213 protein-coding genes and 2 riboswitches are annotated in these 198,176 nt (G+C 42.2%); of the genes, 57 read left to right on the forward strand and 156 right to left on the reverse strand.

The features are described 5' to 3' along the window. From AS29_RS01100 to AS29_RS01135, 8 genes are all read right to left on the reverse strand, one after another. Nucleotides 1-284 (reverse strand): IS1182 family transposase (locus AS29_RS01100; protein WP_035404226.1); only part of this gene is annotated, 284 nt, incomplete at its 3' end. Between the two features lie 158 nt (nucleotides 285-442). Then, entirely contained in the window at nucleotides 443-1,333 is an 891-nt protein-coding gene (gene xerD, locus AS29_RS01105; RefSeq protein WP_035404224.1) for a site-specific tyrosine recombinase XerD, read from the reverse strand. 6 nt (nucleotides 1,334-1,339) lie between these two features. After that, nucleotides 1,340-1,567 (reverse strand): YqzK family protein, encoded by a 228-nt coding sequence (locus AS29_RS01110; protein ID WP_035404222.1) that lies wholly within the window; start codon nucleotides 1,565-1,567, stop codon nucleotides 1,340-1,342. Between the two features lie 124 nt (nucleotides 1,568-1,691). After that, complete coding sequence (gene fur, locus AS29_RS01115; RefSeq protein WP_035404220.1) at nucleotides 1,692-2,156, reverse strand: ferric iron uptake transcriptional regulator; 465 nt, start codon at nucleotides 2,154-2,156, stop codon at nucleotides 1,692-1,694. Between the two features lie 113 nt (nucleotides 2,157-2,269). Further along, entirely contained in the window at nucleotides 2,270-2,920 is a 651-nt protein-coding gene (spoIIM, locus tag AS29_RS01120; protein WP_035404218.1) for a stage II sporulation protein M, read from the reverse strand. 250 nt (nucleotides 2,921-3,170) lie between these two features. Further along, nucleotides 3,171-5,591 carry a PhoX family protein gene (locus AS29_RS01125; protein ID WP_066098921.1) on the reverse strand — a complete coding sequence of 807 codons (2,421 nt, stop codon included), beginning with the start codon at nucleotides 5,589-5,591 and terminating at the stop codon, nucleotides 3,171-3,173. 310 nt (nucleotides 5,592-5,901) lie between these two features. Beyond that, nucleotides 5,902-7,068 (reverse strand): endonuclease Q family protein, encoded by a 1,167-nt coding sequence (locus tag AS29_RS01130; protein WP_035404216.1) that lies wholly within the window; start codon nucleotides 7,066-7,068, stop codon nucleotides 5,902-5,904. Next, entirely contained in the window at nucleotides 7,065-7,619 is a 555-nt protein-coding gene (locus AS29_RS01135) for an NUDIX hydrolase (protein ID WP_035404312.1), read from the reverse strand. Before AS29_RS01135 ends, AS29_RS01130 begins: the two co-directional genes overlap by 4 nt. An 81-nt stretch (nucleotides 7,620-7,700) precedes the next feature. Between AS29_RS01135 and mciZ the strand changes: the two genes are divergently transcribed. The 3 genes from mciZ to AS29_RS01150 all read left to right on the forward strand — a co-directional run bounded on the left by mciZ (nucleotide 7,701) and on the right by AS29_RS01150 (nucleotide 9,726). Continuing rightward, nucleotides 7,701-7,823: a Z-ring formation inhibitor MciZ gene (gene mciZ, locus AS29_RS01140; protein ID WP_066098927.1), complete on the forward strand. Its 123-nt coding sequence runs from the start codon at nucleotides 7,701-7,703 to the stop codon at nucleotides 7,821-7,823. Between the two features lie 73 nt (nucleotides 7,824-7,896). Beyond that, nucleotides 7,897-8,817, forward strand: a complete 921-nt coding sequence (locus AS29_RS01145) for an aldo/keto reductase (RefSeq protein ID WP_035404214.1) — start codon at nucleotides 7,897-7,899, stop codon at nucleotides 8,815-8,817. 120 nt (nucleotides 8,818-8,937) lie between these two features. Further along, the gene (locus tag AS29_RS01150) at nucleotides 8,938-9,726 is read left to right on the forward strand and encodes an SDR family oxidoreductase (RefSeq protein WP_035404212.1); all 789 of its coding nucleotides are present in this window, start codon (nucleotides 8,938-8,940) and stop codon (nucleotides 9,724-9,726) included. Nucleotides 9,727-9,786: 60 nt separating this feature from the next. On the opposite strand, the gene AS29_RS01155 is transcribed toward AS29_RS01150, so the two are convergent. The 4 genes from AS29_RS01155 to AS29_RS01170 form a co-directional block, all read right to left on the reverse strand. Then, nucleotides 9,787-10,170 carry a hypothetical protein gene (locus AS29_RS01155; protein WP_035404210.1) on the reverse strand — a complete coding sequence of 128 codons (384 nt, stop codon included), beginning with the start codon at nucleotides 10,168-10,170 and terminating at the stop codon, nucleotides 9,787-9,789. A 160-nt stretch (nucleotides 10,171-10,330) separates the two neighbouring features. Continuing rightward, nucleotides 10,331-10,999, reverse strand: coding sequence for a 3-oxoacid CoA-transferase subunit B (locus AS29_RS01160; RefSeq protein ID WP_035404208.1), 669 nt, complete (start codon nucleotides 10,997-10,999; stop codon nucleotides 10,331-10,333). 12 nt (nucleotides 11,000-11,011) lie between these two features. Then, nucleotides 11,012-11,707: a CoA transferase subunit A gene (locus tag AS29_RS01165; protein ID WP_035404205.1), complete on the reverse strand. Its 696-nt coding sequence runs from the start codon at nucleotides 11,705-11,707 to the stop codon at nucleotides 11,012-11,014. Nucleotides 11,708-11,721: 14 nt separating this feature from the next. Then, nucleotides 11,722-12,912, reverse strand: coding sequence for an acetyl-CoA C-acetyltransferase (locus AS29_RS01170; RefSeq protein ID WP_035404204.1), 1,191 nt, complete (start codon nucleotides 12,910-12,912; stop codon nucleotides 11,722-11,724). A gap of 117 nt (nucleotides 12,913-13,029) precedes the next feature. Here AS29_RS01170 and AS29_RS01175 point away from each other — a divergent pair, with 117 nt between their 5' ends. After that, nucleotides 13,030-13,941 carry a hydroxymethylglutaryl-CoA lyase gene (locus AS29_RS01175; RefSeq protein WP_035404203.1) on the forward strand — a complete coding sequence of 304 codons (912 nt, stop codon included), beginning with the start codon at nucleotides 13,030-13,032 and terminating at the stop codon, nucleotides 13,939-13,941. A gap of 119 nt (nucleotides 13,942-14,060) precedes the next feature. Next, nucleotides 14,061-14,996, forward strand: a complete 936-nt coding sequence (locus tag AS29_RS01180) for an alpha/beta hydrolase (RefSeq protein WP_051860487.1) — start codon at nucleotides 14,061-14,063, stop codon at nucleotides 14,994-14,996. A 26-nt stretch (nucleotides 14,997-15,022) separates the two neighbouring features. On the opposite strand, the gene AS29_RS01185 is transcribed toward AS29_RS01180, so the two are convergent. Beyond that, nucleotides 15,023-15,205 carry a hypothetical protein gene (locus tag AS29_RS01185; RefSeq protein WP_035404202.1) on the reverse strand — a complete coding sequence of 61 codons (183 nt, stop codon included), beginning with the start codon at nucleotides 15,203-15,205 and terminating at the stop codon, nucleotides 15,023-15,025. Nucleotides 15,206-15,316: 111 nt separating this feature from the next. Between AS29_RS01185 and AS29_RS01190 the strand changes: the two genes are divergently transcribed. The 4 genes from AS29_RS01190 to AS29_RS01205 all read left to right on the forward strand — a co-directional run bounded on the left by AS29_RS01190 (nucleotide 15,317) and on the right by AS29_RS01205 (nucleotide 18,770). Next, nucleotides 15,317-15,793, forward strand: coding sequence for a GNAT family N-acetyltransferase (locus AS29_RS01190; protein WP_035404200.1), 477 nt, complete (start codon nucleotides 15,317-15,319; stop codon nucleotides 15,791-15,793). Further along, nucleotides 15,784-16,461: a Type 1 glutamine amidotransferase-like domain-containing protein gene (locus tag AS29_RS01195; protein ID WP_035404198.1), complete on the forward strand. Its 678-nt coding sequence runs from the start codon at nucleotides 15,784-15,786 to the stop codon at nucleotides 16,459-16,461. Before AS29_RS01190 ends, AS29_RS01195 begins: the two co-directional genes overlap by 10 nt. Before the next feature lie 209 nt (nucleotides 16,462-16,670). Next, nucleotides 16,671-17,585 carry an alpha/beta hydrolase gene (locus AS29_RS01200; RefSeq protein WP_035404196.1) on the forward strand — a complete coding sequence of 305 codons (915 nt, stop codon included), beginning with the start codon at nucleotides 16,671-16,673 and terminating at the stop codon, nucleotides 17,583-17,585. A 300-nt stretch (nucleotides 17,586-17,885) separates the two neighbouring features. Continuing rightward, nucleotides 17,886-18,770 carry an oxidoreductase gene (locus AS29_RS01205; RefSeq protein WP_035404194.1) on the forward strand — a complete coding sequence of 295 codons (885 nt, stop codon included), beginning with the start codon at nucleotides 17,886-17,888 and terminating at the stop codon, nucleotides 18,768-18,770. Between the two features lie 26 nt (nucleotides 18,771-18,796). Here the strand turns inward: AS29_RS01205 and AS29_RS01210 are convergent, their stop codons facing one another. The 3 genes from AS29_RS01210 to AS29_RS01220 are packed head-to-tail and all read right to left on the reverse strand — an operon-like array spanning nucleotide 18,797 to nucleotide 21,554. Further along, a complete protein-coding gene (locus AS29_RS01210) occupies nucleotides 18,797-19,216 on the reverse strand; it encodes a DUF4395 domain-containing protein (protein ID WP_035404193.1) in 420 nt (139 codons plus the stop codon). Between the two features lie 35 nt (nucleotides 19,217-19,251). Continuing rightward, the gene (locus AS29_RS01215) at nucleotides 19,252-20,502 is read right to left on the reverse strand and encodes an MFS transporter (RefSeq protein WP_051860486.1); all 1,251 of its coding nucleotides are present in this window, start codon (nucleotides 20,500-20,502) and stop codon (nucleotides 19,252-19,254) included. A gap of 5 nt (nucleotides 20,503-20,507) precedes the next feature. Continuing rightward, nucleotides 20,508-21,554, reverse strand: coding sequence for an ArsR/SmtB family transcription factor (locus AS29_RS01220; RefSeq protein ID WP_035404191.1), 1,047 nt, complete (start codon nucleotides 21,552-21,554; stop codon nucleotides 20,508-20,510). A 143-nt stretch (nucleotides 21,555-21,697) separates the two neighbouring features. Between AS29_RS01220 and AS29_RS01225 the strand changes: the two genes are divergently transcribed. From AS29_RS01225 to AS29_RS01240, 4 genes are all read left to right on the forward strand, one after another. After that, on the forward strand, nucleotides 21,698-22,471 hold the full coding sequence (locus AS29_RS01225) for an alpha/beta hydrolase (protein WP_035404189.1): 774 nt from the start codon (nucleotides 21,698-21,700) through the stop codon (nucleotides 22,469-22,471). Between the two features lie 161 nt (nucleotides 22,472-22,632). Continuing rightward, the gene (locus AS29_RS01230) at nucleotides 22,633-23,004 is read left to right on the forward strand and encodes a GntR family transcriptional regulator (RefSeq protein ID WP_035404187.1); all 372 of its coding nucleotides are present in this window, start codon (nucleotides 22,633-22,635) and stop codon (nucleotides 23,002-23,004) included. After that, the gene (locus AS29_RS01235; protein ID WP_035404185.1) at nucleotides 23,001-23,897 is read left to right on the forward strand and encodes an ABC transporter ATP-binding protein; all 897 of its coding nucleotides are present in this window, start codon (nucleotides 23,001-23,003) and stop codon (nucleotides 23,895-23,897) included. The genes AS29_RS01230 and AS29_RS01235 overlap by 4 nt, the downstream gene beginning before the upstream one ends. Continuing rightward, on the forward strand, nucleotides 23,894-24,580 hold the full coding sequence (locus AS29_RS01240) for a hypothetical protein (protein WP_035404183.1): 687 nt from the start codon (nucleotides 23,894-23,896) through the stop codon (nucleotides 24,578-24,580). Before AS29_RS01235 ends, AS29_RS01240 begins: the two co-directional genes overlap by 4 nt. 328 nt (nucleotides 24,581-24,908) lie before the next feature. Here AS29_RS01240 and AS29_RS01245 read toward each other — a convergent pair whose 3' ends face one another. After that, nucleotides 24,909-25,151 carry a DUF2552 family protein gene (locus AS29_RS01245; protein ID WP_035404181.1) on the reverse strand — a complete coding sequence of 81 codons (243 nt, stop codon included), beginning with the start codon at nucleotides 25,149-25,151 and terminating at the stop codon, nucleotides 24,909-24,911. A 10-nt stretch (nucleotides 25,152-25,161) separates the two neighbouring features. Further along, entirely contained in the window at nucleotides 25,162-25,485 is a 324-nt protein-coding gene (locus tag AS29_RS01250; RefSeq protein WP_035404179.1) for an iron-sulfur cluster biosynthesis family protein, read from the reverse strand. Between the two features lie 141 nt (nucleotides 25,486-25,626). Between AS29_RS01250 and AS29_RS01255 the strand changes: the two genes are divergently transcribed. Both AS29_RS01255 and AS29_RS01260 read left to right on the forward strand, forming a co-directional pair. Beyond that, a complete protein-coding gene (locus AS29_RS01255) occupies nucleotides 25,627-25,839 on the forward strand; it encodes a CDGSH iron-sulfur domain-containing protein (protein ID WP_035404178.1) in 213 nt (70 codons plus the stop codon). Between the two features lie 16 nt (nucleotides 25,840-25,855). Then, a complete protein-coding gene (locus AS29_RS01260; RefSeq protein ID WP_035404176.1) occupies nucleotides 25,856-26,092 on the forward strand; it encodes an HPr family phosphocarrier protein in 237 nt (78 codons plus the stop codon). Between the two features lie 49 nt (nucleotides 26,093-26,141). Here AS29_RS01260 and AS29_RS01265 read toward each other — a convergent pair whose 3' ends face one another. Then, nucleotides 26,142-26,477 (reverse strand): YolD-like family protein, encoded by a 336-nt coding sequence (locus AS29_RS01265; protein WP_035404174.1) that lies wholly within the window; start codon nucleotides 26,475-26,477, stop codon nucleotides 26,142-26,144. Between the two features lie 18 nt (nucleotides 26,478-26,495). Continuing rightward, nucleotides 26,496-27,752 carry a Y-family DNA polymerase gene (locus tag AS29_RS01270; RefSeq protein ID WP_035404172.1) on the reverse strand — a complete coding sequence of 419 codons (1,257 nt, stop codon included), beginning with the start codon at nucleotides 27,750-27,752 and terminating at the stop codon, nucleotides 26,496-26,498. 213 nt (nucleotides 27,753-27,965) lie between these two features. Here AS29_RS01270 and AS29_RS01275 point away from each other — a divergent pair, with 213 nt between their 5' ends. Genes AS29_RS01275 through AS29_RS01285 form a run of 3 tightly spaced genes read left to right on the forward strand, consistent with a single transcriptional unit; the run spans nucleotide 27,966 to nucleotide 29,024 of the window. Beyond that, entirely contained in the window at nucleotides 27,966-28,172 is a 207-nt protein-coding gene (locus AS29_RS01275) for a YqzH family protein (protein ID WP_035404170.1), read from the forward strand. Between the two features lie 20 nt (nucleotides 28,173-28,192). Further along, nucleotides 28,193-28,732, forward strand: coding sequence for a DUF1572 family protein (locus AS29_RS01280; protein ID WP_035404305.1), 540 nt, complete (start codon nucleotides 28,193-28,195; stop codon nucleotides 28,730-28,732). Nucleotides 28,733-28,739: 7 nt separating this feature from the next. Continuing rightward, complete coding sequence (locus tag AS29_RS01285) at nucleotides 28,740-29,024, forward strand: hypothetical protein (protein WP_035404168.1); 285 nt, start codon at nucleotides 28,740-28,742, stop codon at nucleotides 29,022-29,024. Between the two features lie 75 nt (nucleotides 29,025-29,099). Here the strand turns inward: AS29_RS01285 and AS29_RS01290 are convergent, their stop codons facing one another. Continuing rightward, entirely contained in the window at nucleotides 29,100-29,651 is a 552-nt protein-coding gene (locus tag AS29_RS01290) for a GNAT family N-acetyltransferase (protein ID WP_082883688.1), read from the reverse strand. A 152-nt stretch (nucleotides 29,652-29,803) separates the two neighbouring features. Between AS29_RS01290 and AS29_RS01295 the strand changes: the two genes are divergently transcribed. After that, entirely contained in the window at nucleotides 29,804-30,241 is a 438-nt protein-coding gene (locus AS29_RS01295; RefSeq protein WP_035404166.1) for a hypothetical protein, read from the forward strand. A gap of 14 nt (nucleotides 30,242-30,255) precedes the next feature. Here AS29_RS01295 and AS29_RS01300 read toward each other — a convergent pair whose 3' ends face one another. The 5 genes from AS29_RS01300 to AS29_RS01320 all read right to left on the reverse strand — a co-directional run bounded on the left by AS29_RS01300 (nucleotide 30,256) and on the right by AS29_RS01320 (nucleotide 39,523). Beyond that, complete coding sequence (locus AS29_RS01300) at nucleotides 30,256-33,423, reverse strand: bifunctional cytochrome P450/NADPH--P450 reductase (protein ID WP_035404164.1); 3,168 nt, start codon at nucleotides 33,421-33,423, stop codon at nucleotides 30,256-30,258. Nucleotides 33,424-33,710: 287 nt separating this feature from the next. After that, nucleotides 33,711-36,881 (reverse strand): bifunctional cytochrome P450/NADPH--P450 reductase, encoded by a 3,171-nt coding sequence (locus AS29_RS01305; protein ID WP_035404162.1) that lies wholly within the window; start codon nucleotides 36,879-36,881, stop codon nucleotides 33,711-33,713. Between the two features lie 27 nt (nucleotides 36,882-36,908). Further along, nucleotides 36,909-37,490 carry a TetR/AcrR family transcriptional regulator gene (locus tag AS29_RS01310; protein WP_051860485.1) on the reverse strand — a complete coding sequence of 194 codons (582 nt, stop codon included), beginning with the start codon at nucleotides 37,488-37,490 and terminating at the stop codon, nucleotides 36,909-36,911. Nucleotides 37,491-37,763: 273 nt separating this feature from the next. Further along, entirely contained in the window at nucleotides 37,764-38,552 is a 789-nt protein-coding gene (locus AS29_RS01315; protein WP_035404160.1) for an SDR family NAD(P)-dependent oxidoreductase, read from the reverse strand. 11 nt (nucleotides 38,553-38,563) lie between these two features. Next, entirely contained in the window at nucleotides 38,564-39,523 is a 960-nt protein-coding gene (locus AS29_RS01320; protein WP_051860484.1) for an MBL fold metallo-hydrolase, read from the reverse strand. Nucleotides 39,524-40,073: 550 nt separating this feature from the next. On the opposite strand from AS29_RS01320, the gene proC reads away from it, so the two are divergent. Next, nucleotides 40,074-40,910 carry a pyrroline-5-carboxylate reductase gene (proC, locus tag AS29_RS01325; protein ID WP_035404159.1) on the forward strand — a complete coding sequence of 279 codons (837 nt, stop codon included), beginning with the start codon at nucleotides 40,074-40,076 and terminating at the stop codon, nucleotides 40,908-40,910. Between the two features lie 44 nt (nucleotides 40,911-40,954). Here the strand turns inward: proC and AS29_RS01330 are convergent, their stop codons facing one another. Then, nucleotides 40,955-41,929, reverse strand: coding sequence for a quinone oxidoreductase family protein (locus AS29_RS01330; protein ID WP_035404158.1), 975 nt, complete (start codon nucleotides 41,927-41,929; stop codon nucleotides 40,955-40,957). A 112-nt stretch (nucleotides 41,930-42,041) separates the two neighbouring features. Next, nucleotides 42,042-43,679 carry a M20/M25/M40 family metallo-hydrolase gene (locus tag AS29_RS01335; RefSeq protein ID WP_035404157.1) on the reverse strand — a complete coding sequence of 546 codons (1,638 nt, stop codon included), beginning with the start codon at nucleotides 43,677-43,679 and terminating at the stop codon, nucleotides 42,042-42,044. A 166-nt stretch (nucleotides 43,680-43,845) separates the two neighbouring features. Here AS29_RS01335 and namA point away from each other — a divergent pair, with 166 nt between their 5' ends. Continuing rightward, nucleotides 43,846-44,865 carry an NADPH dehydrogenase NamA gene (namA, locus tag AS29_RS01340; protein WP_156505828.1) on the forward strand — a complete coding sequence of 340 codons (1,020 nt, stop codon included), beginning with the start codon at nucleotides 43,846-43,848 and terminating at the stop codon, nucleotides 44,863-44,865. 460 nt (nucleotides 44,866-45,325) lie between these two features. Here the strand turns inward: namA and AS29_RS01345 are convergent, their stop codons facing one another. The 3 genes from AS29_RS01345 to rnz form a co-directional block, all read right to left on the reverse strand. Next, entirely contained in the window at nucleotides 45,326-46,021 is a 696-nt protein-coding gene (locus tag AS29_RS01345; protein ID WP_051860483.1) for a glucosaminidase domain-containing protein, read from the reverse strand. Nucleotides 46,022-46,154: 133 nt separating this feature from the next. Beyond that, a complete protein-coding gene (rpmG, locus tag AS29_RS01350; RefSeq protein ID WP_035404153.1) occupies nucleotides 46,155-46,304 on the reverse strand; it encodes a 50S ribosomal protein L33 in 150 nt (49 codons plus the stop codon). A 118-nt stretch (nucleotides 46,305-46,422) separates the two neighbouring features. Then, nucleotides 46,423-47,340, reverse strand: coding sequence for a ribonuclease Z (rnz, locus tag AS29_RS01355; RefSeq protein WP_035404151.1), 918 nt, complete (start codon nucleotides 47,338-47,340; stop codon nucleotides 46,423-46,425). A 532-nt stretch (nucleotides 47,341-47,872) separates the two neighbouring features. Here rnz and zwf point away from each other — a divergent pair. Both zwf and AS29_RS01365 read left to right on the forward strand, forming a co-directional pair. Further along, nucleotides 47,873-49,360 (forward strand): glucose-6-phosphate dehydrogenase, encoded by a 1,488-nt coding sequence (zwf, locus tag AS29_RS01360; protein WP_035404150.1) that lies wholly within the window; start codon nucleotides 47,873-47,875, stop codon nucleotides 49,358-49,360. A 61-nt stretch (nucleotides 49,361-49,421) separates the two neighbouring features. Next, complete coding sequence (locus tag AS29_RS01365) at nucleotides 49,422-50,045, forward strand: cyclase family protein (RefSeq protein WP_035404148.1); 624 nt, start codon at nucleotides 49,422-49,424, stop codon at nucleotides 50,043-50,045. An 87-nt stretch (nucleotides 50,046-50,132) separates the two neighbouring features. Here AS29_RS01365 and AS29_RS01370 read toward each other — a convergent pair whose 3' ends face one another. From AS29_RS01370 to AS29_RS01385, 4 genes are all read right to left on the reverse strand, one after another. Beyond that, on the reverse strand, nucleotides 50,133-50,918 hold the full coding sequence (locus AS29_RS01370) for a glucose-1-dehydrogenase (protein ID WP_035404146.1): 786 nt from the start codon (nucleotides 50,916-50,918) through the stop codon (nucleotides 50,133-50,135). Nucleotides 50,919-50,936: 18 nt separating this feature from the next. Next, entirely contained in the window at nucleotides 50,937-51,791 is an 855-nt protein-coding gene (locus AS29_RS01375) for a GRP family sugar transporter (protein ID WP_035404294.1), read from the reverse strand. Nucleotides 51,792-51,981: 190 nt separating this feature from the next. Beyond that, a complete protein-coding gene (gene gndA, locus AS29_RS01380; RefSeq protein WP_035404291.1) occupies nucleotides 51,982-53,394 on the reverse strand; it encodes an NADP-dependent phosphogluconate dehydrogenase in 1,413 nt (470 codons plus the stop codon). 93 nt (nucleotides 53,395-53,487) lie between these two features. After that, nucleotides 53,488-54,738: a DNA polymerase IV gene (locus AS29_RS01385; protein WP_035404144.1), complete on the reverse strand. Its 1,251-nt coding sequence runs from the start codon at nucleotides 54,736-54,738 to the stop codon at nucleotides 53,488-53,490. 138 nt (nucleotides 54,739-54,876) lie between these two features. Between AS29_RS01385 and AS29_RS01390 the strand changes: the two genes are divergently transcribed. Next, a complete protein-coding gene (locus AS29_RS01390) occupies nucleotides 54,877-55,314 on the forward strand; it encodes a DUF6376 family protein (protein ID WP_035404142.1) in 438 nt (145 codons plus the stop codon). A gap of 28 nt (nucleotides 55,315-55,342) precedes the next feature. On the opposite strand, the gene AS29_RS01395 is transcribed toward AS29_RS01390, so the two are convergent. Further along, on the reverse strand, nucleotides 55,343-55,825 hold the full coding sequence (locus tag AS29_RS01395) for a chemotaxis protein CheW (RefSeq protein ID WP_035404140.1): 483 nt from the start codon (nucleotides 55,823-55,825) through the stop codon (nucleotides 55,343-55,345). Nucleotides 55,826-55,971: 146 nt separating this feature from the next. Between AS29_RS01395 and AS29_RS01400 the strand changes: the two genes are divergently transcribed. Then, nucleotides 55,972-56,682, forward strand: coding sequence for a nucleotidyltransferase domain-containing protein (locus AS29_RS01400; RefSeq protein WP_035404138.1), 711 nt, complete (start codon nucleotides 55,972-55,974; stop codon nucleotides 56,680-56,682). A gap of 42 nt (nucleotides 56,683-56,724) precedes the next feature. On the opposite strand, the gene AS29_RS01405 is transcribed toward AS29_RS01400, so the two are convergent. The 3 genes from AS29_RS01405 to mce are packed head-to-tail and all read right to left on the reverse strand — an operon-like array spanning nucleotide 56,725 to nucleotide 59,834. Beyond that, nucleotides 56,725-57,843 carry a tripeptidase T gene (locus AS29_RS01405; protein WP_035404135.1) on the reverse strand — a complete coding sequence of 373 codons (1,119 nt, stop codon included), beginning with the start codon at nucleotides 57,841-57,843 and terminating at the stop codon, nucleotides 56,725-56,727. 24 nt (nucleotides 57,844-57,867) lie between these two features. Beyond that, nucleotides 57,868-59,415 (reverse strand): acyl-CoA carboxylase subunit beta, encoded by a 1,548-nt coding sequence (locus tag AS29_RS01410; protein ID WP_035404288.1) that lies wholly within the window; start codon nucleotides 59,413-59,415, stop codon nucleotides 57,868-57,870. 2 nt (nucleotides 59,416-59,417) lie between these two features. Further along, the gene (mce, locus tag AS29_RS01415) at nucleotides 59,418-59,834 is read right to left on the reverse strand and encodes a methylmalonyl-CoA epimerase (protein ID WP_035404134.1); all 417 of its coding nucleotides are present in this window, start codon (nucleotides 59,832-59,834) and stop codon (nucleotides 59,418-59,420) included. Between the two features lie 159 nt (nucleotides 59,835-59,993). Between mce and prli42 the strand changes: the two genes are divergently transcribed. Next, nucleotides 59,994-60,095 (forward strand): stressosome-associated protein Prli42, encoded by a 102-nt coding sequence (prli42, locus tag AS29_RS21180; RefSeq protein ID WP_156505830.1) that lies wholly within the window; start codon nucleotides 59,994-59,996, stop codon nucleotides 60,093-60,095. A gap of 287 nt (nucleotides 60,096-60,382) precedes the next feature. Next, the gene (locus AS29_RS01420) at nucleotides 60,383-60,766 is read left to right on the forward strand and encodes a hypothetical protein (protein ID WP_035404132.1); all 384 of its coding nucleotides are present in this window, start codon (nucleotides 60,383-60,385) and stop codon (nucleotides 60,764-60,766) included. Between the two features lie 54 nt (nucleotides 60,767-60,820). Here AS29_RS01420 and AS29_RS01425 read toward each other — a convergent pair whose 3' ends face one another. The 9 genes from AS29_RS01425 to AS29_RS01465 form a co-directional block, all read right to left on the reverse strand. Further along, nucleotides 60,821-61,324 carry a L,D-transpeptidase gene (locus AS29_RS01425; RefSeq protein ID WP_156505837.1) on the reverse strand — a complete coding sequence of 168 codons (504 nt, stop codon included), beginning with the start codon at nucleotides 61,322-61,324 and terminating at the stop codon, nucleotides 60,821-60,823. 60 nt (nucleotides 61,325-61,384) lie between these two features. Then, nucleotides 61,385-62,341, reverse strand: a complete 957-nt coding sequence (locus AS29_RS01430) for an aromatic acid exporter family protein (RefSeq protein ID WP_035404129.1) — start codon at nucleotides 62,339-62,341, stop codon at nucleotides 61,385-61,387. Between the two features lie 150 nt (nucleotides 62,342-62,491). Next, on the reverse strand, nucleotides 62,492-63,214 hold the full coding sequence (locus AS29_RS01435; protein WP_035404127.1) for an amino acid ABC transporter ATP-binding protein: 723 nt from the start codon (nucleotides 63,212-63,214) through the stop codon (nucleotides 62,492-62,494). Continuing rightward, nucleotides 63,207-63,863 carry an amino acid ABC transporter permease gene (locus AS29_RS01440; RefSeq protein WP_035404126.1) on the reverse strand — a complete coding sequence of 219 codons (657 nt, stop codon included), beginning with the start codon at nucleotides 63,861-63,863 and terminating at the stop codon, nucleotides 63,207-63,209. Before AS29_RS01440 ends, AS29_RS01435 begins: the two co-directional genes overlap by 8 nt. A gap of 64 nt (nucleotides 63,864-63,927) precedes the next feature. Beyond that, nucleotides 63,928-64,722, reverse strand: a complete 795-nt coding sequence (locus AS29_RS01445) for a transporter substrate-binding domain-containing protein (protein WP_035404124.1) — start codon at nucleotides 64,720-64,722, stop codon at nucleotides 63,928-63,930. A gap of 296 nt (nucleotides 64,723-65,018) precedes the next feature. Further along, nucleotides 65,019-65,456 carry a BrxA/BrxB family bacilliredoxin gene (locus AS29_RS01450; protein WP_035404122.1) on the reverse strand — a complete coding sequence of 146 codons (438 nt, stop codon included), beginning with the start codon at nucleotides 65,454-65,456 and terminating at the stop codon, nucleotides 65,019-65,021. A 110-nt stretch (nucleotides 65,457-65,566) separates the two neighbouring features. Next, nucleotides 65,567-66,574: a methylmalonyl Co-A mutase-associated GTPase MeaB gene (meaB, locus tag AS29_RS01455; RefSeq protein ID WP_051860482.1), complete on the reverse strand. Its 1,008-nt coding sequence runs from the start codon at nucleotides 66,572-66,574 to the stop codon at nucleotides 65,567-65,569. Continuing rightward, nucleotides 66,571-68,724, reverse strand: coding sequence for a methylmalonyl-CoA mutase (gene scpA, locus AS29_RS01460; RefSeq protein ID WP_051860481.1), 2,154 nt, complete (start codon nucleotides 68,722-68,724; stop codon nucleotides 66,571-66,573). The genes meaB and scpA overlap by 4 nt, the downstream gene beginning before the upstream one ends. Next, nucleotides 68,724-70,568, reverse strand: coding sequence for a methylmalonyl-CoA mutase family protein (locus tag AS29_RS01465; protein WP_035404120.1), 1,845 nt, complete (start codon nucleotides 70,566-70,568; stop codon nucleotides 68,724-68,726). The genes scpA and AS29_RS01465 overlap by 1 nt, the downstream gene beginning before the upstream one ends. Nucleotides 70,569-70,753: 185 nt before the next feature. Between AS29_RS01465 and AS29_RS01470 the strand changes: the two genes are divergently transcribed. Then, on the forward strand, nucleotides 70,754-71,650 hold the full coding sequence (locus AS29_RS01470) for a YegS/Rv2252/BmrU family lipid kinase (protein WP_035404118.1): 897 nt from the start codon (nucleotides 70,754-70,756) through the stop codon (nucleotides 71,648-71,650). 76 nt (nucleotides 71,651-71,726) lie between these two features. On the opposite strand, the gene AS29_RS01475 is transcribed toward AS29_RS01470, so the two are convergent. The 8 genes from AS29_RS01475 to AS29_RS01510 all read right to left on the reverse strand — a co-directional run bounded on the left by AS29_RS01475 (nucleotide 71,727) and on the right by AS29_RS01510 (nucleotide 82,003). Further along, nucleotides 71,727-73,031 (reverse strand): dihydrolipoamide acetyltransferase family protein, encoded by a 1,305-nt coding sequence (locus AS29_RS01475; protein ID WP_035404116.1) that lies wholly within the window; start codon nucleotides 73,029-73,031, stop codon nucleotides 71,727-71,729. Between the two features lie 25 nt (nucleotides 73,032-73,056). Then, the gene (locus AS29_RS01480) at nucleotides 73,057-74,040 is read right to left on the reverse strand and encodes an alpha-ketoacid dehydrogenase subunit beta (RefSeq protein ID WP_035404114.1); all 984 of its coding nucleotides are present in this window, start codon (nucleotides 74,038-74,040) and stop codon (nucleotides 73,057-73,059) included. Between the two features lie 12 nt (nucleotides 74,041-74,052). Continuing rightward, nucleotides 74,053-75,045: a thiamine pyrophosphate-dependent dehydrogenase E1 component subunit alpha gene (locus AS29_RS01485; protein WP_035404112.1), complete on the reverse strand. Its 993-nt coding sequence runs from the start codon at nucleotides 75,043-75,045 to the stop codon at nucleotides 74,053-74,055. A 138-nt stretch (nucleotides 75,046-75,183) separates the two neighbouring features. Further along, a complete protein-coding gene (gene lpdA, locus AS29_RS01490; RefSeq protein WP_035404110.1) occupies nucleotides 75,184-76,605 on the reverse strand; it encodes a dihydrolipoyl dehydrogenase in 1,422 nt (473 codons plus the stop codon). 18 nt (nucleotides 76,606-76,623) lie between these two features. Further along, on the reverse strand, nucleotides 76,624-77,748 hold the full coding sequence (buk, locus tag AS29_RS01495) for a butyrate kinase (protein WP_442854509.1): 1,125 nt from the start codon (nucleotides 77,746-77,748) through the stop codon (nucleotides 76,624-76,626). Between the two features lie 37 nt (nucleotides 77,749-77,785). Further along, on the reverse strand, nucleotides 77,786-78,880 hold the full coding sequence (gene bcd, locus AS29_RS01500) for a branched-chain amino acid dehydrogenase (RefSeq protein ID WP_035404106.1): 1,095 nt from the start codon (nucleotides 78,878-78,880) through the stop codon (nucleotides 77,786-77,788). A 30-nt stretch (nucleotides 78,881-78,910) separates the two neighbouring features. Beyond that, entirely contained in the window at nucleotides 78,911-79,807 is an 897-nt protein-coding gene (gene yqiS / locus AS29_RS01505; RefSeq protein WP_035404103.1) for a phosphate butyryltransferase, read from the reverse strand. 129 nt (nucleotides 79,808-79,936) lie between these two features. Beyond that, nucleotides 79,937-82,003, reverse strand: a complete 2,067-nt coding sequence (locus AS29_RS01510) for a sigma-54 interaction domain-containing protein (RefSeq protein ID WP_035404101.1) — start codon at nucleotides 82,001-82,003, stop codon at nucleotides 79,937-79,939. 155 nt (nucleotides 82,004-82,158) lie between these two features. On the opposite strand from AS29_RS01510, the gene AS29_RS01515 reads away from it, so the two are divergent. Continuing rightward, nucleotides 82,159-82,395, forward strand: a complete 237-nt coding sequence (locus AS29_RS01515; RefSeq protein ID WP_035404099.1) for a DUF2627 domain-containing protein — start codon at nucleotides 82,159-82,161, stop codon at nucleotides 82,393-82,395. 40 nt (nucleotides 82,396-82,435) lie between these two features. Here the strand turns inward: AS29_RS01515 and AS29_RS01520 are convergent, their stop codons facing one another. The 3 genes from AS29_RS01520 to AS29_RS01530 all read right to left on the reverse strand — a co-directional run bounded on the left by AS29_RS01520 (nucleotide 82,436) and on the right by AS29_RS01530 (nucleotide 88,079). Then, nucleotides 82,436-83,170: a glycerophosphodiester phosphodiesterase gene (locus tag AS29_RS01520; RefSeq protein ID WP_035404097.1), complete on the reverse strand. Its 735-nt coding sequence runs from the start codon at nucleotides 83,168-83,170 to the stop codon at nucleotides 82,436-82,438. Nucleotides 83,171-83,269: 99 nt separating this feature from the next. Further along, the gene (locus AS29_RS01525) at nucleotides 83,270-85,840 is read right to left on the reverse strand and encodes a bifunctional 2',3'-cyclic-nucleotide 2'-phosphodiesterase/3'-nucleotidase (protein ID WP_082883701.1); all 2,571 of its coding nucleotides are present in this window, start codon (nucleotides 85,838-85,840) and stop codon (nucleotides 83,270-83,272) included. A 58-nt stretch (nucleotides 85,841-85,898) separates the two neighbouring features. After that, on the reverse strand, nucleotides 85,899-88,079 hold the full coding sequence (locus AS29_RS01530) for a bifunctional metallophosphatase/5'-nucleotidase (protein ID WP_051860480.1): 2,181 nt from the start codon (nucleotides 88,077-88,079) through the stop codon (nucleotides 85,899-85,901). 138 nt (nucleotides 88,080-88,217) lie between these two features. Between AS29_RS01530 and AS29_RS01535 the strand changes: the two genes are divergently transcribed. Further along, complete coding sequence (locus AS29_RS01535) at nucleotides 88,218-88,475, forward strand: hypothetical protein (RefSeq protein ID WP_035404095.1); 258 nt, start codon at nucleotides 88,218-88,220, stop codon at nucleotides 88,473-88,475. A gap of 47 nt (nucleotides 88,476-88,522) precedes the next feature. Here AS29_RS01535 and AS29_RS01540 read toward each other — a convergent pair whose 3' ends face one another. The 16 genes from AS29_RS01540 to AS29_RS01605 form a co-directional block, all read right to left on the reverse strand. Beyond that, nucleotides 88,523-89,059 (reverse strand): DinB family protein, encoded by a 537-nt coding sequence (locus AS29_RS01540; RefSeq protein ID WP_035404093.1) that lies wholly within the window; start codon nucleotides 89,057-89,059, stop codon nucleotides 88,523-88,525. A gap of 60 nt (nucleotides 89,060-89,119) precedes the next feature. Beyond that, entirely contained in the window at nucleotides 89,120-89,494 is a 375-nt protein-coding gene (locus AS29_RS01545) for a YciI family protein (protein WP_035404090.1), read from the reverse strand. A gap of 535 nt (nucleotides 89,495-90,029) precedes the next feature. Beyond that, nucleotides 90,030-90,590, reverse strand: coding sequence for a hypothetical protein (locus tag AS29_RS01550; RefSeq protein ID WP_035404088.1), 561 nt, complete (start codon nucleotides 90,588-90,590; stop codon nucleotides 90,030-90,032). Nucleotides 90,591-90,653: 63 nt separating this feature from the next. Further along, a complete protein-coding gene (locus tag AS29_RS01555; RefSeq protein WP_035404086.1) occupies nucleotides 90,654-92,723 on the reverse strand; it encodes a GmrSD restriction endonuclease domain-containing protein in 2,070 nt (689 codons plus the stop codon). A gap of 376 nt (nucleotides 92,724-93,099) precedes the next feature. Continuing rightward, nucleotides 93,100-93,225 (reverse strand): hypothetical protein, encoded by a 126-nt coding sequence (locus AS29_RS21865; RefSeq protein ID WP_269449382.1) that lies wholly within the window; start codon nucleotides 93,223-93,225, stop codon nucleotides 93,100-93,102. 138 nt (nucleotides 93,226-93,363) lie between these two features. Further along, the gene (locus AS29_RS01560) at nucleotides 93,364-93,600 is read right to left on the reverse strand and encodes a hypothetical protein (RefSeq protein ID WP_035404084.1); all 237 of its coding nucleotides are present in this window, start codon (nucleotides 93,598-93,600) and stop codon (nucleotides 93,364-93,366) included. 19 nt (nucleotides 93,601-93,619) lie between these two features. Then, on the reverse strand, nucleotides 93,620-94,006 hold the full coding sequence (locus AS29_RS01565) for a DUF3168 domain-containing protein (protein ID WP_051860479.1): 387 nt from the start codon (nucleotides 94,004-94,006) through the stop codon (nucleotides 93,620-93,622). Further along, nucleotides 94,006-94,323 carry a phage head closure protein gene (locus AS29_RS01570; RefSeq protein WP_035404082.1) on the reverse strand — a complete coding sequence of 106 codons (318 nt, stop codon included), beginning with the start codon at nucleotides 94,321-94,323 and terminating at the stop codon, nucleotides 94,006-94,008. The genes AS29_RS01565 and AS29_RS01570 overlap by 1 nt, the downstream gene beginning before the upstream one ends. A gap of 55 nt (nucleotides 94,324-94,378) precedes the next feature. Next, nucleotides 94,379-94,795: a phage major tail protein, TP901-1 family gene (locus AS29_RS01575; protein ID WP_051860478.1), complete on the reverse strand. Its 417-nt coding sequence runs from the start codon at nucleotides 94,793-94,795 to the stop codon at nucleotides 94,379-94,381. An 86-nt stretch (nucleotides 94,796-94,881) separates the two neighbouring features. Continuing rightward, nucleotides 94,882-96,381 carry a phage major capsid protein gene (locus AS29_RS01580; protein ID WP_035404080.1) on the reverse strand — a complete coding sequence of 500 codons (1,500 nt, stop codon included), beginning with the start codon at nucleotides 96,379-96,381 and terminating at the stop codon, nucleotides 94,882-94,884. Then, entirely contained in the window at nucleotides 96,371-97,597 is a 1,227-nt protein-coding gene (locus AS29_RS01585) for a phage portal protein (RefSeq protein WP_197491560.1), read from the reverse strand. The genes AS29_RS01580 and AS29_RS01585 overlap by 11 nt, the downstream gene beginning before the upstream one ends. A 361-nt stretch (nucleotides 97,598-97,958) precedes the next feature. Then, nucleotides 97,959-98,423: a hypothetical protein gene (locus AS29_RS01590; RefSeq protein ID WP_035404079.1), complete on the reverse strand. Its 465-nt coding sequence runs from the start codon at nucleotides 98,421-98,423 to the stop codon at nucleotides 97,959-97,961. Next, nucleotides 98,423-98,572 carry a hypothetical protein gene (locus AS29_RS21185; protein ID WP_156505833.1) on the reverse strand — a complete coding sequence of 50 codons (150 nt, stop codon included), beginning with the start codon at nucleotides 98,570-98,572 and terminating at the stop codon, nucleotides 98,423-98,425. The genes AS29_RS01590 and AS29_RS21185 overlap by 1 nt, the downstream gene beginning before the upstream one ends. Nucleotides 98,573-98,654: 82 nt before the next feature. Further along, entirely contained in the window at nucleotides 98,655-99,383 is a 729-nt protein-coding gene (locus AS29_RS01595; protein ID WP_035404078.1) for a hypothetical protein, read from the reverse strand. A gap of 15 nt (nucleotides 99,384-99,398) precedes the next feature. Then, nucleotides 99,399-99,632 carry a hypothetical protein gene (locus AS29_RS01600; protein WP_035404076.1) on the reverse strand — a complete coding sequence of 78 codons (234 nt, stop codon included), beginning with the start codon at nucleotides 99,630-99,632 and terminating at the stop codon, nucleotides 99,399-99,401. Continuing rightward, complete coding sequence (locus tag AS29_RS01605; RefSeq protein ID WP_035404074.1) at nucleotides 99,632-99,937, reverse strand: hypothetical protein; 306 nt, start codon at nucleotides 99,935-99,937, stop codon at nucleotides 99,632-99,634. The genes AS29_RS01600 and AS29_RS01605 overlap by 1 nt, the downstream gene beginning before the upstream one ends. A gap of 171 nt (nucleotides 99,938-100,108) precedes the next feature. On the opposite strand from AS29_RS01605, the gene AS29_RS01610 reads away from it, so the two are divergent. Both AS29_RS01610 and AS29_RS01615 read left to right on the forward strand, forming a co-directional pair. Continuing rightward, nucleotides 100,109-100,324 (forward strand): hypothetical protein, encoded by a 216-nt coding sequence (locus AS29_RS01610; protein ID WP_035404072.1) that lies wholly within the window; start codon nucleotides 100,109-100,111, stop codon nucleotides 100,322-100,324. After that, the gene (locus AS29_RS01615) at nucleotides 100,311-101,354 is read left to right on the forward strand and encodes an LPO_1073/Vpar_1526 family protein (protein WP_035404070.1); all 1,044 of its coding nucleotides are present in this window, start codon (nucleotides 100,311-100,313) and stop codon (nucleotides 101,352-101,354) included. The genes AS29_RS01610 and AS29_RS01615 overlap by 14 nt, the downstream gene beginning before the upstream one ends. A 49-nt stretch (nucleotides 101,355-101,403) precedes the next feature. Here the strand turns inward: AS29_RS01615 and AS29_RS01620 are convergent, their stop codons facing one another. From AS29_RS01620 to AS29_RS01750, 26 genes are all read right to left on the reverse strand, one after another. Then, nucleotides 101,404-101,727, reverse strand: a complete 324-nt coding sequence (locus AS29_RS01620) for a hypothetical protein (protein WP_035404068.1) — start codon at nucleotides 101,725-101,727, stop codon at nucleotides 101,404-101,406. A 155-nt stretch (nucleotides 101,728-101,882) separates the two neighbouring features. Next, the gene (locus AS29_RS01625; RefSeq protein WP_051860476.1) at nucleotides 101,883-102,692 is read right to left on the reverse strand and encodes a hypothetical protein; all 810 of its coding nucleotides are present in this window, start codon (nucleotides 102,690-102,692) and stop codon (nucleotides 101,883-101,885) included. A 178-nt stretch (nucleotides 102,693-102,870) separates the two neighbouring features. Continuing rightward, on the reverse strand, nucleotides 102,871-103,848 hold the full coding sequence (locus AS29_RS01630; protein ID WP_035404067.1) for a tyrosine-type recombinase/integrase: 978 nt from the start codon (nucleotides 103,846-103,848) through the stop codon (nucleotides 102,871-102,873). A 156-nt stretch (nucleotides 103,849-104,004) separates the two neighbouring features. After that, nucleotides 104,005-104,796 (reverse strand): sporulation transcription factor Spo0A, encoded by a 792-nt coding sequence (spo0A, locus tag AS29_RS01635; RefSeq protein ID WP_035404263.1) that lies wholly within the window; start codon nucleotides 104,794-104,796, stop codon nucleotides 104,005-104,007. A 288-nt stretch (nucleotides 104,797-105,084) separates the two neighbouring features. Further along, the gene (spoIVB, locus tag AS29_RS01645) at nucleotides 105,085-106,410 is read right to left on the reverse strand and encodes a SpoIVB peptidase (protein ID WP_051860475.1); all 1,326 of its coding nucleotides are present in this window, start codon (nucleotides 106,408-106,410) and stop codon (nucleotides 105,085-105,087) included. A 162-nt stretch (nucleotides 106,411-106,572) separates the two neighbouring features. Continuing rightward, the gene (gene recN, locus AS29_RS01650) at nucleotides 106,573-108,294 is read right to left on the reverse strand and encodes a DNA repair protein RecN (RefSeq protein ID WP_035404061.1); all 1,722 of its coding nucleotides are present in this window, start codon (nucleotides 108,292-108,294) and stop codon (nucleotides 106,573-106,575) included. Nucleotides 108,295-108,326: 32 nt separating this feature from the next. Next, entirely contained in the window at nucleotides 108,327-108,776 is a 450-nt protein-coding gene (gene ahrC / locus AS29_RS01655; RefSeq protein ID WP_035404058.1) for a transcriptional regulator AhrC/ArgR, read from the reverse strand. Nucleotides 108,777-108,914: 138 nt separating this feature from the next. After that, nucleotides 108,915-109,760 carry a TlyA family RNA methyltransferase gene (locus AS29_RS01660; protein ID WP_035404056.1) on the reverse strand — a complete coding sequence of 282 codons (846 nt, stop codon included), beginning with the start codon at nucleotides 109,758-109,760 and terminating at the stop codon, nucleotides 108,915-108,917. Continuing rightward, nucleotides 109,760-111,652, reverse strand: a complete 1,893-nt coding sequence (gene dxs, locus AS29_RS01665) for a 1-deoxy-D-xylulose-5-phosphate synthase (protein WP_035404054.1) — start codon at nucleotides 111,650-111,652, stop codon at nucleotides 109,760-109,762. The genes AS29_RS01660 and dxs overlap by 1 nt, the downstream gene beginning before the upstream one ends. Before the next feature lie 302 nt (nucleotides 111,653-111,954). After that, the gene (locus tag AS29_RS01670) at nucleotides 111,955-112,839 is read right to left on the reverse strand and encodes a polyprenyl synthetase family protein (RefSeq protein WP_442854510.1); all 885 of its coding nucleotides are present in this window, start codon (nucleotides 112,837-112,839) and stop codon (nucleotides 111,955-111,957) included. A 1-nt stretch (nucleotide 112,840) separates the two neighbouring features. After that, the gene (locus tag AS29_RS01675; protein ID WP_035404052.1) at nucleotides 112,841-113,083 is read right to left on the reverse strand and encodes an exodeoxyribonuclease VII small subunit; all 243 of its coding nucleotides are present in this window, start codon (nucleotides 113,081-113,083) and stop codon (nucleotides 112,841-112,843) included. Then, nucleotides 113,076-114,425, reverse strand: coding sequence for an exodeoxyribonuclease VII large subunit (xseA, locus tag AS29_RS01680; protein WP_035404050.1), 1,350 nt, complete (start codon nucleotides 114,423-114,425; stop codon nucleotides 113,076-113,078). The genes AS29_RS01675 and xseA overlap by 8 nt, the downstream gene beginning before the upstream one ends. 34 nt (nucleotides 114,426-114,459) lie before the next feature. After that, nucleotides 114,460-115,311, reverse strand: coding sequence for a bifunctional methylenetetrahydrofolate dehydrogenase/methenyltetrahydrofolate cyclohydrolase FolD (gene folD, locus AS29_RS01685; RefSeq protein ID WP_035404048.1), 852 nt, complete (start codon nucleotides 115,309-115,311; stop codon nucleotides 114,460-114,462). A gap of 20 nt (nucleotides 115,312-115,331) precedes the next feature. Continuing rightward, nucleotides 115,332-115,727, reverse strand: coding sequence for a transcription antitermination factor NusB (nusB, locus tag AS29_RS01690; RefSeq protein ID WP_035404047.1), 396 nt, complete (start codon nucleotides 115,725-115,727; stop codon nucleotides 115,332-115,334). 317 nt (nucleotides 115,728-116,044) lie between these two features. Next, complete coding sequence (locus AS29_RS01695) at nucleotides 116,045-116,452, reverse strand: Asp23/Gls24 family envelope stress response protein (protein ID WP_035404045.1); 408 nt, start codon at nucleotides 116,450-116,452, stop codon at nucleotides 116,045-116,047. A gap of 20 nt (nucleotides 116,453-116,472) precedes the next feature. Beyond that, the gene (gene accC / locus AS29_RS01700; protein WP_035404043.1) at nucleotides 116,473-117,825 is read right to left on the reverse strand and encodes an acetyl-CoA carboxylase biotin carboxylase subunit; all 1,353 of its coding nucleotides are present in this window, start codon (nucleotides 117,823-117,825) and stop codon (nucleotides 116,473-116,475) included. A gap of 13 nt (nucleotides 117,826-117,838) precedes the next feature. Further along, nucleotides 117,839-118,339 (reverse strand): acetyl-CoA carboxylase biotin carboxyl carrier protein, encoded by a 501-nt coding sequence (gene accB / locus AS29_RS01705; protein ID WP_035404041.1) that lies wholly within the window; start codon nucleotides 118,337-118,339, stop codon nucleotides 117,839-117,841. A 329-nt stretch (nucleotides 118,340-118,668) separates the two neighbouring features. Then, nucleotides 118,669-119,289 carry a SpoIIIAH-like family protein gene (locus AS29_RS01710; RefSeq protein ID WP_082883702.1) on the reverse strand — a complete coding sequence of 207 codons (621 nt, stop codon included), beginning with the start codon at nucleotides 119,287-119,289 and terminating at the stop codon, nucleotides 118,669-118,671. A gap of 4 nt (nucleotides 119,290-119,293) precedes the next feature. Beyond that, nucleotides 119,294-119,956 carry a stage III sporulation protein AG gene (spoIIIAG, locus tag AS29_RS01715; RefSeq protein WP_035404038.1) on the reverse strand — a complete coding sequence of 221 codons (663 nt, stop codon included), beginning with the start codon at nucleotides 119,954-119,956 and terminating at the stop codon, nucleotides 119,294-119,296. Beyond that, complete coding sequence (gene spoIIIAF / locus AS29_RS01720) at nucleotides 119,949-120,590, reverse strand: stage III sporulation protein AF (protein WP_035404035.1); 642 nt, start codon at nucleotides 120,588-120,590, stop codon at nucleotides 119,949-119,951. Before spoIIIAF ends, spoIIIAG begins: the two co-directional genes overlap by 8 nt. 12 nt (nucleotides 120,591-120,602) lie before the next feature. After that, complete coding sequence (gene spoIIIAE, locus AS29_RS01725) at nucleotides 120,603-121,862, reverse strand: stage III sporulation protein AE (protein WP_035404033.1); 1,260 nt, start codon at nucleotides 121,860-121,862, stop codon at nucleotides 120,603-120,605. A gap of 20 nt (nucleotides 121,863-121,882) precedes the next feature. Next, nucleotides 121,883-122,335, reverse strand: a complete 453-nt coding sequence (spoIIIAD, locus tag AS29_RS01730) for a stage III sporulation protein AD (RefSeq protein ID WP_082883690.1) — start codon at nucleotides 122,333-122,335, stop codon at nucleotides 121,883-121,885. Continuing rightward, entirely contained in the window at nucleotides 122,289-122,495 is a 207-nt protein-coding gene (spoIIIAC, locus tag AS29_RS01735) for a stage III sporulation protein AC (protein WP_035404031.1), read from the reverse strand. The genes spoIIIAD and spoIIIAC overlap by 47 nt, the downstream gene beginning before the upstream one ends. Nucleotides 122,496-122,520: 25 nt before the next feature. Further along, nucleotides 122,521-123,036, reverse strand: coding sequence for a stage III sporulation protein SpoIIIAB (spoIIIAB, locus tag AS29_RS01740; protein WP_035404029.1), 516 nt, complete (start codon nucleotides 123,034-123,036; stop codon nucleotides 122,521-122,523). Further along, complete coding sequence (gene spoIIIAA / locus AS29_RS01745) at nucleotides 123,024-123,944, reverse strand: stage III sporulation protein AA (protein WP_051860474.1); 921 nt, start codon at nucleotides 123,942-123,944, stop codon at nucleotides 123,024-123,026. Before spoIIIAA ends, spoIIIAB begins: the two co-directional genes overlap by 13 nt. A gap of 68 nt (nucleotides 123,945-124,012) precedes the next feature. Beyond that, complete coding sequence (locus AS29_RS01750; RefSeq protein WP_035404027.1) at nucleotides 124,013-124,294, reverse strand: YqhV family protein; 282 nt, start codon at nucleotides 124,292-124,294, stop codon at nucleotides 124,013-124,015. 169 nt (nucleotides 124,295-124,463) lie between these two features. On the opposite strand from AS29_RS01750, the gene AS29_RS01755 reads away from it, so the two are divergent. After that, nucleotides 124,464-124,700 carry a hypothetical protein gene (locus AS29_RS01755; RefSeq protein WP_035404026.1) on the forward strand — a complete coding sequence of 79 codons (237 nt, stop codon included), beginning with the start codon at nucleotides 124,464-124,466 and terminating at the stop codon, nucleotides 124,698-124,700. 123 nt (nucleotides 124,701-124,823) lie between these two features. Here the strand turns inward: AS29_RS01755 and AS29_RS01760 are convergent, their stop codons facing one another. The 5 genes from AS29_RS01760 to AS29_RS01780 form a co-directional block, all read right to left on the reverse strand. Continuing rightward, nucleotides 124,824-126,401: a UDP-N-acetylmuramoyl-L-alanyl-D-glutamate--2,6-diaminopimelate ligase gene (locus AS29_RS01760; RefSeq protein ID WP_066098932.1), complete on the reverse strand. Its 1,578-nt coding sequence runs from the start codon at nucleotides 126,399-126,401 to the stop codon at nucleotides 124,824-124,826. A 348-nt stretch (nucleotides 126,402-126,749) separates the two neighbouring features. Next, entirely contained in the window at nucleotides 126,750-127,307 is a 558-nt protein-coding gene (gene efp / locus AS29_RS01765; RefSeq protein ID WP_035404024.1) for an elongation factor P, read from the reverse strand. Nucleotides 127,308-127,383: 76 nt separating this feature from the next. After that, nucleotides 127,384-128,448, reverse strand: a complete 1,065-nt coding sequence (locus AS29_RS01770) for a M24 family metallopeptidase (protein ID WP_035404022.1) — start codon at nucleotides 128,446-128,448, stop codon at nucleotides 127,384-127,386. Beyond that, on the reverse strand, nucleotides 128,445-128,885 hold the full coding sequence (aroQ, locus tag AS29_RS01775) for a type II 3-dehydroquinate dehydratase (protein ID WP_035404020.1): 441 nt from the start codon (nucleotides 128,883-128,885) through the stop codon (nucleotides 128,445-128,447). The genes AS29_RS01770 and aroQ overlap by 4 nt, the downstream gene beginning before the upstream one ends. A 100-nt stretch (nucleotides 128,886-128,985) precedes the next feature. After that, complete coding sequence (locus AS29_RS01780) at nucleotides 128,986-129,510, reverse strand: YqhR family membrane protein (protein ID WP_035404018.1); 525 nt, start codon at nucleotides 129,508-129,510, stop codon at nucleotides 128,986-128,988. Between the two features lie 239 nt (nucleotides 129,511-129,749). Here AS29_RS01780 and AS29_RS01785 point away from each other — a divergent pair, with 239 nt between their 5' ends. Together AS29_RS01785 and AS29_RS01790 are read left to right on the forward strand one after the other, a co-directional pair. Next, complete coding sequence (locus AS29_RS01785) at nucleotides 129,750-130,691, forward strand: DUF1385 domain-containing protein (protein WP_035404016.1); 942 nt, start codon at nucleotides 129,750-129,752, stop codon at nucleotides 130,689-130,691. A 32-nt stretch (nucleotides 130,692-130,723) separates the two neighbouring features. Further along, the gene (locus AS29_RS01790) at nucleotides 130,724-131,098 is read left to right on the forward strand and encodes an SA1362 family protein (protein ID WP_035404014.1); all 375 of its coding nucleotides are present in this window, start codon (nucleotides 130,724-130,726) and stop codon (nucleotides 131,096-131,098) included. Here AS29_RS01790 and AS29_RS01795 read toward each other — a convergent pair. From AS29_RS01795 to AS29_RS01810, 4 genes are all read right to left on the reverse strand, one after another. Beyond that, nucleotides 131,095-131,976 (reverse strand): patatin-like phospholipase family protein, encoded by an 882-nt coding sequence (locus AS29_RS01795; RefSeq protein WP_035404012.1) that lies wholly within the window; start codon nucleotides 131,974-131,976, stop codon nucleotides 131,095-131,097. The genes AS29_RS01790 and AS29_RS01795 overlap by 4 nt on opposite strands. Nucleotides 131,977-132,178: 202 nt before the next feature. Further along, nucleotides 132,179-132,607: a transcriptional regulator MntR gene (gene mntR, locus AS29_RS01800; protein WP_035404010.1), complete on the reverse strand. Its 429-nt coding sequence runs from the start codon at nucleotides 132,605-132,607 to the stop codon at nucleotides 132,179-132,181. A gap of 375 nt (nucleotides 132,608-132,982) precedes the next feature. Beyond that, nucleotides 132,983-135,541: a vitamin B12-dependent ribonucleotide reductase gene (locus AS29_RS01805; protein WP_035404008.1), complete on the reverse strand. Its 2,559-nt coding sequence runs from the start codon at nucleotides 135,539-135,541 to the stop codon at nucleotides 132,983-132,985. Between the two features lie 393 nt (nucleotides 135,542-135,934). After that, the gene (locus tag AS29_RS01810; RefSeq protein ID WP_035404005.1) at nucleotides 135,935-136,771 is read right to left on the reverse strand and encodes a lipoate--protein ligase family protein; all 837 of its coding nucleotides are present in this window, start codon (nucleotides 136,769-136,771) and stop codon (nucleotides 135,935-135,937) included. Between the two features lie 193 nt (nucleotides 136,772-136,964). Between AS29_RS01810 and AS29_RS01815 the strand changes: the two genes are divergently transcribed. Together AS29_RS01815 and AS29_RS01820 are read left to right on the forward strand one after the other, a co-directional pair. Next, complete coding sequence (locus AS29_RS01815; protein WP_035404249.1) at nucleotides 136,965-137,333, forward strand: rhodanese-like domain-containing protein; 369 nt, start codon at nucleotides 136,965-136,967, stop codon at nucleotides 137,331-137,333. Between the two features lie 103 nt (nucleotides 137,334-137,436). Continuing rightward, nucleotides 137,437-137,883, forward strand: a complete 447-nt coding sequence (locus AS29_RS01820) for a DUF4385 domain-containing protein (RefSeq protein ID WP_035404003.1) — start codon at nucleotides 137,437-137,439, stop codon at nucleotides 137,881-137,883. Nucleotides 137,884-137,903: 20 nt separating this feature from the next. On the opposite strand, the gene gcvPB is transcribed toward AS29_RS01820, so the two are convergent. From gcvPB to gcvT, 3 genes are read right to left on the reverse strand one after another with little or no spacing between them, the layout of a single operon-like run. After that, nucleotides 137,904-139,379: an aminomethyl-transferring glycine dehydrogenase subunit GcvPB gene (gene gcvPB, locus AS29_RS01825; RefSeq protein WP_035404001.1), complete on the reverse strand. Its 1,476-nt coding sequence runs from the start codon at nucleotides 139,377-139,379 to the stop codon at nucleotides 137,904-137,906. Next, nucleotides 139,372-140,718 carry an aminomethyl-transferring glycine dehydrogenase subunit GcvPA gene (gcvPA, locus tag AS29_RS01830; protein WP_035404247.1) on the reverse strand — a complete coding sequence of 449 codons (1,347 nt, stop codon included), beginning with the start codon at nucleotides 140,716-140,718 and terminating at the stop codon, nucleotides 139,372-139,374. The genes gcvPB and gcvPA overlap by 8 nt, the downstream gene beginning before the upstream one ends. A gap of 18 nt (nucleotides 140,719-140,736) precedes the next feature. After that, nucleotides 140,737-141,840 (reverse strand): glycine cleavage system aminomethyltransferase GcvT, encoded by a 1,104-nt coding sequence (gene gcvT / locus AS29_RS01835; protein WP_035403999.1) that lies wholly within the window; start codon nucleotides 141,838-141,840, stop codon nucleotides 140,737-140,739. Between the two features lie 152 nt (nucleotides 141,841-141,992). After that, nucleotides 141,993-142,092: riboswitch (glycine riboswitch) on the reverse strand. A gap of 299 nt (nucleotides 142,093-142,391) precedes the next feature. Here gcvT and AS29_RS01840 point away from each other — a divergent pair. From AS29_RS01840 to AS29_RS01850, 4 genes are all read left to right on the forward strand, one after another. After that, on the forward strand, nucleotides 142,392-144,095 hold the full coding sequence (locus AS29_RS01840) for a DEAD/DEAH box helicase (protein ID WP_442854511.1): 1,704 nt from the start codon (nucleotides 142,392-142,394) through the stop codon (nucleotides 144,093-144,095). Between the two features lie 11 nt (nucleotides 144,096-144,106). Then, nucleotides 144,107-144,901: a YqhG family protein gene (locus tag AS29_RS01845; RefSeq protein WP_035403997.1), complete on the forward strand. Its 795-nt coding sequence runs from the start codon at nucleotides 144,107-144,109 to the stop codon at nucleotides 144,899-144,901. A 154-nt stretch (nucleotides 144,902-145,055) separates the two neighbouring features. After that, nucleotides 145,056-145,149: riboswitch (cyclic di-GMP riboswitch) on the forward strand. 29 nt (nucleotides 145,150-145,178) lie between these two features. Beyond that, the gene (locus tag AS29_RS20885) at nucleotides 145,179-145,313 is read left to right on the forward strand and encodes an anti-repressor SinI family protein (RefSeq protein ID WP_082883691.1); all 135 of its coding nucleotides are present in this window, start codon (nucleotides 145,179-145,181) and stop codon (nucleotides 145,311-145,313) included. Between the two features lie 91 nt (nucleotides 145,314-145,404). Further along, entirely contained in the window at nucleotides 145,405-145,740 is a 336-nt protein-coding gene (locus tag AS29_RS01850) for a helix-turn-helix domain-containing protein (RefSeq protein WP_035403995.1), read from the forward strand. A 4-nt stretch (nucleotides 145,741-145,744) separates the two neighbouring features. Here AS29_RS01850 and sipW read toward each other — a convergent pair whose 3' ends face one another. The 6 genes from sipW to AS29_RS01890 all read right to left on the reverse strand — a co-directional run bounded on the left by sipW (nucleotide 145,745) and on the right by AS29_RS01890 (nucleotide 149,636). Continuing rightward, nucleotides 145,745-146,308: a signal peptidase I SipW gene (gene sipW / locus AS29_RS01855; protein ID WP_035403993.1), complete on the reverse strand. Its 564-nt coding sequence runs from the start codon at nucleotides 146,306-146,308 to the stop codon at nucleotides 145,745-145,747. Next, on the reverse strand, nucleotides 146,305-146,994 hold the full coding sequence (locus AS29_RS21520) for a hypothetical protein (protein WP_035403992.1): 690 nt from the start codon (nucleotides 146,992-146,994) through the stop codon (nucleotides 146,305-146,307). The genes sipW and AS29_RS21520 overlap by 4 nt, the downstream gene beginning before the upstream one ends. A gap of 182 nt (nucleotides 146,995-147,176) precedes the next feature. Continuing rightward, entirely contained in the window at nucleotides 147,177-147,773 is a 597-nt protein-coding gene (locus AS29_RS01865) for a CalY family protein (RefSeq protein ID WP_035403990.1), read from the reverse strand. Nucleotides 147,774-148,191: 418 nt separating this feature from the next. Next, nucleotides 148,192-148,395 carry a hypothetical protein gene (locus tag AS29_RS01875; RefSeq protein WP_035403985.1) on the reverse strand — a complete coding sequence of 68 codons (204 nt, stop codon included), beginning with the start codon at nucleotides 148,393-148,395 and terminating at the stop codon, nucleotides 148,192-148,194. An 11-nt stretch (nucleotides 148,396-148,406) separates the two neighbouring features. Then, the gene (locus AS29_RS01880; RefSeq protein ID WP_035403983.1) at nucleotides 148,407-148,706 is read right to left on the reverse strand and encodes a DUF5658 family protein; all 300 of its coding nucleotides are present in this window, start codon (nucleotides 148,704-148,706) and stop codon (nucleotides 148,407-148,409) included. Between the two features lie 336 nt (nucleotides 148,707-149,042). Next, nucleotides 149,043-149,636, reverse strand: a complete 594-nt coding sequence (locus tag AS29_RS01890; RefSeq protein WP_035403981.1) for a TasA family protein — start codon at nucleotides 149,634-149,636, stop codon at nucleotides 149,043-149,045. A 546-nt stretch (nucleotides 149,637-150,182) separates the two neighbouring features. Here AS29_RS01890 and AS29_RS01895 point away from each other — a divergent pair. From AS29_RS01895 to AS29_RS01940, 10 genes are all read left to right on the forward strand, one after another. Then, a complete protein-coding gene (locus tag AS29_RS01895) occupies nucleotides 150,183-150,521 on the forward strand; it encodes a helix-turn-helix domain-containing protein (protein WP_035403979.1) in 339 nt (112 codons plus the stop codon). Between the two features lie 63 nt (nucleotides 150,522-150,584). Then, nucleotides 150,585-151,958 carry a polysaccharide biosynthesis tyrosine autokinase gene (locus AS29_RS20890; protein ID WP_051860473.1) on the forward strand — a complete coding sequence of 458 codons (1,374 nt, stop codon included), beginning with the start codon at nucleotides 150,585-150,587 and terminating at the stop codon, nucleotides 151,956-151,958. After that, a complete protein-coding gene (locus AS29_RS01905) occupies nucleotides 151,955-152,767 on the forward strand; it encodes a CpsB/CapC family capsule biosynthesis tyrosine phosphatase (protein ID WP_035403977.1) in 813 nt (270 codons plus the stop codon). The genes AS29_RS20890 and AS29_RS01905 overlap by 4 nt, the downstream gene beginning before the upstream one ends. After that, the gene (locus tag AS29_RS01910) at nucleotides 152,767-154,062 is read left to right on the forward strand and encodes an oligosaccharide flippase family protein (RefSeq protein ID WP_035403975.1); all 1,296 of its coding nucleotides are present in this window, start codon (nucleotides 152,767-152,769) and stop codon (nucleotides 154,060-154,062) included. The genes AS29_RS01905 and AS29_RS01910 overlap by 1 nt, the downstream gene beginning before the upstream one ends. Before the next feature lie 75 nt (nucleotides 154,063-154,137). Then, nucleotides 154,138-155,259: an O-antigen ligase family protein gene (locus tag AS29_RS01915; RefSeq protein ID WP_156505835.1), complete on the forward strand. Its 1,122-nt coding sequence runs from the start codon at nucleotides 154,138-154,140 to the stop codon at nucleotides 155,257-155,259. Further along, nucleotides 155,234-156,484, forward strand: coding sequence for a glycosyltransferase family 4 protein (locus AS29_RS01920; protein WP_156505836.1), 1,251 nt, complete (start codon nucleotides 155,234-155,236; stop codon nucleotides 156,482-156,484). The genes AS29_RS01915 and AS29_RS01920 overlap by 26 nt, the downstream gene beginning before the upstream one ends. Further along, nucleotides 156,408-157,574, forward strand: coding sequence for a glycosyltransferase (locus AS29_RS01925; RefSeq protein WP_082883693.1), 1,167 nt, complete (start codon nucleotides 156,408-156,410; stop codon nucleotides 157,572-157,574). Before AS29_RS01920 ends, AS29_RS01925 begins: the two co-directional genes overlap by 77 nt. After that, entirely contained in the window at nucleotides 157,510-159,120 is a 1,611-nt protein-coding gene (locus AS29_RS01930) for a GNAT family N-acetyltransferase (protein WP_197491561.1), read from the forward strand. The genes AS29_RS01925 and AS29_RS01930 overlap by 65 nt, the downstream gene beginning before the upstream one ends. Further along, entirely contained in the window at nucleotides 159,086-159,883 is a 798-nt protein-coding gene (locus AS29_RS01935) for a hypothetical protein (RefSeq protein ID WP_035403966.1), read from the forward strand. The genes AS29_RS01930 and AS29_RS01935 overlap by 35 nt, the downstream gene beginning before the upstream one ends. Beyond that, a complete protein-coding gene (locus AS29_RS01940; protein ID WP_035403964.1) occupies nucleotides 159,846-160,844 on the forward strand; it encodes a polysaccharide deacetylase family protein in 999 nt (332 codons plus the stop codon). The genes AS29_RS01935 and AS29_RS01940 overlap by 38 nt, the downstream gene beginning before the upstream one ends. A 40-nt stretch (nucleotides 160,845-160,884) precedes the next feature. Here AS29_RS01940 and AS29_RS01945 read toward each other — a convergent pair whose 3' ends face one another. Genes AS29_RS01945 through comGA form a run of 9 tightly spaced genes read right to left on the reverse strand, consistent with a single transcriptional unit; the run spans nucleotide 160,885 to nucleotide 165,583 of the window. Next, on the reverse strand, nucleotides 160,885-161,067 hold the full coding sequence (locus AS29_RS01945; RefSeq protein ID WP_035403962.1) for a YqzE family protein: 183 nt from the start codon (nucleotides 161,065-161,067) through the stop codon (nucleotides 160,885-160,887). Nucleotides 161,068-161,113: 46 nt separating this feature from the next. After that, nucleotides 161,114-161,605: a shikimate kinase gene (locus tag AS29_RS01950; protein WP_035403960.1), complete on the reverse strand. Its 492-nt coding sequence runs from the start codon at nucleotides 161,603-161,605 to the stop codon at nucleotides 161,114-161,116. Nucleotides 161,606-161,661: 56 nt separating this feature from the next. After that, nucleotides 161,662-162,042 (reverse strand): competence type IV pilus minor pilin ComGG, encoded by a 381-nt coding sequence (gene comGG / locus AS29_RS01955; RefSeq protein WP_035403958.1) that lies wholly within the window; start codon nucleotides 162,040-162,042, stop codon nucleotides 161,662-161,664. Beyond that, the gene (gene comGF / locus AS29_RS01960) at nucleotides 162,029-162,499 is read right to left on the reverse strand and encodes a competence type IV pilus minor pilin ComGF (RefSeq protein WP_082883696.1); all 471 of its coding nucleotides are present in this window, start codon (nucleotides 162,497-162,499) and stop codon (nucleotides 162,029-162,031) included. Before comGF ends, comGG begins: the two co-directional genes overlap by 14 nt. Then, nucleotides 162,453-162,770, reverse strand: coding sequence for a type II secretion system protein (locus tag AS29_RS01965; RefSeq protein WP_035403956.1), 318 nt, complete (start codon nucleotides 162,768-162,770; stop codon nucleotides 162,453-162,455). Before AS29_RS01965 ends, comGF begins: the two co-directional genes overlap by 47 nt. Beyond that, on the reverse strand, nucleotides 162,754-163,206 hold the full coding sequence (gene comGD, locus AS29_RS01970; RefSeq protein ID WP_035403955.1) for a competence type IV pilus minor pilin ComGD: 453 nt from the start codon (nucleotides 163,204-163,206) through the stop codon (nucleotides 162,754-162,756). Before comGD ends, AS29_RS01965 begins: the two co-directional genes overlap by 17 nt. Continuing rightward, a complete protein-coding gene (gene comGC, locus AS29_RS01975) occupies nucleotides 163,190-163,489 on the reverse strand; it encodes a competence type IV pilus major pilin ComGC (protein ID WP_035403953.1) in 300 nt (99 codons plus the stop codon). The genes comGD and comGC overlap by 17 nt, the downstream gene beginning before the upstream one ends. An 11-nt stretch (nucleotides 163,490-163,500) precedes the next feature. Beyond that, nucleotides 163,501-164,526 (reverse strand): competence type IV pilus assembly protein ComGB, encoded by a 1,026-nt coding sequence (gene comGB / locus AS29_RS01980; RefSeq protein ID WP_035403951.1) that lies wholly within the window; start codon nucleotides 164,524-164,526, stop codon nucleotides 163,501-163,503. Next, on the reverse strand, nucleotides 164,516-165,583 hold the full coding sequence (gene comGA / locus AS29_RS01985; protein ID WP_035403950.1) for a competence type IV pilus ATPase ComGA: 1,068 nt from the start codon (nucleotides 165,581-165,583) through the stop codon (nucleotides 164,516-164,518). Before comGA ends, comGB begins: the two co-directional genes overlap by 11 nt. A gap of 308 nt (nucleotides 165,584-165,891) precedes the next feature. Here comGA and tnpB point away from each other — a divergent pair, with 308 nt between their 5' ends. Beyond that, the gene (gene tnpB / locus AS29_RS01990) at nucleotides 165,892-167,088 is read left to right on the forward strand and encodes an IS200/IS605 family element RNA-guided endonuclease TnpB (RefSeq protein WP_035403949.1); all 1,197 of its coding nucleotides are present in this window, start codon (nucleotides 165,892-165,894) and stop codon (nucleotides 167,086-167,088) included. Between the two features lie 113 nt (nucleotides 167,089-167,201). Here the strand turns inward: tnpB and AS29_RS01995 are convergent, their stop codons facing one another. Continuing rightward, complete coding sequence (locus AS29_RS01995) at nucleotides 167,202-167,444, reverse strand: hypothetical protein (RefSeq protein WP_035403948.1); 243 nt, start codon at nucleotides 167,442-167,444, stop codon at nucleotides 167,202-167,204. Between the two features lie 171 nt (nucleotides 167,445-167,615). Continuing rightward, nucleotides 167,616-167,996, reverse strand: a complete 381-nt coding sequence (locus AS29_RS02000) for a Spx/MgsR family RNA polymerase-binding regulatory protein (protein ID WP_035403947.1) — start codon at nucleotides 167,994-167,996, stop codon at nucleotides 167,616-167,618. Nucleotides 167,997-168,221: 225 nt separating this feature from the next. Here AS29_RS02000 and AS29_RS02005 point away from each other — a divergent pair, with 225 nt between their 5' ends. Then, nucleotides 168,222-168,467, forward strand: a complete 246-nt coding sequence (locus tag AS29_RS02005; RefSeq protein WP_035403945.1) for a DUF2626 domain-containing protein — start codon at nucleotides 168,222-168,224, stop codon at nucleotides 168,465-168,467. A 43-nt stretch (nucleotides 168,468-168,510) separates the two neighbouring features. On the opposite strand, the gene AS29_RS02010 is transcribed toward AS29_RS02005, so the two are convergent. Both AS29_RS02010 and AS29_RS02015 read right to left on the reverse strand, forming a co-directional pair. After that, nucleotides 168,511-169,551: an SAM-dependent methyltransferase gene (locus AS29_RS02010; RefSeq protein ID WP_035403943.1), complete on the reverse strand. Its 1,041-nt coding sequence runs from the start codon at nucleotides 169,549-169,551 to the stop codon at nucleotides 168,511-168,513. A 10-nt stretch (nucleotides 169,552-169,561) separates the two neighbouring features. Further along, complete coding sequence (locus AS29_RS02015) at nucleotides 169,562-170,194, reverse strand: MBL fold metallo-hydrolase (protein ID WP_035403941.1); 633 nt, start codon at nucleotides 170,192-170,194, stop codon at nucleotides 169,562-169,564. Between the two features lie 342 nt (nucleotides 170,195-170,536). Between AS29_RS02015 and AS29_RS02020 the strand changes: the two genes are divergently transcribed. After that, the gene (locus AS29_RS02020) at nucleotides 170,537-170,710 is read left to right on the forward strand and encodes a DUF2759 domain-containing protein (RefSeq protein WP_035403939.1); all 174 of its coding nucleotides are present in this window, start codon (nucleotides 170,537-170,539) and stop codon (nucleotides 170,708-170,710) included. Between the two features lie 221 nt (nucleotides 170,711-170,931). Here AS29_RS02020 and AS29_RS02025 read toward each other — a convergent pair whose 3' ends face one another. The 14 genes from AS29_RS02025 to AS29_RS02085 form a co-directional block, all read right to left on the reverse strand. Beyond that, a complete protein-coding gene (locus AS29_RS02025; protein WP_035403937.1) occupies nucleotides 170,932-171,249 on the reverse strand; it encodes an MTH1187 family thiamine-binding protein in 318 nt (105 codons plus the stop codon). 49 nt (nucleotides 171,250-171,298) lie between these two features. Then, nucleotides 171,299-172,375: a hypothetical protein gene (locus AS29_RS02030; protein WP_035403935.1), complete on the reverse strand. Its 1,077-nt coding sequence runs from the start codon at nucleotides 172,373-172,375 to the stop codon at nucleotides 171,299-171,301. A gap of 27 nt (nucleotides 172,376-172,402) precedes the next feature. Beyond that, complete coding sequence (locus AS29_RS02035) at nucleotides 172,403-173,524, reverse strand: M14 family metallopeptidase (protein WP_051860470.1); 1,122 nt, start codon at nucleotides 173,522-173,524, stop codon at nucleotides 172,403-172,405. Between the two features lie 157 nt (nucleotides 173,525-173,681). Then, on the reverse strand, nucleotides 173,682-175,565 hold the full coding sequence (locus AS29_RS02040; RefSeq protein WP_035403933.1) for an LTA synthase family protein: 1,884 nt from the start codon (nucleotides 175,563-175,565) through the stop codon (nucleotides 173,682-173,684). Between the two features lie 433 nt (nucleotides 175,566-175,998). Further along, nucleotides 175,999-176,967, reverse strand: a complete 969-nt coding sequence (locus AS29_RS02045) for an ROK family glucokinase (protein ID WP_035403931.1) — start codon at nucleotides 176,965-176,967, stop codon at nucleotides 175,999-176,001. A 57-nt stretch (nucleotides 176,968-177,024) separates the two neighbouring features. Continuing rightward, nucleotides 177,025-177,231 (reverse strand): YqgQ family protein, encoded by a 207-nt coding sequence (locus AS29_RS02050; RefSeq protein WP_035403929.1) that lies wholly within the window; start codon nucleotides 177,229-177,231, stop codon nucleotides 177,025-177,027. A 148-nt stretch (nucleotides 177,232-177,379) separates the two neighbouring features. Then, nucleotides 177,380-178,543, reverse strand: a complete 1,164-nt coding sequence (locus AS29_RS02055) for a rhomboid family intramembrane serine protease (protein ID WP_035403927.1) — start codon at nucleotides 178,541-178,543, stop codon at nucleotides 177,380-177,382. A 340-nt stretch (nucleotides 178,544-178,883) separates the two neighbouring features. Further along, complete coding sequence (locus tag AS29_RS21525; protein ID WP_197491563.1) at nucleotides 178,884-179,060, reverse strand: hypothetical protein; 177 nt, start codon at nucleotides 179,058-179,060, stop codon at nucleotides 178,884-178,886. Between the two features lie 79 nt (nucleotides 179,061-179,139). Beyond that, entirely contained in the window at nucleotides 179,140-179,931 is a 792-nt protein-coding gene (locus AS29_RS02060) for a DUF92 domain-containing protein (protein WP_035403925.1), read from the reverse strand. Then, nucleotides 179,924-180,490 (reverse strand): 5-formyltetrahydrofolate cyclo-ligase, encoded by a 567-nt coding sequence (locus AS29_RS02065; RefSeq protein WP_035403923.1) that lies wholly within the window; start codon nucleotides 180,488-180,490, stop codon nucleotides 179,924-179,926. Before AS29_RS02065 ends, AS29_RS02060 begins: the two co-directional genes overlap by 8 nt. A 103-nt stretch (nucleotides 180,491-180,593) precedes the next feature. Further along, the gene (gene rpmG, locus AS29_RS02070) at nucleotides 180,594-180,743 is read right to left on the reverse strand and encodes a 50S ribosomal protein L33 (RefSeq protein ID WP_035403921.1); all 150 of its coding nucleotides are present in this window, start codon (nucleotides 180,741-180,743) and stop codon (nucleotides 180,594-180,596) included. An 85-nt stretch (nucleotides 180,744-180,828) separates the two neighbouring features. Beyond that, nucleotides 180,829-183,036 (reverse strand): nucleotidyltransferase family protein, encoded by a 2,208-nt coding sequence (locus tag AS29_RS02075; protein WP_035403920.1) that lies wholly within the window; start codon nucleotides 183,034-183,036, stop codon nucleotides 180,829-180,831. Nucleotides 183,037-183,052: 16 nt separating this feature from the next. Beyond that, a complete protein-coding gene (locus AS29_RS02080; RefSeq protein ID WP_442854512.1) occupies nucleotides 183,053-184,087 on the reverse strand; it encodes a glycosyltransferase family 4 protein in 1,035 nt (344 codons plus the stop codon). Between the two features lie 124 nt (nucleotides 184,088-184,211). After that, nucleotides 184,212-184,628: a hypothetical protein gene (locus AS29_RS02085; RefSeq protein WP_035403918.1), complete on the reverse strand. Its 417-nt coding sequence runs from the start codon at nucleotides 184,626-184,628 to the stop codon at nucleotides 184,212-184,214. A 185-nt stretch (nucleotides 184,629-184,813) separates the two neighbouring features. On the opposite strand from AS29_RS02085, the gene AS29_RS02090 reads away from it, so the two are divergent. Together AS29_RS02090 and AS29_RS02095 are read left to right on the forward strand one after the other, a co-directional pair. Beyond that, a complete protein-coding gene (locus AS29_RS02090) occupies nucleotides 184,814-185,164 on the forward strand; it encodes a hypothetical protein (RefSeq protein ID WP_035403916.1) in 351 nt (116 codons plus the stop codon). Next, nucleotides 185,161-185,634, forward strand: coding sequence for a hypothetical protein (locus AS29_RS02095; RefSeq protein WP_035403914.1), 474 nt, complete (start codon nucleotides 185,161-185,163; stop codon nucleotides 185,632-185,634). Before AS29_RS02090 ends, AS29_RS02095 begins: the two co-directional genes overlap by 4 nt. 33 nt (nucleotides 185,635-185,667) lie before the next feature. Here AS29_RS02095 and phoU read toward each other — a convergent pair whose 3' ends face one another. The 10 genes from phoU to AS29_RS02145 form a co-directional block, all read right to left on the reverse strand. Further along, nucleotides 185,668-186,327, reverse strand: coding sequence for a phosphate signaling complex protein PhoU (phoU, locus tag AS29_RS02100; RefSeq protein WP_035403912.1), 660 nt, complete (start codon nucleotides 186,325-186,327; stop codon nucleotides 185,668-185,670). 125 nt (nucleotides 186,328-186,452) lie between these two features. Next, nucleotides 186,453-187,277 carry a phosphate ABC transporter ATP-binding protein PstB gene (gene pstB, locus AS29_RS02105; RefSeq protein WP_035403910.1) on the reverse strand — a complete coding sequence of 275 codons (825 nt, stop codon included), beginning with the start codon at nucleotides 187,275-187,277 and terminating at the stop codon, nucleotides 186,453-186,455. A gap of 40 nt (nucleotides 187,278-187,317) precedes the next feature. Continuing rightward, a complete protein-coding gene (gene pstA, locus AS29_RS02110) occupies nucleotides 187,318-188,196 on the reverse strand; it encodes a phosphate ABC transporter permease PstA (protein WP_035403908.1) in 879 nt (292 codons plus the stop codon). Nucleotide 188,197: 1 nt separating this feature from the next. Further along, nucleotides 188,198-189,145, reverse strand: a complete 948-nt coding sequence (gene pstC, locus AS29_RS02115; RefSeq protein WP_035403906.1) for a phosphate ABC transporter permease subunit PstC — start codon at nucleotides 189,143-189,145, stop codon at nucleotides 188,198-188,200. A 77-nt stretch (nucleotides 189,146-189,222) separates the two neighbouring features. Further along, the gene (locus tag AS29_RS02120) at nucleotides 189,223-190,206 is read right to left on the reverse strand and encodes a PstS family phosphate ABC transporter substrate-binding protein (RefSeq protein WP_035403905.1); all 984 of its coding nucleotides are present in this window, start codon (nucleotides 190,204-190,206) and stop codon (nucleotides 189,223-189,225) included. Between the two features lie 211 nt (nucleotides 190,207-190,417). Then, complete coding sequence (locus AS29_RS02125; protein ID WP_035403902.1) at nucleotides 190,418-192,544, reverse strand: peptidoglycan D,D-transpeptidase FtsI family protein; 2,127 nt, start codon at nucleotides 192,542-192,544, stop codon at nucleotides 190,418-190,420. A 137-nt stretch (nucleotides 192,545-192,681) separates the two neighbouring features. Continuing rightward, nucleotides 192,682-193,974, reverse strand: a complete 1,293-nt coding sequence (locus tag AS29_RS02130; RefSeq protein ID WP_035403900.1) for an MFS transporter — start codon at nucleotides 193,972-193,974, stop codon at nucleotides 192,682-192,684. Between the two features lie 108 nt (nucleotides 193,975-194,082). Continuing rightward, on the reverse strand, nucleotides 194,083-194,691 hold the full coding sequence (locus tag AS29_RS02135; RefSeq protein WP_035403898.1) for a superoxide dismutase: 609 nt from the start codon (nucleotides 194,689-194,691) through the stop codon (nucleotides 194,083-194,085). 150 nt (nucleotides 194,692-194,841) lie between these two features. Continuing rightward, on the reverse strand, nucleotides 194,842-195,324 hold the full coding sequence (locus tag AS29_RS02140; protein ID WP_035403896.1) for a DUF456 domain-containing protein: 483 nt from the start codon (nucleotides 195,322-195,324) through the stop codon (nucleotides 194,842-194,844). Nucleotides 195,325-195,410: 86 nt separating this feature from the next. Continuing rightward, on the reverse strand, nucleotides 195,411-197,042 hold the full coding sequence (locus tag AS29_RS02145; protein ID WP_035403894.1) for a Na/Pi cotransporter family protein: 1,632 nt from the start codon (nucleotides 197,040-197,042) through the stop codon (nucleotides 195,411-195,413). Nucleotides 197,043-197,244: 202 nt separating this feature from the next. Between AS29_RS02145 and AS29_RS02150 the strand changes: the two genes are divergently transcribed. Next, the gene (locus AS29_RS02150; protein WP_035403892.1) at nucleotides 197,245-198,027 is read left to right on the forward strand and encodes a DUF1189 domain-containing protein; all 783 of its coding nucleotides are present in this window, start codon (nucleotides 197,245-197,247) and stop codon (nucleotides 198,025-198,027) included. The last annotated feature ends 149 nt before the right edge of the window (nucleotides 198,028-198,176 follow it).

Consider the following 198,176-nt stretch of genomic DNA (forward strand, 5'->3'; position numbering starts at 1 on the left):
GGGACATATCCTTGAGAAAGCCACATCATCCGAACGCTGTCTGTAAGGAGCCCCTCTATTTTTCTGCCAGAAAATACAGATTGAGTATAGGCACACAAGATAATTTTCATCATCATTCTCGGGTGATAAGCTGGACATCCGGTCTCTCGCACGAAACCAGAAAAGGCTTCATTGGGGATCTGTTCAACCATATGATGGACGGTGTAGGCGATATCTTTTTCATCGAGTTTCATTTCTAAATCTAAGGGCAAAACAATTTGGTCCATGTTATACTGTTTATACATAAGGGCACCTCCGATAGTTATTGTGTGGTAACTTTAATTTTATCAGAAGGTGTCCTTATATTCTTCATTAAAAAATGAACACTAAACATAAAAAGAGAGGCCGTCGCAAACTTAATTGCGACGGCCTCTCTTATTTACTGAGATTTGTCCCAGCCTCTTTACGCTCTTGGATGAAACTGCTGATACACATCTTTTAATCTGGTTTTTGTCACATGTGTATAAATTTGTGTAGTTGAAATATCTGCGTGGCCAAGCATTTCCTGTACAGCCCGCAAATCTGCTCCATTCTCGAGCAGGTGCGTTGCAAATGAGTGCCTTAATGTATGAGGTGTCAATTCCTTTTGAATCCCTGCTTCAAGAGAAATTTTCTTAAGATTCTTCCAGAAACCCTGTCTGGTAATGCGTTTGCCGTGGTGATTCAGAAAAAGAGCGTCCGTCGTTTCTTTTCTGCTGGCAAGCTTGACACGGCCTTTTTCTAAATAATCATGTATGGCACCGGCCGCTGTACGTCCAATCGGCACGATGCGCTCTTTGCTTCCTTTCCCAAAGCAGCGGATAAAGCCCATTTCCAGATGCACATCTGCTAAATTAAGCTCCGTCATCTCACTGACACGTATTCCTGTTGCGTACATGAGTTCAAGCATCGCTTTATCTCTGTATCCAAAGGGGGAATTCATGAGCGGCGTGTCCATCAGTTTCTCAACTTCCTCAAGGGATAAAACTTTAGGAAGGGTCCGTTCAACCTGTGGTGTTTCAATATGGACAGAAGGATCCTGATCAACAGCTCGTTCACGAAGCAGAAATTGATGAAAAGCCCTTATGGAAGCAATATGACGTGCAATGGTCTTACTCGATTTGCCGCTCTCTTTTAGCATCTTTAAAAAATGGATAATGTGGACTCTTGACACCTTATTCAGGCTGTCCAATTCCTGCCCAGCCAAAAAAAGAAGATAATTTTTTAAATCTCTTTCATAGGATACAACGGTATTATGCGATAAACCCCGTTCTACGACCATATAATGAATGAAATCTTTCAGCTGATCATTCACATTCCTCTACTCCCCATCTGAATAAAAGAAGAAAAGACGGTTCAGCCATTGATCAGGCTGATTCTCAACCATCTTTGTTACCTTCAGCGCCGATCCTTCAGGAGGATCATACCGATGGTAATCCTGATACTCTAAGTTAATCCAAATAATAGCATAGTAGAAGAGAATCGTAAATCCAGTAAAGACGATGAATACTTTAAACATGTCCAGTCCCGTCTGCAAATATCGTTTCATGACGCCCTCCGAAGTCTTGTCTCATTTTTTTGATACTTCATTATATGCCGGAACGCCTTGCTTTTATACGACACGGAAGGCAAGAAAAAAGACCTTTCCGTGAAGGGAAAGGTCTTATGTATTCTTATTCGCTTTGTTCCTGATCTTCTTTTTTCTGCTGGCATTTTACGCAGATTCCGTGAAAGGTAAGACGGTGGTCCATTATTTTAAACTTCCAATCTCTTTCCACGATTTCTTCTACATCCTCAAGCAAGTCATCTTCAATTTCAGCTACTGCTCCACATTCAATGCACACTAAGTGGTGATGAAAATGAGCTGCTCCCTCTTTTCGCAAATCATAACGGGATACACCATCACCAAAGTTTATTTTATCGATAATTTTCAGTTCAGTCAGTAATTCAAGCGTCCGATAGACCGTTGCTAATCCTATTTCCGGAGATTTTTCCTTAACGAGGAGGTAAACATCTTCGGCACTCAGATGGTCTTCTTCATGTTCGAGCAAAACCCGAACGGTCGCTTCACGCTGTGGCGTTAACTTATAGCTAGAAGAATGGAGCTGCTTTTTTATCCGGTCAATGCGGTTTTCCATGAACGATTTCCTCCCTCGCCGCTTCCTCAACCATTATAGCAGAAGAGCGAAAGGGTTCCAACTAAAATAATTACAATTAGAACTTTATAATAATTATAAAAAGAAAATAATTATTATTTATTAACAAGCTGCACAACAGCCTTCATAAGTTCCGGAGAAGCAAATGCTTCCAGGACAGATGCTCCAGCAATCATAACCATGATTCCTGCAAACACAGCTGCGTACTTCGAAAAGGATTGAAGCGGAGAGTCAAGCAGATTTCTCTTTTTATTTAATAAGTACATGGCAAGTTTAAGAGAAAAAGAGATGGCTGCAGCACTCAGCACGATAAAGGCCGGAATGATCAGAATATTTTGCGGCAGGATGGAAACAAACGAGAGGACGAACCCATTCCAGCCCATTTGATTAACAAGAAAACCGACGGTAAATCCGACTACCATTCCTTTCAGGAACAGCATAATGAGAATAATAGGAAGCCCAATAATGGAAATACCGAGAATCCAAATTAACCCGAGATATTTAATGTTGTGCATAAAGCTTTGCTGAAACATTTCGGTGGAATCTGCAACTTTTCCGTCCGTAACCTGTCCAAAAAATCGGCTGAGGTAAAAAAACAAGTCTTCCTTCTGTGTGAAGGTCATGCTGTTTACAATGATCGCGCCGAATATAACCCCCATCATGAACAGTACACATACAAATAAATAAATGGATGATTGCTGTTTTATGTGATTCGCGATGAATACTTTCATCGGCTGTTTTTTCATACGCATGTCCTCCCAACCTTAATTTAATAGAGTTTATGCGGCTGAAAGGATTGTATGCAAGAAAAGCGTCTTTCACAAATTTTACTGCCATATAGATGGGGAATGTCATTTAAGCATCCGTGCACGTACCTTTCATAACGGCTGGGTGTCCATTTTACTTTCCGGCCAGCAATTCGTAACGGCACGCTTTTAAAAAAATAGAAAAGCCCTTAAGGAATTTAATCCTTAAGAGGCTTCCTAAGTCGGGCATTTAGTTTTTCATATAAGCGATGGAGGCTTTATCTGCATCAATATAATAGCCTCCGCCAACGTGAAGCTTGTTGCCATCTACAGAATAAACACGCGCCATGCTGCCTTTTTTCAGCGTTTTAGCGGTTTTTCCATCCTTCATTATAGAAACGTCTTTCTTCAGCATAACCATTCCTTCATAGTACAAAGCCTTGCGGTCTTGCTTTACGTAGTAGCCATTGCCAACGTTATATTTGCCGTCTTCCATACCGTACACTCGAATGGCTTCTCCAGCTTTAAGAGTTTTAAATACTTTTCCGTCAGTTGAATACATCTCCATTGACGATTTAAGAAGGATTCTTCCGTTATAAACGGCCCCTGCTTCGTCTTTTTTCACATAATAGCTGCCGCCGACATTATAGTAATCTTTCATTTCTCCGTATACCCGGTAGAATCCTTTTTTAAGAGAAGCTGCTTTTGTCATTGTGCCCGAGGCATCCATTTTATACATTTGTACCGGTTTATTCACGTTCATACGGCCAATCGGATAGTTGTGGACAGCGACGCTGCCGGCTTTAACGGATGGGAAACCATCGACATAGCCTACGCCCCCCGTTTTGTTAATCCCGATCTGTTTTTCCATTTCGGCAATCAGCTGATCTTTGTTCACCGCAGTGATCGGGAAGTCTTTTAATCCATCCCCTGGATGCTGGAAATTACTTAGCATATAAAAGTGATTCATCATGTTCTCAATCATGCGAAGACCTGTCGCTTCTGCACCGGCAGGAACCGATAAAAGACGCTCAAGTTTTTTCTTGTCAAGGTCATATGCCCATACAAAATTGTTCGTGTGCATTCCGCTGTCTTCCCCAATTAAAAGGGCGTTCATTTCAGCTGAATACGTCAGGTTATCCGGATTAGCCACTTTATCAGGATTCGCCGTATTTCCGTAGGCGTCCGCTTGAGTCATATCTTCACCAGTCAGAAGACCATTGATCGATTTAGCTGCATAGGCACTGTTAATCGGTGCGCCAGTCTGATCTTTTTGTCCTTCTGCAAGATTTAATTCATAGGTTACACCGGATTTAATTTTCGGCAGCTGGATATGATCTGCAGGCTCTTTTCCTGTTGCATCTTTCTCCATTGTTTTAGACACATCAGACATAGCTACATATACTTTATTTTCCTTAGGATTGAACGCCAAACCTTCCATTTTATTCCATTCGGAAGTAGCACCCATCATGGCTGCATAGCGGCGGGGCTCCAGGAAAGCAGCTGCTTTTTCCATATTTGGTTTCAGCTTCAGGTATTCAGTGTTTGCATTTGCATATGTTTTAACTGCTGTGAAGCCCTCTTTCGGTGTATCGGAAACTTCAAAAATACTGCTGAATTTTGTACCGCTGTCGATGATCTGCTTCACTTCGGAATCCGTTCCATGGCCCAGGCGAATCCATTCCATGTCACCGGAACCCCCATTTTCGGTTCCAGTCTGTTTGAATTTAGACGCATAAAGTGTTCCTGAAGATAGATCTTTTTCCTTATCGGCTACATACATAAACATCATCGTATTCCCGCCGTCATCACCGAAAAACGCCGTGCGGTTGTCAGGCATGACCGTCATTTGCTCATGTGAAAAGCGGCCTGTGCTGTAGTGTTTAACCACTTCAGTCTCTCCGCCTTCTTTCACTGTAATTTCAGGAATCCATCCATAGTAGTATGGGTTGGCTTTCTTTTCATCTCCGAAGTAAAGCTTAGCGAAACTGGCTGTTTGTGCATAAGTTTTGGATTTTGTATCTTCGAAGCTTCTGGCATCCGGCTCATATTCCTCTGATCCTAAATGTGTGCCCCACGGAGATAGAGACCCGTTGCAGGGAATCCAGATTCCGTTCACATCAGAAAAATCGATTTTCTCAACTTTTTCAGGAGTTAATTTTCCCGTTTTTGGATCCTGCTTCATTTTTGAAAGGGACATGGACGCCGGCACCAGGCCATATGCTGATTTACCGGCAGCATCAAATGTTTGATATTCATAGTGCGTAATCATATAAATTTCATTTCCTACATGCAGCATGCTGTTGGAATCAGGGGCATCGGAAACGTAAGGAGTCGGTTTTCCTTCAACGCTGTTATCCATAATGACGTTTCCATTCACATCGATTGGAGCGCCTGCAGCAATCATTTCTCCTTTGTTCACAGCCACTTTGTCCTCAGATTTGAAGAGGCGGTTATAAGAAAGCGGGTAATTTTCTTTTAGGCCGTTGCTGTATGTCACTTCGATGGATGCTTTTGTATAAGTGTCCACCATTTCAGGAATCGTCTTTGGTGCCTGCATGCCTTTGTATTCAATCGATTTTACTGTTACTGGTCCGCTTGCAGCTCCCGCAGAAGTGAAAACCGGTACCATTAAACTAATAGTCAGTGCCGCTGCCATTCTTTTTTTCATGTCCATCCCCCTAAAAGTATGTAAATGCTTTACACCCTTCATTTAATCAAAGGATTGTAAATTTTTTGTTACCTTTTGTATAATTTTATCTAAATTTTCAATCAGCATAACAGCCTATTTTTAATCTCTTAAACTCAAAATCATGAAAAATCGTGGTTAGAGTAAAAAATTCAATGATCACGAAGGGAAAATGATTAGATAGAAGGAGCTATAATGCGGACCTTCCTTAAGGAGTCAGGGACACTCTCTAAATTCGATGCAAAAAGGCAGCCGGATCATTTTGCACGGCTGCCTTTTCCGCTTACCTTATTTACGTTTGATCAATTCTGCCGTACACACCGCCTCCGCCGCCTAATACAGCAAGCTTCCCAGATCTTGCGTCAGCGATAAGTCCTGCTATCTTTTTAGGAATAATACGAGCAAGATCATCCTTCGCAACACGGTGAAGAATATCCATTTCTGTACCGAAATGGTCTTTCAGCTTCATTAGCGTTTTCGGTCCCACTCCTGGTATGAATTGAAGAGGTACCTGGTGGATATATGGCGGACGCATGTCTAGATTTCCAGGTGAATTTGCAAGTTCCTTTAGTCGGTCACTGACGCCCTTCACGACTTTCTTTGAGTGGCATTTTGGGCAGACTGTGACTACATGGGTCATGACTGCACCACAGCCTTCACATACAGTGTGGTGATATTTTCCGAGAAGCGGATTAAGACCGTAATTTGCAAGGATCGTTCTCCCCTTCTCATTTTTAAGAGCCAGCAGTAATTCTTTAAAGGAAGGTTCCATCAATTGCAGCTTCTGATATTCTCTTGCTATTTTCCCTGTTGAATGCGCATCTGAATTTGTTACAAAAGGATACTCAGCAAGCTCTGCAATGGCGGACGCCATTTCTGTATCCGCGCTTAAACCCAATTCCACCGCGTCAATTAAACCCGGATCAAAGACCTCCGTTAATGATGTTTTCACTCCCCTTCCATACAAGCTTTTGTATGGAGTAAAAATATGAGCGGGAATGAACAATCCGCCCAGCTCTTTGACCATTATCTGAAGGACTTTTCCTGAAGCATAGACTCTTTGAGAGCTCAGCGTATTATTCTTCATATAGTGTGAGATCCACTCTGAGAATTCTTTCATTGTTTTTAAGTTCGGAAAATAGACGAGGACATGTATCGGTCCGGAGCAATTTTCGTCATAGATCTCGAGCTCTGACCCCAGGATCAGAGTCGTGTTTTGAAATCGGATTCCACCGCCTTCAAGCTCTATGCATACGCCTGCTTTAAGCAGCTTATCTGCCTCTTCGAGAACCTCCGGAACATGTGCATCGATAATGCCAATCACATCCATCCCCTTCTCTTCACTGGCTGCCGTCAAAACAGAAGAAAGCGTCAAAGCTCTGGAAGCCGTTATCTTGACCGGTTTTCCCGACATGGAAGAGCCGATATGAACGTGCAGATCGGCAAAAAACTCCTTCATTTTCCCTTCATTGCTTGACGCAGCTGTAAGTATTGAACAGCGTAGGCCGTTTTCGCATCATAAATTCGCCCATTTGCCACCATTTCCTCTGCTTTTTCAAGCGTCACTTCCATTAATTCCACAAATTCATCCTCGTCAAGGCTTGCTTTGTTTTCTAAAGGAATTAAGTCTTCCGTTATGTATAAATGAACCAGTTCATCCGCAAAACCTGGTGATGTATAGAACGAAATAAGATGGTCGATACTTCCTGCTGTATAGCCTGTCTCTTCCTCAAGCTCACGAACTGCCGTTGTTTCGGGTTTTTCGCCTTTTTCCAGTTTTCCAGCTGGAATTTCAACCAGGGTCCGTTCAAGCGCCTTGCGGAACTGCTCAACCATCAGTATTTTCCCATTGCTTGTAAGAGCAATCACAGCTACTGCTCCAGGATGCTTAATGATTTCACGCTTTGACGTTTTTCCGTCCGGAAGTTCAACTTCCTGTACATATAAATCAATGATTTTGCCTGAATAAATTTGCTCGGATGAAAGTTCTTTCTCTCTTAAATGCTCCATCTTTTCAGCTCCTGTCGTAATATTCACCGTATCTTCATACATTTTATCATAACCCCTTTTAAACGAAAGGAACGGGACCGCATGAAAATATACAAACTGGAAAAAGGGATCATCCTTGTCGGGAAAGCATGGGAAATCAGAATGAAACTAAAGGAATACAGCAAGCAATTCACAACTGTCAAGGAATGGATTGACAAAACATAAGACAGGCTTCCCGTTTGCAATTTCATCACCGGTATACTACTGTCAGAATAGATAGGACAGGAGGGAAACGCTGATGGAAAAAAGACAAATCGGGCGCTCCGATTTATATGTGAGCAAAATGGGGCTGGGCTGCATGTCACTTGGCAAGGACGAGTCACATGCGAGAGCCATTATTGATGAAGCGATTGAACTTGGAATTAATTATTTTGATACAGCCGACCTCTACGACTTTGGTTTAAATGAGGAATTTGTAGGCCGGGCCATTCAAAACCGCAGACAGGACCTGATCATCGCGACAAAGGCAGGGAACCGCTGGGAGGAAGGTAAAGACGGCTGGACATGGGACCCCTCCAAATCCCACATCCAAAACGCAGTGAAAGACAGCTTGCAAAGACTGGGAACCGATTATATTGACCTTTATCAGCTGCACGGAGGGACAATCGAGGACAATATAAATGAAACGATTGAAGCCTTTGAAGAACTGAAAAAAGAAGGCCTAATACGGGAATACGGCATTTCTTCCATTAGACCAAATGTAATCAAACAGTATCTTGAGAAATCATCAATTGCCTCTATTATGATGCAATACAGTCTAGTTGACCGGAGACCGGAGGAATGGTTCCCCCTTATTGAAGAACATGGAGTCAGCGTGATTGCACGAGGGCCGCTTGCTAAGGGAATTTTGTCAGATAGAGAACTGGAGCAGGCTGGTTCAAGTATAAAAGATAAAGGATACATGAGTTATTCTTTTGCTGAGCTTGCTGAATTGCGTGCACAATTAAAAAAAGCGGTACCGCGACACTCTTATACAGAGGCAGCCCTCCAATATTGCCTGGCTTCACCAGCTGTTGCAGCTGTGATTCCCGGAGCAAGCAAGGTTTCGCAGCTGAAGCAGAATGCAGCGGCTGTGAACGCAGAACCCCTTATTAATGAAGAAGTCGAGCTTCTCCGCAAAATAAGCAAGGCCGATCAATACGAACAGCATAGAGAATAGAAAAAAAGCTCTGGCCGCTAATGGATCAGAGCTTTTTTGTATCTTTTTTTTTATCGATGGATGAATTCTTCTCCAAAAAGGGTATTGAAATCGTAAATAACTCTTTGGAGGTACATAGGAATGACAAACAGTTCGGTAAAAAACACGAAGGTTGCCATCGTTTCAGGCGGAGGATCCGGTATTGGAAAAGCAGCGGCCCTAAAATTTGCACGTGAAGGAATCCGCGTTTGTATATTGGATTTGGATAAGGAAAGCGCGCTTGAGGTAAGAGATGAAATTAATCAATTTGGCGGGGAAGCCATTGCGATTGAAACGGATATGGCGGATGAATCGATGGTTAAGGCTGCAATTGAAGAGGTTAAAAACCATTGGGGTAATTTAGACATTATCTTTAATAATGCAGGAATAAATGGCGTCTTCTCATCAATTGAAGAAATGGAAGCAGACGATTGGGATAAAACGATCCAAACCAATTTGAGAAGTACGTTTCTATTTGTGAAATACAGCATTCCTTTGCTTAGAGAAAACGGGGGCAGCATTATCATTACCAGTTCCATTAACGGGAACCGCATCTATAAGAACTTCGGGATGTCCGCTTACAGCACAACGAAAGCGGCTCAGGTTGCCTTTATGAAAATGGCCGCGCTGGAATTGGCTCAATTTAAAATTAGAGTCAATGCCATCTGCCCGGGTGCTATTGACACAAATATCGATGCTTCAACTGAAAAACAGGAGAACCTGAAAGAGGTAGAAATTCCGGTTGAATACCCGGAAGGCAATCAGCCTCTTGCTCAAGGCTCCGGTCAGCCTGAACAGGTAGCCGATCTGGTTTATTTTCTTGCATCCGAACAGTCCTCTCATATCACCGGTACGGAAATTTATATTGATGGGGCAGAGTCCCTGCTATAACGACTAACGAGGGCGGAGCATTCCGCCCTTTTTCAATGTGTATCCATTGGATAAACCTTCTCATTTCTCTTCCTGCTTTTCTTCTCTTACTCTTAGCCAAGTTCGAATTTCAGCAGCCGTTGCAGTTGGGTTCTCCATCTGAAGAACAACCAGCTTGTATTTTGGATGGCCATCCAGCTCCAGCTGAAGCAGAGGTCCTCTCCCGCTATAGGAAAGAAAATACCATTCATCCCTGTATTTAAAGCTCTCTTCATAAATATGGAGAAAGGATATAGATGTCCCCGGCATCCTCAGCATCCATCTTGGAGCTTCAAATTGATCTACATAGACCTGGCTGATTGTTTCGAAAGGAATGCCGAGATTCATTTTAAAGGCGAAAAATCCGGTGAGGCCAGTTAAACGAACAACTGCTTTGTCTTTTTTCAGTTCTATGATTCTTCCCATTGCTTCCCGCACTCTTCTTTAAAAAATAGCTCTTTTAAACTTGGCTGTTGATTTCCACTGCAGGCGCTCCAATCAACAGGTGTCAAAGATCAACACTATGCTTTAACACAGCCAAAAAATAAGGCAGAACAGGGATTTACCCCCGTTCTGCCTTTGCAGGTTAATAGGCTTCGAGAATTATGTCGTCTCCTGCTATTAGTTCAGGCTCAGTCGAATTTATTATATCTTCGATTGTATACCCTTTTGCGATTTCCACCAATTTTAGTCCAAGTTCGGTAACATCCAGTACAGCCCGGTCCGTAATAATACGGTGTACGACCTTTTTTCCTGTAAGAGGCAGTGAGCACTCTTTTAGAATCTTCGGAGAACCGTTCTTGCTGACATGCTCCATAATGACGATGATCCGCTGTGCGCCATGAACAAGGTCCATCGCACCGCCCATCCCTTTAATCATTTTACCAGGTATCATCCAATTGGCCAGGTCTCCCGTTTCTGATACTTCCATCCCGCCTAAAATAGCCAGGTTCACATGGCCTCCCCGAATCATGCCAAACGATTCGGCGCTATCAAAATAGGAAGCTCCTGAAATGGCGGTGACCGTTTCTTTCCCGGCGTTTATCAAATCAGGATCTACATCGCCGTCTTCAGGATAGGGTCCGATGCCGAGAAGGCCGTTCTCCGATTGCAGCACAACCTGTTTGTTTTCCTGGATATAATTTGCAACAAGGGTCTGCATCCCGATTCCAAGATTCACGTAGAAGCCATCTTGAATTTCTCTTTCCGCACGCTTTGCTATTTTTTCTCTGACCAGCACTTTATCTTCAATCATGACCGTTCCCCCTCATCCCGTTTTCTTTACAGTCCGGCGCTCGATTTTCTTCTGCTGCTCTCCGACTATGAGACGCTGTATGTAAATCCCTGGAGTGTGGATTTGATCCGCTCCAATTAATCCGGTCTCAATAAGCTCCTCCGTCTCTGCGATCGTTATTTTACCGGCTGCTGCCATCATCGGATTAAAATTACGCGCGGTCTTGTTGTAGATAAGGTTCCCCATTTTATCAGCCCGGTACGCTCTTACAAGGCTGAAGTCAGCTGTGAGCGCTTCTTCCAGAACATATTCTTTTCCGTGAAAGGATCTCGTTTCTTTTCCTTCCGCTATCTCAGTCCCGTATCCTGCCGGAGTAAAAAAGGCTGGAATACCCGCTCCGCCTGCACGGATCTTTTCTGCCAGTGTACCCTGCGGAAGAAGCTCGACTTCGAGTTCACCTGCGAGAACCTGCCGCTCAAATTCTTTATTCTCACCGACATAGGAGCTGATCATCTTCTTTATTTGCTTGTTTTTCAGCAGCAATCCAAGACCCCAGTCATCCACACCGCAGTTGTTCGAAATAACCGTCAAATCTTTTACACCCGTTTCAGCTAAAGCCAAAATTAAGTTCTCGGGAATCCCGCAAAGCCCGAATCCTCCGACCATTAAGACCGCACCATCGCGGATATCCTCTACTGCCTTTAAAGAAGAATGATAAACCGGCTTCATTCCGTTCCCTCCCTTTAGTTTACGCTCTCAACAATTGTCGCCACACCCTGTCCGCCGCCAATGCACAAGGTGGCGAGGCCTTTCTTGGATCCTCTCCGCTTCATTTCATGAATCAGGGTAACAAGGATTCTCGCACCGCTCGCACCAATCGGATGTCCAAGAGCAATGGCTCCTCCATTGACGTTTAAAATCTCTTTATTAAAATGAAGCTCTTTATCCACCGCCAGTGTCTGCGCCGCAAATGCCTCATTGGCTTCGATTAATTCAATTTCGGAAAGCTCAACGCTCGCCCGTTCCAGTGCTTTTTTTACCGCTTTGACCGGCCCGATTCCCATAATGCTCGGGTCAACACCGGCGTTTCCGTTGGCTAAAATTTTCACAAGCGGTTTTACGCCCAGCTCTTCGGCTTTCTCGCGGCTCATCACAACAACCGCAGCTGCTCCATCATTAATTCCCGACGCATTCCCTGCGGTAACGCTTCCATCCTTTTTGAACGCAGGACGCAGCTTGCCAAGCCCTTCTGCCGTTGTCCCTTCCCGCGGATATTCATCTGTATCAAAAATGACAGGTTCTCCCTTTCGCTGCGGAATGCTGACGGACACAATCTCATCCTTAAATGTTCCTTCCTTAACGGCGCGTACCGCTTTCGCCTGGCTTTCTGCCGCAAACTGGTCCTGTTCTTCTCTCGTAATGCTATATTGATCAGCCAGATTTTCAGCTGTCATTCCCATATGGTAATCATTGAACACACAAGTCAAACCATCAGAGGTCAGGCTGTCTACAAGCTTTTGATCGCCCATACGGAAACCATCCCGTGCGCCTTTAACCAAATAAGGAGCCTGGCTCATATTTTCCATTCCTCCGGCAACTATTACATCTGCTTCCCCAGCTGCAATTGCCTGGAATGCAAGATGGACAGCTTTTAATCCGGATCCGCATACTTTATTTATGGTCATCGATGGAATATCCTCTGGCAAACCGGCTTTCATTGCAGCCTGTCTGGCAGGGTTTTGTCCGATCCCTGCCTGCAGCACATTTCCCATGATGACTTCGCCTACATGCTCCGCAGAAACGCCGGCTTTTTCCAATGCATCTTTAATGACGATGCCTCCAAGCTCAGGTGCCGAAACCCCCTTAAGTGCACCACCAAAGCTTCCTAAAGCCGTTCTCACTGCGCTTACGATTACGATTTCTTTTGCATTCATTTTTTCCATCCCCTTTGCAAAAATTCCAATACTCTGAAAATACCATTTGCTTTCCCCTTTATTTTCCTACTAAAATAACAATATGTAAACCCTTACAATTTGAAGGAGGCACGTAATTTGAACTTTCCCGAAAGAGCACATCTCATTGAAGTCGGACCAAGAGACGGGCTGCAAAATGAGAAAAACTTAATTCCTACTGAAAGCAAGCTACAATTTATCAAGGCTTTGAAGGAAGCTGGCTTTAACGAAATGGAGATTACCTCCTTCGTTTCCCCAAAATGGGTACCTCAGATGGCGGATGCCGAAGAGATTGTAAGATTTGGCTCTGCTGCTGGCAGAAGCATCGTTCTTACACCCAATGAAAAAGGCCTTCAAAAAGCATTGGACAATGACTGCCGAGCTGTCGCCTTCTTTGTCGGTGCAAGCAATACATTCAACCAAAAAAACATTAACCGCACAACAGAGGAAAGCATGAATTCGCTCCTTCCGCTACTAGCAAAAACGAAGGATCGCGGTCTGTTCATTCGTGCCTGCATATCTACATCCTTCTATTGTCCGTACGAAGGAAAAATCGAAGAAGAACCTGTTCTTGAAATCTGCCGTCAGTTCGCTGATGCAGGAGTGGATGATTTAAGTGTTGCCGATACAATCGGGATGGCCCATCCTCAGGAGGTCTACTCCCTCTTTTCCCGCTTAAAGCAGGAATTTCCCGAAACCTTAATCACCGCTCATTTTCATGATACGAGGGGACTTGGACTCGCAAATGTGCTGGCTGCTTTACAGGCTGGAGTCGACCGGTTCGATACCTCTGCCGGCGGCCTTGGCGGATGTCCATTCGCTCCCGGAGCAAGCGGCAATGTCGCGACAGAGGATGTTCTTTACATGCTTCAGGAGATGAAGATCGAAACCGGGATTTCACTTGAGAAGGTTTTAAAGGCGGTAAACAGCATTGAGCCGTTTCTTAATAAAGCGATTTCCAGCAAGCAATATACGCTATGGAAAGCCCAAACGGCAGAAAAAGCGCAATGATGCATCGACACTCTCAGGGGGTGTCTTTTTTTTTAGCACATTGAGGAGGACGTATTATTTTTAATCTTTTCAGCATACATGTAAAATGTGACAAAAACCTTTTAAAGGGGGAAAAACCAATGAAGAAGCTTGTAATCGGACTTGGTGCAGCCCTCTCTTACATCGTTTCTGTCGGGTTCTTTTTCACTCATATGATGATGTATTCGAAAAAGAAAACGGATGAAGAGATCATCGAAAAGGAAAAACTCGGCGGCCATTTTGTCCAAAAGGATTTCGATGAGCTTGAGAAGAGGAACGTGAGCATTCCTTCCAGGTTTGGGTACAGCATTAAGGGCTATCTGATCGCTCCGTACAAAGAGAAAAAATTTGTCATCGTCAGCCATGGTGTCACGATGAACCGGTATAATTCCATTAAGTATATGAATCTGTTCCTTGACCGGGGCTATAACGTCCTGATCTACGATCACCGGCGGCATGGTGAATCCGGAGGGAAGACAACGAGTTACGGCTATTATGAAAAATTCGACCTGCGCTCTGCCGTCCATTGGCTGAAGCATCAATACGGTGAAAACATTACCCTTGGCATCCATGGGGAATCCATGGGTGCCGTATCCATGCTTCTATACGCCGGCATTCTGGAGGACGGGGCTGATTTTTACATAGCGGATTGCCCATTCGAGGATTTGGAGCAGCTGCTTCTTTACCGCCTTCAAGCTGAAATCCGCATTCCTAAATGGCTTGTCATGCCAATCGCCCGTCTTTTTCTTAAATGGCGTGACGGGTATAACATGGATGAGGTTTCACCCATAAAAATCATAGACCAAATTCAAAAACCTATCCTTTTTATTCACGGAAAAAAAGATGGGACCATTCCCTTCTCTTCCTCTATTCATTTGTATAAGCAAAAACCCGGTTTAAAAAAGATCTATATCGCTGAGAATGCAGAACATGCGATGTCCTTTACGATGAATCAGGCTGAGTATGAACAAAGGATTAAGCTCTTTCTTCAGGAGAGCGGCATCGAAGAAAAAGAACTGACTGAGCTGGACATTTAGTTGTCCACTTCAGTCAGCTCTGCACGTCAATACTTTTCCATTCCTCTGCTTTCTCTTCGCTTAAACTTTTTATGATAGTATACATACAATCCCGCCCCAAGAAGAAACACGCCTGCAAACACCCAAATCGGAATTCCCCAGTAATAAACTCCTCTAAAAGCCATTCCCAAAAACATGATAGCGTCCCACAAAGAATCTAACTTCGACATCTCCCGCTCCTTTTTACCCTAATTTTACCTTAAAGTGGATTTTTTTGTCATACTTTCTGGATTTGCTGTATGATATGGATTAGAAAATCTCGCAAAATAAAGGAGACTAAAATGGAATTACAAAAATACCAGCCCCATCATATTGAAAGGCTTCAAGAGTTCAGCCTCCCGCCAGAGCAACTGCCATTCACTTCCCTGCCGATTAACAGGCTTGAAGGCTCCGCAGGCGAGCACCCAATTGTCATTTTGAATCAGGGAATACCAGTCGGCTTTTTTCTTCTTCACTCCAGTGAGAGAGTGCGCGAATATACAGATCTCCCAAAACGGATGCTATTAACCTCCTTCTCTATTAATTTCTCTGATCAGGGGAAAGGGTATGCTAAAGGAGGACTGCAGCTGTTAAGTGACTTTGTTCAGCAGGAATTTCCAGAGTGCCTGGAAATAATATTAGCTGTCAACCATAGAAATCTCGCTGCACAAAATCTATATAAAAAAGCAGGATTTCTTGACACAGGCAATCGTAAAAACGGCAGGATTGGAGAACAATATATTTTAAAACTGCCGATCGAGAATGCAAAATGCGTTTAGTATTAATCGGAGGGGGATACGCCAGGGAGGATGATCAGTTTCCCATTAATCAACGTTTGGCGGAACTGACAGGAAAAGAGAATCCTGAAGTCTTATTTATACCAACTGCCGCAGCAGATGATGAAGACTACATAAATGAATTCCGCGGAGTTTTTGAAAATCGTCCTCGGTGCAAGGTCTCCGTCTTGCGCACGGGTTCCCGCAGCCCTTCTGACTCTGAAGTAAAGAAAGCCATTCATGCTGCTGACTTGATTTATCTTGGCGGCGGGAACTATTTGAATATGATGGAGAGATGGAAAAAATGGAAAATCGATTACCATTTAATCCAGGCTCTCCAAACCAACACATTAATTGCCGGAATCAGTGCCGGAGCCATTTGCTGGTTCAACAGCGGACTTCGCTCTGATTATGAAGGAGATGGCTACATGGAAAGTGAGGGCTGGCATATAATCGATGCTGTTTTTTGTCCGCATTATAATCAGCCTGAACGTGCGGATGCATTTTACTCCCTTATGGAACAGTCAGACAGAAAAGGCATCGCAATTGAAGATGACTGTGCCTTGTATCTAAACGGAGACTCCTATGAAATCATAGGTTCTCCATCAAAAATTCATACGTTTGGCGAGCTGGCATTCAATCAGCATGCCCGAATTACCCATCCTACTTAACACTTTTAACCCATGGAAAAGCTGAGGCCTTCACTGCATGACATGGAAATGAATGATGAGGAAAGAGATGATACCCGCTAAACCCCTATATCAGAGAACCGGATTCGGTTAGGTTAATAGAACGTACGAAAGAACCCCCTATTTCTTTCTTTTCAATCTTTCAATCGTTAAACTAGATATAGACTATGTCCTGAATGGAGGATGCAAAAATGAAAAAGCTATGGATCGGCCTCGGCATCGCCCTCTCATATATCTTCATCGTCGGCTTCTTTTTCACGAATATGATGATGTTTATTAAGAAGCGGACAGACGAAGAAATTCTGGAGCGCGAAACACTGGACGGGCATTTTATTCAAAAGGATTTCGATGAACTGAAAAAATCAGAAGTGACGATTCATTCTACCTACGGATACGACGTCAAAGGCTATCTCGTCGCCCCTTACGAGGAACGCAAATTTGTCATCATCTGCCATGGTGTTACCGTAAACCGCTATAATTCAGTCAAATACATGAATTTGTTTTTAAAGCGCGGCTACAATGTCCTGATCTATGATCATCGCAGACACGGCGAATCAGGAGGAAAAACAACAAGCTATGGGCACTATGAAAAATATGATTTGCAGTCTGTTGTCCATTGGCTGAAAAATCAATACGGCCAGGACATTACCTTAGGAATTCACGGAGAATCCATGGGATCGGTTACGATGCTTCTTTATGCGGGGATGCTGGAGGACGGCGCTGACTTCTACATTGCCGACTGTCCATTCGACAGCCTGGAAAAACAGCTGCTCTACCGTCTGAAAGTAGAATTCCGTCTGCCCGGCTTTCTCATCATGCCGATTGCCCGTCCTTTCATGAAATGGCGCGATGGATACTCGATTAACGAAGTTTCTCCCATAAGTTTTATTGATCAGATTAAGAACCCCGTCCTTTTTATTCACAGCAAAGACGATGCTTACATTCCATCTGAATCGTCACAGCTGCTGTATGATAAAAAAAATGGCGCCAAGAAAATCTACTTTGCCGAAAAAGGTGACCATGCGATGTCGTTTACGGAAAATCGGGCAGAGTATGAGCGGATTTTGGATGAGTTTTTAGAAGAGACTGTGTCGGCAAGTAACTAGACAGCTTATGCAAATCTGGGAAAGCCGGGTCTTAAGCAAAGCTTAGGACCCTTATCTTTATTTTCTTCCTGCCTGCCACTTCATTCCCCATCCATAAGCGCAGTCCATTTTTTATGACCCTGAAAATATTCAACCAGGCCCCTGACATTAAAGGTCTGATCCTGGACATTTTCAATCATGGCTATCGCACACATCTAAAGACGCCATTATGCATGGAATACGGTCAAAAACCTTCCTGGCAGCAACAAGTATAAGCATGAGGGGCTTCATTTAGATGAAGAAGATTAAAGGAGAATCGGTATGCTGAATGCAAAAGATTCGATAAAAAACCCACCAAACAACAAAATGATTCTCATCACCGGTGCCTCAAGCGGATTTGGAATGCTCACTTCCCTTGAATTAGCCAAAAAAGGCCACAACGTGATTGCAGCTATAAGAAATATGGATAAATCAAAGGAACTTTTAAAACTAGCAGAGCAAGGCGGGTGTTCAGAAAAGATTTCGATCCATCCTCTGGATGTGACCAGTGCTGACTCGATCGAGGCACTCCAGCAGTTTCTGAAAAAGATCCGAAAGATTGATGTCCTGATCAACAACGCGGGATTTGCATTCGGAGGATTCAGTGAGGAAATTACGATGCTTGAGTTTAAAGAACAATTCGAAACGAATTTCTTTGGTGCTATCGCGGTAACTCAGGCTGTTCTTCCTTTCATGCGCGCCCAGAAAAGCGGAAAGATCATCAGCATGAGCAGCATAAGCGGACTGATCGGCTTTCCGGGTCTGTCCCCTTACGTCTCATCCAAGCATGCATTAGAGGGATTCAGTGAAAGCCTTCGTTTGGAAGTGAAACCGTTTGGCATTGATGTCATGCTGATTGAGCCGGGATCCTTTTCAACGAACATTTGGACAACCGGGAAAAAGGTGGCGGAAGTATCCATGGACCCGCATTCTCCCTACTTTTCTTATATGACAGGAATTGAAAATGAGCTCAAACGGGGAAGCGCAAAACATGGGGATCCGATGGATGTGGTGCAATTAATAACTGTTCTATGCGAAAAACGGAGGGTGTATAAGCTCAGATATCCGATTGGAAAGGGAGTCCGCTTAACACTCCTTTTAAAAAGAGTATTGCCTTGGCGTATTTGGGAATCCATTATTCTACGCAGACTTTTGCCGAAAAAATAAAAAAGAACCCGTCCATCATGGGTTCTTTAAACGCGGCTTGACTGTCTGCGTTGACGGTATTGCTGCCATTGGAAGCGGATAAAGCATCCAATGCAGAAGCCCAGTATTGCTATAAAGGCTGAGAGGGCAACCATTGCCGTAAAAACATAAGCCAGAGTCATCCAATTCATGACGTACCCAATATAGCCAAGAGCAAGACAGCTAACGGCTATCGCCTGGTTAAACTGCTGCTGATCAAAATCCTCCGGAATGTATGCGGATGGCGGTTTTCTCAGGAACAGTCCGGCCGTCTTCATGACCGGATTAAATTTAAAAATCAAGCCCATCAATCCTGCTGCTAACGGTATAAGCAGTATCCATCCCCATCCAGTAAGCCATGCTGCTAAAACAGAAAGTACGATGAACCATTGATTGGTCATAACGAGAGGTTTCGGAATGGTTTTCATAAAAAACCCACCTTACTGATTGGAATATACGTATTTTACACCATTCTTTTCTTTTTGGGAAACTTGCTGTTTTCTTTCTCAAGCTTCAAGTAAACGACAGATCCAGCCAGCGAAAAAAAGCTCCCCAATATGATCACAGCATGTGTACCTGCCCTTTCAGCCAAAAAACCCGCCATAAAGGCCGCGAGCGGCATAAGTGCCCATGTCATAAGCCTGCTTGTTGCCTGAACTCTCCCCAGCAAATGATCCGGTGTAAAATCTTGCCTTATTCCGGCGATACAAGGATTCATCACCGCAGCGGCTGCCGTTCCAACTGCATTCAGTATGAGCAGCAAAAAGAATTGTTCGGTCAGACCAAATAGAAAAATGGAACACCCGCCTATAAAAGATGAGAGAAAGAGCAGCTTTCGATTTGATATCCTTTTTTTGAAGAGTCCTGCCGCCATGGCCCCCGCTACCGCGCCAGCTCCGCTGAAGGAGAGCAGCAGTCCGATTTCCCATTCAGAAAGACCAATTGTATCTTTCAAATGAAAAATCAGCATCGTCACAAAAAGAGTTGTTCCAACTACAGACAGAAGCAGCGCCATGTTCGTATAAAAAATAGGCTTCGTCTTTATGACAAATTGAAAGCCCTCCACTGCATCATTCAAAAAGGAGTGCTTTACTTTTTGAGAAATAGGAATGGATTTAATCGGGATCAATAATATGAACAAATACGCGATGAAAAAGCTAACACTGTTGATCAGCAATCCAATACCAGGATTGTACAAGCTTATTACCAGCCCGCCAATGGCCGGTGCCATTAGGACGGATGTGTTAAGGATCGCTGAATTAATGGAATTTACGGCCTGTAGATCGATTTTTCTTACGAGTTTTGGTATATAGGCAAACTGCGCAGTCTGATACACCTGGCTAAAGATTCCGATTACAAAAACACTAAAGAACAAATGCCAAATTTCCAAAGCACCAATAAGATGCAGAGTACCCAAGATGCCTGTTAAAAGACATCTCCCTGCATCACAGATCAGGAGAAGCCTCCTTCGGTCCATCCGGTCTGCCAGGATCCCTGCCGCCGGCTGAAAGAGTATTGGCAGACGTTCGGCGGCAGCGGCAAATCCCATCATTAAAGGCGACCCCGAAAGAGCGAGTACGATCAGCGGTACAGCGATCATATAGATCTGGTCTCCGAAAAATGAAATAAAATTACCGCTCAAAAGCTTCAGGATGTTTCTATTTTTCTTTAGCTCCAATTTTGCTTCCCCAATCACATAAGCACGTTCCCCCATCCATATCACTTCCTGTCCAGAAATTGGTTGAGTTCTTCAGAAAGCGCTTGAAGCGAGACCTGTCTCAGGAAGTACTTAGACTCTTTTACTTCCACGAGCCTTGCTCCTTTAAGCGTTTTTAAATGATGATGAATCGTCGTTTTTCCCATCCCAAGTTCATCTGTTACTTCCTGCAGCGTCCGCCCTTTAACGGAGAGCATTTTAATGATTTTCAATCTGATTTCATCTCCAAGCGCTTTATGTTTTTGAACGAGCGAAGCAGGCGGAATGAATGGATCATTCGGATAGATGCTTTCATTGGATGCCGGATAAAAAAATACTTTCGTGTCTTCAAAATCCGCTTCAATATTCCACGGACGGTAAATGGTGTGGGGAATGAGCAGAACGTGATGAATACTCGGCTCAGGAGGATAAATCCTCCCCTCAGTCGCCCATTCTACAAACGGCTCAGGTTTCATTTTCGCGGCCATCTTGCTTTTCGATTCAACATCTCTTTTCAGGATTCTGTTAATTCTTTCTTCATCAGGCTTCACCGCCGCTTCATACCAGCCGGTAAGCATATGTAATAAATGCTTCTTCAGCTTTCCCGGATCCTCCTTGCACACCAGCTCAATATAAGCCGGGAAGAACGGATTCCAGCTTGCCGCTTTCTGCAGCTCAAGCAATGACGCTTCATCTCCCCCCGCAGCTTCTTTTCTCGTTTTCTGTAAGCGAGAGCCAAGGAATGGGAGACAAATACATTTGAATGCTTCATCTGAAAGGGAATTTATGGAGGCTGCGAACGATGAAAGATCCTCAAAGTCCTCTTCATGCAGCAGCTGAAGAAGCGCCTTCCATGTGTTGTTTTTCTCTGCATAATCAAGATGATCCAGCATCTCTTCCTGAAGAGAATCTTTTATTCTCTTCCACTCTGACTCCGGCTGCTCCAGGGTTTTAATCAGCGGCGTGTTCGTAATGGCGGTAATTCCGAGTGCAGCCTCCCATAGCAGTGAATAACGGACCTCAACCTGGTAGGTTTCACGTTCTCTTCCTGTTTCAAAAACAAATTCCATTTCCATCACCTCTCTTTTTATTCTATATTTTTAGAATTGTATATTCAATAAAAATAGAATATTTTTGAAAAATCTTTGAACAGAAGGGATTTTTACCTTTTACAGCGAAAGAATGCTGAAACGAAAGAAAGAGGTTGGAGAGATTGATAGACTGCTTTCAAATCCCAATGAATGCGTTCAACGAGGAGCGGACCATCCGTATATATCGGCCTCCCTCCTACTCAAGCAGCAGCAAAAGCTATCCTGTCCTCTACTTGCATGACGGACAGAATGTTTTTACAGATGAATTGGCTGTTGGCGGCGTATCTCTTGAATTGGCGAAAGAATTACATAATAAACAATATGAAATCATTATTGTGGCTATTGATTTGAATCCCGCCGGAGAAGAACGAATCAACGAGTTATGCCCATGGGTCAGCGGGCCATACAGCGAAAAACTGCTTGGCAGAAAAAGCCTGGCCGGAGGGAAAGGATCCGCCTATCTTGATTTTATCGTTCATGAGCTGAAGCCCTGTATAGATCATTCATACCGGACCATACAAGACCAAACCTTTATGGCCGGCATTTCATTAGGCGGGTCCCTTTCGGTTTATGCAGCGTGTAAATATCCGCATATTTTCACGAGAGTGGCAGGGCTTTCCTCTGCTTTTTACCGCAATCAGGAAGAAATGGAGAAGCTTTTGAAAGAGGCTGACTTTGCTTCATTAAACCGTCTCTATTTGGATTGCGGGACGAATGAGGGCGGCGAACATTCAGCCATCAGTGAGGAGTTCTTATCCTCCAATCAAAGAATTTTCGAGATTCTGAGAAAGAAAACGAAGGAATCAAGATTTGAAGTCATCAATCAGGGACGTCATCACTATTCGGATTTTAAAGAAAGATTCCCCCTGGTTTTAGAATATTTGCTGAAGCCTTAAAATTTATAACCAACTTCTTTATCCAAAGGATGCAATGGCTGCATCCTTTTTTGTACGCTCTGAAATTTAGGCTGATATTCTTCTCTTTCGCCCATTGACATGATCTTCCACAACTTATATAGTTAGTTACATAAGTAATTAACCAAACAACTAAAGGAGGTATTGTTCACTTGATAGATGACAGCCGTCCAATTTACGTACAGATTGCAGAAAGAATTGAAAATGACATCATTGAAGGCGGCCTGCCTGAAGAATCACAAGTCCCCTCAACCAATCAGTTCGCGGCTTTTTATCAAATTAATCCGGCTACAGCCGGTAAAGGAGTCAATTTATTGGTCGATCAAGGAATTCTCTATAAGAAAAGAGGAGTTGGCATGTTTGTCGCTTCAGGGGCTCTTGAAAAGTTAATGGAAAAAAGAAGAGAACAGTTCTTCGAGCAATACATCAAAACGATGCTTCATGAAGCTGAAAAAATAGGCATTACAGCAGATCAGCTGAATGCGATGATTCAAAAAGGGGCGAGCATGCGATGAACCATATATTAGAGGTAAAAGAACTTACAAAAACGTACGGAAAGACCGAAGCCGTTAAGGATGTAAGCTTTTCATTAGAGCCGGGTAAAATTTATGGACTTCTGGGGAGGAACGGTGCAGGAAAAACGACCATCATGAATATGATTACGGCACGGCTTTTTCCAGCAAGCGGAGACATCCGGATTTTCGGGGAAGATCCATATGAGAACCGCGGCGTACTCAGCCAAATCTGCTTCATTAAAGAAAGCCAGAAGTACCCTGATACGTTTAACATTTCGGATTTATTTGATATTTGTTCTTCTGCTTTTCCAAACTGGGATCAGGAATATGCCGACTCTTTAATCAAAGATTTTAACCTCCCTCTTAAGCGGCGGATGAAAAAGCTTTCCCGCGGCATGCTCTCCTCTGCAGGCATTATTGTCGGGCTTGCCAGCAGAGCACCTCTTACGATATTTGATGAACCATACCTTGGCCTTGATGCCGTCGCCAGAAATATTTTTTACGACCGCTTAATTGAAGACTATAGCAGCCATCCCCGCACCATTATCCTATCGACGCACCTAATCGATGAAGTCAGTAAAATTTTGGAGCACGTCCTTGTCATTGATCACGGGAAGCTGATTATGAATGAAGAGGCAGATGCTATTCGCGGCAGAGCCTATACGGTCGTCGGACCTTCAATGAAAGCGGCTGAGTTTACAAAAGGGAAAAATATATTGAAAAGCGAAGCAATTGGAGGACTTGTTTCCGTTACTGTACTGGGCCGGCTGAGTCCGACAGAAAGACAGAACGCTGATCAGCTTGGACTGGAGCTTGCCCCGGTATCCCTGCAGCAGCTGATTATCTATTTAACGAGTGCTTCAGCAGAATTAAAGGAGGAAAAGGCACAATGAACCCAACTGCTGCCGTAATGAAAATTCATTTAAGATACAAACTTACGCTTTTATATTTACCATGGATTATCAGTCTCTCAAGCCTTGCTATTAACTTTCTCGTTGCTTATCTGATTCAAACCGAAGAGGGATTTTATACAGGAGGAGTCATGACTATTTTTGTGTTTATGTTTGTTTCAGGCATTGTCATTCCCTCTCAAACCTTTCCTTTTTCCCTCGATTTGAGTTTGCGGAGAAAGGATTACTTTAAAGGAACCATCTCTATTTTCTTCCTTACAAGCATGGTGACTGCTGTTCTGCTTTCTCTCTTTTCTATTATTGAAAGCCGTGTCACTGCCGGCTGGGGCTTCAATATTCACTTTTTCAGTCTGCTCGATGTGTTTAGCCAAAATCCATTTTGGCAGCTGTGGATCTTTTTTGTCCTATTAGTCTATAACTTTATGTTCGGGTTTCTTATAGCCGGTCTGTACCAGCGTTTTGGAAAAAACGGACTGTACCTTTTCTTCTCTATTCTCGTACTTCTTCTAACAGGTTTAAGCTTAGTCTTCACCTACTTTCAATGGTGGGCCCCATCTTTTGGGTATATAGCAGACCATCCAACCGCTGTTTCTTTATGGATTCTTCTCATCAGCCTGATCTTTCCTGTTTTCGCTTATTTGCTTCTTCGAAGGTCTTCCATCTAATTTCCAAACAGGGCTGTCCATAACCCCACTTGCTATTTAGATTTGTTTAGGCTGATTTTCACTGCAGGGCTCCCTCATCCAGGGGCGGGCAGTAAGCCTCCTCTGGCTTAAGCGCCTGACCCTGTCCCGCTGTTCCCGCCGGAGTGTCGCCCTTCCGCTTCAATCAGAATGACTCTAATTACAGGGAAACGCTTAGAATGCGTCTCCCTGTTTTTTATCAGACTGGACGCCCTGCATTCCTTCGTAATCAGTACTGCGCGCGAAAGAAATAGATTAATTTCCCATTGTATGAGCCAAAAAAAGAGAAGCGCCTAAAGCGCCTCTCTCCTTAAAGTACATCCGTTACATCTTCCATATTTTCGCGCATCCAGGTGATCGCATCATCAATCGTCGGAAATTCCTGGGCCTGGAACGTCATTTCGTCCTGCAGGAGCCAGACATTCTTTTGCTCGTCATGGATTCCTCCGATTGACCAGTGCATCAGACTGAATGGATGATTGTTGTTTAAAAATGATACCCATGTTTTGTCCTGGGCAATGTTTTTCATGGATTGGAATTTGTCTTTTTTCATGGTGTCTTCCTCACTTAACGACTAAACTCATGCGCGGATTGAGCATTTGTGACGGGCTTTTCAGCGCAAAGGTATTGGCGGATTCAAGAAAATCAACGGTCATGTTTTCATCTAAAAAGACCATTTTTGTCTTTTCCAAATAGACCGGTTCAAAATTGGTTTCGATCTTCAAATCATCCTCTTCTGTTTCCTTCACAAGCCAAAGTGCTGCGACCCCTGATACGACACAGCCGCATCCCTCTGTATCATATTTCAGCTTCAAATGAGCTTCCGGGTTTTCACTTAATCTTGGCGCAATTCGTTCTATTGCCTTTTCTGTAAATGTTACATTCATGTCCTGCACCTTCTTTTAGATGATGTATGGACAGTGTACCACAATCTTTGGTTTAACGCCCTACTTGTGCAAAGGACCGTTGCTTTTTCAGATGGTTGGGATTAACATTAGAGTATCTTTTTTCTGGAAAGGAGGACACTCGTGTCTAAAGTTCAAATCAAAATACTGGATAATGGCCCTTTCCGTGTAACTGGAGATGTGGAGCTTGTGGATGCAGAAGGCAATGTGTATCCGGCCAAGCCCGCTTTTTCCTTGTGCCGCTGCGGTCAATCTCAAAACATGCCGTATTGTGATGCTACTCATAAAGGCAAATTTGACTCATGCGTGCGCGCTGAAAAAGAACTGGATTTATAATTAGGGGGATGGGGAAATGAAGGTTCGCGTTTTAAAGCCTGTTTTTGCCGATTCAGCAAGCAAGCTGGTTCATACAGCTAATCAGTTTGAGGAAAGAATCCTTATTAAAAAGGAGCATTGGGTCATTGACGCAAAGAGTTTGCTTGGCGTTTTGGCTCTATCTCTTCAGCCTGGCGAGACAGTTGAAATTGATGCTGAAGGCAATTCAGCTGCTGGCGAAGCGTTCATCGAACTTGGGCTTTTTGAAAAGTAATCCGTAAAAGCAAGGACCAATTGGCCTCTTCCAATTGGTCTTTTCCCGCTCAATCCCCGCACTCCTCAATCTTCACAACGCTCTTGAGCAAAATGGTCTGCCGCTTTCCTTCTGTATTTATAATACGGATTGCCTGTTCAAGCTGGTCGAAAAAATGAATAGATCCGGTGTACGGAACGAGCTGCTCATGCTCGTGAACGGTGAAACGCAGCGGATGATGATTTTCCATTGCGATGCAGATGATTTCGTTAAACTGCTCGAGCTGCTGCTCATCCATTTCCGGCTTCGCTGTATACCGCTCTTCCTCTTTCCATTGCCGAAGCAGCTTTACGTGCTCAGGCAGCATCATAGATGTCCATTTGATGTTTCCCCGGTCGCGGATCATGTTCCTTCTCCTCCTTCCTTATGCTTTGTGCCCGCCTACAAGTGTAGCCCGGTGTCTTGCCGTTCCCGCTTTCGTGTAGGAAACCGCCCGGAGCAGGGAATCGGAGCCGTATTTGCTTCGTATGGAGTCCATGACATACCCGAGCTCGCGCTGCTTTTCCCGGTTTGGCTGAAACAGATTCAGCTGGCTTTCCGTGTCCTCTTCGATGTTGGAGAGAGCAATGGAAATTTTCCGTACGGTCTTTCCGTCATAAAATTCCTTAAAGAGCTCCAGGCAGGTTCTGTAAAGATCCATCGTAATGTTCGTAGGCTCCTCCATCGTACGGGAGCGGTAAAAGCCTCCGCCTAATTCATCCTTGCTGTAGCCGATGCCAAAACTGATGGTGCGGCCGGCCCGGGAGTGATGGCGCGCTCTTCTCGCCACCTCCTCGCACATCTCAAGAATGACATGCTTCACCTCTTCCGGATCCGTGTAGTCGCGCATGAGAATCTGGCTTTTCCCAAAGCTGATCTGCCCCTGCATAATCGGTTCGCCGATATCGGACAAATCCACACCCCAGGCATGGTAGTAAAGCTGATTACCCATAATGCCGAATTTCTTCTCCAGCCTTTCAAGCGGATAATTGGCCAGCTGGCCTATGCTGAAGATTCCCATCCGGTTCAGATTTTTCTCCATCCTGCCGCCAATGCCCCACATTTTGCTCAAAGGCTTCAGGCTCCACAGCTTTTTTTCTACATCATCATACGTCCATTCGGCCACACCCGTTTTCTTCGCGTCAATATCAAGGCAGACTTTGGACAGGAGCATATTCGGCCCGATACCGATCGCGCACGGCAGCTGAAATTCCCGCTCCATTTCATTTTTAATCTTCCAGGCAATCGTATGGGCGTCGCCCCACAGGTGCTCGACACCGTCGACCTGGATAAAGCTTTCGTCCACACTGTAAATGTGAATCGCTTCTCTCGGCACATAGCGGTGAAACATTTTGGAAAGTTCAGTGGAAATGCGGATAAACATCGCCATTTTCGGGTTCACAACGTGGATCCGGGGATCATCCGGGATTTCAAATTTTCTCGATCCAGTTTTAATATTGAAGTCCTTTTTCAATTGGGGAGATGCGGCCAGTACCACACTGCCCTGCCGTTCGGTGTCCCCGACGACAGCAAGATAGCAGGTATGCGGATCCAGTCCCATCAGGACGGCCGCGCAGCTCGCATAAAAGCTTTTCATATCAACGCAAAGGATTTTCTTTTTGGGAAGCTGGTCATAATCCATCGCACTTACCCCTCCAATAAGAATATGTGTTCGTAGTTCTATTATACCGCTAATCATAATCGAATAAACGTTCGTCTTCAATGGTATTTTTTGCCGAACAGTGAAAAAGTGAGGATTTTCCATAAGCGAACCGTTCCATCTGCTGAAAAATCTTTTTTAACAGAAGGAGTTATCTTATAATGTGAGGAAATAGAAAGCAGGTGACGATTGACGATGCAAAGGGAATGGCTCGAGAAAATGCTGAACCGTGCCTTCAGGCAGTATGGACGCGACTTAGAGGAGCACCCGCTTCCCGAAAAAGAAATGGCTTCATTTATGAAGGATATAGAACATATAAAGGATGAGGAAACGGAATATTACGAAGTTATGGAAGATCTCGTGTATGAATATATGGTGAATAAGGATGACTGCAGGTTCTAATGCGAAGCAGGGGTGATGAAATGAGTCTGGGAACCGTGTATCTCAATGTTGTGATCAACCGCTTTAAAGCTGTAAAAAACTTAGGTGACCGGGCAATGGAGCAGTTGAATGCACAGGATTTGCATTGGAAGCAAAACGAAGAAACAAACAGCGCTGCAATCATTGTCAAGCATATGAGCGGCAACATGGTGTCCAGATGGACCAACTTCTTCACAGCAGACGGTGAAAAACCGGACCGCAGCCGTGAGCAGGAATTCCTGAACGATCTGGGAGATAAAGCGGCTGTCATGCAGGTTTGGGAAACCGGCTGGAATGTATTGTTTCGTACACTGCATCAGCTTACGGAGGAAGATTTGCTAAAAGAAATCTATATCCGGGGCGAATCCCACATCGTGTTGGAAGCAATTGAAAGGCAGATGGCCCACTACGCGTATCATACTGGTCAAATTGTACACATTGGAAAGGAACGGAAGGATGCAGCGTGGAAAAGCTTGAGTATACCGAGGGGAGAGTCGGAAACTTTTTTGAAGGAAATGCTTGAGAAACATCGGAAGAGCTGAAGCTTGATTGGATGCTGCAGACAATCTTCTTTTTCCGGCCGGTATCTGGCCTTTTCCAGCCGGCCGCCTTCTCTTTCCGGCCAAAACCCACACGATTCCAGCCGTTCCGCCTTCCTTTCCAGCCAAACTTCTTTTTCCAGCCGATACCGACCCTTTTCCGGCCGGCCGCCTTATGTTTCCAGCCAAAACCCACATGATTCCAGCTGTTCCGTCTTCCTTTCCAGCCAATCTTATTTTTCCAGCCGGTCCCGTCCCTTTTCCAGCGGCCGGCCACAATCTGTTTCCGGGCTGAAAATTTTCCACACCCTATACTAATCCACATAAAAAAACCCGTACCAATACAGGTACAGGTCCTTCTTCTACCATTTTATTCAGCCTGCAGCGCAACCCACTCTCTCCGCAGAATCCCCATCACAATGCGGTCAAATGCTTTTCCGTCTCTGAGGACGGTTTCCCTCAGCCGTCCTTCTTCTTTAAAGCCTGCTTTGCGGTAAGTACGAATGGCTGGTTCATTGTATGAAATCACATCAAGTCCAACACGGTTCAGATTCAGCTCGTAAAACGCGTATTGGAGAAGCAGCTGAAGCGCTTCAGCACCGTAGCCTTTTCCACGGTGTTCTTCCTCGCCGATTCCGATGGCAAGGAGGGCGCATTGATTATTCCACTCGATGCTGTGAAGTGCGGCAAATCCGAGAAGCTGATCTTCTTCATTTGTTCTGATCCTGAATTCAAGTGCTTTTGAAGGCGATTCCGGAACCTTTGGAAAAGCGTAATCGGTATCGACCATTCTCAGGTAATGACTGTTTCTCCAAGTTTTCATTTCCTCAATATCTGAACTTCTAGGCGCTGCAAGGCTTATAGCTGTTCCAGTAAATAAATCGATCATTTGATGTATGTCCCCCTCATTTTGGGGGCTCAGACGGTGCCGGCCCCGCTTTTTTTAAAATTGGTATTCAGCACGGCAATCATAGGCGCATCTCCTCTTGTTAAGATATGTGAATTATATGACAATTCAGCGTGTAAATCAACGGAAAATGGCATATAATGGATCAAGAATAGGAGGACGGGTGAATGAAGGCTACTGTCAGACAGGGTGCGGTTTATGCTGTGTTTTTATTTTTAGCGGGATGGTTATTGCTAAGCGGTGCACAATTCGGATTGACATTAGAAAAAGAAGCGGCAGAAACGTATGAGATGAGAACGTATCATGCCTTTCTGGCTCTCTTTCCCATAGGTGCAGGGATGCTGTTTGCCGTCCCGGAAGTGATGTTGGATTTTTGGAGAGAAGGACGCTGGAAGATTAATTGGCTTAAACTTTTAATAGTCGGACTCCCTCTCGCGTACTTGACTGGAGGAAGTCTGCAATTCCTGACAGGAGCAAATCTGCTGCCATTTTCTGATTTTTTCACAGGGGGATACGGGACCCTTCAAGGTCTTACGATTAGTACCATTTGTGCCACCGCTTTTGGATACACTCTGCTTTCAAGCGTAAGAAAGCAGCCCGGCTAAGAGCTGCTTTCACATTATTTTCCTGGCCATACATCCTTCGCAAATCGCCCCTGCTGATGAAGATCAGCAAGCCAAGCGGCCGCCTCTTCCTCTGAGGCATTTTTTACTGCCTGGTAACTCTCTTTCAAAGCCCCTTCAACGTTCGGCGCCATTTTACTGCCGTCCCCGCATATATAGAGGTGTCCATTTTTCTCCAAAAGAAGGGCAATCAGCTTGGACGCATGTTCTTTAATCAGTTGCTGCACGTAAATTTTCGCGCTGCCTTCCTCACGGGAAAAGGCGGTGTGCAAAAAGACAAGCCCGTCCTTTTCCGCTTCCTTTAGCTCCTGCTCATAAAGAAAATCGTGTTTGCTGTTTCTGCAGCCGAAATAAAGATGGGCAACACCAAGCTTGCAGCCTTGCTCCTGAAGAACACGGCGTCCCTGGAGAAAGCCTCTGAATGGTGCAACTCCGCTGCCCGCCCCGACCATGATGATCGGCGTCTCCGGATTCGCAGGGCGTTGGAAGCCGTTTAGCGGTTCTCTTACGAAACATGCAACCTCGTCTCCCGGCAGCAAACCGGCAAGATAGCCAGATGAGACCCCCTTGTATTCCCCAGCACCGCTCCATGCTTGCTCCTTCAATACGCTGACGGTCAGGCTGACTCTGCCGGGGAACTTATCCGGGGAGCTGGAGATGGAATAATAACGGGGCTTTAATGCAGGAAGCATGCCAATGTACCGCTCAAACGAGAGCTCGCACGCCATGTATTTTTCCAATAGCTCAAGAATTGAAATTCGTTTAGCCAGGATGTCCTCCTGGTATCTATTTAGCATGGCCTCAAGCTCAACCTTATGAGGAGGACAAACTGTAGCCTCCGTGAGGGCTTTAAGCTGATTTCTTGTCACAGGGTGCTGCAGCTCCACACATGCTGAAAGCAGCTTTCGAACTTCAATGGGCTGGCCCATAGGCAAGTGAGAAGCTCCTTCTCCTTTAAGGACAACCGTTTCCCGGCCGGATAGACGAAAACGGCGGAGCACGCGATTTACGGATTCAGGACTGTTGCATGGCAGGATTCCGATATGGCCCCCTTCCCTGTAGTTCACATCTTTCGGCAGCGAAATTTCAATGTAACGGGTACTTCTGGCGCTTAAAGACGACTGCAGCTCCTTATTTACCGCGATCTTCGCTGCAAACGCCTTGTACACTTCTGCCATGGGGGCCAGGGTGTCGCCGCTTACAAATTCCACGGTCAGTTTATCCGATTCCTCTAAGCTCTCAGCCTGAAGCTCTATGTGAAAATGGGAGGCAAGTGAAGGCCATAGCTCACGTTCCCATTCTTTGTATTCTCCATAAAGATCCGTGTCTGCATCTCCTTGACCAAGTCTTGCAATCCGAAGTGCCCCTTTTTCCTCAAGCTTCTGATCAATATAGACAGGAATTCGCTGATAGGTAGCGGACCAGCTTCGGTCTCCGCAGCCAAAGACTGCAAAGGCCACCCCACTCATTTCCGCTGCATTTGCCTCAGCCACCCAGCTGATAAACTTCCTTGCATGATCCGGCGGGCTCCCGTTATAGGAAGAGGAGATGATGATGACAGCCCCCTGATTCGGCAGCCTGCACACGAAATCATCGAGCGGGCCGATTTTGACTTGAAAACCGAGGCCGGCCGCCCTTTTCGCCAGCTGTTTAGCGAGCCCTTCCGAGGTACCCATATTTGAACCATAGAGAATAAGAAGCGGGGACCCGTGTGAGTTCTCTAATTTGGATTGAATAGACGGAATTACTGATTCTTCGATAGACTTTTCCATATCAGGAGCGGGACCAATCCATTTCTTTCTCGTTTTAACCTTCATGGTAAACCCGTTCGGCTTCCAGCTAAGAGTCTCTTTGATATCAAGCTGATAATCTGTATGATCAATGAAGTCAAAATGCTTCAGCAGCAAGCCGAGGACCAGCGTGGCCTCATGAAGGGCAAACTGCTGTCCGATACAGGCCCGCTGGCCGTTTCCAAAAGGTTTGAACGCATGGGGGGGAATCGTGCTCATATCCTCAAATCTCTCTGGCGTAAAGTCGGCTGCATCGTCGCCCCATACACTTTTATCACGGTGGAGCCGGGGAATCAGAACGGTTACTTCCTGTCCTTTTTCAAGCGCAAATCTCCCGCCGATTACTTCCGGTTCTTTGGCGTAAAGGGAAATAGCGGGAGCTGTAGGCCAGAGGCGAAGCGTTTCATTTAGAATCATTTGAACATATTTCAGTTTTTTAACCTCTTTATATGTTGGGACAGACGATGTTAAAACGCGGTCCGCTTCCTCCTGAGCTCTTTGCAGCACGTGTTTATTCTTAAGAAGCAGGTAAAAAGCAAAAGACAGAAGACCGCTTGTTGTTTCATGGCCGGCGATTAAAAATGTAAGGATCTGAAACCGGATGTTCTCATCGTCAAGCAGCTCCCCCGTCTCGGGATCCGTGTTTCGAAGCATGCGGGACAGCAGATCGTCTGCCCATTCCGCTTCCGGAAGCCGCTTCCTCTCTTCAATCACTTGATCGACCAGATTAAACATTACCTGGATGTGGGCCTGAAATGACGCTTCTTTCTCTGCAAACAGCGCGGCCTCTTTTTTTGAGCGTATGAGCTTGCTCATCGCATCACTAAGAGCTGCTCCCATGCTTTCTATGAAAGGATGGAATTGCTCGCGATAAAAGCTGTTGAACCGGTAGTTAAAACCGCAGAGACCGATTGTATCCAAAGTCAGCCTCGTCATATCTTCTGATACATCAATTGAATCTCCCTCATTCATACGCTCCCATTTTTGCAAAAGCTGGACCGCAATGTCGATCATCATCGAATGATAGCCTTTCATCGCCTTTTGACTGAAGCATGGAAGAAGAATATGATGAGCCTTTTTCCAATTTGGCTCATGCGTCCAGCTTGTAAAAAGACCATCTCCCGATAACGGCCGGAGGTTTTGCAAGGCATGGCTCACGCTTTTATCAAAACGGGATTCATCGAATACTTCTGAGGCAAGCTTATGATTCGAGATGAAAATTGTCGCATTTTTGGGCCTGTCGAATTGAAAAATAGGCCCTGCCCTTTCCGATACTTTCATAAGGGATTGAACCAGTTTTTCAGGGTTCAGCACCGGCCGGGCATGATTGGAACTTTTCAGCTCAAGCTTTGGAACACGGCTTCGCGGTGTCATCTGATGATACCTACTTTCGCTTATAATTCAAGCTTTACTCCATGAATCTCATGTTTTTCTCCCATTTAGAATCTATCACGTTAAAGATTTGCTATAACCATATGCGTTTATACTTTTCAAACCAAAAGAATGATATATAAATATGCAGAATCTCTCATTTTGTGTGGACAATCGCTCTAGCTCGCACAAAAAAAGACCGGATTATTCCGGTTCCGGCCCTTCCTGCCAATATTTTCATAGAGAAACAAGAGAAAGCAGCCCTTGTATTCCGGCTGCTTTCTTCCCTGTTATTTGCCTGCCCATACATCCTTTGCAAAACGGCCTTGCTGCTGAAGGTCAGCGAGCCATTTTTCTGCGTCTTCTTCAGAAGCATTTTTTTCTGTCTTATAGCTCTCTTTCATAACCGTTTCCACATCCGGAGCCATTTTGCTGCCATCTCCGCATATATAGAGGTGTCCCTTAAGATCAAGAAGCGATATTAAATGGGGAGAATCCTCTTTCATCAGATGCTGAACATACGTTTTGGCCATGCCTTCCTCACGAGAGAAAGCGGTATGAAGGGTTACCAAGCCATCCTTCTCCGCGTCAAGGAGCTCCTGCTCATACAAATAATCGTGCTCTCTCGCTCTGCACCCGAAATAGAGATGGGCTTCTCCGAGCTTGTATCCCCGCTCCTTTAAAGCACGCCGTCCCTGTAAAAACCCTCTAAAAGGAGCAATTCCCGTACCAGGGCCTACCATAATGATTGGCGTTTCAGGATCCGCAGGACGTTCAAAACCGCTTTGAGGCTCTTTGACAAAACACGTTACCCGGTCTCCCGGGAGCAAGCGGGCAAGATAGCCAGAAGCGACTCCATTGTATTCACCCGTTCCGCTCCAAGCCGTATCCTTTAATACACTTACCGTCAGGCTCACTTTTTCAGGAGACATTTCAGGTGAGCTGGAAATGGAATAATAGCGCGGCTTCAGTGATGGAAGCAAATTCAAGAACTGTTCAAACGGAAGTTCACATGCCATGTATGTTTCCAAAAGCTCGAGCATCGTTACCCGTTTTGCTAGTATTTCTTCCGGATAATTGGCGAGCATTGCTTCAAGCTCCATGCGATGCGGCGGACAAACATTTACAGCAGCCAGTATTTTAAGCTGTGATCTCGTGACCGGCTCTTGAAGTTCCACATATTTGGAGAACAGCTCCCGAACTCCAATAGGATGACCCTTCGGCAAATGGGAGGTGCTTGCTCCTTCCCCATTCAAAAGAAGCTGTTCCTGTCCATTCAAGCGGAAGCGGCGCAAAACACGGCTGACGATCTCCGGGCTGTTTTTAGGAAAAATTCCAATGTGCCCGCCTTCTTTATAACCTATGCCCTCAGGCAGAAGTAATTCAATATGGCGGGTGCTGCGCCCGCTTACTTCAGATTGAAGCTCTTTTGCCGCACTTACTTCAGCTGTAAAAGCGTTATAGGATTCGGAAAGGGGGACAGCCGTTTCACCTGTAACAAATTCTACTGACAAACCTTCACCTGCCGCAGGTTCTTCCGCAGGCAGCTGAACTCTAAAATAGGAAGCAGCGGATGGCCAAAACTCTTCCTGCCACGCTTCATAATCCCCATCAAAATCAGCGTCTGCATCTCCTTCTCCCTTCAGCGCAAAGCGGATGGCGCCTTTTTCTTCTAAAGTCCGGTCAATAAGATCGGGAATACGCTGATACGTACTTGCCCAGTTGCGGTCCCCGCAGCCGAATACCGTATATTGCACACCCTTCACTTCATCCGAATCTGCTCCCCTCAGCCATTCGGTAAACTTCTGGGCGTTGTCAGGAGGATTGCCGTTGTAGGACGCGGAAAAAATAACAACCGCGCCTTCCCGAGGCAGTCTTCCCGTATATTCATCAAGCGGAGCGGCTTTTGCATTGAAACCATACCTTACCCCTTTTTCTGCAAGCTCCATTGCCAAGCCTTCGGATGTACCCATATTTGAGCCATACAGAACGAGCAATGGTGTTTGATGAGCATTCTCTGGAAGCTTAGAGACAGCCTCCTTCTTGTTTGCTTTCATAGATCCCTCTGGCTGTACAGCAAAGCCCATCCATTTTTTTCGGGAGTTCACCTTCATGGTAAACTGATTTGGCTTTAAGGTGAGCGTTTCTTTCACATCCAGCTCATAGCCGGTATGATCTCTAAAATTAAAATGCTTTAGGAGCAGCCCCATGACGAGGGTGGCTTCATGAAGAGCAAACTGCTGGCCGATACAGGCGCGCTGCCCGTTTCCGAACGGTTTGAAAGCATGCGGAGGAATCGTGCTCATATCCTCGAACCGCTCAGGCTTGAACTCTTCGGCATCTTCCCCCCAAACGGAACGATCGCGGTGAAGCTGCGGAAGGAGAACGGTTACTTCCTCTCCTTTTCCAATGGAATACTCTCCTCCAATGACTTGATCCTCTTTCGCATAGAGGGAAAAAGCAGGAGCGGTTGGCCAAAGTCTAAGTGTTTCATTTAGGATCATCTGAACATATTTCAGCTTCTTGACCTCTTTGTAGCCTGGAACAGAATCCGTCAAAACACGGTCGGCTTCTTCCTGCGCCTTCTTTAATACGTCTGGATTTTTCAGCAAATAATAAAAAGCAAAGGATAGCATACCGCTCGTGGTTTCATGGCCTGCAATGAGGAACGTGATAATCTGGAATCGGATATTTTCATCACTTAGCCCTTCCCCTGTTTCCGGATCCTTGCTTCTCAGCATGTGGGAGAGGAGATCGTCTGCCCATTCCTGCTCGCGCTGTTCTTTCCGTTCCTCAATGAGCTGGTCAACCAGACTGAACATGGATTGAATGTTTTGCTGAAAAACTTCTTCTTTTTCTCTCAAAAAAGCTTCATCCGTTTCCGTACGCTGAAGCTTGCTCATTGCTTCTCCAAGAGCACCTGTCATACTCTCAATAAATGGATGGAAGTTTTCCCTATAGTAGCTGTTGAACCGGTAGTTAAATCCGCAAAGTCCGATTGTATCAAGCGTCAGTCTTGTCATATCTTCGGAAACATCTACAGCGTCACCGGCATTCAGCCGCTCCCATTTTTGAACGAGCTGAATGGCTATGTCGGCCATCATATTATGGTAGCCTTTCATCGCTTTTTGGCTGAAGCTTGGGAGCAGGATATTGTGGGCCTTCTTCCAATTCGGCTCATGCGTCCAGCTTGTAAACAATCCATCTCCTGAAAAAGCACGGACATTTTGAAGTGCCTGACTTACACTTTTATCAAACCTTGTTTCGTCTGAAACCTCCGCAGCAAGATCACGTCCTGACAAATAAACCGTTGATTGCGATGGTTTTTCGAACCGGAAAATGGGCCCCATTTTTTTAGCGATTTCCATAAGTGACTGAACAGGTTTGGCCGGATTTAGAAGCGGAAGATGTCCATAGTCTCCCTGAAACTCCGGCATTGGAATTTTGCTCGTCGTGGTCATCGTGCATTCCTTCTTTCAGAGTGATTTTCAATCATGAATTCTGACAGCATCCCAGCAGCTTTCTTCAATCCCTTTCATTAGCTCGGGAGTTTCTTCAAGATGTCCAGCCCGTATAAGGCGGTGAAGCTCCAGAAACGATCCAAAAAAAATGGCGATTAAGCCGTTTGCCGGCAAATTGCGGATAATTTGTTTCGTCTTGCCTTTTTCAAAAAATTCATAAAGACCTGATAGGGCCTGAACAAATTGATTGGTGCTTTTCTCATTCAAAAAGTGAGCATGTGCATGATTTCTGATAAAACACAAAGCATGCTCATTCTCATTTGTGAAAGATACCATTCCATAAAAAAAGTGCTGAAATTGCTCACGGGAATTTTCCGAATCTGCCGGGTATCCACTTCGAAGAGTTTGTTCAAAACGGCCGAGACATTGCTGAAACAGTACATTTCCGAGCGTCTCTTTATTCTCAAAATACCGGTAAATCGTCCCCGCTCCTACTCCAGCTTTTTCAGCGATTGCTGGAACAGCAGTGGCATCGAATCCTCTTTCAGCAAACAAAATGAGTCCTGCCTGCAATATTTGATTTTCTTTTCCTGCTGCAGCTGTAGCCATCCCAATCCCTCCAAAACAGCGGAATGAACGTTCATTCCGTTCTTTTTAAAGTGTAATCCTTGGAACGCGCCGGCGTGAATAGAGCAGAAGAATGAAAATTTTCTGAGCTTAAAAACCCAGAATGTTCGTACAATCTGACTTTTCATACAAATAAAGGGAAGGAAAAGCGGAGGACGCTTGCTCAGCTGTGAGAGACGGTGAAGCAGCCGCACAGCTAGCTACATGAAAAAAGACCGGATAATGATTCCGGTCTTTTTGAAGCAGCCTAGCCTGTTATTTTTTATTAAACGCATTCCCTGCAAGTTTTTCCACTAATCCCGGCGCGATCTGGTACATAGTGCTTCCTGCATTCATCCATCTTGGCAGGTTGATTTCCCGTTTATACTTACCCATCGAGCCAATCACTTTATCTGCCACATAGTCCGGCGATAGCATCCATCGCTCCACGTTTTTTGTGTACTCGCCGCTTTCATCTGCCGTTTCAAAGAAATTAGTTTTTATCGGTCCAGGGTTAACGGTTGTTACCTTGATTCCGGTCCCGCTGCATTCCATCCGCAGACTGTTTGAGAACCCGAGAACGGCATGCTTTGTTGCCGCATACAGGCTGGATTTAGGCGTAGCTATTTTCCCTGCTTGGGAAGCAATATTGATGATGTGACCGCTGCCTTGTTTTTTCATGGCGGGGAGCACAGCTTTTGTGCAGGCAATCAAGCCAAAGACATTGACTTCAAACATCCCTTCCATTTCCTGAAGAGTGGACTCTTCCACCGTCTTGAAGACCCCAAATCCGGCATTGTTAATGAGTACATCAATGCGGCCCGTCTCAGCCAGGAGCTGCTCGAAGACAGGTGAGATGCCTGCCGTATCCGAAACATCCATTTTCGCATACTTGGCTTCCGTTCCATACGTCTGTTTCAGCTCCATAGCGAGTGCATGCAGACGGTCTTCTCTTCTCGCAAGCAGCACAGGCACTGCACCGGCCGCAGCCGTTTTTCTGGCCATTGCTTCTCCAATTCCTCCGGAGGCTCCGGTAATGTAAACGACTTTATTTTTAAGATCCATTCTCCACCATCCTAAGCAAAATACATTCGGCTTTCTTTTGCACCGTTTGACGTAATTTTACCTAGATTCTCTAAATAATCCAACTGGGCAACTGTTTCAGACATAGTCAGCATCAGCTCTTTATGAAAAACGGTCGGAAAGAGCTCCGTGCATACCTGGAAAGCTGTCATTGGTTTCTGCACGAGCATTTTCCTTACTTCCTCTGCACGGTCACCCTGGCGCTTTTTCCGGTAATGAATGAGTTCGTGTGCATTCTCAATGATCTCCCCATGGCCGGAGAAAACTCTTGAAAGAGGAAGCTGAAGCAGCTTGTCGAACGTTTCGTTAAATTGAAGCTGCGGTTTAGGCCGCTCCGTTCCCTCCATTGGCGGCTCAAGCAAAGGATTAGCAGAGATTTTTTTCAAGAGGACATCCCCCCCGAACAGGAGGCCATCCGCTTCCCTGTATAGGGCGATATGTGATTGCGCATGGCCAGGTGTTTCCATTACACGGAAGCCCGGCATTCCTGGAACTTCATCTCCGCTGGTAATGGTTCCATCAAGAGAAACGGTGCAGGAAAAGGCTAGGGACCGTTCTAAATTCTTAATGTATTTCAAGAAAACAGGATCCACTCCAAACTCAAGCAGCAGGCCCTGGAAGAAGGTTTTTTGATTCTCAAGAAATTCCTGATTCCTTGATAGCCAAGGCTCATTATACGGATGTCCGATAAATCTTGCCCCTTTTAATTCATCCAGGAGTCCTACATGGTCAGGGTGATGATGAGTGACAATGACCTGCTCGATATCTTCAAGCCGGTAACCGGCCTTTTCAAGCTGGATTTTTAAGGAGTCCAGGGCTTCTTCTGTTTTCGGACCTGCGTCAATTAACGTCAGAGCATCTCCCTTGTATACATACACATTGATGTCCCCTACCGGAAATGGCGTTGGGATCGGCATCGTGATTATGGATTCCTGATTCAGTGATGAGTTCATCTTAATCGCTCCTACTTATTATTTTTCTATAATGAGCTCTTGATCGTTGCGGCGTTTAGCCTCTCCCCCTGATGGTCTGCTCAAACCCATTGACTGAGAATCACACAGACGTGTAAACTCTGTGTTTTAACCCGGGCTATTCCTGATACTTATGTATATGACTAGTTTACTCCGCTAACTCTTTTTTGTCATTATATTCAAATAATTCAGCAAAATATTTTTCCAAAGCCTATTGACTTTGGCTTGTCCACCCTTGCATAATGGAGTACAAATATAAACGAGATATCGGAATCGGCGACGACCAGGATCAGTACATTCATCAATGGCGAAAGAGAGCACAGTTCACCGGCTGAAAGACTGTGCAGCCCGCTTGAGAATCGAACCTACCCTGCCAGCTGCTAGGAAAACCTAAGCGCGGCCCGCGATAAAGGCAATGAGCTGGGTGCAGAACGTTTGCGCCAACTAAGGTGGTACCGCGGAACCTTTCCGTCCTTTTACTAGAGGATGGAAAGGTTTTTTGTTTTTCAACTAAAAAGGAGGATGGAATGAAATGAAAATAGGAGTAATTGGCGCAGGTTCAATGGCAGAAGCGATCATTTCCGGATTAATAAATGGGAATGTGGTCCGTCCTGGGAATATACATGTCTGCAATCGCAGCGACAGAAGCAAGCTTTTATATATGCAGGACCATTACGGGGTAAATGTGACTGAAAATAAAGAGGAACTGTTAGAGTGCTCAGAAATTATCATTTTGGCAATGAAACCGAAGGATGCTGAAGAAGCCGTTCTCTCCATCAGGCCTTACGTTAAAAAGCAGCTGTTCCTTTCCGTTTTGGCTGGAGTTACCATTCATACGATTCAGAGGCTGCTCGGTAAAATGGCACCAGTTATACGCGCGATGCCAAATACCTCTGCCGCCATTCAAATGTCTGCAACTGCGATTGCTCCGAGTGAAGAAGTGACCATGCACCAGCTGAAAATGGCCAAACACCTCTTTGAAACGATTGGAATGGTTGCTGTCGTGGAGGAACACAGACTCGATGCTGTAACGGCTCTTTCCGGAAGCGGCCCTGCCTATATCTATTACTTTATTGAAGCAATGGAAAATGCGGCTATGGAAATCGGACTTGACCAGGAGATTGCCAAAAGCTTAATTCTTCAGACACTTGCAGGAGCATCCGAAATGCTGATGCAATCCGATAAGCAGGCTTCCCAATTGCGAAAAGAAGTAACGAGCCCTGGCGGAACGACAGAGGCCGGAATTGAGAAACTAAAGGACTACCAGTTTAATGATGCCATCATTGCATGCGTGAAAAGAGCTGCCGAGCGCTCCGTTGAATTGCAGGCACAGGTTTCAAATGAGGAAAAAAAAATCAGAGAAGCTTAAAAGGCAGTCCGCATTGTGCGGACTGCCTTTTAAACCGTTGCATTTCATCTTACATCGAGCAAAACTTTTCCCGTACTCATCCGGCTTTCAATTAGATCATGGGCTGCTGCTGCCTGTTCAAGAGGAAATCGGTTTCCTATTTCAATAGGTAAAACTCCTTCTTCAAAAAGGCTGAACACCTTTGACGCAGTATTTTGCAATAAATGAGGTCTTTTCTTCCGGGTTGTGCCAAAGCTAAAGCCTAAAACAGAGCGGCAGCTTGCATGAAGGTCGGACGTTTTAAAATGGCCTGCTTCCCCTCCTGCATTTCCAAAGTGAACAAGCCGGCCATAAGGAGCCAGACATGATAGACTTTTCTCTGAAACTTCACCCGAAATCGAATCCAAAATAACATCAGCGCCCAATCCGCCTGTATATTCTGTAACAACCGGAGCAAAGTCCTCACTTTCCATACAAATCACATGATCAGCACCAGCCTGATAAGCAGCTTTGATTTTCTCAGCCCTGCTCACCGTTCCAATTACTTGGGAAGCGCCTAGGCGTTTAGCCAATTTAATGGCTGTCGTTCCGATCCCGCCTGCTGCAGCATGGATTAGCACCGTTTCACCCGCCTGAAGTCTGCCAACATCTGCAAGCAGCTGATAGGAAGTAAAAGAAACGACAGGAAATCCAGCAGCTGTACTCCAGTCCATGCTCTCAGGAATAGCGAAGGTAAGCTGCTCATCCGCAACCGCGAACTCAGCATACGAACCGCTGGAAGGAAAAGCTATAACCCGCTGCCCCGGATGAAATTTTGTTACCCCTTCACCCGTCCCCACGACTGTACCCGCTAAATCAAGACCGGGAATATAAGGAGTTTTGGCTCCTTTTTTACCGTATCTCCCTTTAATATCAGCAAAATTCACACTTGTTTTTTCTACCTGAATTAGTACCTCATGGGATGCAGGTTCCGGTGTTTCCCACTCTATGTATTTCATATGATCCGTACTGCCGAACTCCTCAACAATTATTGCTTTCATCTATGACACCCCTTTGTCTGACGGTCTGCTTTTATTTTATTCTCTTTTCCTTTTTTAGTAAATATATGTACCAAAGCCACAAGCGTAAAAAAAGAAGAGGCAGCCACATGGCTCAGCCCCTTCTCTCTTCCCAGCAGAAAAACTCTTTAATGCTCATTTCCAATATTTCCGGCAGCTGACTGAAGGAATACGGCAGGTATAGCCTTTCTGTCCATTGATGGGCATCGCGCCCAACCGGCCCGATATTGATAACCGGCATGTTTAGTTCCTTAATTTCCTTAACGGGCAAGGAATACCCTCTTTCATACACCGGCAAGCTTTTTGTAAACTTTGAGAGTGATTCATCTGAATCCTGCAGCTGTAGAAAGCTTAGATCGGAAAGACCCGGAAAATAAACTTGACGTTTTAATGAAATTCCATACTCTTTTTTTGCCAATGCTGAAACAAAATCCGCGATGTGCCGAATCATTCGATTTTCATTCGATGAAACTGCAGGATAAAACGGAGGGCCATAGAAAAGAATAATCATCGGTGAAAGCTCTTTACATAAGCCAGCCAGCTCAGCGGCAATGCGGATCGAGGTTTGGCGTCCATCCGACTCACCTCCAGCCTCGGTATCAAGATTGGCAATTCTCCTTTCCACTTCCTGCTTCCCGGCTTTTTTCACTGCATAACTGAAAAGTTCGTCATAGCTTATCACTTTAACCGAAAATGGCTCCGGCTTGTATGGAACTTTTGCAGAATAAGCATTGGCTCTATTTATATAATGCGCTTCGATTTCTTTCGCAGCGGTTTTGGCAGATTGAAGAAGCAGTTCATGAAGCTCTTCAAGCGGCCTCTGCATGGTTAAAACATTAAACAGGGATACCGCGATATGAGGAATCTGCACGGAATACTCCTCTTTCAAATCCTTTTGGAGCAAGCTCGTTGGAGGCGGTGTGACCTCTTCTTCCACCGTTTCACAGTACTCATCATTCAATTCAAGCTGTTCGCTGATTTTGGATGCCATTAAATTAGCATTCAATCCGGAAAAAGGTTCTCCAACATGCGTCTCTTTCCCATAGCAAAGAAATCCTGCAAGGACTTTTCCAATCGACCCTGTGTAAAGATAATAGTCCGGGTCATTCGGATATTTCGTAAACATCGGTTCTGAATTAATACACGCGATATAATCCAGATGATGCTTTTCTTTTAAATCACTCAAAGCTTGTACCGCTGCAAGCATTCCTTCCGAGTTTACTTCTTCATCCGGAACCGTAAGAAGCAGCAGGTTTCCGTCGAACTCTTCTTTCATTGCCTTTTCAATTACACCCATTTGCACGGTCAGGCCCGCCTTCATATCCATCGTTCCCCGGCCAAACAGCCACTCTCCGCTTTCCAGCTCTTTCTGGACTTGTTCAGGCAGCCACTCTTTTTTTTCCTTAAGCGTATCAGTCAGCTCTTTCGGCCGGAATGCAAGATGCCGGAGTTCTCCATAATCAATCACTTCTACCGTATCAAAATGACTTAATAGTATGAGGGTTCTGTCAGTCTTCCCTTTCACAAGAGCCGTTAAAAAACGTCTGCCATCTTTAAGTGGATGAAGAGTTAAATAGTCCGGATTATGGTTGAAATAATTTGTCTGATTCAGCAAATACTGTACATATTCAGGAAACGAGGCTTCTCCAGCTGTTCCGGTTACACTATCGTATTCAACCAGTTTTGCTAATAATTCTGTTAGCTGTTCCTTTGTCTGCCATAATGTTTTCATAAACTCCCCCCATTCTCCATTTGAATCCATTGTATAGAATTTACTAATAATTTCAACAGCTTTGGGGAGAAAATCTACTCTTACCAAGTATCCCGGGCAGATTAAGTGACTTGAAGGAATGACGCTGGTATACTTTTTTTGAAATTATTTCATGGAGGCGAAAATCTTGAATCGAAAATTATTTGAACCATATAAGATAAAGAATGTAGAACTGAAAAATCGGATTGTGATGTCGCCGATGTGCATGTATTCATCCATCAATGAGGACGGAAAGCTTGAAAGCTTCCACCGCACCCATTACGTAAGCCGCGCAGCAGGCCAAACCGGTCTGATCATGCTTGAAGCATCTGCTGTTACGCCGCAAGGCAGAATTTCACCACATGATCTCGGTATTTGGAGTGATGAGCATACAGAAGGTTTTACAAGCCTCGTAAAAGAAATAAAAAGCTATGGAGCTAAAGCGGCTATCCAGCTTGCTCATGCGGGACGAAAAGCTGTATTAAAAGAAGAAATTGCTGCTCCGACTGCTATCCCTTTTAATGAAAATTCAAAAAGGCCAGTAGCCATGACGAAAGAAAAAATCCAGGAAACAATCCTGGCATTCCGTGATGGAGCCCGCCGAGCGAAAGAAGCAGGATTCGATATTATTGAACTTCATGGTGCGCACGGCTATTTGATCAACCAATTCTTATCTCCATTATCCAATCATCGCGATGATGAATATGGGGGTTCGGCTGAAAACCGCTACCGCTTCCTTAGAGAAGTAATTGAAGCCGTGAAAGAAGTATGGCATGGACCGATCTTTGTCAGGGTTTCTGCCACTGATTACCACCCTGAAGGATTAACTCCGGATGATCATGTTGTATTCGCCAAATGGATGCGCGAGCAGGGAATCGACCTAATCGACGTAAGTTCAGGAGCTCTAGTACCGGCGGATATTCCGGTTTACCCAGGATACCAGGTTCCATTTGCAGAAAAAATCCGCCGTGAAGCTGAAATAGCAACAGGTGCAGTAGGTATGATTACTCATGGTCTGCAAGCAGAGGAAATTTTGCGCAGTGAGCGGGCAGACTTAGTTTTCTTAGCCCGTGAGCTTCTGCGTGACCCTTATTGGCCGAGGACTGCTGCTGAACAGCTTGGAACCTCAATTGAATCTCCCATTCAATATGAACGAGGATGGAAGTAAGTACTTTATTCCCCCCAAAAAAAGCATCTCAAATCGCACTGAATTCATGCGATATTTGAGATGCTTTTGCTTATTGATCCAGTTACCCTTAATTCAGGAGATACATCCTTATTGAAACCGATTAGGGACGTTTTATAAGTAATATACTAAAAAACGAAATAGTTTGGATCATGTACGTAACATCTTTAAACAATATGAGTTTAAAAAGGCTCCCAAAATACCCCACACAATAGTACACCTAATTCATTATCTTTCATCTAAACAGCAGGAAGACACAATTATTTTGAGGATCATTCGCGGAGGAGTTACAATTCTTAATGCCGCTAATTATTAATACTGAGTGCTGAAATGACAAACCAAACGAACTAAATTAGAGGAAGACATCAATAGAAGTTAACAGGTTGCTATATGAACAAACACTGCTCACCTTATATAAGGCGCTGGTTCAGCAATTAACGGTTTAATTAGCAAACAGAACACTCCAGGTTTTAGATCCAACAACCCCATCAGCAGATAAACCTTTCATTTGCTGAAACGTTCTGACTGTCCTCTCTGTCTTCGCTCCGAAAATTCCATCTTCAGCCAGCTTAAAATTAAGCTTATTCAACTGTTTTTGCACTTCGACTACATACATCCCTTTCGAACCCTTTTTAATTAATTCTCCAGGGTATGGTTTAGAAACTTTGACAGGCGGCGGAAAAGGCATGCCGGACATCGTATCATACTTTGCCAAGTTGTTTCTCTCAATAATGCCAATTAGCTTTTCAGCATACTTTGGATCACTTGCATATCCCGCCTGCTGCAGAGCGGAACATGCCTTCTTGTAGTCTGTTTCTCCGAAAATAGGCGCGTATCTCGTCCCTCTTTTATAAAACTCTACCAGGTCTTTAATTGATTCATACCAGGTTGGATAGCGTTTGAAAGCAGAGGAAACCACTCTCTCTTCTCCCTCCACATATTCAATGGTTCTAATCACAATGGATTGTCCTTTATAAGAGCCTTTAATTCCGAATAAGTTTAGAGCATTTTTTGCCAGAAAGCTTTCTCCCCAGCCAGTTTCAAGTATGGATTGAGCGATAAGCATAGAGGCAGATATATTCTCTTCCTTTTGTACTTTAAGAACATAAGGAAGCATTAATTCAATAAAGTTTTCCACAAACGTCTCTCCTTTCCAAAAAAGTTTAAAAAGATATTACATCATAAGCACATTTGCGGAAATGGTATGGATACTTGTACGGGAACATGAAAAAGAGGCCATGCCTTTTTTAAAAGGCCGGCCTCTTCTTTCATTATTTCGTTTCTCTGTGCAGCGTAACACGTTTCAATCTGGGACAGTATTTGTTCACTTCAATCCGGTCAGGATTGTTTCGTTTATTTTTAGTCGTAATATAATTCCGGTCTCCAGATTCAGTACATGCTAATGTAATATTTACACGCATAGCCAATTCCTCCTTATGTAATATAAAACGTAATTATTACGATTTGTTTCCATTTTACACATTTATAGAGCGCGGGTCAACCTGATTAAAAGAAGTTCAGCTGAAGTTCACCCGCTGACTATTTGACTTCTAGCCTGAGCAAATCCTCTGCAATAATCGTATCACTGAAGATCTTAACTGCCTCTTCCAAAAGTGTTCCAACCTGTTCTCCCTGATACCTTGCACTAATATGGGTAAGGACGAGTTGCTTCACTCTGCATTGTTTGGCTAGTTCTGCAGCTTGAATGGTAGTGGAGTGATAATATTCATATGCTAGCTTCTCATCCTCTTCTCCAAAAGTTGCTTCATGGATCAGCAAATCTGCATCTTCTGCAAGCTTTGCCAGCTGAGGACAGCTTCTTGTATCCCCGCAGATGGAGATGATTTTACCTTTTTTAGGCGGCCCGAGGAAATCGGAACCAAGAATAAGTTTCCCCTCTTCCGTTTCCAGGGATCCTCCTTCTTTTAATTTCTGATAGGCGGGGCCGGGTTTAATTCCTGCAGCCATAAGCTTATCGGCCATGAGTGTGCCGGGCTTATCTTTTTCGATTACTCTGTAGCCATAGCTCGGAAGCCCATGCTCAAGAAGAATGGCTTCAACGATAAACTGCTCATCCTCAAAAACAATACCTCCTTCACCTTCAATCACTTCAATCGGGTATCGTAAATGGGTCTGGCTATGAGCAAGTGCTGCTTTTACAAATTGAGTAATTCCCTTTGGCCCATATATGGTAAGAGGATCTTCTGCTCCCTGGAATGAGCGGCTGCCCAATAGGCCGGGAAGGCCAAATATATGATCTCCATGCATGTGGGTGATAAAAATTTTCTCAATTTTACGGGGTTTTAATGAGGTGTGCAGGATTTGATGCTGGGTTCCCTCTCCGCAGTCAAACAGCCAGACGGTTCCCCGTTCTTCGAGCAGCTCCAGCGCCAGCGCAGAGACATTCCTTTGTTTGGATGGCACCCCTGCTCCGGTTCCTAAAAATAATACGTTCAACGTGAAGTCCTCCTAAGTACAATTCTTTCATCTAGAATACATGAAAAAGAGAAGCATGCACAGCGGACTGTGCATGCGATGGATAATGATTCCTGTGTTTTCAGCACTTCCTGAAGAGAAATGCGGTTTACTTTTCATTTAGCGCGTAAACAGGAAAATATCCTGATGGATACGTCGCATTTACCCGGTGAAAAGAAGCCCCCATCGTTCTCTCCCATTGAAAAATATGAATTGAATGATCTCCTTTTATTATACTCTTTGAAAAAAATTTTTGAAAATACTCATTAAAATTCATTGCGTTGCTACAAATACTTTTCTAAAGCTTAATTACAGCAATAATAATTGTTTTTCGGTTTCCAGTTCATACTAATGAGAGTAAAATTAGTTCAATTGTTTGCTTTAACCGGAATGAACCTTTAAAATTAAGAACCTGTACGGGACCTTTTTTAAAAGAGCATCATTATGCTTATTCGGAATCGTGACTTAAGCCAAAGAACTGGCACTTGACTATATGAAAAGTGAGGTCTTTATTGTGAATACAGAACAAAATCCAAAAGCCGTAATTGTTATTTTCGGAGCGACGGGCGACTTGGCTAAACGTAAGCTCTATCCGTCCATCTATCAGCTTCTTCAAAATAATCGAATCGGCAAAGACTTTGCGGTCGTCGGAGTTGGCCGCAGACCTTGGACTAATGAAGAATTCCGCAAAAATGTGAATACTTCTATTGAAAATGCAGTCCCAGATCATAAAGAAATGGATGAGTTCCTATCTCATTTCCATTATCATCCTTTCGATGTGACCAATCCTGAATCCTATCAAGAGTTAAAGGGATTGCTTGAAGAACTTGATCATACATATGATAATCCAGGCAACCGGATGTTTTATATGGCAATGGCGCCTGAATTTTTCGGAACCATTGCCATTAACCTGAAAAACGAAGGGCTTACTTCTACGCAAGGATGGAGCCGTCTTGTGATTGAAAAGCCATTTGGCACCGACCTGCCGAGTGCTCAAAAATTAAACGATGAAATTCGTGCAGCCTTCTCTGAAGATCAAATTTACCGGATTGACCATTACCTTGGAAAAGCAATGGTTCAAAACATTGAAGTCATTCGTTTTGCGAATGCCATCTTTGAACCGCTTTGGAACAACCGCTATATCGCCAATATCCAGATCACTTCCAGCGAATCATTGGGAGTGGAAGACAGAGGCCGTTATTACGAATCATCAGGTGCACTAAAAGATATGGTTCAGAACCATATTCTCCAAGTGGTTGCCCTGCTTGCCATGGAGCCGCCTATCAAACTGACCGACGAAGAAATCCGCAGTGAAAAGGTAAAAGTACTGCGTGCCCTTCGTCCCCTGAAGGAAAACGAAGTATCAGACTACTTTGTCCGCGGACAGTATGGAAAAGGCAGCATCCGGAACGAGGATGTTCCCGGCTACCGCGAAGAAAGCAACGTGGATCCGAACTCCAATACGGAAACCTTTGTAGCAGGGAAACTGACGATTGACAATTTCCGGTGGGCAGGAACTCCAATCTATATTCGAACTGGTAAGCGGATGCCCGCTAAATCAACTAAAATTGTGGTTCAGTTTAAAGATATCCCAATGAATCTTTATTATAACAATGGAGATAGTATGCATCCGAACCTTCTTGTCATTAACATCCAGCCGGATGAAGGGATCACCCTTCACTTAAATGCAAAGAAAACCGGCGACGGTTCTTATGCCAGACCTATTAAGCTTGATTACTGCAATAATTGCATCGATGGGATTAATACGCCAGAAGCCTATGAGAAACTGATTGATGATTGTCTTCACGGTGATGCAACAAACTTTACCCATTGGGACGAAGTAGCGTTAACCTGGAGCTACGTCGATACCATTGCCAAGGCCTGGTCCAGTGTAGCAGCAGAATTTCCTAATTATGCTGCTGGCACAATGGGACCGGCTGATTCAGATGATCTTTTGGCAAAAGACGGTTATCATTGGTGGCCTGTAACAGACACAGAATAATGTTTTTTGAGCGCCCTGCCTTGCAGGGCGTTTTATCCAATACATAAGGGGGACTTTATTTATGAAAATGTACGATGTATCCGCACCCATTTTCGAAGGAATGCCTGTCTATAAAAACAAGGAAGAAAAACAGCCCGTTTTAAACACGGCAACGAACGGCTATGTAACGGAAACACGCATCGCTATGGATTTGCACACGGGTACACATGTCGACTCCCCTCTTCACATGATTGTTGAAGGAGACACAATGGAATCAATTTCTTTGGACGATCTTGTCGGAGAAGCAAAGGTTTTTGATTTAACGCAAGTTGAAGACCGGATCCGTAAAGAAGATATCGAAAAATTTGATATTCAAAAAGGGGACTTTGTTCTTTTTAAAACAAAAAACTCTCTTGAGGACGCATTTAACTTTGATTTTATCTTTGTAGCTGAATGCGCAGCGAAGCACTTAAGTGAAATCGGAATCAGAGGAGTGGGGATTGATGCACTTGGTGTTGAGAGAAGCCAGGAAGGCCACCCTACCCACAAGACGCTATTCAAGCATGACGTTATCATTGTTGAGGGCCTTCGTTTGAAGGAAGTCAGGGAAGGAAGCTATTTTATGGTGGCAGCACCTTTAAAAATAGTAGGAAAAGACGCAGCGCCGGCCCGGATTCTTTTGTTTGAAGGATTGAAAGCAGAATAACGGATACAAGGCTGCCGGACAAGTCCGGCAGCCTTTTTTGTATCTTCTTTATTAGAAAAACATGCCCTTATCAGAGCGTAATAGCTATTAGCCTTTACCGGCCTGGAAGCTTGGATAATTCGTCATTCCGCCGTCAATGTAAAGAGTTGTTCCAGTTACATAGCTTGCTTCTTTAGAGGCAAGCCAGACAGCTGCGGCTGCTACTTCCTCCGGCTCACCGATTTTATTAAGAGGGATCATTTTCAGGACTTCTTTCTTCGCAGCCGGATCACTGAACTTTTCTTTGTTAATGGGCGTGTTAATGGCCCCCGGCGCCAAGCAGTTAACACGGATGCCATGCGGTGCAAATTCCAGTGCCAGCGTTTCACTCAGCATTTTGATTCCGCCCTTCGATGCTGCGTAATGGGCAAAATGAGGCCACGGAATGATCTGGTGTACGGAGGACATATTGATGATGCTTCCCTTTATGTCATGTTTAAGCATATAGGCAATAGCTTCTCTGCTGCCAACAAAAATACCAGTCAAATTCGTCGATATGACTTTGTTCCAATCTTCTAAAGACAATTCCTCAGATGGTACTTCGTTTTGAATACCGGCGTTGTTGACCATGACATCGAGCGTTCCATATGTATCAATGGCAAATTGAATGATTTTCTTCACATCTTCTTCTTTTGAGACATCTCCTTGTATCTTAACCGCTTCTCCGCCTGCCTCTTTAATCTCGCCAATCAGTTCATCAGATTTTCCCTCGTTTTTGTAATAGTTGATGACAACCTTTGCTTTCTCCTGGCCAAAGCGTTTCGCAATTGCACGTCCCAGACCAGAGCTTGCACCTGTAACAACAACAACTTTTCCTTCTAGATCTTTAAACATCTTTGCAGCAGCCCCTTTTTATCGTTTTGTATAGCCGAGCAGAACGCCTCCTGCGATAATGAGCAGGCATCCGATGATCACAAATATGATTTGCTTTTTCGCTGATTTCTCCTGCAGCAGGAACAGGCCGCCAAGGGTTGAAATGACAATACCTGTTTGGGACAGGGAAAAGCTTGTTGCTACACCTATTAGCGGCAGTGAAAGCAGCAGTCCCAGGTTACCTGCTGACCACCAAATCCCCGTCAAAATATTTCTTACTGCGTATTTGTTAAATGGCTTGCTTTTGATCGTGAGCACCACTGCTCCTGCAACCATACCGATTCCTTGAGGAAGAATCGCTGCCCATCCGTCAATTTCAAATTGCCGGATAATGACGACATAGCCAATATACCCAAGTGAAGAAACAAGTAAAATGAGCATTCCTTTTTTGAAATGCTTTTTGTCTTCTTCATTTTCTGCTTTTTGACCGATTGAAGTAAGCACCACTCCAATAATAATCGCAGCTACAGCAATGGAACCTAAAATGATCGCTGATTTTGTATCCCATTCTTTAAAGAGCAATACCCCAAATAAGGTTGTACCCATTAACTGCAGACCCGTAGAAATGGGCACCGTTTTGGCAACCCCTATGTATTTGACGCTGGACAGCTGTCCGAATTGGCCAATAGCCCATAAAACACCTGAAACAATTCCAATTCCCCATGCTAAACCATTGATGTCGGGAAAGGTGAAAAAATAGGTCACGATGGCAAACAGCAGGGCGCCAATCGTTATTCCAAGCGTCTGGCTCTTAGCATCCCCGCCAAGTTTTACACTGATTAATACTAAGCTTCCCCACGTAATGGCCGGGATTAATGCTAATAAAATTCCTATCATGATGATCGACTCCTATTATTGCTATATCTATTGATATGGCTGGTGTTCTCTTATACTTCCTCAATTCTTCAAACTTCAAACATTCATAAGGACATGTATGAAAAATTTTTACGGTTCTCAGGATCATTCTTACCATGCAAAAAAAAGGACCTGGCTTTATTAGTCAGCCAGACCCTTCACAAAAAACTTATTTAGTCATCCATTCTGTGTGAAAAATACCTTCTTTATCAATTCGCTGATACGTATGAGCTCCAAAATAGTCACGCTGTGCTTGGATCAAGTTTGCTGGAAGCACCTCTGTACGGTAGCTGTCAAAGTAGGCAAGCGCACTTGAGAAGCCAGGTACGGCTACCCCGCGTTCAATCGCGACAGAAAGAGTTTTACGTAGGGAAACCTGATATTTTTGCACGATTTCTTTGAAATATGGATCAAGAAGCAGGTTGGAAAGATTCGCATCTCTGTCAAACGCTTCCTTGATTTGCTGAAGGAATGCTGCCCGAATGATGCATCCTCCTCTGAAAATCATCGCAATTTCACCATATTTAAGATCCCAGCCGTATTCCTCTGAGGCTGCCTTCATTTGGGCAAAGCCTTGTGCATAGGAGCAAATTTTACTCATAAACAGTGCCTGGCGGACCGCTTCGATTAGTTCTTGCTTGTCGCCCGTGTAAGTGCCTGCTTCAGGACCTGATAATACTTTGCTTGCCTTTACACGTTCGTCTTTCATAGCTGAAATAAAGCGTGAAAAGACGGACTCTGTGATGATAGGCAGCGGTACACCGAGATCCAATGCATTGCTGCTCGTCCATTTTCCTGTACCTTTTTGTCCAGCCGTATCCAAAATAACGTCCACTAGCGGCTTGCCGGTTTCGTCATCTTTTTTTGTAAAGATATCGGCTGTAATTTCGATTAGGTAGCTGTCTAGCTCCCCTTTATTCCATTCCGCAAATACTTCATGGAATTCCTCAGCAGATAGTCCCAGGACATTTTTCAAAAGGAAATAGGCCTCTGAGATGAGCTGCATGTCCCCGTATTCGATTCCGTTGTGGACCATTTTAACGTAATGGCCTGCGCCGTCCGGACCGATATAGGTTGTACAAGCTTCGCCATCTACTTTGGCGGAAATAGCCTCAAGAATCGGCTTTACGAGATCGTGCGCTTCTTTTTGTCCCCCAGGCATGATGGAAGGTCCTTTTAACGCGCCTTCCTCACCGCCAGACACACCTGTTCCGATAAAGTGAATTCCGCTCTCGGCAAGCTCCGAATTCCTGCGCTGTGTATCTTTAAAGAACGTATTTCCTCCATCGATCAGGATGTCGCCTTTATCCAAATACGGAAGGAGCGTTTCAATCGTTGCATCCGTTGCCGGTCCCGCTTTTACCATTAACAAAATTTTTCTTGGAGTTTCAAGCGATTGGACAAACTCCTCTATGCTGTATGTACCTTTTACATTCTTGCCTTCGGATTCTGCTAGGAAATCCTCTGTTTTATCAGAAGAACGGTTGTAAACGGATATGGAATACCCGCGGCTCTCAATATTTAAAGCTAAATTCTTACCCATAACGGCAAGACCAATCACACCAATTTGCTGTTTTGACATGTCAAAACGTCCTTTCCTGTACGTATGGTTCGTTACAATCATGAAAATATCACACTTGCTCCTGTGCTTTCAAGCGAAGCGACCTGGAACGGCCTAATCCTTAGAGTCTCTTAGAAAATCTTTGTTAAAGCTCGTTCCGCTCGTATGGTCCTCATCTGTTCTTCCAGTCAATCCGCGTTTAATCGTATTTTTTCCAAATTTCCCGTTAATCTGGTCAAGTACATTCCAAAGCGGCTCTTCCTTCGCATCCTCCTGGTAGGAAAACAAATCAAGCTGTTTTACGGCTTCTTCTTTTTCAAGCAAGTCCATTCCGGTTATGCCAAGCAGCCGGATTGGTTCTCCTGTCCAGTGCTTATAAAATATCCGCTTTGCTTTCTCTTCAATATCGGATGCCCCCGCAATCGGATTTTCAAGCTTTGCTGTGCGTGTGAAGGTCTGGCGATTACCATAGCGGATCATAACAGACAGTCTTGAGGCCAGAACATTTTTGCGGTTCATCCTTCTGCTTACCGATTCGGCAAGCTTCGAAATCAGTTTATCCAGTTCCCTCGGATTTGATGAATCTTTAGGAAGAGTAGATGAATTTCCAATGCTTTTAAAATCGTATATGGAATCCGGATCAACATGACGGTCATCTATTCCCGATGCCCTTTTTTTCAGACGCTCCCCATTGATGCCAAGCAGTTCTTTTAATTTTCCATCCTCCGCCACTACAAGATCATGAATGGTGTGAATGCCGATTCCTTTCAGCTTCTCTCCCGTTTTCTCCCCGACTCCATGCATTTCTTCAACAGGCAGCGGCCATAGAAGCTGATTGAGTTCGCGCTTGCGGAGCACCGTAATGCCAAGCGGTTTTTTCATATTGGAAGCCATCTTAGCCAGAAACTTATTTGGAGCAATCCCTATGCTCGAAGGGAGCATTAGCTCCTCAAGCAGCCTTGATTGAAGAGATTTGGCGATATCAATAGGGTTTTGGCCATTCGTATATTCGGTAATATCCATATACCCTTCATCGATGCTCACAGGCTCAACCAATGGAGTATACTCTCTCAGCACGTCAAACATCGCTTTTGAGGACTGGCGGTAACGGTCAAAGTTTGGTTTCCTGACCACAAGATCCGGGCATAATCTTCTAGCCTGCCAAAGCTGCATCGTTGTTTTTACTCCGTATTTTCTTGCTTCATAGGAGCAGGTTACAATGATTCCCTTCCGTTCCTCTGCGTTCCCGGCTATCGCCACCGGCTTTCCTTTTAACTCAGGATCGTAAGCCATTTCAACTGAAGCATAAAAGCTATTCATATCGATGTGAAAAATGATGCGTCCTTTTTTCACTTCTCCCTGCATTCCGTTCACTTCCCTATTAAGGTCCTGCTTCTATTTTATCATATTTCATTTTTTTCTCTTCAGCTTGCTTAAAAAAGGATCAGAGTGGAAAGACTAGAATAATTAAGTGAAAGATGTTTATGATGGAGGATATCACTCATGATGCGCGCGATGACGCTAATAATCATTTTCTTACTCTTCCTATCCGGCTGCTCTTTTTTTGGCAAGCCTGCTACATACGGAGAAGAAGCTGCAAACTTTGCCTATGAACTGGCGGATGAGTCTGAACAGCTCTCGACTCTTTTCTATGATGCAGCTGATAGTGAAACGGCCAGGACAGAGCTTGAATCAATTTTACTCAGTATGAAAAACCAAATAAAAACCTTTAATAAAATCCATGCACCTGATCAGATGACAGAGTGGCACCGGGATCTGTTGGAACAGAATGACCATGCCCTTCAAAACATTGAAGAGTATTTAACCGCTATTGAAAATAACACCTATACTGAAAATCTGAAAACCGATCCCGGATTGCCGAGGCAGGTAATGGTTATACAGAATATGGCTAAAAACATAAAAAATGATGAGAAGAAGTAATTCCATCACACATGCAAAAAGCATCCAGTCAAATGGATGCTTTTTCGTTTTCTTCAATATTGAGGGTCAGTAATTCAGACTTTATGTCATCCAGTGCTTCCAAAGTACCGATGAATGAAGCGGGGTTAACCAGTGTAATCAGCCTGCTGTCCTTCATGGCAATGGAAGAGAACCATTTTGATGAGGCCCCTGCTCCAATCGGCAGCGGTTTGAGCTGTTCTTGTTCAAGCTCCAGTATTTCCTTTGCTTCACTCACTAGCAGTCCGGCTGTTAATTCATCCGTCTGAACCGTGATAATCTTTGCCTTTTCCAGCTCATTGTTCTCTATTTTCTTGAAAAGGCATGAAACGTCGATGACTGGGACCAATTCACCTCTGATCGGCATAACACCCTTTACATAGTCCGGAAGATTGGGGATTGGTTTGAGATCAAGCACTTTCTCAATTGAGACAACATGCTCGATCGAAATCCCGAAATCTTCTCCTTGAGTTTGAAAAATTACCGCCTTCATAATAGACCATGCCCCTTCCGATATTCATCGTATCTATCATACTATGGATTGGTTATCTGGAAAAGCCTCCCGGATATTTTTCGCAAAGCGGGACTTTATCCCTCTAAATATGGTAAACTATTCAAAACTTATCAGGAGGGGCTTCTATGTACCGACCAGAAGCAGTGTCAGCAGCCTATGATTTTGTTAATGAGCATTACCCCGAATGCCAGGCAGCACTTTTAGCTGGAAGTACATCCAGAGGAGAAACGCGCCCCTTATCAGATCTCGACATCGTTATCTTTGTAACGGGAATTATCCGGTCGTACAGGGAATCTATCCATTTTAAAGGCTGGCCCGCGGAAATTTTTGTACACAGCCTTCTTTCGATAAACGAAATCTATGAAGCTGACCGGAAACGGGCGATTCCGAGCATGCAAAGAATGGTTTTTGAAGGGAAAATCATTAAGGATAATGGGATTGTATCTCAGTTGAAGAAGGAGGCAGAAATTCAGCTGCTAAAAGGACCTGATTCATGGCCGGATTCCATGATTAGAATGAAAAGGTACTTCATTACCGATGCATTAGAGGATTTAAAGGATAGCAGCTCAAGGGAAGAACAGCTTTTTATCGTTCAGGCGCTTACTGATCTTTTATATGAGTTTTATTTGAGAATGAACAGGCAATGGCTCGGGTCAAGCAAGTGGAAATATAGAACACTCGCTGCGTTTGATCCAGATCTCACGATTGATTTCATGGAGGCGCTGCACCGTTTTTACGAGAAGGGGGAAACCGGAAAGCTTCTCCAGCTGGCCGACCGGATATTGAAGCCTTTTGGCGGAAGGCTGTTTGATGGGTTTTCATTAGGAAAAGACTAAAAAAGCAGGGCCATCTCCAATCGGGACGGCCCTGCTGTTCTATTATGTTGCTGCTTCTTCGATTACCGCAACCACCATTTCAGCGGTTTTAACCAGTTCTTCGACTGGCATCTTTTCGTTAGTGGTGTGAATATCTTCATAGCCTACAGCGAGATTGACGGTCGGAACTCCATTTCCTGCAATGACGTTCGCATCACTTCCACCGCCGCTTGTAAGCAGACGGCTCTCACGGCCGATGGCTGCCGCAGCACGCTTCGCAACTTCGACAACGTGATCGCCTTCCCCGAATTTAAAGCCCGGGTACATAACCTGAATATCTACTTCCGCTTGACCGCCAAGTTCTTTTGCCGCCTCTTCAAACGCCCGTTTCATTTTTTCTACTTGGGCTTCCATTTTTTCAGGCACTAAAGATCTTGCTTCTGCCAGAATTTCTACATGGTCACAAACGATATTCGTTTGAGTGCCCCCTTCAAAGCGTCCGATGTTAGCCGTCGTTTCATCATCCAGACGGCCAAGAGGCATTTTAGAGATCGCCTTGGCAGCAATTGTAATCGCCGAAACACCTTTTTCCGGCGCTACTCCAGCATGAGCAGTTTTGCCTTTAATTACCGCTTTTACCTTCGCCTGTGTAGGAGCGGCAACAATGATGTCCCCTACTTTCCCGTCACTGTCCAGTGCATATCCGAATTTAGCTGTCATCAGTTTAGGATCCAGGGCTTTTGCGCCGACAAGACCGGACTCTTCTCCGGCAGTAATGACAAATTCAATTTTGCCGTGCGGAATTTCTTTTTCTTTTAAAATACGGATTGCTTCAAACATTGCAGCAAGACCCGCTTTGTCATCTGCTCCGAGAATGGTTGTACCATCTGTTACGATATATCCATCTTTAATGGATGGTTTAATGCCCTTGCCTGGTACAACAGTATCCATGTGGGATGTAAAGTAAATCGGATCCACTCCATCTTTGGTTGCTTCCAGCGTGCAGATCAGGTTGCCTGCTCCATGCCCCGTTATGCCTGTCGTATCATCCTCCGTAACGTCCAGTCCAAGGCTTGCGAATTTTTCTTTCAGCACCTTCGCAATTTCTGCTTCAAACTTTGTTTCGGAATCGATTTTTACCAATTCGAGAAATTCTTCTACTAGCCTGTCTTGATTTACCATGGTGTTCCCTCCGTTTTCAATCACTTATAGCGGAATATTTCCGTGTTTTTTATATGGCCGTGTCTCTTTCTTAGAAGAGAGCATGTCCAGTGCCTGAATAAGCTTAATCCTGGTTTCCCGGGGATCGATGACATCATCGACCATTCCCTGGCTTGCTGCTACGTATGGATTAGCGAATTTTTCACGGTATTCCTCAATTTTTTTTGCCCGTTCCGCTTCCGGGTCTTCACTGTTTTGAATGTCTCTTGAAAAAATGATATTTGCCGCACCTTGGGGTCCCATCACGGCAATTTCAGCGTTCGGCCATGCGTATACCAGGTCTGCACCGATTGATTTGCTGTTTAGTGCTACATAGGCACCCCCGTATGCTTTTCTTAAAATAACCGTAATTTTGGGAACCGTTGCTTCTGAGTATGCGTATAAAATTTTTGCTCCGTGACGGATAATTCCGCCATGCTCCTGTTTAACACCAGGGAAAAATCCGGTTACATCTTCAAATGTAATAATCGGAATGTTAAAGGAATCACAAAAACGGATAAATCTCGCAGCTTTGTCTGAAGAATCGATATCCAGTCCTCCAGCCATGTATTTCGGCTGATTGCAGACTAAACCGACCGTTTTTCCCTTTATCCGTGCAAATCCGACCACCATATTTTTGGCAAAGCCCTCATGGACCTCCATGAATGAATCCGGGTCCATAATATTATGAATGACGGTTCTTACATCATAGGGTCTGATCGCATCAAAAGGGATTAAATCAGTTAAATCAGGACGGTAATCGCTCCCTTCAGGTTCTTCTTCATTTGGCGGCTTTTCTTCATTATTCTGAGGCAGATAGCTTAAAAGAAGCCGGACCTTTTCCAAAACTTCCTGCTCTGTCCCGCCGGAAAAATGGGCATTCCCGCTGACTGTATTATGTACATGCGCTCCGCCAAGATCTTCTGAGCTGATTTTCTCACCAGTCACGGTTTCAATAACCTTCGGCCCTGTAATAAACATTTGGCTTGTTTTCTCCACCATGAAAACAAAATCAGTAATAGCCGGAGAATAAACCGCACCGCCTGCACACGGCCCCAGAATAACGGATATTTGAGGAATGACCCCTGAATATATGCTGTTTCTGTAAAAAATGTGTCCGTAACCATCTAATGATACCACACCCTCTTGAATCCTCGCACCTCCAGAGTCATTCAGCCCAATGAATGGAGTGCCGTTCTTCGCTGCAAGGTCCATCACTGCAGCAATTTTTTTTGCATGCATTTCTCCGAGCGCTCCGCCAAATACCGTGAAATCCTGTGAGAATAAATAAATGGGTCTGCCATTTACCTTTGCATACCCGGTTACCACTCCATCTCCCGGTCCTTTTTTGCCTTGGAGGCCAAAATCATTGCACCGGTGTTCAATAAACGCATTCAGTTCAACAAAGGTCCCCTCATCAACCAGTAGGTCAATTCGTTCTCTTGCCGTTAGCTTTCCCTTTTCATGCTGTTTTTCTATTTTATCATCTCCGCCGCCCATCTCAATCTCACGCCGGCGGTCATATAATTCGTTAATTTTATCGTAAATATCCATATTCATTTCACATCATTCCCCTTTTTTTCACAAAGCTCTGTTAAAGTTCCGCCTGTTGATTTCGGGTGCAGAAACGCAATGGCAGCCCCTCCTGCACCTAAGCGCGGAGTATGGTCGATCATGTTAATGCCCTGCGTCTTCAGTTCTTCAATCCGTGCTGCAATGTTTTCTACTTTATAAGCTACGTGATGAATTCCTTCGCCTCTTTTTTCAATAAACTTTGCTACCGGGCTATCGGAGGAAGTCGGCTCAAGCAACTCAATTTTTTGATTGCCCGCGTCTAAAAAAGCGACCTTGACCAGCTGGGAAGGCACTTCTTCCTCTCCAATGAGCTTCATACCTAATGTGGCTTCATAAAACGGCAGCGAATTCTGAATAGATGTTACCGCGATCCCTATATGATCTACTTTTTTTATCATGCTTTATCTCTCCCATGCTGTAAACGGATACATACATACATTCTCCAATATCCGCCTTGATTCCTTCTTATTCGAGTGAATCTCTTATTTCTGATTTGGTCTTGTCCGGAATTGAAATTCACGTTAAAATGAAACTATTGATTTTTGGGAGTGATTGACATGTCCAATAAAAAAGTCCAGAAAATTGTTGTGATGGTTATGCTGGGAGTCATGCTCCTGACAACGCTTCTAGCCGGATTATCAACTTTCATCGGGTTCTAAATAGGTGTTATATAAAAGGATCGCTGCGGCAGATTTGCCTCAGCGGTCCTTTTTATTTTTGCTTTGTTAGACTTGGCTTTGATTTTCGCTGCAGTCGTTCGCTCCAATCAGCCAACTTATTAGCTAACACGATTTTGCATATGATCGAAATCCGGAAACGTTCTGTTCACACCTGTTCTTGATTAATTAACTTTGCCGAAATTAATTGATCGAAGAAGGAGAATTGAATAGTCGTAAAGAACTACATTCATGCAGGATATTAGCTTATATGGAAAGGAGAATGATGAATGGAATTAGAACCCTGTTTTAATCATAATAGTGCAGCTGGAGCCCATACATGTGCTTATTGCATGAAACGGTATTGCAAGGAATGTTTTTTACTGCATACTTCTAGAAAGGTAGTGATCTGCACCGGCTGCTATCAGAATATATCCAATCGAATTAAAAAAGTTTTCCCTTTGAACTTATCGCTGATCATCCTATCTGTATTATTTTTAATAGCCGTTCAAGTATGTTACTTTATAGAGCTTACCGACTTTTCAGCCACATTTATATCAACGCTATTTTTTACTGGTGCTGCCGTTTGGCAAATAAAAAAGCGAAAAACTTACAGGGAATTTTTAATCTCAGAGAAATCTCCAGAAGCATTACATGCATCCCCATCTGAATAATACATAACAGAACAGAAAAAACTCGCAAAAATTTGGCGAGTTTTTTAAATCCTTTTATTCGGTTGAAATGGCCCCTTTTTCCTTAGCCAGTGTTTCAAACGTTTGATTCGTATCGGTAATCCAGACTTTGGTTCCGATTGGAATCTTGGAAAAGAGCTGTTTAACTTCTTCATTGTGCATGCGGACACAGCCCTGTGTGACAAAGCTTCCGATGGATGATTCGCGATTCGTTCCGTGAATACCATATGTCCGTCCATCCGTTCCTTCTGCATCAAATCCGATCCATCGGGGACCGAGAGGATTTTTCGGATCTCCGCCGGGAATGTCTTTTTTCCGGTAGTATGGATCCACCGCTTTAACGACAATTGAGAATTCTCCCTCTGGTGTAAGCTTTGATTCCTTACCGCTGGCAACAGAGTAAATCTTCTGAATCGATCCATCATCAATAAAAGCCATTTCGTTCGTTTGCTTATTTATAATCAGGTATGGATCTCCCTCAACCGGGTTATGTCCCAGCGGCCAAATCGGAGAAGCCATCAGTATGGAAAGAATCATCATCCATTTCAAAAGCAGCACCCTCTTTTTACTTATTATGAGAAAAAAGAGGGTGCTCCATCCTTATTTCAGTCCTTTGAAATAACTTTTCATCACTAAATATTGTTCAAGCTCCCTCACAAGATGAAGAAGGGAAGCACGGGTTTCAAATTCTTCTCTTGTTTTCGGCAGCTCCATTTCCTGAAAGGATGCTTTCATATCGTGCAGCTTTCTTAAAAACATATGGGCGGTGTTTCCTGGATGAATATGCTCGCGCAGATCTTTAATGAAATCGGCGATCATTTCCCCCTGTTCAACGGTAACGGATAAGTTTGAAATCAGCGGCAATAGCCGTTCAATTAATTCGAATTGTTTTTCTCTCATCCGAAAATAATGGTAATACAGGTTTTCGTTCCGGAGGAAATGGTTTTCAACATCCCGGAAGGCAAGTGTTTTGGCTTCATGAATGAGACTCGCCGTTTCTGTTATCTCTTTGCCATCCCATTGATTGTCCCCTTCAAGCAGATACAGCTCCATCTGGCAGAAAATCGAGGCAAAATTGGCTTCTATCTTTTTTTGATATGTTTCCAGCCTTCTGTCGACGCTCGGCATATAAAGGTTCATGATTAGGGCAACACCGATGCCTGTTGCAATCAGGGCAAGCTCGTTCAATATGAGCGGTAAAGTAATATGGTTGGATGCGTATAAATGAAGAATGATGACAGAGCTGGTTACAATGCCTTCCTTCGCTTTTGCCATAACAGCTACCGGTATAAATAACAGCAGCATAAGTCCGATGACTAGCGGAGAATAGCCGAACAGCTCAAAAAATGCGAATGAAAATATGATGGCGATGGAACACGCCAGAAATCTCGCCCATGAGCTTTGCAGGGATTTTTTCTTTGTTACCTGAATGCAGAGAATCGCAATAATTCCTGCTGAGGGGAAATTTTGAAGTCCGAACAATTGGGCTAGGCTGATCGCGGCAGCAGTTCCCAATGCGGTTTTTATCGTTCTGTAGCCTATTCTAAATTGCTTCATGCAAAAACTCCTAATTCTTGTTGTCCCTATATTGTAACCTAAAAAAGAACTGGTTCAAGCGGAAACGCCCCTCTCCTTTGACAAACACCTCGATTGGGTGCAGCAAAAGGAGGCGGGCGCCGCTTGCCAGCTCTATAGTCCGATACTAGTTTACAGCATTTTGCTCAAAAAGTCTTGTGCCCTTTGTGTTTTAGGATGGGCAAAAAATTCCGCAGGAGGAGCATCCTCTACAAGGGCTCCGCCATCCAGGAAAAGGACCCGGTCCGCAGCTTCCCGTGCAAAGCCCATTTCATGTGTTACGATGATCATCGTCATTCCTGTATGTGCCAAGTCTTTCATTACATCAAGGACTTCTTTGACCATTTCAGGATCCAGAGCAGATGTCGGCTCATCAAAAAGCATGACATCCGGGTTCATAGCAAGTGCTCTTGCGATCGCCACCCGCTGCTTTTGGCCCCCGGAAAGACGGCTCGGGTATTCATTTGCTTTATCGCTTAAGCCAACCTTTACAAGAAGCGCCTTCGCTTTTTCCTCTGCTTCTGCTTTTGACAGACCCTTAACAGTAGTCGGAGCGTAAGTCAGATTTTGCAGCACTGTTTTATGAGGAAACAGATGAAAGTGCTGGAACACCATTCCTAAGTTCTGACGGATCACGTTAATTTTCGCTTTAGGAGCCGTGACTTTTTCTCCGCCAATTTCAATTTCACCGCTCGTTGGCACCTCGAGAAGATTTAAGCATCTTAAAAAGGTTGATTTTCCTGAACCTGATGGACCAATAACCGCAACCACTTCTCCTTTATTTATGGATACTGAAATATTGTGCAATACTTCGTTTTTCCCGAAGGATTTATGCAGCTTGTCCACTTTAATCACTTTGTCTCAATCTCCTTTCAATCAGCTTGCCGATCATCGTAAGGATCATGACGAGAATGTAATAGATGAGCCCCGCGAATAAAAGCGGTTCAAAGTATTTATACATATCGGCACCGACTTGATAAGAGCGTCTCATAACGTCTCCAAGACCAATAACCGTTACGATCGCAGACTCCTTCGTCAGCGTAATAAACTCATTAACCAGGGCAGGCAGGATGTTTTTAAATGCCTGCGGGAGAATAATATCCTTCATCGTTTGATTGTACGGAACACCGAGAGCCATAGCCGCCTCGCGCTGCCCTTTATCGACAGCTAAAATTCCTGCACGGATCACTTCAGATATGTAAGCCCCTGAATTAAGGGTGAAAGCGGCAACTGCAGCCCAATACGGTTCAATCGTACCGATAAATTGCGGAAGACCGAAGTAGATAATAAGCAGCTGCAGAACGAGAGGCGTTCCGCGAAAGATGGATGTATAAAAATCGGCCAGCCAATTAAGGGGCTTTATTCGGCTGATTTTAAGCAGAGCAAGGACGATTGCCCATGTAAATCCAAAAAGAGCGGAAAGAGCCACAAGCTTTAATGTGATGCCAAGTCCTCCCAGTATAAAGGGGATTGAACCTGAAATAGCTGAAAAATCGATATTCATCAGATCACTCCTTTCTACTTGTCAAAAGAAACGTTCAACCTTCAGAGTTGAACGTTTCTCCTATTTATTCAGATTTTTGATCTTGGCCGAACCATTTCAGAACAAGCTTTTCCAATTCGCCGTTTTCTTTCATTTTATTAAGAGCTTCATTAAATTCTTTTGTGTATTTGCTGTCTTTTTGGAAAGCGATGGCGGAACCCGCTTCCTCTTCATTCCCGGTTTCCATTGTGAAACCTTCAAGATCTTTATCTTTTTCAAAATATCCTTTAGCTACTGTGTCTTCAATAATGGCAGCCTCAAATCGTCCTGCTTTAATTTCTTGAACGATATCTGGAATACGATTGCGGTTTTCGATTTTAATTTTGGTTTTCTCTGCGATTTTTTCTGCTTCCCCTTCCTGGATAGAACCGAGCTGAACTCCTACTGTTTTGCCTTCCAGGTCCTCAACCGTTTTAATTCCGCTGCCTTTTTTAGACACGATCATGTGCTTCGCTGTGTAATAAACATCCGTGAAATCTACGTTCTTTTTGCGTTCTTCCGTCGGTGTCATTCCTGCCAGAACCATATCAACCTGTTTCGCTTGCAGGGCTGGTACAAGACTATTAAAATCCAGGTCCTGAATTTCTACCTTGTAGCCAAGTTCGTCTGCCAAAGCATTAACCAAATCAATATCAAAACCGATAATGTCATCGCCTTTTGTCGTATCTTTGTATTCAAATGGTGGATAGTCGGCAGATGTAGCCATCTTTATAACTTTCTTCTCTTCTCCTTCATCCCCTGATGTTTCTTCTGAAGATCCGCATGCGGCAAGCATAGAAGCAATTACGAGGCCAATTGCTAGCAATAACCATTTTTTCATTGTTTGTTTCCCCCTATAATTTTGTAAAGTTAAAAATATTCTAAATTTAATAAAATTATGTCCTATATCCTAGAACTTTTCAAGAAGTTTTTAACCTTATATTTATACGATATTTTGTATTTTAACACGATTTTATATTTATGCAATATAGTAATTAAAAATAAATTTAATTTTATATTTTACTATTCTTGAAAAATACCGATGCATCAGGGTTAATCATCACTTTAATTGATAAAAGCAAAAAAAAAAGAGACCTCTATTTAAAGGTCTCTCTTAATAATTATACACAACTGTGATTACACTTCCTTGCAGTGCTGTTCAAATGCTTCCTGAAGTTTTGCTACTACAGCCATCGGCTCGTGCCCTTCAATTTCATGACGTTCTACCATTGCTGCAAGCTTACCGTCCTTCATAAGGGCAAATGATGGAGAGGATGGCGGAAATCCTGTAAAGAATTCACGAGCTCTTGCTGTCGCTTCTTTATCCTGTCCGGCAAATACCGTTACAAGGCGGTCTGGACGCTTATCATAATGAACGGAATGAGCTGCAGCCGGTCTCGCAATTCCTCCAGCACATCCGCAAACAGAGTTCACCATTACAAGCGTTGTTCCCTCTTGTTTGAATGTATCCTCTACCTCATCTGCTGTTGTTAATTCTGTATAGCCTGCAGCTGTTATTTCCTGGCGGGCCTGTCTGACAACATCATTCATAAACAAATTAAAATCTATGTTCATATTAATCTCTCCTTTGCTTTACACATCACAATAGTCTGCTTTGAAACTGGTGAAGATCGCTCCTACTCTTTATCTTACCAAGAGCAGGGATGTTTCCGCAAACCGGATGATTAGCTTTTTGATTTTAAAAATTCCTCAACAAGCTCTTTGACGAGCGCTGAGACAGCTGCTTTCTCTTCTGCTATATTCTGCTCAGCTGCTGAGAGCCGTTCCATCACGGACGGATTTTTGTAAAAAGCATAGAGCAGCTCATCTTTTATACTTTCGTGGAGCCAGTCCTTTTGCTGTCCGCGCCTCCGTTTTTCAAACAATCCAGATTCCCTCGTTGTTTTCTGGAATGCCTCTATCTTTTCCCAAACCTCCTGAATCCCTGTTTCTTTCAGGGCACTTGCCGGCAGGGCCTCCGTGGTCCAGCCCTCGGTGTATGGCTTCAGAAAATGAAGCATTGTGCTGTATTCCTGTACTGCTTTTTTAGCGAGCGGGAGATTGTCTCCATCTGCTTTATTTACCACAACGAGATCTGGAAGCTCCATTATCCCCTTCTTCATGGTCTGCAGCTCGTCACCTGCTCCTGTAAGGACTAGCAGCAAAAAGAAATCAACCATGCCCCGAACAAGGTATTCCCCCTGTCCGACTCCCATCGTTTCTATAAGAATGATGTCAAATCCGGCAGCCTCGCAAAGCAGCATCGTTTCCCTTGTTTTCCGGCCTACCCCGCCAAGGGTTCCGCTTGAAGGAGACGGCCGAATAAAGGCATCCGGGTTTATAGAAAGCCTCTCCATCCTTGTTTTGTCGCCGAGTATGCTGCCCTTTGAAACATGACTGGTCGGATCAACAGCAAGCACTGCCACCTTATGGCCTTTCTTGCATAAATAGGTTCCGAACGTATCAATAAACGTGCTCTTTCCTGCTCCGGGTACTCCCGTTATTCCAATGCGGATCGAGCTGGTCCTTTTTGATAAAACCTTATCCAGCAGGCTCTGAGCTGCATCAAAATGCCGCTCCGCATTGCTCTCAACCAAGGTTATCGACTGAGCCAGAATGCTTCTGTCTCCCCTTATTATTCCTTCTGCAAGGTAATCTGGATCGATCGGGAGATGTTCTCGTTTTCTCTTCATCGTTCTTCCTTAACGTCCTCATATCCAAGAACGTCATAAAGCTTGTCCAGTACCTTCCTTGCAGCGGCAGGAATGACCGTACCGGGTCCAAAAATTTCAGCTGCTCCGTTTTCTTTAAGAAAATCATAGTCTTTATAAGGAATTACACCGCCGATGATGATCAAAATGTCCTCCCTCCCAAGCCTTTTCAGTTCTGCTTTCAGCTGCGGCAGCAAGGTTTTGTGACCGGCTGCAAGAGAACTCATTCCGACTACATGGACATCATTTTCTACGGCCTGTGCAGCGGTTTCAGCAGGTGTCTGGAAAAGAGGTCCGATATCCACGTCAAATCCCAAATCGGCAAAAGCAGTAGCAATCACTTTCGCACCTCGGTCATGTCCATCCTGGCCCATCTTTGCAATCAGAATCCTTGGTCTTCTTCCCTCATACTCCTGAAATTCATCGGCTGCCTTTCGGACTGAGCTGATCTCTTCTTCATTGGAATATTCGGAACTGTATACGCCGCTCACAGATCTGATCACCGCCTGATGTCTTTTTGAAATGCGCTCAATTGCAAATGAAATCTCTCCAAGCGTAGCACGGTTTCTTGCTGCCTCTACTGCCAGCTCAAGCAGGTTGCCTTCCCCTGTTTCAGCAGACTTTGTGATTGCATTCAGCGATTGCTCTGTCTTTGCTTCGTCCCGATCAGCTTTAAGCTTTTGAAGTCTTTCAATTTGTTTGTTTCGCACTTCCGTATTATCAATATTCATCACATCCAGGTCGTCTTCTTTTTCAAGTCTGAATCGATTGACTCCAACTATCGTTTCCATCCCTGAATCAATCCGGGCCTGCCTTCTGGCCGCTGCTTCTTCAATCCGCATCTTTGGAAGGCCGGTTTCAATGGCTTTGGCCATTCCGCCGAGCTCCTCCACTTCCTCTATTAAACTCCAAGCCCGTTCCATTAAATCATTTGTAAGAGATTCAACATAGTAGGATCCTCCCCATGGATCAATTACGCTGCAGATGCCGGTTTCCTCCTGCAGATAAAGCTGGGTATTCCTCGCAATTCTTGCACTGAAGTCAGTCGGCAGAGCGATTGCTTCATCCAATGCATTCGTATGAAGAGATTGAGTATGACCCATTGCAGCCGCATGCGCTTCAATAGCCGTTCTCGTCACATTGTTAAACGGATCTTGCTCTGTAAGGCTCCAGCCGGATGTTTGCGAGTGCGTCCTAAGCGCCAGCGATTTTGGATTTTCAGGATTAAATGGCTGGATGAGTTTAGCCCACATTTGTCTGGCAGCCCGCATTTTCGCTACTTCCATGAAATAATTCATGCCGATTGCCCAAAAGAACGAGAGCCTCGGTGCAAAGGCATCGATATCCATTCCTGCTTTCAGCCCGGTCCGCACATATTCAAGGCCATCCGCAAGCGTGTAGGCAAGCTCTATATCATTCGGCGCTCCAGCCTCCTGCATATGGTAGCCCGAAATGCTGATGCTGTTGAATTTCGGCATGTTCTGGGCCGTATACTTAAAAATATCGCCAATAATTCTCATCGACATATCCGGGGGGTAAATGTACGTATTCCGAACCATGTATTCTTTCAAAATATCATTTTGGATGGTACCTGTAAGCTTATCCAGCGCAACTCCCTGCTCTTCTGCGGAAACGATGTAGAATGCCATGATCGGCAGCACGGCTCCATTCATTGTCATCGAAACACTCATCTCATCCAGAGGAATGCCATCAAAAAGAATATTCATGTCTAAGATGGAGTCGATCGCCACTCCTGCTTTTCCAACATCCCCTTCTACACGCGGATGGTCAGAATCATAGCCCCGATGCGTAGCCAAGTCAAAGGCAACGGATAATCCTTTTTGCCCCATAGCAAGATTGCGCCTGTAAAAGGCATTGCTTTCCTCAGCTGTAGAAAAGCCCGCATACTGCCGGATGGTCCAAGGTCTGTTCACATACATCGCTGCATAAGGCCCCCTTGTAAAAGGAGCGAGCCCGGGGAAAGATTCTTCTGTGCCTGATGCATCCTCCGCACTGTACCACTGCTTGAGCTGAATTTTTTCATTCGTTTCAAATACAGGCTGTGCGGTTTCATTAGCTGCTGTATTTTCAGTTACATGTAAATGGTCTGCTGTAAGCCGTACTCTTTCCATCAGTTATGAACCCCCAATACGTTTTGCAGCTCTTCAAGAAATGCCAGTCGATTCATCCCCATAACAACTTCCCTTTGGATGGACAGTCTTTCTTCCCATTCAGCGGGCTGTTTGCCGACTGTATATATTTCTGACTTTGCGTTTCGGATAAAAGAAAAAATCTCATTCTTATATTCTATATAGCTTTGATCACTACCGCATAAAAACACTGGTTTGTTTAAATCTGCTCCAGAGAATGGCGTTATGCAGGCTTCTATTCCTCCTGAGTCAAGCAGGCCCGCCAGAAAATCAAGACGGGGTTTATATTCTTTAAGACTACCGAGAACAGCTATTTGTACGGATGGTGCCACGCCTTTTTGCTGTGTATATTCCAACGCATTCACTCTCAGGTTTTCAAAGGATTCCGCTAATCGAACGGGCTTGATCTGTGCTGTCTTTTTATTAATGGTTTCATACCTTATCTTTTTGCCTTCATCTAATTTAGATCTGGATTCGCTAAAGGATTCCTTCGGCCAAAGGGAGATAGGTATGTGTTTCTCAGCTGCTTCAATCCGGTCTTCAGGGTTAGCGTAATAATTGACGCCGATCATCCTTTTCTTTTGAATATTCAAGCTCTCAGCCAGCGCGTCATAGCCGGCAGATAATTCAGCTTGAATATCACCCTCTTGAAGCACCTTCAGAAAACCACCGTTTTCTTCGATTTCCAAGATTTTATCCCACGCTGCTTTGGCTAATTCCTGTGTAAGCGACTCGATATACCATGATCCTCCGGAAGGATCATTGACTTTTCCAAGCAGGCTTTCCTCACTAAGCAGATAATGAATATTTCTTGCTGCCCGCTCAGATAAAATAGAGCCGCCATTCACCTCATCAAAGGGAAGAATGGTAATGGCATCCGCATTCCCGAGCACAGCTGAAAAGGCTTCGGTTGACGTGCGGAGGAGATTCACATGAACATCCAGCCGTGACTTATTAAAGGAGGATGTTTTGACGTGTGTATAAAGCTTTTGCGCTTCAAGGTCCCCTCCAAACGCGGAAACAATCGAGCTCCACAGCAGGCGTGCTGCGCGGAGCTTCGCTGTTTCCATGAAAAATTGGGATCCGGATGAGAAACTGAATGCAGATTTTCCTGCAGCGAGCTCAGCTGATTTTCCATTTTCTCTGCACCAATTTAAAAAATCGATGGCTTTCGCAAAGGTATAGGCCAGTTCCTGAACAGCATTTGCGCCGCTATTGTGAAGCAGATCTCCTTTAAAAAGGATGGTTTTCTGATTACCTGATCCTGCAGCCGCTTCCGTATAATCCATCATCCAGCAGAGGGCATGATCAAGGTCCTCAAGGTTGCCCTGCATCACCGCCTCATATGGGTCACATCCTGCCGTTCCCTCTCCAAGACTCTTCATCTCTGCTGCAAAAGAAGCCATAAGCTCCGGAGCCTCTTCAAAGTCGATTATATAATGAAGATTGCTTGATTTTAGATGAGCTATGAGCTTCTGAAAATTACCCTGCTCCAGGATGGTTTGCAGAGAAGATAAATAAAAGGAATTTAATCCTTTTTCGTCCGCAGAATCCAGAGCGGAGACGAGATGATCGATCGATTCATAATGATCAATCGATTGTGACGTTTTCCACATCTCTCTTATTTTCTTAGTACCCCTTATGTAAGGAGCCTCTCCAGGCTCTGAAACTTGTACTGAATCTTTTTTTAAATAAAGCGGTTTCAAAATGATCTTTTCATTTGTAATGGTCTTAAGTGATTCAGCAGACTTTCCTTTTAGCGCTTTGCTGACTGCTTCAAGCCATGCCTGCTCTGTAGCTTCCTGCGTACTCTGCCCCTTGTTCATTTTCTGCTTCCCATTGGAAGCCCACCCCCTAAGAATGCGTTTTCATTTATAAGGAAATGCGTTTCCTATCCCATACCTTATTGTATTATAACTATTTATATCCAGCAATTGCAGGGTGTAGTTTTCATCCTCTCCCGTGGTGGTATACTAGTTGTAACGATTCTGTAGGTAAAGGAAGAGCGTTTATGAAAAAAACCATGTTAATCATTAATGGCAGCGCCGGACAGAAAAATGTAGAAAAAAGCCTTCAAATTATCGTACCGGTGCTGACGAAGGCAAGCCCGCATCTCCTGATTCTGCAGACGCAGCGTGCTTTGGATGCAAAACGGTACTGCGAATTGTATGGAGAAGAGATGGACATCGTTTATATTCTAGGTGGAGACGGAACGGTACACGAATGCATAAATGGACTCGCTCAACTGAAGAACAGGCCGGCAGTTGGCATATTGCCAGGCGGAACATGCAACGATTTTGCGAGGACATTAGGGATACCTCCAAATTTGAAAGAGGCGGTCCAAGTTTTATCAAATGGCAGCAAACGCAAGATTGATGTGCTCCAGGCGAGCGAGCTATATTTCCTGAATTTCTGGGGAATCGGTTTGATTACTGAAACCTCCAACAATATTGTGGGGGCTGAAAAGGCGATGCTCGGAAAGATCAGCTACTTTTTAAGTGCATTTCGCACGGTTCAGAAAATGGATCCATTTCCTGTCCATTTAAAGGCGGATGATCAGGAATTTGATGGAGAGGCTGTGATGGTGATTGTAGCAAACGGTGGTTTTATCGGCACCAATCCTCTCCCTTACCCTGGTATTGAACCGGATGACGGAAAAGCAGATGTGTTTATATTAAAAAATACAAACTTAGCTACCATAAGGGATTTGCTTACCATGAAAGATGCGTCACAGTGGGATAATAACGAATCGGATCTTCTTCATTTCACAGGAGCGAACATGGAGATCACAACAGAAACGCCGATGAAGGCAGATACTGATGGGGAAGTCTACTCCGGTACACCTGAAACGATAAAGGTCTTAAATCAGCATTTAGACTTTTTGGTACTCAATGAGGAAACGAAATAGAGAAACAGGAAAAAGCATCAGGACTTCTGATGCTTTTTTTCAATTCACTATAGAAGTTGGTGTTCAGCCTTAATTCTTAATAAACAGACGTCGTTTCTTTCGAAATATGTTCGAGAATTTCTTTCACTCTAGCAAGGAAACGTCCGCAAACCAGACCGTCTAATACCCGGTGATCAAGAGATAAACACAGATTAACCATATCGCGAACGGCAATCATTCCATTGTTCATCACAACCGGACGCTTTACGATCGACTCGATTTGGAGGATTGCAGCCTGCGGATGGTTGATAATTCCCATTGACTGAACAGAGCCGAATGAACCCGTGTTATTCACAGTGAAGGTACCGTCCTTCATATCATTGGAACCGAGCTTCCCGCTTCTTACCTTTCCGGCAAGCTCCGTAATTTCCCTTGCAATTCCTTTAATCGTTTTTTCATCGGCTTGTTTAATGACAGGGACGAATAATGCGTCATCCGTGGCGACAGCGATGGATAAATTAATGTCTTTTTTCTGTACAATCTTGTCTCCCGCCCACATGGAGTTCATTTGCGGGAATTCTTTTAGCGCTTGCGAGACAGCTTTTACAAAGAACGCAAAGAAGGTTAAGTTGAAGCCTTCTTTCTTCTTGAATTCATCTTTTATGGATCTGCGGTACTCAACAAGGCTTGTAACATCCACTTCAACCATCATCCAGGCATGAGGAGCCTCATGCTTGCTTTTAAGCATATTGGCAGCTATTGCTTTTCGTACACCTGTTACCGGAATTTCAATGTCTCCAGGAGCAATTGAAACCGAAGCTGGGGCTGCCTTAGCTTGAGTAGCTTGAGTGTGTGCCGGTTGCTCTGTTATCGTTTCTTTCTTTTCTGCCGGTGCTTGCTGCTTGGATTCCGCCGCACTGCTTTGAGCGCCGGCTTTTGGTGCCGTTCCGCCGTCAATCAGCTGCTGCAGATCTTTTCGTGTAATTCTCCCGCCAGCTCCGGTGCCGTTCACTTGCTCAAGGTCGATTCCGTTATCCTGGGCAAGGCGCAGGACAGCCGGTGAATACCTTTTTTTATTGGATTGATCAGAAGGCACTTCCGGCGTAACTGACGTTTCCGCAGATGCCTGTTCAGCTGAAGGAGCTTCTTCTTGAGCGCCTCCCTCTACTTCCACCTTGCAGATCACTTGTCCGACCTCAAGTGTGTCCCCTTCTTCAGCTGTGAGTTCTTTAATAATCCCTGAAAAAGAAGAAGGAACCTCAGCATTTACCTTATCAGTCATAACTTCCGCAATCGGATCGTATTTGTTAACCTTGTCTCCTACTGAAACCAGCCATTTGCTGATCGTACCTTCTGTAACACTTTCCCCAAGCTGGGGCATGGTCATTTGTTCCATTCCCATCGATTGGCACTCCCTTTATAAAAGATTAAAATTCAGCAAGCTCTCTCATAGCCGCTTCCACTTTATCCGGATTCACCATAAAGTATTTTTCCATTGTCGGCGCATAAGGCATAGCAGGAACATCAGGTCCCGCAAGACGCTTGATTGGAGCATCAAGATCAAACAGGCAATTTTCAGCTATAATTGCTGAAACCTCGCTCATAATGCTTCCTTCTTTGTTATCCTCTGTCAGCAAAAGAACCTTACCTGTTTTAGAGGCCGCTTCCATAATTGCTTCTTTATCGAGCGGATAAACGGTTCGCAAATCAAGGATGTGCGCAGAAATTCCGTCCTGTGCCAGTCTTTCCGCAGCTTGAAGCGCAAAATGGACACAAAGACCGTATGTAATAACCGTGATGTCCTCTCCCTCTCTTTTCACATCTGCTTTTCCAATTGGCAGCACGTAATCATCTGAAGGAACTTCCCCTTTAATTAAGCGGTATGCACGTTTGTGCTCAAAAAACAGAACAGGATCCTCATCACGGATCGCAGCTTTGAGCAGTCCTTTTACATCATACGGAGTAGAAGGCATGACAATTTTCAAGCCTGGTGTATTGGCAAAAAGTGCTTCAACGGACTGGGAATGATATAGAGCACCGTGAACTCCGCCGCCATAAGGAGCACGGATTACGATTGGACAGCTCCAGTCATTATTCGTACGGTAGCGGATCTTCGCTGCTTCTGAAACAATTTGGTTTACAGCCGGCATAATGAAATCGGCAAATTGCATTTCGGCAATCGGACGCATTCCGTACATGGCTGCTCCGATTCCAACGCCCGCAATAGCCGACTCTGCAAGCGGTGTATCAATGACACGCTCTTCCCCAAATTGGTCATACAATCCAAAAGTGGCTTTAAAAACGCCGCCTTTTTTCCCGACATCTTCTCCTAAAATAAATACTTTGTCATCGCGTTCCATCTCTTCCCGGATTGCCATCGTGACGGCATCAATATAAGATATTACTGCCATTTTTTCTCCTCCTTACTCCGCATATACATGCTTCATTGCTGATTCAGGATCTGCATAAGCCGCATTTTCTGCATAATCAGTTGCTTCATTCACAGCCTGCATGATTTCATCCAGGATGGCTTTTTCTACTTCATCTGTAAGTACACCTGCTTCTCTCAAGTAAGCAGCGAATTTTACATTTGGATCATTCTTTTTCGCTTCGGCTACTTCTTCCTGTTCCCTGTAGCTTCTGTCATCATCATCACTGGAGTGAGGAGTCAGCCTGTAGGAAATGGTTTCAATCAGAGTCGGGCCTTCTCCGCGGCGGCCGCGTTCAGCTGCTTCTTTTACTGCTTTATATACTTCAAGCGGATCATTTCCGTCAATTGTAAATCCAGGCATGCCATATCCAATGGCACGGTCGGATACATTTTTAGCCGCTACCTGCTTCTCATATGGAACCGAAATCGCATATTTGTTATTTTCGCACATGAAAATAACCGGAAGTTTATGTACTCCTGCAAAGTTAGCTCCTTCATGGAAGTCACCCTGGTTGGAGGAACCTTCTCCAAATGTTACGAACGTCACAATATCTTTCTTTTCCATTCTTCCCGCCATTGCGATTCCGACTGCATGAGGTACCTGAGTTGTTACCGGTGAGGAACCTGTTACAATACGGTTTGATTTCTGCCCGAAATGTCCTGGCATCTGGCGTCCGCCTGAGTTCGGATCTTCTGCTTTCGCAAAGCCTGAAAGCATTAAATCTTTAGCCGTCATTCCGAATGTCAGCACAACACCCATATCGCGATAATAAGGAAGAACATAATCTTTTTCACGGTCCAGCGCGTACGCCGCTCCTACCTGTGCTGCCTCCTGCCCTTGACAGGAAATAACAAACGGGATTTTCCCGGAGCGGTTCAATAGCCACATCCGCTCATCAATTTTTCTTGCCATAACCATTGTTTTGTACATTTCAAGCACTTGCTCATCTGAAAGCCCAAGTGCAGCATGACGATTTTCAGCCATGATAATCCCTCCTTAATCATAACTTCCATCAGCGGAATGGTGTTTTTCTCTGACGGTTTGTTCAGGGCCGCAGGTTGCGGCGCTATTAGTCTGTATTTTTCACTCGTGCTTTTACACCGTACATCAGGCAAGCTTGAATCAGCTGTGGATGGCTTTTCCATCAACGGCCAGCGCCGCTTCACCAATTGCTTCCGATAACGTTGGATGAGGATGAATGGTGCGGCCAATCTCCCACGGAGTGGCATCGAGCACACGCGCAAGACCCGCTTCTGAAATCATATCGGTTACATGCGGTCCGATCATATGAACACCTAATAGATCATCGGTATCCTTATCTGCTACGATTTTCACAAATCCATCAGATTCCCCGTACACTAGTGCTTTTCCAATTGCACGGAAAGAAAATTTGCCGATTTTGACATTGTAGCCTTTTTCTTTCGCTTCCTCCTCGGTGTACCCTACACTTGCAGCTTCCGGAGTGGAATAAATACACTTCGAGACAAGTGAATAGTCAATCGGATGAGGATTTTGGTTTGCTATATGCTCTACAGCCAAAATTCCTTCATGCGATGCCACGTGTGCCAGCTGAAGTCCTCCGTTCACATCCCCAATCGCATAGATGTGCGATTCCTTCGTCTGCATGTATGAATTTACTTTAATAAAGCCCTTTTCTACCTGAATATCCGTATTTTCAAGACCGATTCCTTCTACATTAGCCTGTCTTCCTACAGATACGAGCATTTTTGAGGCTTCAAATGACTGATTGGATCCATTTTTCTCAGCTTCAACGAAAACCCCGTTCTCTTTTTTCAACGTTTCCGGCAATACTTTAGCTCCCGTTACAATGTTGACCCCTTTTTTCTTGAGAAGACGCTGCATTTCTTTGGAAATTTCGGCATCCTCCAGCGGAAGAATCCGGTCTGCATATTCGATCACTGTAATCTGGACACCGAAGTCAGACAGCATGGAAGCCCATTCTATTCCAATTACTCCGCCTCCGACGATGATCATGGAATCTGGTAAACTTTCCAGCTTCAGTGCATCATCTGATGTCAGCACTGTATCCCCGTCTATTTCAAGACCTGGGAGGGAGCGGGGACGCGAGCCTGTAGCGACGATCACATTTTTAGGAATCAGCATTTCATTTTCGGTGCCATTATTCATCTCTACGGAGATCGTACCAGGCATAGGCGAGAAAATAGAAGGGCCTAAAATTCGGCCAAGTCCCTCATACACATCGATTTTCCCTTGCTTCATTAGGTGCTGCACACCTTTATGGAGCTGATCAACAATACCTTGTTTCCGTTCCTGCACCCGCGGAAAATTCAGTTCTACTCCAGAAACGGAAACCCCGAATTCTTCTGATTTCTTCGTTTGTGCAAAAACCTCTGCGCTTCTGAGAAGCGCTTTGCTTGGGATACAGCCTGCATGCAGACAGGTTCCGCCGAGCAAGCCTTTTTCAACAATGGCTGTTTTTAATCCAAGCTGAGAAGCGCGGATCGCTGCCACATATCCGCCAGTTCCTCCTCCGACAATAACGAGATCATATTCTGTCGCCATGAAATAAACTCCCTTCTGCTAGCCGAATACCTTAGCCGGTTTCTTCGTTCCGGGATATTCTTTAGCCTGTTCTTCTTTTTTTAATACCCGAAGAGCACCTTCAGCCAGTGCCTGCAATTCATTCTCACCCGGCAGAATAAGGACATCCGCGATCCAATCTACATGACTGGAAATGAGTGAGGCAAAACGTTTGCCATGTGCAAGACCTCCAGTAAGAACAATGGCGTCGACCTTTCCTTTTAATACTGCACTCGCCGCGCCAATTTCTTTTCCTACCTGATAAGCCATAGCATCCATTACAAGCTTTGCCTTTTCGTCTCCATCTTCAACCATTTTCTCCGCTTTAATAGCATCATTTGTACCAAGGTAGCCAACCATTCCGCCCTGTCCTACAAGCTTCTTCATCACTTCTTCACGGTAATAGTCTCCTGAAAAGCACATGGAAATGAGGTCTCCTGCCGGAACAGTTCCTGCACGTTCCGGACTGAATGGCCCGTCGCCGTGAAGACCATTATTTACATCTACAACTCGTCCTTTTTTATGGACACCGACAGTAATCCCGCCGCCCATATGGGTCACGATGATGTTGAGTTCCTCATACTTTTTTCCGTATTGCGCTGCTGCTTTTCTAGCCATCGCTTTCTGATTCAGGGCATGGAAGATGCTTTTGCGTTCAATTGCAGGCATACCGGATATTTTAGCTATGGGTTCCATTTCATCCACTACAACGGGATCTACTATGAAAGCTGGAATATTTAATCCACAAGCAATTTCATGGGCAATGATTCCGCCCAAATTGGAAGCATGCTGGCCGGCATAACCCTTTTCCAGGTCCTCCAGCATCCTGCTGTTCACCTTATAGGTGCCACCCTCTATAGGGCGGAGCAGACCCCCTCTTCCGCATACGGCAGAAAGCTTTGAAATGTTAATCCCTTCCTCGTCCATGGCTTCTAATATCGCGTTTTTCCGAAAATGATATTGGCTGATGACAGATGGAAATTCATTGATTTCCTCTGTGCTGTGCCTGATGGTTTTCTCTAAGATGGGCCGATCGGAATCAAACACGCCGATTTTGGTCGAGGTTGATCCGGGATTGAGCACCAATATCCGATAATCTGTTTCCTGCAAAACAATGTCCTCCATTTCTAAACAAATCCAAATCGTATATAGTCCGCTTCTTTTATCTGCGGTTTAAGATATGCTGGCCGTTCTGCAGAAATTGGCTTCTTGAATTTCTCATGCGCTCAATTCTTTCTTCCGCAAGACGGTCTGCCGCTTTATAAGTCGGAATGCTGTCACGCTTCGCAATTTCAAGCACGCTTTCAATGTTGCTGTATATGCCTTCAACCTTTTTCAGAGCTCGATCGCGATTGTAGCCGTAAAGTTCATCTGCTACGTTAATTACTCCGCCGGCGTTGATCACGTAATCCGGTGCATACACAATTCCCATTTCATGAATGGTATCTCCATGACGTGTTTCTTTTAGTTGATTGTTTGCTGCTCCCGCGATAACACGTGCCTTCAACTGAGGGATCGTGTCGTCGTTTATTGTTGCACCTAGCGCACAAGGAGCGTAAATATCGCAGTCCACACTGTAAATATCATTTGGATCAACAGCCTTCGCACCAAATTCTTCCACCGCACGCTGAACAGCTTCTTTGTTTATATCTGTTACAATCAACTGTGCCCCTTCTTCATGCAGGTAGCGGCAAAGATTGAAAGCTACGTTGCCTATCCCTTGTACCGCGATTACCTTGCCTTCAAGCGAATCGGATCCGAATGCTTCTTTAGCAGCTGCCTTCATTCCTCTGTATACGCCAAATGCAGTGACAGGGGATGGATTTCCAGAAGAGCCGAATGCCGGAGAAATACCCGTAACAAATTTCGTTTCCTCATGGATAATATCCATATCTTCAACTGTTGTACCAACATCTTCTGCAGTTATGTATCTTCCGTTTAACCCTTGAATGTAGCGGCCGAATGCACGGAACATTTCTTCATTTTTATCTTTTCTCGGATCTCCAATAATAACCGTTTTTCCTCCGCCAAGATTCAATCCTGCAGCTGCATTTTTATAGGTCATGCCGCGTGAAAGTCTAAGTGCATCCTCAACAGCTGCTTCTTCGGATTCGTATGTCCACATGCGTGTTCCGCCTAAGGCAGGTCCAAGAGTCGTATCATGAATCGCAATGATTGCTTTTAAACCTGATTGCTTGTCCTGGCAGAATACCACTTGCTCATAATCGTATTGCTCCATATATTTGAAAAGTTCCATCTTTGTTTCCTCCCTGATTTTCATTTGTATTTATTCATTCGTAGTACAGATTGCTAGTGCTAGGGAATACAATTTGCTTTCAGCAGTGTCAGAACGGCTCGTTAAAATGATTGGAGCTTTTGCTCCTGCAATGAGTCCGCCAACCTTTGCCTGGGCAAAATAAGTCAATGATTTGTAAAAAACATTGCCCGCTTCTATATTCGGCATCAGCAGAATATCTGCTTGCCCGGCTACTTCACTTTCAATTCCCTTATGAATGGCCGCTTCATTAGATACTGCGACATCCAGCGCCATTGGTCCGTCGATTAAACAGCCTTCGATTTGCCCTCTGCGATTCATCTGTGTTAATACGGCTGCATCCAAAGTGGCCTGCATAGAAGGATTCACTACTTCAACAGCGGCAATTGGAGCAACTTTTGGGTTAGCAACCCCAAGCCTATTCGCTACCATAACGGCATTTGAAGTAATTTGAAGCTTTTGCTGAAGATCCGGCTGCATATTCATAGCTACATCTGTCAGAAAAAGGAGCCTGTCCATTGAAGGGATATCAAAAACTGCAACATGTGACAATACACTTCCTGTACGAAGGCCGTATTCTTTATTCAGAACTTCCTTCAGTAATACAGCTGTTGGTAAGCCGCCTTTCATTAAAACGTCGGCCTCCTTGCTTCTTACTGCTTTTACGGCCATTTCTGCAGCAGTCTTAGGAGACTGGGCATGTACAATCCGAATAGAATGGCTTGTGCCGATTTTCCCCTCTAACAGGGCATAAATTTTCATTTCATCTCCAAAAAGAATAAACTCTGCTAAGCCTAGTTCGAGTGCCTTCCTGATCATTTCAATGACTTCATGATCTTCTGCAGCAGCGATTGCAACTCTTTTCCCTAGTATTCCGGCTGCATTTTGGAGAACTGTTTGCAATTTCATGCTTGAATCACCCTCTTCAAAAATTCTGCACCCATAGTTTATCTAAGCAAGAACTATGCCAACATACAAACGCTGACAACTCTGTATACACGAGGAGCCAACCCTGCAAATTATTGCACACTATGCACATTACTGCGTGCTATGTTTTGCAATTCCGTACTTCTCCATCTTGTAATAAAGACTTCGAAGAGAGATTCCTAAAGATTTAGCCGTTCGCGTCCGATTATACTCGAATTTTTGCAGGGATGCTTTAATAAAGTCTTCTTCGGTCCTTTCCATTGCCTCTGACAGAGTCATTTCCGGCTGGCTCAAATCAATTCCAGAAGCGGATTGAGCCTGTTTTCGCGAAACGAAATCTGGCAGGTGGACAGCATTTATGCACCTTTCAGAGGGGTGCATAAAAATCATGGCTCTTCCCAAAATATTTTCAAGCTCCCTTACGTTTCCCGGCCAATCATGTGAGTGAAGAATTTGAGCAGCCTCCGGGGAGATCTCCTCAATATTCTTTCCGTAATCCTGGTTAATTTTCCTGATCAAATGGACACATAATGGGACAATGTCACCTTTACGCTGCCGGAGAGGAGGAATGGAAATTGGATACCGATTCAGCCGGTAATAGAGGTCCTCCCGAAAAGCCCCCTCTGTCATAGCCATTTCAATTTTTATATTAGTAGCAGCAATTACCCTGACATTAACAGGAATTGGCTTTGTCCCGCCTACGCGGACAATTTCTTTTTCCTGAAGTACCCGCAAAAGCTTTGCCTGCATTTGCGGGGAAAGCTCTCCAATTTCGTCCAGAAATATGCTTCCATTGTTCGCTTCCTCAAAAAAGCCGGTTTTTCCGCCCCGTTTAGCACCGGAAAATGCACCTTCCTCGTAACCGAAAAGCTCGCTCTCAAGCAGATTTTCCGCAATAGCAGCACAGTTAACCCTAATAAACTTGTTATATTTCCTGTCACTCTCATTATGTATTGCATGAGCAAACAGCTCTTTTCCTGTTCCCGATTCTCCGCGGAGAAGAACGGTAGCAGGCGTTTTGGCGCCAAGCTTCGCCTGTTCAATCGCGAGCTTCATTTCTTCACTTTCTCCGATAATATCTAAAAAGGTGTATTTTGCTTCAAGTGTTCTGATGATTTGACGCGCTCTGCTCAATTCCGTTGTCAGCGTCTTTATTTCAGATACATCGTGAATAACTCCTACGCTTCCTTTCAGCTTACCGTCAACAATAACTGGTGCAACATTGACCAAAACATCCTTGCTGCTGCTCCCCACTTTCATCCGGACACCCCGAACAGCGCGCCTCGTCTGAAGCACCCTTAGATGCATGCTCTCTCCTTCAGAAATATCAGTAGTAGCAGGCAGGCCAATAATGTCCTCTTCCTTTAAACCGGTCATTCGGGTGTATGCAGGATTCACGAGAATCCCTCTCCCTTTTTCATCCACTACCGAAATTGCTTCATCTGATGATTGAATGATAGCTGTCAGCATCGTTTCAATTTCCCGGAGATTTGTAACTTCTTCAGCAAGCTGTACGGCATCTGTAATATCCTTAAAAATGGAGAGCGCTCCCCTTAGGCTCCCGTCTTCATTCATAATAGGAATTCGAGTTGTAATGATTTTTAGCCCATTATCCAGAACCTGCTCCTGGTTATATTCCGGTTCCTGGCTGTAAAGAACCTCTGGCAGCCTGGTTGAAGGAATGACCTCTCTTATTTTCCTGCCCAGCACATGATTTCTCATGTGTCCTGTCACATTTTCTGCCACTCTGTTGAATAAAATGATGTCTTCGTTCGCATCAATTACGATCATTCCGTCATTTGTTGAATCAAAAATCGTCGTATATTTGCCAGTCTGTTCTTTCAGCCTGGTAATCAGCTGCTCTTTTTCTCTAATTAATCTTGATATAATCAGTGCCACGGTTGAGGGAACGATGATGGTTCGGCTGCTTCTGGCCTTCAAAAGGCCGTCCATGATTTGCGGGTCCCCCGTCGCTTCCATGACAACATCAATATCTTCAGTGAAAAGCATTTTCCAATTGGTGTGCACTGGAATTCCCTTCGCTCTTGCATAAACGATTCCCGGAGCTTCACTATCAATGTCGGCAACAGCCGCTACTTTCATCAGCTTAGTTTCGATGAGCATTTTCAACAAGACTGTTCCGCCTTTACCTGCACCCACAAGCAACACTTTTTGCATAAAGATCCCCTTTGAACATGAAAAGTTTTTCATCCTAAACATTTTATTTTGCAAATTATTGCACAAATCAATCATATCACACAGAACTGCCTTGACAAATCTTTTTTAAAAGCGAAAAATATACTTAATAATAGCAATTGGAAAGGGTTACAGAGATGTCCAGAATTATAGCATTACTCATCGTATTAATACCGGGCATTATGGCTGCCTATGGGATCAAACTCTTGCGGGATCTTTTTTTTGGTATTCTTCAGCCGCCTATTCCTTCTTTGCTTGTTCAATTCATTCTTGGAGTCCTATTGTTCATCGGAGGGCTCGGTTTCACTGCAGGATTTATTTTTTATCGGGACCGCAAGCATAATAAGGTTCAGAAGCGTTTTAGCAAAAGATAATAAAAAGGAAGGCACTCCTCCTGGGATGCCTTCCTTTCTTTTACTTTATCGATTTCTTTATTTCAATTGCTTTTCCAGGATAATCGGTAAAAAAACCGTCACTTTCCCATTCGAATAGCATGTGCATTTCCTTCTCATCATTAACGGTAAAAGGCCGGACAGAGATACTGTTTTCCCTTGATAAGTCGATTAGTTCATTTTTAACAGTCCTCATTAATGGATGGATGGCCCTTGCGCCTGCTCTTCTGGCATAATCGTAAGGCTTGTAGATACCGTCTGTGTAAAGCAGGGCTGTCTCAATCCTGGGTTCTGTTTTGAGAGCTAAAACCATACTTGAGTGATTGAAGGATGATAAAATCACTCGCTCATCCAATTCGAATTGTTTCACCAAGTTAATTACTTTTTCCTCAAGCCCTGAATACTCGATCATATTGTTCTTTAATTCAATATTAATGATAAATGGTTCAGCGCTTGCAGAAGCCCATTCCAAAACCTCTTTTAATAGCGGTATTCTCGCTTCTTCCTTATACTCCTCAAATTTCCAGCTTGCATCTAAACGAACGATTTCATCAGCTGAATAGTCTTTTACAAATCCCGAACCATTTGTCGTTCGATCCAGCGTTTCATCATGAATGACAACCGGTATGTGATCCTTGCTAAGATGAACATCAAGTTCAATTCCATCTGCCCCTAAACGAATCGCCTCTTCAAATGATATCATTGTATTTTCCGGTCTTGTCCCGGCCGCACCTCTATGTCCAAAAATTAGTGTCATTCTGTCACCTTCTCTCTTTTAGTATCTTCTATACTCTATACCACAAAATTCAACCTTAAAAAACGCCTGCCCCATGGGAGGGGATCAGGCGTCTTAAAATCAGTTTTTAGAATAAGTCATCTTTGAAGAATCATGCAGGATGGTGTAGCCTCCGCCCATCATTAGGCTTTTGCCCTCCGTTCCATAAACACGGTATTGCAAACCTTTTTTGAGCATGATGGTTTTGCTGCCATCTTTAACAAGCGGAACATTCGTTTTTATCGTTACGATCCCCTCAAAATAACGGGCATCAGCGGACTTTTTCACATAGAAGCCACCGCCAACCTCATACTTTGTATCATCAGAACTATAAACCTTAATGGCTTCGCCTCTTTTCAGCGTTCGGTAAACCATTCCAGTTGAAGAGTATAACTTCGTTTCTTTCATTACAAGAATTCTGCCCTTGTATGCAGCTGTATGAGAATCTTTCTTAACGAAATACTCGCCTCCGACGTTATACCATCCATCATTGCTGCCATAAACACGAATGGTTTCGTTTTTCGCTGCCGTGCGGTGTTTTACAAGAGTTCCATCAGCGTTCCGCTTCATGATATCAACCGGCTGTTTTACAATTAGTCTTGCTGATGGAAGCATCCCGATTTCCATTTCGCCAATGTTCTCTTTCGCTTCTTCCTCTTCTTTCATCCTGGAAAGATCAAGCTGATAACCCGCAAATCCCTCAGCCTCTTCTCCTTTATAAGCAATCGTACCATCTGCCGGGACAGAAGCTTTTGCTTCCGGTGAAGAATTAAAAGTCACTTTTCCTTTCGAATCGACTTTTGCAAAGGACCAGTTTTCGTCTGCACTTGGGTCAAGCACTGATTTTGACTGAATATACTGGAGCAATGCCTGTCTGTTTTCATCTGGTGCTTTGAAAACGATTTTGTCCGGAGTCACACCAGGGAAATTTCCTCCGCCGCTGGCACGGTAGTTATTCGTAGCAACTAAAAATTCCTGATTCATGTCAATCGGTTTGCCATTATACTGCAGGTTTTTGATTCGGCTTGAATCAGCGTTTTTAATCTTGCCGTCAGGTGCGTATTTTGCAGGTTTAGTTACATCGATCTTGTAAGTAACACCATCGATTACATCATAATTAAAGGATGCAAATTCCGGATTTAAAAGCGGCTGTTCCTCTGTTTTTGAAGGGTCAACCTGATTGAATGCCCCCGCTGACATTTCAAGCCATTCTTTTACATCTGAGCCTTTAAGCTTCACAATTTGAAGGGTGTTGTCATAAAGGTACAAATCCCCGATATTTTTGATCGCCAGCTTTCCTTTTGGGATATTTGTAAAATATCCGGAGCCATTGCGCCCGCCCGCTTTAAACGGAGCTGCAGCTGAGAGAAGAGGAAGCTTTTCATTCTCTGTTCCTTTCATCTTCGAAGCTGCATACCAGCGCTGTGCGTCATTTACGATCTGTACGGATGGATCATCCTTCACAAGAGCAAAGAAGCTGTTAATCGGGGCCGAAGTCTGTCCAACTTCTTTCCGCACATATTCCAGAGTACCTTCATGCTCAGCTTTTACTGCATCGACGAGTTCTTTTTTAGGCTCGGCAAGTGATTTTTTTGCAGCTGAATCATAAATTGGAGAAGCTGCTGACTGGGAATCAGAAACCTCCCATTTCCCGTTCATTTTAGAAAGAGTCATATCGATTAGGCCAAGATGTGAGCCCCAGTTCTTAGGCATAACGACTGGTATGCCATTAACGGTTCCTTTTTTGTTATCAATTTTATCGATATTGTTATATTTCGCGTCTCCAGGAAACAGGCCGTGCTGATGTCCCGAAACAATGGCATCAATATCCGAAACCTTTGTAGCCAGGTCAAATACAGCGTTCTCAGCTCCGTCACTCTGTGCAGCCGGATCAAGTCCGGAATGGGATAGAACAACGATGATGTCAGCGCCCTTTTGCTTCATTTCAGGAATGAATTTTTGTGCGGATTTAACGATATCCTTCGTCACGACTTTGCCTTCCAAGTTCGCTTTATCCCATGTATTAATTTGCGGCGGAACGAAACCGATATAACCGATTTTGATTGTCTGTTCTGCACCGGACTCATCTGTTACTTTCTTCTCTGCAATTTTATATGGAGTGAAGTAGTTTTCATCATTATCCGGATTTTGATCTCCATCCGCTTTGTATACATTCGCGTTCACATAGGCAAAGTTTGCGTCATCCACCGCTTCATTCAGGAAATCAAGACCATAGTTAAACTCATGATTGCCATACGTTGCAGCGTCATAGTTCATCAGGTTCATCGCTTTATAGACCGGATGAACGTCTCCTTCTTTCAGGCCTTTCACTTTAGCCATGTATTCTCCAAGAGGATTTCCCTGGATTAAGTCCCCATTGTCTACAAGGATAGAGTTTTTAGCCTCTGCTCTCATTTTATCAATCAAAGTTGCCGTTCTCGTCAAACCAAAGGTTTCCTTAGCCTGATCGGAATAATAGTCATAATCTGTAACAAATGTATGTATGTCTGTTGTTTCCATTAAGCGCAGCTTTACAATGGATTCTGCTGTCTCCCCTTGAGCTGCTACAGGAAAGGCTGTTGGAAGTGATATCGCGCTTAAAGCGACTGCTGCTGCCAAGGAAAGGTTTACTAAACTGTTTTTCTTTTTCATCTTGTTTCCCCCAATATTTTTAATGGGGAAGGAGAGAAGTCCTTCCCCGTTTTCCTTTTTAGTTTTTGCTGTAAGAAACCTTGCCTGCTTCAAGCTTGATCGAATAACCGCCGCCAACATACAGAAGGTCATCTTCTACTCCGTATACTCGGTACATACTGTCTTTCTTCAGGGTCTTTACGGATTTTCCATCCTTCCAAAGCGAAACATCTCCGGAAATGGAAACCATCCCTTCAAAATATACAGCGCTGCGGTCTTTCTTTACATAGTAGCCATTCCCAACCTGATATTTATCCTCTTCCAAAGAATAAACTTTTACTGCTTCTCCCTTTTTAAGCGTTCGGTAAACCAGTCCATTTGAAGAATACAGTTTCATGTCCTCTTTAATCAAAACTCTTCCTGTATAAAGTACAGCATTGGGATCCGCGGCCACAAAGTAGTTACCGCCCACGTTATGCCATTTGCTGTTAGAACCATACACACGAAGGTTTTCCTTTGCATTTACTGTACGAATTTCCGTAATGGATCCGTCTTTTTCAAGCTTCATAAGTTTCACCGGTTTTTTCAGGATCAATCGGCCAACAGGGCTTTGCTCCTTTTCCATTTCCCATTCTGAAGGAGTTTCTCCAGCAGGACCTTCTGAAATTCTCCCTGATGCTTTATAAGCGATAGGCTCTTTGAAGGATTTCACAAAATTCACGGTTGCGTCTAAATCTACCGCTCCATCTGTTCTTCCTGTACCGTTCGCACGGATACGGTATTTATCATCCGCGTGATCATACATATAGTTATTCACAGTCAGGGTATACACTTTTTTATCCTGAACTGGCGAACCATCCGCCATTTTCAATTCCGTTACTTTGTTTGTTTTTCCATCCCATTTGTACGTGAAGCCTCCGATTGAACAGTCAGGGCCGTACTGAGAGGAAATTTGGGCATTGACGATATCATGCAGTCCTTCACCAGTAACGGACGTTTTCACAAGGTAATTTCCAAAAGGCTGAACGTTAAACAATTCTCCCCATGTAATATCCCCCGCATTAATAACGTCGCGGATTCCTCCTCCATTCATGAGGGCAAAATCACTCTTCATCGCATCGTTCATTCCGTCTGCAATTAAATTGCCCAATGCATTGTCCCCCACGGCACCTTTTTTACCGTAGCCTCCTTCAATCGCTTCAGTCGTTTTTCCCACCACTTCATTCAGCTTTGGACCTGTTTGATCAGCATACTTTTTAAGAATTCCTTTAACAGCCGGGTCCGGAGTGATGTTTTCCTGAACGACATCTACGATTTCTGCCTGCTTCTTAACAATGTCATGGGTATTTCGATCAATCTCTAAATCTACATCAACAAATGCCTTGCCGTATTCCCAGGCTTGAACGAGCAATTTATTATCTACTAGGCCATTCGCTTTCTTATGATTGTGGGCACCATAAATGACATCCACCTCGTCATCTACTTTGTTCGCCAAATCAGAAAGCTCCCCTGTCGGAGTACCAACTCCTTCTACAGGAACGTGGGCAAGAACAACGATGGCTTTTACACCTTGACTCTTGATTTCAGGAACATACTTATTAATCGCTTCTGCTTCATCCGTAAAATCGATATTTTCTACAGCTGATGCTACTACATTTGAGGGAGTGGCAGTCGTTGCTACGCCAATGAAGGCAATCTTTTCTCCGCCAGATTCTATGATTTTATAAGGATCAAGAACCAATTTTCCGGTATCTTTATATTTTACATTTGCCGCGACGAGCGGAAAGTTCATTCCGTCGTATCCTTTTGTTCCGTTTACATGATCGCCGCCTTTAATAAGGCGGTTCATTTCCGGAACCCCTTCATCAAACTCATGATTTCCGACCGTTCCAATATCAATACCGATGGATTCCATGATTTCAATAGTCGGTTCGTCCTGCAGCAAAGCGGATATCGGTGAGCTTCCTCCCACCATATCACCGGAGTGCATCATAATGGTGTTCGGATTGGTCGCTTCCCTTTGGTGCAAATAAGCCGCAAGGTAATCAGCCTGTCCATATTTCTTCGGATCATTCGCAAGCGTACCTGTCACGTCTATTTTCCCATGCAGATCGTTAATTCCCAGCAGCTGAACCTTAACATTTCCCTCTTCCACAGCTGCAGCTGGAAAAGAAATAACGATAGCACTTGCCGCTGCCGTAAATGCCAACGTGGCTTTTAACAGCCTGCGCTGAATGGATCTCCTGATTCTTCTTCTCATATTTTCTCATTTCCTCCTATGACGCTATGTATATTTTTAACTACTATTTATTCTAGATGCGCATTGTAAAAATCCTCTATGAAATATGTATATTTTATGTAAATGCTGTAAAATGATAGAAAAGTAGGGGGTATTTTGTTGGGATATAGGGAGTTTTGTCGTGCTTTTCATGGTGAAAAAGTGGGGGGGTATGTGATAGAGATATATTTTTTAGGACCAGTATTATTAACTTGCTCAATAGCTGTCTATTTGGAAAAAAAATCAGGAATGGCAACAAAAGCATATCAGAAGGGAATTTTCACAAGGTTACTCAACAAAACCGCATCAATTCGAGTGGAGGAGGAAATAGTTGATATTCCATCAGGGCCTTCACGGAAAAAGGGAACTCTAAGCTGAAATGGAGTTCCCATGATTTATTTAGTTAAATTAAGGTGCCCTCCACTTCAAATTTTTTCGCCGGGAAATGAAGTGGCAGGCAGTTCAAAACCAAGTTTTTGATCCAATTCATCCTTCTGACGCAGATGATGACGAAAATGCATTCCGATTAGAGAAAACCATTCTTGTGCATTCAGCCATCCAAATCCTCCATGTTTGATTTTGTAATTCGGGTTCGAGTCTTTTACCTGCACTTCCAATTCTTTCATTCTAATCATTAGTTGATTTAGCTCAAGGATCATGTCCCTTTTACTTTTTGTATTGTCGGGTGGAGCATTAAGTTCATCAGGTAATTTAATTTTAATCGGAGGAAATCCGCCAATAGTAAAAAGATGTACTCCAAACTCAGTCTTTTCCTGCTTTTGATCACCAACAGCTTTTTCACAAGCCTCAACACTGTCCAAATATTCATGAGCTACAACAATCAAATGGTCATACATCTGACCGATAGACCAAACCCCTTGCTCAGGTATATAACGAAGCTGCTCCACAGAATAATTATTCAAGGAAGCTTTGTAAGTTTCAATCAGTGTCAAATCGCTCATGATGAACAACTCCTGTCATTTGATCTGAAATAGAACGTTTGCCTCCCCGCTAAATGTCATTCAATTGTCTCTCTTTAAATAATGAACAGGACGGACTTCGATGTGCCAGTCAAACTCTTCTCCTTTACTCACTTGAGTCGTCGGATGAAGTGAGGCTAGCTGGATTGCTTCATCCATGTTTTCTGCTTCAAAAATGAATATGCTGCCTATCCTCTCTCTTATTTTTGTAATAGGCCCATCTATTGTCATTACCTTACCGTTTACACGACGCAAGCTTTTGGTCTCTGACTCCAGACCGGCATCAAGCAATACCTTACCGCTTTCATAAAATTTCTCAATGTACGGCTGGCATTCACTCATTACCGCCTCAATCTCCGCTCTTGGGCGTGCATCCATTTTTTCAGGGTTGAAATAGCCCATGCATAAAAATATCATGTTCACCGCTCCTCGATCATTAAGATTTTTTTCATCGAAAATAACCTGTGAAAATTTTCTGTTTCAATAAGGATTTCCTGACCCCTTTGCTCTTTCATTCTATAAAAAGCTTCAGTCTTCCTTTATTAAACTGCTCCCGACTAATTTCAAAAAGTGAAATTCTAAGTGGAGATTTCCAGGGCTATTACGCAACGTTTGTTCTATAAGTTCTTGTTTGATCAATATAAAATTCCAAATTAAAAAAGACACCTCCCCTTTACCGGTTTTAAATAACAACCAATAAGAAGTGATGTCTCTCGGTAATCAGCCCGTTATATTAAGCTTGAAAGAAGTTCATTGGCTTCTTTTTGGTTAAGAAGCCATATGCTCCAAACGAAGCTTATCCGCAACCATCGCGATGAATTCGGAACTAGTCGGAGAGTATCAACAAATTGAATTCTAGAATGTTGTCATATCAATATCGATTTCGATAACTTTTAATGGAATAACAAAGAATTTATCGGTTTTTGAAAGGAATTTATTGGTCTTTCTTATACTATATTCTATCATCATCATAAACAAAACGAAAGCCTTGATTTGGAAAATATTTGGTTACCTTCGTAATTTCTCCAGTTTTCAGACTTCTTCCAACCCAACCATAAGAGCAAATGCCATTGGTTGAAGCAAATATTCCAGCTTCTCTTGAACTATTGAACCTTCTTATTAGAATTCCATCTTTGTACAAACTTACTTGTTTAGCATTATAACGAGCATGATTTTTTTTCATAAGATCTTTTGTCTCATTACTTCTTTTCTTTCCACTTAAAACTTTAGACAATTTAATCTTTGTTTCTTCGCTTATTCTTCTACCAATGCTGATATTAAACTTACATTGGTTGAATTTTTTATACGCTGCTGTGATTTTTTCTTCATATTTATATGCTTCTTCTTCGTCATCAAAATACTTTAATATTATGTAGTCTAACTTTTTTTCCTTCATCATAGCTATATGTTCATTAGACCTACTATTATAGCCACAATATCTATAATTTGAGCCCTTCCCTACATAAACTACTTCTTTTGTTAATTTGTCCTTATGGATGTAAACGTAGTACATAAATAATCACCTCGATACGTGTATATCGAGGTGATTGGATTTGTAAAGAATAAAATAGAAATTTTATTCTTTAATACTTATTTTTAATAATCCCACCTTATTTCTAAGGTCATCTATATATCTTTCTTCCCCATTCTCATTAACGTACTTCCAGAATTTCCATCCGTTGGTAGAAGCATTTCCTTGTCCAGATAAGTCTTTCTTTGCTTCAATCGCTGCCGCAGATACAGAATACTTTTTTCCCCTGTATAAAACTTTTTCGGTTTCTTTATCAAATGTAGCTTCAATTTTTTTATTTCTAAAAGTGCCGAATATTTTTATATTGCCTGCACTACTAATGGAAGGCGCTTTATAAAAGTTTTCTATTACCTGTACTTCCTTAACTTTTACTTTACTTTCAATAATTTCGTAAATTTGTTTTGCTCTAGTCTCAATAAAATCCACATAAAAATCGTCATACAATCCATCTAACAATTCTTCAGGAATAGAATGATTCATTAAACTAAAATGCAGCTCATTATTTTTTTTCTTTAAGTCTTGCAAGTATTCTGATGGAGCTTTTTTTCCGATTCTAATATTCGTTAGTTTTGGTATTAAGGTTCTGTTTGCAACACAGTCTATCAATGATAATGCATTTTCGTCATCCTCATAATTCTCCTTTAAATATTGCTTAGGAAAAATATGATGATCTTCTAATTTACTATTAAAAGACAATTTGCTGGAATTATTCCAGTCGATAAAACCTTTAGACGTAAAGTTTAAAAGGTTCAGTACTCCTTTATAAACTGCACTTCCTTTCTTTGTGAACGAAAGTATGTCTTCAAATCCATTCATTTGAACTTTCACCTTGTTAAAGAACCCTTTATCCAATATTTTTTCATTTCTTGCAACTTTAGATAAATTTGTGGCATCTTGTATTATTACTTCATTTGTACCGGAAGAATATCTTTGAGATAAAATTGAAGACCAATACCAATAGGATATGAACTCATTCTGTTTCTCATTCATCTGGGAAAAGTCGTTTCCATCTAATTCTTTAAGGAAAATTAAAAGTGGAATTATCATATTTTCGTAAGGCATCCAAGATTGAGAAATAATATAGTTTTCTTTTATTAAAAAATCAATGACTTTTTTATAGAGGTCACATACTTGCTCCCAATAAGAATTAAAATGATTATAATTTAAGTTCGTCAAAATATAAGTCCTATCTACTTCTTTTCCTTTACTAACAATATATGAGATAGTCCTAACTATTATTTCTCTATTAAATTTGAAATCTGAAATATGATAATTGTTTTGGAGTTTATCTATTTCATTTCTTAAGTTAAAACCTTTATAGAGTTTTGCTGCCAAAATATCTATAAAATTAAGTTGAATACCTTTACTATTGCTTCTTTCAAAAAACAATGCAAATTTCTCGGTGTTCATATTTAGTAGATAATAAGATAGAAGTTTTTCACTTCCGAAAAGTTCGTTTAGTTTTTTTATTAATACTAAATATCTTCTAAATGAATTTTTAATTTCTACTGTATCCATCCCCGAAAGAAAAGAGAGGGCTTCAAAATATTTTTCTTTAATTTCATCTTCAAATAAGTCACCATTAGAAATTGTATATGCATCAGCTAGTCGAATAGATAATCTTTCAATATCTTCAGTCCCACTAAATTCATAAACTATCTCTTCTAATGTCCTAACTTTAAAATCTTTTTCTTCAATTTCAGGAGTCAATTCTTCTTCATTCTTAATAGAAACCCATATATCATCAACTCCTTTTAATGCGCGATATATAGAAGTAGCCCTTTGTTGGCCGTCTAATACTAACCTAAAATTATTAATCTGTGTTTTATGTTCTATTTCATCTTTAGTAAAAAAATGAGTATCCAATTTAGCTCTACTACCTGACCCTTTTCGCGGACGTTTATCAATTTCCCTTACAGTAATCTCAAAAGATGGCTTCCCATAGATTATTGAGCCAATGAATATATCTTTTACAAGAGAATCGAATAGTTCATAGGTTTTTCCTATATCCCATACAAAATCACGTTGAAATTCTGGGAGTACAACATTTCCTTTTTCGATGTTGTCCATTAAATATTTAATTGACTCGGTTTGCTGTTGTTGTAAATCAGACATATAAATATCCTCCTAAATTTGATCCTTACAACAAAATGATATCGGCAGATCCATTTATCTTATTAGTTATGGTTATTGCAATATTTTCATACTTGATATATTATAACCCTCAAATTAGAATAAATGTAATATTAATACAACCGGTGATGTGAATTATGGGTGACGGCATAATTAAACGAAGAAAAACATTTAACGAGATTGAACTTACTCATGAGGATATATTAGAAGGAGTTAAAGAGCTGAGTAATGAAGAATGTTGGAAACTTCTAAAAAAACTATATGAGTAATATTTCAATAAAGAACAATTTGAAAAAAGTTACTCGCTTATTAAATAACAAAAATCTGCCCAACTAAGAATTTAATCTTAATTGGGCATTTATTTTGGCAGTAATTGTTTCATCTCTAGAAGTGTTAATTCTGCCAATTTTCTACCTTGATTAACATTAGTAGCTTGTACAGTGATTAGCTTGCCTTCAAGCAGGAAGTTATAGGTTTTTATCATAAATGACTCCTTGTAATTATTTGTAAAATTTGTAAATTGTTTTTCACGGAGTTTGGGCCAATTGGTACCTTGAGAAAAAGTGATACCCCTCTCGTTATTTACGTGTCTTTCTTCTTTTTTTCTCGAAAAGTAGGGCGTTCACTTTTGAAATCGTTCTTCAACATTTCTCACAAAACCATACGAAACTTCTTCTACTCCAAAGCTTCTTAACTTTAAGTTGATAAGTGAAAGAACCTCCATTCTGTTCCTTATTTGTCCTCGTTCTTCCATCATCTCTTTGATGTTAGTTGCAACGATCCTCGCTGCTGTTGCTCTGTATTCTTCTTTCGTCATTACATCTTTCAACTCTTTAAGATGTTGTAATTGTTGCTTCATCATCTATCTATCCTTTCTGTTATTCGTTCCAATCGATCATTACTTCTATTTCAATTTCACCATGATATAGTCCGTACTGTTCTTCAAATACTTCTCTGCTGATTATCTTCTGAGCTAGTACATCTGCTGTGTCCAATTCAATGTCTATCATCAATGCTTCTTCAATCTCAGATATGATTGTAACTGTTTCTTTTCGTCCTTTGCTCATGCTCCATACATCTATAGTGAGCGTCACTGTTTCACCATGCGCTATCTTATCTGATGTAGATAAACTATTAATTGTTCCGAATGTAACGTACGGTGTAGCAGTATTCTCCGGCACATAATCGTACACTGATGCTGATAGAGCGCTATCATTTAATTGCTGATAGATCTTCTGCTGTACTTCATATATTCTCGTGCACATTACTGTTGCTCCAGTGCTTGAATTTCTAAGTATCTGTTCTGCTCATCAACGTTTATGATGTACTGAATATCGAACTTTCTGCCTTGATATTCAATGACCTGCGTTCGATCTATTTCAGCATCGTATCTGACAACGAACGTGTGTGTAATAACAGATTGAGATTGTTGTGCTTGATAGTATTCTCTTCCTGAGATTGGTTTGATAAATGCCCAGACATATTTGATTACTTCAAATTTATCCTCATAGCCACCCGCATTATCTGATGTTCGTGTAAGTCCCTTGATTGATATTTTGCTGTTCAGTTGTCCTGGATTCATATTGCTTCCTCCTTGTAAAAAAAAATAAAAGGACCTCCGAAGAGATCCCGATTAATTATGCTTGTGCAGCAGTTGTTACTACTAGAGCTCCTGAACCTCGAAGAGAGAGGCTGTAAGTCACCAAATCATCGTATGGAAAATCCAAACTGAAGTCTGTAATTGTACAGTTACCTTCATACTTAGTTCCGGACGGTAGCTCAAGATATACATCAACATTTTCAGAATTTACATATGCTGTTTCTAGGATAGAATATGCTTCATCAGATTCGATGAATGCTCCATCAGCATCAATGCTAAATTCTTTAAATCCTTGAAGAGATTCTTTCCAAAATCCTTCTGTGTCTTTAGATGTTGCATCAATCGTTTCTGCACTTCTGCTAAGACTCGCATTACGTTGTCCTGCAAGAACTTTACCTGTTGCTGCATCTTTGATGTAGAGCTTTACTTTCATACCAGTAATTTTACTAGCCATATATATTACCTCTTTCAATTAGTTTTAAAATAAAAAGAGCAGCTGAATTAACAGCTACTCTTTTGTGAAATATTGAGCATAAAAGATTATGCTTGTGGAACCAATGGAATTACTTTCAACTTGCTGATTGATTGTGGATTGTAAACCGCACCATCCATGTAACCATCAAGAACAAGTAGACGGCTTCCACGAAGAACATTCGTTGTATCAACAACATTCTGAAGAGCCATATCCTTTTTAACCATTACTGCATATGCAGCTGCCATGTTAGCGAAAATTACCGGATTGTCAGTAGTAAGAGCTTCAGTTACATGGACTGGCTGACCCAACAAAGTGTACATAATTTTCCCGTTTACTACACCGTTTTGCATGTAAGCATGACCGTTATTATCTTTCATTTTGGCAACTTCATTGAAGAAAGTTCGTGTCATGTAGAACGCTGCACCATCCAAGAAATCTGGGTGAATAGCAGTATGAAGTTCAAAGAAAACATCAGGGCTGATTGGATTAGAGTTTTGGTCAGCAGTGATTTCAACAACATCTACATCAGAAAGAATACCAGTGAATTCTTTTGCTCCATCACCATTGAAGATTGCTTTTTCTGCAGTCTTAGCAAGACGACGAGCAAGTAGATCTTGAGTATATGCAACGATATCCACAGCTGAATCATTCACCATTTGGTTTGTAATTGCAATTGCTGCACCGATACGTTTTTGTTTAAGTTCAACGTGATCGAATTGTAGTTGTTCTTCTACAATAAGTTCACCTTCACCAAAGAATCCACCTGTAATTCCATCTTTCTCACGAGGAATTTTCAATGAACCTGCTACTGATTCAAATTTCTTTGCTTGTGAGAATGCAGGAGATACTTCTTCCATTTTCTTAACGATAACGTCAGCAACGTTTTCAGGAATTACTGCTGTCCCGTCTGCAGTTGTAGTTAGTGAGCGAGCATCCACTTGACCTCGAATATACTGTTCAAGCATTTCTTCGCTGTTTGTACGTTTTTCCATTTTCATTTCCATAGGTTGTTTACCTCTTTCTGAAATTTCAGTTATTTTTTCTGGTACTTGCACTTCTTCAATTAAATCGATTCCTCGTGCAGCAATTGTTGATTGCGAATATGCAGGATCTTTGACAGCTGATACTTCAAATAGTTCAAGTTCTTCAACCGTTCGAATCAATTCACCGTCAATTTTTGCCCAGGAATCTTTAATAGCTCGAAATCCAAAGGACATATTTTTAATAAGTCCATCAGTAATCAAAGTAAAGTAGTCTCTGCCCCATGAAGTTGGAGCGATTCTTGCAGACATAAAAAGTCCTTGATCATCTTCTCGAATTTCTAAAGAACCGTTTCGAGTTGAGGCAAGGACCATTTTTGAATCATGTTCTGCGAGAAAATGGATGTCTTTCTTCGAACTTTCAATAGCTCTTTGAAAAGCACCAGTTTGAATCTTTTCTCGGAACTTTCTTGCAGAACCGAGTACTTCACTCAATTGACCAGGTTTGTTTACATAGCCTTCCACCTTGAGGCCCTGACCGTCGGAGATCAAGGATACTTCATTACTTCTTAATTCAATTTTCATTTTGGTTGATTTCACCTCCAGTTTGTTGTTGTTGACCGAGAAGATTTAAATTCTCCATTCGGCCATCTTTGTATTTCAATACTTGTCCAATTGACAAAGCAAAGTAATCTTCTTCAATAGGTTTCATATCAAGTTTATAACGTGCTTCGTTCATCGAGATCAATCCTGATTTAAGAGAGTTTGCTACTACATCAACCTTCTCTTTTTCAGTTGCACGAATGATTTCAGACGTATCGAACCTGAAGAATAAACCTTGCTCTTTTTCCATAGGTAGAAGCAAGTGTTTGCTGAATGCGCTTTCGATTGCAGTAATAATAGGAGTGAGCGTATTTTGCAAGAATGAAATATGATTCTGTTCAAGTGAATTGTACTTGTTAGCAGCACTGTTAATCATCGATTCTGGAAGATTAAAAGCTCTTGCAATATCAGCTGTAGTTTGTTTGATTGATTCATTGAATTGAAGCTCATTCGGATTTAAAGAAAGTGAGCTGTAATCAAGACCTTCTTCTAAGATGATTGTCTTACCGGCTTTGTTATGACCGCTGTAAAGACCTTCAAAGCTACTTCTTAAACGAGTAATCGCTGTTTCTGTTAATCTTGAAGTTGCTTTCAAAATACCTGCAGGAAGTGCTCCATTTTCCATGATTGTTGAATTGTACGTTAATTGATTCAATGCCGTTTTGAATAGTTCTCCTTGATCAGCGAGCAACCCGTTTGTGCCGGAATCTACTTCAATTACTTCATGTTCAAAGAGAGTAACAGTATTGAAACCTCGATACTCATATTGTTTTCTACTCATCGTAAATCCATCTTCTGTGAATGTCTGTTCTTCTACGTTCTTCGCTTCAAGATGATATAACTTTCCATCTTTCTTGTAGATGTATGCTTTACCTCTTAGAAGGTAATCCTGCACAATTTTTTTCTTGATGACTTGTGCTGCTTCGTGATTGTTTGCATCCTCATTTAATACTGCTGTTCTTGGATCTTTAACTTTTTGAACAGACTTATCATCAAGTTCTGCATAAAGATAAATTGGTAATGTTGAAATGGAGTTGCTGATTAGTTCGACTGATGCTTTAACAGCAGGAACTTTTAGTGCTTCATTTTCTGTGATGAATGCTGAAGCTGATGATGTAAAGATAGAAGTTGAAAAGAGATCTTTTCCAGTAGCTTGAGGAACTGTTTTTTTATTGTTGAACCAAAGGAAACTTGCCATGATTCTTCTTCCTTTCGAAAATATATTTTTATAATTAAAAATTGCTTGCTTGTGCAACTTTTTGAGAGCAAAAAAATAAGCACCCCTGTTAAGGGATGCTCGGTGCAGATTCATTCACTGGCTGCATGCGAAAAGAAAGGATGTTCTTCTATGACGGTTGTGCTAATCGGAGTAAGCACAACGAAAATTTTAAAGGAGGTGAGAAGCCGAAAAAGGAGTTAACAGCTTCTCAGATGAACTACTTTGACAATTTTAAAGAGTAGAACAAAAATTGAAAATGTCGAGGCACGACATATGGAAAGTTGCTCGTGTAAACAACTCTCTCTATAATTATTATATACGAACACACGTTCAGTTTGAGTTATAATACAAATTCTTCTATAAAATTTTCGTATTCTTTTGCAGGTACAAAATACAAATTTTTATAAACTGACCGATTCCTTATGTACTCAAATACGGTTGTTCTGCCAAGCTTTTTCTTGCTGTAACCATTTTCTCGCACCCAATACTCAAGAGCATTCTTAGATGTTACTAGTGCAATAATTCTTCCTTGAAGATCTAAAATGTAAACTGGGTCAGCTTTTTTCCTGTTTCTTGGCAGTATTGATTTTAGCTGCTCGATCATTTCTTGAGTAAGAGGATGTTTCAAGAATGGCGTAATGAATTCCTCTGTTCTTAATTTTTCATCTTCTCTTATTTTGGCCGCAGCATCTCTTCCATCTTGTTCTTTTCTTTCAAGATCCTTTCTGCATTCTTCATAAAACTTCACTTGCCATTCATACTTATCAGATTCGCGTTTCATGATTTTACTGTAATCTACTCCCATTAATCTATGCTCCTTTTCTCCATCCATTTTCTTTGACGTTCTTTCTTCTTCTTATACTTCTCAGACATAATCAAAATATCTTGTTCATTTTTCTTGGCATTAGCTATGATTCTTTCACCAAATCCGTGTGGCATACGAAAATCATTCATATTGATTTCCTCCAGAACTTTTCTTATATAGATTTCTATCTGTTGTATTTAAAACGTAAACTTAATCTCTGAAAAATTATTATCAATCCATTGTTACAACCATTTCTTCCTCGAACATCATTTTTAATTGTTCATTTGAAAGCCTTAAAAACGGTCCAAAATATTCTCTTGCTTCATCTGTCAAATCCTTTTTGGTAACTTTACGAAGAAAACCATAAGTTTTTGAAGTTTCAAAACTAGCTTTCTGTTTGCATAATTTTAATTTATCCATATCTGGATCAATTGCAGAAACGTTCATTTTGTCTATCCATTTAATAAACTCGTTATACCAGAAACTTTTTATACGGCTTATTTCTTCATCATCAATCTTTTTCCATACTAGAGTTTTTTCATCAACTAGATAATGATCATATTCATCTGAAACTAATATATCTAAATCCCGTAACTTTTTTACATATCTTGATATTTCTTTTGTGGTTTCATTCGTGATAATAGATAGTCTTGAAGGTAAGTTTTCTGTGGTGAAGTACAATGTGACTAAAATTCTTAATGCTTTTTCTGTGTTGTTCATTAATATATTCTTTGAACTAAAATCAGCAATCATTGACTCGAAAGTTTCGCATAATATTTTTTCAACAGTTTGCTCTTTATATGAAAGTATTGTATATGTTTTAGATTTTTTATCTCTAGACCATTCATAATCTTTTAATAAGCGTTGCTCTGTAACTTTCCTTTTACTTTTTAAAGTACTCGGGCTTATTCCTAGGGCTTCGATAAGTTCTTCTTCAGTGTAATTTTTTAATTCAAGCATTATAAATTCCTCCGTTTATTTAATTAACAAAGGTATTTTATCTGCTCGTTTTGATTCGTAAACCAAGAAAGTAAACCAAGAAAAAAAACCACACTTGTCCTTATTATTATATATAAGGGACAATACTGGTTTATTTTTAAGATCATTGTCTTTTTCTAAAAGATTATTATTGCGATCAAGTCGGCGAAGCCGAACTTGAGCGCTGGCCAAGGCAAAGCCTTGAGCCATTAATAAAATTTTAAACATCATCACTGTTTCTCCAATTGTGACCATTGTTGTATTCGATGTTCATTTACTTCTAAGTCTAACTCGGTTATCTCAGAAGAATTATTCTCTTTCCAATTATATTCTTCCTCACCTGTAAATCGGTATATTAAGGAAGCTGCATAGAAAGCTATTGCTCTATCCACTTCATATCGAACAGGATATTCACTATCACTACAAATCATTCTGTCGCACCTGATATCTCCAAGCATGTTATTAAGCTCATTTTTCAATTCTGCTACGATTTCAATTTTTGTATTAAGGTTTGCGTTTGGGTTAAAGTAATGCATAATTATGGCCTCCGATTTGTTTTGTTTTCTTTTCGGAGTCTTTATATCTACTTCATTTCAAATGTAAAGCAACTTTAAATAAAATTATAAAATGAGAATTTTATTTTATATTCTAGCTATAGACTTACTTGATTGGATATAATATCCTATTTATAAAAAAGAGGTAATAATATGGATTTGATTATGCAAAATAAGGAATGGCTGTTTAGTGGACTTGGAATTTCAGTAATTACGGTAGTAATTTGGACTTTTAAAAATTTCAAAGGAAAAGATGCTAATCAAGGACCCTCTATAAATCAAACCCAAAATTCTGGAAACAACTCTACTAATATTCAGGGTGGGCAAGATGTAAACGTTGAAATAGGTGATTCAAATGATAGGAGATAATCAAAAGCAACAAAGTGGGGACAATTCAGTAAATGTACAAGGAAAATCAGTTACAATTAATAACGGACTTTCTTACAGTGATGTGAAAGAAATTGTATTAGATACTTTCCATGCAAACTTTTTACAATTATCTAATGATGCTGCTAATCTAGCAAAACAACGTGCAGAAGAGTTAACAAATGACTATTTAAAAATGCTTAAAGAAAAGGATGAGAGTGCATTAGATGCTATGAATGACCCAGATATGCAGTATACTTTTTACACCGCCCAAAGGGAGTATGCCCGCAGCGGTAACAAAGATTTATCAGAGATGTTGGTCGATATACTTTTTGAACGATCCAGAATTAAAGAAAAACCTTTAATGCAAATAGTCTTAAATGAATGTGTAGAAATAGCTCCAAAACTAACAAGTTCACAATTGGACATCTTGTCCTTGGTCTTTATTTTTAAATACACACAGAACTATTCGGTTAATAACTTTGAAACTCTAAAATTATATATTGAATCTAGAGTTTTACCTTTCACCTCAAAGTTGAAAAAAGAAATTTCTCATTATCAACACTTGGAGTATGCTGGTTGTGGATCAATTAGCATAGGTGAACGAAGCCTGCCAGATATTTTATTAATCACTTATGCGGGACTATTTTGCAAAGGATTTAATGAGAATATCTTACAGGAAAGGTTCCCAAAGGAAATACCTTATCATGTTTTTAAACCATGTCTTCATAACGATAATTTGCTACAGATTAATGCTATGAATGAAGAAGCATTAAAAAATAATTACACAGATGGATTTGATGAAGAAACTACAATTAAATTACAGAATATGTTTACTGAGTTTCAGATGACTGCTGAAGAAGTTAAAGCGTTTATGATTGGGTTAACTCCAGACATAAAAAGTTTATTTGAATATTGGGAAGATTCTTCGATGAAAAACATGACATTAACTAGTGTAGGTATAGCTCTAGCTCATGCAAATATTAGAAGAAAGAATATTGAGGGATATGACTTAAGCATCTGGATTAATTAAAAGCAATGAGCAAAGAAGTCTAAAGAGACTTCTTTTTTATAATCTCCCTTTACTGGCTATTATTGTACTTAACTAATCTTTTTATAATAAATATCTCTCTCTCGTTAGATCCAGATTTCTGAGTTAAAAACTCAATATCAGATTTCATACTTTCAATAATATCCTTTACTGAATACAAATTCATTTCATGCTTTCCTGCTTTACCACTTAAATGCTGAGTATCTTTTTCAAGATTCTCAATTCTTGAAAGTAAATCTTCTTGTTTTTTATTATCATTTTTACCATTAAGATCGAGTAGTTGATCCAGAAGCTTCTCTCGTTCTTCAGTAGGTAAGTCTTGAATACTATTTAATAGTTCTTCTACAGTTTTCATTTATAACACCATCCCAGTTTTTATTTTAAGGCTTTTAACCTATGTTGAGTAATTATATTACCTGTTTAGCAGAATGCCTTAGATTTAAATCTAGAGCTTCTGAGAGCTATCAAGAGATTAATCTTAAATTTAAATTAGCTGTGTCTAAATTACAGTTATACTTCTAACCAATCATACAATTTGATTGATGGTTGCTCATTAGATAATTCATTCATCATTTCCTGATAATCAGCAAAAGCCTCAGATCGTTTATAATCCGTATTATCAGTAATAATCTCAAGGGATTTATAAGCATAACCTTTAATCTTGGTTTCAGGGATATTTAAGTATCTGTCACTATCTATGGTATCACTAACAAATTTTTCAATCAGAGTGTTCCATTGTTTCTTTGAGTATCTTCCAACAGAAAACTTTGTATAGAACTCATTTGCAGCGTTGGTTAGTAAAAGTCTAAATTGTTCTGAAGTCAACGGTTTCTTGTAATTACAATTGAAATAATCTTTATTTAGAGATTTATTTATATCTTTGTTAAATACTTTGTTATGTTGCTCACCAATATGCTCATTAAGGTGCTCTTGCGGTTGTTCATTTGCATGTTCTTGCTCTACAATATCAACTTTTTCTGTTGGTTCTACTATGTAGATATTTGCAGATTGTTTGTTATTCTTCCTTTTTGCATGATTTATTGTAAGAACTTCTAATTTATGAAGCAAACCAAAAAAGCGTCTGACAGAAGACAAGCTGATATCCATTTTAAATCGACGTTTAAACATTTCAATAAAGTTGTCATAGCAAATGCTAAATACTCCTTCTGCTTTTACTGCTAGGTCTGCTGCGAGCCATGTCATTTTCATTTGCTTCTCTGTTAATTCCCATCGATCAACTACTGTTGAAATAAAAACTTCTTTGTTATAAGTACCTTTGCTGTACTTTATTAATTCTTCGGGCTTTGCATTTACCAACATTTTACTTCTCTCCTTGAAATACAAGGGAAACCGTCGTATAATAAAAATACGATTCCTTGTGAATTTGAGAACCTTATCCTAGAGTTGCAGCTCTATAATGGATTAGGTTTTTTATTTATAATTATATTTTAACACATTAATGCACTAAAGTAAAATTCGTTTGGAATAATATCACATTTTAAATTCTCCATTTTGCTAATGGGCTGTGCTGCTGATACTTCTTAGAAATCTCCTCTCTAGTTAAATCTAAATACGCTTTCTCTGTGACTGTTACAGAGCTGTGACCAAGTATTCGAGAGAGAGTATAAAGATCTCCTCCGTTCAATAAGAATTGTCTTGCAAAGTTGTTTCTAAGCTGATGCGGATGAACTGACAATCCAATAACACTGCCAGCCTGTTTTAGCTGCTTTTCGAATGATTGAACAGTCAATTCGGTACTTCTAGTAGTTGGGAACAGCAAGTTTGTGGAAGTATATCTTTCTTTAAATTTAATGTAATGTCTAAGCTCTCTTAACATTTGCTGAGAGAAATAGACGTATCTTTCTTGCCTTCCTTTTGTCCTAGTAACCAAAATCATTCTGTGCTTAAAATCGATATTATCGCCATCAAGATACAAACATTCTCCAACTCTCATGCCTGTATCTTGAAGGAGCATTACAATCACTTTGTTACGATATCCATGAAACTTAGTAAAATCAAACTGACCCAGCAACATTCTAAACTCTTGCTCCGATATTCCTGACTTCTGCCTTCGTTCTGTTTTAATTTGTTCAATTGTATCAACTGGGTTCTTTTTAATCTCACTTTCACTATACATCCAATTGAAAAAGACTTTGATGTTCCTTATGTAGTTATTAATAGTGACATTGCTTACTGTCTTTTTGTAGTCCGTTCTATTCTGTGGATGGTTGATTTTGATACTTTTATCATTACCAACTACAGTGTATTTCCCCCTTTCTTGCACGTACTTTACATACTGTCGAACGTGTCCTGCTTTTACTTTGTTTGGATCCTCAATCTCATGTTCTTCCTTAAGGTATAAAAGGTACAGCTTAATTGATTGTTCATAGGAAGACAATGTTTTTTGAGACAAGTTTTTTGTTTCGCAATAAAGTAAAAAGTCTTCCAAGAGAAACTCAAGTTCAGTCAACTTCATTTCAATACCCCTCTCGACAAAATAAAAATACCAATGAATCGGATAAATTCATTGGTACTTCCATCAAAAGTTTATTGGTTTTGAAATCGAATTTTAGTATAAGTTTCTAGAATTAGTTGGCTTAGCGTATGCCAGAAACCCTACGGTTTAGCTCACTCAGCTCGCCATATGCTCCAAACGAAGCTTATCCGCAACCATCGCGATAAATTCGGAATTCGTCGGCTTTGCTTTTGTCATGCTGACCGTATAGCCGAACAGCGAAGAGATGGATTCGATGTTGCCGCGGCTCCAAGCTACTTCAATTGCATGGCGGATGGCGCGTTCTACACGGCTTGCCGTCGTGTTGAACTTTTTAGCGATGTCCGGATAGAGCACTTTTGTGATCGATCCAAGCAGTTCGATGTCATTATAGACCATGGAAATGGCTTCACGCAAATACAAATATCCTTTGATATGAGCCGGCACACCAATTTCATGGATGATGCTTGTAATGTTGGCGTCAAGGTTTCTCGATTTATTTTCAGGTTTTGAGCTGAGGATGGAGCTGGATGACCTTTTCATAATCGGTGCAGCATTTCCGCTTACCTGGCGGATGTGGCTCGCGAGATTTTCCATATCGAATGGCTTTAGGATGAAATAAGATGCTCCAAGGTCTACGGCCTTTTTCGTTACATCTTCCTGGCCAAAGGCAGTCAGCATAATGACATTAGGCTGTTTTTCCAGATTAAGATTTCTAAGCTTCTCCAGAACCGCTAAGCCGTCAAGATGCGGCATAATGATGTCGAGAACCAATACATCCGGTTTCTTTTCTTCCAGCATTTGCAGACATTCTTGTCCATTATAAGCCACGCCTTGCACTTCCATATCATTTTGTCCTGAGATGTATTCCTCCAGAAGCCCGACCAATTCGCGATTATCGTCCACGATACACACTTTGATTTTATTCACCATTATTCCTCCTCAGTCTTCAATTCCCATAGATACTGGTCATCTAAAAGAAGTTTTCGACAATCATGAATAAAACACCTTTAAATTTTTGAAAATAATTCAAAATTTAAATATATCTCTGTTTTTCTCCATTTTACTCATAATTTCGACTATAAACGCAATTTGACATTTAAATTTTCTGACAATTATGTCGAAAAATCTTTCTATGGATATTGTACCCAATATCCCGGCATAAATAAAGAGAATTTTAAAACAATACAAAGAAACTGCCGGCGTGCCGGCAGTCATTCAGCTTGCTGCTTGAACTTTTTCTTTATAAAGATTAATACCCGCTTCATTCAGCATCCATTCAATATGGACTCCATAGCCTGAGGTTGGATCGTTTACGAATACATGTGTTACTGCTCCGATTACTTTTCCGTTTTGGATAATTGGACTTCCGCTCATCCCTTGTACAATGCCTCCTGTTTTTTCAAGGAGTTTTGGATCAGTGACTTTAAGAACCAATCCTTTTGTAGCAGGAAATTTTTGCGGTATAGTGCTGACAATCTTTACGTCAAATGCCTCTACTTTATCATCTTCCACTACTGTTAGAATTTTCGCGGGGCCTTCTTTTACTTCATGTGATAACGCTACTGGCAGAGGTTTGTCAGCAATTCCATTGCTCATCCCCTGATTCAGTCTTCCGAAAATACCGAATGGGCTGTTTCTTGAGATATCTCCGACAATGACGCGGTCACTTGAAAACCTCGCTCTTTTTTCGCCGGGATTTCCGTTATTGCCTTTTTCAATGGATGTGACGGTGGATCTCATGACTTCGCCGTCATGAACGACGATCGGTTTTTTAGTATCCATATCCGATATAACGTGGCCAAGTGCCCCGTATTTTTGAGATTGCGGTTCAATAAAAGTCATGGTGCCGATTCCAGCAGCGGAATCACGAATATATAATCCAATTCTGTATGCCTGATCGCCTTCATCTTTGAGAGGGTACAATTTGGCTTTATGGGATTGATTGTCCCTGTAAATGACAAGGTTCAATGGTTTTCCTGTTTTACCCGATGATTCAATAAACGGTGTTACATCATTCATTTCTTCAATTTTTGTACCGTTAATTTCCGTAATTATATCTCCGACCTGCACACCGGCTATTTCTCCCGGTGACTGCTTGCCTTCAGCGGTATTTACCTGATGGTGGCCTACAACGAGGACTCCCAGGGTGTTCAGTTTCACTCCGATCGATTGACCGCCTGGAATGACTTTTAAATTCGGAAGGACTCTGACCTCTGTCTTTTTAACAGGCATGCCGCCCCATTCAAAGACTACGCTTGATTCACCTGCTTTTTCACCTTTAAGCTTTACTTCAGTATTTGTCTGATGCACACTGAAGGCTTCTGTATGAGAACCTGCTGCGGCCGCCTGCACAGGCATAGCCGAGGCAAGACTGGCTGTTTGGGATTCAAAGATCGTAACCGTTTTTGGGAGCTGAATGTATTCTTTCACAGGTTTGAGAAAACCTATACTTATTAAAGATACAAGGAGAATTACACCAATTATTTTTCTGATTTTTTCAAATGACACACTTTCACTCTCCTCGCTCCTTACCCACACCATATGAAATGGCTACACTCATTACTTTTGCCTTTTAGAGGCTTGTTTATAACCAGGGATGAGAGAAAAAGTTGATTAAAACGAGGCAGGAATGGGAATTATATGGTTTTTTTCATAAAGAAAGTTAAACTAAAACTGCCCAGGCAGTTTTGCCCGGACAGTTTGCTATTTCTTTGATGAACTTGCTAATAAAAGAAGTTCCTTAGCATGTTCTTTCGTTACATTCGTTACCTCAACACCGGCAATCATTCGGCCGATTTCCCTGATTTTTTCTTCATCAGTAAGCGGTTTAACGCTGGTTTTGGTACGGCCCTTTTTCGTTTCTTTTGAAATGAAAAGGTGAGTGTCTGCCATCGCCGCAACTTGAGGGAGGTGGGTAATGCAAAGCACCTGGGATCCGATGGATACCCGGTAAATCTTTTCAGCTATCGACTGTGCGACCCTGCCGCTTACTCCAGTATCGACCTCATCAAAAATAATAGAAGTGACGCCTTGATGCCTTGAAAAAATGCTCTTCATCGCCAGCATAATTCTGGATAGTTCTCCCCCTGAAGCTGTTTTGGATAGCGGCTTGAGAGGTTCACCGGGATTGGTGGAGATATAGAATTCAATGTAATCAGCGCCGTCTGCTGTAAACTTAACGGATTCTCCGTCCACTTCCGGATCCTCTTTTCCCCCCAGCTTCCGTGTGAAAACCACGTCAAAGGAGGATTTATCCATATATAGCTCTTTCAGTTCGCGGTGAATGTCTGCTGAGAGCTTTTTAGCCGCTTGCTTTCTGACAGCGGTCAAATTTTCCGCTTCCACTTTCATGTCCATAAACAAAGAAGCAAGCTCTGTTCTCATTTTATGGACGTGGCTGTCCCTGTTTGTCAGAGTTTCGATTTCTTCCTCGATTTTGGCTGAATAAGCCAAAATTTCATCCACAGAGCTTCCGTATTTTCTTTTCAAATGGCTGATTTCGTTTAGGCGGCTTTCGATAAAGTTCAGCCGCTCCGGATCATATTCCAGTTCATCCAGCTGTGAGCGCAGCTGGAAGGATAAATCCTCTAAAATATAAAAGCTGTTGGACATGCTCTCAGACATATTTTTCAGGGAGTCATTAATGGTGGAAACGTCCTCGAGGCTGCTCATTGCAAGGCCGGTCCAATCCAATCCCCTTTGCTCGCCATTGAGAGCATTATAAGCATTCTGCAAGGCTTCAAAGACTTTTTCAAAATTGGAGATTTCTTTCCGCTCTTCCTGAAGCTTGATGTCTTCATCTGGCTGAAGTCCCGCTTCCTCAATTTCATTCAGCTGAAACTGAATGAGATCCAGACGATGTGCAATCTCCTGCTCATTGTCGGAAAGCTGGCGTATCTTCTTTTTGAGGGCAGAATACTTTTTATATAGTTCACTGTAGGCCTCATGCGCAGGTACAATCTTTGCTGATCCGAACTGATCCAGCAAGGTCTGATGGTGTTCCTCATTCATCAGCTCCTGATTATCATGCTGGCCATGGATATCAATCAGCATTCGGCCAACCTCACGGAGAATCGCAATGGTAACGAGCTTTCCGTTTATGCGGCAAATGCTTTTTCCGTTTGAAGAGATATCCCTTCTTAATACAACCATTCCATCACTTGCTTCAATGCCGAATTCTTCACACTTTTCAAGGCAGGCATGCTGGTCATTTTCAAGCAAAAATAACCCTTCAAGCTCAGCTTTGCTTTCCCCGTACCGGACAAATTCCGAAGAGCCGCGTCCTCCCGCAAGCAAATGAATGGCATCAATGATAATGGACTTTCCTGCCCCTGTTTCCCCTGTGAGCACGGTAAGCCCCTTTTCAAATGAAATGGTCATTGATTCTATAATGGCAAAGTTTTTAATCGATAATTCCGCTAGCAAACAGAATTCACCTCGACTTATCGTTTCTATGACTAGAGCATTTCCAAAAAGCGATTTGTAATCTCTCCGGTGACTTCCGGAGACCTGCAGATGATTAAAATGGTATCATCACCGCAGATGGTACCGAGAATGTCATCCCAATCCAGATTGTCAATAAGCGCCCCAATCGCATTGGCATTTCCGGGCAGGGTCTTCATCACAATCATATGGCCGGCAGAATCAACCTTGACGAAAGCATCAATAAGTGCACGCTTAAGCTTGGCTAAGGGATTAAAGCGCTGATCTGCTGGAAGGCTGTACTTGTATCGTCCATCAATCATTGGAACCTTTACCAGATGCAGTTCTTTAATATCCCTTGATACAGTTGCCTGAGTCACGTTATAACCGGAACTCTTTAAACGGTCAACTAAATCATCCTGCGTTTCAATTTCATCATGTGTGATGATTTCTCTGATTTTGATATGTCTTTGCCCTTTGTTCATGCGGCACCCCTTACTGTCTTTGTAGCAATCGTATGTTCTATACCCTCCATGTTATAGGAAAGCATGATAAAAGTACATTTTTTTGTCAAATGAAACCGGTTCAAATTTTCTATGTAAAAACGGAATGAAACATCGGTTTCATTCCGCTTCAGGCAGGGACTTTGATTTAAGTTCCTCATGTGCCTTCCTGACAACCTCCGCTGCCTGTACGGGAAGATACGAATTTGCTTCTTCGTCCTTTCCAGTCCATTTCAAATGCAGAAGAAACTCAATATTTCCGTCTCCGCCGGTTATTGGAGAAAAAGACAGATTCATGCAATCGAATCCCTCTTTCAAAGCAAAATCAATCATATCTGATACGACCCATTCATGAACTTTCGAATCTCTGACGATCCCTTTTTTCCCAACTTGATCCCTGCCGGCTTCGAATTGTGGCTTCACAAGTGCTAGACAGTCTCCGCCGGGAACAAGGATTTTCTTTAAAGCGGGAAGAATCAGCCGGAGCGAGATGAATGATACATCAATAGTAGCAAGCTCTGGAAGCCCTTCCTGAAAGTCAGCAGCTTCAGAATAGCGGAAATTCGTTCTTTCCATTACAATAACCCGCGGATCCTGTCTGAGCTTCCATGCAAGCTGATTATAGCCTACGTCTACAGCATAAGATTTAACCGCGCCATTTTGCAGAGCGCAATCCGTAAATCCGCCTGTAGAGGATCCGATATCAATCATAATTTTGCCTTCTGTCTGAACGTCGAACTGCTTTAGAGCTTTTTCAAGCTTTAGTCCCCCGCGGCTGACATACGGAAGCACATTCCCCTTAATAGTTAACGGCAAATCCCGGTCTACTTTTTCTCCCGGTTTGTCCAATCTCATTTCATTTGCAAAGACGAGTCCGGCCATTACAGCCCTTTTCGCCTTTTCTCTCGTCTCGATTAAACCTTTCTCGACGAGAAGTACATCCAAACGTTCTTTTTTGCTCATTATTATGCCCTTTTTTCTTTTATTGGTGTAATTTTTTTTATCGCTGCAACAGTATGCTCTACTGTCATGCCAACTTCGTTCAATAATTTGCTCACGCTGCCGTGCTCGATGAAACGGTCCGGAATCCCCATTCGATCAATGACAGCATGGTGGAAATGGCGATCATGTGCATATTCAAGCACAGCGCTTCCGAATCCGCCTTGAAGCACTGCCTCTTCAATCGTAAGGATCGGCATGTTTTTTCTCAAAAGGCTATCAAGCATTGCTTCATCCATTGGCTTAATAAATCGTGCATTCACTACCATAACGGAAAGATTCTGGCTTTCTAAACGTTCAGCCGCTTCCATGGCCATTTCGATGGTGGTACCGAACGTCAGAATGGCTGCATCGCTTCCTTCGCGAAGAACTTCCCATGAACCAATCGGAATCTGCTTTAACTCCTCATCCATTTTCACGCCGAGGCCATTTCCCCGAGGGTAGCGCATGGCAATGGGACCGTCATCATATTTAAGAGCCGTATGGACCATGTGCTGACCTTCGTTTTCATCCTTCGGCATCATCATGACCATATTCGGCAAATGCCTCATAAATGCGATATCAAAAACACCTTGATGCGTTTCTCCATCTGCGCCTACAAGACCTGCGCGGTCAATTCCGAAGAAGACGTTCAAATTCTGACGGCACACATCATGGACTACCTGATCATATGCACGCTGCAGGAAGGTAGAGTATATCGCAAGAAACGGCTTCATCCCTTGAGTTGCGAGACCTGCTGCCATCGTAGTTGCATGCTGCTCTGCAATTCCGACATCATACATCCGGTCCGGAAATTCCTCTGCAAATCCAAGGAGTTTAGAGCCCACCGGCATTGCCGGAGTAACAGCTACTACCCGGCTGTCTTCTCTTGCAATTTTGCGAACGGTTTCGCTTACAAGTCCGCTCCAGGACGGGGCGGAAATCGAAGGTTTTACGAAATCGCCTGTGTCAATCTTGTATGCGGGCGTTCCATGCCAATTCCCAAGTTTATCTGCCTCTGCCGGGGAATAGCCTTTTCCTTTTTTCGTGATAACATGCATCAGAACAGGACCTTTTGTTTTTTTGGCATAGCGCAGATTTTCAAGCAGGTCATCGTAATTATGGCCGTCAATTGGGCCAAGATACGTAAAGCCAAGCTCTTCGAAAAACACTCCTGATACGAGCAAATATTTAAGACTGTCCTTGATTCGCTCCGCCGTGGAAGCAAGTGCTCCGCCTACCGCCGGGATCCGCTTCAGCAGCAATTCCAATTCATCCTTAGCCCATTGATATTTGCCGGCTGTTCTTAGTCTGCCGAGAACATTGTGCAACGCTCCCACATTTGGTGCAATTGACATTTCGTTATCATTTAAAATAACAATCATGTCTTTTTGTTCATGACCAATATGGTTCAATGCTTCGAGGGCCATTCCGCCCGTTAACGCACCGTCTCCAATAATTGGAATAATTGTATCATCCGTCTTTTTTAAATCTCTCGCCAGAACCATTCCCATTGCGGCAGAGAGGGAGGTGGAACTATGTCCGGTTTCCCAAACATCATGTTCGCTTTCGTTTCGTTTTGGAAATCCGCACAGTCCCTGATACTGTCTCAAGCTGTCAAAATCGCCTGCCCGGCCCGTAAGAATTTTGTGTACGTACGATTGATGCCCGACATCCCACAAAAATTTATCTTTCGGACTGTCAAAAACCTTGTGCAAAGCAATGGTTAACTCGACTACTCCCAGGTTAGGGCCGATATGGCCGCCCGTTGCTGCAAGTTTTTCAATTAAAAACTGCCTGATTTCAGCACTCAGTTTCTCAAGTTCATTATTTGAAAGCTTTTTCAGGAACCTTGGATTTTTTATCGATAATAGATCCAATTGGATCACTCACTTTCAGTGGTTTCTAATTTGACGTGTATTTTCATTCTATATCCTATAATCTCCATGTTAAACTACTTTTACTGCAAAGAAAATGTTTATGGAACCTGACCTATTATACCAATGTGCATATGAAAATCAACGTACCCGTGAGGTGTCTTTGTTTCATGCCAGCAGATAAATAAAAACCGCTAGCACAATTGTGTTAACGGCTGTCAGGGAAAAATTTAAAGTCCTAAACAACCCATTTGATTTAGGACATTATAGCACAAAATTTAAAAACAGGCTCATTTTCCTATCCCTCAGGACTCTCTAAGAGCAATTAAATCAGTCAAATCCTGCAAAAACGTATGACTCATGTTCAACTCTCCGAGAACGGTTTTGGCGAGAGCTATGTGACTTGCAAGCTTGTCCCTTGCGCCATTGATAGTCAAAAGCGATGGATAGGTTGTTTTTTGGTTGTGTGTATCAGAACCGACAGGCTTGCCGATTTTGTCCACTGTGCCTTCTATATCCAGAATATCGTCCCGAATTTGGAAAGCAATTCCGATATGCTGGCCGAAGTCTCTCATTTTTTCAATTTCCGATTCCCCCGCCCCAGCTAAAATCGCTCCAGCCACAAGACTGAAGGTCAGAAGCTTGGCTGTTTTGTGCATATGTATGTATTCCAATTCCTGAAGGGTGAGGTTTTTTGCCTCTCCTTCCATATCAGCAGCCTGTCCGCCAGCCATTCCTTCTGCACCTGCAGCATGAACAAGCTCTGATATTAATCGAAGCTTTTGAGCGGGTTCAATATGGTCAAGAGAGATAACGGCCTGAAAACTTTGGGTTAGAAGGCCGTCACCTGCAAGTACTGCCAGTGCCTCCCCATATACCTTATGGTTAGTGGGCTTTCCTCTTCGAAGATCATCATCATCCATACAAGGGAGATCATCATGAATTAGAGAGTATGTATGAATCATTTCAACAGCACATGCAGCCGGCATCCCAATTGCTTCTTCTTTGCCGAATGCGTCTAGAGAAGCAAGGACAAGAATCGGCCGAAGACGTTTACCTCCTGCGTTTAAAGAATAAAGCATGGCTTCTTTTAACGGCTGTGGTGCATTTAGATTTTCAATATAAAGCGGCAGTTCCTTTTCAATTAATTCTTTGCGGCTTGTCATAAATTCCTTAAACAATTCGGACAAATTATTCTTCCTCCTGAATTTCGAAAGGCTCCAGCTCTCCGCCTTCACGAAGAATATAATCCATTTGCTTTTCCACTCTTTGCAGTTTGTCATGGCATAGCTTGGAAAGCTTCATGCCATCCTGGAAGAAGCTGATGGCCTGTTCAAGCGGGACATCTCCCTGCTCAAGCTTTCCGACTATTTCCTCAAGCTGCTCCATTGCCTCTTCAAAGGTCACTTCTTCGGGACTGTTTTTTTCACTCATTTGTTTTCTCCACCTTCTCCATGACTTCACATAAAAGGGTTCCATCCTGAAGTCTCACCGTTACTTTATCCCCCTCAGACGCACTGCTGACGGATTTGACAAGGTCATCTTCTTTATAAACAAGACTATACCCGCGTTCCATAATACTCAAGGGATTGAGCGCATTAAGCTTTTCTAGAGAGTGCTGAAACTCTCTCTGCTTTGCTGCAAGAGATTGGTTCATTTCTCTCGTTAATGTCCTTAGAGCCTGTTCATACCGCTGTAAGGCAGCCTTTGCCTGTGCTTTTGGATGTACACGCATTAAACGGCTTTCCTGATTGTTATACCGTTCTTTCTTACCGGTTAGCAGACGAGTCATCTCCCGCTGCAAATCCTCCACAAGATCATCAAGCTGCTGTTCTTTTTGCTCATAGAGCTGCTTAGGATAACGGAAAGCATAGGATCTTTCAAAGGACTTTAACCGTTCTTTATCCTTTGTGATCTTTTCCTGCATCGATCTCATCAGTCTCGCTTTACGGACTGATACTCTTTCCAAGAGTTCAGAAAAATGGGGAACAGCCAGTTCTGCTGCCCCTGTCGGTGTAGGCGCTCTGAGATCTGCTGCAAAATCTGCGATTGTGTAGTCCGTCTCGTGGCCGACAGCAGAGATGATCGGGACGGCTGAATTAAAAATAGCCCTTGCTACAATTTCTTCATTGAATGCCCAAAGCTCTTCGATCGAACCGCCGCCGCGCCCGACAATCAGCGTATCGAGAGTTCCCAGCCTGTTCGCTTCTTCTATGGATGCTGCAACCGACTTTCCTGCATTCATCCCTTGAACAAGGGCAGGAATAATGATTACTTTTGCAATTGGATATCTTCTTTTAATAGTGATTAATACATCCCGGATGGCAGCACCTGTAGGAGAGGTGACAACTCCGATGGTTTGCGGAAAAGCGGGAATGGGCTTTTTGTATTTTTCATCAAAAAGCCCTTCCTTTTGAAGATTTTTCTTCAGCTCTTCGTAGGCAAGATACAGGCTCCCAATTCCGTCCGGCTGCATTTCCTTTGCATAAATTTGGTACTGTCCGCTTTGTTCGTATACACTGATTTCACCGCGCAGCAGCACTTTCATTCCATTTTCAGGACGGAATTTCATCGCTTTATTTTGGCTTGCAAACATGACTCCCAAAATACGCGACTGTTCATCCTTCAAAGTGAAGTATAAATGTCCTCTTGAATGGATCTTTACATTGGATAACTCGCCTTTCACCCAAATATCCCTTAGGTGGGGGTCAACATCAAATTTTCTTTTAATGTATTTGGTCAAGGCTGTTACCGTTACATGCTGGATTTCACTCATGACTGCCCCTCCTTTCGCCTGATTGGAGGCTGTCCTAGGAAATAGTATTTTTTGCTGCTTCCACCGTGTTGCGGGCGAGCATTGTAATGGTCATAGGGCCAACGCCTCCCGGAACAGGAGTAATATAGGAAGCTACTTCTTTCGCTTCATCAAACAGAACATCCCCGCACAGCTTGCCAAGTTCATTGCGGTTCATGCCAACATCAATAACGACTGCACCGGGCTTGATATCGTTCCCAGTTATCAGGTTTGCACGTCCAGCCGCTACTACAAGGATATCAGCCTGCCTGGTGATTTCAGACAAATCTTTTGTTTTGGAGTGGCAATAGGAGACCGTGGCATTTTCTTTGAGTAAGAGCTGACCGACCGGTTTGCCGACGATATTGCTTCGGCCGACCACTACCGCATGTTTTCCAGCGGGGTCAATCCCGGTAATACGGAGCATTTCCATAATTCCAGCGGGTGTACAGGAAAGGAAGCATTTTTGCCCTGTCAGCATCCGCCCTAAATTGACCGGATGGAAGCCATCTACATCCTTTTCTGGTAAAATTCGTTCAATTACAGCTATTTCATTAATATGTTCAGGCAGAGGAAGCTGAACGAGGATTCCATGATAGCTGGAATCTTCATTGTAGCGGTCAATGACTTTCAGCAGCTCTTCTTCGGAAAGAGACGCAGGAAACTGCTCGAGCTTAAAATCGATGCCGATTTCTTCCGAAGCCTTCCGCTTGCCTTTTATGTAGGAAAGGGACGCAGGGTTGTCTCCGACCAGGATAATCACCAGTCCCGGATTGACTCCTTGCTCCTTAAGTGCTGTTACTTCTTCAGACAGGTTCGTTCTCGTTTGTTTTGCAATTTCTGTTCCGCTGATTATGGAAGCAGTCATTGGGCATTCCTCCAAACAGTTTAGTTGGTTTCGATGTCTTTTCTAATGTTAGAAAGAACTCCATTTACAAAACGGCTTGATTGATCATCTCCGAATGCTTTAGCAAGCTCAATGGCCTCATCAATTGAAACAGAAGCAGGAATATCGGTCTCGTACTTCATTTCATAGGCAGCTAGGCGCAAAATTCCTCTGTCAACGTTCGCAAGCCTCTCCAACTTCCAATTGACAAGATGGGGTGTAATAAGCGAATCGATTTCTTCCAAGTTTGAAATCGTTCCAGTCACAAGGTCTTTAGTAAAGGAATTCACTTCTTCCTCATCAAAAGCATGCTGCAGGGCATCTGCTGGATCAATTTGGCTCACATCTATTTGAAACAATGCCTGTAAAGCTTTCTCTCGGGCTGCTCTTCTATTCATTCGTTTTCTGCTCCTTTTATATACGTTAATATACATTCATTTTATCCATGTCCATGTCTAGCCAAATCATATCATAATTTTGAAGCTGAATCACTTCCAAAATACGCATTCTCGCGACAAAACCGAATAAAAGATTCTTTTTTTCTCTAAACATTCGTTATTTATCACTTTTGCTTCCCTTTTCTCCAATGAATTCGCTGAAGCTTGTGTGGGGTCTAATCCTCTTTTCCCATAATATTCCACTCGATATTTTCGTATAGGCATAGAAAAAGGACTGCAAAATGCAGTCCTGATTCCATATGAAAATGATTCGCTTCTTACATTTCCTGATCGATTTCTACTTCAGGCGTTTTAGCGTCAAAAAGAATCCCTACTACATGGACATTAATCTCTGTAATATCAAGAGCTGTCATCGTTAAAAGCGCCTGACGGATATTATCCTGAATGGACTGCGCAACGTTTGGAATGGAAACGCCAAATGCCATGGTGCAATAAATATCAATAGAGATTCCTTCTTCGGAAAGCTCAACTTTTACACCCTTGCCATGATTTTTCTTTCCAAGGCGCTCTGCTACACCTGATGCAAAGTTGCCGCGCATATTCCCTACTCCTTCAACTTCAGAAGCAGCAATCCCCGCAATCACTTCAATAACTTCCGGTGCAATTTCAACCTTGCCAAGTGTACTGTCTTCCTGGTTCATTTCTAGTAAACGGTTTTCCTTCATTTCCTGCACCTCCATAAAAATTAGGATTCCATTACTGGATACAGCTCCAGAAACTTCGTGTTAAAATTTCCGCTTTTAAATGTTTCATGATCAAGCAGCTTTAAATGGAAAGGAATTGTTGTAGAGATTCCTTCGATTACAAACTCGCTCAATGCACGTTTCATTCTTGCAATCGCTTCTTCTCTTGTATCTCCATATGTAATCAATTTTGCAATCATGGAGTCGTAATATGGAGGAATTGAATACCCGGGATAAACCGCGGAATCCACTCTGACTCCAAGGCCGCCCGGTGGCAGATACATCTCGATCTTCCCGGGAGAAGGCATAAAGTTCTTTGACGGATTTTCTGCATTGATCCTGCATTCCATTGCCCAGCCTTTAAACACAACATCCTCCTGCTTAATGCTGAGGGTGTCTCCGGATGCCACTTTGATTTGCTCTTTAATCAAGTCAATTCCGGTCACCATTTCAGTTACAGGGTGCTCAACCTGAATCCGCGTGTTCATTTCCATGAAATAGTAACGTTGTTCATTATAATCAAAAATGAACTCAACCGTTCCAGCTCCCGTGTATTGAACCGCTTCTGCCGCTCTCACAGCCGCCTGTCCCATTTTCTCACGGATTGCAGGATCGAGTGCCGGCGAAGGAGATTCTTCTACAAGCTTTTGCAGTCTGCGCTGAATGGTACAGTCACGTTCGCCTAAATGAATCGTGTTTCCGTGAGTATCAGCCATCACCTGAATTTCAACATGGCGGAAGTCTTCAATGAATTTCTCAATATATACCCCAGGGTTTCCAAAGGCTGTTTCCGCTTCCTTCTGAGTAATGCGGATTCCTTTTTCAAGATCTTTCTGATCCCGTGCAACACGAATTCCTTTTCCGCCGCCGCCTGCAGTTGCCTTTATAATAACCGGATACCCAATTTCCTCTGCAAGGGAAACCGCTTCTTCAATATTTTTAATAATTCCCCTTGATCCCGGAACAATCGGAACATTTGCTTCCCGCATTGTTTCTCTCGCTACATCCTTCGTACCCATCTTTGAAATAGCTTCAGGACTCGGTCCTACAAAGGTAATGCTGCACTCCCTGCACAATTCAGCAAAGTCCGCATTTTCAGCAAGGAAGCCATAACCGGGATGGATGGCGTCTGTTCCAGTCAGGTTGGCAACACTGATAATATTGGTAAAATTTAAATAGCTGTCTCTTGAAGAAGTCGGTCCAATGCAATACGCTTCATCTGCGAGCTGAACATGCAGAGCGTCCCTGTCTGCTTCTGAAAAAACGGCAACGGTCTCAATCTCAAGCTCTTTGCACGCCCGGATGATTCTTACAGCAATTTCTCCCCGATTCGCAATGAGTAATTTCTTGATCATATCAGTTCGCTCCTTATTCAGGCTTTACGAGGAACAGGGGCTGGCCGTATTCTACAAGCTGACCGTTTTCCGCCAGAATTTCCACGATTTCTCCTTTAGTTTCTGCTTCAATTTCATTAAACAGCTTCATTGCTTCTACGATGCACACGACTGTGTCATTTTTTACTTTTGAACCCAATTCCACATAATTACCTGTTTCCGGTGAAGAAGCCGCGTAAAAAGTTCCTACCATTGGAGATGTAATTTTAACCAGGTTTTCATCCTGTACCGATTCAGCTGCCGGTTTTTCCTCTGCTTTTGGCGCTTCCTGGCCGGCACTCGGCTGAGCTGCCTGAACTGGTGCAGCCTGCTGCACTGGAGCTTCAGCAGCAGCTGGCGCTGCGTGACTGTAAACAGCTTCAGGCGCTGATTTTTTCAATAAAAGCTTTGCACCTTCATTTTCGTATGTAAATTCATCAATTGAAGATTGGTCGATTAACTTGATCAGTTCCCGAATCTCCTGGATTTTCAACATAAACTGGCACCCCTTATTGGAAAATTACGTGATAAATGCTAATTACTATCATCTGCTACTAAAACTAAGTCTCATAAACATCTTACGATACTATGCAAGCTTAATTCAACTTAAATCGATACGCTATACAACTTTTGAATGATTCCTGCCCCAATGACCATGATCCTATTATAGTCGAAATGTACCTTTTTTTGAAATGGACCTTTACATGGGCAGGTTAGACAAAAAGGTTTGCTGCACATCATCGAAGATTTTCGCTTCCCCATCCAGTGTTCCCGTTTTCAGATAAAAAATCAGCCTGCATCCGCAGGCTGATTCTGTTCTATTTTTTATTTGGTCGGTTCAAAGGAAACCGCTACATTTTCCATACCCGCAATTTCGCTTCTGACAAGCATAATGATGTCATTGGCATTCGCTGCACTATGATCTTTCGCTTTAACCGTAATCAAAACCTGATTATCTTCTACCCTTACTAATGCATCATCATAATCCTCAGATTTGATTAACGTTTCAAGAATGGCTTCCTTGCCTGCCGTGTCAGACAGTTCTTTCATTTGCTCATAAGCTTTGCTTTTTTCTTCAGCAGATGCGTCTTTGCTTGCAACGACGGACTGAAGCTGGCTTTTCAGCTCGCTTCTCTGATCTTCAAGCTCCATGCGAAGGGAAGTAAAAAGTTCATCGCTTTCAACTGTTGAAACGACTGTACCATCTTCCCCGGCTGCAGATTTGGCTTCCCCTTTGGCATTTTCATTTCCCTTTGTATCTTTGGAAACCGTTTTTGATGCAGCCGTTTCTTCTTTCCCGGCAGCTTTTTCATCTTGATTCTGGTCCTTATTTACTGCAGCCATATCAGTTCCTGTTCCGCCTTCAGGAGAGGTAATGTAATAGACAGATAACACTACGACTAAGCTAAGCATCGTTAGCAGCCAAACGGTTTGTTTTTTCAGCATCATATTATGAAGCCTCCTTTATTTTTTTGGGAGCTACTGCAACTTTGAAGCTCTCAACCCCAAGCACTCTTGTCACAGAGTCCACGATCATTTTCTTTATTTGAACGTTGTCCGCCCCATTGGCTACAACGAGTACACCCCTGATTGCCGGCTTCGTATATTGAAGCACGATCGGCGTTTCTTTATCCCCCTGCTTAATAATGACGACCTGCTCATCATTGGTCACATCATCAACTTTTCTTTCGCCCCCGTCCCGATCCGTTTCATTCGTGGACTGGCTTTGGGTGTTACGGTTTTTTTCCAGTACTTTCAGTGACGTTGCATCGACATTAACAACGACAGATACATCATCAATCCCGCTGATGGTTTCCAGAGCTTCCTTCAGCTGCGTTTCATAATCATGTTCATAGCCCGCGATTAAATCCTTTTCGGTATCAGCTGCCGGCTTAAATACTTCCTGAGTTTCTGAATTTCCGCTTCCGGGGGAAACAGCTGCCGGCTGCACGCCTGCCGTTTTGACACTTTGATCAGTCATGTTGCTTAAAAGCATAATTCCGATTCCCGCCGCGAGCAGCATCAAGATGGTTTTCGGATTCACCTTTGACTGTCCCCCACTCTGGCTGAAGAACTTCTTGATTTTATCCATTAACGATGTTTTCTCACTCATGAACCTGATCCTCCCCTCCTTCCACATGAATCAGGATTTGCTCCTGATCCAGCTCCCATATTTGCGCAAGCAGCGAAGCCATATCCTTCAAGCGGCTATCGGCTATATCCTCTTTAGGAACCATTTCTCTTGATGCATCAATTTGAATGGGTGCTATGGTTTCGACTGCTGTCTGTTCTTTTTCAGAGGGGGCGCTCACATAAACATCTACGGATTTTACATCTTTGCTGCTTCCTATTGATTTCTGCTCATCTGAAACCTGGATGGCGATGTCTCGAATTTCCATTGAATATTCTTTTTCCATATCCTCCCCGGCATCTTTTTTCATTTGGACAGCCATTTGTTCTAAAATATATGCACGCTGGGAGGCTTGTATTTCTCTTTTCTGTGATTCGATCAATTTTTTTGATTCTTCATCCTGCGAAGCATCATTTATTTGGAAATCACTGATCAGCTTGTTGATATCAACAGAGAATAAGCTGAATACAGGATTCAATATAACCACAATCAGCATCAAGCCGATGACCATCTTTGAGTATTTCTGCATGGAAGAGTTCGGAAGCAGCATATCAATTACGATGGCAAGCAGAATGAATAATAGGATATTCGTAATCCAGCCAGTCAGAAAAGTCATATTCTCACCCTCCTATCGAACCATTAAGGTTAAATTCCCCGCGGCGATAATGACCGTCAGACTGAGGAAGAACATAAATGAGACGATGGCCAGTGCCGCAAAAATATAAATAACACTTTTGCTGATAATATCCAGGCATTTAATCACTGGTCCTCCTCCAACAGGCTGAAGGATCGCAGCAGCAAATTTATAAATAAACGCAAGGGACAGGACTTTAAGCGCAGGAAATGCAGCAATCGCAAGCAGGATCGCAACACCGGCAATTCCGACTGTATTCTTCAATAGAACTGACGCACTTATCACAGTATCAGTAGCATCTGTAAACATCCGTCCTAGGACGGGGATAAAATTTCCTGTTAAAAACTTGGCTGTACGGATCGTGATGCCGTCCGTAACAGCGGCTGATGCCCCCTGAACAGAAATGACTCCTAAAAAAATCGTGAGAAAGGTTCCGAGAAGTCCAATTCCTGCCTGTCTCAAGAGCTGTGCCAGCTGGGTAACTTTATACTGATCTGTCAATGTACTGACGATGCTTAATAGAGCAGATAGAAAAAGAAGGGGAAGCACGACATTCTGGATTAAAACCCCGCTCGTATTCATGAGAAAGAGAATAACAGGATGAAAGAATGCGGCAGAAACCAATCCTCCTGATGAAGCCATAAGCGCGAGCAATAATGGAATAAGAGCCATAATGAAATTCGTCATGGATTGGATTGCATCACTTGTGTATTGAATCGCGATATGAAAGCTGTTTAATGCAATGATCATCAGCACCATGTAAACGAGAGCGTATGCCACTTTGCTGACTGTACTCTGCTGAAATGCGTTTTGCAGCAGCTGAAGCAAAACACTGAAGATTGTTAGCAGGATCAGTGTACCCAGCAGCTTTCCATTCGCCAGGATTTCATGAAACAAATATTTTAAGAGTGCCTTCATCCAGTCCATGATGGAAAAATGCTTTTCACCTGTTACAAAGTCATAGAGACTGCCTTTTTGGCTTTCCGGCAGAAATCCCCCATACTGTACAAGAAGCTCGTCCCAGAAAGCTTTAACATGCTCCAGTTCAAGCTTGTCCGCCTGCTGTCTGATAAGTCCTTCTTGCCCGGAAGGATCAGAAGAAAGTGAAGGGTCCACCGTGTCAGCTGCTTCTCCATTTTCCTTCAATGATTCATCTTGGCTGAAGCTGTTTTGGGCAGGTTCATTGCCCTGGGCTTGTACATGTATAGGAAAGAAAATCAGAATACAAAAAACTATGGCTGGCAGCCTTTTCATGACCCCTCCTCCTCTCCGCTCTAAAATTCAGGAATCATTTTGATGACCGTTTCGATAATGACGGTTAAAATTGGTATCGCCATTGTCAGGATCAAGATTTTCCCGCCTAGCTCGATCTTGGAAGCAATGGCTCCCTGTCCTGCGTCTTTTGTCAGCTGGGCGCCGAACTCGGCAATATAAGCAATCCCGATTATTTTCATGATCGTTTCTACATAAATAAGGTTCACATTGGCGTTTACGGCAATTTTTTCAATCATCCGAATGATTTCATATATTTGATCCACTAAATAAAGAAAGATGACACAGCCGGTAAAGACAACAAGAAGGAAGGCAAAGTTCGGTTTTTGTTCTTTGATCACCAGAGCCAGAAACGTAGCTACAAGACCAAGACCAACGATTTGAATAATTTGGATCGTGTTCCCCTCCCTACCCTTGAAACAGGAAAACCGCTTTGATCTTTTTGAATAGGTCATCTACAATCGATGCAACCATGAATAAAATATAGATAAAACCAAGCAGTGTGACCCATTGCGCGTATTCTTTCTTGCCCATTTGATCAAGGATCGTGTGAAGAAAAGCCACAACAATGCCGATTCCGGCAATCTGAAAGATGATATTAATATCGACGCCCATTTTTTAAAGCTCCTTCCTTTTGCTGCTACAGCAGTACAATGACAACAAGCAGTCCGCACAGAAACCCTATACTCTTTATCATCCGCTCGTAGCGCTGCTGCCTGTCAGCCGCCTCTGTTTCTTCCCGTTCAAGGTGGACCATTGCAAGCTTTATATGCTTCTGCTGCGAGATGAGATCATGGCGGCCCAGCGTCTCCCCAAATTGCTTCATTACTTCCAGTTCACCCTTTTGAAGGCTGCTGGATGCAGCGAGCTGCTCCAGGCTTTCCGACCATGCTGATTTTGTACTTTTGCCTCCGCTTGAAAGAATGTGCGAGAATTGAGTGAAAAACTCTGACAGCGGTCTGTTAAGCTGTCCGCTCAAGTCATCAGCAGCTGCCTTTAAAGGCTTTTGGCTGTAGACAATTTCTGCTTCAAGCGATTGTAATGCAACCTTTATTTCCCGCAGCAGTCTGGTTCTTTTTCCTAACCTGCCAGCAATTTCAAAGCCGATCCAAGTGGAAGCAAAAAGAATCATGGCGGCGCCAATCAGCTTGACCATATAAGTTCCTCCCCCGATATGGAAGCAAATTGCGAGTTTAGGATTTCCATGGTCCGATTGCCATCTTTTCGGCTTAGCTCTACGATCCTCTCAAAGACACCGTTATCAAAAAGAGGCTGAATGGATGGTCTCTTCGAGGCATCCCCGGCCCCAAAACCGTGGACACTGACCATAACCTGAACTCCTGCGTGGACCGCTTCCATGATGGCACTGCAATCCTCCGCTGAACCGATTTCATCTGCAATCAGCACATCAGGACTCAGTGAGCGAATCATCATCATCATTCCTTCAGCCTTTGGACACGAATCGAGTACGTCCAGCCGGTTCCCAAAGGTATGCTGTGGGATTCCATTAACGGAACCTGCTATTTCAGACCGCTCATCAACGATCCCAACCTTCATGCTCTCTTTTTCCGAATCACCAGTGCTTACCGTGCGGGCTATATCTCTCAGTAGAGTCGTCTTTCCCGTTTGGGGAGGTCCGATAATCAGGGTATTCAGCCATCTCCCCTCGTAAAGGTATGGAATCAGCGGCTGGGCAGCCCCGATTTTCTGCTTGGCTACCCTTATATTAAAAGACGTGATGTCCCTAATCATTTTTACACGGCCTCCCGTTGTAATAACCTTGCCTGCCAGTCCGATCCGGTGTCCTCCGGAAATGGTGATGTAGCCCCTGCGCAGCTCCTCTTCCAGCGTGTAAATCGAGAATTCACTCATTTCGTTCATGAGCACTTGTCCATCATCAAGAGTAGCCGTATACGGCAAAAAGAGATGCCTGCCGTTCAATATAACTTCTATAGGCCTGAATAAACGAATCCGGATTTCCTCCAGCTGATCACGATCGCTTTCATTTAAACGTACCAAATGGCTTCTGATTGATTCAGGAAGGACCCGCATAATCTCATCCAAAGACGTTTCCTCCTTATACCTGCTTGATATAGAAAATGTATGCAGGCTTGACCGCTTTATGCCACCCCTCACTTATAAATTCCAGCTAATATAAAAACGACTCCGAGACCGATGAAAATCATTTTCCCATAAGAAATCTCTCCAGCAATTTGAAAGATACCGATTGCCATCGTTCCAATAAAAATAGCCGGCCCGACAATAGCCAAAACGGAGTTAATCGCAATCGCCTTACGGACGTCATTTACAAGGAGCATACAAATTGCTGCAGTCAATTCAATACTTGCTGATAAAAAGCGGAGTCCTGCCATAGCAAGCACGGTTTGATCAAGCCCATTCCACCAATTCTTCATCCTTCCACCTCGGGTCCTTTTTGTACAGCCTATGCGCCTTGTCCATGAAATAGAAAGAAAAGCGTTTTTTTCTCAACTGATTCGAGTCATGATATAATGGAAATATAGGGAAATTTATTTTGGTAAAAGTTTTGCAGTCCGGTACTGCGGAATGAAGGAGGGGATGAAGATGGAAGGATTTTCTCAAGCTTATTTCATACTTCAATGGATTCTCGCTGCAGGCATTTTTCTGGTTATCCCAGTTATCATCATCATCAAGGCCTTGAAAAAGAAGAAGTACCCCAGAAGCAATTTCTACACCCCGTTTGACAACATCATTGAAGGCAAGAGTTCGAGTGAGAAATTGGCTGTTGATCAGCTGCAGGAAGATGAAAGGCACCGTAACCGGTATGGAGAAATAGATTGACCGGTAAAAAAAATGTAAGCTATGTGCCTTGATTCTTTTTACATGCAAGAGAATTTAAACGGAGCGTTTCGTTAGCACTCCAATAGAAAAACCCGGTTCATTTGAACCGGGTTTTTACAGGGCTTATCCATTTTTTCTGCCGGCAAGAGGAAGCAGTTCCGCTCTTGTAAGAAGAATTTTTTTTGCAGAAACGCGTCGTGTGACCGTTCCCCTTTTCTTTGATTTATAAAAAGTTTCAATAATTTTCTCATCAGAGTGCGGAATCGCTTCACCTTTGACCATTTGTGCCCCGTTAATACAGCCGCTGGTGAGTAGTATGATATCGTTAGAATGCCCCAGGCTAAGTGCCTTAATGACACCTTGTTTTCTGGTCAAGGTCGGATGGATTTCAGCTGCGCGGGGTTTACGGAATCCACTCATCACCTGCTCGACAATCACTCGCGGATCATGGTCTCCAGGATGATCGACTGTTACGACAATCTCATCCGCCTTGTTCTCAATGACCTGTGCCATTTTTGGCATTTTTGCAAAGTCTCTAATGCCGATTCCAGCAATCATGACAATCAGCCGATTGTGCGGCAGCTTCTTTACTTCCTCTAAAAGACGAGTCAAAGCAACAGGCGTATGTGCGTAATCCAATATGATCTTTTGACTGTCAGGACCTTTTATAATCTGAAAACGCCCTTCAGGACTTTCCAGATGGCGAAGTACTTTAACGATCTCCTCTATCCCGAACCCAAATAATAGAGCCGCTCCTATTGCTGAAAGAACGTTCGAAATGTTGTATTCCCCATATACCGGAACATCAATACTGAAAGTAGAACCCGCGTATAACAAAGTGAATTTCGAACCGGATTCACTGAACTCAATATTAACCGCCCTTAGATCCGCATGGTTATTTGAAGACAGGCTGTAAGTGATTCGCGGACCGGTGAAAGTACTTGCCAGCCTCTCTCCCATTCCTTCATCATCAACATTAATAACGGCCTGTTTAGCTTGCTTAAACAGTCTCAACTTGCACTCCATATAGTGAGCAAAAGTTTTATGGTATTCCAGGTGCTCTTCAGAAAGGTTCGTATGGATGGCTACATCAAACTTAATATCATCTACACGGTTCTGATCCAGGGCAATGGACGATACCTCCATCGCCACAGCTTCATCTCCGAGAGATACTAAATCCTGAAACATACTTTGCAGATCTATAGATTCCGGAGTTGTTGGAGTACTTTTCTTGTAGGACAATTTTTCCTTAGAAGACCAAATACCTGTGGTGCCAATGGATCCCGATGGCATCCCAAGCAGCGTTAACAATGACCTAACATAAGCTGCAACCGTCGTTTTACCATTCGTTCCAGTTATTCCAACGGTTTTTATTTTTTCATCAGCAGAGCTGTAATACGTTCTTGCAAACTTCGCCATCGTTTCTCTTACATTATCAACCAATATAAAAGTACATAGGGGATGCTTCACGCTTAAGTCCTGAAGAAGAGGCAAGCTGGAGCCAAATACGGCAACTGCGCCTTGTGATAACGCATCTTCAATATATTGATGACCATCATGAGTGTACCCCTTCATACTAAAAAAAAGAGAAAAATCTTTTACAAGCCGTGAATCATAAGCAAGATGAAGGATTTGCTGGGCTGGAGGACCTAATATCTTTTTTATTGGCAATTCGTTAAGCTGGTTAAATTTAATTAGCATGATTGACCTCACAGGTGTTTAGTATAATTGCTTGTGCTGCAGTTTTATTTTTTGTATGAATATCACATTGTATTCAATTAGAAATTAGACTAATTCTTATTAGGTCAGGGTTTTTTATACCCTGTGAATAAGTAAACCTATACAAATACCCTCATACTAACTACCCGTTTAATTGCAAATTAAAACCTGCACCTGCACTAATAAATGCGATATTTTTAACATCTCATTCAGGCTCGAAGAATAGATCGAACATTCCATAATAATCCCTGTGAATGACAAAAGGCATCCAGATAGACTTCCGAATGCCTTTATTCTAAAAGCTAAAACCCGCCGTAGGCGGGTTTCCTATTACGCTCTTGAAACGTAAGAAGATTCTGTTGTGTTGATGATTAATACATCCCCTTCATTAATGAAGAAAGGAACGTTTACGGTAAGTCCAGTTTCAAGAGTAGCTGGTTTTGTTCCGCCTGAAGCCGTATCACCTTTGATTCCCGGCTCCGTTTCAGTTACCTTCAATTCAACCGTGTTTGGAAGCTCCACTCCAAGGGTTTCGGTCTGGAACATCATAATTTGCACTTCCATATTTTCTTTCAGGAATTTCAGCTCATACTCAATTGCGTTTGCTGGAAGCTCGATTTGCTCGTAAGATTCATTATCCATGAATACATGCATATCATCGCTTGCATACAAATATTGCATTCTGCGCGTCTCAATCTGTGCTTTCGCTACTTTTTCACCTGCGCGGAACGTTTTTTCCTGAATGGCACCAGTCCGAAGGTTGCGAAGCTTTGAACGAACGAATGCTGCTCCTTTACCCGGCTTCACGTGCTGGAAATCAATTACGCGCCAAATTCCATTGTCCACCTCTATTGTTAAACCTGTACGAAAATCATTTACTGAAATCATGAATGTGTTCCTCCTAGCAATCTTTTGCCCCGTTGTTGAAAACAGGGCTTATGTAAAAAAGCGAATGCGCCTTTTTTTAAAGGATAATCAATTCTTTTGGAGACGATGTTAGTGACTCGTTGCCGTTTTCCGTAACAACCGTGTCATCTTCAATTCTTACTCCGCCAAGTCCGGCGATATAAATACCAGGTTCTACCGTTACCACCATTCCGGACTCCAAAACCGTTTCAGATCGTGAGGATAATGCAGGTCCTTCATGCACTTCCAAGCCTAAGCCGTGACCTGTTGAATGACCGAAATACTCTCCGTACCCTTTTTCTGTAATGTAATCACGTGTTAAGGCGTCTGCTTCCTTGCCTGTCATGCCCGCTTTAATTCCGTTCATGGCTTTAAGCTGAGATTCCAGCACGACCGAATAAATTTCCTTCAGCTTATCAGAAGGCTCGCCGACTGCAAACGTTCTCGTAATATCCGAGCAGTACCCTTTATAGTAAGCACCGAAATCAAGCGTTACAAAATCGCCTGTTTCAATTTCTTTTTCGCTTGCTGTTCCGTGCGGGAGAGCAGAGCGAAAGCCGGATGCAACAATAATATCAAATGAAGATGAAGCAGCTCCATTTTTACGCATGAAAAACTCCAGTTCGTTGGAAACATCAATTTCTTTCAAACCTGGGCGAACGAAGTGCAGAATGTGAGAATAGGCGGCATCCGCAATCTCGGCCGCTTCCTTTAATATCTTAATCTCTGCCGGAGACTTAATCAAGCGTAACTTTTCCACGGCACCTGAAACCGGAACAAGAGAGATTCCGTTCATTGCTTTTTGGTACTGCTGATATGCAGCGAACGTAATATGGTCCTGCTCGAAGCCAAGCTTCGTAATGCCCATCTTTTTTGCCTGTTCAGCTGCTTCTTCAATGATTGAGCCTGTATGCTGAATAATCTCGTAGCCTTGTGCCTGCTTTCCTGCCTGTTCAACATAACGGAAATCTGTGATGAATACCGCCTTTGATTCCGAAACAATCGCTAGTCCCGCAGAGCCGGTGAAGCCTGTCATATAACGGCGGTTGTATTCGCTTGTAATAAGCAGACCATCAATTTCAGAACTCTTAAATGAATTTCTTAATTTTTCAAGCATGTTCATTTTCCCCCTGTTTGATTCATTAACGCCTGAAGCGCCAGTCTATATCCATAGAATCCAAGCCCGGCGATTTGGCCAAGTGCTGCAGGAGCAATAACCGAATGGTGCCGGAATTCTTCTCTGGCATAAACATTTGATATATGTACTTCCATAACCGGAACCGATACTCCTGCAACCGCATCCCGAATTGCATAGCTGTAATGGGTGAAAGCCCCGGGATTCATAACGATTCCATCGTACTGTTCATCCGCTTCATGAATGGCATCAATTAAATCTCCCTCATGGTTGGACTGAAAGCACGTTACCTCGATTCCTGCGTCTTCCGCGAATTGAAGAAGCTCTCTTTCAAGATCTGTTAAAGTCTTACTGCCGTATACAGCCGGCTCGCGTTTCCCAAGCCGGTTTAAATTGGGGCCATTGAGGATTAAATACCGCTGCATATCTCTCTCTCCCGTCCTGAAAAACTGAAATGAAAAGCCAGGAATCACCCAAGCTTCATTCAGCAAAAGCTTCTATGAGTGCTTGTTTATTTTACCATAGTCAGCTATTTTCCTCTAATGATTTAGAAGGTTTGGATTTCGTCTCCTTCATTACTTCACTATAGTCATATGATATGGAATACCCAACGAACGTTCCATATAGGATATAAATACATAATGTAGTTACAACCGTATTTGAATCCAAATCTGTAATCGGTTTTAGGACAGGAAACAGAGGAGTCAATAATACAAAGACGAACCCCCATAGTGCGATACCGAATCCAATTCCAGCCCAAATCGTATGAATTCTTCTTAAAATAGCGTAATAAACAAAGGCAACTCCGATTGAAATAACACTGATTAAGCATATACTTACAATATTTCCTGCTGTTCCATCTTTCCATGCTCCTGCCGATACCGGCTGCAAAATCATATTGGGACTTATTTCGGAAAGCTTAAAGTACGAAGCAATAAAAGCCATCACAGACCAGATCAGGCCACCAGCAAAGCCGCATGCAGCTACTCTTCCAAGAATTGAAGCGGCTGTCGGCCCCTTTTTAACCGTTCCAGAATTTTGATTGTCCATTTACCATCACCTCACTTCTCAGTATGCCCCTACTTTTCCCTGTCAATGTCAGTGCGCTTCTCATGTGTAAGAAAAAAATGGATGGGTATACTAATCCTACAACCTGTAAGGGTAAATAAATGTCAAAACAATGAAACATCAGCCTAGAGGTTTACCTGAATTTTAGGTAAAATAGAATAATAACACTTTTGACAGAAATTCTTAGCAGAAGTGACCAAGTTGAGATAGGTTGGTGTTTCATGTCTACAGAGAAAAAACCCGCGTATGGCGGGCAGGCAGTGGTTGAAGGAGTTATGTTCGGAGGAAAGCATCATTACGTAACGGCAATTCGGAGAAAAGATGATTCAATTGAATTTTTTCATTTGCCGAGAAAAGGGAATCCTATTCTTGCAAAACTGAAAAAAATCCCTTTTTTAAGAGGCATTATTGCTATATTGGAAGCAAGTGCAAATGGTACCAAGCATTTGAATTTTTCTACTGACCGATTTGATGTAGACCCTGGAGACGACAGCAAAGTGGCCTCCGAAAGAAAAGAATCAAAACTGACTATGATTCTTGGCGTAGCCGCTGCAGGTATTCTGTCGTTTTTGTTTGGGAAATTCATCTTCACCTTAATACCTGTTTTTCTGGCTGAGTCCACCCGCTTTATCTTTAAAAGTGATTTTTCACAAATCATGGTGGAGGGTGCTTTTAAACTCATTCTGCTGCTTGCCTACATTTATTTTATATCGTTAACCCCTCTTATTAAACGGGTATTCCAATACCACGGGGCAGAACATAAAGTCATTAACTGCTATGAAAACGATATGCCTCTGACGGTAGAAAATGTACAAAAGCAATCCAGGCTCCATTACCGCTGCGGAAGCAGTTTTATCCTGTTTACAGTCATCGTAGGTGTTTTTGTTTATATGCTCGTTCCAACCGATCCTTTATGGTTACGTGTTGTAAATCGGGTAGCTTTAATACCAGTCGTACTTGGTATTTCTTTTGAGGTTTTGCAGCTTACAAATTCCCTCCGCAATGTACCAATCTTAAAAGCACTTGGTCTGCCCGGGTTATGGCTTCAGCTTTTAACCACGAAAGAACCTGATAACAAACAGGTGGAAGTAGCAATTGAGAGCTTTGAAGAGCTAATGAGGATGGAAAAGGAAACCCAAATGTCTAAGGAGCAAATTGTTTAACAATCTTGTCTAATTTAATGGGAGGTGGATTCATGAAACGCGGATCGAACTGGTTTTTTCTGGCTATTGCGGGTCTTGCAGGTTTCTATTTGATTACTACCATGATCACAAATCCTGCTGCTCTCCTGCAGCAGGCAGCAATCTTGGTCATTACCATTGCCATTATCTATCTTGTGTTCCGTTATTTTATGAAAAGGAAAATGGGGTCTGATTACTCGTCCTATTCAAAAGCGGTGAAGCAGTCGAAGCGTACCGCAAACGAAAAAACTTATTCCAGCTCCCCTTCCAAGACGGTCACTCCCATCAAAAAATACGTGAAAAGAAAACCTTTTAAGAAGAAAAGCTCCAGTCACTTGACAGTCATTGAAGGAAAAAAAGGAAAAAAGAAAAATAGGGCCCTTTTTTAATAGGCCCATGTCTGGAGAAAATGCTCCGTTTCACTTCTGCCTAGCTCAATTAGAGCTAGCTTTTTTTCTTCTGTTAAATTAAATTCTGTCGTCAAAATATGATCAACCGGTAAAAACACAATATTCCGTTCATGCTTGCTTGATATGTGGCGGGCGTCATGGGCGTCCTTCATCGTCTCAAATAAGGCCCCGTACAATTCAATGGCATTCGTAATTTTATTCTTGGGCCTTTCCTGTTCATTTGGTGTTAACCGGATGCCCAGTACCGGCCGTTTCGGAAATAGTTCCGCAGTAAAAAGCCAGATGGGAAAATTGCTAAGTACTCCTCCATCGACAATCACGCAGTTTCCCAAGCGGGATGTCAGCTTTACCGGTTCAAAAAAATAAGGCAGACTGCTGCTCATTCTTACTGCCCTCGCAACCGAAAAGTTTTCAGGAACAAGGCCGTATTCAGGTAAATCATCGGGTAAAACGACAATCTTTCCGTTTGTCAGGTCGGATGCGATCACTTTTAACGATCCTGTCGGCAAATCACCGAAAGTTGAGATTCCCTTCGCTTTCAGTTTTTCAGCAATCCAATTCTCCAATTTTTGGCCTTTGTATAACCCAAGGCGCCAATAAATCGAAATCCACTTTAAAAAACGGAGCGGAAAAAACGAGATCCGTTCATCCATAAAATCCTTTAAATTCGCTTCTTCCAGCAAGTCGATAATTTCATCACTTGTATACCCGGCTGCTATAAAGGCAGCAATAATCGATCCTGCGCTTGTTCCGGCTATACGGGCAAACCGCAGGCCCTTTTTCTCTATTGCCTGGTAGGCTCCAGCCATAGCCAGCCCCTTAATTCCTCCGCCTGAAAAAACACCGTCAATATACACAGGATTCCCCCTCTGTATGCTGTCTGTTAATCCTATTTCAACGTGCTGGTTTTTTAGAACTTAGGCATCCGGCTTGGGGTAAATCAGGAAACTTTTTAGTGAAGTGTTTAATAAGAGGGTTTAGAAAAGCAGGACAGTGTATGCAGAAGCCGATGCGTCCCAGGAAACAAATCCGGGGCGCTCATCTGCTGCTAATTGTCAATTAAGAGGGATCCTGTTCACTCCGTTTCTGTACGCTTTTAAGATCTTCGGAGCGTTTCGGATCTTCCTCAAAATACTGGACAAGGTCACCAATCCGATCGATGGCATTCCAGCTTAAATGGTGTTCAATACCTTCTACATCATCGTATATAATATCTTCATCCACACCAATGATTCTCATAAATTGTTCGAGAAGTTCATGCCGGTAAACGAGACGTTTGCCAATTTTTTTCCCTTTTGGTGTAAGAATCAAGCCTCTATACTTCTCATAAACTAAATATTCATCTTTATCCAGCTTCTGCACCATTTTTGTAACAGAGGAGGGATGTACGCCTAGTGCTTCTGCGATATCGGACACTCTGGCGTAGCCTTTTTCTTCTATCAGGTTGTAAATTTGTTCTATGTAATCTTCCATACTGGGCGTTGGCATAATTAAAAGTCCCTCCATTGCTTACCGATCATACTTCAAAAATAAATCATATCAAGTGTACACTTTTTTAGTTGCTGTGACAAGGAACGTTCCCGTCATATAAGGCTTTTGGCGGGGAAGGAGCAGGCCGAATGCAAAAAGAAAAAATGACTGATTCAGTAAGGACAAGCCATATGATTTCCGATTCTGATTCCTTTCTCCTCGTGGTACAGGCATTGTCCCCCGCTCCCTCAAAACCCGCTTTTCTTAGCAGCAATATTAAGCCGTCTCCAATCCTCATGGTGGCTGCACTAATATTTTAACATTAAAAAAGCTGCCAGGATTCAGGATCCCTGGCAGCCAGGAGCCGGATAAGTCATCCAGCTTCTAATGATATTATAATCCGCATTTTAACTGGGCACCGCAGCTTGTACATGTGTTGCAGCCGCCCAAATCTTCGACCGTACCTTCGCGGCATACCGGACAAGTGTTGCCTACTTCGTTTCCAATCGTTACATCGGTTGAACGCAGGGCGTTGATTGTATCAACAAGAACCACTTTGCCCTTTTCTTTTGGTGCTTCTTCCGTTTCGTCATCAAACGTATTCTCTTCAGCCTTTAAAGTCAGAACCTGAGAGTCCCGGCTTCCATCGACATAAACCGTTCCGCCCTTAGCACCGCCTTTATAAAGACGCTCATACACGCCTTCAACCTGCTCAACAGAATAGCCTTTAGGGGCATTTACTGTTTTAGAGATCGAGCTGTCAATCCAGCGCTGAATGACACACTGTGCATCAGCGTGGGCTTCAGGGGACAGTTCCATCGCTGAAATAAACCAGTGAGGAAGATTATTAGGATCTGCATCTGGGTTGCTGTCCAAATACTCCTGAACAATATCCGCTTTCACTTCTATAAATTTACCGAGTCTTCCGCTTCTAAAGTAAGAGAAGGAGAAGTAAGGTTCGAGGCCAGTTGATACACCGACCATGGTACCCGTTGAACCTGTAGGGGCCACTGTCAGCAAGTGAGAGTTGCGAATTCCGTACTTTTCAATCTCTTCCCGGATATCCTCAGGCATTTTCTTCATATAGCCTGTTTCCGTGAATTTTCTGCGCAGCTCCATCGTTTCTGCTTCTCTTGAACCTGTCAGGAATGGGAAGCTGCCTTTTTCTTTGGCAAGCTCTACAGAAGCACGGTAAGCCGTTGTTGCAATGGTTTCAAACACTTTATCAACAAGGGCATTTCCCTCTTCTGTTCCGTATTCCGTTTCACAGTAAATCAGCAGGTCATGAAGACCCATTACACCAAGTCCAACACGGCGTTCACCCAGTGCCTGCTTTTTATTCTCCTCAAGGAAATATGGAGTTGCATCGATAACGTTATCCTGCATGCGGACACCCGTTTCAACCGTCTGGCGAAGTTTTTCAAAGTTTACCGTTTTCGTTGTTTTGTCGGCCATTTCTGCCAGGTTTACAGCTGCAAGGTTACAGACTGAAAATGGCGCGAGAGGCTGTTCTCCGCACGGATTTGTTGCAACAACCTTTTGCCCATAGGCTTTAGCGTTTGTCATATCGTTGGCATTATCAATAAAGAAAATGCCAGGTTCCGCAGAGTATGTTGCACAAATATTCACCAGGTTCCAAAGCTCTTTTGCTTTAATTTTGCGATACGTACGGACTTTGTAGCCTTTTGCTTCCCACTCGCGTACGTCCCCTGACTTGTGCCACTCTTCATTGTAGGCTTTCATGTCTTCCTTGCTGTAGCTCTCAACATCAGGGAACCTTAAATCATATTCCTCATCCATTTCTACAGCCTTCATGAAATCGTTCGTCAGGCAAATGGAGATATTTGCCCCTGTTAGGAATTCAGAGTTGTGTACACTGTACGTTCCGCCGGTTTTCAGCTTCGATTCTGCATCTCTCATCACTTTGTCAGAAAAACCGCCGTTTCCAGGAATGGCTTTGTAATTTACAATGCCCTGATACATGTCCTGTTCCGCTTGTGTGAAAGGAGTGAATTTCAGTTTTTCCTGCGCTGCTCTTTTAATGGATTCATCGTTTGTATTTTCAATAAGATATCGAAGGATACGCGGATTTTGCATTTTGGATATAATGAATTCCACGATGTCCGGGTGCCAGTCGGAAAGCATAATCATTTGGGCACCGCGTCTTGATCCGCCCTGTTCCACAAGATGCGTAAGTTTTGCGATATCATCAAGCCAGGAAACCGATCCTGACGATTTACCATTTACTCCGCGTGCAAGCGTGTTGCGCGGCCGGAGGGTTGATCCGTTCGTTCCCACTCCGCCTCCGCGGCTCATGATTTCCATTACCTGTTTACGGTGCTCAGAAATTCCTTCACGCGAATCCTGAACGAAAGGCATGACATAGCAGTTAAAGTACGTAACGTCTGTTCCAGCTCCTGCTCCATATAAAACACGGCCTGCAGGCACGAAGTTTGTGGCGACAAGCTCCTGATAGAACTTTGCAAACCACTCCTGGCGTTTTTCTTCGGTTTTTTCCACAGAAGCAAGGCCAGTCGCATTTCGTTTCGCAATTTGTTCGTAAAAGACTTCCAAAGGCTTTTCAATGACATCTAAAGATCTAACGATTAATCCGCTTTCGATTTCCTCAGGCTTGTCCAGAGAATGACGGTATTCCTCATCTACTAAAACAGTAGCTGTTTTTGACGTCCAATCAAGCTCCGTTATGTAACCCAGTCCCCTAGCCGGAAACTTCGGATCCTCTTTTATGGTCAGAACAACGAAATCACCTTTGGATAACGTTACTTTTTCCGTATCCTTAAATGTATACCTGTCAAGCATGACAAGACGGGAAACGCCTTTATGTGTAAGGTGCATGTCATCTGTCACCGGATGCACCTGCGGGAACAAGGAAATATCCTTATTCAGCTTGTCTACATCCATTTTCATCTTCTCCTCTAACGAAACGGGCATGTTAACAACTCCTCTTCCAATAGTACTAAGTAAAAATATCATACATCAGGCCCTATAATCAACATATAGTGCATTCATTATTAAGAACAATACTATATATTGATTATAGCTTGGTTTTTCCCTTATTTGTCAAATCGAAAACTAAACAAAAACGAGAGAAAAACAGAGAAAATAAGAGATTCTGCTGCATCTGCTATTTAAATTAAACCAATTTGTGATTTGCAATAATTCCTATTAAACCAACTTCTGATAAATAAAGGAAATAATTGAATTATTTTCTTGCTGCAGTAAAAATAATTTACGACTACATCCATTATAGAACAAATGTTCTTCGTGATCATAGAGTAATTTCTGGCAAAAGGAAAAAGCGGCACAAATGCCGCCCTATCCTTGCTACCTTTTAAAGTTCCAGTCACTGCTTTCATATTTACTTTTTGCGAGATTTTCTACATACATTTGTTCATCCTGCGAAAGTTCATAAGCTTCCAGTTCAATATTCAATCCGGTCTCAAATCCTTTTTTAAATGCCTTACGCGCCTCTTCCATTGTGACAGGCGTTTCTCTTAAAGCATTCGCTGCAACAGCTTTACTGCTAAAATTTCTGCGCATCCGTTCTTTTACCCGCTCACTGGGATACTTGAATAAATCAAACAGCTTATCCTCATCCAAATCAAGCAGGATCGAGCCGTGCTGCAGGATGACACCCTTCTGGCGGGTTTGAGCACTCCCTGCAACTTTTCGCCCTTCAACTACGAGCTCATACCAGGATGGTGCATCAAAGCAAACAGAAGATCGCGGATTTTTAAGGCCTTCTTTTTCCTCATCTGTTCTTGGAATTGCAAAGTACGCATCAAGACCAAGATTCCGAAAGCCTTCTAATATTCCTTCAGAAATAACCCGGTAGGCTTCTGTAACCGTGCGGGGCATCTCCGGGTGCTCCTCCGTTACAATGACACTATATGTAAGCTCTTGGTCATGAAGTACGCCCCTGCCTCCGGTCGGTCTTCTGACAAACCCCAGACCGTGCCGTTTAACCGCATCAAAATCTATTTCTTTTTCAGCCTTTTGAAAATAGCCGATGGATAAGGTTGCAGGATTCCATCCATAGAAACGGATAACCGGTGGAATTTTCCCTTCGCTATGCCAATCCAGCAGCGCTTCATCCAATGCCATGTTGAAGGAAGGTGAACAATTTCCTGAATCAATAAATCGCCATTTTTCTTTTATCATATGCTTCCCTCTTTTAGCGTTTTAATCATTGCCTCAAAAGATACTTTATCAGTCTAACAAATCGCGGCAGACTTGAAAACAAATCTGACCTTATTTCAGTGACAATTAAGAGCCTGTCTTATATAATTAGAGGTATCGTTTAGAAGAGGTATTTTTTTATATTCACAGAAGGAGTCGAGATTCATTGGAATGGATTATTTTAATCGTGCTTTTAGCAGGAATCGTTGCCTACAGTCTTTACACTTATTTTTATCAGCGGAAAATTCTTAAATCACTTACTGAGGAAGAATTCCGGGCTGGCTATCGCAAAGCCCAGCTTATTGATATAAGAGAACCGAACGAATTTGATGGCGGCCACATCTGGGGTGCACGCAATATCCCCCTTTCACAAATGCGCCACCGGTACAAAGAGATTCGCCAGGATCAGCCTGTTTATCTATATTGCCAAAACACTACAAGAAGCGGCCGTGCAGCCCAGCAGCTCAAGAAAAAGGGCTACAGCGAGCTATACATGCTAAAAGGCGGTTTCCGTTCATGGACCGGCAAAGTGAAAAAGAAGTAATGAATGTCGCCCGCACTTACCTGCGGGCTCCTTTTTTTTAGAGCACTCTTCCGTTTCGCTTCCTTCCTATTGAGGGTAAACTACCCAAAAGGAGGGCGCTTCAATGTCTTTTAATTACGAGATGGATTTTAAGAATACCGATTTCAGGGAAGAGCCAGAGAAATACCGGGTTGGCCGAGGGGAGCAGGGGGTCTTGATGGTGGAACCATATAAAAGTGAAATACTCCCCCATTGGCGTTTTAAAACTCCCGATATTGCCAAAGAATCCTCTGAAAAAATTTATGAGCTTTTCCTTGAATATAAAAAGAAAAATGATTTTCCGGGCATGGATATGGCGCGTAAATTTTTACAAATGGGCTATACCCGGTCCAGAAGGTACGCAAATTATAAAGGCGGCCGGAAATACAAAAAGGATGGCGAAGTCAACGAACGGGAAATAGATGACCAGAAGGCTGAATCTGCCGCCATCTTCGAGAAAAAGTGGAAGCTTGTCAGAGCGGATGAAGAGTACTTGAAACTAAAAAAAGAGCATCAGGAGAATTATGGCTAATCTCCTGATGCTCTTTTAAATTAATTTGTTACAGGTTCTTTTTTCTCAAACTTTAAAACCGGTTTCCTGGCAGCAAGCGTTTCATCAAGTCGTTTAACAACGGTTGTATGAGGAGCTTCCTGTACGATTTCCGGATTCTCTTCCGCCTCTTTAGCGATTTGAATCATGGCATCGATAAACGCATCAAGCGTCTCCTTCGATTCTGTTTCGGTAGGCTCAATCATGATGCACTCCTCCACGTTAAGCGGGAAGTAAATGGTTGGCGGATGGTAGCCAAAGTCAAGAAGGCGCTTCGCAATATCCAGCGTGCGGACCCCAAGTTTCTTCTGGCGCTTCCCGGAGAGCACAAACTCATGCTTGCAATGCTTATCAAACGGCAGGTCAAAATGAGGCGCAAGTCTCCTCATCATGTAATTCGCGTTCAGCACAGCATATTCCGTTACAGCCTTCAGCCCATCCGGCCCCATTGTACGGATATACGTATAGGCACGAACATTGATGCCGAAGTTTCCATAAAACGGCTTCACTCTTCCAATTGAGTCAGGACGGTCATAATCAAAATGGAACGCTCCATTCTCTTTTACCAGCACCGGTTTTGGAAGGAAGCGGATTAAGTCTTTCTTCACGCCGACAGGACCTGATCCCGGACCGCCGCCGCCATGCGGACCCGTAAAGGTTTTATGAAGATTCAAATGGACGACATCAAAGCCCATATCTCCTGGTCTCGCTTTACTTAGAACGGCATTCAGGTTCGCTCCGTCGTAATAAAGCTTGCCTCCTGCTTCATGAACAATTTCAGCCATTTCCAAAATGTTTTCCTCAAACAAACCGAGCGTATTCGGATTTGTCAGCATGAGCGCTGCTGTGTCGCGTCCAACGACTCTTCTTAAATCCTCCAGGTCCACTAGGCCCGTTTCATCTGATTTCACTGTTACCGTCTCGAATCCGGCAACAGTGGCCGATGCAGGATTCGTACCGTGCGCTGAATCCGGTACCACTACTTTTGTCCTTTGCAAATCTCCATTTGCTTCATGGAATGCACGGATCATCATCAGCCCTGTCCATTCGCCATGAGCTCCCGCTGCCGGCTGAAGCGTCACTTCGTCCATCCCGGTTATTTCTCGTAAATGCTCCTGTAAATCATACAGCAGCTCCATAGCCCCCTGAACAGTCTCTTCTTCCTGCAGCGGATGAATATGAGCTAAGCCAGCGATCCGGGCTACATTCTCATTGATTTTCGGATTGTATTTCATTGTACAGGAACCGAGCGGATAAAAACCGGAATCCACTCCGTGGTTGCGCTTGGACAGGGCGGTATAGTGACGCATAATATCAAGCTCTGATACCTCCGGCAGTTCAGGCTCCGTTTCCCTTAAGTAGCCCTCCGGAATCAGTTCATCGAGCTTCATCTCAGGAATGTCCATTTCGGGCAGGCTATAGCCGGTTCTTCCAGGCTTCGTAAGTTCAAAAATAAGTGCTTGATCCTGATTATTCATGGCGATCCCCCAATTCCTTAACGAGCTGATCTATTTCTTCCTTTGTTCTTAATTCAGTCACAGCAACAAGCATATGATTCTTTAAACCCGGACTCGTTAAGCCTAAATCATAGCCTCCGATAATTCCGGATTCAATCAGCTTAGCGTTCGCTTCTTTCACAGGCTGATTCAGCTTAACCGCAAACTCATTAAAAATCGGCCCATTAAATGCGATATCCATTCCGGCTTCTTTGAAACGATTTTTTGCGTAATTCGCTTTTTGAAGATTTTGTACAGCCATTTCCCTGACACCTTTTTTACCGAGAGCCGTCATGGCAACAGATGCTGCAAGAGCATTCAATGCCTGATTGGAGCAAATATTGGACGTTGCCTTGTCACGGCGGATATGCTGCTCCCGCGCCTGAAGGGTTAAAACAAATCCCCGACGGCCGTCTTCATCCACGGTCTGGCCGACGAGCCTTCCAGGGACTTTTCTCATTAGTTTACTCGTTACGGCAAAGTATCCGCAGTGAGGACCGCCAAAAGCGGTTGGAATTCCAAACACTTGAGCGTCTCCAACTACAATATCTGCACCTAAAGATCCCGGCGGTGTCAGGATGCCAAGTGCCAGAGGATTGGAAGAGACAATCATCATACTCTTTCCTTGATGAGCAATCGGCTCAATCTCTTTCAGCGGTTCAATTTGCCCGAAAAAGTTCGGATATTGGACGATGACTGCTGCCACATCCTCACCCATTTCCTTTTCAAGCAAAGCAAGATCTGTCACTCCGTCTGATGCAGGAATTTCGATCACTTCAATGTATTGTCCTTTTGCATAAGTACGCAAAACATCCTTGGATTCAGGATTGACAGCTTCTGATACCAGAATTTTCTTTTTCTTTGTATGCCCTGCTGCAAGCATAGCTGCTTCTGCAAGTGCCGTTCCGCCATCATACATAGATGAATTGGCAACATCCATGCCGGTCAATTCGCAGATCATCGTTTGAAATTCGAAGATTGCCTGCAGCTCCCCTTGAGAAATTTCCGGCTGATACGGAGTATAGGCTGTATAGAACTCCGAACGGGAGATAACATGGTCTACGATAATCGGCATGTAATGATCGTAAACGCCCGCCCCGAGAAAAGAAGCGTTTTGGCGCAAATCTTTATTTTTCGCTGCAAGTCCGCTTAGCTCTCTTAAAAGCCCCGTTTCGGATTTGGCCGGTTTAATATCGTATTCACCTTTAAAACGAACCTGTTCAGGGATATCCTCAAACAGTTCATCAATTGATTGAACGCCAATTGCGCTGAGCATGTCTTTTTGATCATGATCTGTCATCGGCAAATAACGGTGCTTCATATCCATATCCCCTCTTCCTTATCCTTTTGGACGCTTATAAAATGGTGTTGGAACAACCTTTGCTTTTAATTGTTTGCCCCGAATTTCAACGAACACTTCCGTTTCTAGTCCGCTATAATCAGATTTTAAAAGTGCAAGACCGATATTCTTCTTCAAGGTTGGTGATTGTGTTCCTGTTGTTACTTCTCCAATGAGCTCTCCGTTTATATAAACCGGATAACCGTGTCTCGGAATTCCTTTATCAATCATTTCAAGACCAGCGAGTTTCCTGGGTGCTCCGGTCTCCTTTTGCTCTTTCAGAACATCCTTACCGATAAAAGCTTCCTCTTTATTCGGTTTTACTGCAAAACCGATACCTGCCTCAATCGGCGTAATATCCTTTGAAAGCTCCTGTCCGTATAAAGGAAGATTGGATTCGAAGCGCAGTGTATCCCTTGCTCCCAATCCGCATGGTACAGCACCGGACTCTTTTCCAGCTTCCAGGATTGCTGACCACAGCATCTCGGCATCGCTCGAAGTGCAATAAAGCTCAAAGCCATCTTCCCCGGTGTAGCCGGTTCTTGATACAAGCGCCTTCGCTCCTGCAATGGAAACTTCATCTTTGAATTTGAAAAATTTGATGCTGCTTAAGTCTTCTTCGGTCAGTGTTTGAAGAATTGCTTCTGCAAGGGGCCCTTGAAATGCAAGGAGTGCGGTTTCATCTGAAAGGTTGGTCAGTTCAACCTCTCCATCTGCATGCTGCGTCATCCACTCTAAATCCTTTTCAATATTGGATGCATTGATGACGACCATGTAGTCATCTTCCGCCTTTTTATAAATAAGCAAATCATCGACCGTGCCGCCATCCTCATAGCACATTGCCGAATATTGAGCACCACCGGCTTTTAAAACGGATACATCATTCGTCATCATTTTTTGAAGAAAAGGAAGACTGCCTTTCCCTTTGACTGAAACCTCTCCCATATGGGAAACGTCAAATAAACCTGCTTTGGAGCGAACGGCCTGATGTTCCTCTTTAATAGAAGAAAACTGAACAGGCAGCTCCCAGCCCCCGAAGTCGATCGTCTTTCCTCCATACTGTTTATACAGTTCAAATAGCGGTGTTCTTTTTAGCTGTGACAATGCTTTGCCTCCCCGGAATATGATGATACAAAAAAGGACAGACTCCTCCTGATTGAATCAGAAGGCTCTGTCCTTGGCACCTGAAAGTTTACCCTGTTCGGCAGGGCTTTCCCCTTTGGCGGTTTACTGTACGTAAACTCTCTCCAGAGCTGCGTCAAATAAGAGTCTTTTTGCCTGAGAGATTCACAAATGTTTGCTCCTTCGGCGCCGCACACAGTCTTAGTCTGCTGCGGTCTCTCCCCTTATCGTCATCCGCACATATTAATCCAAATAATGGTTAAACTAATAGTCAGCCTGTATTGGCTGCTCCAATGAACGGACATGGACATAGAAGCAGACATAGGATTAACAGAAAATGAAGCATTTTGTAAACTTTCTAACTACTTATCATCCTACCATCATCTTTAAAGGAGAGCAATCCTATTTTACCTGAATAATAATTGTTCAATCTCATTAATCATTCGCTTTTCAAGCATATACCTTATTTTTTCTTACATTTAATCCTTCTTTTAACCTAAAAGGTGAACATTAGAGAGAGTTGGTGAATTTAGTTGAAAAGGTTTACAAGTTTTAATGTCCCTATCCATTATGATGATCAGTGGCAGCAGGAAATCATTGAACTTATTGAAACAGACGGCCCCTGGGCAAACTGGGAGCTATTTAAGCTATCCTGTGAAATACAGAACCATACTGCCGTACCTGATTTTGAAGGACTGCAGGCACCTAAATATCTGCCTGATTTTCAGCCCCTCCCCCATCAGCTTGAAGTTGCCAAAACAGTCGTTGAGAAAATGAACGGCAAAGCGATCCTTGCTGATGAAGTGGGACTTGGAAAAACAATTGAAGCAGGTCTGATTCTCAAAGAATATATGATTCGCGGACTGGTGAAAAAGGTGCTGATTCTCGTACCCGCTTCTTTAGTGTCGCAATGGGCGAGAGAATTGAATCAAAAATTTTACATACCTGCTGTTGAGCAAAAGAAAAGCTATGTATGGGAGCAATGCGATGTCGTCGTTTCTTCTATTGATACAGCTAAACGGAATCCGCACAGAGACATTGTATTGAATCAGCTTTATGATCTCGTCATTATTGACGAAGCTCACAAACTGAAAAACAGCAAAACCAAAAATTATGATTTTGTCCTGAATTTAAAAAAAAAATATTGTCTGCTCCTTACAGCCACACCGATTCAAAACCGGATTGAAGAGATTTTCAATCTTGTTTCCCTCCTAAAGCCAGGCCACCTTGGGAACGAAGCTTATTTTACAGAGGTCTTTTCTGCTAAAAACCGCTCTGTGGAATACCATGAACACTTAAGAGAGCTGATCAATAAAGTTATGCTCCGCAACAGGCGCGGCGACACTGGAATCGACTGGCCAAAACGGATTGTGGAAACAATCCCGATTGTGTTTTCGGAAACCGAACAGCACCTTTATGACGAAATAACCCGAGTTAAAACAGCCATTCCCGGCGGAGTCAATACTTTTTCAATCATGACGCTGCAAAGAGAAGCATGCAGCAGCAGGGAGTCTGTATACATGACCCTGAAGAAAATGCTTGACCGACAGGAAGAACATGGCACCCCCATTCCTCAGCCAGTCATCCATCAGCTCTTGACTGCAGTAGATCATGTAACCAGGAACAGCAAAGCTGAAAAGGTACTGGAGCTGATTAAAAAAATTGATGACAAAGTGATCATTTTCACTGAGTACCGGGCTACGCAAATGTATTTGCAATGGTACTTAAAGCAGCATGGCATCTCCTCTGTACCTTTTCGCGGCGGTTTCAAGCGCGGAAAAAAAGATTGGATGAAGGATTTGTTTAAAGGCAACATCCAGGTGCTCATCGCGACAGAAGCAGGCGGCGAAGGAATTAATCTGCAATTCTGCAATCAGATTATTAATTATGATCTTCCCTGGAATCCAATGAGACTGGAACAAAGAATCGGCCGGATTCACAGGCTGGGCCAGGAGCGGGATGTTCATATTTACAACATGTCAACGAGAAATACGGTAGAGGAGCACATCTTAAAGCTCCTATATGAAAAAATCAATCTGTTTGAAAAAGTGATTGGGCAGCTTGATGAAATTTTAACGAGGATGGAAATTACGAACTTTGAAGAACATCTTCAGGATATCCTTTTCCATTCTGCATCTGATGGCGAAATGAAAATTAAAATGGAAAATCTTACTTCGATTCTTGATTTCGCACAGAATGATACAGAAGAAAAAAAAGCGGCCGGAGATATTATTTAGGAGGGTGACGAATGAATCAACAAGAAATCCATACATTATTGGAAAGATTCTTTATAGCCAACCAATGCGAGATTACCGGAAAAACCGCCGGGGCGCTTGCCATACAGCTGACGATTGAAATGGACAAGGAGCTTATGAATCGTCCGTTTTACTGGCATTACCTCGAAAAAACAGGCGGAGATCCAAATCCGATGAAGCTTACTCTACTAACAGATAAAAATGAAGAAACAGACGAAGAGAAAACGGAATTTGTTCATTTAGGCTCTCCCAGATTGCATCAGATTTTCCAGTCTGCCCGCAAGCTCGGGTCTTTTGCCCGCATGTATGAAAGACCCAATTCAAACTCGGGACAGCAGCCGCTCCATCCTTGGCTTTGCATGAATATGACCGTCTCTTACCAATGTGATATGAAAAAGGATTTCGTTTATTCCATTGGCCTCCATTTAATAAGCGGAACGATGGTTGAAAACTTTCAGGACCGTCTGAATCAGCTTCCCTTAACACCAAAGATCCCTGATTTTTGCTTCACTCTTTCCCCGCTGATTCTTCCAAAAAGCGGGATGCTGAGAATCCGCCAGCATATTGAAACTAAAATAGCAGAGGATGACCACTCATGGGCGGATGAAGCAAGACAGAGATGGAATGCTGATTTAATGCTTCTTCAGCACTTTTATGAAGATATGGAAGAAAAGCCGGAGGTTTATGAGCTGGAGAAAGAAGCGTTAAAAGAGCTATACGAGCCGAATATCCATATTTCTGTTAATAACGGGGGTATTTTTTACCTAAATCAGCGCACAATTTTTTAATTATATCGGCTGAAAAATCAAAAAATTTAATATTTTTTTCCATTTCGACACAATTCAGCACCATTTTTTATTTTTCCATTCTATAATCATGGTACAAAGGTTTCACTGGTGAATAGAGACTATAGAATCACCTTTAACAGGGAAAAGCTTTTTGGTCAGACAAAGGCAAACCTGCTGAAAAGCAGGGACGCAAAGTCACGGGTCTAAGGTTGCCGTATTGAGGCAATGATGATCGCCGGACTGCCTGAAATACATACGTATTTTAGGAGGAAATGGGATGGAGAATGTAATGGTGAAAGAAGAAATGGATTTAGAATGGAAGGAGCTGATCCTGACAGCTCTCGAAATGGGAATCAGCAAAGAAGACATTCGGCATTTCCTTCAGTCTAAGCAGAATGAAAGCAGCAATTGACCTAATTGTCGAAAAAATTTTGTCGATTCTGTTCGATTTACCGAAATATTCCCTTCGTTATATGCTATAATATCCGAGGGAAGGTGATGTCATGATTGGTGAACGCATACGCAAATATCGCAAAGAAAAAAATCTCTCTTTATCTGAACTAGCAGACCGGGCAGGCGTAGCAAAATCCTACCTAAGTTCAATCGAACGGAATCTTCAATCAAATCCATCGGTTCAATTTTTGGAAAAGGTTTCATCTGTGCTTGGCATTTCCGTTAATACGCTTTTGAATGGCAATACTGAGGATGCTTATGCAAATCAGCTCGATCAGGACTGGACATCACTTGTAAAAGAAGCTATGCAGTCAGGTGTCACCAAAGATCAATTTAGGGAATTTTTGGAATTTAATAAATGGCGGATGGATCAGCCAAAAAAATAAACGGTCAGGACTCATGTCCCGGCCGTTTATTTTTTTGAATATGATTCTCTTCTATACTAAGTATGGCTTGCCAGATTGTCGAAATGGAATAAATGATCATGATCAGACCGGGTATGATTGCCATTAGCGCACCGCCCTCTTTTGTTCGCGCAAAATGGCTAATGTACCCAGCATAGGGCACCGTAAATCCTGAATATTGGGCGACTACATTATCCGATTGAACCGGTGCAGAATCCTCATACTTGTTGTTATCACCTTTAGTGCGATATACAGCTTGACCCCCGCTCATCGTTTTTTGTGTGATTCTATGTGTCGCCAAATCATATTCATCCATCCAAAATGTAATGACATCACCCTTTTTAAATCTCGTCATATCCCCGCCCGTTTTTACAGCGATCACTGAGCCGGTTTGAATGCCCGGCTCCATCGAACCTGATAGGACCGTTTTTAATTGATAGCCGAAAACCTCTGGCTCTCCACCGGATGCCTTCGATGAAAAAACGGCTAAAGCAAGTCCAATTAAAATGAAAAAGAGTAAAATTGTAAACCCCCGGCTTATCAGCTTCACTCGGAATCCCCCTTATCAGCTGCCAGTTCTTCAGGGGTTCTTCCCGGCTCAGGATCCTCCTCAGGTATTCCAGCACTACTTGACTTATCATCTTCAACCTGGTCGATCATTTCAGAATCTTTTGCAGGATTCTTTCCCTCTTCTTCCATGTTTTTTGAGTTTGTCTCTTTTTTCTCTGCTCTCTTTTTATTCTCTTTTTTCGGAGGAGGAGGGCATTCTGCCACGGTTATAATGGAACTTGCAGTCCGAACCGTCTCGTTTTCATTTCCTTCATAACCCGGCCGCTGATCCACTTCCGCATAATAGATGCCGGGTTCATCCGTTTGAATAGAAAGATGCCCTGTATGATTCTCCCCGATTTGACCAAGAGTCCCTTCTGCCAGTACCTTATCATCTTTATAGATGCGATAGCCTGTGGGTCCAATCATACCGAATCCGCTATTACGAATGGAAAAAGGCAGATTCACTGAACTGCATGCAGTAAAAGGCTTTTCAATATCCGCTTGCTCAAAACCCAGTCTGCTCCCATCCCACCATGAGCCCATTTGAATCCCAATTTCCTGATCCGCTTTTTTGTTAAAATAAGCTTGAACGGGTGATGACGAAGTAGCTGAAACAATCAGAATGGTCAAAGAAATTACCGTTGTCTGAAAGATGCGTCCTCTCTTACTTCTGCTGCTCCCCATTCTTTATCCCCCGTCCGTTATGTAGAATCTGATCTTCATAAGTCATGAACCTTTAACGTCTTCATCCTGAAAAAAACTTCAATTAAAAAGGTAAAGGCGGAGGCAGAACAGCTGAAATCTGCTGTTCTGCCTCCGTCCTGATACCTTGTTTTATGTAAAACTTCTATGATGAAAGCGGGAAATTATAGCTCCTGACCGTCGCCTTGACGTCCGTCAAATGTCCATTTAAGCTGGAGAGAATCTCCTTGGAATTGGTTTTGATCTTCGCCATTATCAACAAATTCAAATTGAACAAACAGATCATCCGTTGTACCAGCTTTTAGTCCCTTTTTCTTTTCAAAAAGCGGGGTAAAGACATTGCTTGCAACTGCGTTTGGATCCATATCCTTCAGCTCAGCAAGTGTCGTGCTGTAAATAACATCGTTAAGCTTGTCCGCATTATAAAGAAAGTTCACTTTGATATGGCTTCCTAAATCCTCAGTATTTGAAGGCTCGCCCTCTTTGTTCGTTATCGTGTATTCAGTCGTCAGCAATACTTTTTTAATATCCACTGTCCCGTCATTTTGAAGCTTAAACGTGCGGTTCATCCAATCACCAGGCTTCATATCCTTCACATTCACAATCTCAGTCGGAACCGCGTTTAAATCAAGCGTTCCTGCTGCAAAAGAGCTTGCCGCTTCTGCTTTATCATTGAAATATGCATACGTACCCCCGCCGACCAATGATAATCCAAGTGCCGCAGATGCAATACCCAATCCTAATTTTGTCTTGATCCCCATTTTACATTCCTCCTGATTTTTCTGTGTGTATGTGAACTCTTTATGAATAAAGAGGCTCAACCATTCTGTTTTGCATCATTATAATTTTAAATATTCCGACAAATTTAAATCCAGGAAGGACTTTTTCCATAGGTAACAGATTATGTACAAATTGTTATAAACTTCTTCCTGCCTGCCTCCTTTAGTTTAGCAGTCGCCTAAATTCGGCAAAAGGTTCTTTGTACCAATATATCGACCCATCCCTTTGTACGATTTTTCCAGAAAAAGCATCTGGATCCACATAAGAAGTCCTTGCAAACCGGGCTTTTCCCAAATCTCCTCCTTTTCACCCTGCACCTTTCTATCCGGGACATTAGACACTTCTTGCAGCCTGAGCCAAAATATACAAAAAAACCTCGAGCAAGCTCCAGGTTGGCTGTTAGGCATATAAAGAAATGATAGGCTTAGGATCGTACCCTTTTTCACTGTACTTCGATTTTATTGGTGTAATTTTCATCTGTGCATGTTCGAAAAGAGAACGCTGAAAGGTTAAATCATTGGAGCATACCGGACAAATCCATTCCCCGCCATTATAGCTGCTATATGAAGACTTTGCGCAGCGCGGACATACTTTTTTAAACATCATCATCTCTCCTAATTTGTTGCATGAAAAATCCAAGTCGAATGAAGCACCATCACAAACGTATATAAAATGCAGGCAGAAAATGTAACGCCCTTTAAAATTTTCGTTGTTTTAAGCGGAATTAAAAACACCATACAAAGAAGAAGCACAGAGAACATCAGCTTCACACCCATAAACGCTACCGGCGTCCACTCATACAGGCTTTTCATAATCGGGTTTGCTTCCCTTATAAAACCGAGTTCAAGACCGGCTAATGTAACAAACAAATCAATTGCATTGACAATCGCCAGGTAAATGAATGCAGTTTTCATTGGAAACCGCTCCTTTGGCATACAGGCCATTATTTATGCTATGAATGAAATAGCAGATTATGCACCCTTCGGTTCTTCCAGCCTGGAAAACACCCGCCAAATAGTCATAACGGAGTACCCGATCAGCAGCAAACCAGGAATAATGAACAGGAGTGCATTTCCTTCTTTAGACTTAGCATATTCAATAAAATAGCCTATATACGGAATGGTGAAACCTGTGTAATGGGCTGCTGCGTCTTATCAAATGTGATTCAAAGTACTTGTATACCTGCTTTAATGGTTTCTCATAAACAGGTGAAAAGGAAGACAGGAAAGCTCCCGTCTTCCCGGGCTGTCTTACAGCTCTTCGCCTTTACCGTGACGTCCTTCAAATTTCCATTTAAGAGTAACTGAATCACCCTGAAACTCATTTTGCTCTTCATTGTTATCAACAAACTCAAATTGAACAAATAGATCATCCGTTGTTCCTGCTTTTAGACCCTTTCTTTCCATTAGAGGTGTAAATACATTTTTATCAATCACATTAGGGTCCTCGTCCTTTAATTCATCAAGGGTTGTGCTATAAATAACATCATTTAGTTTGTCTGCATTCCATAAGAAATTAACTCTGATGGATTTGCCCAAATCATTTACATTTACGGCAGCACCAGCTTTGTTTGTCACCGTATACTCAGTAGTCAGTAATACCTTTTTAATATCTAAAGTACCGCTGTTTACCAATTTAAAAGCACGATCCATTGTGTCACCCGGCTTGATGTTCTTCACATCAATAATCGTTTCAGGATTTACATTTAAATCAAGCGTACCTGCTGCAAACGATGATGCTGCCTCTGCAGTATCATTAAAATAGGCATATGTACCGCCGCCAATTAAGGAAAAACCAAGCGCTGCTGATGCCAGCCCTAAACCTAATTTTTTCTTTACTCCCATTCTAAAAGCCCCCTAGATTTTAATTTATATTGAACTTTTCTTAATAGAAAAGAATCAACCGCCAGCAATCTTTCTTCAAGCACATTTTTCAATAGAGTCTAACCGGAAATGGGGCGTACAGTCGTTCTTAATAAAGAATACCTATATCTGATTATATATTAAGTCCTAATTAATTGAAAAATCTCGAAAATTGCCATAATATTCACTTTAACGAACATTTTCGTTCTTTTTCTCGAATTATCTAACAATAGCTAACTATTTTATAAAGAACATCCTTTATTAAAAGACGGGCTCAGGCTAGTTATGAAGTTTAGTCTCATATACAAGCTGCCTACTGACACCTCGTTCTCAATTTAAGCTTCAGATTCTCAGATATTCTTTCATAATCAGGTAAAATTTGTGATATATTGTCATTTAATTCTTTTTAAAGAACTAAATCGTTCTTTTTCTCGATATTTCTAAGGATTTCACTCCACTATTGTATTTTATTAAGAATCTACTGTACTATATAATGAACATAGATACTGATAGATAAGGAGTAACCATATGACTTTTGCAGGAAAAAAAATAAGGGAGATTAGAAGGCAAAGGGGCTTTTCCCTGACTGAGCTCGCGGATCAGGCAGGTGTATCCAAATCTTATTTAAGCTACATAGAACGAGATGTACAAAAGAACCCCAGCTTGCATTTCCTAACAAAAATTGCTGAAAATCTTGGTGTTGAGGTTAAGGACCTAATAGGGGAACAGAATAACCAAACCAGGCTTGAACAGCTTGATCCAGAATGGGAAGATCTTTTAAAAACAGCGATAAGGAATGGATTAAGCAAAGAGGATTTTAAGCTTTTTACCGACTATATCCAGTTCAGTAAAAAGCACAGCAAATAAGAAATCTCCTTATTTATTTAACAAGATCATACAAGTATTGATACTTAGGAGAAGAGGATTACTATGGAAAAAACGTTTGAGATTAAAGATCTGCTTAACATCCTCAGGAAGAATAAAATTCTAATAACGTCCATACCGTTTGTATGCCTGCTGATTGGATTTATTTATACGTATTTCATTGCAAGTCCAATATACGAATCGAAAACGGATTTGCTCGTAAATACCACCCCAACAGCAAACACTGCCGAACCTGTATCACCTCTGGAAATAGACGCAAGTCTAAAACTCATTGAAACTTATCAATATATATTAAAGAGCCAAAGAATGGCCGATCTGGTTATTAAGGATCTGGATGGACTTCTTACGGAAGATGAATTTTTAGACAATGTAAAGGCAGAAAGTAACGGAAATTCTCAAATCATCTCTATTATTGTTGAAAACAAAAACCCAGATGATGCAGCCTTAATTGCGAACAAAACAGCGGTCATTTTTCAATCAGAAATAAAAAAACTGATGAAGATTGAGAACGTAAACATTTTAACAATAGCAACCCCTTATTCATCTACTTCTAAACCCATTTTGCTCTTTAATCTATTGCTATCTTTTGCAGCAGGTTTAATTTTGGCCACCATATTTGTGCTTATTAAAGAACTTAAGAACAAAAAATTCGAAAGCAAAAAAGGCATCACTGATTTATTAGGAATCCCTTACCTGGGAGAGATTCCAGCCATTATTCCACAAGGCCCGACAAATAAATATTTAGATGAGCGTTACAATAAATTAGTTGCCCATACTGAACCTCATTCATCTTCTTCTGAAGCATACCGGTCCGTAAGGGCTAATTTAGATATTCTGCGGCAGTCTAAGCAGCCAGTCACCATTCTTGTAACAAGTACCTCTGCAGGAGATGGTAAGTCATTGACCTGTGGAAATCTTGCGGTCACATTGGCTAAGGACAATAAAAAAGTGGTTTTTGTAGATTCAGATATGCGAAAGCCTAATGGACATTCACTTTTTAACTTGCATAACCGATGCGGACTAACAAATTATTTAACAGGGTTTTCAAGTTCAGATGAGATTATTCAGTCTACCGCAATCCCAAAATTAAGTTTTATATCTGCTGGTCCAATTTCACCTAACCCACACGAGCTGATCATATCAAAGAAGATGGATCTACTCATAGATAGATTAAAACAAAAGTTTGACGTTATTTTATTCGACAGCTCCCCCCTTCTGGTATCAGATTCAATCTTACTCTCTGGAAAAATGGATGGCTGCATCTATGTTCTTAATGCCCGTAAAACAAATAGGGATGATGCAAACGAAAAAATAGAGCTTCTGAAAAGAAGTTCAAATGAACTAATAGGGGCTATTTTAAACGAAAAGAAAACTCATAAAAGCAATCCCCACTATTATTACGGAGGTTATATGGGATGATGATCGATTTGAGCTCCAGCATTCTCTCATCAGAAGATGAATCCTTGGTGGATTTTCAACAAGCTTTTACTCTCGCCAAACAGGCTTATAAACAGGAAATTAACCATATTCTTATCATTCAAAATATCAGTGGAAAAGCAAACATTGAAAACTATAACCAATTAGTAAAAAATATTAAACTCTTTAATAACAAGCTTCTTGAAGAAAAAATGGAGATTACTATTCGTCCAGGAATCAAATTGATTTATTCCGATCAGTTAGATAAAGCGTTCAATTTTAGAGTTGAATCCTTAACCATTAATAAAGCCAGCAAATACTTATTAGTTGAAATTCCAGCTGTTTTTAATGTGAGTTCTTTGGAGAGTTTTTTCTATAAACTACAAATTAGAGGGATTGTCCCTATTATTTCCAATGCTGAGAAAGTGAAAACGTTCCAAATGCAGCCAGAAATTTTATATGAATTAGTTCAGAAATCCGGTGCCCTGATTCAAATTTCAGCAAATAACATATTTGAGGGTTCAGATCCGCTTACTTCAGAAACAGCAAAAATTATCATTCAAAGCAGATTGGTCCATCTGCTCGCGTCAAGCGCACAGCATCCAGAAATGAGACCATACAGAATGACTGAAGGATACACTCAAATTGAAAAATGGACATCTCCAGAATATGTTGAGTATCTCAAACAAAATGCACACTCCGTTTGGTTTGGCCATTATTTTCCAATCTATCAGCCATTACCTTTCAACAAGAAACCTCTTAATCATTTAATAAAATTCAAAACATTAAAAAGAACATCAAGCAGGGTATGATGATTAAGAGCATTTTCAGAGATGATTTTATTAGAAGTGTAAGTATTCTTGCAGCAGGTACAGGGTTAGCTCAAATGATTTACATGGTGTCTACGCCAATATTAACCAGACTTTATACTCCAGAGGAATTTGGTATCTTTTCCATTTATCTCTCGATATTATACAGCATCTCATCATTAGGATCGTTATCATATGAACAAGCAATTCCTCTACCTGAGAAAGATCGGGATGCTTACCTTATCTTTTCCCTTTCCATTATCATTAACACATTTATGGCGATTGTTATGATCCTGCTAATGACAATGTTTTGGGCACCAATTACGGAATTATTGCATATCAGAAGTAATATTCTGTTCATGCTATTGCCATTGAGCTTCTTAGGATTTGGAATATTCCAGTCCCTCACATTGTGGGAACTAAGAAAACGAAATTATACAAATGTATCTAAATCAAAACTTACAATGAATGGATCTCAAGCAATTGTGCAAAGCGGACTTGGCTTTTTCTCTGCTGGAGGATTAGGTCTTGTGGCCGGGGAGGTTCTAGCCCGCGCAGCAGGCAGTTTAATCATGATTCGAACATTCAAATGGACCATGTTCCGAGAGATTTCTTTAAAAGAGATTTATACCGTTTTTGTTCGTTATAAGAGATTCCCTCTTCTAACAACTCCTGCGGGGCTGATAAACGCATTCACTTTTCATCTGCCCGCCTTTCTCATTGCATTTAAATTTGGGGCGGCAGAGGCTGGATTTTTATTAATGGCTCAAAGGCTGCTCTCGGTGCCAGAAGCATTAATCGGCAATTCGGCTACACAGGTGTTTACTGGACAGGCAGCCTTCCTTAGAAAAGATAACCCGGGCATGGTACTAAAGTTATTTAGGAGCACTCTTTTAAAACTGGGTAAAGTAAGTATTCCCCTTTTCCTTTTAGGATACGTTGCAGCTCCTGCTTTGCTTCCCGCACTGCTTGGTGCTGAATGGTCTCAGGCGTCGTTTTATTTTCAATGGCTTTCTATATTTTATTTATTGCAGGTACTGGTAAATCCTATATCTAGAATATTCCAAATCTATGAACAGCAAAAACTTCAGCTTCTTTCTGAAATTATTAGGAGCACATTTATCGCTGTTAGCAGTTTGGTCATTTTTTATTCAGATATGAGTCCCTTAAATGCTATTGCAATTCTGAGCGTTACCGGAACCGCTGGTTATGTACTTCATGGGTTTCTTTCTTGGATTGCCATTCAGAAAGGCACAGATGATGATTCTTTGAATGCAATGAACGGACAGGAGGTTTGAAGGATGGATTATAGCATTCAATCCAGAAACTCTGCATTAATCATAACCGGGGTCATCATGTGCTTCAGCTCATTTGTGCTGCTTGAGCCTTCCCCCTTTGACTTAATGGTTATTGCTTTTATTGGATATGCATGTTTATCAGGAAATCTGACTTTCTCAGATGAACTAGTACTTCCTTTATTTTTCCTGCTTCTTTTTTTACTAATCAATATTCTCTCTTCATTTGGTACTGAAGATTTTTCTAGAGGATTGTTCTATGGACTAATAACTGTTTACCTTGCTTTTTCCTGGATGGGTTTGGTCGGGCTGATCGGCAGGTTTGGGGCAAATTTGTACAAGTATGTATTTACTGGCTATACAATTGCAGCCGTTTTATCTGCAATGGCTGGAATAGCCTCCTATTTTGGCTTCTTGCCGCTGGAAGATTCTGTTTTGAGTTTTGGGAGAGTTAAAGGGTTCTTTAAAGATCCCAATGTGTTTGGCCCTTTCTTAATACCGCCGATTTTATTTTGTTTAAGCAGACTCTTTGAAAACAAAAACAGCTATAAACGAACAAATCTCATTACGCTCTTAATATTGGTTGGCGGTGTATTTCTCAGTTTTTCAAGAGCAGCATGGGGGCACATGTTAATTTCTGCTTTCATTTTCTATCTCATAATGCCAGGGCAGTCATCTAGTAAAAAAATAAAATCTATTCTTCAAATTCTGCTGGTTGCATTGCCATTTGCTATCGTACTTTTCTTATTTACAGATGCAAACTCTATGCTTGAGTCCAGAACTTCTTTGCAGGGGTATGATTCGGATCGTTTTGAAACTCAAAACGAAGCATTCAATGTTGGATTTTCCAAAATCCTTGGAATTGGTCCAGGACAGTCTGAAGGCTATTTCAATTATTCCACCCACAGTCTATACGCAAGAATCATTTCAGAAAACGGTGCAATTGGATTACTAGCGTTTTTATTATTTTATTTACTTAGTATTGCTGCAGCATCAATAAAAATTAAGAGTGCCGGTTATCAGTCCGGTGTTTATCTCTCAATCGTTTCCGCTGCCCTAATCGGTCTTCTATTTAATAGTTTTTTTATAGATACACTCCACTGGAGGCACTTATGGCTATTGCTTGCACTTTCATGGCTGCCTCTTACAAATAATTTAAAGGCGGTGCACAAAAGTGAAAATAGTCCAATTAATAACTAGATTAGATGATTTAGGCGGCGCGCAGATGCACCTTAGAGATCTGGTTGTTGAACTAAAGGCAGAGGGTCATGACGTAAGTGTTATAACAGGCAAGATTGGACCTGTTTCAGAATATTTAGTTAAGCATGGGGTGAACGTGATTCATCTTCATTCGCTTGTAAGAGAAATTCATCCTTTTTTTGACTTAAAGGCCGCCTTAACTTTAAGAGACTTGCTTATTGTCCTTAAACCCGATTTAATAGCCACTCATTCTTCAAAAGCAGGCCTGATTGGGAGAATAATAGGAGCAAACCTAGGTATCCCAACGATTTTCACTGCTCATGGATGGGCATTTACTGAAGGGGTTTCTTATAGAAAGAGAAAAACCTATCAATTGCTTGAAAGATTAGCCGCTCCCTTCTCTTCAAGGGTGATTACAGTTTCAAACTATGATTATGAACTGGCTCTTAAACATCAAGTAATTCAGGATAATAAACTAAGTATGGTATGGAACGGTGTAAAAGACTTTCCTAACATAGCTCTCTCAACAGTCTCCTCACCCATACCCAAAATTGTGATGGTTGCCCGTTTTGCAGAGCCTAAAGATCATCTATCGCTTGTTAAGGCCCTAAATGAGCTTAGGACAATTAATTGGGAACTGCAGCTTATTGGAGACGGCCCAATGAAAGCGTCCATCGAACATTATGTCGATTCTCTTCAGTTAGGAGACAAAATTAAGTTTTTGGGCTCAAGAAATGATGTCGAAAGCTTGCTGTCTCAAGCAGATATTTTTGTGCTCCTATCAAAATATGAAGGCCTCCCTCTCAGTCTTATAGAGGCATTAAGAGCGGGATTACCTGTTATTGCCTCAAATGTTGGCGGTGTTAAAGAGATTATCTTAAATAATAAAAATGGATACTTAGTGAACCCAGAGGACAAGTCAGACTTGATTCTTAAACTTATGCAGCTCATCCTATCCAGTGAAACCCGATCACGCATGGGGAAATTAGGGCGCAGAATTTATGAGGAATCATTTACGTTTGAAAAGATGATGAACCAGACCTTATCCATTTATAAAACTGCGCTGAATGATCATCACAATCTGGTATCATTTCAAGAAAAAAAACGCATTCTTAATAGAAAAAAGCCAAATTTAAGGAGGACTATCCGTGAACGTGAAGAAGAACAAAATCCTTCATCTAATAGCATCAACCAGTATAGGAGGAGCACCGGAAATCGTCCATAATTTAGTGAAATACGGGAATAAGACTGATTTTAATATCCACATCGGGACAACAGATGATGGACCTTACTTTGAAAAATTTATGAAGGATGGCGCTACTGTAAAGGATTTACATCTATTTGGCTCTAAATTCAGTTTAATCACGATATTTCGTTTAATTTCTTATTTAAGAAAAGAGAAGTTTGATCTTGTTCATACACATGGGGCCAGAGCAGGATTTTTCTTTACGATTGCCTCTCTATTTTCAAGAGTACCTTCTATTCATACCAGTCATGGTTATTCTTATGAAAACAAAGATCAATTTGCTGCGAAAAGATTTTATGTATTCATTGAAAAATTAATTTCTCTAAAGTCAAATAAAATCGGATGTGTCTCTCATAGCGATAAAAATATTGCGCTTTCGGAAAAAGTGGCCAGAAAGGAAAAATTGGTTGTTGTCCAAAATGGGATCGATTTTATCAACTCTTTACCTGATTCCGATTTAAAATTACGAGAATTTTATAATATTGGCAGCAATCCTCTAGTCGGTACAGTTGGGAGGATTACCAAACAAAAAGGCCCCTTTTTATTTTTAGATGTGGTTGAATTATTATTAAAAGAATACCCGACTGTAAAAGCTGTATGGATCGGTGATGGTGATTTAAAAGAGGCTATGACGAAAGAAATAGCTAACCGGAAGTTAAACGACTTTGTGTATTTGTATGGTTCAAAGAGTGATGCATCAAGAGTGATGAAACAATTCGATGTGTTTCTTATGACATCACTATTCGAACCCTTTGGTCTGACTGCTCTAGAAGCAATGTATAGCAAAGTGCCAATTGTCGCCTCCAAAGCCGGAGCCCTTCCATCTATTATTACACACGATGTAACAGGCAGGCTGTTCGACCTGGATCATCCGAAACAGGCGGTAATTTCTATTATGCAGGCATTAGAGGAAAAAAAATCTTCCATGATTACTTCAGCCTTCCATCATGTGACAGCAGCCTATGATGCAAGAAAAATGGTAAAAGAATATGAAGCACTATATCATGAAATTCTGCAAACAGGCAATTCTGAAGGATCTAAAGACAGGCTCGTTAATTATGGAGCTTAATGTCATTACTTCTTTTAAGGATTTACAGTTACAACGTGACAGCTGGACTAGTATTCTTGCTGAAAAAGGAAATACAATCCCCTTTATTGAATGGGATTGGATCAATTGCTGGTGGAAACATTACGGTCATAACTTTGACCTCCGTGTTCTCCAGATCATAAGAGAAGAAAAAATAATCGGTTACGTTCCCTTGATTAAAGAAAAAAAGAGATTCTATTCAAGCTATTCATTTATGGGTAAAGATAAAGCGAATTACATGGATATTATTGCGAGCTCTTCTGATTATGAAATTGTATTTACTGAAGGTATAAATTGGCTGAAAGATCAAAAAGAAAACATCATTATTGAAATCAACGGAATCTACGCTGGCCCATTGAAGCAGCAACTAATAAATGATGTCATCAAGGAAGCTGGCTTGCACTTTTTTCATGAAAACACACCTGCTCCCGCTATTGAGTTTGCTGGCCTGGAAGCCGAATTATTCGTAAAAAAACGAAGCAGAAAACATGGGATGGACCGCAAGGAAAAAAAACTGCGAAAACATGGAAAGCTTTATCTTAAAGAAATCTTTTTAAAAGATATGGATTCCATCTTTTACCTCCATAAGAAGCGCTGGAAGGACAGAAGAGATACAAGCGGTTTTTCATCGGAAACAAATATAAATTTTTTTAAGGAATTAGTTCAATTAAAATCCAATACTGTCGTTACATGTGTAGATGGACTGTATTTTGAAGACAAATTAATAGCTTTCTACTACGGATTCCAAACGAGAGGAAGGTATTTATACTATTTACCGGCCCATGATGACGATTTTGGTGTATACAGTCCTGGAAGGCTTTTAATGAAAGAAAAAGTTATAAATTGTATGGATCAGGAAACAAAAACCTTTGATTTAAGTATTGGCTATGAATCTTATAAGATGGACTGGGCGAACTCCGTATCGTATGTCAGCTCTTTCACATTAGTAAACGGAAGAATGTTTATCAAACTTGGATTCTCAATGTTGAAATTGAAGCAAATAATAAAAGGAAGAATGAAAAAGAATAAAAAGCTTGTTATGTTCATTCGAAATAAAACGTATAAATTACGCCCTATTTCGCTGTTAAACAAGATTTTTCAAATGGAAATGTTTTATCAATATGTTTGGCAGGAAAATCGCGATAAAAGAATTGTCCCAGAACAAAAAACAATGAAGGATTTAGACTTCATCTGCCAAGCTACCGGAAAACACAAGGCAGAAATTATCAATCGTTTTTACAAAAATGATCAGTGCTATATGGATAACGATAAAATAGTCTGCTGGATAAAAAATATTAATTCTAATCCAATCATTTATGACTGCAATCTTAAGGAAATTGGGACATACAGCCTTCCAGTTACCAAACTTCCCTATCAAATCTATTCATCCTATAAGTCAAATGATGATCATTCTACCTATACCGGATTCCATTTGGAAGTAAGATTTGCCGGAAAATCCTTTATCATTTCAAGAAAAAGAAAGGAGAACCATAATGATCTCCATAATTCGGAACAATTGGACTCTTAAAATATGTACCATTTATTTCAATGACGAACAAAAACCTATACCATCAAATACAGACATAATTGGTTATGTGCAGCAAACACCGGCCGATGGAAAATTAGATCCTTTTATCACCTTTCATGTCGATTTATCAAAAGAAGAAAATGAATTATTTGCTAATATGAATAGATCCACAAAAAATCAAGTGAATAGGGCTTTACAAAAAGATGGTTTTTTATTTGAAGGTAATTCTTGTCCTAGTGATAGTGATTTACTAACATTCCAAAACTTTTACAATAAATTTGCCATTGGTAAAAAAACGAATCTTTGCAGCAGCTATCATATGGAAACCATGAAACGATTCAGAGAAAATTCCGGACTTTACTTAACAAAAGCTTTGGATAAAAACGGAAAAATACTATGCATGCATATCTATATTTCGGATAATAAGAGAGCAGCAATGCTTTATTCAGCATCCCACTTTCGAAGCATGCAAGAACGTGACAGCCGGAAAGAAATAGCCCGAGCCAATCGTTTTTTGCACTGGGAAGGGATACGTTTTTTTAAGAATCTCAGAATGCAAATATACGACTTAGGCGGCATTACAGACCAGCCCAGCATAGAAAACTTTAAGAGAGGCTTTGGGGGAATGAAAGTTATCGAGTATTCAGGTTATATACCTCTCTCATGGAAAGGCAGTCTGATTCTATATTTAAGGAAGATAAAAACCAGGAAAGGTGGGAGGAAATTTGTCAAACCAGAAAGGCACCTTCGTCATCTCACTTGACTTTGAAATGCATTGGGGAGTAGCTGATCTGTTCACCAGTGATGAATATCGGGATCGGCTTATGGGGGCAAGAAGAGGAATCCCAAAAATATTAAACAAGTTTAATCAATACGATATTCATGCTACATGGGCAACTGTTGGATTCCTTTTCGCTTCATCAAAGAAAGAGCTTCAATCCTATACACCAGATTTGAAACCAATGTATCGAAACGAAAAATTGTCTCCATATCGACTTTTCAATGAGATTGGAAATAATGAGCAGGAAGATCCACTTCATTATGCACCATCTATCATTGAACACATAAAAGAATATAAAAATCAAGAAATTGGAACTCACACATTTTCACACTATTACTGCTTAGAGAAAGGCCAATCACGGGAATCGTTTGAGGCTGATTTAATGGCCGCTGCTAAAATAGCCAGTGATAAGAATGTTACTTTAAAAAGTATCGTATTTCCTAGGAATCAATTTAATGAAGAATACCTGATGCAGTGTGAAAAAGCAGGAATTTCATCTATTAGAGGCACAGAAGACTCTTGGATTTACAAACCAGGTACACGCTGCAGTGAATCAAGTTTAAAAAGAGCAATCAGGCTCGCTGATGCCTATATAAATTTAACTGGTTCTAATACATATTTAATTGAACCGTTTAATGGAACCGATATTCTAAATATTAAAGCAAGCAGGTTTTTAAGGCCATGGAACAAAAAGTTTTCATTTCTTGAACCATTGAAAATTAATCGCATCAAGCGCAGTATGACATATGCCGCCAAAAAGAAAGAGGTCTTTCATCTATGGTGGCATCCACATAATTTTGGATTTAATCAGAAAGAAAATCTTCAGAACTTGGAATCTATTCTTGATCATTTCAAAAAGTTAAATAAAGAGTATGGCATGCAAAGTTCGAATATGGGTGAATTAGCAGAGCTAATTTCGAAACGATATGAAAAAGCTGTTTAACAAGCAGAAAAAGATAAAAACCTAGATACTATACAGGTTTTTATCTTTTTCTCTTCTTCATCCAAAGCATTACTGAAATCGGCAGAACACCAAACCAGCGACTCCAAAATGGCGTTCTCGTTTCCTTTTTAAATTCCTTCTGCTGCTGTCTCTGTTCCTTTGGAGTATCCATATATTTTACGACTTGCTGGGTTACATATTTTACATAATCATTGGAAGACATGCTCATTCCTCCTGTCCTTACAATCAGTATGGACAGAATGGAGGATTTATAATCTGGAAATGATGTCGTCCGCTATGTCATGAGGGGTTTTGCCGGTTGTATTAATTTTTACAGATCCGTCCAGGTAGCAGGACAGCCTGCTCTCATACAATTTTTCAATTTGGTCTTTTGATTTTTCTTTTAGCAAGGGACGTGCTGTATCTTCTTTAAGCCGGTCATAAAGAACATCAAAATCACAATGCAGAAAGAAAATTTGACCCTTCGTTTTTAAAACATGGCGGTTTTCTTCTTTTAGCACAGCCCCGCCTCCGGTTGTGACGACAGCTGGGGCTTCTGAAAGATGCTGGAGCATTTCTGTTTCGAACTCCCGGAACTTCTCTTCCCCATATGCAGCGAACATTTCTTTAACCGACATCCTGTATTTTTTCTCTAAAAGCTGATCCGTATCGTAGACTGGGAGGTTTAATTTTTTCCCAAGCTCCATGCCTGCTGTTGTTTTTCCGGCTCCCATAAATCCGGTTAATATAACTAATCCCATCTGTATCACTCCGTTAATTCGATGGTTACTATCATACATCGAACCGCAGATTGAGTCTACCATTCATACCATTTCGATATTAATTGTTTAGCTATGCTGTATTCATAATAGGCATAATACTTCGTCTCTTTATTAAGAGTCATTTCCATGGAAACACTTTTCGTGTCCGGAGATACCGGCATAATTGTAAAATGAATTGTTCCAAGTGTATCTTTAATGTCAAACTCTCCTGTAAAACCTTCTTTGATCATTTTTGTGGATTGAGCTGCACCTGTATAGGTCAGGTGCTGAAGAAAATAAAATTTTTTCGTGTCTGCATAATATTTTTTCTCTATTACGAGAAGATTTGTTAAATGGATTGCTGTCATGAAAAACAGCAGAACCAGCATGACGGTAAAAGGATAGATAAAACCGTTTCTGATGTTATCCCGCTTCATTGTTCACACTTCTGATTGAAAGAGTGCGGGACTTGCCGACTTTACTTATTACATGAATTATTATTCGGTTCTTTATGACCTGTATTTCAGCTTTATCAACCTTTTGCAGAACAATCTCATTTCCAGTCTGATTTACCTGTCTTCTTATATAGCTTCCGTATCTTTGATAGCTCACCTTCTGCCCTAACCGATTGGCAAAAGTGAGAGTTTCTCCAGAAATAACAGGGGATTCTGCCCCCTTTAATTCCAAAATCGCCTGCTCGCTGAAAAACTCCCATTCCAAATTGCTGATATCGCGGTACCCTTCCATTGATGTGTGAAAAAATGAAATAAGCGGAAAAAGAGACGTTACAATCAAACTGAAAATCCCCAGTGAAAGAAGCATATTCAGAAAGGAAAAGCCTCCTGAATCAGTGATTTTGAAAGCAAAACTCTCTTTTCTTACCACTGGCTTCATTCCAATGTATACAGGATTGATCCAACTTATTGAGAATTTTATACTGGATTCCTCCTTCTTTGAACAACTCTGCTTCCTTAAAATCCTGCTCCATGACCCGATCCGTCATACGGTTTTGCAGAAGTTTAATAGCCTGAATCTCCAGTGATGAGCTTTCACGTTCCTGCATCATAGAGACGATGCTGGGCAATAAAGTCAATACAGCTAAACACCAAAGGGAGAAGGCCGCGATGGATTCAAGAAGTGAAAAACCTTTATTGTTTGCTGACAACAAACCGCCCCTTTCCCAGATAGAATGTTATCTTAAAGGTTTGCTGTCTATATACCACCCGTATTTTGCCGCTTGCCGAGATATTACCGTTTGCGAGAAAAGAAACTTTTAAACCTAATGTGTCCGTGATGAGCTTCATTCCTTCAGGCAGCTTCCTCTTTATCAAATCTTCTGTCACATCTGCACGTCCCAGTCTAATTCTGTAGCCGGTTTCTTCTTCATCGAACATCAGTGTACAAGGAACACGGATCATGACGGCGTGCTGCTGTGCAAAAAGGATGTCCTTTTGAAGCTGATCAAAAAACTGCTCCGCAATCAGCTCTTCCTGAACCGGTTTGAAGGAAACAATAGCTGTTAGTGAAAGCACGGAAAAGATAGTAAGAACGATGAGGGTTTCTATTAATGTAAAACCATTCCTTTTATTTTGCTGCTTCAATAACCGCTCCATTTGAATCTAAAGTCACTTCTGTTCCATCCGGGCACTTATTTGACTTAATGTATCCTTCTGTTTTTAGTACAGCAATAGTCGGTACTGCCTCCTTATTCATTCTATATGCTTCCGCTTGAGCTGAAATCATATTGCGCAAACCGGAGCAGCCCTTGTTTTGGATATTGCTGCTGTGATTCGCAATGTTAGGAATGGTAACCAGCAAAAGGATCGTAATGACGAGCAGAACAATCAGCATCTCAATCAGTGTGAACCCTTTTTGATTTTTCATATCATTTCCTCCTATATTTGATCGATCATTTGATACATGGGGAGAATCATCGACAGGTAAACAAGCAGAACAATGAGGCCGACTGCACTGAAAACGGCTGGCTGGATGAAGGATGCGGCGGATGACAGTTTGGATTCGAGTCTTGTAAGCGTGTACTGACTGTATGTGTACAATTCTCGATGCAGCAATCCGTTTTTTTGTCCATATGCTACGATTTCCGGGAGCTGCTTGTCGTAATAATTCTTGTCGAATACTTTTTCAAAATGCTCACCGTTCCTTAATCGATTGATCATTTCTTTTGCTTCCTCACAAAAAAACGGATGCAGAGTCTGCTCACTGAAAACCAGTAAGCTTTCGTAGTAAGATAACCCGCCCTTAAGAAGCGTGCTTAGCTGAAGGCTGATATAATAACTGTTAAACAGCTTGAACCCCTCTCTTAGGATTGGAATTTTCATTAGCAGCCTCATTTGAGAGGAAGGCTTGATTCGTCTGAAATAAAGGAAATAATACCCAATGCATAAGCCTGTTGTCGAAGGAATAATGACTGCAGCTGCTGACAGGATTTGAAAGCTTGCAAGCAAGGCTGCATTAAAAGGAGAGGGTTTCATGTTCATAGAATCGTATACTGAAAGGAATTGCGGGGCGATCACTTGCTGGACGATATATAAAACTCCTATCATGATAAAAATCAGCAACACAGGGTAGCGAAGCATTTTGCTGATTTTTTTGTATTGCTCCTGCTTTCGATAGAGCAGCTCTGCACTTTCATTTAAGGAAAAGGCTAAATCTCCATGCTGTTCAGCAAAATACAAATAGGTAACCACATCACGGTGAAATTTCAATTGCTGCATGATTTGGAAAAACGGGGTGCCGCGTTTCAGCTCCTCCAAACAATAGAGGAGATCTGTCCTCTTTTTCTTATCCGTTTGAAGCGATAAAAAACGGAGCGCTTCATCCAATGAATAGCCTTTTCGTACAAGGCTGTTTAAACGGGTGATAAACAGGGACTGGTCACTGCTCTTCCAGTTAGTCTTCATTTGAAAAAATCCATCTGTGATAGGCTGAACTGGATAAAAACCCTAGGGCAATCCCCTTTTTAATCACATCTTTTAAGGTTGGATACTCTTCTATTTCTTCTTCCCCCCTTGTTTCCTTAAAAGCAGCAGCAAGATTTTTTCCATAAAGAAGTTCAAAAACGGCCGCTTTCCTCACCTTCCTCATTTTTTTGCAAAATGGCGAACATTTTCCAGTACAGAAAGGACACTTTATTTCCACAAGTCTTTGCGCAGAAACCGCAATAAGCGTCTGTTCTATTTCTGCCTGTGGAACCCCAAATTCAAGCAACCTGTATAGCGCACCCTTTGCATTCCTCGTGTGCATTGTGCTTAATACCAGATGCCCAGTTAATGAAGCCCGAATTGCTATTTTCGCTGTTTCTGAATCCCTGATCTCACCAACCATAATAATATCCGGATCATGTCTTAAAATAGCCCTCAAACCGGATGCATAGGTAATACCTGCCTTTTCATTCACCTGTACCTGCATCATTTCCTGATTTCGCGCTTCCACCGGATCTTCAAGGGTAATAATGTTCCGGTTAAAATGTTTTTTTGCATGGTTAAGCAGTGAATACAGGGTCGTTGTCTTGCCTGAGCCGGTCGGGCCAGTAAAAATCATTAAACCGTGAGAATGATAAAAGAAGGATAGGAGCTTTTTCGTTGCAGAGGGAAACAGAGAAATCCGGGATGATCGAGGAACTTTATCACTGGACAGGAGGCGGATAACCATACTTTCTTCATAGATTGTTGGAAGAGTAGAAAGACGGATTGGGATTTCCAAGTCTTTTAATGCAATTGATAATGCTCCGCTTTGCGGCTTTCTTCGTTCCCCAATGTCCATTGATGCCTCAAATTTCAAATGAGATATGAGACGCTGAGACACATCCCTGGGGAGCTGCTGCTGTTTGAGGAGATCATCATCAATTCTGTACAGAACCTCTGTGTAATGTTCTTTTGGAACGATATGAATATCGGAAGCATGAAGCTCGACTGCCTGATTGACTACATTAGCACATAATGCTTCAATTTCCTGCAATGAATCCCTCCCCTTTCACCTATTTGATTTGAAGTATAGACCGTATTAACAAATCCGTCATATTCCTGTTTCCGCTTTTTAACACAGGATATTGGGGAAAATATTAAAAATCGCCAATAAAAAAAACCGTTTTTTCATTAAAACGGTCAAAAAGCTAAGAATTTATCATCACAGCGAGAAGACCCCCACTTCAAGCTGGCTAAGTGGGGAGTGAATCGCGGTTTTAAATGGGTTAACTCTTGAAAAATCCCCTATACCTGGCATATAATAGAAGGAGCAAACCGAACGTACGTTCAGGAGGGGAAGCGATGGCTAAAAAACCGAGCGATTGGAATCATATTTCGTTTGTGTTCAAAATCCATCCAAACCACGCCCAGCAACAGCTCATCCATCAGACGTTTGGATGTGTCCGGTTCGTCTATAACATGATCCTCCATCATAATTTGAATGAGTCCAAACTACAACGAGACCACGCTATCAAAAAGCTGCCCCTCTTAAAGAAAACCTGCGAATGGCTAAAGTCCGTGGATGCGATTGCTCTTCAAGCCGCGGTGGAGCATCTATATAACGGGTACGAACGCTACGATAAGGAGAAAACCAAAACCTACCGGAAGAACGTGCTGCGAAAAATGGCTTCAGAAGGGTATGTACCGACCGATTATGACCATATTAAGCATCCCAAATTTAAAACGCGAAAAAACCCCGTTCAGAGCTACACAACGAAGCAAACGAATGGGAATATTGCAGTGAAAGAGAAGGCCATCAAACTTCCGAAGCTCGGATGGATCCGAATGAGTCAGTCTCGAGAAATCAACGGAATACTCAAACGGGTCACCGTGTCGCGAGACTCGGTTGGAAGGTACTTTGTCTCGATTCTTTGCCAAAAGAATGACAGCCCTTATCTGCGTGCCAAACAGGCTTCCGTCGGAATAGACCTCGGGTTGAAATCGTTTGCCGTCCTGAGTCATGGAGCAAAGGTCAACCATCCCAAATCGTATGCGACATACGAAAAACGCCTGGCCTTTTTGCAGCGGTCGCTATCCCGTAAGGAGCCAAGATCCAAAAGCTTCGAACGGAATAAAAAAGCCATTGCGAAGCTCCATTTAAAAATCAAAAACACCCGCCATGATTTCCTTCACAAGCTAACCACCCGCCTGATTCACGATAACCAAGTGATCGGGTTGGAAACGCTGAAGGTAAAAAACATGGTCCAAAATAAAAAATGGTCAAAACCCATTCATGATGCAAGCTGGAGCACACTGAAAGCCATGCTCACCTATAAAGCGAAGTGGTATGGACGGAAAATCGTGTTCATCGATTCGTTCTTCCCGTCGAGCCAACTTTGCAGCCAGTGCGGGTACAAGCATCGTGAGGTGAAAAACCTAGAGCTTAGAAAATGGGAGTGTCATGCCTGCGGAAGTTATCATGACCGCGACCACAATGCGGCCAAAAACATTGAAAAAGAAGCCCTGATGCTGTCTTTGGAAATTCAGCCATCTGTTTAGCGTTTTTAAAACCGTTGGGACACGGGGTTAGCCAGGTTACTTGATGCCGAAGGGGTCATTGCCCTGGAATCCCTCACTTCAAAATTTCGCCAGAAAATGAAGTGGTGGGTAGTTCAATCAGTTACGTAATATATGTATGTTTTATTTTTACGGTTTAGTAATGTTGATTTTTCATAGTAGATTCTATATCCGTTTTGCAGGGATTCATGCCCTGTGTATTTAAGTTTGCTCACCTTGGCAAACTCCTTGGTTGCATCAATAATACTTGAAACTCTTGAGATAAACACAGGGTTATCATAACTTGTTGCGATTGTTTGCATATTTACCCCTTCTAGGAAAAATTTATATTCAGCCATACTGTTTATCCACTCCGTTTCTTCTTTATAAAGAACTTTACAGGTCTAATATATCACTTGTTTTTCTAGAAAAACAAGGAATTTCATCATATTTATCTCCTTAATTTTCCTTTATATGCTAGTTTTAGTTTCTTTGAGAGAACATAAAAAATCACCCGCCCGGGTGATTTTTTAAGAGACTGATATATGAAGCTGGCTATTTTTTGTTAATTTGTTTAAGGCTTGCGGGTTATATCCGACGACTAACTTTTTTCCATCAGTCAAAATGGGACGGCGGAGAAGCTTCGGTTCATCGGATAACAGCTTCAGCAATGATGAGAGATTCATATCTTCAATATTCAAGTTTAATTCCTTGAAGGTTTGGCTTCTGGTGGCAAGTATTTCATCAATGCCATCTGTTGTCAGCTGGAGAATTTTTTTAAGTTCATCCTCATTAGGAGTCTCGCGGAACATATGCCTTTCTTCAAAATCGACCTCGTTTGCTTTCAGCCAATGTTTTGTTTTTCTGCAGGAAGTGCAGCTCGGGTACGTGAAAAAAGTCAAATCGCTCATTTTATCGTTCCTCCTTCATCATATTCAAAGACTTATATGGGCAAGTTACGTTTATTTTTATCTGTATTTGTATTGTACATTAGTTGTACATAGTTTGTACACTGATATGCACTGAAGATTCAAACCTTTTGCAGACACTCAAATGTAAACGCTTATTTACAATGAAAGGAAATGTCCTATATAATATAAGTGGATGGACTAGAGGGGTAAGGGAGGAATTTGCATATGGATCGGATGTTTCGTGTGCTGGGATTCTGGACTGGAATCTTTGCGGTCATGTTTTATTTAGGGGAAATGGAAGAAACGTCACTGTTATTCTTTGCTCAAACGGTATTTTTTGTTTTTTTATCCTATCTTAAATTATCTGAACGAATGTACATTTATATCTTTGGAGCCTATTTAACGGTTTTCTTTGTCGGCTTCACGTACTGGACTACTTTTATGATGGTTCCTGGCCAAGGAGGCCATTAACCCCCAATCAAAATTTTTCCATAGTAAAAAAGAGGCTGATTGTTCAGCCTCTTTTTCTATGAATGAGAACATAAAAAGATTCACTCATTCCTTCATGTGATAAAAGGGATCGGATTGCCCGATTATCTTTTGATGCTTTAGAGAATGGATTTGGGTCATGGTTTTCCTGTAGAAAACCCGCAAGATTATTCTTCCAAAAAAATTCAGTTTTCTTTTGAACAGCTATTTCCTGCCAGCCGAATTCCGCTGCTTTTATATTATAGGCCGTTAAGGGAATATCATAGGTTAGATCCATCTTAAATGGATGACTTAGGGGATTGGAAATAAGAATATGATTTTTGTAGCCTCGGATTGTCCCTTGTTTCCGTAATTGCAGCTGTTCTGAAAAATGGCCATAGTCCGCTGTAACTAAGTATGCATCTCCGAGCTTTTTGTCCAGATTATCCAGCAGCCCAAGCATTGCGCTGGGAACCTCGGCTCTATAGCCTTCCTGGAGGCTGATTTCAGCCCATTTCAAATAATCTGACAGAGTGTTGCTCTCGTCTTTTCTCGCTGTTAACATGAGATCTTCTTCATTCACTCCTACACCTAACTCTACAATTCGTCCACACCTGTTTTGAGCGATTTGGACGGGCAGAGCATCGAGCAATTCATTGGAATAGAAAACGCCTGAGAAGGCATCTGGGAGGTCCTCTAAGGAAGCTAGACGGGTCACTTCGAGAGTTTCAAGCGACGCTGCATGATAGGGGCTGGACTCGATGCAATAAACTGTTCCCTGACTATAAAGGGAAGGAGAGCGCTTTTTCCATTCGTTTAGAAAGGACCGGATGAATGCTCCTGTCCCGCTTCCCATTTCACAAAAGACCGGGGGAATATCCCCTGCTTCCACTCTTTTTATAAACCATCTGGCCATAACTGCCCCATAAAAATCAGAAATGGAACTGGACGTATAAAAATCGCCTTTCTTGCCGATTTTTTGGCCTTCGGTCATATAATAGCCGTGAATCGGATGGTACAGACATTGTTCCATATAGTCCGCAAAAGAAAGAAAACCTCCGCTTTCTTCTATTTGCTGAATGATCACGCTTTTCACCTTAAAATCCGTTCAAAAAAGGATTTCGATCCATTTCATCCTGTATGGTTGTCTCCGGACCGTGACCGGACAGCACAAATGTATCTTCAGGGAGAGTCAGTAAATGGTCATGGATACTCTTAATTAGGAGCTGATGGTCTCCGCCAGGCAGGTCGGTCCTTCCGACTCCCTCCTTGAACAGGACATCTCCGCTGAATACTGACTGGGTTTCTTTGTGGTAATAAGAAACACTGCCGGGAGAGTGTCCTGGAGTATATAGCACTTGAAATGTAAAATCTTTAAAAGTAAGCGGTTCTCCCGGCTGGACAAATTCATCAGCCGGTCTTGCGTGAATCGGTCCTGCTTGAAAGAAATGAGAACCATTCAGCTCTGGTGATGGAAGCCAGTCCTTCTCCTTTTTATGTACGTATACCGGCACGTTCCAGCGGGCGCGCACTTCGTCGACAGCACCTATGTGATCAAAATGAGCGTGAGTAAGCAGCACAGCTAATGGCTTTAAGCCTCTTGCCTGAAGGAGCTGATTTAATTTGTTTCCTTCACTTCCCGGATCAAAAATAATGCATTCCTTCTCTTTATTGCTTAATACATAACAGTTTGTTTGCAGGGGACCTAGCGGAATCCGTTCCCAATTCATATTAGCACCTCGTTTATTCTGTGAAATTTACGGCTCATTTAAGCATGCCTGATAATCTTTGGCTTCAGGCGTCACCTTTCATGGAGGTTTCTCGCCTTCATGTGCAATCACCATGATGCCAGAATCAGCTTTTAACTTTAAGAAAGTTAAATTTATATAACTATATCACCTATTATTAAGGAAAATCCGGAAAGTTTCAACGATTTGGGGTTATGCTAAAATTCCTTGCTGCTGAAGGAGTTTAAGGAAAATTTTAACTCGACTTTCATTTTGAAAACGTTTAAAATTGTAAATAGAACTTGTTTCATTTTTTTCCAGAAGCGATTGCAAGGGGGATTGGCAATGGGGTTAGTCATCATCTTTTCGTTAATTTCGCTGTTAGCCGTATTTGGTGTATATCGTGCCTTTAAAGAGAAAAACATGCTGGGAATTATGTTTTGTTTAGCAACAGTTGGTGTATTTGGCTGGTTCACCATTATGACCGTAATCAGTCATGGTTATCCGACACATCACTAGAAAAAACAGCGCTTCAAACTGCCCTTTCAGGCAAAAGACAACTTCCATAATCCAGGATGAGAGGGCTTGAATGCACTAGGGAAACGATGAATATGAAGTCTCCATCATTATGGAAAGAATTTTTCATGAATGATGTTTCCGAATCGTTCCTTCTTTTTAACTGCCCGAAGATTACAGAAAAAGCCGGCCATAATTTAGCCGGCTTTTTTATGTAGAATTATTTAGGTTTGCCTCATATGCTTCTGAACACTTTCAAGCTTGCTCTGCATCGTTGATTTCTTATCTCTTCTGTCGTCGATCCGGATGTTGGTCGCTACTCTTGATATGCCTTCCTGAAAGGGTGCTTCATGGATTGCTTGAATGACTTCAAATAGGATTGGAAGCTCGCCTTCTATTAACGTGTTCATCGGTGTCAAACGAAATTCTATTTTTCCCTCTGATCTGTATTCTTCTAAAATGGCTTGGATACCGGCTACATGTGCGCTTACACTTGGGGTAGCCGTTCCAATTGGTATGATCGTAACATCTGCTATTGGCATGAATTTTTCCCGCCCTTCTTTTATAAAAATTATATCATAGACATAGAAGCTAAAACTTAATTAGGGTTTTAAGACTTCCCGTTACCATGTTAAACACTTTTTCAAGCTGAAAACCGTACAATACTTTTGTTCCATCTGGGGAGAACTGCAAAGGAACGTTTAATGCATCCTCAAGCCGGACATTTTTTTTCTCCTTCGAAAAGGAAAAAGAAACTAAATCCAGTTTGTCTGTTTCCTTGTTGTATTCATAAGTTAGAAACTCTTTTCCATTGGGACTGATTTCCGCTTTTGGAAGTTCAGCCAGTCCTTCTGTCTGTTTTATGGAAGCAGCAAAGCGGCGGGTTTTCGCCCCATCATGGATATGGAAGAAAGCCTCACCATTTTCCTGGCTCAACGTAACCCATACATTTTTTTTCGCGTAGAAAGCAAGCACCTTTTCTGCCGCCAGTTTTTCCTCATTTTTTTCGGGATCATACTGATAGATATCGGACACCTGATTTGTATTATCTTTTGCAAAGAGCAGGTTGCCCTCTCCGGTCCATTCTGCAAATGGAGCATCTATTGGGTTTGATTTTTCAAATCCGCTTAGAGGATAGTATATAACGGTCTTGTAGGTCCAATCCTCGTTAAATGATGTCACAAACAGCCGGTCAGAATTGCTTTTACTCCATGAAAAAGCAAGATCGTGTGATGAAAATTTCTTTTCAAACCGTTCCTCTCCCTTTGCGTCAATCAACAGTAAAACAATTTGTTTTGACGAAGGACTGCCCTGCAGCAGGATGTAATCACCACTAGGTGATGTTTCAAAGTCGGTAACAGGCATATTGACGCTGTAGAGCTGCAATTTTTGGCCTGTTGTGAAGTTGTACGTGTACAGAACGGTTTGCCGGTCCTTATATTCAGCGAAAACAACCGTGTCATTACCCATCCATCCTCCAACCATTTGAAAGGTCTCCTCATTCGCCTGGTAGGATACGATCGAATCCTTTTGTTTCTGCTGTTTTTTTTCCATATTTATCTTCGCTTCTGCAGCCGGAATATTTTGCTGCTCAGCACTCGTACAGCCCGCAGTCACCACTGCAAGGGCAAAAGCTGCCGTCATCACACGGAATCGATTGCTTCTCATACCTTCTTCACCTTTCTTTGTACTTGCTTACATATATAAGGCCGCCCAAAAGATGCCTTCCCCTTTTTCCCGAATGCTTTCATATTGATCAAGCGGGAGAGGATTTACTCCTAAGCCAAGTTCAATGGTATAGCCAGAACGGCCCCATTCATGAATAAACCAATCCCGGTAGCCGGCATGGCTGTCAATATTCCTAACTTCTGTATAGCCGCTTAATATCGAAAATTCCTTTACAATTAATGCAGCTTCTTCAGGCTCCCGATTTAAATATCCCCAGTAAATTTCTTCCCCCTGAGTGTGAAAACATAAAAGCCGGTCGAACCTCTTCTCTTCAGATAAACGTGCCATTGTAATGGCTTCAGGTTCTGATAGAGGGCGGTCTCCAGGATAATCTCTGGAAGATGGAGTTTTCGGAAGCTTTCTTTCCTTTTCAATTTCCCAATAAGCAGGAAATTGATTATTTAAATCTACACCGCGAATATTCGCTTTCCATTGTGAAAAATCATGGGATTGCTGATTAATCTGGAGAACAAGTTTCCTTAAATCGCTATCATCCGGGAGGCCTTCAAGGACAAGATCTACACCATCCGGATTGACCATAGGAACAATCGAAAGGGAGTTATGCGAATAAAGCTGAAGAGAAGAATGGCTGAATCTGGTTTTTCCATGAACAAGATCATTCGCAAATTGTTCAAGCCAATCCATTAATACAGCAGAAGTTATCCATTCGTTTGCGTGGAAGGAGGCATTCATATGAACGTTTCTTTTTCCTGTACCAATCGTTATCTCTATTATAGGCTGATTCCGTATACTATTTCCAATTATATGTGTCTGAATAAACGGGTACTTTAGAACCATTTTTTCTATATCACGATAGAAACACGCTGAAGAATATTTTTTTTGCCTAGGGACAATGCGATCTGAGACTTTCACAGCTTTATTGAACCCTTCCATTGCATCCTCGGGTTTACAGGCTGACGGCAGTGACAATCCGGACGCCGCCCACTCATATCCGGGAATGCTGATAACTGTTGCTGCTGGAATCGGATCCATTAGCGGCTGATTGGATTGCTCAATTAAAAGAGCGGGAAGATCAAAGTACTCTGCCAGTGTGCTAATTCGAACAGTTTCAATTAGTTTGATTTTCATAGAAATATCCCCCTTTCGTACAATTCATTTTATGAGAGAGATACTCCTTTCTGAACCAGTGAAAATGAGCCAATTGGCTTTGAGAAAAATTGGCTATCCGGTAAAATTTACCTAAAAAAAAGAACTTTGGCCAATTGACCAAAGCTCTTTTTGCTTGCTATTTATTTTCTGCCGGTTTTTGATCTTCTTTGTTATAGAACCTTAACAAATCACTATAGATAATTTTGTCTGAGTAGTCGAGTTCTTTCTTCGCTTTATCTACGTAAGGTTCACATACTTTTTTGTCTTCTGCAGGCTGTCCGGTACTCTTATCGTAGCAGATATTGTCGGTGTAAACATATTTATCTGTTACAAAGCTTCCGTCACGCATGACAGTGAATGGAAGACGGTCTTTAGAGAACAAGTCATTCCCGAACTCAACTTGGTCTTTTGTATCGATACCAAGCAGATTCATTATGGTAGGACGGATATCAATCTGTCCGCCGACTGTGTCAATTTCCTTAGGGTTCTTATCTGTTACACCCGGAATATGAACGATAAACGGTACACGCTGAAGCTGTTCAGATTCAAAAGGTGTAATTTCTTTGCCTAAGAACTTCGCCATCGCTTCATTGTGGTTTTCGGAAATACCGTAATGGTCTCCGTAGAAAACAATGATGGAGTTATCATAAAGCCCATCTTCTTTTAGCTTTTCAATAAAACGTTTAATGGCATCATCCTGATACTTTACGGTTGTAAAATAATTGTTCAGGGTTTTACTGTTTGAATCGAATTTATCGATGGTTTGATCTTCCTCGCTTAGTTCAAACGGGAAATGGTTCGTAAGCGTAATGGACTTAGAATAGAATGGCTTTTTCATTTCTTTCATATGGTCAGCCGTTTGCTCAAAGAATTCCTTATCCTTAAGTCCCCAGCCTACTGAAGTTTCTGGTGTAACATTATAGCTATTCACATCATAGAATTTTTCATAACCAAATGAATTGTACATGAGATCGCGGTTCCAGAAGGATTTGTTATTTGCATGAAATGCAGCTGTTGTATAGCCGTTTTGCTTCATGATTTCCGGAGCAGCGTTGAATTCATTATCAGGGTTTGTAAAGAATACAGCTCCCCTGCCGAGCGGGTATAACGAATTTTCCACAAGGAACTCTGCATCAGAGGTTTTCCCCTGTCCTGTCTGATGATAAAAATTAGTGAAATTGTAGCTTTGTTTTGATAAATCATTCAGATATGGAGTAATCTCCTGTCCATTCAATTTTTCATTCATGACGAATGACTGAGTAGATTCAAGAGAAACCACTATGACGTTTCGGCCTTTAGCAATTCCCTTCATATCCTGATTCGGTTCTTTTTTATTTGCTTTAATATAGTTTTGAATTTCCGTTAAATTCGTGCTGTCTGCCATCGCACGCTGTGCAGACGTTTTGGACTGGATAATTCCATCATACACATGGAAGTTATAAACACTGATGTTTTTAACAAGCATTTCACGGTCGAAAGATCTTGTTAAAAGCTGAGGGCGTTCCGTTTCAGCAAGCCCAAGGTTAAAGAAGAAGATAGCTGCTACCATTAAATAATAGGCTGAGCGCTCTTTTCTTGTTGCTCTCGATTCAGAGCGAAAAGCAGGTTTGCGAAGCAGCCAGAACATGATGATCAGATCTACAAACAGAAGAACGTCAACAGGCTGGAATAAGGAAGAAATACTGCTTCCCAAGTCGCCCATGTTACTTGACTGGAACAGCACCGGAATGGTAAGGAAATCATTAAAGAATCGGAAGAAGACCATGTTTGCCAGCAATACGACCGTTAACAGGATGCTGACGATAAACACATATCGGTTCCTGTTCTTTTCCTTCATAAACAATCCGATTCCATAAATAAAGAGCAGGAAGCTGAGTGGATTGATAAAAAGAATGAATTCCTGTTTCCAGTTTTCAATTTTAATGTCAAAGCTAGTTTTATAGACAATGTAAGTTTTAAGCCACATGAACAATGTAGCTATGAGCAAAAAAGAAATTTTTGATATTGAATTTTTACGCATTCATTTACCTCCTCGTCCGGCAGAACTGCGCATTGCTTTTATCTATTTTTTTCCCAAATAAAGTAAAGGATTTATTAACAAGCTAAATCATATCTTAATACTTCGTTTACAAAAAATCAATGCTTTTAATACGTACATTACATTGTAATGGTAGAATTATATTTTGACTGTAATCTTTACCCCTTGCAGAATAAGGGCAAACCAGTTTGTATGACAGCTTGTTAAAAACTTTTTGTTTTTTATTACATATTCATTAAGGAGACTATTTTCATTGCTTTACTAAGCAGCAGGCAGAGGATTAGTTTGAACGTTTCTTTCATTCATAAAACTGTATATTAGAATGAAGTCTCTTGAGAAAAGCCTTTTTCTCTCTCACAAAAGAGGAGCCTTATGCAAGGCTCCTCTTTAATATGCACATATGCGCTTTTCCCCATTAATATTCAGTGAGTAAAGTTTTTGCAAGCCACGCTCCGCCGATTACACCAGCATCATTTCCAAGAGTGGCAATTTCAATAGCTGCACCTTCGGCTACTCTTGGGAAAGCATATTTCTTAAAGTACTTCTCTACATGCACCCTCAAGTATTCCCCAGCTTTTGATACTCCGCCTCCAATGACGATTTTCTCCGGGTTCAGCCCGTTAGCAAGACTGGAAAGCGCGAGTCCAAGATGAAAGGTCACAAATTCCACAGTTTCCTGAGCGATTGCGTCCCCTTTAGCTGCAAACTCAAAAACGTCTTTAGAAGTAATTTCTCCTGTTTCCTTCCAGGCATTCCTTAACAGGCTCTCCTGATCAGACTCACCCAGCTTTTCTTTGGCAATTCTGACAATCCCCGTTGCCGAAGCTACAGTCTCAAGACAGCCTGTTTTACCGCAGTTGCAAGGGGCTCCACCCTCAGGGATAGACGTAATGTGCCCAATTTCTCCGCCTGCACCATTTACGCCATGGATGACATTTCCATTTGAGATAATACCGCCGCCGACTCCCGTTCCTAGAGTCACTAAAATGACATCCTTCGCTCCGTCGCCTGCACCTCTCCACATTTCTCCAATTGCTGCAATGTTCGCATCATTATCGATAACAGCCGGTAGGCCTGTTTCCACCTCTAGATGATCTTTAAGCGGATAGTTCAGCCAGCCTAGATTGACCGTTTGATAAACAAGTCCTGATGCAAGATCAACAGGTCCAGGAGCGCCCATTCCAATTCCCGCCAATCTGGATTTTGTTTCTCCAAGTTCCTGCAATTTTGCATCAATCGCTTTCGCAATATCCATTGTAATCGTTTTTCCAGTTTTATCAGTAGGGATTTCCCATTTGCTAACCATTTCTCCGTATAGAGAAATAAAAGCCATTTTAATTGTGGTTCCTCCCAAATCTACACCAACCAGCCACTTCTCGCTCATGTCTCTCAGTCCTTTGTCTTATAAGTTAAGGAAACCGCTTGCACAAATTTTCATTGATTACCTTTCTCTTTTCTCCCGCTCGATCTGTGCTTCATGGCGAAGGATTAAAAGAGCCATCTGAAAAACCTGTGTTTCAATCAGTTTTGATTCATAAAGCTGCCTGACCTCATCTTCCATAAGTTCGAGATCAGCAACCCGGTCCCCGATATAAATAATTGTCCCGTACTTCTTTAAAAGCTGTCGGACATCATAAACTGTATTCAAGCCTTCACCTCGTTTAATGCACAAGTACGTCCATATATAAGGTATCGGAGAATGTTTGTGTAGTCAAGAAAAAAAAGCTTGAATTTATGCAGATACAAACCGTTCAAAAGGCTGCAGGAATCCCCGGCAGCCTTACAACTATAGCATGTTACCATCTTGAGTATCCGAACGCAGCAAGAGAAACAGCGAGAACCAGTCCTGCTGCGGCAGCCAAGCCCTGTCTTGCCGATTTAGACTGGGAAGGCAGCTGCACAGCAAATGCTGCAGCCATGCCGCCGATAAGTCCGCCTATGTGTCCTGCATTATCAATATTGGAGATTGTGAAACCTAAAGCAAGGTTGATGCCAATCACCACCAGGATGTTTGGTCCGATCGTACGCAAAAATAAATCGCGCTGAACGACGCCAAGATAAAGCAGAGCACCAAAGCAGCCGAAAATGGCTCCCGAAGCACCAGCTGAAATCGACGTATTAAATGCAAAGCTTGCTAGAGTCCCCATAATTCCAGAAAAGAAATAAATCATTAAAAACCTGGCAGAGCCGAACATTTTCTCAACTGCTTCTCCAATGAAATAAAGCGCCATTGAGTTCATTAAAAGATGAATAAAGCCAATGTGAAGGAACATGGGCGTAATAAGCCTCCACCATTCACCTTCCATAATATAAGGATTAAATTTAGCACCAAAGTTAACCAGCGTCTGATTATTTTGGCTCCCCCCTGCCAGCTCCATAAGAATAAACACAACGATTTGGATCGCAAGGAGTAATTTAGTAAATCTTGGTTTTCCATACTCAAACAGCTTTCTTTCCTGAGTTACCCGCGTGTTTTCTTTTTCTAACACCTTAAGCCTATACGAATGGAGCTCCTCGTAATCTGTAATTTCCGGGAGTTCTTTTTCCAGGCGGACAGAAAGCATATCCTCCATTGAAATCATTCCTTCAGACCTTTTTTCATCAGAAATAACCACATTTTTAAGTACAATATTTCCACGGGAATAAGGCTTTTCGACAAGATGCTCCCACTCATCTACCGGAGCGTAAGCAGAAATATAGATGTTAAGAATGTTCATGGATTTTCTTCCGGCATTTTTCCGGATTTCCTCAAACAAGTGCGCAGCGCGCTCCATATCCTGCTCCAGCCTATTTCCCCAATCTGCATCCATTCTTACAAATCGGACAAGCTGGAAATCAGCACTGCGCTGGCTCTCCAGCCACACTTCATTATGATCCTCTGCCATCGTCACAATGCGGTACTTACCGTCCAGCAGCTGACCGATGATACTCCAATAAAAAACATCCTGCTCTAGCGCCATTGCAACCTCTCCAGATCCCATTTTTGTTATGGATATTATATCAGGACATTCCTTCAAATAGAAAGGGTTAACACTTGTTTTCAAGCAAAGTACGAAGATCAGCCGAATCAAACGAATCCATAGCGAGTCATTTTTTAATTCCTTAAATAAAAAAAGCATCAGATGAAATTCTGATACCGATTCTTTGTGCTATGAATGTGGTTGATTTACGTTTCAAAATACTTGCTTCCAGGGCATTGCAGGCAAATGCGGACCCTTCCCATGCACACCGCCTGGGGGGTCTCGCACTTAATTGCACTAAAGTGCCTAAACCTTCTTTATAATAACAGTCTCAAACATTTTAAAAGAATGCTTTGTGCAGAAACTTATCTCTTACAAATGGAATTCTTAAGGAAAGCCGGATGAAAAATGCGCGCATTGCCTGGTTTCCGAGAATGAGGTTCAGTATACGGTATCTGGATTGAAATAAAAGATAACCTCCAAACAAAACAAGCAGGTAGCCTATTAATCGGTTCATAAAAATCCCTCCTGCTCATACTGTTTGCCACGATTCCTAATTTTATCCGCATCTGGGGTTTTTTTAGCCAGGCTGTCGTTTAGAGCAGGATAACTACTCCTGCTGACAAAGCAGCTGCCATACATATGGAGATCATATTCACCACATCATTATTAAAAAATGAGTATCCTTGAACGACACGGCCTTTTACTCCGCAATGGATTTTCTTTTCCGTTACCTCTTTGCATACAGGACATTCGTACTTTACTTGTACAGTCCCTCCCAGCAGCGTATCCGCAAGGTTTCCACCAAAACCAATCAGCGCAATCATTACTCCCCACTGCCAGTCCAGATTAAAAACAAAAACAGAAAGAATAGCGATAAAACCAGCGCCTGCTGCTGCTGCTGCGGTACCTAATAATGAGACTGCTCCGGACGTTCCCCGAACTGTCTTCTTTAGAGACAGCAGCATGCGGGGAGCTTTTTTGCTAAGTGTGCCAATTTCAGATGCCCATGTATCTGAATTTGCTGCAGCAATCGATGTACAAAAAACAGCCGTCCATAGATCTGCTCCGGTCAGCCAGAACAAAAAACTGGCAATCGAGGAAATGCCTCCATTTGCAATTACCTGGACAGAATCCCGGCGATCACCCTTTTCCAGCATTTCATCCAGCACTTTCTTCTTATTCCGCTTATATTTACTTAGCAGACTGGAACTGGCGAAAAATGCTCCAAGCAAAAAAAGTCCATGAAAGCCATACCCAAGATAAATTAACAGTCCAGTCAGACCTGCAGCCGCTGCTCCGCTTAAAGTCAAAGACTTGATTTTCCATCCTGCCAGTGAAATCAATCCAATTAATAAAAGTCCTAGAATATGTATGGGATTACTCACGGCAATGAAGCACCTCTTTTTCAGTTATGATCCATTTAACTGGAACATCAAAAATTTCGGAAGGAACCAAAGGTAGAACCTGACAGGAAAAGGCAAGCGACACTGTGTCGCTGGTGAAATTTTGCAAGTAACGGTCATAATATCCTCCGCCGTAGCCAATTCGATAGCCTCTGCTGTCAAAGCATAGACCTGGTACGACCATCACATCCACGTCACATTTCTCTACTGGATCCGTCATACTCGGAATAGGCTCTTGCAGCCCGTAATAGACCGTTTCAAGCTGGTTAAATGATGTAATCACCCTGAATTCCATCTCTTTTTCCAGCGGAAAACATTTTGGAACCGCCATTCGTTTTCCCTCTTTCCAGCCTTTTTCAATGATGCTCCTTGTATTCGCTTCCCTATTTTGTGAAATCGTTAACCCGATTGTTTTGGCTTTTTTCCATAGGGGGGATTGCAGTAATTGCTGTTCGATTAATTGAGAGTACTCATGGTACTGAACATCGTCCATTTTCTGAAGCTGGATTTTCATCTGCTCCCGCAAATTTGTTTTCTTCATTCTACTCACCGCTTTTATATGTACTTATTCTATTATATATTCAAGCTTTTACATTCACAGTAAAAATCCAATAAAAAAACAGCAGGAATTAATCCCCTGCTGCTTACTTTGTTTCGCGGTGCACTGTCATTTTTTTCTCTCTGGAGCAATATTTTTTAAGCTCCATACGATCCGGGTTATTACGTTTATTCTTTTTAGAGATATAGTTACGCTCACCACAGTCAGTGCAAGCAAGTGTAATATTCACACGCATGATTATCCCTCCAAACTGTTCAATCGTTAAATCTAATCAGACTTTAACATCATACCACTGAAGATCAAAAAATTCCACTTAATTTTTATTTTTGAAAGTGTTTTATTTTTTTTGAATAAACCTCATTTGTTTTCAATGCTTCTTCAGGCCGCTGATCCATTGTAATGATAGATAAAACAGATTCATTCTTCAAGGAAGCGATTCTGGTCCAATTGCCTTCGCCGTGGTGAATATTAATTCCTTCAGATAGTCTGATCCGGTCAAACTCTTCATCTGAAATTAAACGGCTCAGTACCCTGCTTTCATGCCCGGAGCGGCAGGATACATGCTGGCAGGCGGCTTTAGAATAAAGGCATAGCTTTTCTTTGTGCAAGGAGTCCTCTTCTATTTCTTTTAGCAGGGATGCGAGCAGCTGTATCGGGGTCTCCACTTCAGACAGCTTAAAGCGGTGATTAAAGATTTCGCTTATGATTGAGGGAGTGATCGGCAAATCTCCATGTGCTCCTTTTAATTCCAATGTTTGTTCCCGCTCATTCAGCCGAAAAATCAAAGCCGGCCCTTTACTAAAATCTGCAGGTTCTAATTTTACAATGAAAGATTCCTCCATCAAATCCCGGTAGAACCGATAGGAAAGGGAATCCATTTCTAAACCGTAACTCGGCCCCGAACTTGAGCCCTCCCCAATTCCCTCAGACCGAAGAGAGTGATCATGTTCTTTTGCCAAGCCGGAGATTCTTGTTTTCGTGCCGGTGATTTTACTTGAAACGAGTGTAGCTTTGGAATAATGCGATTCAATCGACTTTTCCATTTCTGCAGGCAGGACCTGCCCTGCTCCATCGAATAGCAAAATGCTGCATACTTGACCTGCAGAGAATGCATATGCACCCATGCGGTGAAATTTATAGCATCCATACCTAAGCGCAGATGGTGGAACCGGATCTTCTTCTAAGTATATCGGGCAGCCAAACGATCGTAAGGAATCAGTAAAGAGATTGGTTACTAAAGCAGAAAGGGCACTGCCGTCACTTGCTGCAATTACACCGGTTTTTCCGCATGCAGCTGAGAACGCCTGTGCCAGTTTAACTGCTTTTATCGTCCCGCCTTCTTCCATGGAAAAATCAATGCGTCCTTTTGAGCAAAAAACCTCTTTTTCCGGAAAGTATTTCGCAGAAAAGGTATCTTCTAGATGTGTTCCTTTAGCAACCCTGGTTGCCGGCCACACCCTCACGTGCTCCTTGACCACATTTTCCCCCTCCATCACTACATTTTCCCCTAAAACCGAGCCGTTATTGAGTACACTAAAAGCTTTTATTTCACAAAAGCTTCCCAAAACAGAACCGATGACATGAGTACAGGAGTGAATTTTCTGATGACTCCAGCAAATGGATCCTTCAATGCGGGAACCTGCTGCAATATGAGAACCCTCGCCTATCGCTGTATATGGACCGATTTTACATCCCTTCTCTATAATCGTGCCTTTTCCAATTAATAAAGGCCCTTCTAAAACCGTACCTTTCTCAATGACGGCTCCCTCTCCTATACAAATTTTATTCTTTGAATCAGTATTCAGGAGACATTTAGGAGACAGATCAACAATCCCGTCGAGCAAGTCAAACTGAGCTGCCTTGTAATCGGAGTGAGATCCAATGTCAGACCAATACCCTTTCGCTTTGAACATGTGAATTCCTCTTTCAAGGAGAAGAGGAAGAATATCTTTACAAATGTCCTGTGGTTCATCACTTGAGATGTAATGAAAGACATCAGGTTCAAATATATACATTCCAGCATTGATGTATTCGCTATACACCTCTGTTCGATATGGCTTTTCCATGAAATTTAGAATACGTCCGGAGGAATGGGTAATCATGCTTCCATATTCACCTGTCTGACTTTTGCAGACGCCAAAAACCGTGCCGATGCAGTCTGAACTTTTATGTGATTGGATGGCAGCATGCAAATCAAAATTTGAAATTGTATCCCCGCTCACAACTAAAAAGGCTTCATTCAGCAAATGCTCTCCTAATTGCAAACAGCCTGCCGTACCTAACGGAGTTTTTTCCTTTAAATAAGTAATTTTGACTCCAAATTCTTCCCCATCTCCAAAATGCTCTTCTATGACACTGCTTTTCCAGCATAAAGCCATTAAAATATCGGTTACTCCATACTGTTGCAAATACTCAACAACATATTCGAGAACAGGTTTATTCAGTAAAGGAACCATCGGTTTAGGCAATCTTGATGTCAGGGGCTGCAGCCTTGTGCCCATTCCGCCTGCCAGAATAACTGCTTTCATATGAACCTCCTTCCTTTCACATGTGCTGCATTGATTTCTTATATATGTGGATTGTCTTTTCAGCTGCAGAGCTCCAGCTATATTTTTTTGATTCATTGTGTGCTTTTACACTAATGGCTGCTGCTTTTTCTGGAAATTTTAATAGTTCCAGAAGCGAACGCGTTAAATCTTCAATATGGGAGCTTTTATATATCAAACCGCTCTCATTGTGCACAACCATCTCAGGAAGCCCTCCCGCATCGGAAACGACTAGAGGCTTCCCTGCCGACATAAGTTCCAGGGCGGCCAAGCCAAAGGGTTCATAAAGGCTTGGTATGCATGCTGCAGCTGCATATTGTATATATCTATTCCGTTCCTCCCCCTTTATAAAACCCGGAAATATGACATCCTTTTGAATACCCAAAGATTCTGCGAGTGCTTCGTACTTTTCTTTACCCGGACCTTCCCCGGCAATGACCAGCTTTAAAGCGGGGAGCTCGCTTTTTATCATTGAAAAAGCCACGAGTAAGTCCTCAAATCCTTTTTCAGGCACGAAGCGGCCCATGGAAAAGATGTATGGATATGCAGCAGGATTTCCCAATGAACTTTTTGAAAATGGTGCCGCCCCGTTATGGATTACAGTTATTTTTTCGGCATCTGCTTTTTGAGAAAGAATTTCTCGCTTCATATAATTACTGCAGACAATTAGCTCATCAGCTTCTTGTAAAAGCTTCTTTTCCATTTCATGGATCATTTTTTCAGCGGGAGTTTTCAAGCTCTTTTTTCTGCCGGTTTCCATGGAGTGGATGGTAGCAATTAGAGGGATTCTGTACATTTTTTTAGCATAAATAGCCGCTCCGGCTGTCAGCCAGTCATGGGCATGTACAAGGCTGAATGATTGATGAAGGGATTGGATCGCTTTAATCCAGGTTAAGTTAATATTCATCATCCATTCGTAGGAATTATCGTATGCCTCATTCTGTAACTGTGGACGGTATATCGTAAAGGAGTCTTGCCTTTCGTATTCTGGCTCATGCATTCCTTCAGGTATCGTAACTAACAATCCATGAATCTCAGCGGAGGAAAGCTCTTGTGTTAAATGGGATACATGCGTTCCCAGTCCTCCCCATATTTTTGGAGGGTATTCTGTTGAAAACATCAGGATGGGTGAATTTTCTGCGAGTGGTTTCATTGCGTTATTTCCATTCTCCATAATCAGTATAGGCGGAAAAATAAGTCTGAAACGAATCAATCGTCTTTTTAGAAAGATCGAAGGAGAGATCTGGTGTTTTAGCTGCAGCCAGCATCATGTTGGAGGAATTAAAAAACAGTAATTTTAATTGAAAAGCATGGAAGCCAGACTTTGTATAAAGCTTCATCTTCCCTGATGAGGAATAAATCGGATAGTCATAGCAGACAGGCTCAATAGAACCATTAGCATATAAAGAAAGTCTCATTATTTTGTATAGGCTCTCATAATCCTCATGCATAAGAATGGGAGAGGCTCGTTGTGTGACCTCCGAAACATGCCATTCGGTGATCAGCAGGGCTGATATTTGTTTTGCCTTTATCCAATCTGTATCTGAAGAATCTTGAGCCCGTTCGAAATACAATCCGTTTCTTCCTCATTTCTTTATTTTTCTTTATCATAATGTAAATTTCACTATGGTACAACTCTAGGAAGGAGAACATGTGAAATTTAACGAAAATCCTATAATTTATAGGAAAAACCATTAAAAAATTCGACAAACTATGATATAAAGAATAAGTGAAAACTTTAATAGAAGGTGAAAATTAAATGGAAATAGTCATCGTGGTATTGCTGGTCGCAGCGATTGCCTTATTGGTGTATTCGTTTACGAAGAAGGATAAGGTTCAGGAAATCGAAAAGGATCTGGATCAGCTTCAGCTATCAGCCATGCAGGAGATTTACAAGCTTAAGAAGAAAATTAAAGTCTTGGAAGAGGAAATTTTACAGGATGACATTCAGTCGCTGTCTCAGGAAGAGCAGCTAGACTATCATATTGAGAAAAAGGTCGTAGCGAAGTATAAGCATGGGATGACGGTTGATGCCATTGCAAAATCAGAAAATATTTCTGTTAAACAGGTTCAGGCCATCATCAAGCGAAACGAGAGGATCCTAACATGAGCAGAAAAGGCATCCAAGCATTCTCCGCCGGAATCATCACTGCTACCGTTATCCTTTCCATTTCTTATTTTCTTACACCTAAAGAGTCAGCCGAATCTGAAAAAGCAACAGAAGAGCAAGTAACTGCCTATCTGGCAAGTGAAGGCCAGGTATCTGTTCCAAGGGATACATACGAAACCCTTGTCAAAACGAAAGAGGAATCTGTATCGGCATCCAGCAAAAAGGAAGAGACACCACCAAAAAAGGAAAGCCCTTTAAAACAGGAAACTTTCCGATTCTTTATTTATGAAGGAACAAGTACTGCTGAAATTGCCCAAGAGCTGGAACGAGGAAAAGTGGTCAAATCTGCTAATGAATTTGCGGATTACCTGATAAAAACAGATCTGCATACAAAGGTTCGTCAGGGCGGATATAAACTCCCTACTGGGTTAAGCAACGAAGAGGCAGCAAAATATCTCATTAAGCAATAACAAAAACTCCGCTGACAATCAGCGGAGTTTTTGTTAATTATTCAAATCGTAGTGTCTGCCTTTTACGAGGTAAAAAATGTTTTCAGATATATTTGTTGCATGATCCGCAAATCTCTCTAAATAGCGGCTTACAAAGAGCAGCTGAGTGACCTGCGGCATGGACTCCTGGCTGTGCTGCGTCAATTCTAGCAGCTCCCTGATTGTCTGCCCGTAAAGATTGTCTACCGCATCATCCATATCAGCGACTTTTTTAGCAAGAACAACATCTTCCTCGTTAAAAGCTTTAATGGATAATGAAAGCATCTCAGTTGCGATGGCATGCATTTTTTTAATGGTCTCTATCGGTTTGATAAGAGGATCATCCCCGATTCGAATAGCAGATTTCGCAATATTTACAGCAAAATCAGCCATACGCTCCATTTCATTCGATATTTTAATGGTGACCATAATCCTGCGCAAATCTGTCGCAACCGGCTGCTGCTTCGCAATAAGCAAAATGGAAAGATCATTAATTTCCTCATCCAGATTGTCGACAGCTTCATCCTCTTCCATAATCTCTAAGGCCTTCTCAATATTTTGATTTTCGAGCGCATCGATTGATTTAGCTAAAGCAATCTCAGTAAGACTTCCCATTTCAATTAATTTTTCTCTAAGCGTATTTAAATCAAATTCAAATTTTCCACGTACGACCATGTTGTCAACCTCCAACTATTTCTTTTATTTCAATAGTTTACTCTTTTTCCTTAGAAAATGCATGAAAGATTCAAATCTCATACGTTCAAAAAAAGCCGCGCTGAACAAGCACGGCTTTTTTTCTATTAGCCGAAACGGCCAGTAATATAATCTTCAGTTCTTTTATCTGCAGGTGTAGAAAAGAGCTTATTCGTATTCGAGTACTCTACCACTTCTCCATTCAAGAAGAAAGCTGTACGGTCGGAGATACGTGCGGCCTGCTGCATATTGTGTGTAACGATGATGATGCTATAGTTTTGCTTCAATTCCTGAACAAGTTCTTCTACTTTTAATGTTGAAATCGGATCAAGGGCAGATGTTGGCTCATCCATAAGAATAACATCCGGCTCGATTGCAAGGCAGCGTGCAATACAAAGACGCTGCTGCTGGCCGCCGGAAAGTCCATATGCATTTTCTTTTAGACGGTCCTTAACTTCATCCCAAATTGCTGCACCCTTTAAACTCTGTTCAACAATCTGATCCAAGACCTTTTTATCGCGGATTCCGTGAATTCTCGGTCCGTATGCAACATTGTCATAGATGGATTTAGGGAACGGATTTGGCTTTTGGAAAACCATACCTACTTGTGTTCTCAACTCTTCAACACGGTAAGATTTATCGAAAATGTTTTGTCCGCGGTAGATGATTTTTCCGGATGTGCGTACAATCGGAACCAATTCGACCATGCGGTTTAAAGTTTTAATATAAGTAGATTTACCGCAACCGGATGGTCCGATAATCGCTGTTACTTCATTTTCATATACATCAAGGTCGATGTTCTTCAAAGCTTGATTGTTGCCGTACCAAAGATTTAGGTTATCTGTTTTATAAACAACGCTTTTATTAACATTTGCTGTATCTGTACTAATACCTGATGTTTGTTTATCTTTCACAACTGTTTTAACTTCCATTGCGAAAATCCTCCTTCACCTATAGAACCATTAAATTGTATTAATATCTTTTTGAAAATTTATTTCGAATCAGCACAGCAACTGTATTCATTACAATCAGGATAATAAACAATATTATTATACCAGCTGCAGCGAGATCATGGAAATCCGTCTGCGGTCTGGAAGCCCAATTGTAAATTTGAATAGGCATAACAGTAAACGTACTTAACAGTCCGTCTGGCAAGTAGTTGACGTATGCAAATGCGCCTACAACGATAAGCGGAGCAGTTTCCCCTACTGCACGGGAGAATGCAAGGATACTTCCCGTTAAGATACCCGGGATCGCAGTCGGAAGAACGACACGATAGATTGTTTGCCATTTTGTAGCACCCATACCAAATGATGCTTCTCTAAGCTGTCCAGGGACAGCGCGAATTGACTCCTGAGATGCAACAACGATAACCGGAAGAATGAGCAAAGCCATTGTGAAACCAGCTGCCATAATGCTTCTTCCAAGTTCAAAATAACGGACGAAAATGGTTAATCCCAGAAGACCGAATACGATGGATGGAACGCCTGCAAGGTTTGAAATATTCATCTGAATAAATCTGGTAAATTTATTCTTCTTTGCGTATTCTTCAAGATAAATTGCAGTCCCTACTCCAAAAATCAGAGCAACAGGGATCGTAACGCCCATTACCCAAAGTGTTCCGATAAAAGCTGCCTTAATCCCTGCGTTAGAGGGGCGTCTGGAAGCAAAGTTATTAAAAAAGTCTGCTGAAAGGAATTCATATCCTTGAGTGAATATCCGATACATTAATATTCCCAGTACAACAAGTGAAAAAAGAGTGGCAATCAAAAAGATTGTTTTAAAGATCTGATTATTAATCAGGCGGCTGCCCATCTTCTTTTCCACTTGAGCTTGATCGACTAATTTCATCTTAGTACTCCTCTCTAAAGCGGCGTGAGATGTATTGAGCCAGGATGTTCATAATGAGAGTAAACACAAACAGTGTCATTCCGACAGCATATATGCTGTAATATTGGGTAGTACCAAATCCTGCGTCCCCAGTGCTTGCCTGAACGATATAAGATGTCATCGTCTGGATGGTTTCTGTAGGATTAAAGGTAAAGTTCGGATTTGAACCACCTGCAAGTGTCACAATCATTGTTTCCCCGATTGCACGGGAAATCCCAAGAACGAAAGACGCTACAATTCCTGAAATTGCAGCAGGCAAAATAATTTTAATTGCCAGCTCAAATTTTGTTGCCCCCATTGCCAGCGCACCTTCGCGGATGGCGTTTGGAACAGAGCTCATCGCATCATCTGATAGGGAAGCAATCATCGGAATGATCATAATCCCAACTACAATTCCCGGGCTAAGCGCGTTAAAAAACGGAAGATCCGGGATCAGCTTTTGTAATAGAGGAGTGACGAAAGTCAATGCAAAAAAGCCGTAAACGATGGTAGGAATACCAGCAAGAATCTCAAGTATCGGCTTAACGATTCTTCTGACGCGGTCTGAAGCATATTCACTCAAATATATGGCTGCTCCAAGACCGAATGGTACCGCAACAATTGTTGCAATCACGGTTACAAGGAGAGTTCCAGAAACCAATGCAGATATTCCATAAACCTTATTCTCATCTCCTGAAGCAAAAGGAAGCCATTCTGTTTTCGTAATGAATTCCATGAATGGAACCTGCGAGAAGAAAATAACGGTTTCTACAATTAACGTGTACAAAATTCCAAGTGTGGTAAGAACGGAAACAATTGCTGTTAGCAATAAAATTACCGGTACTGCTTTTTCAACCAATCTGCCAGAACTATTCTTGGCTTTTTTCTCTTTTATCAGGTCGCGTATTGATTGACCGCTTGACATAGCCATTTTTTTGAAAACCCCTTTCCCTATACATAGGAAGGTGAGAAGCATTGCTGCTCCTCACCTATTAGATTGTTCAGGTATTATTTCGTTGCTTCTTCAAACTTAGTCATTTGCTCTTTTGCTTCGTCTTCTGGAAGTTTAACATATCCAACTTCTTCAGAAAGTGTTGCAGCATTTTCTAAGTAGAATTTAACGAATTCTTTAACTTGCTCTTTTTCTTGAAGAGATTTATTGCTTACATAGATGTATAGCGGACGGGAAAGCGGGTTGTAAGAACCGTCTTCAATTGTATCGTGATTTGGCTCAACAGCTTTTCCTTCTTCGTTTACAACTGGTACAGCTCTCATTGTGTCTTTATTTTCATAGTAGTAAGAGAATCCGAAATAGCCGATTGCGTTTTTATCATTTTGAACACCTTTTACAAGAACGTTGTCATCCTCAGAAAGTGTTGCGGATTTAGTCATTGGATTACCTTTTTTGTCGTTAGCTTCAAGGATTGCTTCTGTAAAATAGTCATATGTTCCAGAATCAGTTCCTGGAGAGTAGAATTTGATTTCTTCTTTTGGCCAAGATGGATCGATATCAGACCATTTTTCTGCTTTTCCGTTCTCAGTCCACATTGCTTGAAGCTGATCTACAGTCAATTCTTTTACAAAGTCATTCTCTTTGCTTACAACAACTGAAAGACCATCGTTCGCAATTTTAAATTCAGTATATTCGATTCCAGCATCTTTAGCAGCTTTAGCTTCTTCATCTTTAATTGGGCGAGATGCTTGAGAAATATCAGTTTCACCTGCAACGAAACGCTCGAAACCGCCGCCTGTTCCAGATACACCGATTGGTGCTTTTACATCAGGGTTTTCAGCAGAAAATTCTTCAGAAACAGCTTCACCGATTGGCGCTACTGTAGATGAACCGTCGATTGCAATTTCACCGGATAGCTTTTTATCTGTCTGTTCTGTTTTTTCGCCTTCTTTAGCAGTATCTCCGCTATTTCCGCAAGCAGCTAGTGCTAGTACAGAAGATGCCATAATAGTAACGGCCATGAATTTCAAGCTTTTCATTATTTCTTTTCCCCCTAAAGTGGTGTTTTTGTCCTACGTGAATAAGAATACCGTTAGACTATTAACTTGGTTTTAACCAAATGTTAAGGTTTTGTAAATTTGTGATGCTTTTTGTCGGTTTTAGGGAAGGATAGTCCCATTTTTTCTCAAAAAAAGAGCACTCTTGATTGAGTGCTCTTATTATGGCAATAGGACTTGAAAATTATTCTAATTAATTGTTTATCGCCTTTTGCTCAATTTTTTCCATATTCTTCTCTTCTAATTTTTCTTTATCATGCTTGGATTTTAGTTCATAGTACTTATCCATTATTCTTTTGCTGATGGTCCGATTGATTGGATGGGAATTGGAACTTTTATCGTACGCCCATGGGACAACTACCGAAAAGGCAATCTCAGGATGATCATTCGGGGCGTATCCGACCATCGTCAGGTTATAGGTAGGCGAGAGGAATTTGCTTTTCACAGGCCCATCATAAAAAGCCTGTGCTGTTCCGGTTTTGCCGGCCGGCTTATAATCTGCACCCATGAAGTATGGATATCCTGTTCCGCCCTTCTCCTGCATGACTTGTCTGAAGCCTTCCTGAACCCTTTCAATATTGCTCTGGCTCATTTCAAGTTTATTCAGGATCTCAGGATGAGAGGATTTCACAACCGGCCCAAGACCTTCTGAAGGAGCGGGTTCCCTTATTTCCCTGACCATTTGCGGCTTCATCCGGTAGCCCCCATTCGCAATGGTCGAAACATATTGAGCCAATTGCAACGGGGTATATGTATCATATTGGCCAATAGATAAATCCAGCAATAATCCCGGTGTGACATCTGAGCCCTGATATCCTGTTGCTTCATTTGGCAGATCAATTCCTGTCGGAACCCCAAGGCCGAATTGGCTGTAATAATTCCGAAGAACACTGAATGCCCCTGTATCAAGCGGCAGAGACCCGTTTTTCTTATACTTTCCTCCAGCCATTTCAATGACCGTTTTAAACATGTAAACATTTGAAGAACGCTTCAGTGCTTCAAGATCATTAATGCTTCCCATGGTTTCATGTGATTTTTTTGGAGGGGAGCCTTTAATGAAAAGCGGTTCATCCAGCAAAGTGGTGCCGGGTTTGATTGCTCCGGACTGATAGCCTGAAAGAACGGTCGCCCCCTTGACGGCAGAGCCCATTGTATAAGAAGAAGTCATTGCACCGAGTGAGAAATCCTTCATTTTTTGCACCCCGCTGCGATCCTTTACAATTTGCTTGCCTGCCATGGAGAGCACCTCTCCATCTCTTGGATCCATCATAACAACAAATGCCCGATCCAAAAGCTCAGTGCCTGATTCTTTTTTTGCGGCCTTGAGCTCTTCTTCAATAATTTTTTCCACTTCTATTTGAAGTTCAATATCCATGGTCAGAATTAGATCTTTTCCGCTTTTGCCCTCTGAAATCATTTGAGTATCCAGGATATTTCCTTCGCGGTCCGTCATATTCTTGGCCCGTGCCTTCTCACCTTGGAGGACATCTTCATACTCCATTTCAAGGTAGCTGGTCCCAACCCTGTCATTAAGGCTGTATCCTTTAGCCAGAAATGTGTCCCTCTGCTCCTTTGGTAACCCTTGCTCAGGTGAGGAGATGTTGCCAATCATCGTGCGCAGCATTGTATCAAATGGATATTTCCGTTCCCAGTCTGTTGTAACGTCCACTCCTGGAAGCTCATCAAGATGTTCGCTTACCGTTGCGAATTCCTTCGGTGAAACGCCTTTATTTTTAATAATTTGCGGAGTCATGGCATATCCGGCATCCATTTGCCGTTTAATAGCGAGTATTTCAAGTTCTTTTTGAGATACCCTTGCTAAATCTTCCTTTGTAATTCGGCTTAGCTGAAGATCGTACAACTGGTCTTCAGAAATCTTGCCTTCCCCTGCCTTTTGTCTGTCTTCATCCGTTATTTTATTTTCTGCTTCATCAGGACGTGTAATCATCCAATAATCTTTTAAATCTCTTTCTGTAATCTTATCTGTTTTTTGATCAATCATTTTCGCCAGGATTTTAGCAATAGCCAGCCGTTCTTCCTGGCTTGTCGCCGAAGATCTGGTGTATGTAATCGCGTTAAGCGGCTCATTGTCCACTAAAGTACTATAATTCCTGTCGTACATTTTCCCTCTCGGTACTGTAGAACTCACATCGACTTCTTCTTTCCGGTCGAGTTCCTTCTGGTAGTCCTGGCCATAGACGATCTGTACAATGCCAAGTCTGAGAACGATTCCGCAAAAAACGAGGAATACGATCAGGAAGAGGACATTTAGGCGGACCGGCATAAACCTTTTTCTTCTGCTTTTCTTCTCTTTCGTCATTTTACACCACCTTTTAAAGCATTTTTCCAGAATGATGAAAGAAAGACACCCTGTGAGGGTGCCTTGTCTATTGTATTATTTTTTCAGTATCATTTCTACTCTGGCACTGGATTGTTACAGAATTGTAAGGAATACAGTTAAGTTCCGTTTTCTCCATCCATTAAATTGGATTCTGCAGCAAGAATTTCTCCATCTTCCTTATTAATGGTTTCAGCAGGCTCATGCAGATGAATTCTCCTCACAAACAGGTAAATGAGAGCGTGTCCTGCTCCAATGACCGCCAAATACACAGGAAGTGACTTCTGAACATCAAAAAGCATGACGACTGCAATAAACCCTGCTATCGAAACAACCCGTCCTGCATTTAAAAACAGCTCTCTGATTACCATATACTCCACTCTGGCACCAGCCGCGTTCCATGCTCTCCCAATTACATCATAGGTAAGCGATACATACGGGACGAGCAGCATAGGATAGGCAATCGCAATACAAACTGCATAAATCAGCAGGTTTTGATAAGACATGTTAAAAAGAATCAGGAAGATGGAGAAATAAAGCAGCAGGCCCCCTGCCAATATGGCTTTTTTTCGGATTTTTTTCGTGATCACTCTCGATGCTGCATAGTAAGCGATAAAAGCAACCGCTGAGTTAATCATTCCAAACGTACCTAAAGCCAGTTCACTTCCGGTGGTGATAAAAACGAACACCCCTATTACAAAAATAAATGTACCTTCCCGCAACCCTTGAAAGAAGTGCGCAATCGTAATCAGCTTCCAGTTCGGATTATTTTTCCTTTCAAGATAGACTTCTTTTATCAGGTATTGTCCGTGAGATGGTCTTCTCTTAATAAGAAGACTCATTCCTACTGCACAGGCAAATAAAATTAAGGAAATCGCGAAAATGATTTTATAGCCGCTATTACCGGCAAATAAGGAAATAACCAGTCCTGCCGCAATGGGCCCCACCATTCCTGCTGAGGAGGTTAAAATCCCTAAAAATCCGTTAAAAAAATCCCTTGTTTCAGGTTCGGTTATTTCAAAAGTCAGTACATTAAAGGCAAGCCAGTAAAATCCATACCCAATTCCAAGAAGGGCTCCCATTAATACTAAAAATTGATTGGCATGGCTTCCTATGATGAGCACAAGGATATAAAAGATGGAAAGAAAAAGGACACCAAGCCGAAGTACGATCACACGATCGATTTTCTTGGCCCACCGTCCAGCTAATATAAATGTGAGCGGCTGCATAATGACAATTGTTAAATTGTATATACCAAGGTCAGCAAATTCACCCGTCTGTTTCCAAAGGAATACATTTACGAAGGAGTTGGACAGCGCAATACTTAGGGAATATAGACCGCCAATCGTTAACAGCATCAACAGGTCTTTATTGATTTCGATATTACCGATAAGTTTTTGCAATTTAGGCATAGCAAAACTTCCTTTCTGTCTCGTACTAGTGTGGCACGAAGAAAGGGAGTTATGTATTTAAAATCAATGCAAAAAAAAGAAGCAGGAAACATCCTGCTTCAGTAAAACTTATTTTGCAGCTTCGTAGCGTTTTGAAACCTCATCCCAGTTTACAACATTCCAGAAAGAGCTGATATAATCGGGACGGCGGTTTTGATAATTTAAGTAATAAGCATGTTCCCAAACATCAAGTCCAAGCACAGGCGTTTTGCCTTCCATGATTGGAGAATCCTGGTTTGGCGTGCTTGTCACTTCAAGTTCGCCATTGTTTACAACAAGCCAAGCCCAGCCGGACCCGAAACGTGTTGTTGCAGCCTTTGCAAATTCTTCTTTAAATGCGTCAAATCCGCCAAATTTGCTGCTGATTGCGTCAGCAAGAGCGCCGGCTGGCTCTCCGCCTCCGTTTGGAGAAAGGATTTGCCAGAAGAATGAATGGTTTGAGTGACCGCCGCCATTGTTGCGTACAGCCGTTCTTTTTTCTTCAGGAACTGCGTCCAGGTTGGAGATTAGTTCGTCAATGCTTTTACCTGCAAGGTCTTCATGTCCTTCAAGTGCAGCATTCACGTTTGTTACATACGTATTATGATGTTTCGTGTGATGAATGTTCATTGTTTCCTTGTCGATATGAGGCTCCAATGCATCATAAGCGTAAGGCAATTGCGGAAGTTCGTAAGCCATTTAAAATCTCCTCCTTAATAAATTATGTATTCCAGCAAAAGGACCAAGTCTTATGCTTTCTGGAATCAGCGTACCAAATTTAATCAAATGTTTCAATGAATATGATTGGCTTTTGGCACCGTTATCATTTCCATGAGTTAAGGAATGATTTTACAGAACGACAAATAGGAAGTAACCGATCATGATCAGCTGAATGACGCTTTTGGCAAATACGCCTGATATAAATCCAATAAGTGAACCAATTCCGACTTTTACAGAGGTAGTAAAGTCTTTTTTGTGCACAATCAGTTCTGCTATCACCGCTCCAATGAATGGACCAATCAGAATTCCCGCAATCGGAATCGCAAAAGGCCCGACAAGAAGTCCAATCGTACTTCCCCAAATTGCCGCCTTGCTCCCTCCGACTTTTTTAATGCCAATTAAGTTGGTTACATAATCTGCAGCGAACAGCACTGCAACAAAAATCCCTTCGACAATCCAGAATGTGTAGCCGAATTCATCGAATCCGTAGAACAATCCATAAAGCAGGAATCCCCCGACAATGAACACGACGCTTGGAATGATTGGGTAAATCAGTCCTGCGAAAGCAATAACAAATGCTGCAATGATTAATGCCCAATATAAGAAGTCCATTCTTTTTATCCTCCATTATAAAAATAAGAGCAAACGCACATTGTGCCCTTGCTTTCATTATATCTTAAACGGATTATTATTAACCTTTATTTCCGGTAACCTAAAACAGCTTCCGCAACATTTACACAGTGATCGCCAATTCGCTCCAGATTACTCACGATATCAACATAAACCATCCCTGCCTGTGCCGAGCACTCACCATTATTCATTCTGATGATATGCTTTTTCCTGAGTGTCCTCTCCATCCGGTCAATCCGGTCTTCCGCTTCAAGAACACGGTTGGCAAGTCCCATATCACGGTCATCAAGAGACTGAACGGCATGTTCAAGCGTTTTAACGGTAAGATCGAACATTTCCTCCAGGTCTTCGATCGCTTCATTTGTTATTTTCACTTTGTTCGATAGCTTATAGTCCACTAATTCAATGATATTTTCGAAATGATCGCCTACCCGCTCAATATCCCTGACCGTGTCAATTAAAACAGAGTGTTCAGCCGACTCATTCTCATCCATTTCATTGCGTGATATAAGGATTAAATAGTCCGTAATTTTGCGGTCAAGATTGTTGATCACTTCTTCAAACTGGATTGCAGATTGTGCATGCTTCTGCTGATTGGTTTTTAAATAGCTGTTCGCTTCTTTTAGCCCCTGTACGGAGAAGCGTCCCATCCTCAGTACTTCTTCTTTTGCCTGTCCAAGTGCAATGGATGATGATTGTTCTATAAATAAAGGATCCAAATGCTTAGTCCGGTATTCAATAGACGGATCTTCACCGGGAATAATCTTTGATGCCGCCCAGGCAAGGGCGCCGATAAATGGAAGCTGAATAAGTGCATTTGTGACATTAAAAGTACCATGGGCAAAAGCAATCGTCATTGCCGGACTTAAAGTGAGATTTGTCTCCAGAGATTCAATAAAAATGGTGTACAATGGCAACACAATAAGAAAGATTGAAGTTCCTGCCAGGTTAAAGATGACATGAGCCATTGCTGCCCTTCTTGCAGCCAATGAAGCACCGATTGATGCGAGCACTGCCGTAATCGTTGTGCCAATATTATCTCCGAACATGACAGGAAGCGCTCCATGCAAATCGATAAGATTCTGGCCGTATAACTCCTGAACGATACCGATTGTCGCACTTGAGCTTTGTACTAAACCTGTCAGGATCGTTCCCGCTAAAACGCCAAGGAGCGGGTTAGAGCTTAGTCCTACAGTTAAATCTTGAAACAGAGACAGGGTTCCAAGCGGCTTCATACCGTTCCCCATTAATTCTAAACCAAAAAAAAGAGCCCCAAAACCAAATACGACTTGTCCGGCATAATGAACCTTTTTATTTTTAATGAAATACAAAAGGATGGCTCCTGCAGCTAGTATCGGAAGTGAATATTCCGACACGTGGAATCCAATTATGAAGGCTGTTACAGTGGTGCCGATATTTGCTCCCATAATGACTCCAATGGCTTGCCGTAAATTCATAAACCCCGCACTGACCAGACCGACGGCTATGACCGTCGTTCCGCTGCTTGATTGAATCAATACGGTAACAGCCATTCCAGCAAGAACTGCCATAACAGGGTTGGTTGTAACCCGGTCGAGCATATCGCGCAGCCGGTTACCCGCGAAACGCTGCAATCCTTCTCCCATATATTTTATTCCAAATAAAAAGATCCCCAGTCCCCCCACAAATTCAAAAATCACTCGTTGGAGATCTAATTCCATCCGTATTTCCCTCCAGCTTTCTCTCTTTATTACGTTAATCAAGTCAATTATTAATGAATTGTGTATTTATTGTAAAGCTTTTTCGGTAAAAAGACGCATATTTTTACAAACATGGATATTTTCATTCAGCAGGACGAAACTTGTTTATGCAGCTGCCCAAGAGTAAAATGAAATAGGATTTAATGATAAAGGAAGTGAACACATGAACCTATTCAAACAGCTAGCAAAAAGTCTATACTCTCCGAAAGATATTGCTTCGTTCCGGTTTCAGGGAATTGGAAAAACGATTCTTTATGTATTCGTATTGAGTCTCGCAGCCATCGTGCCTGCTTCGATTTTTTTGGGCCTTACAATCAGCAGCAGCATCACGGCTGCCCAGCAGACCATTCAAAGCGATCTTCCAAGCTTCGCAATTAAAAATGGAGAACTCACGGCCGAAACGGATAAACCTCTTGAAATAAAGGATGGAGAACTTTTCATTGTGCTGGACCCCACCGGATCGTTTACCTCAAAGGAACTTGAACTAAAACAGAATGCAGTTGGAATCCTTCAAAAGGAATTTGTTCTTGTTTCCAACGGTACTGCCCAGTCCATTCCATATAATAGTGCCGGCAACTTCAGCATTACAAAGGATCAGATTGTCAATTTTGCAGATCAAACCGGGCAGCTAAAGTCCGTTATCATTGGTGCTGCCATCGTTCTGCTTTATCTAATCTCTTCTTTTTCTAAGTTTGTAGAAGTGACGATTCTGGCTTTATTAGGGCTAATGATCCGCAGCATGCTGAAGAAAAAAGTGAATTACAAGCAATCCTGGGTTATGTCTGCCTATTCTGTCACTCTTGCAACACTGTTTCTAACCATTATGAATGCTCTACAGGCAGCGGTACCGAGCCAGGGCCTTGTCATATGGTTCGTTCATCTGGTTATGCTTTATCTCTCAATAAAAGAGGTTCCTTCAAAGAAAGAACCCGCAGTCATCGTTTAATTATAAAAACGGCCAAGCGTGCATTCGCTTCGGCCGTTTTTTAGTTCAAGGCTCTGTTAAAGCCTGATGTAGATGATTAACACCTGTTGATTGGAGTGGAAGGCGCGAGACTTCGTGCTAAGAGCAGCGGGACAGGTGAGACCCCGCAG

It is taken from the genome of Bacillus sp. SJS (genome assembly GCF_000732485.2).
Classification (GTDB): domain Bacteria; phylum Bacillota; class Bacilli; order Bacillales; family Bacillaceae; genus Metabacillus_B; species Metabacillus_B sediminis.

Excerpts from the sequence above, each read along its gene's own strand:
- AS29_RS01110 (WP_035404222.1), bottom strand. The coding sequence starts at position 1,567 with ATGAAACGATATTTGCAGACGGGACTGGACATGTTTAAAGTATTCATC.
- fur (WP_035404220.1), bottom strand. The coding sequence starts at position 2,156 with ATGGAAAACCGCATTGACCGGATAAAAAAGCAGCTCCATTCTTCTAGC.
- spoIIM (WP_035404218.1), bottom strand. The coding sequence starts at position 2,920 with ATGAAAAAACAGCCGATGAAAGTATTCATCGCGAATCACATAAAACAG.
- AS29_RS01125 (WP_066098921.1), bottom strand. The coding sequence starts at position 5,591 with ATGAAAAAAAGAATGGCAGCGGCACTGACTATTAGTTTAATGGTACCG.
- AS29_RS01130 (WP_035404216.1), bottom strand. The coding sequence starts at position 7,068 with ATGAAGGAGTTTTTTGCCGATCTGCACGTTCATATCGGCTCTTCCATG.
- AS29_RS01135 (WP_035404312.1), bottom strand. The coding sequence starts at position 7,619 with ATGGAGCATTTAAGAGAGAAAGAACTTTCATCCGAGCAAATTTATTCA.
- mciZ (WP_066098927.1), top strand. The coding sequence starts at position 7,701 with ATGAAAATATACAAACTGGAAAAAGGGATCATCCTTGTCGGGAAAGCA.
- AS29_RS01145 (WP_035404214.1), top strand. The coding sequence starts at position 7,897 with ATGGAAAAAAGACAAATCGGGCGCTCCGATTTATATGTGAGCAAAATG.
- AS29_RS01150 (WP_035404212.1), top strand. The coding sequence starts at position 8,938 with ATGACAAACAGTTCGGTAAAAAACACGAAGGTTGCCATCGTTTCAGGC.
- AS29_RS01155 (WP_035404210.1), bottom strand. The coding sequence starts at position 10,170 with ATGGGAAGAATCATAGAACTGAAAAAAGACAAAGCAGTTGTTCGTTTA.
- AS29_RS01160 (WP_035404208.1), bottom strand. The coding sequence starts at position 10,999 with ATGATTGAAGATAAAGTGCTGGTCAGAGAAAAAATAGCAAAGCGTGCG.
- AS29_RS01165 (WP_035404205.1), bottom strand. The coding sequence starts at position 11,707 with ATGAAGCCGGTTTATCATTCTTCTTTAAAGGCAGTAGAGGATATCCGC.
- AS29_RS01170 (WP_035404204.1), bottom strand. The coding sequence starts at position 12,912 with ATGAATGCAAAAGAAATCGTAATCGTAAGCGCAGTGAGAACGGCTTTA.
- AS29_RS01180 (WP_051860487.1), top strand. The coding sequence starts at position 14,061 with ATGAAGAAGCTTGTAATCGGACTTGGTGCAGCCCTCTCTTACATCGTT.
- AS29_RS01185 (WP_035404202.1), bottom strand. The coding sequence starts at position 15,205 with ATGTCGAAGTTAGATTCTTTGTGGGACGCTATCATGTTTTTGGGAATG.
- AS29_RS01190 (WP_035404200.1), top strand. The coding sequence starts at position 15,317 with ATGGAATTACAAAAATACCAGCCCCATCATATTGAAAGGCTTCAAGAG.
- AS29_RS01195 (WP_035404198.1), top strand. The coding sequence starts at position 15,784 with ATGCGTTTAGTATTAATCGGAGGGGGATACGCCAGGGAGGATGATCAG.
- AS29_RS01200 (WP_035404196.1), top strand. The coding sequence starts at position 16,671 with ATGAAAAAGCTATGGATCGGCCTCGGCATCGCCCTCTCATATATCTTC.
- AS29_RS01205 (WP_035404194.1), top strand. The coding sequence starts at position 17,886 with ATGCTGAATGCAAAAGATTCGATAAAAAACCCACCAAACAACAAAATG.
- AS29_RS01210 (WP_035404193.1), bottom strand. The coding sequence starts at position 19,216 with ATGAAAACCATTCCGAAACCTCTCGTTATGACCAATCAATGGTTCATC.
- AS29_RS01215 (WP_051860486.1), bottom strand. The coding sequence starts at position 20,502 with ATGGGGGAACGTGCTTATGTGATTGGGGAAGCAAAATTGGAGCTAAAG.
- AS29_RS01220 (WP_035404191.1), bottom strand. The coding sequence starts at position 21,554 with ATGGAATTTGTTTTTGAAACAGGAAGAGAACGTGAAACCTACCAGGTT.
- AS29_RS01235 (WP_035404185.1), top strand. The coding sequence starts at position 23,001 with ATGAACCATATATTAGAGGTAAAAGAACTTACAAAAACGTACGGAAAG.
- AS29_RS01240 (WP_035404183.1), top strand. The coding sequence starts at position 23,894 with ATGAACCCAACTGCTGCCGTAATGAAAATTCATTTAAGATACAAACTT.
- AS29_RS01245 (WP_035404181.1), bottom strand. The coding sequence starts at position 25,151 with ATGAAAAAAGACAAATTCCAATCCATGAAAAACATTGCCCAGGACAAA.
- AS29_RS01250 (WP_035404179.1), bottom strand. The coding sequence starts at position 25,485 with ATGAATGTAACATTTACAGAAAAGGCAATAGAACGAATTGCGCCAAGA.
- AS29_RS01260 (WP_035404176.1), top strand. The coding sequence starts at position 25,856 with ATGAAGGTTCGCGTTTTAAAGCCTGTTTTTGCCGATTCAGCAAGCAAG.
- AS29_RS01265 (WP_035404174.1), bottom strand. The coding sequence starts at position 26,477 with ATGATCCGCGACCGGGGAAACATCAAATGGACATCTATGATGCTGCCT.
- AS29_RS01270 (WP_035404172.1), bottom strand. The coding sequence starts at position 27,752 with ATGGATTATGACCAGCTTCCCAAAAAGAAAATCCTTTGCGTTGATATG.
- AS29_RS01275 (WP_035404170.1), top strand. The coding sequence starts at position 27,966 with ATGCAAAGGGAATGGCTCGAGAAAATGCTGAACCGTGCCTTCAGGCAG.
- AS29_RS01280 (WP_035404305.1), top strand. The coding sequence starts at position 28,193 with ATGAGTCTGGGAACCGTGTATCTCAATGTTGTGATCAACCGCTTTAAA.
- AS29_RS01295 (WP_035404166.1), top strand. The coding sequence starts at position 29,804 with ATGAAGGCTACTGTCAGACAGGGTGCGGTTTATGCTGTGTTTTTATTT.
- AS29_RS01300 (WP_035404164.1), bottom strand. The coding sequence starts at position 33,423 with ATGACACCGCGAAGCCGTGTTCCAAAGCTTGAGCTGAAAAGTTCCAAT.
- AS29_RS01305 (WP_035404162.1), bottom strand. The coding sequence starts at position 36,881 with ATGACCACGACGAGCAAAATTCCAATGCCGGAGTTTCAGGGAGACTAT.
- AS29_RS01310 (WP_051860485.1), bottom strand. The coding sequence starts at position 37,490 with ATGGCTACAGCTGCAGCAGGAAAAGAAAATCAAATATTGCAGGCAGGA.
- AS29_RS01315 (WP_035404160.1), bottom strand. The coding sequence starts at position 38,552 with ATGGATCTTAAAAATAAAGTCGTTTACATTACCGGAGCCTCCGGAGGA.
- AS29_RS01320 (WP_051860484.1), bottom strand. The coding sequence starts at position 39,523 with ATGAACTCATCACTGAATCAGGAATCCATAATCACGATGCCGATCCCA.
- proC (WP_035404159.1), top strand. The coding sequence starts at position 40,074 with ATGAAAATAGGAGTAATTGGCGCAGGTTCAATGGCAGAAGCGATCATT.
- AS29_RS01330 (WP_035404158.1), bottom strand. The coding sequence starts at position 41,929 with ATGAAAGCAATAATTGTTGAGGAGTTCGGCAGTACGGATCATATGAAA.
- AS29_RS01335 (WP_035404157.1), bottom strand. The coding sequence starts at position 43,679 with ATGAAAACATTATGGCAGACAAAGGAACAGCTAACAGAATTATTAGCA.
- rpmG (WP_035404153.1), bottom strand. The coding sequence starts at position 46,304 with ATGCGTGTAAATATTACATTAGCATGTACTGAATCTGGAGACCGGAAT.
- AS29_RS01365 (WP_035404148.1), top strand. The coding sequence starts at position 49,422 with ATGAAAATGTACGATGTATCCGCACCCATTTTCGAAGGAATGCCTGTC.
- AS29_RS01370 (WP_035404146.1), bottom strand. The coding sequence starts at position 50,918 with ATGTTTAAAGATCTAGAAGGAAAAGTTGTTGTTGTTACAGGTGCAAGC.
- gndA (WP_035404291.1), bottom strand. The coding sequence starts at position 53,394 with ATGTCAAAACAGCAAATTGGTGTGATTGGTCTTGCCGTTATGGGTAAG.
- AS29_RS01385 (WP_035404144.1), bottom strand. The coding sequence starts at position 54,738 with ATGCAGGGAGAAGTGAAAAAAGGACGCATCATTTTTCACATCGATATG.
- AS29_RS01390 (WP_035404142.1), top strand. The coding sequence starts at position 54,877 with ATGATGCGCGCGATGACGCTAATAATCATTTTCTTACTCTTCCTATCC.
- AS29_RS01395 (WP_035404140.1), bottom strand. The coding sequence starts at position 55,825 with ATGAAGGCGGTAATTTTTCAAACTCAAGGAGAAGATTTCGGGATTTCG.
- AS29_RS01400 (WP_035404138.1), top strand. The coding sequence starts at position 55,972 with ATGTACCGACCAGAAGCAGTGTCAGCAGCCTATGATTTTGTTAATGAG.
- AS29_RS01405 (WP_035404135.1), bottom strand. The coding sequence starts at position 57,843 with ATGGTAAATCAAGACAGGCTAGTAGAAGAATTTCTCGAATTGGTAAAA.
- AS29_RS01410 (WP_035404288.1), bottom strand. The coding sequence starts at position 59,415 with ATGGATATTTACGATAAAATTAACGAATTATATGACCGCCGGCGTGAG.
- mce (WP_035404134.1), bottom strand. The coding sequence starts at position 59,834 with ATGATAAAAAAAGTAGATCATATAGGGATCGCGGTAACATCTATTCAG.
- prli42 (WP_156505830.1), top strand. The coding sequence starts at position 59,994 with ATGTCCAATAAAAAAGTCCAGAAAATTGTTGTGATGGTTATGCTGGGA.
- AS29_RS01420 (WP_035404132.1), top strand. The coding sequence starts at position 60,383 with ATGGAATTAGAACCCTGTTTTAATCATAATAGTGCAGCTGGAGCCCAT.
- AS29_RS01425 (WP_156505837.1), bottom strand. The coding sequence starts at position 61,324 with ATGATGATTCTTTCCATACTGATGGCTTCTCCGATTTGGCCGCTGGGA.
- AS29_RS01430 (WP_035404129.1), bottom strand. The coding sequence starts at position 62,341 with ATGAAGCAATTTAGAATAGGCTACAGAACGATAAAAACCGCATTGGGA.
- AS29_RS01440 (WP_035404126.1), bottom strand. The coding sequence starts at position 63,863 with ATGAATATCGATTTTTCAGCTATTTCAGGTTCAATCCCCTTTATACTG.
- AS29_RS01445 (WP_035404124.1), bottom strand. The coding sequence starts at position 64,722 with ATGAAAAAATGGTTATTGCTAGCAATTGGCCTCGTAATTGCTTCTATG.
- AS29_RS01450 (WP_035404122.1), bottom strand. The coding sequence starts at position 65,456 with ATGAACATAGATTTTAATTTGTTTATGAATGATGTTGTCAGACAGGCC.
- meaB (WP_051860482.1), bottom strand. The coding sequence starts at position 66,574 with ATGAAGAGAAAACGAGAACATCTCCCGATCGATCCAGATTACCTTGCA.
- scpA (WP_051860481.1), bottom strand. The coding sequence starts at position 68,724 with ATGGAAAGAGTACGGCTTACAGCAGACCATTTACATGTAACTGAAAAT.
- AS29_RS01465 (WP_035404120.1), bottom strand. The coding sequence starts at position 70,568 with ATGAACAAGGGGCAGAGTACGCAGGAAGCTACAGAGCAGGCATGGCTT.
- AS29_RS01470 (WP_035404118.1), top strand. The coding sequence starts at position 70,754 with ATGAAAAAAACCATGTTAATCATTAATGGCAGCGCCGGACAGAAAAAT.
- AS29_RS01475 (WP_035404116.1), bottom strand. The coding sequence starts at position 73,031 with ATGGGAATGGAACAAATGACCATGCCCCAGCTTGGGGAAAGTGTTACA.
- AS29_RS01480 (WP_035404114.1), bottom strand. The coding sequence starts at position 74,040 with ATGGCAGTAATATCTTATATTGATGCCGTCACGATGGCAATCCGGGAA.
- AS29_RS01485 (WP_035404112.1), bottom strand. The coding sequence starts at position 75,045 with ATGGCTGAAAATCGTCATGCTGCACTTGGGCTTTCAGATGAGCAAGTG.
- lpdA (WP_035404110.1), bottom strand. The coding sequence starts at position 76,605 with ATGGCGACAGAATATGATCTCGTTATTGTCGGAGGAGGAACTGGCGGA.
- buk (WP_442854509.1), bottom strand. The coding sequence starts at position 77,748 with ATGGAGGACATTGTTTTGCAGGAAACAGATTATCGGATATTGGTGCTC.
- bcd (WP_035404106.1), bottom strand. The coding sequence starts at position 78,880 with ATGGAACTTTTCAAATATATGGAGCAATACGATTATGAGCAAGTGGTA.
- yqiS (WP_035404103.1), bottom strand. The coding sequence starts at position 79,807 with ATGAAATTGCAAACAGTTCTCCAAAATGCAGCCGGAATACTAGGGAAA.
- AS29_RS01510 (WP_035404101.1), bottom strand. The coding sequence starts at position 82,003 with ATGCAAAAAGTGTTGCTTGTGGGTGCAGGTAAAGGCGGAACAGTCTTG.
- AS29_RS01515 (WP_035404099.1), top strand. The coding sequence starts at position 82,159 with ATGTCCAGAATTATAGCATTACTCATCGTATTAATACCGGGCATTATG.
- AS29_RS01520 (WP_035404097.1), bottom strand. The coding sequence starts at position 83,170 with ATGACACTAATTTTTGGACATAGAGGTGCGGCCGGGACAAGACCGGAA.
- AS29_RS01525 (WP_082883701.1), bottom strand. The coding sequence starts at position 85,840 with ATGAAAAAGAAAAACAGTTTAGTAAACCTTTCCTTGGCAGCAGCAGTC.
- AS29_RS01530 (WP_051860480.1), bottom strand. The coding sequence starts at position 88,079 with ATGAGAAGAAGAATCAGGAGATCCATTCAGCGCAGGCTGTTAAAAGCC.
- AS29_RS01540 (WP_035404093.1), bottom strand. The coding sequence starts at position 89,059 with ATGAGCGATTTGACACTGATTGAAACTTACAAAGCTTCCTTGAATAAT.
- AS29_RS01545 (WP_035404090.1), bottom strand. The coding sequence starts at position 89,494 with ATGATATTTTTATGCATGGGCTATTTCAACCCTGAAAAAATGGATGCA.
- AS29_RS01550 (WP_035404088.1), bottom strand. The coding sequence starts at position 90,590 with ATGTACTACGTTTACATCCATAAGGACAAATTAACAAAAGAAGTAGTT.
- AS29_RS01555 (WP_035404086.1), bottom strand. The coding sequence starts at position 92,723 with ATGTCTGATTTACAACAACAGCAAACCGAGTCAATTAAATATTTAATG.
- AS29_RS21865 (WP_269449382.1), bottom strand. The coding sequence starts at position 93,225 with ATGATAAAAACCTATAACTTCCTGCTTGAAGGCAAGCTAATCACTGTA.
- AS29_RS01560 (WP_035404084.1), bottom strand. The coding sequence starts at position 93,600 with ATGAAGCAACAATTACAACATCTTAAAGAGTTGAAAGATGTAATGACG.
- AS29_RS01565 (WP_051860479.1), bottom strand. The coding sequence starts at position 94,006 with ATGTGCACGAGAATATATGAAGTACAGCAGAAGATCTATCAGCAATTA.
- AS29_RS01570 (WP_035404082.1), bottom strand. The coding sequence starts at position 94,323 with ATGAATCCAGGACAACTGAACAGCAAAATATCAATCAAGGGACTTACA.
- AS29_RS01575 (WP_051860478.1), bottom strand. The coding sequence starts at position 94,795 with ATGGCTAGTAAAATTACTGGTATGAAAGTAAAGCTCTACATCAAAGAT.
- AS29_RS01580 (WP_035404080.1), bottom strand. The coding sequence starts at position 96,381 with ATGAAAATTGAATTAAGAAGTAATGAAGTATCCTTGATCTCCGACGGT.
- AS29_RS01585 (WP_197491560.1), bottom strand. The coding sequence starts at position 97,597 with ATGGCAAGTTTCCTTTGGTTCAACAATAAAAAAACAGTTCCTCAAGCT.
- AS29_RS01590 (WP_035404079.1), bottom strand. The coding sequence starts at position 98,423 with ATGGGAGTAGATTACAGTAAAATCATGAAACGCGAATCTGATAAGTAT.
- AS29_RS21185 (WP_156505833.1), bottom strand. The coding sequence starts at position 98,572 with ATGAATGATTTTCGTATGCCACACGGATTTGGTGAAAGAATCATAGCT.
- AS29_RS01595 (WP_035404078.1), bottom strand. The coding sequence starts at position 99,383 with ATGCTTGAATTAAAAAATTACACTGAAGAAGAACTTATCGAAGCCCTA.
- AS29_RS01600 (WP_035404076.1), bottom strand. The coding sequence starts at position 99,632 with ATGATGTTTAAAATTTTATTAATGGCTCAAGGCTTTGCCTTGGCCAGC.
- AS29_RS01605 (WP_035404074.1), bottom strand. The coding sequence starts at position 99,937 with ATGCATTACTTTAACCCAAACGCAAACCTTAATACAAAAATTGAAATC.
- AS29_RS01610 (WP_035404072.1), top strand. The coding sequence starts at position 100,109 with ATGGATTTGATTATGCAAAATAAGGAATGGCTGTTTAGTGGACTTGGA.
- AS29_RS01615 (WP_035404070.1), top strand. The coding sequence starts at position 100,311 with ATGATAGGAGATAATCAAAAGCAACAAAGTGGGGACAATTCAGTAAAT.
- AS29_RS01620 (WP_035404068.1), bottom strand. The coding sequence starts at position 101,727 with ATGAAAACTGTAGAAGAACTATTAAATAGTATTCAAGACTTACCTACT.
- AS29_RS01625 (WP_051860476.1), bottom strand. The coding sequence starts at position 102,692 with ATGTTGGTAAATGCAAAGCCCGAAGAATTAATAAAGTACAGCAAAGGT.
- AS29_RS01630 (WP_035404067.1), bottom strand. The coding sequence starts at position 103,848 with ATGAAGTTGACTGAACTTGAGTTTCTCTTGGAAGACTTTTTACTTTAT.
- spoIVB (WP_051860475.1), bottom strand. The coding sequence starts at position 106,410 with ATGGTGTGGGTAAGGAGCGAGGAGAGTGAAAGTGTGTCATTTGAAAAA.
- ahrC (WP_035404058.1), bottom strand. The coding sequence starts at position 108,776 with ATGAACAAAGGGCAAAGACATATCAAAATCAGAGAAATCATCACACAT.
- AS29_RS01675 (WP_035404052.1), bottom strand. The coding sequence starts at position 113,083 with ATGAGTGAAAAAAACAGTCCCGAAGAAGTGACCTTTGAAGAGGCAATG.
- xseA (WP_035404050.1), bottom strand. The coding sequence starts at position 114,425 with ATGAGTGAAATCCAGCATGTAACGGTAACAGCCTTGACCAAATACATT.
- folD (WP_035404048.1), bottom strand. The coding sequence starts at position 115,311 with ATGACTGCTTCCATAATCAGCGGAACAGAAATTGCAAAACAAACGAGA.
- nusB (WP_035404047.1), bottom strand. The coding sequence starts at position 115,727 with ATGAATAGAAGAGCAGCCCGAGAGAAAGCTTTACAGGCATTGTTTCAA.
- AS29_RS01695 (WP_035404045.1), bottom strand. The coding sequence starts at position 116,452 with ATGAAGGAAAACCGTTTACTAGAAATGAACCAGGAAGACAGTACACTT.
- accC (WP_035404043.1), bottom strand. The coding sequence starts at position 117,825 with ATGATCAAGAAATTACTCATTGCGAATCGGGGAGAAATTGCTGTAAGA.
- accB (WP_035404041.1), bottom strand. The coding sequence starts at position 118,339 with ATGTTGAAAATCCAGGAGATTCGGGAACTGATCAAGTTAATCGACCAA.
- AS29_RS01710 (WP_082883702.1), bottom strand. The coding sequence starts at position 119,289 with ATGCTGAAAAAACAAACCGTTTGGCTGCTAACGATGCTTAGCTTAGTC.
- spoIIIAG (WP_035404038.1), bottom strand. The coding sequence starts at position 119,956 with ATGAGTGAGAAAACATCGTTAATGGATAAAATCAAGAAGTTCTTCAGC.
- spoIIIAF (WP_035404035.1), bottom strand. The coding sequence starts at position 120,590 with ATGACTTTTCTGACTGGCTGGATTACGAATATCCTATTATTCATTCTG.
- spoIIIAE (WP_035404033.1), bottom strand. The coding sequence starts at position 121,862 with ATGAAAAGGCTGCCAGCCATAGTTTTTTGTATTCTGATTTTCTTTCCT.
- spoIIIAD (WP_082883690.1), bottom strand. The coding sequence starts at position 122,335 with ATGACCTATTCAAAAAGATCAAAGCGGTTTTCCTGTTTCAAGGGTAGG.
- spoIIIAC (WP_035404031.1), bottom strand. The coding sequence starts at position 122,495 with ATGGGCGTCGATATTAATATCATCTTTCAGATTGCCGGAATCGGCATT.
- spoIIIAB (WP_035404029.1), bottom strand. The coding sequence starts at position 123,036 with ATGGTCAAGCTGATTGGCGCCGCCATGATTCTTTTTGCTTCCACTTGG.
- AS29_RS01750 (WP_035404027.1), bottom strand. The coding sequence starts at position 124,294 with ATGAAGAATTGGTGGAATGGGCTTGATCAAACCGTGCTTGCTATGGCA.
- AS29_RS01755 (WP_035404026.1), top strand. The coding sequence starts at position 124,464 with ATGGAAGGATTTTCTCAAGCTTATTTCATACTTCAATGGATTCTCGCT.
- AS29_RS01760 (WP_066098932.1), bottom strand. The coding sequence starts at position 126,401 with ATGCTAATTAAATTTAACCAGCTTAACGAATTGCCAATAAAAAAGATA.
- efp (WP_035404024.1), bottom strand. The coding sequence starts at position 127,307 with ATGATTTCAGTAAATGATTTTCGTACAGGTTTAACAATAGAGGTGGAC.
- AS29_RS01770 (WP_035404022.1), bottom strand. The coding sequence starts at position 128,448 with ATGAACATGCTTGAAAAATTAAGAAATTCATTTAAGAGTTCTGAAATT.
- aroQ (WP_035404020.1), bottom strand. The coding sequence starts at position 128,885 with ATGCAGCGGTATTTAATCCTCAATGGCCCCAATTTAAACCGGCTTGGG.
- AS29_RS01780 (WP_035404018.1), bottom strand. The coding sequence starts at position 129,510 with ATGGACAATCAAAATTCTGGAACGGTTAAAAAGGGGCCGACAGCCGCT.
- AS29_RS01785 (WP_035404016.1), top strand. The coding sequence starts at position 129,750 with ATGTCTACAGAGAAAAAACCCGCGTATGGCGGGCAGGCAGTGGTTGAA.
- AS29_RS01790 (WP_035404014.1), top strand. The coding sequence starts at position 130,724 with ATGAAACGCGGATCGAACTGGTTTTTTCTGGCTATTGCGGGTCTTGCA.
- mntR (WP_035404010.1), bottom strand. The coding sequence starts at position 132,607 with ATGCCAACGCCCAGTATGGAAGATTACATAGAACAAATTTACAACCTG.
- AS29_RS01805 (WP_035404008.1), bottom strand. The coding sequence starts at position 135,541 with ATGCCCGTTTCGTTAGAGGAGAAGATGAAAATGGATGTAGACAAGCTG.
- AS29_RS01810 (WP_035404005.1), bottom strand. The coding sequence starts at position 136,771 with ATGATAAAAGAAAAATGGCGATTTATTGATTCAGGAAATTGTTCACCT.
- AS29_RS01820 (WP_035404003.1), top strand. The coding sequence starts at position 137,437 with ATGTCTTTTAATTACGAGATGGATTTTAAGAATACCGATTTCAGGGAA.
- gcvPB (WP_035404001.1), bottom strand. The coding sequence starts at position 139,379 with ATGAATAATCAGGATCAAGCACTTATTTTTGAACTTACGAAGCCTGGA.
- gcvPA (WP_035404247.1), bottom strand. The coding sequence starts at position 140,718 with ATGAAGCACCGTTATTTGCCGATGACAGATCATGATCAAAAAGACATG.
- AS29_RS01845 (WP_035403997.1), top strand. The coding sequence starts at position 144,107 with ATGAATCAACAAGAAATCCATACATTATTGGAAAGATTCTTTATAGCC.
- AS29_RS20885 (WP_082883691.1), top strand. The coding sequence starts at position 145,179 with ATGGAGAATGTAATGGTGAAAGAAGAAATGGATTTAGAATGGAAGGAG.
- AS29_RS01850 (WP_035403995.1), top strand. The coding sequence starts at position 145,405 with ATGATTGGTGAACGCATACGCAAATATCGCAAAGAAAAAAATCTCTCT.
- AS29_RS21520 (WP_035403992.1), bottom strand. The coding sequence starts at position 146,994 with ATGGGGAGCAGCAGAAGTAAGAGAGGACGCATCTTTCAGACAACGGTA.
- AS29_RS01865 (WP_035403990.1), bottom strand. The coding sequence starts at position 147,773 with ATGGGGATCAAGACAAAATTAGGATTGGGTATTGCATCTGCGGCACTT.
- AS29_RS01875 (WP_035403985.1), bottom strand. The coding sequence starts at position 148,395 with ATGTTTAAAAAAGTATGTCCGCGCTGCGCAAAGTCTTCATATAGCAGC.
- AS29_RS01880 (WP_035403983.1), bottom strand. The coding sequence starts at position 148,706 with ATGAAAACTGCATTCATTTACCTGGCGATTGTCAATGCAATTGATTTG.
- AS29_RS01890 (WP_035403981.1), bottom strand. The coding sequence starts at position 149,636 with ATGGGAGTAAAGAAAAAATTAGGTTTAGGGCTGGCATCAGCAGCGCTT.
- AS29_RS01895 (WP_035403979.1), top strand. The coding sequence starts at position 150,183 with ATGACTTTTGCAGGAAAAAAAATAAGGGAGATTAGAAGGCAAAGGGGC.
- AS29_RS20890 (WP_051860473.1), top strand. The coding sequence starts at position 150,585 with ATGGAAAAAACGTTTGAGATTAAAGATCTGCTTAACATCCTCAGGAAG.
- AS29_RS01905 (WP_035403977.1), top strand. The coding sequence starts at position 151,955 with ATGATGATCGATTTGAGCTCCAGCATTCTCTCATCAGAAGATGAATCC.
- AS29_RS01910 (WP_035403975.1), top strand. The coding sequence starts at position 152,767 with ATGATTAAGAGCATTTTCAGAGATGATTTTATTAGAAGTGTAAGTATT.
- AS29_RS01930 (WP_197491561.1), top strand. The coding sequence starts at position 157,510 with ATGAAATTCTGCAAACAGGCAATTCTGAAGGATCTAAAGACAGGCTCG.
- AS29_RS01935 (WP_035403966.1), top strand. The coding sequence starts at position 159,086 with ATGATCTCCATAATTCGGAACAATTGGACTCTTAAAATATGTACCATT.
- AS29_RS01945 (WP_035403962.1), bottom strand. The coding sequence starts at position 161,067 with ATGTCTTCCAATGATTATGTAAAATATGTAACCCAGCAAGTCGTAAAA.
- AS29_RS01950 (WP_035403960.1), bottom strand. The coding sequence starts at position 161,605 with ATGGGATTAGTTATATTAACCGGATTTATGGGAGCCGGAAAAACAACA.
- comGG (WP_035403958.1), bottom strand. The coding sequence starts at position 162,042 with ATGAAGCGGGATAACATCAGAAACGGTTTTATCTATCCTTTTACCGTC.
- comGF (WP_082883696.1), bottom strand. The coding sequence starts at position 162,499 with ATGAAGCCAGTGGTAAGAAAAGAGAGTTTTGCTTTCAAAATCACTGAT.
- comGC (WP_035403953.1), bottom strand. The coding sequence starts at position 163,489 with ATGAAAAATCAAAAAGGGTTCACACTGATTGAGATGCTGATTGTTCTG.
- comGB (WP_035403951.1), bottom strand. The coding sequence starts at position 164,526 with ATGAAGACTAACTGGAAGAGCAGTGACCAGTCCCTGTTTATCACCCGT.
- tnpB (WP_035403949.1), top strand. The coding sequence starts at position 165,892 with ATGGCTAAAAAACCGAGCGATTGGAATCATATTTCGTTTGTGTTCAAA.
- AS29_RS01995 (WP_035403948.1), bottom strand. The coding sequence starts at position 167,444 with ATGGCTGAATATAAATTTTTCCTAGAAGGGGTAAATATGCAAACAATC.
- AS29_RS02000 (WP_035403947.1), bottom strand. The coding sequence starts at position 167,996 with ATGAGCGATTTGACTTTTTTCACGTACCCGAGCTGCACTTCCTGCAGA.
- AS29_RS02005 (WP_035403945.1), top strand. The coding sequence starts at position 168,222 with ATGGATCGGATGTTTCGTGTGCTGGGATTCTGGACTGGAATCTTTGCG.
- AS29_RS02015 (WP_035403941.1), bottom strand. The coding sequence starts at position 170,194 with ATGAATTGGGAACGGATTCCGCTAGGTCCCCTGCAAACAAACTGTTAT.
- AS29_RS02020 (WP_035403939.1), top strand. The coding sequence starts at position 170,537 with ATGGGGTTAGTCATCATCTTTTCGTTAATTTCGCTGTTAGCCGTATTT.
- AS29_RS02025 (WP_035403937.1), bottom strand. The coding sequence starts at position 171,249 with ATGCCAATAGCAGATGTTACGATCATACCAATTGGAACGGCTACCCCA.
- AS29_RS02030 (WP_035403935.1), bottom strand. The coding sequence starts at position 172,375 with ATGAGAAGCAATCGATTCCGTGTGATGACGGCAGCTTTTGCCCTTGCA.
- AS29_RS02035 (WP_051860470.1), bottom strand. The coding sequence starts at position 173,524 with ATGAAAATCAAACTAATTGAAACTGTTCGAATTAGCACACTGGCAGAG.
- AS29_RS02040 (WP_035403933.1), bottom strand. The coding sequence starts at position 175,565 with ATGCGTAAAAATTCAATATCAAAAATTTCTTTTTTGCTCATAGCTACA.
- AS29_RS02045 (WP_035403931.1), bottom strand. The coding sequence starts at position 176,967 with ATGAGCGAGAAGTGGCTGGTTGGTGTAGATTTGGGAGGAACCACAATT.
- AS29_RS02055 (WP_035403927.1), bottom strand. The coding sequence starts at position 178,543 with ATGGCGCTAGAGCAGGATGTTTTTTATTGGAGTATCATCGGTCAGCTG.
- AS29_RS21525 (WP_197491563.1), bottom strand. The coding sequence starts at position 179,060 with ATGAACCGATTAATAGGCTACCTGCTTGTTTTGTTTGGAGGTTATCTT.
- AS29_RS02065 (WP_035403923.1), bottom strand. The coding sequence starts at position 180,490 with ATGAAGAAAACAAATTTGCGGGAGCAGATGAAAATCCAGCTTCAGAAA.
- rpmG (WP_035403921.1), bottom strand. The coding sequence starts at position 180,743 with ATGCGTGTGAATATTACACTTGCTTGCACTGACTGTGGTGAGCGTAAC.
- AS29_RS02075 (WP_035403920.1), bottom strand. The coding sequence starts at position 183,036 with ATGAAAGCAGTTATTCTGGCAGGCGGAATGGGCACAAGGCTGCAGCCC.
- AS29_RS02090 (WP_035403916.1), top strand. The coding sequence starts at position 184,814 with ATGGAAATAGTCATCGTGGTATTGCTGGTCGCAGCGATTGCCTTATTG.
- AS29_RS02095 (WP_035403914.1), top strand. The coding sequence starts at position 185,161 with ATGAGCAGAAAAGGCATCCAAGCATTCTCCGCCGGAATCATCACTGCT.
- phoU (WP_035403912.1), bottom strand. The coding sequence starts at position 186,327 with ATGGTCGTACGTGGAAAATTTGAATTTGATTTAAATACGCTTAGAGAA.
- pstB (WP_035403910.1), bottom strand. The coding sequence starts at position 187,277 with ATGGAAGTTAAAACAGTTGTGAAAGATAAACAAACATCAGGTATTAGT.
- pstA (WP_035403908.1), bottom strand. The coding sequence starts at position 188,196 with ATGAAATTAGTCGATCAAGCTCAAGTGGAAAAGAAGATGGGCAGCCGC.
- pstC (WP_035403906.1), bottom strand. The coding sequence starts at position 189,145 with ATGGCTATGTCAAGCGGTCAATCAATACGCGACCTGATAAAAGAGAAA.
- AS29_RS02120 (WP_035403905.1), bottom strand. The coding sequence starts at position 190,206 with ATGAAAAGCTTGAAATTCATGGCCGTTACTATTATGGCATCTTCTGTA.
- AS29_RS02125 (WP_035403902.1), bottom strand. The coding sequence starts at position 192,544 with ATGACGAAAGAGAAGAAAAGCAGAAGAAAAAGGTTTATGCCGGTCCGC.
- AS29_RS02130 (WP_035403900.1), bottom strand. The coding sequence starts at position 193,974 with ATGCCTAAATTGCAAAAACTTATCGGTAATATCGAAATCAATAAAGAC.
- AS29_RS02135 (WP_035403898.1), bottom strand. The coding sequence starts at position 194,691 with ATGGCTTACGAACTTCCGCAATTGCCTTACGCTTATGATGCATTGGAG.
- AS29_RS02140 (WP_035403896.1), bottom strand. The coding sequence starts at position 195,324 with ATGGACTTCTTATATTGGGCATTAATCATTGCAGCATTTGTTATTGCT.
- AS29_RS02145 (WP_035403894.1), bottom strand. The coding sequence starts at position 197,042 with ATGGAATTAGATCTCCAACGAGTGATTTTTGAATTTGTGGGGGGACTG.
- AS29_RS02150 (WP_035403892.1), top strand. The coding sequence starts at position 197,245 with ATGAACCTATTCAAACAGCTAGCAAAAAGTCTATACTCTCCGAAAGAT.